Origin of the sequence: Haladaptatus sp. CMAA 1909, assembly GCF_043952005.1 — an archaeon.
GTDB lineage: Archaea > Halobacteriota > Halobacteria > Halobacteriales > Haladaptataceae > Haladaptatus.
This window is the reverse complement of sequence record NZ_JBIOAV010000001.1, coordinates 2,190,308-2,413,059: the sequence shown is the minus strand read 5'-3', so window position 1 is coordinate 2,413,059 and position 222,752 is coordinate 2,190,308. Positions and strand designations below refer to the sequence as shown.

The 222,752-nt window shown below is 62.0% G+C and carries 233 protein-coding genes, 7 tRNA genes, 3 rRNA genes, 1 other RNA gene and 1 pseudogene (2 of these 245 running past the window's edge); 128 read left to right on the top strand and 117 right to left on the bottom strand.

Annotated features, from left to right (window positions below):
• Positions 1–154, bottom strand: the beginning of a protein-coding gene (locus ACGYLY_RS13220) for a DNA methyltransferase (protein ID WP_395281157.1). Its footprint begins 521 nt before the window's first position; only the first 154 of its 675 coding nucleotides appear in the window; its start codon is at positions 152–154; its stop codon lies off the left edge, out of view.
• 277 nt (positions 155–431) lie between these two features.
• Between ACGYLY_RS13220 and ACGYLY_RS13215 the strand changes: the two genes are divergently transcribed.
• The gene (locus ACGYLY_RS13215) at positions 432–926 is read left to right on the top strand and encodes a GNAT family N-acetyltransferase (RefSeq protein WP_395281158.1); all 495 of its coding nucleotides are present in this window, start codon (positions 432–434) and stop codon (positions 924–926) included.
• A 12-nt stretch (positions 927–938) separates the two neighbouring features.
• On the opposite strand, the pseudogene ACGYLY_RS13210 reads toward ACGYLY_RS13215, so the two are convergent.
• Positions 939–1,429 (bottom strand): annotated as a pseudogene (locus tag ACGYLY_RS13210) (GNAT family N-acetyltransferase).
• A gap of 456 nt (positions 1,430–1,885) precedes the next feature.
• On the opposite strand from ACGYLY_RS13210, the gene ACGYLY_RS13205 reads away from it, so the two are divergent.
• Positions 1,886–2,083: a hypothetical protein gene (locus ACGYLY_RS13205; protein WP_395281159.1), complete on the top strand. Its 198-nt coding sequence runs from the start codon at positions 1,886–1,888 to the stop codon at positions 2,081–2,083.
• A 219-nt stretch (positions 2,084–2,302) separates the two neighbouring features.
• Positions 2,303–3,043 carry a hypothetical protein gene (locus ACGYLY_RS13200; RefSeq protein ID WP_395281160.1) on the top strand — a complete coding sequence of 247 codons (741 nt, stop codon included), beginning with the start codon at positions 2,303–2,305 and terminating at the stop codon, positions 3,041–3,043.
• Between the two features lie 1,512 nt (positions 3,044–4,555).
• Here the strand turns inward: ACGYLY_RS13200 and ACGYLY_RS13195 are convergent.
• A complete protein-coding gene (locus ACGYLY_RS13195; RefSeq protein ID WP_395281161.1) occupies positions 4,556–5,203 on the bottom strand; it encodes an undecaprenyl-diphosphatase in 648 nt (215 codons plus the stop codon).
• 126 nt (positions 5,204–5,329) lie between these two features.
• Between ACGYLY_RS13195 and ACGYLY_RS13190 the strand changes: the two genes are divergently transcribed.
• Positions 5,330–6,178, top strand: coding sequence for a hypothetical protein (locus tag ACGYLY_RS13190; RefSeq protein WP_395281162.1), 849 nt, complete (start codon positions 5,330–5,332; stop codon positions 6,176–6,178).
• A gap of 192 nt (positions 6,179–6,370) precedes the next feature.
• Here the strand turns inward: ACGYLY_RS13190 and ACGYLY_RS13185 are convergent, their stop codons facing one another.
• The 4 genes from ACGYLY_RS13185 to ACGYLY_RS13170 all read right to left on the bottom strand — a co-directional run bounded on the left by ACGYLY_RS13185 (position 6,371) and on the right by ACGYLY_RS13170 (position 8,269).
• Complete coding sequence (locus tag ACGYLY_RS13185; protein WP_395281163.1) at positions 6,371–7,000, bottom strand: hypothetical protein; 630 nt, start codon at positions 6,998–7,000, stop codon at positions 6,371–6,373.
• 205 nt (positions 7,001–7,205) lie between these two features.
• On the bottom strand, positions 7,206–7,589 hold the full coding sequence (locus ACGYLY_RS13180) for a type II toxin-antitoxin system VapC family toxin (protein ID WP_395281164.1): 384 nt from the start codon (positions 7,587–7,589) through the stop codon (positions 7,206–7,208).
• The gene (locus tag ACGYLY_RS13175; protein ID WP_049972753.1) at positions 7,570–7,803 is read right to left on the bottom strand and encodes an antitoxin VapB family protein; all 234 of its coding nucleotides are present in this window, start codon (positions 7,801–7,803) and stop codon (positions 7,570–7,572) included. The genes ACGYLY_RS13180 and ACGYLY_RS13175 overlap by 20 nt, the downstream gene beginning before the upstream one ends.
• Before the next feature lie 118 nt (positions 7,804–7,921).
• Positions 7,922–8,269: a hypothetical protein gene (locus ACGYLY_RS13170; protein ID WP_395281165.1), complete on the bottom strand. Its 348-nt coding sequence runs from the start codon at positions 8,267–8,269 to the stop codon at positions 7,922–7,924.
• Positions 8,270–8,922: 653 nt separating this feature from the next.
• Between ACGYLY_RS13170 and pip the strand changes: the two genes are divergently transcribed.
• Positions 8,923–9,882 (top strand): prolyl aminopeptidase, encoded by a 960-nt coding sequence (pip, locus tag ACGYLY_RS13165; RefSeq protein ID WP_395281166.1) that lies wholly within the window; start codon positions 8,923–8,925, stop codon positions 9,880–9,882.
• A 333-nt stretch (positions 9,883–10,215) separates the two neighbouring features.
• Here the strand turns inward: pip and ACGYLY_RS13160 are convergent, their stop codons facing one another.
• Positions 10,216–10,599 carry a DUF1428 domain-containing protein gene (locus ACGYLY_RS13160; RefSeq protein WP_395281167.1) on the bottom strand — a complete coding sequence of 128 codons (384 nt, stop codon included), beginning with the start codon at positions 10,597–10,599 and terminating at the stop codon, positions 10,216–10,218.
• 249 nt (positions 10,600–10,848) lie between these two features.
• On the opposite strand from ACGYLY_RS13160, the gene ACGYLY_RS13155 reads away from it, so the two are divergent.
• From ACGYLY_RS13155 to ACGYLY_RS13145, 3 genes are all read left to right on the top strand, one after another.
• On the top strand, positions 10,849–11,346 hold the full coding sequence (locus ACGYLY_RS13155; protein ID WP_395281168.1) for a hypothetical protein: 498 nt from the start codon (positions 10,849–10,851) through the stop codon (positions 11,344–11,346).
• Positions 11,347–11,653: 307 nt separating this feature from the next.
• Positions 11,654–12,439 carry a helix-turn-helix domain-containing protein gene (locus ACGYLY_RS13150; RefSeq protein ID WP_395281169.1) on the top strand — a complete coding sequence of 262 codons (786 nt, stop codon included), beginning with the start codon at positions 11,654–11,656 and terminating at the stop codon, positions 12,437–12,439.
• Positions 12,440–12,532: 93 nt separating this feature from the next.
• A complete protein-coding gene (locus tag ACGYLY_RS13145; protein WP_395291148.1) occupies positions 12,533–12,802 on the top strand; it encodes a HalOD1 output domain-containing protein in 270 nt (89 codons plus the stop codon).
• Positions 12,803–13,062: 260 nt separating this feature from the next.
• Here ACGYLY_RS13145 and ACGYLY_RS13140 read toward each other — a convergent pair whose 3' ends face one another.
• The gene (locus ACGYLY_RS13140; RefSeq protein WP_395281170.1) at positions 13,063–13,899 is read right to left on the bottom strand and encodes a formyltransferase family protein; all 837 of its coding nucleotides are present in this window, start codon (positions 13,897–13,899) and stop codon (positions 13,063–13,065) included.
• 563 nt (positions 13,900–14,462) lie between these two features.
• Here ACGYLY_RS13140 and ACGYLY_RS13135 point away from each other — a divergent pair.
• Both ACGYLY_RS13135 and ACGYLY_RS13130 read left to right on the top strand, forming a co-directional pair.
• Positions 14,463–15,182, top strand: a complete 720-nt coding sequence (locus ACGYLY_RS13135; RefSeq protein WP_395281171.1) for a hypothetical protein — start codon at positions 14,463–14,465, stop codon at positions 15,180–15,182.
• Entirely contained in the window at positions 15,175–15,561 is a 387-nt protein-coding gene (locus ACGYLY_RS13130) for a hypothetical protein (protein ID WP_395281172.1), read from the top strand. The genes ACGYLY_RS13135 and ACGYLY_RS13130 overlap by 8 nt, the downstream gene beginning before the upstream one ends.
• A 1-nt stretch (position 15,562) precedes the next feature.
• Here ACGYLY_RS13130 and ACGYLY_RS13125 read toward each other — a convergent pair whose 3' ends face one another.
• Positions 15,563–15,892, bottom strand: a complete 330-nt coding sequence (locus ACGYLY_RS13125) for a HalOD1 output domain-containing protein (protein WP_395281173.1) — start codon at positions 15,890–15,892, stop codon at positions 15,563–15,565.
• A 299-nt stretch (positions 15,893–16,191) separates the two neighbouring features.
• Here ACGYLY_RS13125 and ACGYLY_RS13120 point away from each other — a divergent pair, with 299 nt between their 5' ends.
• The 3 genes from ACGYLY_RS13120 to ACGYLY_RS13110 all read left to right on the top strand — a co-directional run bounded on the left by ACGYLY_RS13120 (position 16,192) and on the right by ACGYLY_RS13110 (position 18,017).
• Positions 16,192–16,965 carry a hypothetical protein gene (locus ACGYLY_RS13120; RefSeq protein ID WP_395281174.1) on the top strand — a complete coding sequence of 258 codons (774 nt, stop codon included), beginning with the start codon at positions 16,192–16,194 and terminating at the stop codon, positions 16,963–16,965.
• Entirely contained in the window at positions 16,958–17,350 is a 393-nt protein-coding gene (locus ACGYLY_RS13115; RefSeq protein WP_395281175.1) for a hypothetical protein, read from the top strand. Before ACGYLY_RS13120 ends, ACGYLY_RS13115 begins: the two co-directional genes overlap by 8 nt.
• 370 nt (positions 17,351–17,720) lie before the next feature.
• A complete protein-coding gene (locus tag ACGYLY_RS13110) occupies positions 17,721–18,017 on the top strand; it encodes a hypothetical protein (protein WP_231190208.1) in 297 nt (98 codons plus the stop codon).
• A 6-nt stretch (positions 18,018–18,023) separates the two neighbouring features.
• Here the strand turns inward: ACGYLY_RS13110 and ACGYLY_RS13105 are convergent, their stop codons facing one another.
• Positions 18,024–18,377: a hypothetical protein gene (locus ACGYLY_RS13105; RefSeq protein WP_395281176.1), complete on the bottom strand. Its 354-nt coding sequence runs from the start codon at positions 18,375–18,377 to the stop codon at positions 18,024–18,026.
• A gap of 1,038 nt (positions 18,378–19,415) precedes the next feature.
• Here ACGYLY_RS13105 and ACGYLY_RS13100 point away from each other — a divergent pair.
• The 4 genes from ACGYLY_RS13100 to ACGYLY_RS13085 all read left to right on the top strand — a co-directional run bounded on the left by ACGYLY_RS13100 (position 19,416) and on the right by ACGYLY_RS13085 (position 24,824).
• A 16S ribosomal RNA gene (locus ACGYLY_RS13100) occupies positions 19,416–20,886 on the top strand.
• A 434-nt stretch (positions 20,887–21,320) separates the two neighbouring features.
• Positions 21,321–24,242, top strand: a 23S ribosomal RNA gene (locus ACGYLY_RS13095).
• Positions 24,243–24,368: 126 nt separating this feature from the next.
• A 5S ribosomal RNA gene (rrf, locus tag ACGYLY_RS13090) occupies positions 24,369–24,490 on the top strand.
• The 16S, 23S and 5S rRNA genes sit together here with 1 tRNA gene alongside, the layout of an rRNA operon.
• Before the next feature lie 258 nt (positions 24,491–24,748).
• Positions 24,749–24,824, top strand: a tRNA-Cys gene (locus tag ACGYLY_RS13085).
• Between the two features lie 169 nt (positions 24,825–24,993).
• Here ACGYLY_RS13085 and ACGYLY_RS13080 read toward each other — a convergent pair.
• Positions 24,994–25,959, bottom strand: a complete 966-nt coding sequence (locus tag ACGYLY_RS13080; RefSeq protein WP_395281177.1) for a Gfo/Idh/MocA family protein — start codon at positions 25,957–25,959, stop codon at positions 24,994–24,996.
• A 93-nt stretch (positions 25,960–26,052) separates the two neighbouring features.
• On the opposite strand from ACGYLY_RS13080, the gene ACGYLY_RS13075 reads away from it, so the two are divergent.
• The gene (locus ACGYLY_RS13075) at positions 26,053–26,865 is read left to right on the top strand and encodes a hypothetical protein (protein WP_395281178.1); all 813 of its coding nucleotides are present in this window, start codon (positions 26,053–26,055) and stop codon (positions 26,863–26,865) included.
• Positions 26,866–26,882: 17 nt separating this feature from the next.
• On the opposite strand, the gene ACGYLY_RS13070 is transcribed toward ACGYLY_RS13075, so the two are convergent.
• Together ACGYLY_RS13070 and ACGYLY_RS13065 are read right to left on the bottom strand one after the other, a co-directional pair.
• Positions 26,883–27,083 carry a hypothetical protein gene (locus ACGYLY_RS13070; RefSeq protein ID WP_231185012.1) on the bottom strand — a complete coding sequence of 67 codons (201 nt, stop codon included), beginning with the start codon at positions 27,081–27,083 and terminating at the stop codon, positions 26,883–26,885.
• Positions 27,084–27,444: 361 nt separating this feature from the next.
• Positions 27,445–27,518, bottom strand: a tRNA-Lys gene (locus ACGYLY_RS13065).
• A gap of 107 nt (positions 27,519–27,625) precedes the next feature.
• On the opposite strand from ACGYLY_RS13065, the gene ACGYLY_RS13060 reads away from it, so the two are divergent.
• Entirely contained in the window at positions 27,626–28,906 is a 1,281-nt protein-coding gene (locus tag ACGYLY_RS13060) for an ArgE/DapE family deacylase (RefSeq protein ID WP_395281179.1), read from the top strand.
• Positions 28,907–28,931: 25 nt separating this feature from the next.
• On the opposite strand, the gene ACGYLY_RS13055 is transcribed toward ACGYLY_RS13060, so the two are convergent.
• Complete coding sequence (locus ACGYLY_RS13055) at positions 28,932–29,597, bottom strand: hypothetical protein (protein WP_395281180.1); 666 nt, start codon at positions 29,595–29,597, stop codon at positions 28,932–28,934.
• Positions 29,598–29,806: 209 nt separating this feature from the next.
• Here ACGYLY_RS13055 and ACGYLY_RS13050 point away from each other — a divergent pair, with 209 nt between their 5' ends.
• From ACGYLY_RS13050 to ACGYLY_RS13025, 6 genes are all read left to right on the top strand, one after another.
• Positions 29,807–30,259: a hypothetical protein gene (locus tag ACGYLY_RS13050; protein ID WP_231185009.1), complete on the top strand. Its 453-nt coding sequence runs from the start codon at positions 29,807–29,809 to the stop codon at positions 30,257–30,259.
• 100 nt (positions 30,260–30,359) lie between these two features.
• Positions 30,360–30,989: a VOC family protein gene (locus ACGYLY_RS13045; protein WP_395281181.1), complete on the top strand. Its 630-nt coding sequence runs from the start codon at positions 30,360–30,362 to the stop codon at positions 30,987–30,989.
• Between the two features lie 77 nt (positions 30,990–31,066).
• Positions 31,067–32,029: an oxidoreductase gene (locus ACGYLY_RS13040; RefSeq protein ID WP_395281183.1), complete on the top strand. Its 963-nt coding sequence runs from the start codon at positions 31,067–31,069 to the stop codon at positions 32,027–32,029.
• 52 nt (positions 32,030–32,081) lie between these two features.
• On the top strand, positions 32,082–32,516 hold the full coding sequence (locus ACGYLY_RS13035) for a Rieske (2Fe-2S) protein (RefSeq protein WP_395281184.1): 435 nt from the start codon (positions 32,082–32,084) through the stop codon (positions 32,514–32,516).
• A 104-nt stretch (positions 32,517–32,620) separates the two neighbouring features.
• Positions 32,621–33,160 carry a hypothetical protein gene (locus ACGYLY_RS13030; protein WP_395281185.1) on the top strand — a complete coding sequence of 180 codons (540 nt, stop codon included), beginning with the start codon at positions 32,621–32,623 and terminating at the stop codon, positions 33,158–33,160.
• 6 nt (positions 33,161–33,166) lie between these two features.
• Positions 33,167–34,258, top strand: coding sequence for a hypothetical protein (locus ACGYLY_RS13025; protein ID WP_395281186.1), 1,092 nt, complete (start codon positions 33,167–33,169; stop codon positions 34,256–34,258).
• Here the strand turns inward: ACGYLY_RS13025 and ACGYLY_RS13020 are convergent.
• Positions 34,255–35,514 carry an MBL fold metallo-hydrolase gene (locus ACGYLY_RS13020; protein ID WP_395284109.1) on the bottom strand — a complete coding sequence of 420 codons (1,260 nt, stop codon included), beginning with the start codon at positions 35,512–35,514 and terminating at the stop codon, positions 34,255–34,257. The two genes, ACGYLY_RS13025 and ACGYLY_RS13020, sit on opposite strands and share 4 nt — an antisense overlap.
• A 116-nt stretch (positions 35,515–35,630) precedes the next feature.
• Between ACGYLY_RS13020 and ACGYLY_RS13015 the strand changes: the two genes are divergently transcribed.
• A complete protein-coding gene (locus ACGYLY_RS13015) occupies positions 35,631–37,103 on the top strand; it encodes an aldehyde dehydrogenase family protein (protein WP_395281187.1) in 1,473 nt (490 codons plus the stop codon).
• 261 nt (positions 37,104–37,364) lie between these two features.
• Here the strand turns inward: ACGYLY_RS13015 and ACGYLY_RS13010 are convergent, their stop codons facing one another.
• The 3 genes from ACGYLY_RS13010 to ACGYLY_RS13000 form a co-directional block, all read right to left on the bottom strand.
• Positions 37,365–37,784 carry a hypothetical protein gene (locus ACGYLY_RS13010; protein ID WP_395291147.1) on the bottom strand — a complete coding sequence of 140 codons (420 nt, stop codon included), beginning with the start codon at positions 37,782–37,784 and terminating at the stop codon, positions 37,365–37,367.
• 115 nt (positions 37,785–37,899) lie between these two features.
• On the bottom strand, positions 37,900–38,697 hold the full coding sequence (locus ACGYLY_RS13005; protein WP_395281190.1) for a DUF6498-containing protein: 798 nt from the start codon (positions 38,695–38,697) through the stop codon (positions 37,900–37,902).
• Positions 38,698–38,769: 72 nt separating this feature from the next.
• A complete protein-coding gene (locus ACGYLY_RS13000) occupies positions 38,770–40,095 on the bottom strand; it encodes a metallophosphoesterase (RefSeq protein WP_395281191.1) in 1,326 nt (441 codons plus the stop codon).
• Positions 40,096–40,195: 100 nt separating this feature from the next.
• Between ACGYLY_RS13000 and ACGYLY_RS12995 the strand changes: the two genes are divergently transcribed.
• From ACGYLY_RS12995 to ACGYLY_RS12970, 6 genes are all read left to right on the top strand, one after another.
• Positions 40,196–40,594 (top strand): 30S ribosomal protein S6e, encoded by a 399-nt coding sequence (locus tag ACGYLY_RS12995; RefSeq protein WP_395281192.1) that lies wholly within the window; start codon positions 40,196–40,198, stop codon positions 40,592–40,594.
• A gap of 42 nt (positions 40,595–40,636) precedes the next feature.
• Positions 40,637–41,074, top strand: coding sequence for a hypothetical protein (locus ACGYLY_RS12990; protein ID WP_395281194.1), 438 nt, complete (start codon positions 40,637–40,639; stop codon positions 41,072–41,074).
• The gene (locus ACGYLY_RS12985) at positions 41,071–41,484 is read left to right on the top strand and encodes a DUF5807 family protein (protein WP_395281196.1); all 414 of its coding nucleotides are present in this window, start codon (positions 41,071–41,073) and stop codon (positions 41,482–41,484) included. The genes ACGYLY_RS12990 and ACGYLY_RS12985 overlap by 4 nt, the downstream gene beginning before the upstream one ends.
• 61 nt (positions 41,485–41,545) lie before the next feature.
• Positions 41,546–43,006, top strand: coding sequence for an ATP-binding protein (locus tag ACGYLY_RS12980; RefSeq protein WP_395291146.1), 1,461 nt, complete (start codon positions 41,546–41,548; stop codon positions 43,004–43,006).
• Positions 43,007–43,051: 45 nt separating this feature from the next.
• Positions 43,052–43,315, top strand: a complete 264-nt coding sequence (locus ACGYLY_RS12975) for a hypothetical protein (protein ID WP_395281200.1) — start codon at positions 43,052–43,054, stop codon at positions 43,313–43,315.
• A 37-nt stretch (positions 43,316–43,352) separates the two neighbouring features.
• Positions 43,353–44,273: a carbohydrate kinase family protein gene (locus tag ACGYLY_RS12970; protein ID WP_395281202.1), complete on the top strand. Its 921-nt coding sequence runs from the start codon at positions 43,353–43,355 to the stop codon at positions 44,271–44,273.
• Between the two features lie 10 nt (positions 44,274–44,283).
• Here the strand turns inward: ACGYLY_RS12970 and ACGYLY_RS12965 are convergent, their stop codons facing one another.
• Both ACGYLY_RS12965 and ACGYLY_RS12960 read right to left on the bottom strand, forming a co-directional pair.
• Positions 44,284–44,790 carry a GNAT family N-acetyltransferase gene (locus ACGYLY_RS12965; RefSeq protein WP_395281204.1) on the bottom strand — a complete coding sequence of 169 codons (507 nt, stop codon included), beginning with the start codon at positions 44,788–44,790 and terminating at the stop codon, positions 44,284–44,286.
• A 112-nt stretch (positions 44,791–44,902) separates the two neighbouring features.
• Positions 44,903–45,694, bottom strand: coding sequence for a BtpA/SgcQ family protein (locus ACGYLY_RS12960; RefSeq protein ID WP_395281205.1), 792 nt, complete (start codon positions 45,692–45,694; stop codon positions 44,903–44,905).
• A 115-nt stretch (positions 45,695–45,809) separates the two neighbouring features.
• Here ACGYLY_RS12960 and ACGYLY_RS12955 point away from each other — a divergent pair, with 115 nt between their 5' ends.
• Positions 45,810–46,832, top strand: coding sequence for a phosphotransferase family protein (locus ACGYLY_RS12955; protein ID WP_395281206.1), 1,023 nt, complete (start codon positions 45,810–45,812; stop codon positions 46,830–46,832).
• A 34-nt stretch (positions 46,833–46,866) separates the two neighbouring features.
• Here ACGYLY_RS12955 and ACGYLY_RS12950 read toward each other — a convergent pair whose 3' ends face one another.
• The 4 genes from ACGYLY_RS12950 to ACGYLY_RS12935 all read right to left on the bottom strand — a co-directional run bounded on the left by ACGYLY_RS12950 (position 46,867) and on the right by ACGYLY_RS12935 (position 50,306).
• Positions 46,867–48,003 carry a DHH family phosphoesterase gene (locus ACGYLY_RS12950; protein WP_395281207.1) on the bottom strand — a complete coding sequence of 379 codons (1,137 nt, stop codon included), beginning with the start codon at positions 48,001–48,003 and terminating at the stop codon, positions 46,867–46,869.
• 126 nt (positions 48,004–48,129) lie between these two features.
• On the bottom strand, positions 48,130–48,927 hold the full coding sequence (locus ACGYLY_RS12945) for an ABC transporter permease subunit (protein WP_395281208.1): 798 nt from the start codon (positions 48,925–48,927) through the stop codon (positions 48,130–48,132).
• Positions 48,924–49,835, bottom strand: a complete 912-nt coding sequence (locus tag ACGYLY_RS12940) for an ATP-binding cassette domain-containing protein (protein WP_395281209.1) — start codon at positions 49,833–49,835, stop codon at positions 48,924–48,926. The genes ACGYLY_RS12945 and ACGYLY_RS12940 overlap by 4 nt, the downstream gene beginning before the upstream one ends.
• A 36-nt stretch (positions 49,836–49,871) precedes the next feature.
• A complete protein-coding gene (locus tag ACGYLY_RS12935; RefSeq protein WP_395284110.1) occupies positions 49,872–50,306 on the bottom strand; it encodes a universal stress protein in 435 nt (144 codons plus the stop codon).
• A gap of 360 nt (positions 50,307–50,666) precedes the next feature.
• On the opposite strand from ACGYLY_RS12935, the gene ACGYLY_RS12930 reads away from it, so the two are divergent.
• Both ACGYLY_RS12930 and ACGYLY_RS12925 read left to right on the top strand, forming a co-directional pair.
• A complete protein-coding gene (locus tag ACGYLY_RS12930) occupies positions 50,667–51,122 on the top strand; it encodes a universal stress protein (RefSeq protein WP_395281211.1) in 456 nt (151 codons plus the stop codon).
• A 116-nt stretch (positions 51,123–51,238) separates the two neighbouring features.
• Positions 51,239–51,787, top strand: coding sequence for a hypothetical protein (locus ACGYLY_RS12925; protein ID WP_395281212.1), 549 nt, complete (start codon positions 51,239–51,241; stop codon positions 51,785–51,787).
• Between the two features lie 2 nt (positions 51,788–51,789).
• Here the strand turns inward: ACGYLY_RS12925 and ACGYLY_RS12920 are convergent, their stop codons facing one another.
• Positions 51,790–52,545 carry a DUF5806 family protein gene (locus ACGYLY_RS12920; RefSeq protein ID WP_395281213.1) on the bottom strand — a complete coding sequence of 252 codons (756 nt, stop codon included), beginning with the start codon at positions 52,543–52,545 and terminating at the stop codon, positions 51,790–51,792.
• Positions 52,546–52,621: 76 nt separating this feature from the next.
• On the opposite strand from ACGYLY_RS12920, the gene ACGYLY_RS12915 reads away from it, so the two are divergent.
• The 8 genes from ACGYLY_RS12915 to ACGYLY_RS12880 all read left to right on the top strand — a co-directional run bounded on the left by ACGYLY_RS12915 (position 52,622) and on the right by ACGYLY_RS12880 (position 60,826).
• Complete coding sequence (locus ACGYLY_RS12915; protein WP_395281214.1) at positions 52,622–52,990, top strand: universal stress protein; 369 nt, start codon at positions 52,622–52,624, stop codon at positions 52,988–52,990.
• A complete protein-coding gene (locus tag ACGYLY_RS12910) occupies positions 52,987–53,514 on the top strand; it encodes a GNAT family N-acetyltransferase (RefSeq protein WP_395281215.1) in 528 nt (175 codons plus the stop codon). Before ACGYLY_RS12915 ends, ACGYLY_RS12910 begins: the two co-directional genes overlap by 4 nt.
• A 149-nt stretch (positions 53,515–53,663) precedes the next feature.
• On the top strand, positions 53,664–56,189 hold the full coding sequence (locus ACGYLY_RS12905; protein ID WP_395281216.1) for a dipeptide ABC transporter ATP-binding protein: 2,526 nt from the start codon (positions 53,664–53,666) through the stop codon (positions 56,187–56,189).
• A gap of 319 nt (positions 56,190–56,508) precedes the next feature.
• Positions 56,509–58,224 carry an ABC transporter substrate-binding protein gene (locus ACGYLY_RS12900; RefSeq protein WP_395281217.1) on the top strand — a complete coding sequence of 572 codons (1,716 nt, stop codon included), beginning with the start codon at positions 56,509–56,511 and terminating at the stop codon, positions 58,222–58,224.
• 51 nt (positions 58,225–58,275) lie between these two features.
• Positions 58,276–59,289, top strand: a complete 1,014-nt coding sequence (locus tag ACGYLY_RS12895; protein WP_395281218.1) for an ABC transporter permease — start codon at positions 58,276–58,278, stop codon at positions 59,287–59,289.
• The gene (locus tag ACGYLY_RS12890; RefSeq protein WP_395281219.1) at positions 59,286–60,212 is read left to right on the top strand and encodes an ABC transporter permease; all 927 of its coding nucleotides are present in this window, start codon (positions 59,286–59,288) and stop codon (positions 60,210–60,212) included. The genes ACGYLY_RS12895 and ACGYLY_RS12890 overlap by 4 nt, the downstream gene beginning before the upstream one ends.
• Positions 60,212–60,568: a hypothetical protein gene (locus ACGYLY_RS12885; protein ID WP_395281221.1), complete on the top strand. Its 357-nt coding sequence runs from the start codon at positions 60,212–60,214 to the stop codon at positions 60,566–60,568. The genes ACGYLY_RS12890 and ACGYLY_RS12885 overlap by 1 nt, the downstream gene beginning before the upstream one ends.
• Before the next feature lie 39 nt (positions 60,569–60,607).
• Entirely contained in the window at positions 60,608–60,826 is a 219-nt protein-coding gene (locus ACGYLY_RS12880) for a hypothetical protein (RefSeq protein WP_231184976.1), read from the top strand.
• Between the two features lie 33 nt (positions 60,827–60,859).
• Here ACGYLY_RS12880 and ACGYLY_RS12875 read toward each other — a convergent pair whose 3' ends face one another.
• The 4 genes from ACGYLY_RS12875 to ACGYLY_RS12860 form a co-directional block, all read right to left on the bottom strand.
• Complete coding sequence (locus tag ACGYLY_RS12875; protein ID WP_395281222.1) at positions 60,860–61,489, bottom strand: dienelactone hydrolase family protein; 630 nt, start codon at positions 61,487–61,489, stop codon at positions 60,860–60,862.
• 68 nt (positions 61,490–61,557) lie between these two features.
• Positions 61,558–62,268 (bottom strand): NDP-sugar synthase, encoded by a 711-nt coding sequence (locus ACGYLY_RS12870; protein WP_395281223.1) that lies wholly within the window; start codon positions 62,266–62,268, stop codon positions 61,558–61,560.
• A gap of 36 nt (positions 62,269–62,304) precedes the next feature.
• Positions 62,305–63,576 (bottom strand): dihydroorotase, encoded by a 1,272-nt coding sequence (locus ACGYLY_RS12865; RefSeq protein ID WP_395281224.1) that lies wholly within the window; start codon positions 63,574–63,576, stop codon positions 62,305–62,307.
• A 27-nt stretch (positions 63,577–63,603) separates the two neighbouring features.
• On the bottom strand, positions 63,604–64,293 hold the full coding sequence (locus ACGYLY_RS12860; protein ID WP_395281225.1) for a lipoyl protein ligase domain-containing protein: 690 nt from the start codon (positions 64,291–64,293) through the stop codon (positions 63,604–63,606).
• A 52-nt stretch (positions 64,294–64,345) separates the two neighbouring features.
• Here ACGYLY_RS12860 and ACGYLY_RS12855 point away from each other — a divergent pair, with 52 nt between their 5' ends.
• Positions 64,346–65,266, top strand: a complete 921-nt coding sequence (locus ACGYLY_RS12855; protein WP_395281226.1) for a hypothetical protein — start codon at positions 64,346–64,348, stop codon at positions 65,264–65,266.
• A 13-nt stretch (positions 65,267–65,279) separates the two neighbouring features.
• Here the strand turns inward: ACGYLY_RS12855 and ACGYLY_RS12850 are convergent, their stop codons facing one another.
• Complete coding sequence (locus ACGYLY_RS12850) at positions 65,280–65,732, bottom strand: DUF4385 domain-containing protein (RefSeq protein WP_395281227.1); 453 nt, start codon at positions 65,730–65,732, stop codon at positions 65,280–65,282.
• The gene (locus ACGYLY_RS12845; RefSeq protein ID WP_395281228.1) at positions 65,729–66,304 is read right to left on the bottom strand and encodes a cysteine hydrolase family protein; all 576 of its coding nucleotides are present in this window, start codon (positions 66,302–66,304) and stop codon (positions 65,729–65,731) included. Before ACGYLY_RS12845 ends, ACGYLY_RS12850 begins: the two co-directional genes overlap by 4 nt.
• Positions 66,305–66,419: 115 nt before the next feature.
• Here ACGYLY_RS12845 and ACGYLY_RS12840 point away from each other — a divergent pair, with 115 nt between their 5' ends.
• Together ACGYLY_RS12840 and ACGYLY_RS12835 are read left to right on the top strand one after the other, a co-directional pair.
• Entirely contained in the window at positions 66,420–67,925 is a 1,506-nt protein-coding gene (locus tag ACGYLY_RS12840; RefSeq protein WP_395281229.1) for an Hvo_1808 family surface protein, read from the top strand.
• 138 nt (positions 67,926–68,063) lie between these two features.
• Positions 68,064–69,203: a nicotinate phosphoribosyltransferase gene (locus tag ACGYLY_RS12835; RefSeq protein ID WP_395281231.1), complete on the top strand. Its 1,140-nt coding sequence runs from the start codon at positions 68,064–68,066 to the stop codon at positions 69,201–69,203.
• A 1-nt stretch (position 69,204) separates the two neighbouring features.
• Here the strand turns inward: ACGYLY_RS12835 and ACGYLY_RS12830 are convergent, their stop codons facing one another.
• Positions 69,205–69,807 carry a TIGR00296 family protein gene (locus ACGYLY_RS12830; RefSeq protein WP_231184967.1) on the bottom strand — a complete coding sequence of 201 codons (603 nt, stop codon included), beginning with the start codon at positions 69,805–69,807 and terminating at the stop codon, positions 69,205–69,207.
• Between the two features lie 116 nt (positions 69,808–69,923).
• On the opposite strand from ACGYLY_RS12830, the gene rnpB reads away from it, so the two are divergent.
• Positions 69,924–70,343: RNase P RNA component (rnpB, locus tag ACGYLY_RS12825), an RNA gene on the top strand.
• Between the two features lie 401 nt (positions 70,344–70,744).
• Positions 70,745–71,773 (top strand): matrixin family metalloprotease, encoded by a 1,029-nt coding sequence (locus tag ACGYLY_RS12820; protein ID WP_395281232.1) that lies wholly within the window; start codon positions 70,745–70,747, stop codon positions 71,771–71,773.
• Positions 71,774–72,081: 308 nt separating this feature from the next.
• On the opposite strand, the gene ACGYLY_RS12815 is transcribed toward ACGYLY_RS12820, so the two are convergent.
• The 6 genes from ACGYLY_RS12815 to ACGYLY_RS12790 form a co-directional block, all read right to left on the bottom strand.
• Positions 72,082–73,179, bottom strand: coding sequence for an aminopeptidase (locus ACGYLY_RS12815; protein WP_395281233.1), 1,098 nt, complete (start codon positions 73,177–73,179; stop codon positions 72,082–72,084).
• A gap of 73 nt (positions 73,180–73,252) precedes the next feature.
• Positions 73,253–74,074, bottom strand: coding sequence for a metal ABC transporter permease (locus ACGYLY_RS12810; RefSeq protein ID WP_395281234.1), 822 nt, complete (start codon positions 74,072–74,074; stop codon positions 73,253–73,255).
• Positions 74,067–74,804 (bottom strand): metal ABC transporter ATP-binding protein, encoded by a 738-nt coding sequence (locus ACGYLY_RS12805; protein ID WP_395281235.1) that lies wholly within the window; start codon positions 74,802–74,804, stop codon positions 74,067–74,069. Before ACGYLY_RS12805 ends, ACGYLY_RS12810 begins: the two co-directional genes overlap by 8 nt.
• Positions 74,801–75,877 (bottom strand): metal ABC transporter substrate-binding protein, encoded by a 1,077-nt coding sequence (locus tag ACGYLY_RS12800; protein WP_395281236.1) that lies wholly within the window; start codon positions 75,875–75,877, stop codon positions 74,801–74,803. The genes ACGYLY_RS12805 and ACGYLY_RS12800 overlap by 4 nt, the downstream gene beginning before the upstream one ends.
• 259 nt (positions 75,878–76,136) lie before the next feature.
• Positions 76,137–78,800 (bottom strand): valine--tRNA ligase, encoded by a 2,664-nt coding sequence (locus ACGYLY_RS12795; RefSeq protein ID WP_395281237.1) that lies wholly within the window; start codon positions 78,798–78,800, stop codon positions 76,137–76,139.
• A gap of 152 nt (positions 78,801–78,952) precedes the next feature.
• Positions 78,953–79,147 carry a hypothetical protein gene (locus ACGYLY_RS12790; RefSeq protein ID WP_395281238.1) on the bottom strand — a complete coding sequence of 65 codons (195 nt, stop codon included), beginning with the start codon at positions 79,145–79,147 and terminating at the stop codon, positions 78,953–78,955.
• A 289-nt stretch (positions 79,148–79,436) separates the two neighbouring features.
• Between ACGYLY_RS12790 and ACGYLY_RS12785 the strand changes: the two genes are divergently transcribed.
• The 3 genes from ACGYLY_RS12785 (at position 79,437) to gnd (ending at position 81,986) form a co-directional block, all read left to right on the top strand.
• Entirely contained in the window at positions 79,437–80,207 is a 771-nt protein-coding gene (locus tag ACGYLY_RS12785; RefSeq protein ID WP_395284193.1) for a hypothetical protein, read from the top strand.
• Complete coding sequence (locus tag ACGYLY_RS12780; RefSeq protein WP_395291256.1) at positions 80,098–80,706, top strand: CAP domain-containing protein; 609 nt, start codon at positions 80,098–80,100, stop codon at positions 80,704–80,706. The genes ACGYLY_RS12785 and ACGYLY_RS12780 overlap by 110 nt, the downstream gene beginning before the upstream one ends.
• 380 nt (positions 80,707–81,086) lie before the next feature.
• On the top strand, positions 81,087–81,986 hold the full coding sequence (gene gnd, locus ACGYLY_RS12775) for a phosphogluconate dehydrogenase (NAD(+)-dependent, decarboxylating) (protein WP_395281239.1): 900 nt from the start codon (positions 81,087–81,089) through the stop codon (positions 81,984–81,986).
• Between the two features lie 51 nt (positions 81,987–82,037).
• Here gnd and ACGYLY_RS12770 read toward each other — a convergent pair whose 3' ends face one another.
• Positions 82,038–82,790, bottom strand: coding sequence for an FkbM family methyltransferase (locus tag ACGYLY_RS12770; RefSeq protein ID WP_395281240.1), 753 nt, complete (start codon positions 82,788–82,790; stop codon positions 82,038–82,040).
• 170 nt (positions 82,791–82,960) lie between these two features.
• Here ACGYLY_RS12770 and ACGYLY_RS12765 point away from each other — a divergent pair, with 170 nt between their 5' ends.
• Positions 82,961–83,536 carry a 2Fe-2S iron-sulfur cluster-binding protein gene (locus ACGYLY_RS12765; protein ID WP_395281241.1) on the top strand — a complete coding sequence of 192 codons (576 nt, stop codon included), beginning with the start codon at positions 82,961–82,963 and terminating at the stop codon, positions 83,534–83,536.
• Between the two features lie 144 nt (positions 83,537–83,680).
• Positions 83,681–83,753, top strand: a tRNA-Arg gene (locus tag ACGYLY_RS12760).
• A 313-nt stretch (positions 83,754–84,066) separates the two neighbouring features.
• Here ACGYLY_RS12760 and ACGYLY_RS12755 read toward each other — a convergent pair.
• On the bottom strand, positions 84,067–84,231 hold the full coding sequence (locus ACGYLY_RS12755; RefSeq protein WP_395281242.1) for a hypothetical protein: 165 nt from the start codon (positions 84,229–84,231) through the stop codon (positions 84,067–84,069).
• A 214-nt stretch (positions 84,232–84,445) separates the two neighbouring features.
• On the opposite strand from ACGYLY_RS12755, the gene ACGYLY_RS12750 reads away from it, so the two are divergent.
• The 4 genes from ACGYLY_RS12750 to trpB all read left to right on the top strand — a co-directional run bounded on the left by ACGYLY_RS12750 (position 84,446) and on the right by trpB (position 90,472).
• On the top strand, positions 84,446–85,870 hold the full coding sequence (locus ACGYLY_RS12750) for an MATE family efflux transporter (RefSeq protein WP_395281243.1): 1,425 nt from the start codon (positions 84,446–84,448) through the stop codon (positions 85,868–85,870).
• 156 nt (positions 85,871–86,026) lie between these two features.
• A complete protein-coding gene (locus ACGYLY_RS12745; protein ID WP_395281244.1) occupies positions 86,027–87,652 on the top strand; it encodes an alkaline phosphatase family protein in 1,626 nt (541 codons plus the stop codon).
• Positions 87,653–87,708: 56 nt separating this feature from the next.
• Complete coding sequence (locus tag ACGYLY_RS12740) at positions 87,709–89,214, top strand: FAD-dependent oxidoreductase (RefSeq protein WP_395281245.1); 1,506 nt, start codon at positions 87,709–87,711, stop codon at positions 89,212–89,214.
• Positions 89,215–89,302: 88 nt separating this feature from the next.
• Positions 89,303–90,472, top strand: coding sequence for a tryptophan synthase subunit beta (gene trpB / locus ACGYLY_RS12735; RefSeq protein ID WP_395281246.1), 1,170 nt, complete (start codon positions 89,303–89,305; stop codon positions 90,470–90,472).
• A gap of 30 nt (positions 90,473–90,502) precedes the next feature.
• Here trpB and ACGYLY_RS12730 read toward each other — a convergent pair whose 3' ends face one another.
• The 3 genes from ACGYLY_RS12730 to ACGYLY_RS12720 form a co-directional block, all read right to left on the bottom strand.
• Positions 90,503–90,799 carry a hypothetical protein gene (locus ACGYLY_RS12730; RefSeq protein WP_395284194.1) on the bottom strand — a complete coding sequence of 99 codons (297 nt, stop codon included), beginning with the start codon at positions 90,797–90,799 and terminating at the stop codon, positions 90,503–90,505.
• Positions 90,800–91,057: 258 nt separating this feature from the next.
• The gene (locus ACGYLY_RS12725) at positions 91,058–91,567 is read right to left on the bottom strand and encodes a deoxyuridine 5'-triphosphate nucleotidohydrolase (protein ID WP_395284112.1); all 510 of its coding nucleotides are present in this window, start codon (positions 91,565–91,567) and stop codon (positions 91,058–91,060) included.
• A gap of 59 nt (positions 91,568–91,626) precedes the next feature.
• Positions 91,627–92,313: a hypothetical protein gene (locus ACGYLY_RS12720; protein ID WP_395281248.1), complete on the bottom strand. Its 687-nt coding sequence runs from the start codon at positions 92,311–92,313 to the stop codon at positions 91,627–91,629.
• Positions 92,314–92,440: 127 nt separating this feature from the next.
• On the opposite strand from ACGYLY_RS12720, the gene ACGYLY_RS12715 reads away from it, so the two are divergent.
• The 6 genes from ACGYLY_RS12715 to ACGYLY_RS12690 all read left to right on the top strand — a co-directional run bounded on the left by ACGYLY_RS12715 (position 92,441) and on the right by ACGYLY_RS12690 (position 98,936).
• Positions 92,441–93,205: a hypothetical protein gene (locus ACGYLY_RS12715; protein ID WP_395281249.1), complete on the top strand. Its 765-nt coding sequence runs from the start codon at positions 92,441–92,443 to the stop codon at positions 93,203–93,205.
• Between the two features lie 130 nt (positions 93,206–93,335).
• A complete protein-coding gene (locus ACGYLY_RS12710) occupies positions 93,336–95,315 on the top strand; it encodes an aconitate hydratase (protein WP_395281251.1) in 1,980 nt (659 codons plus the stop codon).
• A gap of 489 nt (positions 95,316–95,804) precedes the next feature.
• Complete coding sequence (gene rimI / locus ACGYLY_RS12705; protein WP_395281252.1) at positions 95,805–96,275, top strand: ribosomal protein S18-alanine N-acetyltransferase; 471 nt, start codon at positions 95,805–95,807, stop codon at positions 96,273–96,275.
• A 46-nt stretch (positions 96,276–96,321) separates the two neighbouring features.
• Positions 96,322–96,753, top strand: a complete 432-nt coding sequence (locus ACGYLY_RS12700) for a DUF5810 domain-containing protein (protein WP_395281253.1) — start codon at positions 96,322–96,324, stop codon at positions 96,751–96,753.
• A gap of 24 nt (positions 96,754–96,777) precedes the next feature.
• On the top strand, positions 96,778–97,188 hold the full coding sequence (locus tag ACGYLY_RS12695; RefSeq protein ID WP_395281254.1) for a DUF5809 family protein: 411 nt from the start codon (positions 96,778–96,780) through the stop codon (positions 97,186–97,188).
• A 44-nt stretch (positions 97,189–97,232) separates the two neighbouring features.
• Complete coding sequence (locus ACGYLY_RS12690) at positions 97,233–98,936, top strand: acyl-CoA dehydrogenase family protein (protein WP_395281255.1); 1,704 nt, start codon at positions 97,233–97,235, stop codon at positions 98,934–98,936.
• 23 nt (positions 98,937–98,959) lie between these two features.
• Here the strand turns inward: ACGYLY_RS12690 and ACGYLY_RS12685 are convergent, their stop codons facing one another.
• Together ACGYLY_RS12685 and ACGYLY_RS12680 are read right to left on the bottom strand one after the other, a co-directional pair.
• Positions 98,960–99,400, bottom strand: a complete 441-nt coding sequence (locus ACGYLY_RS12685) for a metal-dependent transcriptional regulator (protein ID WP_231184943.1) — start codon at positions 99,398–99,400, stop codon at positions 98,960–98,962.
• A 97-nt stretch (positions 99,401–99,497) separates the two neighbouring features.
• Entirely contained in the window at positions 99,498–100,115 is a 618-nt protein-coding gene (locus tag ACGYLY_RS12680) for a DUF309 domain-containing protein (RefSeq protein ID WP_395281256.1), read from the bottom strand.
• Between the two features lie 344 nt (positions 100,116–100,459).
• Here ACGYLY_RS12680 and ACGYLY_RS12675 point away from each other — a divergent pair, with 344 nt between their 5' ends.
• The gene (locus ACGYLY_RS12675; RefSeq protein WP_395281257.1) at positions 100,460–101,206 is read left to right on the top strand and encodes a class I SAM-dependent methyltransferase; all 747 of its coding nucleotides are present in this window, start codon (positions 100,460–100,462) and stop codon (positions 101,204–101,206) included.
• 244 nt (positions 101,207–101,450) lie between these two features.
• Here the strand turns inward: ACGYLY_RS12675 and ACGYLY_RS12670 are convergent.
• Positions 101,451–101,523, bottom strand: a tRNA-Arg gene (locus ACGYLY_RS12670).
• A gap of 164 nt (positions 101,524–101,687) precedes the next feature.
• Between ACGYLY_RS12670 and ACGYLY_RS12665 the strand changes: the two genes are divergently transcribed.
• Together ACGYLY_RS12665 and ACGYLY_RS12660 are read left to right on the top strand one after the other, a co-directional pair.
• Positions 101,688–102,290 (top strand): hypothetical protein, encoded by a 603-nt coding sequence (locus ACGYLY_RS12665; RefSeq protein ID WP_395281258.1) that lies wholly within the window; start codon positions 101,688–101,690, stop codon positions 102,288–102,290.
• 162 nt (positions 102,291–102,452) lie between these two features.
• The gene (locus ACGYLY_RS12660) at positions 102,453–103,913 is read left to right on the top strand and encodes a single-stranded DNA binding protein (protein WP_395281259.1); all 1,461 of its coding nucleotides are present in this window, start codon (positions 102,453–102,455) and stop codon (positions 103,911–103,913) included.
• Between the two features lie 37 nt (positions 103,914–103,950).
• On the opposite strand, the gene ACGYLY_RS12655 is transcribed toward ACGYLY_RS12660, so the two are convergent.
• Positions 103,951–104,157 carry a hypothetical protein gene (locus tag ACGYLY_RS12655; protein WP_395281260.1) on the bottom strand — a complete coding sequence of 69 codons (207 nt, stop codon included), beginning with the start codon at positions 104,155–104,157 and terminating at the stop codon, positions 103,951–103,953.
• A gap of 113 nt (positions 104,158–104,270) precedes the next feature.
• Here ACGYLY_RS12655 and ACGYLY_RS12650 point away from each other — a divergent pair, with 113 nt between their 5' ends.
• The 7 genes from ACGYLY_RS12650 to ACGYLY_RS12620 all read left to right on the top strand — a co-directional run bounded on the left by ACGYLY_RS12650 (position 104,271) and on the right by ACGYLY_RS12620 (position 111,351).
• Positions 104,271–104,702, top strand: a complete 432-nt coding sequence (locus ACGYLY_RS12650; RefSeq protein WP_231184937.1) for a histone family protein — start codon at positions 104,271–104,273, stop codon at positions 104,700–104,702.
• Positions 104,699–105,715 carry a histone deacetylase family protein gene (locus ACGYLY_RS12645; RefSeq protein WP_395281261.1) on the top strand — a complete coding sequence of 339 codons (1,017 nt, stop codon included), beginning with the start codon at positions 104,699–104,701 and terminating at the stop codon, positions 105,713–105,715. Before ACGYLY_RS12650 ends, ACGYLY_RS12645 begins: the two co-directional genes overlap by 4 nt.
• Positions 105,716–105,818: 103 nt before the next feature.
• A complete protein-coding gene (locus tag ACGYLY_RS12640) occupies positions 105,819–106,994 on the top strand; it encodes a glycosyltransferase (RefSeq protein ID WP_395281262.1) in 1,176 nt (391 codons plus the stop codon).
• A gap of 16 nt (positions 106,995–107,010) precedes the next feature.
• On the top strand, positions 107,011–107,637 hold the full coding sequence (locus tag ACGYLY_RS12635; RefSeq protein ID WP_395281263.1) for a glycosyltransferase: 627 nt from the start codon (positions 107,011–107,013) through the stop codon (positions 107,635–107,637).
• The gene (locus ACGYLY_RS12630; RefSeq protein ID WP_395281264.1) at positions 107,634–108,557 is read left to right on the top strand and encodes a hypothetical protein; all 924 of its coding nucleotides are present in this window, start codon (positions 107,634–107,636) and stop codon (positions 108,555–108,557) included. Before ACGYLY_RS12635 ends, ACGYLY_RS12630 begins: the two co-directional genes overlap by 4 nt.
• A complete protein-coding gene (locus ACGYLY_RS12625; RefSeq protein ID WP_395281265.1) occupies positions 108,554–109,891 on the top strand; it encodes a sulfatase-like hydrolase/transferase in 1,338 nt (445 codons plus the stop codon). Before ACGYLY_RS12630 ends, ACGYLY_RS12625 begins: the two co-directional genes overlap by 4 nt.
• Positions 109,888–111,351 (top strand): polysaccharide biosynthesis C-terminal domain-containing protein, encoded by a 1,464-nt coding sequence (locus tag ACGYLY_RS12620; RefSeq protein ID WP_395281266.1) that lies wholly within the window; start codon positions 109,888–109,890, stop codon positions 111,349–111,351. The genes ACGYLY_RS12625 and ACGYLY_RS12620 overlap by 4 nt, the downstream gene beginning before the upstream one ends.
• Here ACGYLY_RS12620 and ACGYLY_RS12615 read toward each other — a convergent pair.
• On the bottom strand, positions 111,343–112,137 hold the full coding sequence (locus tag ACGYLY_RS12615) for a response regulator (RefSeq protein ID WP_395281267.1): 795 nt from the start codon (positions 112,135–112,137) through the stop codon (positions 111,343–111,345). The two genes, ACGYLY_RS12620 and ACGYLY_RS12615, sit on opposite strands and share 9 nt — an antisense overlap.
• Before the next feature lie 136 nt (positions 112,138–112,273).
• Between ACGYLY_RS12615 and ACGYLY_RS12610 the strand changes: the two genes are divergently transcribed.
• A complete protein-coding gene (locus tag ACGYLY_RS12610) occupies positions 112,274–112,633 on the top strand; it encodes a hypothetical protein (protein WP_395281268.1) in 360 nt (119 codons plus the stop codon).
• 95 nt (positions 112,634–112,728) lie between these two features.
• The gene (locus ACGYLY_RS12605; RefSeq protein ID WP_395281269.1) at positions 112,729–113,196 is read left to right on the top strand and encodes a FlaD/FlaE family flagellar protein; all 468 of its coding nucleotides are present in this window, start codon (positions 112,729–112,731) and stop codon (positions 113,194–113,196) included.
• 87 nt (positions 113,197–113,283) lie between these two features.
• On the opposite strand, the gene ACGYLY_RS12600 is transcribed toward ACGYLY_RS12605, so the two are convergent.
• From ACGYLY_RS12600 to ACGYLY_RS12570, 7 genes are all read right to left on the bottom strand, one after another.
• Positions 113,284–114,393, bottom strand: a complete 1,110-nt coding sequence (locus ACGYLY_RS12600; RefSeq protein ID WP_395281270.1) for an XdhC family protein — start codon at positions 114,391–114,393, stop codon at positions 113,284–113,286.
• Between the two features lie 5 nt (positions 114,394–114,398).
• The gene (locus ACGYLY_RS12595; RefSeq protein WP_395281271.1) at positions 114,399–115,691 is read right to left on the bottom strand and encodes a VWA domain-containing protein; all 1,293 of its coding nucleotides are present in this window, start codon (positions 115,689–115,691) and stop codon (positions 114,399–114,401) included.
• On the bottom strand, positions 115,688–116,590 hold the full coding sequence (locus ACGYLY_RS12590) for an AAA family ATPase (RefSeq protein ID WP_395284113.1): 903 nt from the start codon (positions 116,588–116,590) through the stop codon (positions 115,688–115,690). The genes ACGYLY_RS12595 and ACGYLY_RS12590 overlap by 4 nt, the downstream gene beginning before the upstream one ends.
• Before the next feature lie 89 nt (positions 116,591–116,679).
• A complete protein-coding gene (locus tag ACGYLY_RS12585) occupies positions 116,680–117,576 on the bottom strand; it encodes an FAD binding domain-containing protein (RefSeq protein WP_395281272.1) in 897 nt (298 codons plus the stop codon).
• Positions 117,576–119,957: a xanthine dehydrogenase family protein molybdopterin-binding subunit gene (locus ACGYLY_RS12580; protein WP_395281273.1), complete on the bottom strand. Its 2,382-nt coding sequence runs from the start codon at positions 119,955–119,957 to the stop codon at positions 117,576–117,578. Before ACGYLY_RS12580 ends, ACGYLY_RS12585 begins: the two co-directional genes overlap by 1 nt.
• Before the next feature lie 3 nt (positions 119,958–119,960).
• Positions 119,961–120,455, bottom strand: a complete 495-nt coding sequence (locus ACGYLY_RS12575; protein ID WP_395281274.1) for a (2Fe-2S)-binding protein — start codon at positions 120,453–120,455, stop codon at positions 119,961–119,963.
• Positions 120,452–121,051, bottom strand: coding sequence for a CoxG family protein (locus tag ACGYLY_RS12570; protein ID WP_395281275.1), 600 nt, complete (start codon positions 121,049–121,051; stop codon positions 120,452–120,454). The genes ACGYLY_RS12575 and ACGYLY_RS12570 overlap by 4 nt, the downstream gene beginning before the upstream one ends.
• Before the next feature lie 153 nt (positions 121,052–121,204).
• Here ACGYLY_RS12570 and ACGYLY_RS12565 point away from each other — a divergent pair, with 153 nt between their 5' ends.
• A complete protein-coding gene (locus ACGYLY_RS12565) occupies positions 121,205–122,434 on the top strand; it encodes a molybdopterin molybdotransferase MoeA (RefSeq protein WP_395281276.1) in 1,230 nt (409 codons plus the stop codon).
• Positions 122,431–123,138, top strand: coding sequence for an NTP transferase domain-containing protein (locus ACGYLY_RS12560; protein ID WP_395281277.1), 708 nt, complete (start codon positions 122,431–122,433; stop codon positions 123,136–123,138). The genes ACGYLY_RS12565 and ACGYLY_RS12560 overlap by 4 nt, the downstream gene beginning before the upstream one ends.
• 812 nt (positions 123,139–123,950) lie before the next feature.
• On the opposite strand, the gene ACGYLY_RS12555 is transcribed toward ACGYLY_RS12560, so the two are convergent.
• Positions 123,951–126,293, bottom strand: a complete 2,343-nt coding sequence (locus ACGYLY_RS12555; RefSeq protein WP_395281278.1) for a xanthine dehydrogenase family protein molybdopterin-binding subunit — start codon at positions 126,291–126,293, stop codon at positions 123,951–123,953.
• A 245-nt stretch (positions 126,294–126,538) separates the two neighbouring features.
• On the opposite strand from ACGYLY_RS12555, the gene ACGYLY_RS12550 reads away from it, so the two are divergent.
• Positions 126,539–127,684, top strand: coding sequence for an acyl-CoA dehydrogenase family protein (locus ACGYLY_RS12550; RefSeq protein ID WP_395281279.1), 1,146 nt, complete (start codon positions 126,539–126,541; stop codon positions 127,682–127,684).
• A 659-nt stretch (positions 127,685–128,343) separates the two neighbouring features.
• The gene (locus ACGYLY_RS12545) at positions 128,344–128,871 is read left to right on the top strand and encodes an Lrp/AsnC family transcriptional regulator (RefSeq protein WP_395281280.1); all 528 of its coding nucleotides are present in this window, start codon (positions 128,344–128,346) and stop codon (positions 128,869–128,871) included.
• Positions 128,872–128,880: 9 nt separating this feature from the next.
• Here ACGYLY_RS12545 and ACGYLY_RS12540 read toward each other — a convergent pair whose 3' ends face one another.
• The 3 genes from ACGYLY_RS12540 to ACGYLY_RS12530 form a co-directional block, all read right to left on the bottom strand.
• Positions 128,881–129,318 (bottom strand): MaoC/PaaZ C-terminal domain-containing protein, encoded by a 438-nt coding sequence (locus ACGYLY_RS12540; protein ID WP_395281281.1) that lies wholly within the window; start codon positions 129,316–129,318, stop codon positions 128,881–128,883.
• Between the two features lies 1 nt (position 129,319).
• Positions 129,320–131,326, bottom strand: coding sequence for a 3-hydroxyacyl-CoA dehydrogenase/enoyl-CoA hydratase family protein (locus ACGYLY_RS12535; RefSeq protein WP_395281282.1), 2,007 nt, complete (start codon positions 131,324–131,326; stop codon positions 129,320–129,322).
• A 149-nt stretch (positions 131,327–131,475) separates the two neighbouring features.
• Entirely contained in the window at positions 131,476–132,561 is a 1,086-nt protein-coding gene (locus tag ACGYLY_RS12530) for a phosphotransferase family protein (protein WP_395281283.1), read from the bottom strand.
• A 174-nt stretch (positions 132,562–132,735) separates the two neighbouring features.
• Between ACGYLY_RS12530 and ACGYLY_RS12525 the strand changes: the two genes are divergently transcribed.
• The gene (locus tag ACGYLY_RS12525) at positions 132,736–133,953 is read left to right on the top strand and encodes an acyl-CoA dehydrogenase family protein (RefSeq protein ID WP_395281284.1); all 1,218 of its coding nucleotides are present in this window, start codon (positions 132,736–132,738) and stop codon (positions 133,951–133,953) included.
• A gap of 187 nt (positions 133,954–134,140) precedes the next feature.
• The gene (locus ACGYLY_RS12520) at positions 134,141–134,920 is read left to right on the top strand and encodes an SDR family NAD(P)-dependent oxidoreductase (RefSeq protein ID WP_395281285.1); all 780 of its coding nucleotides are present in this window, start codon (positions 134,141–134,143) and stop codon (positions 134,918–134,920) included.
• Between the two features lie 64 nt (positions 134,921–134,984).
• Here the strand turns inward: ACGYLY_RS12520 and ACGYLY_RS12515 are convergent, their stop codons facing one another.
• From ACGYLY_RS12515 to ACGYLY_RS12500, 4 genes are all read right to left on the bottom strand, one after another.
• Positions 134,985–135,473, bottom strand: a complete 489-nt coding sequence (locus tag ACGYLY_RS12515) for a histidine kinase (protein WP_395281287.1) — start codon at positions 135,471–135,473, stop codon at positions 134,985–134,987.
• Between the two features lie 238 nt (positions 135,474–135,711).
• Positions 135,712–135,818: transfer RNA gene (locus ACGYLY_RS12510), tRNA-Ile, on the bottom strand.
• A 277-nt stretch (positions 135,819–136,095) separates the two neighbouring features.
• Positions 136,096–136,329, bottom strand: coding sequence for a group I intron-associated PD-(D/E)XK endonuclease (locus tag ACGYLY_RS12505; RefSeq protein WP_395281288.1), 234 nt, complete (start codon positions 136,327–136,329; stop codon positions 136,096–136,098).
• Positions 136,330–136,444: 115 nt separating this feature from the next.
• Positions 136,445–136,517 (bottom strand) — tRNA-Asn (locus tag ACGYLY_RS12500).
• A gap of 102 nt (positions 136,518–136,619) precedes the next feature.
• Here ACGYLY_RS12500 and cca point away from each other — a divergent pair.
• The 4 genes from cca (at position 136,620) to ACGYLY_RS12480 (ending at position 141,949) form a co-directional block, all read left to right on the top strand.
• On the top strand, positions 136,620–137,969 hold the full coding sequence (gene cca, locus ACGYLY_RS12495; protein ID WP_395281290.1) for a CCA tRNA nucleotidyltransferase: 1,350 nt from the start codon (positions 136,620–136,622) through the stop codon (positions 137,967–137,969).
• A 121-nt stretch (positions 137,970–138,090) separates the two neighbouring features.
• A complete protein-coding gene (locus ACGYLY_RS12490; protein WP_231184909.1) occupies positions 138,091–138,270 on the top strand; it encodes an HVO_0416 family zinc finger protein in 180 nt (59 codons plus the stop codon).
• 261 nt (positions 138,271–138,531) lie between these two features.
• Positions 138,532–140,358 (top strand): UvrD-helicase domain-containing protein, encoded by a 1,827-nt coding sequence (locus ACGYLY_RS12485; protein WP_395284114.1) that lies wholly within the window; start codon positions 138,532–138,534, stop codon positions 140,356–140,358.
• A gap of 85 nt (positions 140,359–140,443) precedes the next feature.
• Complete coding sequence (locus tag ACGYLY_RS12480) at positions 140,444–141,949, top strand: carboxypeptidase M32 (protein WP_395281292.1); 1,506 nt, start codon at positions 140,444–140,446, stop codon at positions 141,947–141,949.
• Between the two features lie 118 nt (positions 141,950–142,067).
• Here ACGYLY_RS12480 and ACGYLY_RS12475 read toward each other — a convergent pair whose 3' ends face one another.
• Complete coding sequence (locus tag ACGYLY_RS12475; protein WP_395281293.1) at positions 142,068–142,310, bottom strand: hypothetical protein; 243 nt, start codon at positions 142,308–142,310, stop codon at positions 142,068–142,070.
• 90 nt (positions 142,311–142,400) lie between these two features.
• Here ACGYLY_RS12475 and ACGYLY_RS12470 point away from each other — a divergent pair, with 90 nt between their 5' ends.
• Positions 142,401–142,991 (top strand): riboflavin synthase, encoded by a 591-nt coding sequence (locus ACGYLY_RS12470; RefSeq protein ID WP_395281294.1) that lies wholly within the window; start codon positions 142,401–142,403, stop codon positions 142,989–142,991.
• On the opposite strand, the gene ACGYLY_RS12465 is transcribed toward ACGYLY_RS12470, so the two are convergent.
• On the bottom strand, positions 142,988–144,211 hold the full coding sequence (locus ACGYLY_RS12465; protein WP_395281295.1) for a PrsW family intramembrane metalloprotease: 1,224 nt from the start codon (positions 144,209–144,211) through the stop codon (positions 142,988–142,990). The two genes, ACGYLY_RS12470 and ACGYLY_RS12465, sit on opposite strands and share 4 nt — an antisense overlap.
• A 161-nt stretch (positions 144,212–144,372) precedes the next feature.
• On the opposite strand from ACGYLY_RS12465, the gene ACGYLY_RS12460 reads away from it, so the two are divergent.
• Positions 144,373–144,546, top strand: a complete 174-nt coding sequence (locus tag ACGYLY_RS12460; protein WP_395281296.1) for a hypothetical protein — start codon at positions 144,373–144,375, stop codon at positions 144,544–144,546.
• Between the two features lie 112 nt (positions 144,547–144,658).
• Positions 144,659–146,086 carry a DUF402 domain-containing protein gene (locus ACGYLY_RS12455; RefSeq protein ID WP_395281297.1) on the top strand — a complete coding sequence of 476 codons (1,428 nt, stop codon included), beginning with the start codon at positions 144,659–144,661 and terminating at the stop codon, positions 146,084–146,086.
• Positions 146,087–146,477: 391 nt separating this feature from the next.
• Here ACGYLY_RS12455 and ACGYLY_RS12450 read toward each other — a convergent pair whose 3' ends face one another.
• Positions 146,478–146,864 carry a NifU family protein gene (locus ACGYLY_RS12450; protein ID WP_395281298.1) on the bottom strand — a complete coding sequence of 129 codons (387 nt, stop codon included), beginning with the start codon at positions 146,862–146,864 and terminating at the stop codon, positions 146,478–146,480.
• 81 nt (positions 146,865–146,945) lie between these two features.
• The gene (locus tag ACGYLY_RS12445; RefSeq protein WP_395281299.1) at positions 146,946–148,490 is read right to left on the bottom strand and encodes an LVIVD repeat-containing protein; all 1,545 of its coding nucleotides are present in this window, start codon (positions 148,488–148,490) and stop codon (positions 146,946–146,948) included.
• A 194-nt stretch (positions 148,491–148,684) separates the two neighbouring features.
• On the opposite strand from ACGYLY_RS12445, the gene ACGYLY_RS12440 reads away from it, so the two are divergent.
• The 5 genes from ACGYLY_RS12440 (at position 148,685) to ACGYLY_RS12420 (ending at position 149,995) form a co-directional block, all read left to right on the top strand.
• On the top strand, positions 148,685–148,840 hold the full coding sequence (locus ACGYLY_RS12440) for a hypothetical protein (RefSeq protein ID WP_231184900.1): 156 nt from the start codon (positions 148,685–148,687) through the stop codon (positions 148,838–148,840).
• A gap of 42 nt (positions 148,841–148,882) precedes the next feature.
• Complete coding sequence (locus tag ACGYLY_RS12435) at positions 148,883–149,161, top strand: 50S ribosomal protein L37ae (RefSeq protein WP_395281300.1); 279 nt, start codon at positions 148,883–148,885, stop codon at positions 149,159–149,161.
• Positions 149,158–149,292 (top strand): DNA-directed RNA polymerase subunit P, encoded by a 135-nt coding sequence (locus ACGYLY_RS12430; protein ID WP_121817820.1) that lies wholly within the window; start codon positions 149,158–149,160, stop codon positions 149,290–149,292. Before ACGYLY_RS12435 ends, ACGYLY_RS12430 begins: the two co-directional genes overlap by 4 nt.
• 5 nt (positions 149,293–149,297) lie before the next feature.
• Complete coding sequence (locus ACGYLY_RS12425; RefSeq protein ID WP_395281301.1) at positions 149,298–149,564, top strand: KEOPS complex subunit Pcc1; 267 nt, start codon at positions 149,298–149,300, stop codon at positions 149,562–149,564.
• 140 nt (positions 149,565–149,704) lie between these two features.
• Positions 149,705–149,995, top strand: coding sequence for a hypothetical protein (locus ACGYLY_RS12420; RefSeq protein ID WP_395291145.1), 291 nt, complete (start codon positions 149,705–149,707; stop codon positions 149,993–149,995).
• Between the two features lie 18 nt (positions 149,996–150,013).
• Here ACGYLY_RS12420 and ACGYLY_RS12415 read toward each other — a convergent pair whose 3' ends face one another.
• Complete coding sequence (locus ACGYLY_RS12415; RefSeq protein ID WP_395281303.1) at positions 150,014–151,000, bottom strand: NAD-dependent epimerase/dehydratase family protein; 987 nt, start codon at positions 150,998–151,000, stop codon at positions 150,014–150,016.
• Positions 151,001–151,115: 115 nt separating this feature from the next.
• On the opposite strand from ACGYLY_RS12415, the gene ACGYLY_RS12410 reads away from it, so the two are divergent.
• Both ACGYLY_RS12410 and ACGYLY_RS12405 read left to right on the top strand, forming a co-directional pair.
• Positions 151,116–151,511: a prefoldin subunit beta gene (locus ACGYLY_RS12410; RefSeq protein ID WP_395281304.1), complete on the top strand. Its 396-nt coding sequence runs from the start codon at positions 151,116–151,118 to the stop codon at positions 151,509–151,511.
• 3 nt (positions 151,512–151,514) lie between these two features.
• The gene (locus ACGYLY_RS12405) at positions 151,515–151,766 is read left to right on the top strand and encodes a DUF3194 domain-containing protein (RefSeq protein WP_231184894.1); all 252 of its coding nucleotides are present in this window, start codon (positions 151,515–151,517) and stop codon (positions 151,764–151,766) included.
• A gap of 81 nt (positions 151,767–151,847) precedes the next feature.
• On the opposite strand, the gene ACGYLY_RS12400 is transcribed toward ACGYLY_RS12405, so the two are convergent.
• The 7 genes from ACGYLY_RS12400 to ACGYLY_RS12370 all read right to left on the bottom strand — a co-directional run bounded on the left by ACGYLY_RS12400 (position 151,848) and on the right by ACGYLY_RS12370 (position 159,085).
• Positions 151,848–152,048 (bottom strand): hypothetical protein, encoded by a 201-nt coding sequence (locus tag ACGYLY_RS12400; protein ID WP_395281305.1) that lies wholly within the window; start codon positions 152,046–152,048, stop codon positions 151,848–151,850.
• Between the two features lie 218 nt (positions 152,049–152,266).
• Complete coding sequence (locus tag ACGYLY_RS12395) at positions 152,267–153,658, bottom strand: FAD-binding oxidoreductase (protein WP_395281306.1); 1,392 nt, start codon at positions 153,656–153,658, stop codon at positions 152,267–152,269.
• A 65-nt stretch (positions 153,659–153,723) separates the two neighbouring features.
• Complete coding sequence (locus tag ACGYLY_RS12390) at positions 153,724–155,577, bottom strand: DUF2070 family protein (protein WP_395281307.1); 1,854 nt, start codon at positions 155,575–155,577, stop codon at positions 153,724–153,726.
• Between the two features lie 36 nt (positions 155,578–155,613).
• Positions 155,614–156,162 (bottom strand): GMP synthase subunit A, encoded by a 549-nt coding sequence (locus ACGYLY_RS12385; RefSeq protein WP_395281308.1) that lies wholly within the window; start codon positions 156,160–156,162, stop codon positions 155,614–155,616.
• A gap of 71 nt (positions 156,163–156,233) precedes the next feature.
• On the bottom strand, positions 156,234–157,667 hold the full coding sequence (locus tag ACGYLY_RS12380; protein WP_395281309.1) for a PKD domain-containing protein: 1,434 nt from the start codon (positions 157,665–157,667) through the stop codon (positions 156,234–156,236).
• Between the two features lie 151 nt (positions 157,668–157,818).
• Entirely contained in the window at positions 157,819–158,187 is a 369-nt protein-coding gene (locus tag ACGYLY_RS12375) for a hypothetical protein (RefSeq protein WP_395281310.1), read from the bottom strand.
• A 25-nt stretch (positions 158,188–158,212) separates the two neighbouring features.
• A complete protein-coding gene (locus tag ACGYLY_RS12370) occupies positions 158,213–159,085 on the bottom strand; it encodes a TIGR01548 family HAD-type hydrolase (RefSeq protein WP_395284115.1) in 873 nt (290 codons plus the stop codon).
• 99 nt (positions 159,086–159,184) lie between these two features.
• Here ACGYLY_RS12370 and ACGYLY_RS12365 point away from each other — a divergent pair, with 99 nt between their 5' ends.
• Positions 159,185–159,796 carry a class I SAM-dependent methyltransferase gene (locus ACGYLY_RS12365; RefSeq protein WP_395281311.1) on the top strand — a complete coding sequence of 204 codons (612 nt, stop codon included), beginning with the start codon at positions 159,185–159,187 and terminating at the stop codon, positions 159,794–159,796.
• 15 nt (positions 159,797–159,811) lie between these two features.
• Here ACGYLY_RS12365 and ACGYLY_RS12360 read toward each other — a convergent pair whose 3' ends face one another.
• Positions 159,812–160,201, bottom strand: a complete 390-nt coding sequence (locus ACGYLY_RS12360) for a UPF0146 family protein (RefSeq protein WP_395281312.1) — start codon at positions 160,199–160,201, stop codon at positions 159,812–159,814.
• A 39-nt stretch (positions 160,202–160,240) separates the two neighbouring features.
• On the opposite strand from ACGYLY_RS12360, the gene ACGYLY_RS12355 reads away from it, so the two are divergent.
• Entirely contained in the window at positions 160,241–160,777 is a 537-nt protein-coding gene (locus tag ACGYLY_RS12355) for an archaemetzincin family Zn-dependent metalloprotease (RefSeq protein ID WP_231184884.1), read from the top strand.
• Here ACGYLY_RS12355 and ACGYLY_RS12350 read toward each other — a convergent pair.
• Positions 160,759–161,424, bottom strand: coding sequence for a helix-turn-helix domain-containing protein (locus ACGYLY_RS12350; protein ID WP_395281314.1), 666 nt, complete (start codon positions 161,422–161,424; stop codon positions 160,759–160,761). The two genes, ACGYLY_RS12355 and ACGYLY_RS12350, sit on opposite strands and share 19 nt — an antisense overlap.
• Before the next feature lie 81 nt (positions 161,425–161,505).
• Between ACGYLY_RS12350 and ACGYLY_RS12345 the strand changes: the two genes are divergently transcribed.
• A complete protein-coding gene (locus tag ACGYLY_RS12345; RefSeq protein ID WP_395281315.1) occupies positions 161,506–162,876 on the top strand; it encodes a cytochrome P450 in 1,371 nt (456 codons plus the stop codon).
• Here the strand turns inward: ACGYLY_RS12345 and ACGYLY_RS12340 are convergent.
• From ACGYLY_RS12340 to ACGYLY_RS12325, 4 genes are all read right to left on the bottom strand, one after another.
• Positions 162,873–164,126 (bottom strand): hypothetical protein, encoded by a 1,254-nt coding sequence (locus ACGYLY_RS12340; protein WP_395281316.1) that lies wholly within the window; start codon positions 164,124–164,126, stop codon positions 162,873–162,875. The genes ACGYLY_RS12345 and ACGYLY_RS12340 overlap by 4 nt on opposite strands.
• A gap of 46 nt (positions 164,127–164,172) precedes the next feature.
• Positions 164,173–165,192 carry an aldo/keto reductase gene (locus tag ACGYLY_RS12335; protein ID WP_395281317.1) on the bottom strand — a complete coding sequence of 340 codons (1,020 nt, stop codon included), beginning with the start codon at positions 165,190–165,192 and terminating at the stop codon, positions 164,173–164,175.
• Positions 165,193–165,265: 73 nt separating this feature from the next.
• A complete protein-coding gene (locus ACGYLY_RS12330; protein WP_395281318.1) occupies positions 165,266–167,077 on the bottom strand; it encodes a ribosome biogenesis/translation initiation ATPase RLI in 1,812 nt (603 codons plus the stop codon).
• Positions 167,078–167,079: 2 nt separating this feature from the next.
• Complete coding sequence (locus ACGYLY_RS12325) at positions 167,080–167,391, bottom strand: hypothetical protein (protein ID WP_395281319.1); 312 nt, start codon at positions 167,389–167,391, stop codon at positions 167,080–167,082.
• 285 nt (positions 167,392–167,676) lie between these two features.
• Here ACGYLY_RS12325 and ACGYLY_RS12320 point away from each other — a divergent pair, with 285 nt between their 5' ends.
• Both ACGYLY_RS12320 and ACGYLY_RS12315 read left to right on the top strand, forming a co-directional pair.
• Positions 167,677–167,955, top strand: a complete 279-nt coding sequence (locus ACGYLY_RS12320; RefSeq protein ID WP_395281320.1) for a winged helix-turn-helix transcriptional regulator — start codon at positions 167,677–167,679, stop codon at positions 167,953–167,955.
• A 114-nt stretch (positions 167,956–168,069) separates the two neighbouring features.
• Entirely contained in the window at positions 168,070–169,089 is a 1,020-nt protein-coding gene (locus tag ACGYLY_RS12315; RefSeq protein ID WP_395281321.1) for an NAD-dependent epimerase/dehydratase family protein, read from the top strand.
• A gap of 18 nt (positions 169,090–169,107) precedes the next feature.
• On the opposite strand, the gene ACGYLY_RS12310 is transcribed toward ACGYLY_RS12315, so the two are convergent.
• On the bottom strand, positions 169,108–169,677 hold the full coding sequence (locus tag ACGYLY_RS12310; protein ID WP_395281322.1) for a hypothetical protein: 570 nt from the start codon (positions 169,675–169,677) through the stop codon (positions 169,108–169,110).
• Between the two features lie 37 nt (positions 169,678–169,714).
• A complete protein-coding gene (locus ACGYLY_RS12305) occupies positions 169,715–171,553 on the bottom strand; it encodes a PINc/VapC family ATPase (protein ID WP_395281323.1) in 1,839 nt (612 codons plus the stop codon).
• A gap of 81 nt (positions 171,554–171,634) precedes the next feature.
• Between ACGYLY_RS12305 and ACGYLY_RS12300 the strand changes: the two genes are divergently transcribed.
• The 5 genes from ACGYLY_RS12300 to ACGYLY_RS12280 all read left to right on the top strand — a co-directional run bounded on the left by ACGYLY_RS12300 (position 171,635) and on the right by ACGYLY_RS12280 (position 175,322).
• The gene (locus ACGYLY_RS12300) at positions 171,635–171,796 is read left to right on the top strand and encodes a hypothetical protein (protein WP_395281324.1); all 162 of its coding nucleotides are present in this window, start codon (positions 171,635–171,637) and stop codon (positions 171,794–171,796) included.
• A gap of 59 nt (positions 171,797–171,855) precedes the next feature.
• Positions 171,856–172,176, top strand: coding sequence for a hypothetical protein (locus ACGYLY_RS12295; RefSeq protein ID WP_395281325.1), 321 nt, complete (start codon positions 171,856–171,858; stop codon positions 172,174–172,176).
• Between the two features lie 50 nt (positions 172,177–172,226).
• Entirely contained in the window at positions 172,227–172,487 is a 261-nt protein-coding gene (locus tag ACGYLY_RS12290; RefSeq protein ID WP_395281326.1) for a hypothetical protein, read from the top strand.
• Positions 172,488–172,661: 174 nt separating this feature from the next.
• A complete protein-coding gene (locus tag ACGYLY_RS12285; protein WP_395281327.1) occupies positions 172,662–173,741 on the top strand; it encodes a M20 family metallopeptidase in 1,080 nt (359 codons plus the stop codon).
• A 69-nt stretch (positions 173,742–173,810) separates the two neighbouring features.
• Entirely contained in the window at positions 173,811–175,322 is a 1,512-nt protein-coding gene (locus ACGYLY_RS12280) for a carboxypeptidase M32 (protein WP_395281329.1), read from the top strand.
• 67 nt (positions 175,323–175,389) lie between these two features.
• Here the strand turns inward: ACGYLY_RS12280 and ACGYLY_RS12275 are convergent, their stop codons facing one another.
• From ACGYLY_RS12275 to uvrA, 4 genes are all read right to left on the bottom strand, one after another.
• Complete coding sequence (locus tag ACGYLY_RS12275) at positions 175,390–175,986, bottom strand: N-acetylmuramoyl-L-alanine amidase (RefSeq protein WP_395281330.1); 597 nt, start codon at positions 175,984–175,986, stop codon at positions 175,390–175,392.
• 252 nt (positions 175,987–176,238) lie between these two features.
• Positions 176,239–177,327, bottom strand: coding sequence for a geranylgeranyl reductase family protein (locus ACGYLY_RS12270; RefSeq protein ID WP_395281331.1), 1,089 nt, complete (start codon positions 177,325–177,327; stop codon positions 176,239–176,241).
• A gap of 53 nt (positions 177,328–177,380) precedes the next feature.
• Entirely contained in the window at positions 177,381–177,926 is a 546-nt protein-coding gene (locus tag ACGYLY_RS12265; protein ID WP_231184868.1) for a hypothetical protein, read from the bottom strand.
• Positions 177,927–178,176: 250 nt separating this feature from the next.
• Complete coding sequence (gene uvrA / locus ACGYLY_RS12260) at positions 178,177–181,119, bottom strand: excinuclease ABC subunit UvrA (protein WP_395281332.1); 2,943 nt, start codon at positions 181,117–181,119, stop codon at positions 178,177–178,179.
• Between the two features lie 190 nt (positions 181,120–181,309).
• Between uvrA and ACGYLY_RS12255 the strand changes: the two genes are divergently transcribed.
• On the top strand, positions 181,310–183,214 hold the full coding sequence (locus ACGYLY_RS12255; RefSeq protein ID WP_395284116.1) for an ABC transporter ATP-binding protein: 1,905 nt from the start codon (positions 181,310–181,312) through the stop codon (positions 183,212–183,214).
• Positions 183,215–183,237: 23 nt separating this feature from the next.
• Here the strand turns inward: ACGYLY_RS12255 and ACGYLY_RS12250 are convergent, their stop codons facing one another.
• Entirely contained in the window at positions 183,238–183,975 is a 738-nt protein-coding gene (locus tag ACGYLY_RS12250; RefSeq protein ID WP_395281334.1) for an SDR family NAD(P)-dependent oxidoreductase, read from the bottom strand.
• 104 nt (positions 183,976–184,079) lie between these two features.
• On the opposite strand from ACGYLY_RS12250, the gene ACGYLY_RS12245 reads away from it, so the two are divergent.
• Positions 184,080–184,529 (top strand): universal stress protein, encoded by a 450-nt coding sequence (locus tag ACGYLY_RS12245; protein ID WP_395281335.1) that lies wholly within the window; start codon positions 184,080–184,082, stop codon positions 184,527–184,529.
• Positions 184,530–184,569: 40 nt separating this feature from the next.
• Here ACGYLY_RS12245 and ACGYLY_RS12240 read toward each other — a convergent pair whose 3' ends face one another.
• Positions 184,570–184,962: a hypothetical protein gene (locus tag ACGYLY_RS12240; protein ID WP_395281337.1), complete on the bottom strand. Its 393-nt coding sequence runs from the start codon at positions 184,960–184,962 to the stop codon at positions 184,570–184,572.
• 122 nt (positions 184,963–185,084) lie between these two features.
• On the opposite strand from ACGYLY_RS12240, the gene ACGYLY_RS12235 reads away from it, so the two are divergent.
• Positions 185,085–186,062: an ROK family protein gene (locus ACGYLY_RS12235; RefSeq protein ID WP_395281338.1), complete on the top strand. Its 978-nt coding sequence runs from the start codon at positions 185,085–185,087 to the stop codon at positions 186,060–186,062.
• A 498-nt stretch (positions 186,063–186,560) separates the two neighbouring features.
• Here ACGYLY_RS12235 and ACGYLY_RS12230 read toward each other — a convergent pair whose 3' ends face one another.
• Positions 186,561–187,277 carry a DUF2103 domain-containing protein gene (locus ACGYLY_RS12230; protein WP_395281339.1) on the bottom strand — a complete coding sequence of 239 codons (717 nt, stop codon included), beginning with the start codon at positions 187,275–187,277 and terminating at the stop codon, positions 186,561–186,563.
• 94 nt (positions 187,278–187,371) lie between these two features.
• On the opposite strand from ACGYLY_RS12230, the gene ACGYLY_RS12225 reads away from it, so the two are divergent.
• Positions 187,372–188,757 carry a hypothetical protein gene (locus ACGYLY_RS12225; protein ID WP_395281340.1) on the top strand — a complete coding sequence of 462 codons (1,386 nt, stop codon included), beginning with the start codon at positions 187,372–187,374 and terminating at the stop codon, positions 188,755–188,757.
• Positions 188,758–188,760: 3 nt separating this feature from the next.
• Here ACGYLY_RS12225 and ACGYLY_RS12220 read toward each other — a convergent pair whose 3' ends face one another.
• From ACGYLY_RS12220 to pth2, 5 genes are all read right to left on the bottom strand, one after another.
• Entirely contained in the window at positions 188,761–189,885 is a 1,125-nt protein-coding gene (locus ACGYLY_RS12220; RefSeq protein ID WP_395281341.1) for a sodium:calcium antiporter, read from the bottom strand.
• A gap of 112 nt (positions 189,886–189,997) precedes the next feature.
• On the bottom strand, positions 189,998–191,323 hold the full coding sequence (gene truD / locus ACGYLY_RS12215; protein WP_395281342.1) for a tRNA pseudouridine(13) synthase TruD: 1,326 nt from the start codon (positions 191,321–191,323) through the stop codon (positions 189,998–190,000).
• Between the two features lie 36 nt (positions 191,324–191,359).
• On the bottom strand, positions 191,360–191,719 hold the full coding sequence (locus ACGYLY_RS12210) for a hypothetical protein (protein ID WP_395281343.1): 360 nt from the start codon (positions 191,717–191,719) through the stop codon (positions 191,360–191,362).
• Positions 191,720–191,803: 84 nt separating this feature from the next.
• Positions 191,804–193,399, bottom strand: coding sequence for a bacterio-opsin activator domain-containing protein (locus tag ACGYLY_RS12205; protein ID WP_395281344.1), 1,596 nt, complete (start codon positions 193,397–193,399; stop codon positions 191,804–191,806).
• Between the two features lie 118 nt (positions 193,400–193,517).
• A complete protein-coding gene (gene pth2, locus ACGYLY_RS12200; RefSeq protein ID WP_231184855.1) occupies positions 193,518–193,856 on the bottom strand; it encodes a peptidyl-tRNA hydrolase Pth2 in 339 nt (112 codons plus the stop codon).
• An 82-nt stretch (positions 193,857–193,938) separates the two neighbouring features.
• On the opposite strand from pth2, the gene ACGYLY_RS12195 reads away from it, so the two are divergent.
• From ACGYLY_RS12195 to ACGYLY_RS12185, 3 genes are read left to right on the top strand one after another with little or no spacing between them, the layout of a single operon-like run.
• Positions 193,939–194,664 carry a Yip1 family protein gene (locus tag ACGYLY_RS12195; protein WP_395281346.1) on the top strand — a complete coding sequence of 242 codons (726 nt, stop codon included), beginning with the start codon at positions 193,939–193,941 and terminating at the stop codon, positions 194,662–194,664.
• A 42-nt stretch (positions 194,665–194,706) separates the two neighbouring features.
• Complete coding sequence (dcd, locus tag ACGYLY_RS12190; RefSeq protein ID WP_231184853.1) at positions 194,707–195,297, top strand: dCTP deaminase; 591 nt, start codon at positions 194,707–194,709, stop codon at positions 195,295–195,297.
• Entirely contained in the window at positions 195,294–196,193 is a 900-nt protein-coding gene (locus ACGYLY_RS12185; protein WP_395281347.1) for a thiamine-phosphate synthase family protein, read from the top strand. The genes dcd and ACGYLY_RS12185 overlap by 4 nt, the downstream gene beginning before the upstream one ends.
• Here the strand turns inward: ACGYLY_RS12185 and ACGYLY_RS12180 are convergent.
• The 4 genes from ACGYLY_RS12180 to ACGYLY_RS12165 form a co-directional block, all read right to left on the bottom strand.
• Positions 196,190–196,525 (bottom strand): hypothetical protein, encoded by a 336-nt coding sequence (locus tag ACGYLY_RS12180; protein ID WP_395281348.1) that lies wholly within the window; start codon positions 196,523–196,525, stop codon positions 196,190–196,192. The genes ACGYLY_RS12185 and ACGYLY_RS12180 overlap by 4 nt on opposite strands.
• 170 nt (positions 196,526–196,695) lie before the next feature.
• Positions 196,696–196,938 carry a PRC-barrel domain containing protein gene (locus ACGYLY_RS12175; protein ID WP_231184850.1) on the bottom strand — a complete coding sequence of 81 codons (243 nt, stop codon included), beginning with the start codon at positions 196,936–196,938 and terminating at the stop codon, positions 196,696–196,698.
• 34 nt (positions 196,939–196,972) lie between these two features.
• Positions 196,973–197,902: a halocyanin domain-containing protein gene (locus ACGYLY_RS12170; protein ID WP_395281349.1), complete on the bottom strand. Its 930-nt coding sequence runs from the start codon at positions 197,900–197,902 to the stop codon at positions 196,973–196,975.
• A 4-nt stretch (positions 197,903–197,906) separates the two neighbouring features.
• Positions 197,907–199,046: a multicopper oxidase domain-containing protein gene (locus tag ACGYLY_RS12165; RefSeq protein WP_395281351.1), complete on the bottom strand. Its 1,140-nt coding sequence runs from the start codon at positions 199,044–199,046 to the stop codon at positions 197,907–197,909.
• A 139-nt stretch (positions 199,047–199,185) separates the two neighbouring features.
• On the opposite strand from ACGYLY_RS12165, the gene ACGYLY_RS12160 reads away from it, so the two are divergent.
• Positions 199,186–199,866, top strand: coding sequence for a class I SAM-dependent methyltransferase (locus ACGYLY_RS12160; protein WP_395281353.1), 681 nt, complete (start codon positions 199,186–199,188; stop codon positions 199,864–199,866).
• 24 nt (positions 199,867–199,890) lie between these two features.
• Here the strand turns inward: ACGYLY_RS12160 and ACGYLY_RS12155 are convergent, their stop codons facing one another.
• Positions 199,891–200,817, bottom strand: a complete 927-nt coding sequence (locus tag ACGYLY_RS12155) for a sulfide-dependent adenosine diphosphate thiazole synthase (protein WP_395281355.1) — start codon at positions 200,815–200,817, stop codon at positions 199,891–199,893.
• Positions 200,818–200,946: 129 nt separating this feature from the next.
• On the opposite strand from ACGYLY_RS12155, the gene ACGYLY_RS12150 reads away from it, so the two are divergent.
• Positions 200,947–201,813 carry a hypothetical protein gene (locus tag ACGYLY_RS12150; RefSeq protein ID WP_395281356.1) on the top strand — a complete coding sequence of 289 codons (867 nt, stop codon included), beginning with the start codon at positions 200,947–200,949 and terminating at the stop codon, positions 201,811–201,813.
• Here the strand turns inward: ACGYLY_RS12150 and ACGYLY_RS12145 are convergent.
• Entirely contained in the window at positions 201,804–202,922 is a 1,119-nt protein-coding gene (locus ACGYLY_RS12145; RefSeq protein ID WP_395281358.1) for an aminomethyltransferase family protein, read from the bottom strand. The two genes, ACGYLY_RS12150 and ACGYLY_RS12145, sit on opposite strands and share 10 nt — an antisense overlap.
• 42 nt (positions 202,923–202,964) lie before the next feature.
• Positions 202,965–203,261 carry a DUF6432 family protein gene (locus tag ACGYLY_RS12140; RefSeq protein WP_395281359.1) on the bottom strand — a complete coding sequence of 99 codons (297 nt, stop codon included), beginning with the start codon at positions 203,259–203,261 and terminating at the stop codon, positions 202,965–202,967.
• 206 nt (positions 203,262–203,467) lie between these two features.
• On the opposite strand from ACGYLY_RS12140, the gene ACGYLY_RS12135 reads away from it, so the two are divergent.
• Positions 203,468–203,938 carry an Lrp/AsnC family transcriptional regulator gene (locus ACGYLY_RS12135; protein ID WP_395281361.1) on the top strand — a complete coding sequence of 157 codons (471 nt, stop codon included), beginning with the start codon at positions 203,468–203,470 and terminating at the stop codon, positions 203,936–203,938.
• Between the two features lie 29 nt (positions 203,939–203,967).
• On the opposite strand, the gene ACGYLY_RS12130 is transcribed toward ACGYLY_RS12135, so the two are convergent.
• A complete protein-coding gene (locus ACGYLY_RS12130; protein ID WP_395281363.1) occupies positions 203,968–205,398 on the bottom strand; it encodes a dihydrolipoyl dehydrogenase family protein in 1,431 nt (476 codons plus the stop codon).
• 49 nt (positions 205,399–205,447) lie between these two features.
• On the opposite strand from ACGYLY_RS12130, the gene ACGYLY_RS12125 reads away from it, so the two are divergent.
• A complete protein-coding gene (locus tag ACGYLY_RS12125; protein ID WP_395281365.1) occupies positions 205,448–205,801 on the top strand; it encodes a hypothetical protein in 354 nt (117 codons plus the stop codon).
• Between the two features lie 58 nt (positions 205,802–205,859).
• Here ACGYLY_RS12125 and kdgK1 read toward each other — a convergent pair whose 3' ends face one another.
• Positions 205,860–206,813, bottom strand: a complete 954-nt coding sequence (kdgK1, locus tag ACGYLY_RS12120; protein ID WP_395284117.1) for a bifunctional 2-dehydro-3-deoxygluconokinase/2-dehydro-3-deoxygalactonokinase — start codon at positions 206,811–206,813, stop codon at positions 205,860–205,862.
• Positions 206,814–206,904: 91 nt separating this feature from the next.
• On the bottom strand, positions 206,905–207,717 hold the full coding sequence (locus ACGYLY_RS12115) for an aldo/keto reductase (RefSeq protein ID WP_395281366.1): 813 nt from the start codon (positions 207,715–207,717) through the stop codon (positions 206,905–206,907).
• A gap of 122 nt (positions 207,718–207,839) precedes the next feature.
• On the opposite strand from ACGYLY_RS12115, the gene npdG reads away from it, so the two are divergent.
• Complete coding sequence (npdG, locus tag ACGYLY_RS12110; protein ID WP_395281368.1) at positions 207,840–208,508, top strand: NADPH-dependent F420 reductase; 669 nt, start codon at positions 207,840–207,842, stop codon at positions 208,506–208,508.
• Positions 208,509–208,566: 58 nt separating this feature from the next.
• On the opposite strand, the gene trxA is transcribed toward npdG, so the two are convergent.
• On the bottom strand, positions 208,567–208,836 hold the full coding sequence (gene trxA, locus ACGYLY_RS12105; protein ID WP_231184836.1) for a thioredoxin: 270 nt from the start codon (positions 208,834–208,836) through the stop codon (positions 208,567–208,569).
• A gap of 170 nt (positions 208,837–209,006) precedes the next feature.
• Between trxA and ACGYLY_RS12100 the strand changes: the two genes are divergently transcribed.
• From ACGYLY_RS12100 to ACGYLY_RS12080, 5 genes are all read left to right on the top strand, one after another.
• Positions 209,007–209,171 carry a preprotein translocase subunit Sec61beta gene (locus tag ACGYLY_RS12100; protein ID WP_231184834.1) on the top strand — a complete coding sequence of 55 codons (165 nt, stop codon included), beginning with the start codon at positions 209,007–209,009 and terminating at the stop codon, positions 209,169–209,171.
• Between the two features lie 36 nt (positions 209,172–209,207).
• A complete protein-coding gene (pdxT, locus tag ACGYLY_RS12095; protein ID WP_395281370.1) occupies positions 209,208–209,792 on the top strand; it encodes a pyridoxal 5'-phosphate synthase glutaminase subunit PdxT in 585 nt (194 codons plus the stop codon).
• Between the two features lie 85 nt (positions 209,793–209,877).
• A complete protein-coding gene (locus tag ACGYLY_RS12090; protein WP_231184832.1) occupies positions 209,878–210,330 on the top strand; it encodes a bifunctional nuclease family protein in 453 nt (150 codons plus the stop codon).
• Positions 210,327–210,611, top strand: a complete 285-nt coding sequence (gene hisE, locus ACGYLY_RS12085) for a phosphoribosyl-ATP diphosphatase (protein ID WP_395281371.1) — start codon at positions 210,327–210,329, stop codon at positions 210,609–210,611. Before ACGYLY_RS12090 ends, hisE begins: the two co-directional genes overlap by 4 nt.
• A 75-nt stretch (positions 210,612–210,686) precedes the next feature.
• On the top strand, positions 210,687–211,100 hold the full coding sequence (locus ACGYLY_RS12080) for a hypothetical protein (protein WP_395281372.1): 414 nt from the start codon (positions 210,687–210,689) through the stop codon (positions 211,098–211,100).
• Positions 211,101–211,154: 54 nt separating this feature from the next.
• Here ACGYLY_RS12080 and ACGYLY_RS12075 read toward each other — a convergent pair whose 3' ends face one another.
• Both ACGYLY_RS12075 and ACGYLY_RS12070 read right to left on the bottom strand, forming a co-directional pair.
• Entirely contained in the window at positions 211,155–211,685 is a 531-nt protein-coding gene (locus ACGYLY_RS12075) for a 50S ribosomal protein L16 (RefSeq protein ID WP_231184829.1), read from the bottom strand.
• A gap of 59 nt (positions 211,686–211,744) precedes the next feature.
• A complete protein-coding gene (locus ACGYLY_RS12070; protein WP_395281373.1) occupies positions 211,745–212,359 on the bottom strand; it encodes a metal-dependent hydrolase in 615 nt (204 codons plus the stop codon).
• 122 nt (positions 212,360–212,481) lie between these two features.
• On the opposite strand from ACGYLY_RS12070, the gene ACGYLY_RS12065 reads away from it, so the two are divergent.
• Positions 212,482–213,099, top strand: coding sequence for a hypothetical protein (locus tag ACGYLY_RS12065; protein WP_395281374.1), 618 nt, complete (start codon positions 212,482–212,484; stop codon positions 213,097–213,099).
• A gap of 13 nt (positions 213,100–213,112) precedes the next feature.
• On the opposite strand, the gene ACGYLY_RS12060 is transcribed toward ACGYLY_RS12065, so the two are convergent.
• From ACGYLY_RS12060 to ACGYLY_RS12025, 8 genes are all read right to left on the bottom strand, one after another.
• Positions 213,113–213,736: a class I SAM-dependent methyltransferase gene (locus ACGYLY_RS12060; protein WP_395281375.1), complete on the bottom strand. Its 624-nt coding sequence runs from the start codon at positions 213,734–213,736 to the stop codon at positions 213,113–213,115.
• Between the two features lie 92 nt (positions 213,737–213,828).
• A complete protein-coding gene (locus tag ACGYLY_RS12055; RefSeq protein WP_395281376.1) occupies positions 213,829–214,548 on the bottom strand; it encodes a DUF2270 domain-containing protein in 720 nt (239 codons plus the stop codon).
• A 328-nt stretch (positions 214,549–214,876) separates the two neighbouring features.
• Positions 214,877–215,071 (bottom strand): cold-shock protein, encoded by a 195-nt coding sequence (locus ACGYLY_RS12050; protein ID WP_231184824.1) that lies wholly within the window; start codon positions 215,069–215,071, stop codon positions 214,877–214,879.
• 70 nt (positions 215,072–215,141) lie between these two features.
• Positions 215,142–215,267: a hypothetical protein gene (locus ACGYLY_RS12045; RefSeq protein WP_255665823.1), complete on the bottom strand. Its 126-nt coding sequence runs from the start codon at positions 215,265–215,267 to the stop codon at positions 215,142–215,144.
• Positions 215,268–215,337: 70 nt separating this feature from the next.
• Positions 215,338–216,168, bottom strand: coding sequence for a DUF2182 domain-containing protein (locus tag ACGYLY_RS12040; RefSeq protein ID WP_395281377.1), 831 nt, complete (start codon positions 216,166–216,168; stop codon positions 215,338–215,340).
• A gap of 85 nt (positions 216,169–216,253) precedes the next feature.
• Positions 216,254–217,702 carry an MATE family efflux transporter gene (locus ACGYLY_RS12035; protein WP_395281378.1) on the bottom strand — a complete coding sequence of 483 codons (1,449 nt, stop codon included), beginning with the start codon at positions 217,700–217,702 and terminating at the stop codon, positions 216,254–216,256.
• Between the two features lie 216 nt (positions 217,703–217,918).
• A complete protein-coding gene (locus ACGYLY_RS12030; RefSeq protein ID WP_395281379.1) occupies positions 217,919–220,003 on the bottom strand; it encodes a glycoside hydrolase family 97 catalytic domain-containing protein in 2,085 nt (694 codons plus the stop codon).
• Positions 220,004–220,147: 144 nt separating this feature from the next.
• Positions 220,148–220,221 (bottom strand) — tRNA-Phe (locus tag ACGYLY_RS12025).
• 136 nt (positions 220,222–220,357) lie between these two features.
• Here ACGYLY_RS12025 and ACGYLY_RS12020 point away from each other — a divergent pair.
• The 5 genes from ACGYLY_RS12020 to ACGYLY_RS12000 all read left to right on the top strand — a co-directional run.
• The gene (locus ACGYLY_RS12020) at positions 220,358–220,483 is read left to right on the top strand and encodes a hypothetical protein (RefSeq protein WP_395281380.1); all 126 of its coding nucleotides are present in this window, start codon (positions 220,358–220,360) and stop codon (positions 220,481–220,483) included.
• Positions 220,484–220,532: 49 nt separating this feature from the next.
• A complete protein-coding gene (locus ACGYLY_RS12015; RefSeq protein WP_395281381.1) occupies positions 220,533–220,958 on the top strand; it encodes a hypothetical protein in 426 nt (141 codons plus the stop codon).
• A 1-nt stretch (position 220,959) separates the two neighbouring features.
• Positions 220,960–221,916 (top strand): alpha/beta fold hydrolase, encoded by a 957-nt coding sequence (locus tag ACGYLY_RS12010; protein WP_395281382.1) that lies wholly within the window; start codon positions 220,960–220,962, stop codon positions 221,914–221,916.
• A gap of 109 nt (positions 221,917–222,025) precedes the next feature.
• Positions 222,026–222,163, top strand: coding sequence for a hypothetical protein (locus ACGYLY_RS12005; protein ID WP_231184818.1), 138 nt, complete (start codon positions 222,026–222,028; stop codon positions 222,161–222,163).
• Between the two features lie 283 nt (positions 222,164–222,446).
• A protein-coding gene (locus ACGYLY_RS12000) for a hypothetical protein (protein ID WP_395281383.1) crosses the window boundary here: on the top strand, positions 222,447–222,752 show its 5' portion. Its footprint extends 837 nt past the window's final position; only the first 306 of its 1,143 coding nucleotides appear in the window; the start codon lies at positions 222,447–222,449; its stop codon lies beyond the right edge, outside the window.

The window sequence follows — 222,752 nt, the reverse complement described above, 5'->3', positions numbered from 1 at the left end:
CATAGCCAGCGAAGATATCAATGACGTTCTCACCGGGCTCAGAATACTTTTTCAGAAAATGTTCGACAAGGGCATCTGGAGTGCGAACTTCGGCTGTATGTCCAACCGGTAACTCTTCGTCATGAGCGTACTCAAACGAGAGTGCTGTAGTCATCTATGGAGTGATTTACTACCGGAGAATAATCGAAGCTCCGGTCGAACACAGACTTACCACGAAGTGATATGCAATCTACGCTCTCTAATCACCACGAAGCCGATTTTCTGCTTCCTACCCTCATAAGCAGACGTAGACCCGTCTGAGTTGCCGTCCTCAGAAAAGCCTGAAAGCCGTATTCACCAGCACGTCACACGACCAAGTTCGAGTAGCGAAAATAGGAACCAGACGAGCATTCAGGATAATCTTCATAAGATTGTTTTCGGTATTTATTCGAATGAAGTTCCGCGAAGCAACCCCCGAGGACGCCGAATCAATTCAACAAATCGCGCACGCATCCTGGCATAGCGCCTATGATCATCACATCAGTGAGGAAACGGTCGAAGACATCCTCGAGATGTGGTGCGACCGAGATGCACTAACAGAGTCCATTGACCGCGGCGACGCCCTGATGCTCCTTGCCACAACCAGTGATGAGATCATCGGATTCGTACAAGGTGAACCGACTGACCATGGCCCTGCTGATGCCACCATTGGGAGAATTTATGTCCTCCCCGAGTACTGGGGCGAGGGAGCCGGGACTCAACTCCTCAATCGATTGTTCGATAGCTTTCGGGCGGCAGGTCACGAATCTGTTTGGCTTGGTGTTATGGCTGGGAACGAGGTGGGAAGATCATTCTACGACAAACACGGGTTTGAGGTGCACGAAGAACGGACGGTTGAACTCGCCGGAGAAAAGGTCGATGACATCGTGCTCGTCCGAGACTTGTAGACGTCTCCATATTCAGTTCTGTTCGTGCCACTCTCGACGGAGAAGTCCGTCCTGCACCATGTCGCGATGCTCGCCATCGACGAACATGAACTTCTGGAGACGTCCTTCCTCTGTGAACCCAAGCGACTCTAGGAGGCCGCGAGAAGCGTCGTTGAACTCGAACGCTTGCGCACCCACGACGGGGGATCATACTCCTGGAACACGTAGTCGAGCACAAGCGAGACGGCCTCCTTCCTATACCCGTCGCCATGGAACTCTGGCACAAGCCAGTACCCAAGTTCTGGCCGTTTCCAATCGGCGTCGATTACATTTACTACCCCAAGTCGGGTCACGTCATCTTCCGTAGTCTGGGCTGGGCCAGCGGAGTCTCTGTCAAGACAGACGAGAAATCGGTTGCTGTCTCCGTTTTCGTAGGAATCTCCGATCTCGTCTTGATTTCTAATTGGTGTTCCGAGCGGGTAGCGAATCTCTGGGTTCGCACTTGCCCATTGGAGGAACGGAATAGCTTCTTTTTCAACGGTTCAGAGCGTGACTCGCTTGTCAACTTGGCTTCGCACATTGGAGAACTGTCATTTTGTAACTGATGGACCGGCTCATAGAGATGTATATAGCTACGTCGATTGTATGTAAATCACGAGAAGGGCGTTTTCGGACGCGCCAGGGCCAAAATTCCACGTCTGGTGGTTCCTGCCTGGTGGCAAGACATGCACCTTCCATGCGAGCTATGTGGACCACTACCGCGTCCTCGAACGCCTGATCAAGTATACGCACCGTGGTCGCTTAGTTTCCACGCTGCCAGCGGAGGTGAATTCCAACTATACAAGCGTGTGAAGTCAAGTAGATAAAGATGAGCAGGTCAAGAGTTAGTTATTGATGCTACTCTCAGACCTGCTTATCCTCATCTATACATTTTCGTTAGTAACATTTAGTAATCTACTTGAGAAACGAACCATTGGTCGATGTCCCAAACCAGAATGAAGAGACTGATTGCAAGGATAATAAAGGAAGCTCCAATAATAGTTGAAATCTTAACACCAAACACTGACACGCCGCCGGTAAACGACCCCCAGAAGAACCCGGTTAAAACACACAAAAAAGCAATCAAAGTCCAAAATATATCTTTAGCTAACGAAAGAGCTCTTAGACAGCGTATATAGTGATTCTTTGGCTCTCGTGTGCTTTCTGAAGAGTCGCCATTCATGAGTTAATGTTGGTCCGCAATGTACATAGCAATTGGGGTCATCTTTTCGCTTCATCTTTTTATAAGCTCAATAACATATGCTTATAACTATGTAATCTATTCCAACTAATAAAGGCATGAAATTCTTTTCTAATACAAAGAATTTATAATAGGTGCTTCTAATATTATAAATGCAATGCGAGATAATAAGCGCGTAAGTAGACGGAAGTGTCTTCGAAAGATCGGGATTTCCGCTAGTGCGATCGCTACTATCCCAACAAGTTCAGCAGCGAAAAATACCGGCAAGAAGGATCCGGGTGAACTCAAACTTGACACTAGCTTTGATCCATCCAGCAAAAATGAGACTGAACATTTCGTTGCAGCATCCTTTGAGAGGTCTGAAAACCTTTCAAAGTCCAAGACTATCAAAGGACGTCAAGAATTAATTAAGGAACTCTCAAAAAGACAACAAGAATCCATCATTGATATTCTGGAGTCGGTACCCCACACCTGCAAGGTCACACGGACCACTGACCAATCGATAAACCAATCTCAGGATGTGGGTACTTCTGGCTACTCGTCGTATCCTTATAAGCTCAGTTGCTATATCAACCCCCCACTCGTTGGTGAAAAGCATGCCTTTGACTATAAACATACTATCAGATGGGCCCATAATGGTTCAACCATCTCAAATCCAGAAGCAAGTGCAACAGGAACTGGATTCTCTTATTATCTGGTAAATTGGAATTATACAGGAAGTACTCGCGATGACATTAATAATGCCGGTAATCATTTCACCTCGCAGAAAACAGGGTCATTCCGTAATTGTATCGCTTATTCTTTTAATACCGTTTGTGATACTGATCAAGCTTACTCGGAGCTTCTAGGTGACTATTCTGGCTCTGGGGCCGTCCTTAATCACAACTGCCACGGATAATCTGACAGAATAGGAATATACTTTCCACGGCTTTATATTGAATTGATTAGAGCAAATCATATCTATTATTCACCATTGATGATTCATACAGTCCACGGAACACGTCTCAAACATAGACGCTCTGTAGTCGGTACTGGCGTTTTAGCTGTTAGTCTTCACTTGAAACCTGGTGTGTGTTCACAACGGCTTAATCGCCACTGGACCTCCTCAGATACTCTCTCCTTCGAGTAAACTCTTATCTCGAGTAGTCTTCTTCGACATTCCAAATCCGTTGTCGAGTCTGAGACAATCAATACATTTTTCACGCCAAACGAGACAACAAACAACAATGCGACGCCTCGTCTATCTCGGATGCCTACTCATGATTCTCACTGCTGGCTGTACCAGTTTCCTTTCACCTGGCCCGTCTCCATCCCAATCCGAAAGGACCACCACTCTCTCCGGTACACTTGCCCCAGGAGTCACAGCAGACGGAGTGACGAGCGCCGAAAAACTCACTACAGCACATGCTCGGATCCTTACCGAGGAATCATTCACGTATCACCAAACCCTCAATCTGCGTTATCCGAATGGGACGCTTTTGCGTCACAAATCCACCCGGATCCAAGCGACACACAACAATACGCATTTTCGCTTCACTACGGCGTATGCGGGCCAATTTTCGTCGTTATTCGGTGCATCACAGGGCGAAGTCAGTTACTGGTCAAATGGGACCGAGACGCTTCGTAAAATAACTGTCAACGGAGAGGACCATTATCGGTTACTGCCAGACCGACCAACGACGCTTGGCTCACTCACGACCCGCGACCGACTCTATCTCTTTGTTACTACATTCTCAATCCAATCAATTACGAAGGTAAACGATTCCAGCTCAGCGCCTAACCTGTACCGTTTACACTCGAGTAATTTGAGCACTCCTTCATCTTTGGTACGTTCATTTCAGCCCGTGACGGTCACAAATGGCTCGTTTACCGCCGTAGTCGATTCATGGGGTGTTGTTCACCGCTATTCGTTCACTGGGACAGGAACGTATAATGGGTCAACTATTCGTATCCAAGAGACAGCGAATTACTCGGCGATCGGTGAGACACAGGTTTCAAAGCCGTCGTGGTATGCTGCTGCAGCTAAAAATGCGACCCATCAAACTGTCATTAGTTGATGTAGCAGTAATTTTTTAGTTCTATTTTCTCGTAGTGGTTTGAACGCAATGCAGGCACACTTTACACACTAGTAGTTTTCACTCAGTGTACTTCGCTTAAGATCTGGTGTTCACTTATTGATCAGGAAACTGTCCATCGCTATATCGATATGAATCCCTGGCGCTTGATCTAAAATGACCTAAATTCACTATATCGCCTTTGAGTCGACTAAGCAGCCTTCTCATCAATTCTCAGCCGTAAGTACTCTGTTTGCGATCTCTATTCAGTAAAAAGCCGATTTCTGCTCTCAAACCTCAAAACCAGCAATAATCTCTATACCTACAATTCAAAATCCGTCCATTAGGGTGTCCCGTCAGAACGCTTGGAGTAGTACTGTTCGAAGACGATCTTCAATGTGGATGCATCGCTTAGCGAAGTCTGTAACACGATCTCTCACAGCGTAGACTATCGTAACTCCGAGGAGTGATGCTCCGATCCCGCCAATAATATCGATTGGATAGTGAACACCGACATAGACACGGCTGATCCCGACAAATGAGGCGAATAGTAGCGCGGTGAGGCCAACTCGCAGTTGGTCGTGAAGATACACTACCGCCCACGCGAACGCGAACACAACTGTTGTATGCTGGCTTGGAAACGAGTTCTCCGGCGCTTCGGTGATGAGAGTGTCGTATCCGGCCATGTACGGTGCGGGATGGCTGTAGAGCTGCCCCATTGCGTACGAGAGTGCAAGACTCACGACGATCGTGACGAAGATAAACACCGATTTTGTCTTTCCATTCTTGGTCACGACCCGGGGGAAAGCAAGTGCCATTCGAAATGCCGTGTTCGTCCCCTCCTCGTCGGGCATGAACCAGAGCGCGAGGAGTGCAAGCGGGATCAAATAGACGAGGTTGTCGGCTGCGAAAATCATCAACTCGTTCAGGACAGGTGTCCCAGTATGGCTTGTGAAGAGGTCTCCGTACTGCATTGGAAGACCGGCTGTTGCAAAGGCTGTCATACAAAATCGGCTATTCGGCAGACTGTATTAAACCCAGAATATCGTTTGTATCGAATATCGTCAGTATAGCCCGCTACACGGGTATTTTGATCCAAAGAATTTAAAGATAGTTTGGCAGTGGATTTCGTGAGTACGAGACTCAACAGCGTGATATCTCGCTACAACACCGGCTCCGAAACCGGAGTAATCAGCAGATATAAGGGCTGTGTGGCAGATATGGAGTCAATGGCTGGGAAGTCTGCATCGCTGCTTACAAAGACACAGCGAAACCGAATTCAAAATGACTTTAGTGAGCTTGATGAAGAGAAGAAACACCGAGACCAACAGCGCATCCGGAATCGGGTGAGATCGGGGATCCTTGATTTTCAACTCCTTGCCGACTATCCAGATCGTCAGTTTGCATTGATGTTCGATGATGTTCCTGACGACGAACTGCAGGCAGCTCTTGCAGACACCACTATCGTCATCGAACGTCTCCGTGAACTGTCTGGAATTGAGCGAGAGGAATTGGTCGAAGAAGTCCGTGCGCACGTCGGGGGCGGTAGTGACGTAACAGAGGATACGAGGACTTTCGAACAGATCGATCTGCAGACGGTGGCGGAGATTCGACGACAAGCAGAGGACGACCTTGCAGACCAATTCGGAGCCGGGCGCTGGGATAAGCGTGCAAACGGGTTGATGAAGCTGGGCGTGAGTGCATTCATTCCGATCGTCTTGATGATGCTCATCCCATACACTACCCAGATATCATTGTCTCATCCTGTCCTCACGATTAGTTTTACGGCACTTGCTTTTCTTCTATTCGGGAGTGCAGTGGGTTGGTTACTTATCACCACAGCACAGTCACTGAAATATAATATTTTCCCGTTCCTCGTCGAACTGGCTAAAAATCCCGAAACAGCCATGCGAGGGGCATTCACAAAAGTGGTCAAGAATCCTCGGGAGACAGTGCGAGAATCGTGGAAGGAACTGTAAGTCGTAATGATCTCGACTTGATTCCTTGGTAGCAGAAGGCAGCTATATGGAGTTGTCACGCATCATCTCTGGTGAAATTATCCAGGTCCTCCAAATCGATCTGTGCACAATTCGTGGTACATATACACCACAAGAATGTTGAAATCATCAATATAGTGGAGTTCAGAAGGTTAATGGACTGACTATTACCATCTACTCGATCTTTGTTGATGTGAGCACACGTGCGATATAGACCTGCTTCCAGATGAGCCATCCTCCGAAGCTAATAGCAATCAGTCCAAGGATAGTTATTCCAACTGCATTCCAATGGGTCGTCGCAAGAGCGCAGGCTAATGTTTCGCTCGAACATGCCCCGAAGAGTTCTTGGCTGAACGCGCCTCTGTACACTAATCCAACTCCGGCCACCATGGACACTGCCCCAGCTAACGTCTTCAGCACAGCTTCTGGTACAGTTGGTGGGTTAGCAATAATCGCTTCCTGAAGACCCGTACGCGGCCCAGCCAGCTGTGAAAAAATAGCCGCTCCGAGCAAGAGGAGTGCCGCGGGTGCGAGAAAGAGCCCAACTGACATCATCCCCATAATTGTAAGTGCCATCAATAGAACTGCAGCGACCCAGACGAGCGGTGTTCGGTTCGTCCATACACCAATCCCACCGACAAGAGCAAACAGCACGCTGAGCAGCACAATCCCAGAGAAGAACACATCTACAAGAGGATTAGGGAGGAGGAGATACCCACTTGCGACACTCGCAGACAAGACGGCAAGTACGCTAAGTAGGCGGCTGGCTGATCTAATTGAAGAAGACTGGAATGTGGCACTCATCAACATAATTGATCTTTGTACTACTTATCTTACTAAGAGGTGTGGAGATGACTTTACGTCATGGTCGGACAGTTATGACAGGTGGTGTCGTCACTGACCACGCATGCCCACACCCGCTTAGTGCAACATGGGGTAGTGATACGAACGGATCTCAACGAAGTCAGTCTGAGTTTACTGTCGTAAAAATCCGAAATGAGCAGTGGATTCAGTAGTTCTCAACATCGACACCTCGGATGTAGTCAAAATCCGAATCACGGGTGACAACAGTGCCACCGATAGACCGAACAATGGCACCAATCATTACATCGGGTGTGCCAACAGGCGTCCCGTTCTCGCGCAACTCTCGCTGAATTTGTGCTGATTCACGGGCCGCAGTTTCATCGAAATCCAACACAGTCGCCCAATCAAACGTGTCGAACACATCGTCCATCGTCATTGGAGAGTGCGACCACAAGACGCCCCGATACGTCTCATACAATGCGACTGTTGTGGTTGCCAGCATCGTGTCTTCATGGTCATCCAACCACGCTTGTGCACCGTCATCCCCCTCAAGATAGTCGATGAGAAAGCTACTGTCCAAACAGTTCATCCTGTCTCTCTTTGAAATCCTTGTCAAATTCTTCGCGCTGTTCTTCGTAGGCTTCTCGGAGTCCCGTGCCTTCGAGTTTGCCAAAGCCTTTCCATACGTCCTTTTCGTTACCGAACTCGCGGAGAATAACGTCAGTGAAGCTTTCTCCCTCCCGTTTTCGAGATTTGAGTTTTTCGTAGGCCTCTTCTGTGAGGCTAATGTTCTTTGTACTCATACACATACACATACACAGTATGCAGGCATAAGGGTTGTGTCAATCTTCCAACGTGCGATTAGGAGTACAACCGGCAGTGACACCTGCAATCTGGAGGAAAAAATGAGAGTCGCCGTAATTAGTCGTTTTGACCGTCGTTACCTTGTGGGCCGTCACCGTTGCCGTTGTCGTCACCGTTCTGGAACTGTCCGTTGAAGTTCTGGGCGTTCGACCAGGCAACCTGCTTGTTCGAGTTGCTCTGGGCGCTGGCTTGAATCGCAACCGCATCACCTGATTCTGCGCCACTCTCACGGTTATCTCCCCGTTCAGCTATCGATGGAGCATCTGGTCTTCCATCGTCTCCGCTTCCAACGGCAACACTGGCAGCCACGTTGTCGTCCTGTTCGTTCACGTTGAACTGCCCAACTGCCTGTTTCTGCTCAACATCTGAGACCGCGACTTGTTCACTGGACTGTGTCTGTGCCATTGCACCTCCGACCAGCACCGTGCTGGCAACGGTGAGTGCAATGACGAGTGTTACTATCCGATGCATGCCTCTCGACGCTCACTGGCTATCCCTCTAAACCACGCTGACTGTTTAAGCCGTATACACTCGATTTCGAAGCCGATAGTCCGGCGGTAACCACGATAACTACTCGTTTCACCGCCGTTCAGGAGATTCACCAACTGCTCAGAAACGCCTTCGCTGGAAGCCCGATGCATCGATTCGTGACTGACGTCGGTTTATGACTGTTTTGTGAGTGCTCCGCCTGTCGGAAAAGTGATCGGATGAATATCTAACGAAAGTAGAACGCGAGACGATAGTGGATTCATGATTTTCTGGAGTGACTGGTTTGACGGATTTTGGGACCACACAGGCCGGTAAGTCTCGCGAACGTCCTACTTGGGATCATCGGCTTAGTATAGAATACTAACTAAAACATTATTGTGATTCATCACGACCGCAATTACGAGTTACTATACAAAGTAACAAAAGGGCCCTGTCTCTATTCACCATGTAGCTGCTCTTCTGCCGATTTGCTACGCGGAAGTGACCTACCCCTAGAAGTACCGTATATCGACATTCCTCCCGTGTCCTAACGATACTGTTTACTTTTGTTGGTTTGGAGGTTCCATGGAATGACTGAACGTTACCCGCCGATCGAACCATATGATCAGGGAATGCTCAATGTCGGTGACGAAAATCACGTATATTGGGAAGCCTGTGGCAATCCAAAGGGCAAACCCGCTCTTGTCGTTCACGGCGGTCCGGGATCAGGATGCTCACCACACTACCGCCAGTTCTTCGATCCAGAGCGATATCGAATCATCCTTTTCGATCAACGGGGGTGTGGACGGAGCACCCCCTCCGCGAGTGATCCAGACACGGATCTGAGCTGCAATACTACGGATGATCTGCTTGCCGACATGGAACAACTCCGTAAACATCTCGATATTGACCGGTGGTTGTTGTCTGGTGTTTCCTGGGGCTCCACCTTGATTCTCGCTTATGCTGAGCGGCATCCAGATCGAGTCTCTGAGATTGTTATCACTGGTGTAACGACTACTCGTCGCTCCGAGATCGATTGGCTCTACAACGGAGTATCTCGGTTTTTCCCAGAAGCATGGGAGGAGTTTCGTACCGGCGTCCCCGATGCGGACTACAATGGTGATATCGTCGCCTCGTACGCAAATCTCATGAAAAGCCCGGATCCACAGGTACGGAAGCAAGCCGCGAACGATTGGTGCGCGTGGGAAGACACGGTCATCTCCGAGGAATCAAATGAAGCTACAAATGTTTACAGCAGTCGCTCGATGGAGTGGAAGTTGTCGTTCGTTCGGATTGCTTCCCACTACTTTTCGCACGGTGCATGGTTAGAAGAGGGTGAGTTGCTACGGAATGCGAATCGCTTAGCTGGGATTCCGGGCGTGCTCATTCACGGTCGTCTTGATCTTGCTGCTCCACTCGATACTGCGTGGGAACTGAACTCTGTATGGCCTGATTCGGAACTCGTCATCGTAGATGATTCCGGGCATACTGGCAGTGATACAATGGCTGACCACGAACTCAATGCACTTGATACATTTGCCCGACAGTAGCTACATCCGCGAACTAACAGTCAAAAGAAGAACTGAATAAATATCTGAATGAAGTCGAACGCGAGACGACGGTGGGTTCATGGTTTTCTGGGGGACTGGTTTGGCGGATTCTGGGACCACAAAGGACGGTAAGTGGAGCAAAAAACCAAAGTGAGCCGACAACTCTTCTGCTGCCTGATAGGCGGACGTAACCAACCCCGAGACTTCCGGATTAATCTATGCGCAGTTCGTGGTGCGTATCTCGTCACACCAATTGGTGTGATATCTTGGTGACCGCAGCCGTTCGGTAGGAGTATCGAGATGTGGACCGATCTACTCCTTGCAGAGTCTCTGTTATCCCTCCTCGTAGCTGACGATGGAGCGGAAGCCGCCGTAGGCCATGTGTTCTTCGTCGAAGGGCATCTCCTCATCGAAGTTTTCTGGGTTCATTGCGGGATCTTCCATCACCTTTGCATTCACTTCGTCGCGGTGCTCCCGTGACTCGAACACGATGAATGAGAACACGACCGATTCGTCTCCCTCGGCCTCGGTAAGCTGTGGGAACGTCCGCACCGACATGCCGTCCATGTCTGGCTCCATGTCGTCTCCAACTCCTTCGAAGTATTCGAGGGCACCATGGTTGATCCAAAGCTGTCCGGCCTCGGCAGCCATTTCGCGGTACGAATCGAGGTTATCAGTCGGGACCGGGAAGACGAATCCATCGACGTATCGTTCCATAACCTACGTACAAAGGACGCCAAAGAGCTTGAACGTTTACTCGACTTACCGAGATCTCTCCGTTGTAGATATCGCTCTGCTGGGTACACGCTCTCTAGCCAACAGGAGTTTGCGCTTTCGCCGCCTAATCTCATAATCAGTATTATAACCACCTCATATTCCTCCGACTTCTTGAATAAAATATGGATAAAAAGAGACGAAATATATTCGGACGAGTCTTGATGATGGCTCGCCCCCTAATAGGAGAGCATGTCTGATGAAGAAGCACACAGCCAACCTGCGGAATCGAATCCGGTTCTTCGCCGATTAAATCGACTCGTTGGTGAGTGGAAGACAGAAGTGAGAATAGACGGGCAAACGTTTCGAGGAGGACGGGAAACGTTCAATTGGATAGAAGATGGAGCCTTTCTCGTTCACCATTCAGAGACCGTTGATCTGTCGGACGCACCTACGGAATGGGTTGAGAACGCACCGCATTCGGCCGTATCAGTCATCGGCTTAGACGATTCGAGCGAGGTGTTCACGATGCTCTATTCTGACTCGCGTGACGTCTTTCGCGTCTACCAAATGAGTCTGAGCGATGGTGTCTGGAGAATTTGGCGGGACACACCCGAGTTTGAACAACGTTTTACAGGCACCTTCAGCGAGGACGGCGATACGATCGAAAGCACCTGGGAACGCTCAGACGATGGGATCGAATGGGAAGTGGATTTCGACTCGACCTACATGAGGGTCGGGAAGAAATAAGACAGAAATTTGAGGTTCCAAGATTGTATAGTCGATCACTGCTTCTTAGATCATAAGCTAAGCGGCAGTGAAATGGGGGAGGTCGCCGCCCTCGACGAAGTATATCTCGTCCATTCACGTGACCAACCGCTTCCACTTCGGCTTTCGCACTCATCGAGTACTGAAGACAGCGAACATCAAGTGGGAGCTATCCGTTTCACCCACTCCTCTTCCGTACTGACGAGAATCGTGATGCCCTCGTCGCTTCTGATACTCACTCGACGACCTATCCTCTCCTTGGCCAATTCCTGATCCGTGTCGTGTAACGGTGGCTCGGGCGAAGATACCGTGCTTTGGCGATCGTAGACAAACCAATCGATCAACTATTTGTTCGGAAACCGCACGGAAGTTATCAGTCGAACCCAGAATTTACCCGGTCACGTCCACACGACTTAGTGTGTCCACGATTATCGAATTCACGGTTCCAGCCGACGAGTTTCCGCTTGGGGATATCTTCCAGGACTTTCCGGATGTCGAGATCGAACTTGAACGCGTTATCCCGACGAACCACGCGGTCATCCCCTATTTCTGGGTCTGGGGGCCGGATATACCGAACATTATAACTCATTTCGAAGATCAACCCGTGGTACACTCGATTGAGCTCGTAGACGAAGTCAAGGACGGTGGTCTGTTTCGTGCCAAGTGGAATACCGATCTGGAGAGTATTTTGAAAGGAATCGCGGAGACCGACCTCATACTCGTCTCGGCTACGGGGACCGAGTCTAAATGGCGGTTCGAACTGCGCACAGTCGATACGACAGGAATTACAGCCTTCCAACGCTACTGCAAAGACAATTCTATCGATATCACCATCACGCGCCTCTATGCACTTTCGGAACTGCGAACGGGCGAGCAGTACCATATCACGCCGCGCCAAGAGGAAGCGCTCACTGCGGCATTCAAGGCCGGATATTTCGACGAGCCCCGTGAAGCGACACTCGAAGAAATCGCTCGGGAGATGGACATCACCCGACAATCGCTCGCCGCACGACTTCGACGGGGACACCGAAATCTCATCGCGAATACACTCTTTCACGAGGCGGTTGATCAGTGAACGATCACAGCAGTTCCTCATACATATATAAACCTCGTACATAGTCAGTCCTAGTAGCCTACTGCTACAGCGACCATTGATGGAACGCAATACATGCCTGTCAACGCCAATTCTTCGGATGATACGCAGTCATCGGTCCATCGCTCGCTCCCCAGCGTGTCAATAATTGAAATGATCATCGATGAAGTACTCGCGATGGAGGGGTGTGAACACCACGAAATTCCACCGCTGTATGATAGCATTGATCCCGACGCGCTCGCGGCACTCTATACGAGTGGCTCACCGACTATTCGGTTCCAGTATGCCGGCTATCGAATCGAAATCTCGCCCGAACGGACTATCTCTGTTACCAACGATGACTGAAGCGTTTTCACTCCACTGTACGGTGTGAGTGGTGATCGGTACCGACAATGGTCACACACGTTCATTTCTAATGGACAACAGGTCGTCATCGTTTCGGGACTGGTCACGCAGTGGTGCAGCGAATCGAACGGAGTTTTCAATAATCGGAAGTGATCGTGGACGAGTCGCCGCCCTCGGGGAAGCGCGAAACCTTTTCCCCGCGAGATGGCGGTTTCACGGGACGTGGAAACTTCTTATGCCATCGTCTCGTTTCGACCGGTTCACCCCGCTTCGACGAACTCACGAAGATTCCCCAGTAGCGTCTTTTTCACGTAGGTCAGTACCTCTCTTCCTCGCGGAATCGTATAGAGCGCTCCGAGCTGATCGACCCGTATCGGCTCCGAATCCGGGTCCTGAAGCCGATCGATAGCAACCGCTAGCATCCCCTCGCACGCCTCGATTTGGCGGCGTTCGACCTCGCGCCAAGTATGTGCATCCGTAATCGAAACCTCGTCTTCGACGATGACCTCCCCGGCGTCGAGCGAGTCGTCGATTCGCTGGAGCGTTATTCCTGCGGACGGTTCATCGTGGAGAAATTCCCAGAGTCCACCGGGTTGACCGCGATACGACCGAAGGTCGCCACGATGAAAGCTCAGTACACCGTGCCTCGGTATCGAGAGAATGGGATCGGTGAGAATTCCGAACCCAAATCGTATCACGACGTCCGTACTTCTTCCCACCGTTTCTGTGACGTGATCGGGCAGGTGGTTTCCGAATCCGGTGTCCGCTACTGGTTCGCAGTACAGTGCTTTTGCATCGTCCAGACCCGTGATCATATCGATGTGGCATGGTCTTCGGTATTCCGGCGTCTCGGTCAGTTGGCGGACGATTCCGAGTAGCGACCACAGTGCGTGGGAACCGAGCCGATTATAACACTGCTGCATGTACGTCGCGACTTCATTGGAGGAGGCGTCGTGGAGAAACTCCGTGAGATGCGTAGAAGTGGAGTCGGCGTGGATGACGAGGTGCGTAATCTCGACGTCGGTTTCGGCCACCATCGTTTCGATGGCCCGCTTCTGCCAAACGGGTACCGTTTCGCCGGGGAGAAGGATTCCCACACGTAGCGATCGTTGGGGTGGCGGATCCGTTTCGTCCAGTTGCTGTGCAGCGGATACTCGTTCGTGAGGAGTCAAATGGTCGTGGTTTCGATTACGTTCGGGTGATGGCACTGGTGAACACCTGGTCCTGCATCGTGGCCCGTTTTACTTAGTTATCACAGAGGTTCCTTCGAGGACCGAGCAGTAGCCCGTTCCTGCTATGCTGAACGGGATCCCCGTTATCGGACACGGACGTGCCCTCTCCGAGCGTTCCCCCGCCGTCGATTTATGGGCCGAATATCCTGCACACGTTGGATACAATCGTGAGTCGCGGCCGTGATTGAAGCGTGACCGTGTCGTTTGGTTGGGTCTTAGACCCGTGAGTATCTCACACGAAGTTCGAGGGGTGAGCAGCGCGGGGAACGGTATCTGTCGGAGAGCTCTCGTGTGTCGGACGTCATCACGACTCAAACGCTCAGTATTGAGCCTCCACGATTATACCCTCCTGGGAAAATAGAATCGGACTAATGGAAAATCAGCATCGTCCCAGCGTACACACGAACCATCGTCCGATAATTACCGCGGTGAGAACGAACCGTCGAAGGCGGATTCTCAGGACCCTGCTCGACCGATCGGCCACGTCCGAACGAGAACTCGTTCGCGCGCTCGCGAGAAACGAGCGGAACGTCCCCGCGGCGGACGTTCCATCCGAAACGGTTCAGGCCCTCCGTACGAACCTCACCCACGTCCAACTCCCGCTGTTGGAGGACTGTGACCTCATCAGGTGGAACCGAGCGAACGGAACCATCGCTACGACGGATCACGCGGCATTCGGGGACGAACGGTTTCGACGCCTCCTCGAGACGGACGGCGACGGCGTGGACGAGGCGTTGTCGGGATTGTCGGACGGACGCCGACGACACCTCATCGCCGTCCTTCGGAACAGTCGAACGCCCATGTCACGGACGGCGCTGGCTCGGGAAATCCTTCGACGCGAGCGGGGCGAAACGGAGTTCGATACAGTAGCGATCACCGAAATCGGGAGTGCTCTCGCTCACGTCCACCTGCCAAAGCTTGCCGACGCCGATTTCATCGACTACGACCCCGAAACGGACCGGGTCACGTACGCGTCCCACCCCGGCCTCGAAAACGTCATCACGCTTCTCCAGAGACCGACCAACCGATTCGTCGAACGGTTGGATGAGTTCTTAGGGGGACTGCTGACCACGTACACGAACGCGAGCGGGCCTACGGACGACCCCTTCGACTGGCCGTCCGCTTGGAGTGACCCCAATCATGGCTAGATCGCTCGAACTGTGGGTGTTCATCATGTCCAACGCGCTGTTGTTCGTCAGCGGGAGCATCCTCCTCGTGCTGAGCCTTCTCGCCTACTACCAGAATACGAGTAGCAGGTCGTATCGGCTCTCCACCATCGGATTCGGATTCATCGTTCTGGGCGGAATCGTCAGTCCGGTGTATCGGCTCTTGATCCGCAGCGACTACCATCTGAACGCCCACCAACGACTGCTTCTCCAGTCCGCTGAAAGCATCCTGTTGGCGGTCGGACTCGGATTGTTGTTCTATGCGATAACGCGGCACGACCCTCGGTCACCGGGGAAAGACGGCTCCGGTCCCTTCGCGACCGACTTCCGCGAACTCGAGGAGAAGGGATACGAGGACTGACTCAGTGAACCTCGTTTCGGATCAGTACCGTTCCGTCACCCGAGACGGTTACCATATAAACGCCATACGGAAACGTCACCGACACGCCATCGCTGGGACGCCGCGTTCCCAATAGACTGTCGAGAGCCCCCGCATCGATCACCGCCCCCAACGGTGGGAGGGTCAACTCGCCTTGGTGGGTGCGGCTCGCCAACGCGGCGACGATTCCGACACAGGCGTCTCCCTGCGAGAGATATGATGAGATATCGTAGAGGTAGCTCGTCACCATTTCCCCCTCGTTGGACGTTTCGTTCTCCGTAATCTCTATCGGTTCCAGGTACTTTCTCGTCATTTTGTTACCCCCATTCCAGCACTTCATTTGTCCGTTCGTTGGATGCGCTGAGAAATACTCCGCTGTCCGTATCGGCGTATAGGCTACGTATCCTACTGATGTTGTCGGTGCGAAGCAAACCGATATCGGCGGCGGACCGCGTCAGTCGAAACGGCGATGATGAATACGAACGGGACTGTCCGGTCGGCGGTGCGATTCGATATCGGGCGCCGCCGTTGTACTCCCCGGCGAGGGTCGTTATAGACGTTTCTTGAAAGATAGCCGAGAAGTCTATATAAGCGCGGGTCCGAAGGAGTTTAATGGGAAACCAAACGCAGACACGAGAGAGGGAAACGGCGGACCCAATCTTTACGGCGGTGCGAAGCGACCGCCGGCGGTTGCTTCTCACGCTTCTCGCTCGAACTCCCGAGACGTCCGACCGAGAGCTTGCACGCGCCCTCACGGCGAGGGAACGCGGAGCCTCGGAGGAAAGCATACCGACTGAAGCGGTAGAGAACACCCTGATCGACCTCTACCATATTCAACTTCCCCTCTTGGAGGATACCGACTTCATCGAGTGGGAGAGGGACCGCGAATCGATAACGACGACGGACCATATCGCGCTCGAAGACCCACGGTTCCAACGACTACTGCGAATCGAGGCCGACGGAATCGACGACGTACTGGCCGAACTCGCGGGCACACGTCAGCGTCTCGTTCTCACCATCCTCCGTGACGAGAATTCACCGATGTCGCGGACGGCGCTCGCTCGGGAAGTGATTCGACGGGAGGGGGACGAGACAGACCCGACGCAGGCGGCGGTGGATGAAACGGCGATAGCGCTCCATCACAAACAGCTCTCGACGCTGAGCGATGTCGCGATCATCGACTACGACGTCGAGACTGGACAGGCAACGTATACGAATCACCCCGCCGTCGAGGAACTACTCACGGTTCTCCGGAAGCCGGATTCGCGCCTCGTCAAGCGATTGAACGGATTCCTTCAGGGTCTACAAACGTCGTACAATCAGGCCACCGAGAGTTCGAGCGACCCGTTCAGCACGCCGAGGAGCTGGAGAACACCCTATGAGTAGACCACCCGAACTGTGGGCGTTCATACTGGCGAATATGTTCTTGTTCCTCATCGGCAGCGTTCTGCTGTTGCTGAGCTTTTATGCATACTATCAAAACCCGAGAAAGTCGTCGTACCGGTACTCCACCATCGGATTCACCTTTATCGTCCTCGGTGGACTCGTGGAACCGGTGTATCAACTGGGTATTCGTGGCGGTTACAGTTTAAGTGGCAACGAACTCCTGATCACCCAGTCCTGTGAGGGGGTGTTGCTGGCGCTCGGACTCGGGTTGCTCTTCTATGCGATCACCCACCACGATACGGGTCAGTCGACGACGGTGGACGACTCTACTACGTCGCTCAGCACCAATCTAAACGAACTCGACGAGAGTCGCTACAAGCACTAACGATCCGAAATTTTAGGTTCGTACCGGTTTCGATGCTCCCGAAAGTTCGATGTGACGACACATGGCTGCACACCGATTCTCATGACGGAAATACTATAAGACGGTGTGAAATTCCCCCGATTTGGACACTACCGCCGGCAAGCCCCGTTCTGTCGGTAGAGAAACGCCGTCTGTTCCCCTCGGTTTATTACGGACTCACCACTCCGTGACCGATCCCTTCGAAAACCATCGTCTCGTGTCGAAACATTTGCGTTCGTCAGACACGCGCCTGACTGACTTTCTTGTACGTGAACATCGATGATCCCTCTATGGTTGCCGTAACTGTCGCATACTCATCGGAGTTTACCGCGACAGAGAGAGGTGCGTCGGTGTGACCGAACGGACCGTTCAAATAGAGATTTTGGTCGCTGATTCACCCGACGATGCACCGGCGGTCGAATCGAACTCCCGCGTCGACGTCGCCGTGAACGGACAGATGTTCCCCACCGCAAAGCTCCTCGATGGACGCTACGTCGCATGGTGGTTCGAGACGGCTGCACCTGCTCCCGACGACAGCATTACTACGGAATGGGTCGCTGCACCGACCCGCTATCTCGCTGCCGCGACGCTTAGCGAACTCTGGGAGGATCCGGCGGCATTCGACACGCTCGTCGACGTTAACTGCTGAAAAGTATTACAGGCGGTCGATCCCTGACGATCGATTCGATTCTCTTCGTTCGAAGCTCGGCGGACTCCCCCGACAGCTCCTCGTTTCTCGTTCCAGTCGGCGCTTCGCTGGACGGATTCGAACCGTCCCGAGGAGCCATCGCCCAGCCACTACGGTCATACAGACGTTGAATACGACCACGGGAAGAACGTCTGCCGTGATGAACGCGACGAACAGCCCCGTCAACACCACTCGTAGCGGTATCACGATCCCGGCGAGCGTCGCTCCCGCGGTAAGCATGGCTTCCGTCCAGCCGTACGCTCGGCGCATATCACCGTACTCGAAGTGAATCGGTGACCGAGTGACGAACGTCTTTTTCAACACATCACCTTCGACTCCCCGTGTTACCGCGGTTGAAACCGCTTCCTTCCCATAGCACTGTGCTAACGATTCTCCGCTCCGACGGCTACCCCGCACCATCATCGATCCGTTCGACCGCTTCGTTATTCAAACCGCGTCAGTCCTTCGTCTGACGGATCCGTGCCATCTACTCCAGCGGGCGATTTCTCGGAAACTTTTTCCTTCCCCTTTCCCCGATTCGGTTGTCTCAGCCTCCTCGGCGAGGAAGTGGACGGGTCACAGTAGTGATCTCGTAGATGCGCCTCCCTCCTGTGCTATCCTCACCGTACTCGCGAGCGCGCGTACGAAACAAAAATTAAAATCTCGGACTACCGGATGCTGGTCGGTAATGGGTCGTTGTAGCGCGGGGCGTGTCGTATCTTGTCAAAGCGCCTTTGATTCGACGTACTTAAATTCTACCGGGCATTTCGATAGAATGCGAAGGACGCCTCGTGGTTTCCCCCGCGAGGTGGCCGCCCGAATCCGGCGCATTCATCTATGTGTCCCGGTGGATTCGGGCGAACGAAAACCCAATCCAATGCCCTTAAGTGTATGGGGGCACTCGGATAGGATGTCGACGGCGTCCCACGGTTTGGGACGAACGAAACACGTCCAATCCGGTGCCCTTAAGTACAACGGGGCACTCGGATTGAATACGACGTCGCGCCCGGCCACACATCGCCGGACGCGAACCCGATCCGACGCCCTTAAATGATAGCGGGCGTTCGGATATAAACGCGACAACAGACACAGACGCGATCTGTGGGGCGTTCAACTCGTCTCACAATCTCGGACGAACGAGGTTCGAAGGGTTTAATACCCTTCCTCGCCTCCACTCAAGTCCGAAGGAAATGAGGATTCCACCCCTGCGGTCAGCCGTATACGATGGAATCTGATGTTAGCCTTGGTAGTTCGGTGACACCTTGTCGGTCATTCGATGTGGTGTCCCGAACGTGTGATATGTGATACACTCTCTTTGAGAGTGTCTCCGCCTATACGCTGAACCTTGTGTTCAGCGACATTCTGGTTGATCCTGCCAGAGGTCATTGCTATTGGAGTTCGATTTAGCCATGCTAGTTGCACGAGTTTAGACTCGTGGCGGAAAGCTCAGTAACACGTGATCAAACTACCCTATGGATCCGAATAACCTCGGGAAACTGAGGCTAATTCGGAATAACGCTCCCCTGCTGGAATGCGGGGAGCTGGAAACGCTCCGGCGCCATAGGATGTGATTGCGGCCGATTAGGTAGACGGTGGGGTAACGGCCCACCGTGCCGATAATCGGTACGGGTTGTGAGAGCAAGAGCCCGGAGATGGATTCTGAGACAAGAATCCAGGCCCTACGGGGCGCAGCAGGCGCGAAAACTTTACACTGCACGACAGTGCGATAAGGGAACTCCAAGTGCGAGGGCATAACGTCCTCGCTTTTGTGTATCGTAAGATGGTACACGAATAAGAGCTGGGCAAGACCGGTGCCAGCCGCCGCGGTAATACCGGCAGCTCAAGTGATGACCAATTTTATTGGGCCTAAAGCGTCCGTAGCCGGCCAGACAGGTCCGTCGGGAAATCTGCTCGCTCAACGAGCAGGCGTCCGGCGGAAACCCGCTGGCTTGGGGCCGGAAGATCCAAGGGGTACGTCTGGGGTAGGAGTGAAATCCTGTAATCCTAGACGGACCGCCGATCGCGAAAGCACCTTGGAAGGACGGACCCGACGGTGAGGGACGAAAGCTAGGGTCACGAACCGGATTAGATACCCGGGTAGTCCTAGCTGTAAACGATGCTCGCTAGGTGTGGCACAGGCTACGAGCCTGTGCTGTGCCACAGTGAAGACGCAAGCGAGCCGCCTGGGAAGTACGTCCGCAAGGATGAAACTTAAAGGAATTGGCGGGGGAGCACTACAACCGGAGGAGCCTGCGGTTTAATTGGACTCAACGCCGGACATCTCACCAGCATCGACAATAGCTGTGACAGTCAGTGTGATGAGCTTACTAGAGCTTTTGAGAGGAGGTGCATGGCCGCCGTCAGCTCGTACCGTGAGGCGTCCTGTTAAGTCAGGCAACGAGCGAGACCCGCACTCTTAATTGCCAGCAGCACCCTTGTGGTGGCTGGGTACATTAGGAGGACTGCCGCTGCCAAAGCGGAGGAAGGAACGGGCAACGGTAGGTCAGCATGCCCCGAATGTGCTGGGCTACACGCGGGCTACAATGGTCGAGACAATGGGTTGCAACCCCGAGAGGGGGCGCTAATCTCCGAAACTCGATCGTAGTTCGGATTGAGGACTGAAACTCGTCCTCATGAAGCTGGATTCGGTAGTAATCGCGCTTCAGCAGAGCGCGGTGAATACGTCCCTGCTCCTTGCACACACCGCCCGTCAAAGCACCCGAGTGAGGTCCGGATGAGGCCATCAGGCGATGGTCGAATCTGGGCTTCGCAAGGGGGCTTAAGTCGTAACAAGGTAGCCGTAGGGGAATCTGCGGCTGGATCACCTCCTAAAGACCGGGATTGGGCCGACGCGCCCAACCCACCTTAACTCGTCAACTTCGTTGACGAACTGGCACACACGCCGGGACACCACTCGTCTTCCGACGAGGCACCTTTGAACTACCAAGGCTAGTCCCAATCCTCTCCCTCTTGGGAGAGTAGCCTTCGCTCGCTGGTGAGCGCCGCTGTCCGACAGCGGTTCACGGGTTCGACTCCCGTGGAAGGCCGTCACGTGGGACGGTTCGAATCGTGCCCCTTAAGTAGTGGGCGACGAAACGAACTACTCCCAACAAACCGATGCACCAACCCGTGAAAACGCGGTTGGGAAGGGTTCGATACACGCACTCGGCGACCACCGTGTCGTGTAATGACAACCGTATGTACGTGCAATCCAGACGTCCACTGGACTCACACATCGTGAGTTTACAGTGAATCCAAGTTATTCCAACGTGGCTACTGTGCCACCTGGTGAATGGCTCGGCTCGAGCGCCGACGACGGACGTGCCAAGCTGCGAAAAGCTGTAGGAAGCCGCACGGAGGCCAAGAACTACAGATCTCCGAATGGGAATCCCCTCCGCAATTGCCTTGCGCAATGGGGAACGCCGAGAATTGAAACATCTCAGTATCGGCAGGAACAAAAAGCAAACGCGATGTCGCTAGTAACGGCGAGTGAACACGACACAGTCCAAACCGAAGCCCTCACGGGCAATGTGGTGTCCGGACTGACATTCATCATCGGAACCGTCTCATGAAGTCTCCTGGAACGGAGCATGATACAGGGTGACAATCCCGTAATGAGAACCAGTACGATGTGCGTCAGCTCCCGAGTAGCAGGGGTCGGAAATCCCTTGTGAATATCGCGGGCAACGACCGCGAAGACTCAATACGACTCGAGACCGATAGCGAACAAGTAGTGTGAACGAACGCTGAAAAGCACCCCGAAAAGGGAGGTGCAATAGGGCCTGAACTCAGGTGGCGATGGAGCGACAGGGCATACAAGGCCCACTGAAAAACGACCCGGGGGCAACCCCGCAGTAGGAATCGGTGGGAGCCGATGTTCTGTCGTACGTTTTGAAAAACGAGCCAGGGAGTGTATCTAATTGGCGAGCCTAACCCGTGTATCGGGGCAGGCACAGGGAAACCAATACGGCCGCAGCGCTTTGCGCGAGGGCCACCGTCTTCAAGGGCGGGGAGTCAACTGGATACGACCCGAAACCGGATGATCTACGCATGAGCAAGACGAAGCGTGGCGAAAGCCACGTGGAGGTCTGTTAGAGTTGGTGTCCTACAATACCCTCTCGTGACTTATGTGTAGGGGTGAAAGGCCCATCGAATCCGGCAACAGCTGGTTCCAACCGAAACATGTCGAAGCATGACCTTCACTAAGGTAGTTCGTGGGGTAGAGCGACCGATTGGGAGAACCGCCTCCGAGAGGAGTCGGCCTCCCTGTCAAACTCCAAACCTACGGACGCCGTTGACGTGAGGAATCCGGTGCGCGGGGTAAGCCTGTGTACCGTGAGGGAGACAACCCAGAGCTGGGTTAAGGTCCCAAAGTGCGAGCTAAGTGCGATTGAAGGTGGTCGCAAGCCCTAAACAGCCGGGAGGTGAGCTTAGAAGCAGCTACCCTCTAAGAACAGCGTAACAGCTTACCGGCCGAGGTTTGCGGCGCCGAAAATGATCGGGGCTCAAGCTCGCCACCGAGACCTAGCAGCGCTCTTGATCGAGCGATCTAGTAGGTTGGCATTCTGGATGGGTGGAAGCGCGGGCGAGAGTTCGTGTGGACCGTTCAGTATCGAAAATCCTGGCCATAGTAGCAGCGTTAGTCGGGTTAGACCCCCGACGACCTTATGAGTAAGGGTTCCTCAGCAATGCTAATCAGCTGAGGGTTAGCCGATCCTAAGTCCTATCGTAATTCGAATAGGACAATAGGGAAACTGGTTAATATTCCAGTGCTAACACACATTCAAAGTCGACGCTTCAGGAAACATCAAGCCGGGTTTTCGCCCGGTCGAACCGTCAAAATCCGTGGAAGCCGTAATGGCAGGAAGCGGATGAATGGCGGGAGAGCGAAAGTTGGTGGTACCCGGAGCCCGTGAAAAGACGAGTGTGTTAATCGTACCGAGATCCGACACAGGTACTCTGGCGGTGAAAGCCAAGGTCTGTCGGGAGCAACCGACGTTAGGGAATTCGGCAAGTTAGTCCCGTAAGTTCGCGATAAGGGATGCCTGCTCTGCAGAAGAGCAGGCCGCAGTGACTCGGACGCTCCAACTGTCTAGTAACAACATAGGTGACCGCAAATCCGCAAGGACTCGTACGGTCACTGAATCCTGCCCAGTGCGGGTATCTGAACACCCAGTACAATGGGACGAAGGACCCGTTAACGGCGGGGGTAACTATGACCCTCTTAAGGTAGCGTAGTACCTTGCCGCTTCAGTAGCGGCTTGCATGAATGGATCAATGAGAGCGTCACTGTCCCAACGTTGGGCCCGGTGAACTGTACATTCCAGTGCGGAGTCTGGAGACCCCCAAGGGGAAGCGAAGACCCTATAGAGCTTTACTGCAGGCTGTCGCTGGGACGTGGTCGCTACTGTGCAGACATAGGTAGGAGCCGTTACACAGGTATCCGCGCTAGCGGATCACCGAGGCATCAGTGAAATACTACCCGGTAGTGACTGCGACCCTCACTCCTGGCGGAGGACACCGGTAGCCAGGCAGTTTGACTGGGGCGGTACGCGCTCGAAAAGATATCGAGCGCGCCCCAAGATTTCCTCACTCGAGTCGGAGACTCGAGGAAGAGCGCAAGAGCAAAAGGAAGTCTGACAGTGTCCTACACAACGAGGGACGCTGACGCGAAAGCGTGGTCTAGCGAACCAATGAGGCTGCTTGTTGCGGCCCATTGATGACAGAAAAGCTACCTTAGGGATAACAGAGTCGTCACCGGCAAGAGCACATATCGACCCGGTGGCTTGCTACCTCGATGTCGGTTCCCTCCATCCTGCCCGTGCAGAAGCGGGCAAGGGTGAGGTTGTTCGCCTATTAAAGGAGGTCGTGAGCTGGGTTTAGACCGTCGTGAGACAGGTCGGCTGCTATCTATTGGGGGTGTTACGATACTTGACGAGAACGTTCGTATAGTACGAGAGGAACTACGAATGGGTGCCACTGGTGTACCGGTCGTCCGAAAGGGCGCGTGCCGGGCAGCTACGCACCACGGGGTAAGAGCTGAACGCATCTAAGCTCGAAACCCACTTGGAAAAGAAGTATCACCTGAGATCACTCGTAGAAGACGAGTTCGATAGGCTCGGGATGTACGCGCCGAGGCAACGAGGCGTTCAGTCCGCGAGTACTAACAGATCGACGCCACACAATCATACCGCATTTGGTTTCACACTCACGGAGTGTGAGTCCAGGCGTAAACTGGATTGCACGTACATAATGATCGGTTCATCAACGATTGGTATCCACTGGACACGGTTCGATTCCGTGCGTTGACGTTAAGGCGGCCAGAGCGATAGGGCGACACCCGTACCCATCCCGAACACGGAAGTTAAGCCTGTCTGCGTTTCGGTCAGTACTGGAGTGCGCGAGCCTCTGGGAAATTCGATTCGCCGCCTCCCACTCATACTGTAGTCATCACCCCCACAGAGCCGCGGCTCTGTGGGGGGTTTTTGTATTTCTCCCGAACGATGAGACACATCTCTCGACGAATCATTGCCAGCGAACTTCTGCTAAGATTTCTGTTGGACGTTCCCGTTTGCTACTCGGACTTCAATTCGACTCGAACCGCGGGGGAGGGGTGTGCGTCGATGATTCAAACATCCCGATTCGCGGGAGACCGCTATGCTTAAACCGGCCCGATACGAAGCAAAGCCTGCGCCAAGGTGGCAGAGTCCGGCCGAACGCAGCGGCCTGCAGAGCCGCCCATCGCCGGTTCAAATCCGGCCCTTGGCTTTTTGTGAATCCGCCTCCGTAGCGGCGGCTATGTGGCATTCGACCGGATTTCCGCCGTGGGTAATACTACCAGTAATACTCATTTCGTACTTTCCTGTCACACTTCAGTCCGTTCTACGTTCGAAAAACTCTCCACTATCTGACCGACATCGTGTCGGCTGGGATGCGTTTAGAGTGACAGCGGTTTTCTCTCGCGGACACTCTCATCGATGGCGTCGATGATTTGCATGGTCCGTATCGCGGTTGTCGCATCCGTCATCGGTGGACGTCCCGTCTTAATGGACTCGACGAAGTGGTCGATTTCGAGGGCGTACTGATTCGTCGGGTCGAACCTCTCCACGTCGTGTCGGTCGTCGATTCGGTACGTCAGTTCAGTTTCGCCGTCTTTCGATGGGACGAACGCGTCCCGTGCTTCGAGCCATCCGCTGGTGGCTTCGATTCGATACCGTTCCGCACCGGCCGTCGTGAATCCCGAGGAGAGTGTCGCCGTCACACCGTCTTCGTATTCGAGGATGGTCGTTAGTTCGGTTTCGACGCCGCTGTTCATGGTGTCGGTCGCTGTTGCGTACACGCGTTGGGGTTCGCCAAGGAACAAGCGTGCGGCATTGACCGTGTAGCAACCGACATCCATCAGGCACCCACCCGCGAGGTTCGGGTCGAGTCGAACGTCTTCCTGGTCGTCCAGTGAAAATCGAAAGCTAGCTTCGAAGGAGCGAATATCCAGCTTTCGTGCGATTTCGACCGCGCGCTGTGTCCGAGGATGGTAGCGATACATGAACGCCTCCATCAGCGTGACGCCACACTCGTCACAGTACGCACTCATCTCGCGCGCTTCGGCGGCGTTCACCGCCAGGGGTTTCTCACAGAGGACGTGAAGGCCGTGGTCCGCGGCCCGCTTCGTCCATTCGTCGTGGAGTGCGTTCGGGAGGGGATTGTACACCGCTTCTATCTCGTCGTCTTCGAGCAACCCATCGTACGTTCCATAGGTGTGTTGTATGTCAAGTTGCTCCGCAACGGTCGCAGCACGGGATTCGTTTCGCGACGCGAGCGCGGTGACTTCGTGTCCTGCCTCCTTGATGGCCGGAATCACGGCGTTCGTACCGATGCTTGCCGTGCTGATGACGCCGAATTTCATACCTCACGTTCGTTTTCGGCGCTAATGAAAAGAAGGGGAAAACCGTGTAACCAAAAAGTAACCATTATACCGAACGCGAACCGGGGCTAGAGTATGCAACGACGAGCAGCGGGCGTATACATTGCGATCTTCCTCGTCATTTCTGCCGGGGCATACTCACTGGTCGGCATGGCTAAGGAGCCGACGGTTTCGGTGAACAACCCGGATCAGACGCTTTCACAGCAAGGACAGAAGTTCGCTGTCGACGGTCGGCAGTACAACGTGACGTCCTTGAGTGGAGGCTCCGCGGAGGTCGCGTGGACCCAGCAAGCCGCCACGTATTCGGCCGAACTGGCGAACAATTCGACAGTCAAACAGGACAATACGACGTTCCAAGTCCTCATTCCGAACAAGTCGAAACCGCAGAAGGCGACCCTCCGTGAGTTCCAGAACCTCACGAACGACACGCAGACGGTCAAGCAGGGCAACGAAACGTACGTTGTCACCAATGGCAGCGACGGGAACAAGTCGCTCGTTCCGGTCGACGAGTACAAACGTCAGCAGTTCGGTGAACCCGAGACCAAGACGCTGCGCGTGGGTAACTCCTTCCAGTATTCGAACAACTCCACGACGGTCAAAAACATCACGGCTGAAGCGGTGATGCTTCAGTGGAAGGCTCCGAAGACGACGACGACGGAGCTTAAAAGCGGCACCGCGGCCGAACTCGGACCGAACAACAAGACGTTCATTGCCCACGCTGAGGGCAAGAAGGTCCTGTTGTCGTCCGACGTGAAGGCCTACAACGAACAGGAGGAGTCGATAGCACACTTCCACGAGCGCATCGCGGGACTGTGGGGTGTCTCCATCCTCAGCTTCATCGCGGCGGCGCTCATCGGAATGCTCGCTTACCTCCCGTTCAAAGGATAAGAACGACCGACCTCTTTTCACGTCCGAGCGATCCACGCCAGAGCTCCGCCGATGCCGATCGCTGCGACACCGCCGAGTATTTGACCGAGCATGAGGAGTGCGCTTCCCGATTTGTGTGCCCATGGCGTTCCGACGAGGGTGCCGATTCCGATGAGAACGAGTAGGACCCCGAACGCGATTCCGAGCGGTTCGAGCGGATCCGAAACGTAGCGGTTCATATCCGGTTCTGTGTTCGGATGACTTATAATATCTACTGAACGAAGTCGCCGGGCATTCGTTTCGCCGTGAAAACGGGCTGGAAGGGATTTTGAACCACGCCAAGACGTTCCGGGTCGCTCGCTCACGGCTTCGCCGTTCGCATCAAGGCGCAAGCGCCTCGCAGTCGCTTCCCGGGCATGCGTCTTGTCTATTTCAAATTCTTCCAGTAGCACACCTGTTGCTCACGTCGTAGTTCACAACAGGTGTAGCGGGCTGGAAGGGATTTTGAACCACGCCCGAGAACCTGCGCTTCGCGCAGAACCTCGGTCTACTTCAAATCCCTTGAGCCGCTTCGCTCGTCACGTCCGTTCCTCGCAGAAGCGGGCTGGAAGGGATTTGAACCCCTGGCCGTCTGGTTAAAAGCCAGACGCTCTGCCTAACTGAGCTACCAGCCCTCATCTCTTCTTGCGAGTTACGACGTTTAAACGTTTGCCATTCCACTTCGCTGCGTGCCATTTCCGGGGTGCGTATCGTTTTCTCCCTCGCCCTCGACAGTCGAATCATGACTGACTTCGATACGGCACACGGTGACGAGTTGCGCGCGTTCATCGAACGGCTCTGTTCGTTCGACACGACGGGGGGCGACGAAGGTCCCGCACAGGAATGGTTCGCGGAGCGGCTGTCCGAGATGGGGTTCAAAACGTACGAGTGGACGACCCACGCCGAGGAACTGTCCGAGCATCCGTCGTTCCCCGACGATCCCGCCGACATCGAGCACACCGAAGCGAGCGCGGGCGGACCGACCCTTGCCGAGCGTCCGAGCGTCGCGGGCGTCTTGGAGTTCGGGACCCCGGACGACGGCCCGACGCTGGTTCTCAACGGACACATGGACGTGGTTCCGGTCGCCCGCGAGTCGTGGGACACTGACCCCTTCGAACCGGCGTGGGACGGCGACGACCTCACCGCCCGCGGCGCGGTCGATATGAAATCCGGACTCGCGTCCTGCGTCTTCGCCGCAAAACACCTCCACGAGAACGGCGAAGGCCTGAACGGGCGACTCGTCGTCGAGAGTGTCGTCGGTGAGGAGGAAGGCGGAATCGGTGCCGCTGCGGCGGCGCTGTCGAACCCGTACCCGTTCGAGCGTGACGCCGCCATCGTCGCGGAACCGACCGATCTCACGCCGGTCGTCGCGGTCGAGGGAACGGTCATGAAGCGGCTACACATCACGGGTCGCTCCGCGCACGCGGCAACGCGGTGGCGCGGGGAGAGCGTGCTTCCCCACTTCGAGGAGATTCGACGCGCGTTCTACGAACTCGAAGCCGAACGAAACGAGTCGGTCACGCATCCGCTGTACGACGAGTTCCCGATTTCGTGGCCCATCGTCATCGGAACCGTGGAAGCCGGAACGTGGTCCTCGTCGGTCCCCGCGACGCTCACCGCGGAGATGCGGCTCGGCGTCGCGCCGGGAGAAACCGTCGACGAAGTCGAAGCGATGTACGAGGAGCGACTCGCCGAAGTGGTCGAGGGGAACGAATGGCTTCGCGAACATCCGCCGACGTTCGAGCGCTTTTCCATCCAGTTCGAGGCGGCGGAGACGGACGCGGACGAACCGGTCGTCGGCGCGCTCCAGTCGGCGATGGAGGCGAACGGTCTCGACACGACCCTTCGCGGGGAGACGTACGGTGCCGACTCGCGCCACTACGTCGCCGCCGGAATCCCCACCGCCGTGTTCGGACCGGGAATGATCGAACAGGCACACTTCCCGAACGAGACGGTCCAGTGGTCGGACGTGTTGACGGCTGGAACGGTCATAACGGAAGCCGCACGGACGTTCCTCGACTGATTCGCGTTCGATTCTCCGATCGTTTTCAGTCGAGCTCCTTTTCGAGCGCCCGAGCGACCACCTGTTCCGGTTCTTCGTCGGCGAGTGCGGCCTCCCGCCGGAGTTCGCGGTACAGGTCCGGCGGAAGCGAAAGCGTCACTTCGCCGAGCGTGACGCCGTGATTTCGGAGCGCGCGCTCCGACGTCGTCCCGTCGCTGATGTCGCTGACGATGGCGCGCACTTCGCGGACGGTCAGCGAGTTGTCGAGGATGGCCCACGCGAGTTGGTAGCGGGCGTCGCCGTCGACCCGTGCGATGTGTTTGGCCGCCGTCGGCGCGATGTGCCCGACAGCGACGTGGCGTCGAATCGAGCGCGGGAGGTCGTGTACCCGTGCCCATTTTCGGATGAAGGCCACCGTGGTTTCGCCGCCCGCCCGCTCCGCGGCCCCTTTGTACGATCCGACGCCGCGGACCAGCGCCGCACAGGCCGCCGCCCCGCGCAACATGTACACGTTGTCCTCGTTGCCGGGGCTTCCGCCCGCGAACGCACGCACGGTTCGGGCGGCCTCGTCCACGCTCTCCGGGTCGTTCGGATCGAACGCTTTCGCTTCCCGCGCCCGTGGGCCGGTTATCGTCTCGTCGCCACGGATGACCGGTTTTCCGACCGGTGACTTTCGGTCTACGGGTGGCTCCTCGTCGGGGCCGTTACTCATCGTTCGTGGATTGGTCGGACGGGGTAAAAAGGAACCGCCCAAACGAACGTTTTTGCCGCTGACGTCCGGTTGTGGGTATCGAAACCCCGTTTGAACACCGCCTCGGAAACCATTTCTTTCCAACCGTATTTCTGCGCGTATTGACTCTCCCGGCGTTGACGACCGGTTCCCTCCCCACGTTTATGTGCGACGCCGCCCATCTTTTTCCCATGACCGGTCACGGCTCCGACTACTCGACGGAGGAGCGCCAGCTTCGAACCCGCGACGAAAAGGAGGGCGTCGAGAAGTGGGTCGAGAGCGTTTTCTTCGCCGTCGGGGAAGTGACGTTTCTCGCTCTACCGGCCTTCTACGGGTTGATGGACGCGGAACCCAACGCGCAGTTGAAGTTCGCCGCGCTGTTCTCGTGGTTGGCGCTCGTCGTCTGCGTCGGGACGTTTCGCGGTCCGTGGCTCGACGTCGATTGGCCTCCGGTGACTCCCCTCCTGTTTCTCCTTCGGTTCCTCTACTACAACGTCGTCGTCGCCGTGGTGGCCTATACTGGCACGACAATCGACCTCGCGCTCCACTCGCCCGCCGTCACGGCAACGGTCGTGGTCCTCCTCTCGGTCGGCAGTGCGCTGGTCTTCCCGCGACTCGCGCGGGCCGTCGGTGAACTGAAGTGAGGGATTCGCGGCCGTTCCCACTGACATCGATGCCATGTGGTGACGCTCCCGTCCGCGAGAGTATATCGCCGTTCGGAGCCAACGAACGGGTGAGAACACCATGTCCGACGAACCTACTTCCCACGAGGCACCGATAACCGACGAGCGCCCCGAGGGTGCAGTACCCCTCACCGGAACCGACCATATCACCCTCATCGGCAGCAACGAGGAGGATACGGTCGAGTTCTATCGGGACGTGCTCGGGATGCCGCTCGTCCTCCGCCAACCGAACCTCGACGCGCCGAACGTCACGCACCTCTTCTTCGACAGCGGCGACGGTCGCATCATCACCTTCTTCGTCGAGGAGGGTCGCCAGTCGAATCCCGCACCGCAGCGAACCGGAATCGGCGCGGTCCACCACCTCGCGTTCCGATTCGACCCGGAGCGAATCGAGGAGGTCCGCGAGCGACTCGAAGCGCACGGCCGCCGGTACAACGAGTTCGACCGGAGTATCTTCTACTCGCTGTACACCTCGGATCACAACGGCCTGACTATCGAACTGACGACTGACAAGTTCGACATCCCGGACGATAGACGCGCGGAGGTACTCGCGGTGGCCCAGCGAAAGCGCGAGGAGGACGGTTCCGAGTACGCGAAGGGGGAGCACCTCGAAGCCGCGCTGGAGGAACTCGGCATCCCGGTCGAACCGGCGGACCTTCCCGACGCACCGACGGGCGCGGGTGGGTTGTAGCGGAGTCGCGGACGGCACGGTCCCGTCCAACCTCGTCGGGCGGTGGATTTCTGTACCGTGCGGGCGTAGACGGTTTTATGACCGATTCCGGGTGGACCGTGGACCGAATGCCGGACGTGAACGAGAAGACGGTGATCGTCACGGGCGCGAACAGCGGCCTCGGATACGAGGTGACGCGCGCGCTCGCACGAAACGGCGCGACGGTCGTCATGGCCTGCCGGCGGACGAATCACGCGAGGACGATGAAAGGTCGAATTCTCACTGAAGCCCCCGACGCGACGCTCGACGTTCGCGAACTCGACCTCGCGGATAGTTCTTCGATTCGTGCCTTCGCGAACGACTTCGAGTCGGAGTACGACGACCTGCACGTCCTCTGTAACAACGCGGGCGTGATGGCCGTCCCCCGCGCCGAAACGGCCGACGGCTTCGAACTCCAGTTCGGCGTCAACCACCTCGGCCACTTCGCGCTCACCGGACTCCTCCTCGATTCGTTGGTGGAAACCGACGGTGAAACGCGCGTCGTCACCCAGAGCAGCGGCGTCCACGAGGACGGGGAGATGGATTTCGACGATTTGCAGGGGGAACGGGAGTACGACAAGTGGGACGCGTACGCACAGAGCAAACTGGCGAACCTGTTGTTCGCCTACGAACTCGACCGACGGTTGGACGCCGCGGGAATCGACGACGTGGCGAGCGTCGCCTGCCATCCGGGGTACGCGAGTACGAACCTGCAGGGACGCGGCCCGAAGGAGGAAGGTTCTACCCTCCGACTGTGGATGATGCGTATCGCGAACGCTCTCGTCGCCCAGAGCGCCGAACGCGGCGCGCTGCCGATGCTCTACGCCGCAACGGCACCCGAAATTACCGGCGGCGAGTACGTCGGCCCCGACGGGTTGATGAATATGCGCGGACTGCCTTCCGTCCAGTCGTCCAGCGATCGTTCCTACGACGAGGCGGTTGCAGAGCGCCTGTGGGACGAATCGGAGGAGTTGACCGGCGTGACCTACGACTTCGGACGGGCGAAGTCGGTCAACAACTGATTCTCCTCGACGGAAAGAACGTTTTAATCCCCGGGAACGAGAGGAACCGGATATGGTGACGACCGACGACGCGACGCGATTGACGACGGTCGAGGACCTCCCCGAAAACGGCTCGTTTCTGTTCACGGTCCGTGAACGCGACGGGTCGGAAGAGGAGGTCGTTCTCGTCCACGCCGACGACTGCATCGCCGCGTGGAAGAACTTCTGCCAGCACGAAACCGACCAGCGACTCGACCGGGGCTTCGGAGCGGCGATGCGCGACGGCGACATCATCTGTCCGAAACACGGGTCGATGTTCGACGGCTGTTCCGGTCACTGCGACAACGGGAAGGCGGCGGGTTCGACGCTCGTCTCCGTCGACGTGACCGTGGACGACGGCGTCGTCTACCTGACCGACCGCATGTGTGAGTTCGAACACGAGGGCGGTATCGAGGAGGGAGACGATGACGACGACATGCCGAGTTCGTCGTCGCACCTCACGTTTTAACGTCCGGCGGCGATGAAGCATTCCTTGTCGTCAGTAGCGGTTAGGTGCGAGTTCTCAGAACGGTTCTACGGAGTTTTATCGAGTTGTCGGTCGAACTGAGTATCATGGTCATTGTTGATGAACAACTGGTCGATGACCTCTCGCTCCGCGACCGCGAGTACCAAATCGACGACTTCGTTAGATACCTCGAACGCCACCACCATGGGGACGAACCGGGCATCTCGATGGAACGACTCGACGCCTACGCCGACGCGCTCGGATACGACAAGGAGCACACTCACGTGTTGCTTGAGGAGCGATTGACCGATTCGACGACGTGGATCCCCGGGAACAACCTCTACCGGGTGGGGGACAACGTCAGCATCTACCCGCCGTCGTGGCACGAGCAGCTGACCGATACGATAGACCTCGCCGAATACGTTCGCGTCATGCTGGAGGAGAAAATCGAAGCGGGCGGCCGACTGCCGCCCGCTCGACGGGGAATTTCGCAACCGGACGTTCTCACGGCGATCGAGATCTTCGCCGACCTCGACCGGGAGATGGGCGAGGACCTGTTGAAACAACAGCGACAGAAGGGGAGCATCGTGATATACGCCTCCCAGAACCCCGAAGACCTCGTTCGACTGCCGGAGATGAAAGGATAACTCGCCATGAAAATCACGACAGAGCGCACCGATACCGGTCAGTTCGAACTGTTCGTCCTCCTCGACCGCGAGGTGTACGCCAGCAGGCAAGTCGGGTCCGAAACCGAGTGGACCGAATGGGAATGTCTGGAGGGTGCCGAAGGGGAGGCGCTCGCCGCCGGTCGCAACGAGGACGGCCGCGTCGAGGTGTTCGTCACCGACCCGGAACGCGGAACGTATCACACGCGTCGGGAATCGGACACCGACGCTGACGGCGTGGGTGACTGGGAGGGGTGGCGTCTCCTCGGCGGCGAACCTCGCCCGGGCGAATCGGTGGCGGTCGCGCCCAACGGCGACCGTCGACTCGAAGTCTTCGTCACCGACCCCGAAAGAGGGACGTTCCACGCGAGGCAGACGGAGCGGAACGGAACGGCGTGGACCGACTGGGAGGCGCGAGGGGACAAAGCGGGCAACGAAATCGTCGCCGTGCGCGACGCGAGAGAACGGCTACAGGTCTTCTCGCTCAACTATCCCGACGAGGACTCGAACCTGACGACGGTCGAAAAGGAGTTCCTGTACGGCGTCCACCACTGTTGGCAACTCGAACCGGACGGCCACGAGTGGACCGAGTGGCATCGGCGCGGACGGGCGAACGGCCACTCGCTCGCCGTCGGGGAGAACGAGGACGGACGTCTCGTGGCGTTCCTCGTCCGGGACGACGACGTGCCGATACACATCAGCCAAGTCGGATTCGAGGAGACGGAGTGGGAGGAGACGTGGAGCGAACTCAGCTACCCCGAGGACTTCGAGATATTCCACCGACCGAAGGCGAAATCCGTCGCGGTCGGTCGGGACGCGGCCGGGCGGGTGGAGGTGTTCATCACCGGCCGCAAACTGCACCGCCTGACACAGCAAGCGCCGAACGGCGACTGGTCGTTGTGGGAGCGCTTCGGCAGGGTCAGGTGTGCCGGTCTCGACGTCGCACGGACGCCGGACGGAAGACTCGTCGTCTTCGGCCTCGAAGACGCACCGAAGGCCGCACGCCGTCCGAAGGTTCACCAACGCTGGCAGACGAAACCGAACGGTCGCTGGTCGAAGTGGTGGTCCCGACCGATTTAACGGCGAGTCGTCGCGCCGTCTCCGGCGATTTCGTACCGACTGCCTAACTCGGGCGCGTCCGCGTCGTAGCCGTCGGCCCGTAGCTCCTCGGCGAACGCGTCGCACCTGTCCCCGTGGTTGACGAGCACCGCCGCGTCGCGGTAGGAATCGAGAAACGAGAGCAGGCCGTCGCGGTCGGCGTGGGCGGAGAAGTCGTAGGATTCGACCTGCGCGCTGACGGGCATCACTCGGCCGTCGATTTCTCCGCGGCCGTGTTCGAGCAGGTCCCGACCGGGCGTCCCCTCGACCTGATAGCCCGTCATCGCGATCTTGTTGACCGGATTGGCTCGGATTTCGGGGATGTAGGTCATCGCCGGGCCGCCGGTGAGCATCCCGGAGGTGGTCACGATGACGGTGTTCTTCCGTGCGATTCGCTTGCGCTGGCCGTTTTTGCCCGTCACGAACCGCGCGTTGGAGACGGCCCGTTGGAGGGCGTCGGGGTCGCGGACGAACTCGGACTGCTGGCGGAGCATCCGCGTCACCTGCGTTCCCATCCCGTCCACGTAGCAGTCGATGTCGTGTGCTTCACACACCATCAGCATCTCCTGCGTTCTGCCGATGGCGAACGCGGGGACGACGACGGTTCCGCCCTCCCACACCGTCGTCTCGACGCTTTCCGCGAACTGCCGTTCCGTCGCGGCCCGGTCCCCGCGGTCCACGTCCGAGTAAGTGCTCTCGCAGAGGACGATATCCGCGTCGGGCCGTACCGTGGTACCCGACAGCAACCGCTGGTCGCCGGTGTGGAAGTCGCCCGTGTAAAGCAGTCGCGTCTCGCCGTCGTCCACCAGCACGTGGGCGCTTCCCGGGATGTGCCCCGCGTTGAAAAACGTGATTTCGTGTCCGGCCGCCCCGAACGGTTCCCGGTAGCCGTGCGGTTCGGATACCTGCGTCAACCGCTTGATTTCCGCGCCGGTGAACGGACAGTTGTAGCTCCCGCCGTGCAGGTTCAGCGTGTCGCGCGCCAGCAGTCGCGTCAGTTCGTACGTCGGCGGCGTCCAGTGAATCGGCGGCCAGTCGTCCCCCGAGAGGAGGGACGGAAGCAGGCCGACGTGGTCCAGATGCCCGTGGGAGACGACCACCGCATCCGGGTCCACGTCGCCGACCGGGTACTGGGGCGGGTTCCCCGTCAACATCCCGTAATCGAGGAGGAGGGAGTCGTTGACGAGAATCGCGCTTCGCCCCACCTCGCGCGCCCCGCCGAGAAACTGAATATTCATTGGGGGGAGTAACGGGCGAAGCCGCTTTTCTTCGTCGGTTCGGTCGCGTGTCGGAAACCGCCACGCCGCCGCCGGTTCCTGACCATTTATCACCACGAACGCCCGAGTTCAGGGTGATGTCGGACAGAGCCTACACCTTGGATGGCGACTGGAACGCCCTCTACATCGACGGCGAATGGATCCCCTGCGGCGACCGGGACGAAATCGACGTGATGAACCCAGCGACGCAGGAGCAGATTACGTCCGTCCCGGCCGCGACCGAGGACGACGTGAACCGCGCCTACGAGGCCGCCGCCACCGCACAGTCGGAGTGGGCCGACCAGCCCCCGGCCAAGCGAATCGGCGTCATCCAATCCGCGCTCGACCTGCTGGACGAACACCGGAACGACATTCTCCACTCGTTGGCGGTCGAGTCGGGGAGCGCGAGCATCAAATCCTACGCGGAGTGGCAGACCGCGAAGGGAATCACCAAGCAGTCCACCGAGTTCCCCTTCCGCGTCGGCGGCGAGATCAAGGACTCGATGATTCCGGGGAAGGAAAACCACGTCAAGCGGATTCCCATGGGCGTCGTCGGCGTCATCTCGCCGTGGAACTTCCCGTTCAACCTCTCGATGCGCGCCGTCGCGCCCGCGCTGGCGCTCGGGAACGCGGTCGTTCTCAAACCCGCCTCGCCGACACCCGTCACCGGCGGCCTGCTCCTCGCCAAACTCTTCGAGGAGGCGGGACTCCCCGAGGGACTGCTCAACGTCGTTCCCGGCAAGGGCTCGGAAATCGGCGACCGGATGGCGTCCCATCCCCAACTCGACGTGATGGCGTTCACGGGGTCGACGGAAGTCGGCAAGCACGTGGCCAGCCTCGCGGCCGAGAACCTCGCGCTCCCCGCGATGGAACTCGGCGGAAACAACCCCCACGTCGTCACCGAAGACGCTGACCTCGACGCCGCCATCGATTCGGCCGTGTTCGGGTCGTTCCTCCATCAGGGACAGGTCTGTATCTCCATCAATCGCCACCTCGTCCACGAGGACGTGTACGACGAGTACGTCGAGAAACTGACCGAGCGCGCCGAAGCGCTCCCAATCGGTGACCCAACTGACCGCAACAACGTCATCGGTCCCATCATTGACGAGGGCGCGCGCGACCAGATCCTCGACTACATCGACTCGACCGTCGAGGAGGGCGCGACCCTCGAAACCGGCGGCCACCACGACGGCCTGTTCGTCAAGCCGACCGTCCTCTCCGGTGCGACCAACGACATGGCCGCGTCCTGCAACGAGACGTTCGGTCCGACCGCGCCGGTCATCCCGTTCTCCTCCGACGAGGAGGCCGTCGAACTCGCCAACGACACCGAGTACGGACTGGCCGCCTCGGTCCACGCGGGCGACCTCGGCCGCGCACAGGACCTCGCCGACGCCATCGACGCCGGGATGGTCCACATCAACGACCAACCCATCAACGAGGAACCCCACGTCCCCTTCGGCGGCGTGAAAGGCTCCGGAATCGGTCGCTACGACGGCGACGCCATCGTCGAGGAACTCACGCAGGAGAAGTGGATTTCGGTGCAGCGCGACCAGCGACGCTATCCCTTCTAAACGACCTTTTACTGCGGTCGGAAACCGAAATCCGCGCCGAATCGGCGCGGATTTCGGCCTTCCTCCCTGGTAAAAGCTCGACCAAAAGCACGGCGCTCCTCCCGTCGGTCGTCGCTTGGCCCGCTCGCTCCCGAGGCGCTCCGAGCCTCGCGTCGCTCGCGGTACGGTCGCTAGTTCCCTGAAGATACGGCGTGTCTATCGCTTACTTCGTTCGCTTGTTCGGGCGCTTTCGATTTCCGTGGAAAAGCTACTCGGTCGATTTCAGTTCTCGATTCGAATCGTGAATCCCCACTCGTTGTGCCCCTCGTTCTCGACAGAGAGCGTCTCTCGGAACGAGTACTCGCCCGGTTCGAGACAGCTTTTCGACCGATGGTCTCCCCAGATTTCGACTCGGCAGGAGAGCAGTTCCCCTCGTTCGACTTCCCTCCGCATGAGGCCCAGCGGATGGCCGAAATCGTCGTCCTCCGGGAGATTCGGTTTCCAGCATTCGGGCTCGTCCTCTCGTCGTTCGTACCCGTTAGGGGACGGGAGCAGTACCAGACCGGTTTCGGGTCGAGAACAACGGCAGGGCAGTTCGATTGGGGCGGTATTCCCGAACAGGAGGGCCGTCGCCTCGCCGGTCCATTCCAATCCGATTTCCACAACTGCCGTTGATTTTTCCGTGATATTCGCGGTAATCATCTTGGCGGAAACGGTGGCTCTCGAGTCGATAGGTTGGTCTACGCGACTGATTCGCACCGTTCTCGAACTCCCCATATCTCCACCGAGTACGGGAGATACCATCAAAACGAGGACGCTACTCCACCAGCGGGTCCTGCGGTGTGAACCAGTCGGCGATTCGGCCGGGATTTTCCGCGTGGCTCACCCGGAACTGCGACCACTCGACGGTGAACTTGCCGACCAGTACGGCCGTCACGTAGCATATTTCGATGACATTTCTCGTCAGCACGCTCCGCGCGATATCCTCGAACATCACCACCGCTCCGACGAGAAAGAACATGCCTGGGACGTGAAGGAGCATCATCCAGACGGCCATGAATGCGATGATTCGACAGGGGATTTCGAGGACCATGTGTACGGACATCGTCTCGTACTGGTGGTTGCCGAAGAACTCGCGGCGGACCCTGGCGAGTTGCGAGACGGCCATGATCACGGCCGACCCGACGACGACCGGGGTGATGGCCGACTCGATGGTGGACCGGTACAGTGCGAGTGGCAACGCCGAGAAGCCGACACCCCAAACCAGCGACCACGCCACCAGTTCGAGGTTTCGACGATACAGTGGTGGCAACCATCCCGCGAGTCGAATTCCGTCCGGGTCGGTGTCCCACTTCGACTCGTCCAACTCCGTGTCCCTGCCGATGCCGGGAAGGAACATCGTCCGTCCCTCCAGCACGACACGTCGCTCGGCGAAGAGCGCGGCACCGCTGTACAGCACGAGGGTGACGACGATTTCTATCCAGTAAATCACCAACAGCTCTCGGATGTGCCAGTCGAACCAGATGAAGCCACCGAGCGGAACGAGGTTCGCCAGTAGAATCGGCAGAAATCCGGTCATCTCGGCGCTCTCTCCGTTCGGTCGCGCGAACTCCATCGAGTTCCACAATCAGTCAACGGACGATAAGGTCTGTGATTTCCCGAAACGAGCCACCGATTCTTATTCCGGCTACTCCTTCGACGCCGATTCGACGACTTCCTTTTCTGACGCCTCGATGACGGTTCGGTCGGGAATCGAAGATTCCCGCTTCGGCCGCCGAGTCAGCAGTCGCTGGAGGAGCGTCAACTCCTTCGGGGCCTCCTTCTCGATGGTGTGGTAGTCGACGACGACGTTCCCGGCCTCCTCGCCGATTCGGAAGTAGTTCAACCGGTACGAGGGGTAGTACACCGGCGGGAGGATGCCGACGATGGTCGAGGTCCGGTGCAGTCGCTTGAGCCACGTTCCGGTGTTGATGATGACGCGTTCGCCGACCTTCGTCAGCGAGACGCGGTGGGTGTGGCCGTAGATGTACGCCACGACGTCGGGATACTCCTCGAACACGTCCTCGGCGGCGGCGACGTAGGGTGCGTCCGCCGGTTCGTCGGGTGTCTCCTTCCTGACGAGGCCGAACCGTTCGAGCGTCTTTCGCACGTCGCGGGCGAAGACGTACAGCGGTATCGAGATGACGAACAGGAGGGCCACGACGACGAGGTTGACGTAGATGACGAACTCGACGACGTCGCCGACCAAGCCCAACTGCCGGAGGACGGACGTGGTGACGTTCGAAACGGCGTGTGAGCCGACGACCCCGGACGCTTCGAAGACGAGGACGACCAAGTAGAGCAGGCTGATTTGGAACAACAACAGGAACGGTAGCGCCCCATAGCGGAGGAACGGACTCATCTCGCGGTAGAAGTAGTTCGACGCTATCCAGTCCGGTATCTCCTCCAACGGCGTGAGCGACTGGATGTCCTTGAGCCAGTTGTACTTTCCCCGCCCCGAGAGCTGTCCGGCCTTTCCCGTGATGTGGCGGTTGACGAAGTAGCCGAGCGGGTTGGCCCGCGGGTTGCCGAACTCGGGCATTCGGTTGTGCGCGTCCTCCTGCATGCCGTGTTCAATCCAAATCTCCTTCCCGGCGACGCGTCTGGTGAGCGAGAGCGTCGGGTCGAGCGTGACGTTGTACTCGGCCAGTCGCTCCACGTACTCGGGATATCCCGCCAGTTCGGCGTCGTGGTTGCCGGGAATGAGCGTGATGCGGACGTTCTCGCCCGTCCTCCGAAACTGCTCGAACAGTTTCGGGTGGTGTTCGACGAGCAGGTCGAACTTCGTCATGCCCGCCGACTGGGTGAACTCCCACAGGCCGAACGCGTCGCCGAGGATTATCAGTTCGGCCTCCTCGTCCGTCGTTTCGAGCGTCCGTAGGAACTCGACGAACTCGTCTTCGAACTCACACTCCTGTAACTGCTCGTCGCCCCCCACGTGAAGGTCGCTGACGAAATAATATGCGTCTGTCATCCTCCCCTGCCTCCGAAACACGACCGGACGTCGGAAAGCGGTTTCGTCCGAGAGAGTGGGTTTCGATGTCCTTTTAGGGTGTGACCGATATTCGTTCCGTATGGCAAACTTTCAGGTCGTCGTTGCGGACCCCGATTCCGGGGTGGCCTATCAGCGCGATATAGACGGACAGGATGCGAACCGATTCCTCGGCAAGTCCATCGGCGAGGAAGTCGACGGCGGTGCCGTCGGCCTCGACGGGTATTCCGTCGAAATCACCGGTGGCTCGGACAACGCCGGTCGTCCGATGCGCGGCGACGTCGCCGGCCCGAACCTCAAGGACGTCCTCCTCGAAGGCGGCACGGGGTACAACCCCGAGCGAGACGGCGAGCGACGACGCATTTCGGTCCGCGGCAAGGAAGTCAGCGAGGCGGTCGCACAGCTCAACGTTCGCATCAGCGAGCACGGCGACGAGTCCGTCGAGTCCCTCTACGGCGAGGGCGACGAAGACGACGAGTAACGCGGCGGAACACTCAAACATTTACACAATCTTTTCACGAGTATGACGCAACGGGTTTCGAGTGATACGACCGAAACCGTCAGGGCGACACTGGCGCAGGCGGGTGCGACGAATCGTGCGAACATCGAGATTTCCGCGGACGACGAGAGCTCGTTCCCGGCCGACGAAATCGTCCGCATCGTGATGGACGACACGGAGTACCGCGCCAGAATCGAACGGCCGTTGACCGACGATGGCCGACTCATCCGCGGCGTGTACGACACGCCCCGCCTCGCGCGAAATCCGGGCGAGGGCGAGAACCGCCTCACCGAGTGGTTCGACGACAGCAATCGCTCGTTCGGCCAGTCGGTCCTCATCGACGTGGTGGAAGAGGGATACAAATACGGCATCCGCGAACCCGGTTCGCGGGCGGTGTACGAGGCGACGGAAGCGCCGAACGGAAGCCTCGCCGACATCGCACAACAGGTCGAGGACAAATGAGCGAGCGCGAGGAATTTTTGGCGGGCGAGCGCCCGGACGACGTGGCGCTCTTTCTCGCCGATTCGTTCGTCTCGGGTGACAAACTCGCCGAGTACGGTGAACCGGTTCCCGGCGGCCTGCTGTTGGTCGTTCCGGGCGAAACCGGGCGGAACGTGTTCAAGAAGGCCACCGGCATGGACGCCATGGGTTTCGCGAAGGAAGCGATGGGGACCGAGGGAACCATCGCGACCGACCTCGCGGGCGGCGACTGTCCGGAGGGCGACCACGACGTGGAGTTCGTCTTCGCGTTCGTCGAGGAGCAAAACGAGGAGGTCGGCGGCCTGTACGCCGACGGTGACGTCGTCCACGCCTACGCCTACTGTTCCTGTGGAACCGCCTTCTCCCACAAGTGGATCGCCGGGGACCGGTAAACGGGAGACTCGAACGAGGAGAACCGCCACGAGCTCGATTCATTCTGAAGCAGTTAGATATATGCCTTGTGGCTCCCTCGATAGTGAAAACTACATGGCGGACGTGGATTCGATTTCGATCGGTCACGACTTTCCCGCTCAACTTCGGGTTCTTCACGTCGACAACGACGAGCATTTCCTTCGACTGTCTCGGCGGACGCTGGAACGTGAGGACGACATCGAGGAGGTCATCTGCGTCACGAACACCGACGACGCTGTCGAATATCTTTTCGAACGCGATATCGCCATCCACTGTGTCGTCAGCGATTACGAACTCGACGATGGTTCGGGACTCGATCTCCTCGAAACGGTACGCGAAACCCGCCCGTACCTCCCGTTCATCGTGTTCACCGGGACGGGAAACGAGGATGTCGCCAGCAGCGCAATCTCCTCGGGCGCGACGAACTACCTCCAGAAAGGGACGTCGGGCGCTCGGTTCGTCACTCTCACGTCGCAAATCAAACAAGCGGTCTCACGCCGATACATCGAGAAACAGGTTCACCGGGGTTTTCGGGCCATCGACACTACCCGCGAAGGTATCGCCTTGCTCACGAACGACTTCCGGTTCAACTACGTCAACGAAGCCTACGCCGAGTTGTTCGACTACGACTCCCGGACGCTCGTCGGCCGGAAGTGGGGAACGACGCTCACGGACGACGCCGTGGACTTCCTCTCCTCGGAGGTCGTTTCGACGGTCGATTCCGAGGGGGAGTGGAGCGGTGAAATCACGGGCGAACGACGGGATGGAAGAACGCTTACGCTGACGCTCACCGTCTCCGCCGTCGCCGACGACGAGTACGTGTGTGCGGTTCGGGACGTGACCGAGCGCAGGGAGTGGGAAGACGCGCTCGTGCAGGAAAACGAGCGCCTCGACGAGTTCGCGAGTCGGGTCTCCCACGACCTCCGTGGCCCCTTGAGCATCATCTACGGCTATCTCAACCTCGCCCGCGAGACGGGCGAATCGGACCATTTCGACGAAATCGAAGGGGCGGCCGACCGAATCGAGGCCATCATCTCCGACCTGCTCGAAATCGCCCGCGAGGGGGAGACGACGTTGGAACCGGAGACGGTTTCCCTCGAAGCGTTCGCCGCGGACGTGTGGGATGGCATCGAGAGCGAATCCGCGACGCTCGACACCGAATCAGCGGACGGACGAATCCTCGCCGACCGTGACCGCACGACGGAACTGTTCGCAAACCTGTTTCGGAACGCGGTCGAACACGGCGGTCCCGAAGTCACCGTCTCCGTCGGCACGACGTCCGGCGGGTTTTACGTCGCGGATGACGGCCCCGGAATTCCTGAGGGACGCCGCGAACGGGTGTTGCAGTCCGGCTATTCGACCGAAGAGTCGGGTACCGGCCTCGGGTTACCCATCGTCCAACAGATCGCGGACTCTCACGGGTGGCAACTCTCCATCGACGAAAGCGACGCCGGTGGCACACGGTTTTCGTTCTCCGGAGTCGAACGTCTCCACGCGGAGTGACTCGTCCGGCGACATCGCTTTCTCCGCTCCTGCCGAGTTTTACCTATGGCAGAGCGTGTGCCCATCGCCGACTGGGGGGCAATCGAAACCAATCTCCGGCGGTTCGCGCCGGACGTCGACGACCACGGACCGAAACTCGTCGCGCGGATGGGCGTCGCCCGATTTACCGTCGCACAGGACGGGCACGTGACGGCCGGAATGCCCTTCCACGAGTTCGACGGGCGGGCGGACTCGGTGGTCTTCGACCACGACGCGGGCGCGATTCGAATCGAGCGGGCGGGTTTGACCTACGTGTTCCGCAAGCCGTAGCGCAAGCGACTTCTCGCCACGCTCCGACCACCCGACAATGGCATTCGACGCGGTGACGGTCGGGAGCGCGCTGGTGGACCACATGTACTCGCTGTCGAACCTCCCCGAACCCGACGGCGGGGCGTTCGTCCGCGACGAATCGCGGTCCGCCGGCGGCGTCGCCGCCAACGTCGCCACCGCCCTCACGCGACTCGGACGCGAAACCGGCGTCGTCGCGCGCGTCGGCGACGACGAGGAGGGAGAGTTCGTCGAAACCGACCTCGAAAAGCGCGGCATCGACGCGACCCGGGTTCGCCGCGGCGACGAAGACTCCTCGTACTGTCTCATTCTCCGCGACCCGGACGGGGAGCGCATGATTATCGCGGGCGGCGATGCGGTTCCCACGCTTCGATTAACCGACGCGGACCTCGATTATCTTCGCAAAGCGCGTGTCGCCTTCACCAGCGCCTACGCACCCGACGAGGTCGTTTCCCGTCTCGTCTCCGCCCGGAGAGCGGGCGACCTGCCACCGCTCGCCTTCGACCTCTCCGGGCCGCTCTCGGAACTCGACGGCCGAGGCGTCACTCGCGAGACGTTGGACGAGGCGCTCTCCGTCTTCGACCTGTTGGTCACGAGCGAGGTACCGGTCCGATCGTACCTCGGCGTCGGTCCGCGCGAAGCGGTCGCGGAGCTTCGCGCCCGCGACGTCGAACGCGGCGTAGTCACCCGGGGGCGGGACGGCGCGCTCCTGTTCGACGAAGCGGACGTCACCGAGATTCCCGCCTTCGACGTGCCCGTCGCCGACACGACCGGCGCGGGCGACGCCCACACCGCCGGACTGATTCACCGATGGCTCCTCGGGGAGCGGAGTGCGGAGGAGGCAGGTCGATTCGCGGCCGCCGTGGCGGCGCTCAACTGCGGTGCGGAGGGTGCGAGAGGCGGCTTTCCGACCGAAGAAGACGTCGAAGCGTTTCTATGAACGGTTCGTCTCACAGCTTCTTTTTCATCTCCACGACCGTTCCCGTCACGCCCGTCGACTCGCGACTCGAAAACTCGTGGTCGCGTTGCCTCACGCGCTCGTATCCGGGTGATTCGTAGAACGGAACCGCGTTCAGCGACGCCGCGAGGCCGAGCGTTCGCGTGTCTTGCTCGCTCGCGCGACACTCTAACTCCGTGAGGACCGCGGACCCCACTCCCGTTCGGGCGACGGACGGATGGACGTATACGCCGGTGACTTCGCCGTCTACCGCCGCCGCGTGCTCTTCCGGCGGTTCGAACCGGACGGTACCGAACGCCACGATGTCCTCGTCCTCCGCGACGACGAACGCGCCCGCATCGGCTTCGATGGCCGCCGCGTACTCCGCCGAATCGCAGCCTTTCGCCCACGCGGCCACCTGCCGTTCGTCGTAGCCCTCGCGTCCGAGTTCCGCGATGGATTCGGCGTGGACCGCCCGTACCGCCTCGACATCGTCGGTCGTCGCGTCGCGAACGTGCATACACTGTCGTTCGGCGTGAACGAGGTATTTCGGTCGGTCGTGCAGATGCGTCTGTCCGACCTCCTCGCCACCGATCGGGACATTTCGAAACCGTTACCCCGCGTTTCCGAACTCAGACCCTCGAAACCAGCTCTCGCACCTTCGATTCGTCCACGCGGTTCGTCGTCTCTTCGCCCTCCTTCAGCGCGGTGCCGACGATCGCGCCGTCCGCGATGTCGAGGAGGTCGCGCACGTTCTCGGCCGTCGTGCCGCTGCCGAGGAACACCGGCGCGTCGGACCCGATTTCGTCCCGGCAGGAGACGACGGATTCCAGCACGTCGGTGTCGACTTCGTGGCCGGTACCGACGCCGCTCACGACCACGCCGTCCGCGCGGCCGCGGCCGAGGGTTTCGTCCACCAGTTCGGTCGCGGGCCGGTCGGCCAGCGGCGCGGAGTGTTTCACCTCCACGTCGGCGAGGATTTTCACGTCGGAGTCGAGCTCGTCGCGGAGGCGGAGCGTCTCGTGCGCTCGCCCCTCGACGACGCCTTGGTCGGTCAGGCGCGCGCCGGTGTGGACGTTCACGCGGACGAACTGTGCGTCGGCGGCCGTCGCAATCGAGAGCGCCGCTTCGGCGTCGTTTCGCAGGATGTTCACGCCGATGGGGCAGTCCACGGCCTGTCGGAGTTCGGTGACGACGCGCGTCATCGAGGCGACGACGTGTTTCGGCACGTCGTCGGGGTAGAACGGCGAGTCGCCGAAGTTCTCCACCATGATGGCGTCCACGCCGCCGGATTCGAGCGCGTGGGCGTCGGTGAGCGCGCGGGTTCGGAGGGCGTCGAAGTTCCCGTCGAAACCGGGCGAACCCGGAAGCGCGGGAAGGTGAACCATGCCGACGACGGCGTCGTCCGTCTCGAAGATGCTCATACTCGGGTCTCGTCGCGCTTCGAAGTAAACGAACCGAGTCACTACGTTTGCTGTTGACCATTCGACACCACAAAGTTTCTACCCACGTAGCCGTGAGTCACCGACGGTCCAAACAATGACGAACACGAGTTTACAGACCGAGCGCGTTCCGCGGTTGGTTAGGGAAGTCCTCGGAAAGCGGACGGTCACGGACGTGATACCGGCGGACGAGGGCATCGACGACGTGTTCTTCGTCACCGTCGAGATGCCGGACGGGGACCGGAACTGCGTGTTGAAATCCTGTTCCTTCGTGGACCCCACGTCGTTTCGGGCCGAACCGAGGGTCCTCGATTTCGTGAGTCGCCGAACCGACATCCCGGTCCCCGACGTTCTCGGCTACGTGGACGACCACGACGAGGTGTCCGCACCGTTCTTCCTAATGAACCGCGCGCCCGGCGAGGCGGTTTCTGGCCCCGAGTCACTGACCGACGACGCCCTCTCCCGCACCGCCCGCGACGCCGGACGCCATCTCGGCCAACTCCACGCGGCCGCCACGTTCGACGGCTACGGGTGGCTTCGTGCGGGCGTGGACGCCGACAGCGAACCGATCGTCGACGACCTTTCGATCGCGGACCTCGAACCCGATTGGCCCGCCCGCCTTCGCGCCGACGCCGAGGAGAACCTCGCACGCATTGAGGACGGACGGTTCGCCGAGTTGACCGACGAACTTCGCGCTGGACTCGACGAATATCTCGAAGCCGTCCCCGACACCCCCGACCCGGTACTGCTCCACGACGACTACCGATTCGGGAACCTCCTCCTCGACCCTGAAACGGGTGCCGTCCGGACGGTCCTCGATTGGGGTAACCAGTTCACGGGCCATCACGAGTACGACCTCGCAACAACCGAACACCACCTCTGCGGTCGTCTGCCGCTCGACGCCGACCAACGAAAAGTCGTCCACGACTCGCTGTTGGCGGGCTATCGGGAAACCAACGAGGTGACGCCCGACGACGGTTTCAAACGACGACAGCGGGCCTATCGTTTCGTCGCGCAACTCTCCGCGCTCGCGTGGTTCGACCTCTGGTATCGCGGTAGTGACGACCTCGAAAAAGACGCGACGCGGCAGAGAGAACTCGTGCTATCGTTGCTTCCCTGAACGCGGTTCGACTGCTCCGCCCGCACGCTCCGTTTTACTCGTCCGTTTCGTCCGTTTCGCCTACTTCGTCCGCTTCGCCCGCTTCGAACTCCGACGCTTCGTCGTCTTCGTGTTTCAGGTTCCAGAACGCCTCCAGAATCACCCGTTTCGTCACCGCGCCCTGCGTCGTCCAGTGGTGGGCGTAGTCCAGCATGTCGTCGTAGATGCTCGGCTTGCACCCCGCCGCCTTCGGATGGCCGCCGCCGTTGACCTGGCGTGCGACCTCGTGGCAGCGCTCGAACTCGTCGGTGCCGCGGATGCTCGCGCTTCCGGCGGGTTTGACGACGACCGAGGCGTCCGCGCCGCGTTCGCGCATCGCCTCCGCGACCTCGTTCTGCGAACAGCGGCCGTAGGTGACGCCCACCGTCCAGTCGCCGATCTGCTTCATGTCGGCGCGTTCGACCGCTCGTTCGATGAGGGCCTCCTTCTCGACGCGCTGTTCCGCGAGGAACGCCCCGACGTCCTCCGGGAGGTCCGCGCCGTGCGCTTGGATGACTTCCATGTACTCCTCGGGTTCCGCCCAGTAGGAGTAGTCCGCGAGGTCGTCGCTTCGCGGGTCGTTTCGAAGCCAGAGGTCGTGATCACGCGTGACTTCCGCGAGTTCGACGAGGTAGTCCGGGAAGTCGTAGTCGAGCGATCGGGCGACCACGTCCGCGGTGCACTCCTCGTCCGACTCGCCGACGACGAGTTCGATGCCGAGGGCGCGAACCGCGTCGGCCACCGCGTCGTCCCACTGGTGATGGTCGAACCAGAACACCTCTTCGGCCTCCTCGACCAGCGTTTCGAGTTCCGTCGCGATGGGTTCGTAGGCGTCGGGACAGAGGTCGCAAATGAACACCGTCGCGCCGGGTTCGCTGTACGCAACGACCCGTTCGATCGCGTCCGCGAGGTCGTGCGGTCCCGCGGGGATGAGGGCTGTCTCCCCGAACGCTTCGCGTACGAGCGCCGTCGCGGCCAATCCGTCGGCGTCCGGGTCGGCGACGACCGCCCGTTCCGCACCCGTCAGTTCTTCCTTCGCTTCCTGTTCTTCCTGCCGTGCTTCGAGCGAATCGGGGAAGAAAAAGCCCTCGCCCGGGAGGAGGGATTTTCGTTCGAGCGAGAGGTTTTCGTCGTCGATGACCCAATCTTTCATACCACCACTCCGACCCGAGTCGCAAAGAGTTCCCGGTTATGAATCGACCGGAGAAGAACGACGGTTTCGCGGCCTGAAGGCTTCGTTTCGACCGAAAAGGGATTGAATCCACTTCGCTTCCGTCACTCAGATGTCCACCGAAGCGAACCGCCGATAGCCGAGTATCACCGGAATCACGGCCCACGCGACCAGGACGAGGAGTGCAAACCAACCGGTGTTGTAGAACGAACTGACCGCCCCGTTCGTGTGGACGAGGGTATTCATTCCGTTCGAATACGCTTGAATCGGACTGAGGCTGTCGACGGCCACCGCCCATTCGGGTCGGCCGCCGGACGGCCTCGAAAATCCGTTCAGAACGTACCGAAGCAGCTGCGCGATTGACGACCAGCCGATGAGCGTCAGGAGGAGAAAGCCGATGCTCGTCGCCATCGCGCGGTTGCTCGTCGGCGAGGCCGCCGAGAAGCAAACCCCCGACGCCGTGTACGCCGCAGTAAGTAACAGCACGAGGACGAGGAACGAGAGGTAACTCCCGACCTGAACGGTACCACCGAACACGAGGAACGCGATGGTCGCGGTGAAGATACCGACCATCGTCGCCGTGCCGACGACCGCCGCACGTCCCACGGCCATTCCGGTGACGACATCCCGACGGGTGTACGGCAACGCGAGTAGCAGTTTGAGGCTCCCGAGTTCGCGTTCACCGGCGATGGCGTCGTAGCTCATCATCAGCGCCGATAGGGGGACCAAGAAAACCACGAACCCGACCACGGAGAAGAAGTCGGCATCGCCGGGCGCGTTCGTTCTACTCATCCCCATGTAGACGGGGACGGTGAGAAAGAGGACGAAGGTGATGGCGGCGATGCCGAGCGACCACTTTCGGTACGCGTCGAGGAAATTTTTCTTCGCCATAATGCGCCATCTCATGCGGGCACCTCCGCCGTGTACGTGGTGAACAGGTCTTCGAGCGACGCTTCCTCGGTTTCGAAGTCCTCGACGGTGACGCCGGTCGATTCGATTGTATCGAGAACACGTTTCTTCGCTTGGTTTCGACAACCGACGACGAGCGTCGTCTCCTCGGCCGTGACGTTCTCGACGCCCTCGACCGAGCGCACCCGTTCGATGGTTCCTTCCGGAAGACGACTCACTTCCACGGTCAACGACACGCCGCCGCCGACGGCCCGACGGAGGCCGTCGATGGAGTCCACCGTGACCAACTCGCCGTCGTCGAGAATCGCGACCCGGTCACAGACGGCTTCGACCTGTTCCAGAATGTGACTGGAGAAGAAGACGGTCGTGCCGCGATCGCGCTCCTCGCGGATGATTTCGCGCATCGCTAATGCACCGTTCGGGTCCAGTCCCGTGGTCGGCTCGTCCAGGATGAGCAGGTCGGGATCGCCGACGAGCGCCATGCCGAGGATGAGTCGCTGGGTCATCCCCTTCGAGAATCCCTCGGCGCGCCGGTCGGCGGCCTCCGGGATGCCGACTCGGTCCAGTATCCGGTCCGGGTCGTCGTCCACGCCGCGAGTCTCGATGACGAATTCGAGGTGTTGACGCGCCGTGAGGTGGTCGTACGCGTGGTAGGCGTCCGGGAGGACGCCGATTCGTTCGTGAACGCTTCGGGTTTCTCGCTGGGCGTCGTGCCCGAAGATGGTGACTGTCCCCTCCGTCGGCCGAACGTAGTCGAGGATGATATCGATAGTCGTCGATTTTCCCGCGCCGTTGGGGCCGAGAAAGCCGAACACCTCCCCGTCCTCGATTCGGAGGTTCAAGTTACGGAGGGCGACGACGTTCCCGAACCGTTTGGAGACGCCGTTCAATTCGATGGCGGTCATGAAGAAATCATTGCATCATCCCGCTATATATCTTCCCTACGCCTCGCTGGGGTCCAGTTGCCGAACCGTCAGCACGGGCGTCGGGCACGTTCGAACGACGCGCTCCGCGACGCTCCCGATGAGAAAGCGGTTCTCCCCGTGTCGCCCCCGCGTCCCCGTGGCCACCATGTCCGCGTCGTGTTCGCGGGCGTACTCCCTGATTTCGGCGGCGGGGTCACCCTCCCGAACGGCGGTGACGACGCTCCCGCCCGTGCGTTCGCGTATCGATTCGAGCGCCTCCTCGCCCTGTGCTTCGAGCGCGTCCTGGAACTCTTCGCGGAGCGTTTCCGGGGAGGAGTCCACCTCGCCCGCATCGACGACGTAGAGGGCGTGAACGTCGGCGTCGAATCGACGCGCGAGGTCGAGTGCGACCGTCACTGCCCGTTCGACGCTCTCGGAACCATCGGTGGCGATAACGACGGTGTCTATCATCGTTCGTTCTTCCTCTGTCATCGTTATTAAAGACTGAGTGACTAAATTGCGTCAATCCAAACTGCTAAGGTTCATGGTGCATGTTATCAGCACGCCCGACGGGGCAAGGTTGCACTCAGACCGCAATCACTCCCGATTGCGGTTTGTTCATACACGATATATTGTCCCACAGCGTAGCGGATACGCTCACCTTCCACTTCCGCGACGGGTCCGTCGCGAGTTGCTACGCTTTCCCGCCATTCGAGCGATTCGCGCGGAATGTGCGAATCGCTTACGCTCATCAGTCCCGTTTCGAGGTTTCGAAGGAATCTCGCCGACGACGGGAGAAGGTTTTTTGCCCGTCTTCGCGCACCCTCGGGTATGTCCGAGTCGCCAGTCGAAGTGAACACGGTACTCGTTCCGGTGGACGGAAGCGACGAATCGGTGCGCGCCGTCGAATACGGGGTCTCTGTCGCCGAACGATACGGTGCCGGCGTCCACGCCCTCTACGTCTTCGGTGAGGAGGTATCCCGCGCCATCGAGACGGGCACCATCGAGGAGGACGACATCATCGACGAAACGGAATCGTTCATCGACAGCGCCCGCGCCATCGCTGCGGAGTCGGACGTCGAACTCCGCAGTTCCATCGCATACGGCTTCTCGACCAGACGCAAACTCCAACATCCCGGGAGCGCCGTCCTCGACTGCGCCGACGAAATCGACGCCGACTTCCTCGTCATCCCGCGGGAACCGCTCTCCGGGGAACCCGGCGAGGTGTTGGAGAAAGCGGCGGAGTACGTGCTTCTCTACGCCAGCCAACCCGTTCTTTCGGTCTGATTTTCGCCCCGTCCCTTCGTCCCTCCAGCGATTCCACCCCCTCAATTCGAAGTCGCTTTCCCGCGAACCGCGATGACACAACAACGTTTTTACGGGAAAAACGCACCCATCGGTGTATGGACGGTTCGACGCCGAACGCCACGGCGCACTCACGGGCGATGCCGCACTGGGAATCCGTCATCGCCGACATGGAAGCGACGACGGCGGAGTACGACGACGAGGGATGGGACACCGTAGAACTCCATCCCGGAGACGTCACTCCGATCTGGACGGACGAGGACGGCGAGTTCGGTCTGGACGTACTCGTCCCCGATAACGAGTTCGAGGACTTGGAGGAACTGATGGACGGCGGCGTCTCGTTCGACGCCTTCGAGGCCTATCGCGCCCTCGCCGACGGACTCGTCTTCGCCGTCATCGCCATGGAGGACCGCGGGAGCGAAACGGCGGTTCTCTACCCGGTGTACTACGACGTTCAGGGTGCAGAGGAGATGCTTTCCGACGCGGTAGAGGCGGGGAAGATGTACTCGTTCATCCGGACGCTGGGCGAGGACCGCATCCGGTTCACGCACGACGACCCGTCGCTGTTCCAACCGCCCGAGGAAGCCGAAACCGAGGACGCGAAACCGACCGAAGAATCCGACGCGAACACCGCGCCGGACGAGTAAAACTACTTCTCGCCGCCGATATCGTGCCCGCAGTGTGGACACTTTATCTCGTCGTGGCGAAGTTCCTCGCTCGATTCGCGGACCTCGCGCATGACGCTCGAAATCTTGTCCTCGGCCGCGAGTTCGTCGGCGACGGCGAGGTCCACGCCCTCGACTTCGAGCAGGAATTTCGCCACCTCCGTCACCTCGTACATCACGTCGTCCAGTTCCTCGGCCGTGAAAAAGCCGGACATCGCGCCGTAGAGGAACGTCGCGCCCGCCTTTCTGACCTTCTCCTCGAATGCCGATCGCGCCTGATTCACCGCTTGCGGGGTGTAGGTGTCGGTCATGAACGGGACGAGATACGGGAGGTTGTTTCCGATTTTCGTCATCTCGACGCCCGTTTCCGTTCGGAAGTCGGCACACAGGCGCGCGATCGCCCACTCGCGCGCGGTGACGTATGTTCGGTCGCGAAGGAACTCGTTGACCCGGTCGTACTCCGCTCCGTCCATCTTCTTGAAGCGCGCGTACTTCTGCACTTCCGGCGGGATTTCGGGAACCGAATCCGTTTCCTCGGCGTCCGTCTTCTCGGTTCCCGTCGTCCCATCAACCGCCGCTTCGCCGCCGGCGTCGGTCGCTCCGTCGGCGTCACCGGTCGCGTTCGACGTCCCGTCGTCGGCCAACTGCTGTGACACTCCCTCGTTCGTTTCGTGGGGATGTTCCTCGTCTGCGTGTTCGTCTTCGGCCTCCGGCGCGGACGGGGAGGGGTCGTTCGACATAGTCCGTCGTTACCGAGCGGAGTGCAAAAGCGTATCGCACCCAACTGTTTTGATACCCGGCGGGAATGGAGGTAGTATGAAGGTCTTACTGGGAATCGGTGGGAGCGATGACTCTCTGACCGCGCTCGAACGAACGGTATCGCGCGCGGTTGCGGCCGACGACGAACTGACGGTTGCGCTACTCGACAATCCACAGAGCGACCGGGGAAAGGACGACATCCGCGAGAAAGCGGAAGCCGTGCTGGACGACGCCGAACTGGAGGCGTCCGTTCGGGACATCTCGGGCGACCCCGGAAGCCGCCTGCTCGACGTCGCGGAAAGCGAGGGGTTCGAGCAGATAGTCCTCGGCGGCGGCCAGCGCAGTCCAATGGGGAAAATCCGGCTCGGTCAGATCGCCGAATTCGTCCTGTTGAACTCCCACGTCTCGGTGAAACTGGTACGATGACCCCCGACCGACGCTTCCCGGACGAACCTGCCGGCCCGTTCCCGGAGCCGCCACAGGCGTTCAACGACCGCGAGGGGAGGGAAATCGAGATTCGTCCCTTCAAGGAGGGGAACGAGGAGGACCTCATCTCGATGTACGTCGATTTCGACCCGGCGGACCGGGCACAGGGAATTCCGCCGGCAACGGAGTATCGGGTGCGCGACTGGGTGGAGACCCTGACCGAGGGGGACGGGCTGAACGTCGTCGCGTGGAACGGAGATACCGTCGCCGGCCACGCGACGCTCGTCCCGGACGGAGATTCGGCGTACGAACTGGCCATCTTCGTCCATCAGGACTACCAGCGGGCGGGTATCGGTTCACACCTCATCCGGACCCTGCTCGGCTACGGACGGGCACAGGACATCGACAAGGTCTGGCTGACGGTCGAACGCTGGAACCGCGCCGCGGTCAACCTCTACCGAAACGTCGGGTTCGAAACCGCGGACGCGGAAAGCTTCGAGTTGGAAATGGTGTTGCGGCTCTGAGGTTCGACGACGATTTCCACTTCATCCGTTCGTTCCTCCCGACGATACCGTTTCTAAACCGATAGCCGGAATTTCCCTTTCGTTCCGGTGTCGCGTGCTAAACCCAACCGAACCATTTTTCCTCACGCGACAACCATTGCCGCGTAATTGTGACCGATTTATTGTCCATCTCGAATCTGAAAACGCAGTTCCACACGGAACGGGGGACTGTCGAGGCGGTGGACGACTTCGAACTGAACATACGCGAGGGCGAAACCATCGGCCTCGTCGGTGAATCCGGGTCCGGGAAAAGCGTCACCGCGCTCTCGGCGATGCAACTCATCGACGAACCGGGAGAAGTCGTCTCCGGCGACGTCCGTTTCGAACACGAGGAGGTCGCCGCCGAGTTCGCCGACAAGTATCCGAGCGGCGTCGGGGAGTACGTCTTCCCCGACGAGGGATACATCGACATCATGTCCGCGCCCGAATCCGTCATGCGTGACATCCGCGGCAGCGAGATGGGGATGATATTTCAGGACCCCATGACCTCGCTCAACCCCGCGCTGACCGTGGGCGAACAAGTCGCGGAGAGCCTCGAACTGCACCAGTACGGCGACAAGCGGAAGGATAGCTGGTGGAACGCGGTGCGCGAAATCGCTCCGAAAATCGGCGGCGGCGAAATCGACGGCGAACTCCTCGAAGACACCATCGACATCCTCGAAGAGGTCGGGATTCCGGAACCCGAATCCCGCGTCGAGGAATACCCGCACGAGTTCTCGGGCGGGATGCGTCAGCGCGTCCTCATCGCCATCGCGCTCGCCTGTAAACCGAAACTGCTCATCGCGGACGAACCGACGACGGCGCTCGACGTGACGATTCAGGCCCAAATCCTCGACCTCATCAACGACCTACAGGACGAGTTGGGAATGTCGGTCTTCATGATCACCCACGACCTCGGCGTCGTCGCCGAGACCTGCGACCGCGTCGCGGTGATGTACGCGGGCGACTTGGTGGAGGTCGGGCCGGTGGACGAAATCTTCCACAACCCGAGCCACCCCTACACCTACGCCCTCCTCGAATCCATCCCGCGCGAGGACAAAGAACGGTTGACCCCCATCGACGGAAACGTCCCCGACCTCATCGACATGCCCGAAGGATGCCACTTCGCCGACCGGTGTCCGTGGGCACAACCCGAGTGTACGCAGGGCGAAATTCCGAACCTGCAACACGGCTCGGAGGAGGTGGACCACCGCGCGAAATGCATCCTCGAATCGTTCGACGGTGCGGAGTACGTCGAGGAACGGGAGAGCGTGACGACGGGCGAACACGCCGTCGGCGACAGGCTCGTCACCGTGGACAGTCTGAAGAAACACTACTCGCGTGCGGACGACTTCCTCGACAAGTGGCTTTCGGACGGCGACGACAGCGTGAAAGCGGTCGACGGCATTTCGTTCGACATCTACGAGGGCGAGACGGTCGGACTGGTCGGCGAATCCGGGTGTGGGAAATCGACCGCCGGTCGCTCGCTCCTCCGCCTCGAAACGCTGACCGACGGGCGCGTCGTCTTCGCCGGAACGGACCTCGGCGGGTTGAACGACGACGAGATGCGCGAGGCAAGAAAGGACATGCAGATGATCTTCCAGGACCCGCTGTCCAGCCTCGACCCGCGAATGTCCATCGGGAAGATCATCGCCGAACCGCTCCAGATTCACGGCCTCGCGAAGGAGAACCGGTCGGAACGCGTGAACGAACTGATGGAGAACGTCGGCCTCGACCCCAGCCAGCGCGACCGGTATCCGCACGAAATTTCCGGCGGCCAACGCCAGCGCGTCGGCATCGCCCGCGCGCTCGCGGTGGACCCGGACTTCATCGTCGCCGACGAACCGGTGTCGGCGCTGGACGTGTCCGTACAGGCCCAGATCATCAACCTCCTCGAAGACCTGCAGGACGAGTTCGGCCTGACGTTCCTGTTCATCGCTCACGACCTCTCGGTCGTCCGGCACATCTCCGACCGCATCGCGGTGATGTATCTCGGCGAAATCGTGGAAGTCGCGGACACGGACGAACTGTTCGACGACCCGAAACACCCCTATACGCAGGCACTCCTCTCCGCGATTCCTGAACCCGACCCGCGGGCGGATACGGACGACCGGGTCATCCTCAAGGGAGACGTCCCGTCGCCCATCGACCCGCCGTCCGGGTGTCACTTCCGCACCCGGTGTCCGCAGATAATCCCGCCCGACGGGATGGACATCGACCAGCAGGCGTACCGCGAAGTGATGAACTACCGCGAGCGCGTCGAGAAGCGCGCCATCAACCTCGAATCGGTTCACGAACAGGCAGCGGAGGGAGGAGAATCGCTGCGCGCCGCGACGGACGGTGGTGAGAAATCGACGGACGCCCGGCCGTCGGCGGACGCGGACTCCCGCGTCTCGACCGACAGCAGGGAAGCGACCCGACAACCGGCGGAGAACTCGTTCCACGCCGCGCTCTGGGACAGACTGTTCGAGACGGAACCGACCGGCGAACCGCGGGAAATCGTCGCCCGGTCGTTCGACCACCTTTCGGACGGCGACTGGGAATCGGCCGAATCGCTCCTCGCGGACAACTTCACGAGCATCTGCGAACGGACGAGTCCGACCCTTCAGGACACGACGCATCCGTCGGCCTGCCACCTCTACGACCAACCGGAATAGGTCGTCTTTCCTCCCCCTTCACTCACCATCGTTGTACATCGACTTACCAGTCTGGTCATTGTCGGACGTTTTTAGTCCACGCGAAGTCTCTTCCCGCGGTCGAAAACGACCCAGATGGGAACCACTTCGAACCCATCTCGATCTCTATTTTGAATCTAGCTTCCCCGGCTAAAAAACAACGATTGGTTCACGAAGCTGCGGTTAATTCGCTAACTGTTGTGGAATCCATGTCAGATTTCGATTTCATCCTTTTTTCCACTCAAGTATTCGTTACTATTGGTCCGGTATGTTTATATAGAACATATGACCACAGTGGCGTATGGCGTCACGCGACAGGTTAACTGACAGACGTAGTTTCCTCAAAGCTGCTGGCGGCGCGGCCGCGGCAGCGACACTCGCGGGTTGTATCGGCGGCAGTACGGACGACCAAACCACCAGCTCCGGCGACGGCAACGGGGACGGAAGCGGCAATGGGAGCGGCGACGGGAGCGGCGGTTCGGGCAGCACCCTCACCTACGCCCGCGGCAGCAGTTCGGGGTCCCTCGACTTCCAGAACTCGACGAGCGGCGAAGTCGCGAAGGTCACGAACCAACTGTACGACACCCTCATCGCGTTCAAACCCGGCAAGACCTCCCTCACGGAAGGGCTCGCGACGAACTGGAACGTGGACGGCAAGACGGTCACGCTCGACCTCCGCAAGAACGTGAAATTCCACAACGGCGAGGATTTCACCGCGGACGACTTCGTGGCCACCTATCGCCGGTTCGTGGACGAGAGCTACAAACACTACCCCGGCAAGAAGTACGCCTCGTCCTACGGTCCGTACACGCTCGGTGTCATCAAGAACGTGGAAGCGGCGAGCGACCACGAACTGACAATCAATCTGGAGAAGAAGTACGCGCCCATCCTCCCGAACCTCGCGATGTTCGTCTCCGCGGTTCACTCGAAGAAAGCCATCGAGTCGAAGGGCAAGAAGCTCAAATCCGACCCCGTCGGAACCGGTCCGTTCAAGCTCAAGAACTGGGATACGAGCAACAACCGCGTCCGTCTCGAAAAGAACGCGGACTACTGGGGAGACGGTCCCTACGTCGACGAAGTCGTGTTCACCGTCGTCGGGAGCAACACGTCCCGCGCACAGACGCTCGACTCTGGCGACGCCGACATCATCGACGGCCTCGGCGCACAGTCCTCACAGCAGGTCGAGAAGTCGAGCAACGCGGAACTCGTCTCCGACGCCGGCATCAACATCGGCTATTTGGCGTTCAACATGGCGAAGGTCGAAGCCTTCCGCAAGAAGAAGGTCCGTCAGGCCATCAGCCACGCCATCAACACGAAGGCCATCGTCGACACCATCTTCAAGGGCATCGCGAAGCAGGCGAACCAGCCGATTCCGAGCAGCGTGATGGGGTACAACGACAGCCTCAGTCCGTACGAGTACAACCCGGAGAAGGCGAAGAAACTGCTCAAGCAAGCGGGCTACGGCGACGGTTTCTCCTTCGAGTTGGCGACGTTCAAGAATCCCCGCACCTACAACCCGAGTCCGATTCAGGCGGCCCAGACCGTCAAGTCCAACCTGAACCAGGTGGGCATCGACGTGACCATCAACCAGCAGGCGTTCGACCCGTTCCTCACCTACACGGAAACCGGGAAGCACGACGCGTGTTTCCTCGGATGGATGACGGACAACGCCGACCCGGACAACTTCCACTACGCGCTGCTCCACCCCGGCGTCTCTATCGACAAGGTTCCGGACGGACAGGACTGGGTCAGCTTCGACGCCGAGAACTTCAACACGCTCAACGTCGCCGGATGGGCGAACACCGACTTCATGAAGCTCGTCGAGGACGCGCAAGTGACCTACGACAACGCGGCGCGGAAGAAGAAGTACAAACAGGCCGGGAAGATAGCTCACGACGAAGCGCCGTGGGTGTTCATGGACCACGCTAAGGACCTCCGCGGCGTCCACAACAGCGTCAGCGGATTCAAACTCGCACCCATCAGCGGCCCGTACCTGCGCCTCGTCAAACTCAACTGAGACTACGGTAACGAGTCTTTTTTGACCCCCCGCTGTTTGAGATTGAAGTAGATGATATCCAAGCGGTTCGTTATCAAACGTCTGTTGCTACTTATTCCCGTGCTGCTCGGGGTGGCGACGTTCGTTTTCGCCATTCTCCAACTCTCGCCGGGCGACCCCGCACGCGCGGTCGCAGGGCAACGGGCCTCGGAAGCGTTCGTCCGTCAGGTCCGCCACGAAATAGGGTTGGACCAGCCTATTTGGGTCCAGTACGGACAGTTCCTCTGGGATACGGCGCATCTCGACCTCGGACAGTCCTACCAGATTCGAAAGAACGTTCCGGTCACGACCATCCTCCTGCACAGGCTTCCCGTCACCGTCGAGATGGCGCTGTACGGACAACTGTTCGGCATCCTGTTCGGTATTCCGCTCGGCGTGATTTCGGCCATCAAGCAGGATTCCGTGACGGACCACTTCACCCGAATCGGCGCGCTGACCGGCATCAGCATCCCGATTTACTGGAGCGGTCCGCTTCTCATCCTCCTCTTCGCCCAGATACTGCACGTCTTCCCGCCGAGCGGCCGTATCGCCTCGGAGTACAGCATCAACCTCGTCACCGGCCTCATCACGGTCGATACGCTGTTGAACGGAAACTTCGCGGCGTTCCAGTCGGCGGCCATGCACCTGATACTGCCCTCCCTCGTCATCGGGATTTACTCGATGGCGCTCATCTCGCGGATGATGCGCTCGTCCATGCTCGAAGTCGTGCGCCAGGACTACATCCGAACCGCCCGCGCGAAGGGTCAGGGAACGAAAATCACGATGCTGAAACACGGCTTCCGCAATGCGCTGATTCCGGTCGTGACGGTCATCGGCATCCAGTTCGGCACCCTGCTCGGCGGTGCGGTGCTGACGGAAACCGTCTTCGGTATTCCCGGTATCGGAACCATGCTGGTGAAAGCCATCGAAGCCGGTGACTTCCCGGTGGTGCAGGGCACCGTGTTGATGTTCGCGCTCCTGTTCACCCTCGTCAACCTGTTCGTCGACATCACCTACTCCTATCTCGACCCGAGGATCCAACAATGAGCACGCAAACGGAAAACAGTGAAACGGTCTCTCGCGGGTTCTTCGAACGCCTGCGGGCCTCGCCGTTCCTCTCCGAACTCCTGTCGAATCGGCTCGCAGTCACCGGTCTCACCATCATCCTCTTCATACTCGTGGTGGCGGTGTACGCGAGAGTGACCATCGACCTCGCGGCCATCAAGCAGTCACGGATCGGTATCCAACCGAGCCTCCACGCTCCGAGCGGAACCTATCCCTTCGGGACCAACCTGCAAGCACAGGACATCTTCCCGCGCGTCCTCTACGGCGCGTGGTACGCCATACTGTTCGGAACGGTGACGGTCGTCGCTTCGACGGTTCTCGGTGTCGGTCTCGGCGTCGTCGCGGCGTACTACAGCGACCTGACGGACAACGTCATCATGCGGACGATGGACATCCTGCTGGCGTTTCCGTCCCTGCTGCTGTCGCTCGCACTGGTCGCGGTGTTTCCCGATGAATGGGGATTGTGGCGTGCTGTCGCCGCGCTGACCCTCGTCTACACGCCGCGTTTCGCCCGCGTCGTGCGCGGGGCGGCGCTCAAGGTCCTCGAAGACGAGTACATCGACGCGACGGTGGCGTTGGGTGCGAAGAACCCGCGCGTGCTCGTTCGCCACGTCCTCCCGAACTGCCTCGCGCCGATTACGGTGCAGAGCACGCTCAACTTCGGCCTCGCCATCCTCGACCTCGCGGCGCTGTCGTTCCTCGGGTTCGGTGCCGACCCCGGAACGCCCTCGTGGGGGCTGATGCTCTCGAACGGCGTCAAACACGGCCTGTTCAGCGTTCCGAGCGCGTGGTGGTGGTCGTTCTTCCCCGGCCTGTTCCTCGCCGTAACGGTGTTGGGATTCAACCTCCTCGGCGACGGGATGCGTGACGCGCTCGACCCGCGGATGCGGGAAGCCGTGGACTGATGGATTTCGTCGGCTATCTGCGTCCCCGCGTTCTCCTCGTTTCCCGATTCGGTGCCATCGGGTTCGTGCTCGGTGGCATTGGAATCGCGCTCGTGGTCGTCACGGGCGAGACGGTTTCGTTCGCTAGCCGGAAAACCTTCGCGGTCGCCGCGCTGGCGTTCGGATTCGCCGTTCTCGGCTGGTCGGGGTCTGTGTTCGCGGGGAGCGCGGTGGAAAACGCACAGGAGTATCTCGACACGAACACGGGATGGACCGAGGCCGACTCCCGCGAGGCCATGACGGTCATCGGCGGTCTGGGCGCCGGTGCCATGCTCGGCGTGACCGTGATGACGCTCGTCTTACGTGCGGCATACTGAGCCGCAAATGTTTTACCATATATCATTCTTGTGGCTGGTATGGTCGTGCTCGAATCGCTACTTGCGGGCATTATATTCGCCGGTATCGGCATTATCGTGACAGCTAAGCCACGAGAAATGTTCGAAATCAGGCAATCGGTCGCCGTCGCCTCGCACGGCGAACTCGGCGGATTCGGCGTCGCTCGATATCAGACCTATGGACTGCTCTGTGTTCTCCTCGGATTGCTGCTCGCGCTCGTCCCGTTCTTCCTTTCCTGACACGAACAGCGCGAAGCGACCGGCACACCTGTATCAGAGCCGTGAGGAGAACCACTCCCCCGCGAGCGTCGCGACCGATTCCAGCGCTCCCGGTTCTTCGAACAGGTGTCCCGCACCCTCCACGACTTCGAGGCGTTTCTCACAGGACAATCGGTCGTAGGCCTCGCGGTTCAGTTCGAGTACGTCGGTGTCCAGACCGCCGACGATGAACAGCGTGGGTGCCGTCACGTCGTCCAGTGCGTCCGCGGCGAGGTCCACACGCCCGCCGCGCGAGACGGTTGCGCCGATTTCCGGGTGACGTGCCGCGCCGCGAAGCGCGGCGGCGGCCCCCGTACTCGACCCGAAGTAGCCGAGACGGTATCCCTCGGTTTCCGCGCGACGTTCCACCCATTCCGTTACCGCGACGAGACGATCGGTCAACAGTCCGATATCGAAGCGGTTCGCGTAAATCTCGTCCTCCGCCTCCGTGAGCAAGTCGAACAGGAGCGTCCCGAGGCCGAACTCGCGGAGTCGCTCGGCGACGAAGTTGTTTCGCGGACTCTTCCGACTGCTCCCGCTCCCGTGCGCGAACAGGACGATGCCGTCCCTGTCGGTCGGGAGGTGCAAGTTTCCCTCCAGTCGAACCGAATCGACCGGTATCTCCACCGCGTTTTCCCCCGGCATATCACGTCACCTATCGACATCGTCATGCCTAATCGTGATGGCTCCGATGCACTTCCCTCTACCCCGCCTCACTGCCGAAGCCGTCGTTCCGCCGTCTCCCGCTCTCCCGGCGTGTTGATATTGACGGACCACCCGTCCGCTCGCATCACCAGCATCCTGTTGTCGTCGACGAACCGCCGAATCGACTCCGCGAGTTCGTACTCGCCGCGCACCGACAGTTCCGTCTCCGCACACGCGTCGAACATCGCCGGACCGTAGACGGCGAACCCCGCCGCGATGAGACTCGGTTCCGGCGGGTCCTCGGGTTCCTTTTCGATTCCCAGCAGTTCCCCCTCGTCGGTGACATCGCAGATGGCCTTGACGCGTGCCTCTTCGGTCGAAACGCGTTCGACGTGCTGTACCGCGTCCACTCCGTCCTCCCGTTGGCGTTCGACTAACGGTTCGAGGTCAGACCGGATCACGCAGTCGCCGTCCACACACATGAAATCGCCGTCGACGTACGGTTCGGCTTGCAGAAGCGCGTGGGCCATTCCCAACTGCTCGTCCTGCCGAACGTACGTGATCGGCACGTCGGAAAACGACTTCCCGTATCGCTCCCGGATCTCGTCGCCCTCGTAGCCGACCACGACGATCAACTCCTCCGCGTCCAGTTCGACCACGGTTTCGAAACAGTGCGTGAGAATCGGTTTCCCGGCGACTTCGACCAACGCTTTGGGTTTCTCGTCGGTCAACGGCCGCAGTCGGGTTCCCTTCCCGGCGGCGAGGAGGACTGCTTGCATACTCCCGATTCTCCACACTGGTTGATATTTCTTGGGCTATGCGCGAACGTTTTCCCCGACGTTCTCGCCGAACTCGCCGTTTTCGAAGACGACGGTTCCGCGCACCATCGTCATCTCCGGGAACACGCCCGTCCATCCCTCGAACGGAGTCCAATCGCAGTTCGTGTGAAGGCCGTCCGCGCGAATCTCGCGGGTCGCGTCGGGGTCCACGAGAACGAGGTCCGCCATCCTGCCCTCCTCGATACGGCCCTTCCGCGGCAGGCCGAACACCGTCGCGGGGTTGTAGGCGGTGAGTTCGGCGACGCGCTCGTAGCTGAGGGTGCCCTTGCGGGCTTCCTCCAACAGGAGGGGAAGCATCGTTTCGACGCCCGGAACTCCGCTCGGAGCATCCCAGATGCTCGCGTCCTTCTCCTCGCTGGTGTGGGGTGCGTGGTCGGTTGCTATCATGTCGACCGTTCCGTCCGCGACGCGGGCGAAGACTTCCTCCCGGCGCTCTTCGCTCCGAAGCGGCGGGTTCATGCGGCCGTACGTCCCTAGTTCGTCGAGGTCGTCGCGCGAGAGGAACAGGTGATGGGGCGTCACTTCGCAGGTCGCACCCGCCTCGGCCGCCGTGTCGATTCCCTCCGGCGTACTGGTGTGTGCGATGTGTAGGTGCGCGCCGAGGTCGGTGCTGATTTCACAGGCCCGTTCGACGGCGTCCGCTTCGGCCTCCGCCGTGCGGTAGGCGCTCCACGCGTCCGCATCGTCACGCGACTTCGCGTCCGAATCGAACAGATCCGCGTTCTCCGCGTGCACAGTCACGACGAGATATTCGTCCGTGGCACGTTCGACCGCCGACCGGAACAGGTCCGCTTCAATCCCCATCTTCCCGGTCGAATCGGCCAAAAACACCTCGCCGAGCGCGAGAATCGGCTTTTCGAACAGTTCGTCGGGGTCCCAGTCGGGCGTGACGCCGCCGTTGATGCCGTAATCCACGTACGATTCCGCGGCGAGTTCGGCTTTGACGTCGAACGACGCGGCGTCGATGATCGGCGGATTGGTGTTGGGTTGGTCGACGACGGTCGTCACGCCGCCCGCGGCGGCGCTCTTGCTTCCCGTCTCCCACGTCTCCTTGTGCGAAAAGCCGGGCTGACGGAAGTGAACGTGCGCGTCGATTGCACCGGGCAACAGCAGTTTTCCCGTCGCGTCGATGACCTCGCCGGACTCCGTCAGGGAAGAGCCGATGGCAGAGATCCGTCCCGCGTCGGTTTCGATACGAACATCGCGCTTGCTTCCGTCGGGAAGCGTCGCGTTCCGAATGGTGAGCATCTACTCGGCAGTGTTCCGGGAATCGTCCTAAACCTCCCGGTCGCGGACGTGTTCGACCGTCACGTCCGCGTCGCCGACCAACATCCCTTCGATGGTTTCGGCGACCAGTTTCGGGTCGCTGTCGCCGCCGACTTTCGCGATGCTCCCCACGGAATTCGGGTTGAACGGCACGTCGAGGGCGGCGTAAATGGGGTCGAGAACCCCCGATATAACTTCGTGGTCATCGACGATGACGACGCCGGAGACGAGCGCCGCGCCTGTGCGAACCCGCTGTGCGATTCCCGCGACCTTTCCCTTCCATTGGAGCGAGTAATCGCCCGGACAGAACGACCCTTCGGGTTCGCCGCGCTGGGCCGGAACCCCGAGTCGCCAGAACGCACGTTGGAGCGCCTCGGACGTCTCGGCGTAGCGTTCTTCCATCCCGGTTCGCATGTCCGAGAGTGGAACCGTTTTGGCGAACGCCATCGTGCTTCCGGTGTACGCGACGGCACGGCCGCCGACGCTCCGTTCGAGCGGTTCGAAATCGCACGCCCGAGCGACCGATTTCGCCACGTTGTACTTCTCGGCGCGGGCGTCCCGCCGTCCGAACGCTATCTGCCGATGTGGCGCCCAGACGCGAACCGAAGGTTCACCCGCGTCCGCCGTTTCCGTGAGCATCGTGGCGGTGACCTGTCGGTCCTCGTCACGGGTCTCCGCCCGACCACGAAGCACGCGCATAGCGTTCCATTGGACCCGATGTATGTAAACGCTCCCGGTCGAAACTCATCCCATGGTCGGGCTTTCCCCGGAAGTGCTGTCTCGCTATCCCCGCTTTTCGGTTTACAACTCGCCGTACGTCGCCCACGACGACGGTAGTGCCATCGACCTCTATCCCGACAGCGGGGAGCCACGGACGCCGCTCGCGCCGAGCCCCGTCGCCGGAGAGGTGGTCGAAACCAGGTCGGTGACGGCCCCATCGAAACCGTACGCCGTGGCCCACGACCACCTCATCGTGGTCGATACCGGTGACTACCTCGCTCGGATGTTGCACGTCGCTCCGTCTGTGGAACCGGGAGATACGGTAGCCGTCGGCGATTCGCTGGGTGAACTGATTCGCTCCGGTTTCTTCGCTCCGTGGGTCGCAAACCACATCCACCTCGGTTTCCGGGAACGCGGGACGAACCCCGTTCGCGCCTCGGGGTCGCTTCCGCTCGACGTTCCAGTGGAAATCGAACCCCTCGCGTGGGACGGGACGGGTCGCGTCGTCGAGACGGGCGAGACGTTCGTGGTTCTCGATTCGCCGACCCATCCCGCTCCCGGCGAGCGGTTCGCTGGAATCGAGGCCGTACTCGGAGGGGATGGGACCCGCGTGGTGATTGACGGCGGACTACCGCATTACGAGGGAGGGGGTGCACTCCGCGCACTGGAAGGTCAAGCGGCAACGACACGAGACGGCGGCGTACTCCGTACGCCGAACTCACGAGCGGTCTCACCGCGAGACAGTGAATCCGCTCCCGTTTCACTCCTCGGCACGCGTATTGGGTGGGCGGACGGCCGCACCGTCACGTGGGACGACGTGGAAATCCGTGCGAACGGGGAGTCGATTACCGGCCTCTCGCTGTTCGTGTCGGTGGAGCAGTTCGGCGCGAAACTGGTCCGTCCGGGCCACGACTTTTCGGTCGGCGACTCGATTTCGGTGGAGATTCGCTGAACCCTGGTTTGGCTTACTCCGCGCGATTTCGATGCTCGTCTTTCAGTCTCTGGTATCGCTCATCGTCGCGAATCTGGTCCCATCTTCGTTTAAAAACCTTCGCAACCTCGCGTTTTTCCGGGTCGGCCCACCGTTGCGGCTCGCGCTCCTCGCCGTCGTCATCGTACTTCTTCCCGCCGGGATACTTCGCATAGCGCATCGCCCGAGTGAAACCCATTTGACAGTACTTTCGCGCCATGTCCATCCCCACGAAATCCTCCTCTTCGCGGTACATTTCGTACGCCTCGAACAGCGTTTCGGCGGATTCGCGGGCCGACTCACGGTCCGCGTAGGACCAGTGTGGCAACAGTTCGGATTTGTACGGTTCGACTTTGAACACGCCCTTCTCTCCCGTCGATTCGTAGTTCTCGACGTACTCCTCGGGATGGTCGCGGTAGTTCACCTCGTCTTCGGGGCCGTCGGTCATCGCTCGAACTCGACGTCGTCCAGTTCGACGCCCTCGCCGAACAACCACGCCGCGTGTTCGACGGCGTAGTCGCGGTGGTCCTCCTCGATGTAACCGACGGCGTCCTCCAGGATGAGCGGTCTGAAGTCACGCAGCCCGGCGCTTCCGGCGGTGTGGAGGACACAGACGTTCGCCAGCGTTCCGCAGAGGAGCAGGTTGTGAATCCCGTGGGCGTTCAGGAATCCTTCGAGGTCCGTCTGATAGAAGGCGTCGTAGGTGTACTTCGTGACGACGTGGTCCTCCTCGCGGACATCGAAATCGTTCACGATGTCCGCCTCCCACGACCCCTCCACGACGTGTTCGCCCCAGCGCTCGAACTCGTCGTAGTAGTGGTTACCCTCGAACTGTTCCGGCGTGTGTACGTCGCGGGTAAAGACGATCGACGCGTCGGCCTCTCGGGCGCGCCCGAGAAAGTCCCGAATCGGGTCGATGACCGTTTCGCTGGCCGGTGCGTACAGGCTTCCGTCGGGGTGACAGAACCCGTTTTGCATATCGACGACGACGACGGCCGTCGAGTCGGAATCGAGGTTCATACTCGGGGATACGGTCGGTTTTCACGAAACGGTTTCGTCCGTTCGAAGGCGACTTTCGTTTCGCTCTCTTTTCAAGACCTTTTTTACATCAGGGTTCTAGCTTGCACCCACGAGAATGCGAACGATTACCGTAGTTGCCCTCGCCCTCATGCTCGTCCTCGCCGGCTGTTCGCAGGCCCCGGGAACGAAAACGAGTACGACGACGAGCGGCCCAAACGTGACGCAAACGACGGAGAATCCCAGTACCGAGGTGTCCGGGCCGGACACGAACGAGGCCATCCATCCGGCGGACCCCTCCTCGGACGTTCTCGGCTGGGAGAACGGTTATTGGTACAACGAAACCCTGTCGATAGACCAGAGTGACGGGCTGAACAAGTCCGAAATCGGTGCCATCGTCAACCGCTCGATGGCTCGCGACGAACGGATTCGGGAGCTGGAGTTCAAAAAGAACGTTCCGGTCAAAATCGTCTCCCGGAAGCAGTTCCAAAAGGACCAGAACAGCAACAACGTCTCCGGGAACCGACGGCTGTTCGACAACGCGAAGTACGAGTCGCTGTTCATGATCGGCGAATCGACCGACTCGATCGCCGTGCAGAACACGAACTCCGGGTCGTCCATCGGCGGATTCTACAGTCCATCGAAGGAGTCCATCGTGCTGGTCTCGAACAACAACGAGAACTTGCACGTGAGCGAGAGTACGCTCGCACACGAACTCATGCACGCGCTACAGGACCAGCACTTCGACCTCACGTCGTTCAACCAATCCACCCGCGAGCGACACAACGCCATCGACGGCCTCCTCGAAGGCGAGGCGAACAACATCGAAGCCCTCTACAGCAACCGGTGTCGGAACGCGTGGAAAGGGACGTGCCTCTCCGATACCACGGGAAGCGGCGACGGCGGCGACGGACTCGCCAACATCGGGCCGTATCTCATCAAATATCAGCCGTACAGCGACGGTCCGGCCTTCGTCCGCCACATCCGTGAGCGGTCCGGTTGGGAGGGCGTCAACGACGTCTACTCGAACCCCCCCGCCAGTACCGAACAGATAATCCACCCGAACAAGTATCCGAACGACGAACCGACGGCGATTTCGGTGCAGGATTCGACGAGCAACGGTTGGACCCGACTGCAACCCGAGGGACGACCGAACTACGGCGAAGTCGGCGAAGCAGGTCTCTTTGCCATGTTCATGTATCCCTACTACGAGAGCCAGGGGAGTACGCAGATAATCCCTGCAAACGACTTCTTCAACCGGAACTCGGAGGGGAACCTCCGGAAGGTCGACCCGCTCAACTACCGGAGCAAACCCACGAACGGGTGGGACGGCGACAGAATCGTCGTGTACACGAACGACGGGCCGAAAAACGAGACCGGCTACGTCTTCAAGACGAAGTGGGACTCGAAGAAGGACGCCACGGAGTTCGTGGACGCCTACGAGAAACTGCTCAACTATCACAACGCGAAATCGGTGGACGACAAGGAGAACACGTGGACGGTGCCGGACAGCACCGGATTCGGCGACGCCTTCTCGGTTCGCCAAAACGGTAACACCGTCACCATCGTGAACGCGCCGACGGTTTCCGACCTCTCCAACGTTCACGGTTCCGCCGCGTCGTAATCCGCGCGCTCTCCCTGCTCCCTCTTTGCCGTAATCCCGTGTGGTAACGCTCTCGTTTTCCGCTTCTCGACACCGACGAATCCGGTTCTTTTTCTCCCTCGCCGGGAATACCCCGGATATGCAAGACAGGTGGTTCGCGTGAGCGACCGATTCGACGTGGTTCCCGAGGAGTCGATTCGAGACGGAACCGCGACGGACGCCTACTTCCTTCGCACCGAAACGACGCTCGAAGCCGCCGGGAAGAATCCCCACGTCGTCGCCGAAGTGACGGCGGACCAGTTTCCGACCGGCGAGTTCGAACTCCTCTCCGGCGTGAAGGACGCCGCACGTCTCCTCGAAGGACTCCCCATCGACGTGGACGCCATGGCCGAGGGACGACTGTTCGATGGCGGCCCGGTCATGTCCATCGAGGGGAGCTATCTCGATTTCGCGCGATACGAAACGTCGCTGTTGGGCTTTCTCTCGCACGCGTCGGGAATGGCGACGAACGCGCTCGACGCGCGACTCGCGGCCCCCGACTCCGTCCTCCTCAGCTTCGGTGCGCGTCACGTTCACCCGTCCATCGCCGCCGTCGTCGAGCGCTCGGCTCTCATTGCGGGGTTCGACGGTTTTTCACACGTCGCCGCGGGCGAGGTACTCGGACGGGAACCCGGCGGAACCATGCCCCACGCCCTGCTGCTCTGTTTCGGCGCGGGCGATCAGGAAGCGGCGTGGCAAGCGTTCGACGCGGCCGTCGGCGAGGAGGTCCCGCGGGTCGCGCTCTGTGACACCTTCTCCGACGAGAAGGACGAGGTGCTCCGCGCGGCGAACGCGCTCGGTGACGATTTGGACAGCGTCCGTATCGACACCACCGGATCGCGGCGCGGTGACTTCGAACACATCCTTCGGGAACTCCGCTGGGAACTCGATTCACACGGCTACGAGGACGTGGACATCTTCGCGAGCGGCGGCCTCGGCCCGGACGAACTCCGCGACCTCTCCGGCATCGTGGACGGATTCGGCGTCGGAAGTCACATCAGCAACGCCGAGCCGGTCGATTTCGCGCTCGACATCGTGGAAGTCGACGGCGAACCGATTTCGAAGCGCGGCAAACTCTCGGGTCGAAAACAGGTGTATCGCACCGACGAGGGCGGCCATCACGTCGCTCTCGCGCGCCACGAGACGGCGGGCGAGCCGCTGCTTCAGCCGCTGATTCGGGGCGGTGAACCAGTGCGGGAGTTCGATATCGGCGCGGCTGCTCGTCGGGCTACTGAAGACGCGGCGGCAGTCGAATTCTGAGTTATATCCGCTCGATGCTTCCTTCCGGTTCTCGCTCCCGGAACACGGGACCATCGACGAGCGTTACCATCACATCGTCGTCCTCCCACGCGCCGTGGGGAAGTCCGGCCTTTCGACACGTTCGGTCGAGGTATTCGAACGTGCTCCAGTTGTGTTCGACGGGGAGCGTTGGGTACATCCATGCTCGGCTTCCGCGACCCTCGACGGCGACGCCGTGTCGGCCCAGTCGAATGTCGTTTGCCGGGTCGTTGCTCAACAGCGTGTCTTCGACGATGAAGACGGAGATGTTGAGGTTGGACAACTCGGCCGGTTCGATCTCCGACCCGCAGGAATCCTCGCTCGCGGCCGCGATGGCCGAATCGACGATTGCGTGCCCTAACTGTTCGCTCGTGTCGTAGGCACCTGCGCACCCGCGGAGACTTCCGCGGCCGCGGGTGGATTCGAGCCGGACGAAGACGCCGGTGCGTGCGTAGAACGCCTCTCGCATGCTTCCGGGCTGTTCTCGTTGTCCGTTGATAACGTAGGAATTTACTGCCTCGCGTGCGAGTTCGACTGCTCGCGTGCCATCCTCATAGGTGAGGGTTACTGCCTGTGCCTCAGACATACAGATAGCTTATGCACAGTAACATCTTCAACGCTTCCCTTCATCTTGGCTGGCTTTAAGCGGACGTGACTATCCGTATCGAACGGCTTAAACGCGTGCAACGGCTAGTTTTCCTCGGCAGAGGGAGCCCGGTTTCCGCGGTGCACGCGACGACCGTCGCGTGCGGACGGTACCGATTCGGTACCTACGTGAGGAAAGTCCCCCCACCAGCCGGGTAGGCAACCGGACGCAAGTCCGGAGTGGGAGACCACTGGCTCTGGAACAGAAACGAGACCGCTTCGCGCGACCGATGAGGTGTGCGAACCGACCCGAGAGGGGAGGGAGTTAACCCACCGAGGGAAGCGTGGTGGCACTGTCAGCACGTCGACCGCGAAGAATGGGTGGAACGGTGAATCCTTGCCGGTGCAAGTCCGTGCCATATTGGTAGCCCGGTCACGTATCGGGAATCCCGATACGCCTCCGGACCACGTCCGGAGATGGTTCGGACGCTAAGCCGAATACTGGGCCGAACAGAAGGGGGCTTACTCCCCTCAGCCGTCATTCATATTCCGAACGCGACTGCCAGTAATGCGACCCCAGCGAGTATTTCTATTGCCACGACCGCCAAGGCGGCGCTTGCTTTGATGTACGTCATACTGCCCAGTTCGGGCAACGATAGCACACCCAATAAGTGAGAACGATGGTTATGCACAGTTTCCATATTCAACAGAAAATTAACGAATTGAACGGTTCAAAAGCGTCACCTGTCGGTTTGAAACGTCCGCCGGAACGAATGGGAACGTCTGACATCGTCGTTCAATCGGCCATTACCGCCCTCGGACTGGTAGAAAAAACCGCTCTTAGGTACAGTCTAATAATTTCCCAAACACATTACATTCATCAACTGTCGTTTCCGAAGGCGGAAGATTTGATAGCACGACGGACAAAAACGATAGCAATGAAGTGGCGCGCGTGCTTGCTCGTCGTCTGTCTCGTCCTGTCGGGGTGTGCCGGTACGCAGTTCGGCCGCGTGACGACACACACGGTGACGGAGGATCCTCCCACGGGTGAGTCGGAAACCGTGACTGGAACGGGAGCGGTCGCGGACCTCTCGAATCCGTGGGGCGGTTCGGTGACGGTCGCCATCAACGACAGTGCGAGCGGTTCGCGCGACTACACCGCGGACGTTCGGAAAGCGCTCGACTACTGGGAGCACAACAGCGAGCAGTACGCGGGCTACTCGATTCAGTACGATTTCGCCCCGAACGCCGAGAACCCGGACCTCGTCGTCAACTTCGTCGATTCCGTCGAGAGTTGCCCCCGCGTGAACCACGCCGTCGGGTGCGCACCGTACATCACCGACGCCGCACAGATTTCCCCGCCTATGGAAATCGACGTCGATGACTCGTTTTCGAACGAGTCGACCGTCCTCATCCTGAAACACGAACTCGGGCACACGCTCGGGTTGAACCACAGTTCCGCGCCGCAGTCCATCATGGCCGCCGAGGCCGCGCTCGCCGCCCGTCCCATGACGGACGCGACGAACCGCGACCTGCCGTGGGCCGACGCGTCGTTCACCGTCTACCTCGGCCAGACGGCGGACCGTCCGGCCGTGAAACGACAGGTCCGCCACGCGCTCGATTACTACGCCGACGGCGCGGCCGGAACCGTCCCTTCGAACGTCTCGTTCACGTTCACCGACGACCGGTCGGCGGCGGACATCCTGATTCAGTTCCCCGACACCCTCCCGTGCAGTCCGGGAACGACCGGTTCGTGCGGCGGCGTCCGCGGGACCGACCCGGACCGAGACGGCGCGCTGGAGGAGTACGACAGGTTGACTATCTCTATTTCGGGCGTCGATACGGACGCCGTCGGCTGGTACGTCGGCTACTGGTTGGGCTACGGATTCGGACTCGAAGAACCGGAACTCGCTCCCCCGTTCCGACACGCTTCCGAGCGAGAGAAACGAAGCGAGTGGTGGACGTAAATCGCTCGAAACCTACCCCTCGAACCCGTCTTCCCACCGGAAGGTGCGCGTTCCACCTTTTTACTCGTCGGGTCGGCTTCACCGACCACTCCTCGCAAAAATCTGGACCCAAAAACTCCCGCTCGCTCGTGCACTCGCTCGCGGTACTACCGCTCGAAACCTACCCCTCGAACCCGTCTTCCCACCGGAAGGTGCGCGTTCCACCTTTTTACTCGTCGGGTCGGCTTCACCGACCACTCCTCGCAAAAATCTGGACCCAAAAACTCCCGCTCGCTCGTGCACTCGCTCGCGGTACTACCGCTCGAAACCTACCCCTCGAACCCGTCTTCCCACCGGAAGGTGCCGTTGCGTTGAACGACTTCGCCGTCGATTTCCATCCGCGACTTCTCGCTCACGTCGGTTATCATGTCGATGTGGACGGCGCTGTCGTTGCCCGTCTCCCCCTCGGGAAGGCAGGCGTCGTAGGCGCGTCCGACCGCGAGGTGGACCGTGTCGCCCATCTTCTCGTCGAACAGGACGCTGTCGGTGAAGCGGTCGATGCCGCGGTTCATCCCGATGCCGAGTTCGCCGAGTCTGCGCGCGCCCTCGTCCGTGTCGAGGATGTCGGCTAACACGTCTTCGCCGGTTTCGGCGCTGAAGTTCACGACCTCTCCGTCCTCGAACGCGAGGTGGACGTTCCGAATGCGGCTCCCTTGGTGTGTCATCGGCACGTCGAAGAACACCTCGCCCTCCGTCGCGTGCGGTGCCGTGAACACCTCGCCGCTGGGCAGGTTGTGCGAGTCGTAGGCCACCGACGCACAGCTGTTGACCGCGGTTCGTCCCTCGATGGACATCGTGATGTCGGTGTCCTCCGTGACGATTCTGACCTCGCTTCCCTCGTCCAGCAGCGTCTTCATCTTCCCCATCTCCTCGGCCAGCGACTCCCAGTCGCGGAGGACGGCGCTGTACACGAAGTCCCGATACTCCTCGTAGGCCATCCCTGCCTGCTGTGCGTGGGCGCGAGTCGGGTGCAGCGTCGAAATCCAATCCGTCCCCAGGCGAGTCTCTCGAATGAGCGCCCGCGCTTTTTCGTACGCCTGCTTCGTCTCCCCCGGAACGTCGGCTTTTCCCATCGTGTTTCGACTTGCTCCGAGAACGAGTACCACGTCAGCGTTCTCGTACATCGCCAGTTCGGGTGCGGGGTTTTCGTCGAAGTCGCCGTCGTGTGCCCGGAGGTACGCACGCACGATTTCGTCGGACCTGTACAGGGTCAGCAGATTCACGTTTCGTTCGCCCAGTTTCTCGCCGACGGCGACGGCGAGGTCGTGAGCGCCCTCGTCGACCATGACGACGACGTCGTCTCCCTCTTCGACCCGTGCGCTCCAATCGACCAGCACTTCGGCGTGTTCGTGAACTCGGTCGTCCATACCACGACAGTCGGAGACCGGTAGAAAAGTCCTCGCGGTTTGCGATGCGGCAATCTCGTTTTAAAGACGCTTCTCATCGAACGATGACGGACACCAGCACGAACGCGCCGATTGCAGTCAGTACGATGGTTCCGCCCGCTGCAAGCCCGTACGCATAGGACAGCGTGATACCGACGATGACGGCGATCTCTCCGACGACGACGCCGATACCGAGCGACTGTCGGAAGCTTCCGGCAACCAGTGATGCCGTGGCGACGGGGACAACGAGCATCGCCGCGACGAGGACGACGCCCATGATTTGCATGGCCGCGACGACGACCAACGCTGTCAACACGACGAGCAGGCGGTTGTAGCGGCGGACCGGGATTCCGGAGACGCGGGCCGCCGTCTCGTCGAACGTGACGGCGAACAACTGCCGTCGCGTTACGGCGACGACGCCGACTACGAACGCGGACAACACGACCATTACCGAGACGTTGTCGGCCGTGACCGTCGCCAGACTGCCGAACAGGTACCGGTCGATGCCGACCGCGATTCCACCATCCACGAGGCTGATGAGGACGCTTCCGAGGGCGAACCCACCCGACAACACGATTGCCATCGACACGTCGCCGTACGCGTCGGTCCGTTCCGCGAGCACCTGTATCGCCAACGCCGCGAGCACCGCCACCACGAGCGCGCTGAGATACGGCGACACGCCGACGTTCAGGCTTCCGAGGAACAATCCGACTGCGACTCCCGCGAAGGCCGAGTGGGCCAGCGTATCCCCGATGAGCGCCATCCCCCGGTGAACCAGGAACGACCCGACGAGCGGCGCGACGAGGCCGACACAGAGTCCCGCGACGAGCGCGAGGCGCATGAACCGATAGCTCAGCATCTCGGCGATATCAATCATGGTCGTGGTGCAGTCGCCGCTGGTTCGCCCCGTAAGCGTCCGTCAGCACGTCGCTGGCTTCGAACTCGTCGGTCCCGCCGTGGAAGTACAGCTTCCGATTCAGACAGGCAATCCTGTCCGCGTGTTCCGTGACGACGCCGATGTCGTGTTCCACGAGGACGACGGCCAAGCCATCCCGATTCAGGTCGCGGAGGAGGCCGTAAAACTCCCCTCTGGACTCGGCATCGACGCCGACCGTCGGTTCGTCCAACACGAGTGCGTCCGCGTCGGCGGCCAGCGCGCGCGCGATGAACGCCCGTTGTTGCTGGCCGCCGGAGAGACGGGCGACGCGGCGGCCCGCGAGGGCGGAAATCCCGACGATTTCCATCGCGTTCTCGACGGCGTCCCGGTCTTTCTCCCCGGCGAATCCGAACCCGAGGTGTGAACTCCGACCCGTAGCGACTACCTCCCTGACCGTTACGGGCATTCCCGAAACCGCAGTTACGTTCTGTGCGACGTAGCCGACTCGACCGCCTTTTCTTCCCGTTTCGGGTGGTTTACCGAACAGACGAACCCTCCCCTCGTCTGGCGTCTGTACCCCGAGAACGAGTTCGAGGAGCGTACTCTTTCCCGACCCGTTCGGTCCGATGACTCCGAGGAATTCGCCGTCATCGACCGTCAGCGAAACGTCCGAGAGGACCGGTCGGTCGCCGTACCCGAACGTCACGTGGGCGAGTTCCGCGACCGTCATTTCGCTCCGAGCGCGGTTCTCAGTGACGGGAGGTTCACCTGCTCCATGATTTCGACGTATCCCCAGTCCTTCTCGTTCCACTCCTTCGTGACGCCCGGAATCGGCGTGATCGGCAGGTGGTCTTTCGCGTCGGTTTCCGAAACCAGTTGTTTGGCGGCCCGGTCCGACTCGAACACCGGCGCGAGGACGTGTTCGATATCGTGTTCGTCGATGAGTTCCTGCGCACGCCGGACGTCCTTGGGACTCGGCGAGGAGTCCGGCGCGAGTCCCGTCAGGGCGTGAACGTCGAACCCGTACCGTTCGCCGAGATACTGGAACGCGTTGTGTCCCGCGACCAGCACCGCGCTCCGCTTCGCAGATTCGAGTTCGGATTCGAACCTTGTGTCGAGTTCGTCCACCCTGTCCCTGAACACCCTCGCGTTTTCGGCGAACGAATCGCCGGAAACGCCGTCCACTTTCGAAACCCCGTCTTCGACGTTCGAAACGGCCTGCTTCGCTCGTTGCGGGTCGAGCCAGAAATGGGGGTCGTTCGCTCCGTGGCCGTGTCCCGTTTCGCTTTCACCGTGCTCGTGGCCGGTTCCGTTCTTCTCGTGGTCGTTCACGGTTTCGTTTCCCTGACCTTTGCCGTCGTGTTCGTCCTCCTCGTCTTCGTGGTGTTCACCGTCGTGGTTCTCTCCGTGACTCGGCGCGGGAAGCAGGGAAATCCCGCGTCTGGCCGCGACTATGGGAATCTCCGGCCGTTCCTTCTCGACGTTCTCAACCATCCTGTCCGCCCACGGTTGAAACCCGTCTCCCATGTAGACGACGGCGTCGGACTCCATCGCGTCCCGCTGGACCTGTGCCGACGGTTCCCAACCGTGACCGTGCTGGCCGACCGGCACCAAGCTTTCGACGGTCGTGGCGTCGTTCACGACGTTTCTCGTGAAATCGGTGAGGACGAAAAACGACGTCTGTATCGCGTTCGAATCGTCAGTCTTCCCGCCGGGGGACGACCCGAGACAACCGGCGAAGGTTCCGCTCGCGAACAACGCAGTTCCCAGTTCGATGGCGCGTCTTCGAGTGATGTTCGTCATCAGGTTATTAACAATTCTTGGCCCATAGTTAATAACTTCTGCTATCTCGGTGCTAGATGTTGTTAATATGTCTCGGTTCGCCACTCTCATCGGGCCGGTGTAGTATCGCTACTGATCGGGCATCGCCACTGGTCTCCGACCGGCAGAGATGGAACTTCCGGTCGGAAGCGTCGCCACTCGTGGGGTGCACTCCCGGAGACGTCGGCGTCACCGCACGAAACGGATCGTCAAAAAATCGCGGAGCGTCGAATCCGCCGTTTCAGGGGAAGACGAGGACCGTCGCGTGTTCCGTCTCCAGCACTTCGACTTCCTCGCCGCTTTCGGCGCGGTACTCCTCTTCGATTTCCACCCAGTCGCCGTCGAGGGTGACTTCTTCGCCCGCCGCATCCAGCGTGATTTCGCCGTGCGTGTCCACCTGCGCCTTGAGTTCCGCCGGGTCCGTCGATTCGAGCGCGCCGACGACCGCACCCGCCTTGTCGCGGAACTTCGGCCCGATGGACGAGTGGTCGGGGCTGACACCGACCGGCGCGAGTTCCACGTTCGGTCGCCCCTCTTCGAGGTAGACCGGGCCGTTCACCGCTTCGCTCAGGTCGTAGGTGTCGGGGTGGCGCTCGGCGTCGGCGTACAGTTCGATGCGGCCGAGTTCGCCGTTGAGGGCCATTCCCTCGTCGGACTTCCACGCCCTGACTTCGCTCGCAACTTCGGCGATGATTTCGCCCGCGAGTTCGGCTTCCTCGTCCCGCATTTCGACGTCCGGCCAGGAGGCCAGATTGACGCTCTCCTCGGTTCCGGGGAGGTAGCTGTACACCTCCTCGGCGAAGAAGGGCGAGAAGGGCGACAGCATCCGAGCGACGGACGAGACACACGTGTACAGTGCGTGGCGCGCGGCGTTGCGCTCGCCCGGCCGTCCCTCGTACAGGCGGCCCTTCACCAGTTCGAGGTAGTCGTCCGCGAGGTCCTCCCAGACGAACTCCCGAAGCGTTCTGAGCGCCCGGTCGTAGCGATACCGTTCCATGTCGTCGGCCACGCTCTCCGCGGTGTTCGAAAGCCGGGACAGAATCCAGCGGTCCGCGTCGCGGTAAGCCGGGTCGCTGATGGTCGGCGTGTTCTCGTCGAAGTGGTTCGCCGAGAACTGGAGGATGTTCCAGATTTTGGTGAGGAACCGCGAGGCCGAGGTGGCTTCCTTCGGCTGAAACTGGACGTCGCTTCCGGGTTGGCCGCCGAGGACCAACGCCTGCCGAACCGAGTCCGCACCGTACTCGTCGACGGCGTCCGTCGGCGTGACGACGTTGCCGCGGGACTTGCTCATCTTGTTGCCGTCCGGGCCGAACACCATGCCGTTGATGAGGATTTCGTCCCACGGGCGCTCGTCGGTGAGTTCGCCGACGCGGAGGAGCGTGTAGAACGCCCACGTTCGGATGATGTCGTGGCCCTGCGGGCGGAGTGCGACGGGTTCGAACTCGTCCAGTTCGAGGTCCACGGGCCATCCGCTGATGTGAAGCGGCGTGATGGACGAGTCCATCCACGTGTCCATCACGTCGGTCTCGCCCGTCCACGAGTCCGCACCGCACTCGGGACAGTCGCCGACTGCGGGGCCGGTTTCCGTCGGGTCGACCGGGAGTTCGTCGATGTCGGCGATGTGCCAGTGACCGCACTCCTCGCATTCCCACGCGGGAATCGGCGTGGCGAACACGCGCTGGCGGGAGATAACCCAGTCCCAACTCATGCCGTCCGCCCACTCTTCGAGGCGGGCGTACATGTGGTCGGGAATCCACTCGACTTCCTTCGCCTTCTCGACGATTTCGTCCGAGTCGACCTCGACGAACCACTGTTCCTTCGAGAGGATTTCGATGGGTGTGTCACACCGCCAGCAGGTGCCGACGGACTGCTCGGTGGGTTCCGAATCGTTGAGGTAGCCCTCCTCCGCGAGGGCGTCGGCGACGTCCGCCTTGGCCTCGTCGATGGTCAGGCCCTCGAACTCACCCGCGAGTTCGTTCAGGTGGCCGTCCTCCGTGAAGACGGGTCGAAGGTCGAGTTCGTGTCTGGCCCACCAGTCCACGTCCTGTTTGTCCCCGAACGTACAGATCATCACCGCGCCGGTTCCGAACTCTCCGTCGACGTCGTCGTCGCCGACGAGTTCGATTTCCTGTCCGAACAGCGGGACCTCGAACGTCTCGCCGATTCGGTCGGCGTAGCGTTCGTCCTCGGGGTCCACGGCCATGCCGACACACGCCGCGAGCAGTTCGGGACGGGTCGTGGCGATTTCTATATTCCGCGGCTCCGCCGCGGAGTCAGCGGAGCTTCGCTCCTCGCTATCGTCGTTGTCCACGCCCTCGAACGTGACGTAGTAGAGCGTCCCCGTCCGGTCCTCGTTTTCGACCTCCGCGTCCGCGATGGCCGTCTCACAGCGCGGGCACCAGTTGACGGGGTGTTCGTCGCGGTAGACGGAGTCTTCCATCTCGACGAACGAGCGCTGGGTCTTCCCCCAGTATTCGGGGTCCATCGTGCGGAACTCGGCGTTCCAGTCGATGGAGAAGCCCAACTCGTTCATCGTCTCCTTCATCGAGTCTATCTGCTCTTCGGTGTGCTCGATGCAGAGTCGGCGGAACTCCTCGCGGGAGACTTCCGTCCGGTGGATGTCGTGGTTCTCCTCGACCTTCACTTCCGTCGGAAGTCCGTGGCAGTCCCATCCCTGCGGGAACAGGACTTCCTCGCCCTTGAGACGGTGATAACGCGCCGCAAAGTCGATGTAACTCCACTGGAGTCCGTGCCCGATATGGAGGTTGCCAGTGGGGTACGGCGGCGGCGTGTCGATGACGTACTCCAAGTCACCGTCGGGGGTGTACACGTCGGAGCCTTGCCACTCTTCCCGCCACTTTCGCTCGATACGCTCTGGTTCGTAGTCGTTTGGAACGTCAGTCATGGCTGCAAATTGCTGTCGCTGAATGGTGAATCGGTGAGAAACACTATCGGCTCGCTGCCTGCGCTAGAGACGTACTACCGACACCATCGCGCTCATACTTGTGACTCTGAGTGTGGGCGCTGATAAAGGTTCCCGTCCATTTCCCGCCTGAATCAACTCCGAACGGTTCGATACGTCCGGAGGAGGACGAGTCCCCCCATCGTCGCGAGCGCGGTGATGACCGCGTACAGGAAGTTCGGAAAGTGGTCGTAGATGAAGAGGAGGTACGGTATCGAAATAAGAACGACTAACATACAAAGGAGGGCGATAACGAGGTTGAGTCGCAAGACGATTCTCTCCTCATCCATACCTCCCGTTCGACTTCAGCGGTGTTATTTGTTTGCCCCAACGATGAAAATAATTCGCCGATCCGACCGATAGTAACGAACCGTATCGTTTCGATCGTTCCGGATCATCCGCGATTGACGACTGTCCCCACTCATATATTTCTATTCGTGAATCACCGGCGTATTCTCATTAACTATCTGAACTCAATATGGGATTATGCAAAATATTATGTTGTACTTCGGCCAGATATTCTTATGATGGCGCGCTATTCGGATCGGAATAACGACGAACGGTCCCGACGACGTTTCGATGGGTTCGAACCGCAGCGATTCACGGCCGCGAACACGCTACGGGGGTGGAGATGACTCGACGGTCGCTCTCCACCGGCCTCTCGTTGGCGTTTCTCGTTCTTCTCCTTACGAGCACCGGCGCGTCGGGATTCGTTTCGAGGGCGACTCCGTCCGCTTTTGCGACCGACGAACCGAACTCGTCCGTGAATCACGACTCTTCGGACGTCTCCGAACCCAGCACGTCCCTCGAAACGGGCCGTTTCGGGGACGACTTCTGGCGCCTGTTTTACTGGTTGACCCAGTTGCTAGAACACGAACCCCAACCACGCCAGCGAGTTCCGACGTCATCCGCAACGAGCGTTCATACGACTCCCTCTTCATCTACCTCGCCAGCAACGACTCCCACGACCGTACCCTCATCGACCACGCGCTCGCCGACGACCGCTCCGATATCGACCGCACCGACGACAACGCCGTCAGTAGAAGCGGCACCTGCAACGACGACGGTCGTCCCTTCGTCCTCGACAACACCGGAAACCACGACGACACAGGTTACGACAACTCCTCCCACAACGACGTCCTCTCCGACGACAACGACCGAGACGACGGACCCAGATATCCCTACGGCTACGACGGTAGCGTCACAAACGACGACCACGACGCCACCGACGTCGACCACGATTCCGCCAACAACGACTTCCCAGTCGTCAATTACCGCAACGACTACCCAACCGACGACTACTGCGACGACTACTGCGACGACTACTGCGACGACTACCGCCACGACTGATACGACCACGCCGCCATCGACATCGAACGGCATCGATAGGGGAGACGTCGAGCGACTCGTTCACACGTATGTCAACGAGGAGCGGTCGAACCGGGGTCTGGAACCGCTCGCGTTCAGCACCGACCTCCGCGAAATCGCGCGCTATCACAGCGAGGACATGGCGACGCGGAACTACTTCTCTCACACGTCGCCCGAGGGGGAGAACTTCGCGGACCGCTACGACCGGTTCGACCACACCTGCCGCGCGTCGGCGGGTGACGGTCGATATCTTACGGGCGGCGAGAACATCGCGCAGACGTGGTACGACGTGCGTGTCACGACTGCGGACGGAACGGTTCGGTACACCACGGAAGACGAACTCGCTCGCGCCATCGTCACGCAGTGGATGAACTCACAGGGACACCGGGAGAACATCCTGACGCCGGAGTGGCGGAACGAAGGCATCGGCATCGTCGTTACCGACGAAGGGAAGGTGTACGCCACCCAGAACTTCTGCTAGGTTCGATATGCGCCACGTCGAACCCGCGTTTGCCGCGACGATGCGAACGTTCCCCCGGTGAGATCCATTCGGTCCCCCATTATCTCACCTCCAAATGCAATAAATACTGAAATAATATTATAAATGTAGAACTTCAATTTATGATGGAAATGGATCCAAAAACTCGAAAGGGAGTCATCGTGCTCCTTTTTCTGCTCCTGATCGCCGGCATCCTCGGCGGGTTGGCTATCGGCTGAACATCGGTTTCGACGACCGGAACGGCAAGACCTGCGTACTACCGCTTTTCAACGATACTTCGAGACGTTCCTTCCCGGTCCACTTCGGCCTGACACCCGGCCGGAACCGCAATCCCTACCTCACCCCCACCTCCACCTACTTCCATGCAACTGGGCGTCATCGGTTTGGGGCGAATGGGTCGAATCGTAGTGGACAGAACGCTGGCTGCCGGACACGACATCGTCGCCTACGACGTGGCCGAGGAGGCCGTCGAGTCCGCGGCCGAGGCGGGTGCGCAACCGGCCGATTCCGTCGCCGACCTCGCCGAGCAACTGGGCGAGGAGAAACGGATTTGGTTGATGGTTCCCGCCGGGGAACCGGTGGACGCCGCGCTCGAAGACTTGGAACCGTATCTCGACGGCGACGACGTGGTCGTGGACGGCGGCAACTCCTACTTCGAGGACTCCGTGCGCCGAGCGGAGACGACGTCGGCGGCCTACCTCGATTGCGGGACGAGCGGCGGCCCGGCGGGTGCCGAACTCGGATTCTCGCTGATGGTCGGCGGACCCGAGTGGGCCTACGAGGAACTGACGCCCGTATTCGACGCCGTGGCAACCGGGCCGGACGGCCACGACCGAATGGGCGAGTCGGGGTCGGGCCACTACGTCAAGATGGTTCACAACGGGGTCGAGTACGCGCTGATGCAGACCTACGGCGAAGGGTTCGAACTCCTCCACGAGGGTCGGTACGACCTCGATTTGGAGGCCGTCGCCCGAACGTGGAACAACGGTGCGGTCATCCGCTCGTGGCTCCTCGAACTCTGTGAGGAGGCGTTCCGCGAGGAGGGAACCGACTTGGGCGACGTGGCCGACCACATCGCTGGCGGTTCGACCGGCACGTGGACGGTCCAAGAGGCGCTCGAACAGGAGGTCCCGGTGCCGCTCATCTACGAGGCGCTTTCCGAGCGGTTCGGCAGTCGTTCGCCCGCCGAAGGTCGCTTCTCGCGTCGACTGGCGAACCGACTCCGGTATGGGTTCGGTCGGCACGAAGTGAAACGGGACTGAGCGGGTTCATTCGCCACTTCGGGCGGGTTTCCCTGCGGTTCTTTCGCGTCGTTACCGCTTCGCTCGGAGCAAGTACGCGTGGTCTTGCGGGAGTTCCGCGTCCGAAAGCGATTCCCACGCGTTCTCCTCCCGATGCTCCGTCGCGGTCAGTTCGAACCCTTCGTCTCGTAGCAACTCGAACACGTCCGACGGCCTGCTGTTCGTTCGCGCCAGAAATCTCGGATGAATTTCGACGAACAGACATCGGACGTCGTCCAGTTTCTCCCCCATTCCCCGAAGAACGCCGTACTCGTACCCTTCGACGTCGATTTTGACCACGTTCGGGTCGTCTCCGTCGTACGTTTCGAGCGCCAGCATCTCCGTCGTCGTTCGCTCCCCGACGTACGCCTGAGTGATGGATGCGTCATCCATTGCGTGCGTCCTGCTCAGGACGCGATAGTGGTAGTCGTTCGCTTCGAACCCGTGTATTCGCTCGCTCGGAACGCCGCACGCCTTGGCCAACGTGGTGAAGTACCCGAACTGGCTCCCGACATCGTAAAACGTGTCATTGGCATCGAACTCGTCGGCAATGGCAGCCGTCAACTGCGGTTCGTACTCGTCGCCGCGACCGAGTATCCGATACAGGTGCGAGCGTTTCGGCGCATAGAGCGACTCCGTCGTGGACCCTTTCGTCAATCGAATCTCCCGCACGTCGACCGTCAGATATCGGCTGTACTGATAGAGGTCTTCGACCGGCGTATCTTGTAACGTCGTAATGACCGACCGCGGAAGTTTCGATACCGCGTCCGCGATGACGTCTGGCATATGTACAGAATCCCCCCCTCGAATATAAGTGTGCATGTCCGACATGTGCTTTGGCTTCCACCGATGCCACGACCAACTCGTCCGTCTCCCCCCATGTCCGCCGTTCGGTGACGCCACACATCCGCGTCAATCACAATGCTGTTAAACCACCGTTCCGTAGCCACCGCCATATGGTAAACGAACTGGGTCTGGGACTCGGGCTACTACTCGTCCTCATCGTGGTGGCTCTGCACTACACGAAGGGTACAGAGTGGCGAATCGCGGACGACATCTCCCAAGAAGTGCTCGACCAGCGGGCGGCGAGCGTTCCCGAAACCGACTTCCCCGAACCGATGAATCGTTCCATCGGTGGTGGCGGTGCGGTCGCCATCGGCGGCGGCGCGGAAGGCGAACTCGCGGGTGAGGGTGAGGAAGAAGAGGATACGGGCTTCGACCCGTCCGCCATCCCGGAGGACGAAGTCGAGTACTTTGAAGTCGAGTACGTCAACGAGGGCGAAACCATCGAAGTCGCCAGCAACGAAACCATCCTCGAAGCAGGTGAGGACGAGGGCTGGGACCTGCCGTACTCCTGCCGGGAGGGCCAGTGCCTGTCCTGTGGTGCGAAACTCGCCGACGGAGAACCCGACGACATCGTCCACAGCAACAACGACACCCTGAGCGACGACGAACTCGAAAAGGGGTATTTCCTCTCCTGCACCGCCTACCCACAGGCGGACATCGGCGTCGAGACGAACGAAACGCCGTAACGACGCTCTTCGCTTTCATCTCGGAACTTCTCCCGACGTACGATATCTATTCCGTTTTCCGACCGTTCGTTTCTTTCTCGGGGAGCGGTGGCCGAGATGGCGGAGTCACAAAACTAAAGCCCTTCTGCACGAAGGAACGGGTGAGGGCGCGTAGCTCAGTGGACAGAGTTCTTGGTTCCGGACCAAGATGTCGCGGGTTCAAATCCCGTCGCGCCCGTACGCGTTTCGGTGAACGACGGTGAGCCGAAACCGGACTCCAAGACGGATTTTCAGCAGACCGAGGTTCTGCGCGGAGCGCAGGTTCTCGGGCGTGGTTCAAATCCCGTCGCGCCCGTTCATTTCGTGACACCCGTGAGCCGAAACGGACCCTAGTAACGCCGTCCTTACTCGTCGATATCGCGCTTCAGGGGGTTGCTACTCGGTTCGTAGCTGGCAATTACTTAATTTTTCGGCCGCTGTGGTTGGCGTATGCCCTTCGAGTGCTTTCCAGAATACGCGGTCCGGAATCCCTCAAAGTGTGCCGTCGTCCGTCAGGTTTCCCGCCACGAATGGGTGGCTCGGACCGAGGAGGGGCGCTTTGCCTCCGGTTCGACGCCCGCCAGCGCCATCGCACGGCTGAAACGGTAATCCCCGTGACGACGCCGTCCGCGAAACCGCGTCTCTATCGGATACCCGCTCGGAGAGCGGGGAATCACGATGCTCGAAACGACGTGTTAAAACCCGCTTAGTAACCGTTTAACCCGCTGCTGGGGCGTTTCACGCTATTTGCCGATTTCGTGCGCGTATGGTGCCGTACTCGCGACGGAAACGACCGAACGACCACCAACGCGTCGGCGGACTGCGGCACATCTTACCGACCCGTTTGCGATTCGAAATATTGAAACGGACCTATTTCGTTTCGAAAGTACGATGACCAGCACACAGCCCAGCAGCTCTATCACGGACGGTGGGCTGGTGCGACCGATGTTCGAACTCGCGTGGCCGATCGTCGTCATTCAACTGTTGCAGGTGATGTACAACGTCGCGGACACCTTCTGGTTGGGTCGACTGTCGTCCGATGCGGTCGGTGCGATGAGTATCGCGTTTCCGCTCATCTTCTTCCTCATCTCCGTCGCGGGCGGGTTTACGACTGCAGGGAGCATCCTCGTCGCCCAGTTTACCGGTGCGGACAGCGAGGGGTCGGCGGGCAAGGTCGCGGGCCAAATCCTCACCTTCGTGTCCGTTCTCGCCGTCCTCCTCGGAATCGCCGGGTACTTCCTCACCGAGCCGATGCTCACGTTGATGCCCTCGCAGGGGGCGACGACCGTTCAGGTCGTTCCGCTCGCGCGGCGCTACATGGAGACGTACTTCCTCGGACTGCCGTTCCTGTTCGGCTTCTTCGTCTTCACATCCCTGATGCGTGGATACGGCAACACGCGCACGCCGATGCGGATCATGATGGTCAGCGTGGCCGTCAACGTCGTCCTCGACCCGCTGCTCATCTTCGGCGTCGGATCGCTCGACGGCATGGGCGTCCAAGGTGCAGCGCTCGCCACCATCTCGGCACGCGCCGTGGCGAGCGTTCTCGGCCTGTACGTCCTGTTTTTCACCGACGCGGGGCCGACCGTTCGATCGGACGATCTGGTCCCCGACTTCGATCTCATCTGGAAAATCGTCCGTATCGGGACGCCGAGCGCGCTCGAACAGTCCACGAGTTCGCTGGCGATGATCTCGCTGACCGCGATGGTCGTCCAGTTCGCGCCGCCCGTCGTCAGCGCCTACGGCCTCGGAAACCGTCTCGCGTCGCTCGTCTTCCTCCCCGCGATGGGGTTGGGTCGCGCGACGAACACCATGGTCGGGCAGAACTTGGGGGCGCGGAAACCGGACCGCGCGGAGCGGGCCGTTTGGCTCGCGGCGAAGGTCGGTGCCGGGGTGATGCTCATCGTTGCAATCGTTGCACTGCTGTTCCCACGGCCGATAGTCGGCGTTTTCATGGCGACGGGAACTCAGCAGGCGGATACGACGATCCGACTCGGCAGCGAGTATCTTCGGATTCGTTCCGCCGAGTTCGCGTTCATGGCGGTTTTACAGGTCCTCCTCGGTGCGTACCGCGGCGCGGGGAACACGAAACTGGCGATGGCCTTTTCGATGATAACCCTCTGGCTGGGTCGGGTCCCGGCGGTGTACTTCCTCGCGTTCGTCCGCGATATGGGGCCGACTGGCGTCTGGGTAGGCATGGCCTGCGGAAATATAATCGGTGCCTTCCTCGCCGCGTTATGGTTTACTCGCGGCACGTGGAAGCGTACGGTTATCGACGACCCCGGCGTTACGGTTACCGACGGCAAAGGCGAATAACGATCGGCTGTCCAGTTTAAGAGTAACATAATAAAATGATTGGAGAGTGTAGGTGCCTTCAATGAGTCTGGCGACCGTCGCACTGCAAGATGACACCCCTTGCTTGGCGAACGAAACGAAAGCCGCGGGTCGGAACTACTGTCTGGGTGATAGAAAATGAGCAACGTAAACGTTCTTATCATCGGAATCGACGCCGGATGCTTGCCAGTTTTCGAACGCCTGTACGAGGACGACGTTATCCCGAACATCCGCTCTATCTGCGATGGCGGGGTTGCCGCACCGCTGGAATCACAGATGCCGCCGTGGACGCCGAGCGCGTGGCCGTCGCTGTACACCGGGGTCAACCCCGGGAAACACGGCGTCTGTGGGTTCGTCGCCTACGACGGATACGACTTTCACGTCGTCAGCGGCAGCGATGTCGAGGAACACGCCATCTGGACGCTGTTGGACAAACACGACCTCACGAGCGTCGTCGTGAACGTCCCTGTCACGCACCCCCCGGACGAAATCGACGGGGCGCTCATCCCGGGATTCATCGGTCCCGAGGACCCGCGCTGCCACCCCGAGGGACTGTTGGACGAGGTGCGCGACGCCATCGGCGAGTACCGCGTGTACCCGACGTATTCCCGCGAGGAATCCGATTACACCGACGCACAGAAGATGGACGAGTACACGAGTCTCGTTCGAATGCGCGGCGAGGCGTTTCGCTATTTAGCCGACAAACACGAACCCGACTTCGGCTTCGTCCAGTTTCAAAAGCCCGACACCGTCTTCCACGAGTTCGACGGCGACTGGGACAAGGTAAAGACCGTCTACGAGGAGACGGACAGACAGGTCGGCAAACTCCTCGAAGAGTGCGACCCGGACACCGTCTTCATCGCGAGCGACCACGGAATGGGACCGTACGAGAAGTACGAGTTCCGCGTCAACGAGTTCCTCCGCGACGAGGGCTACGTGAAGGCTCGAAAGGGGGGCCGCGGAATGCCGTCGTGGAACCCGATTCAGGACGAACTTCGGGAGGGGAAGGAGACGAAAACGTGGGAACCGAACACGCTCGAACGGATGGCGGCGAAGGCGGCCCAGTTCGGTTTCACCGCCCACCGGATTCGAACCGGGTTGGAGAAGGTCGGACTCGCGGACATCGCGAAGCAGTACGCGCCAAAGAACGTGGCGCGGACGGCGAACGAGCAGGTCGACTTCCCGAAGTCGGCCGCATACATGCGCGCCCGAACCGAACTCGGCGTGCGAATCAACCTCCAAGGGCGCGAACCGAACGGCATCGTTCCGCCGGATCGGTACGACGAGGTTCGTGACGAACTCATCGAGAAACTCAGCGGGGTCGAAACCCCGGACGGCGAACCCATATTCGGGGAAGTCGCGCCGCGCGAGACGTACTTCCACGGGAAGAACGCGGACAACGCGCCGGACATCGTGACGATTCCGAACGAGATGGGACAGTTCCTCTCGGCACAACTGCTCGGCGACTACTTCGCGCCGCCGACGGAACCGTGGAATCACAAACTCGAAGGTATCGTCGCCGCGAAGGGGGAGGGAATCGACGCGGATTCGATGCCGACCAAAGCGCACCTCTTCGACGTCGCCCCGACGGTCATGTCCGCGCTCGGAATCCCGTACAGCGACCGGATGGACGGCAGCGTCATCCCGATAGTCGAGGACGCCGGCGCGCAGTCTTACCCCGCCTATGACGAGGACGACTCCGTCTCGATGGAGGATGACGCGGACGTCGAAGAGCGGTTGGCGGACCTCGGCTACATGCAGTAACTCCGAACGGCCACCTTTCTTATCTCGACGACTATCGAATCCAGTCCGGGGTTTCAATGAACGCGAACGATTTGCCGGGTGAAGGCGCATCGCTCTGGCTGGAGACGACGGAGGGAACCGACTACGGTTCGCTCGAAACCAATATCGACGTCGACGTCGCGATTGTCGGCGGCGGTATCGCCGGCCTCTCCACCGCCGCGGAGCTGATGGATTCGGAAAAGACGGTTGCCGTCCTCGAAGCCGACCGTGTCTGTTCGGGCGTCACGGCGCGGACGACGGCCAAACTGACGAGTCAGCACGGACTGAAATACGACCGGATCCGGTCACGGTTCGGGCGCGAGCGCGCCCGACAGTACGCGGCCGCTAACGAGGCGGCCATCGAAACCGTCGTCGAACGGGCGACGACTATCGACTGTGATCTCCGGCGACGACCCGCCTACACGTACGTCTCCGACGAAAACGACCGAAAGGACGTGCGGCGGGAGGTCGATGCCGCTCGAAGCGTCGGCCTTCCCGCGTCGTTCGTCGAAGAAGTGCCGACCGTTTCGGACGCTGTGGCGGGGGTTCGATTCGACGACCAAGCGCAGTTCCACCCGCGGAAGTACCTCCTCGGCGTGGCGGAGGAAGTAGCGGCGGGTGGCTGTGACATCTTTGAAGGGACGCGAGTGACGGACGTTCGGGCGGGTTCTCCGTGCGAAGTCGAGACGGAGGGTGGAACGGTAAGAGCCACCGACGTCGTCCTCGCGTCGCACTTCCCGATACTGGACCCCGCAGGTTACTTCGCTCGAAACTATCCGAAACGGTCGTACGTGCTGGCCGTTCGGACGCGCGACCCGAAACCGGAGGGGATGTTCTACCGGTCGGGCGAACCGTACTTCTCCGTCCGACAACACGAGACGGAGGACGAATCGTTCCTCCTCGTCGGCGGGCAGAATCACAAGACCGGACAGGGGGGTTCGACCGCGGACCGCTATCGAGCGCTCGAACGGGAGGCGAGACGACGGTTCGATGTCGAGGAGGTCGCCTACCGGTGGTCGACGCAGGACTACCGCTCGGTGGACGGCGTGCCGTTCGTCGGCCGCGCCGCGCCGTGGCGGAAGCACGTCTACGTCGCCACGGGGTTCGGCGGGTGGGGAATGTCGGGCGGTATCGCGGCGGGTCGTGTCCTCGCCGAGGAAATCGCGGGCGATGGAAGCGAATGGGCCGACGCGTTCGATCCGGGGCGATTGCCGCCGCTGTCGGACCTTTCCTCGCTCGCCAGGGAGAACGCGAACGTCGGAAAACGCTTCGTCGAGGATTGGGTGTCGAAACCGAGTAAAGCGGGAGCATCGCTTGCCCGGGGCGAGGCACGGGTCGTCCGTGAGGACGGCACACCCGTCGCCGAATTCCGCGACGACGGTGGGGAACGTCACCGCGTCTCCGCGGTCTGTCCACACCTGAAGTGCGTCGTCGAGTGGAACGACGCGGAGAAGTCGTGGGACTGCCCGTGCCACGGGTCGCGCTTCGATTACGACGGGACACTTCTCGGCGGCCCCGCCGTTCGCGACCTTCCGAAGAAATAGCGGTCACGGCCGAGACATATATGTTCATTAGTGGTCTCTTCTGTCCATTGGGGTAGACTTATGTTCATGGAAGGGATATCCTTCTCCCATGTCCCAGCAGAATTCAACCGAGTTCGGAACGTTCGGTGGCCGACACGTCCCCGAACCGCTCGAAGAACCGCTCGAAGGGTTGGCACAGGCTTACGACGAGATTTCGGGAACGGAGACGTTCCAGCGCGAGTTCGGACGACTGCTCGAATCCTTCGCGGGACGGCCGACGCCGCTCTATCACGCGGAACGGCTCTCGGAGGCGTACGGTGCACAGATTTACCTGAAGCGGGAGGACTTGCTCCACGGCGGCGCACACAAAATCAACAACTGTCTCGGACAGGCGCTACTGGCCAAGCAGGCGGGGAAGGACCGACTCATCGCCGAAACCGGTGCGGGTCAACACGGCACCGCCACCGCGATGGTCGGCGCTCTCCTCGACATCCCCACCGAGATTTACATGGGGAAAAAGGACGTGGAGCGCCAGAAGATGAACGTCTTCCGCATGCGTTTGATGGGCGCGGAGGTGAACGAAGTCACCCGCGGCGACTCCGGGTTGGCCGATGCTGTCGACGCCGCGTTGGAGGACTTCGCGCACAACGTGGACGACACCCACTACCTCGTCGGCAGCGTCGTCGGCCCCGATCCGTTCCCCCGGATGGTCCGCGACTTTCAGTCCGTCATCGGCGTGGAAGCGCGACGCCAGATTCAGGAGGAGACGGGAGAACTGCCCGACGCGGCGGTCGCCTGTGTCGGCGGCGGATCGAACGCAATCGGCCTCTTTCACGCGTTCCGTGACGACCCCGTGGAACTCTACGGTGCGGAGGGCGGCGGTGATGGGTCGGATTCGACCCGCCACGCGGCCCCGCTGGCGAACGGAAAGACCGACATCCTCCACGGGATGCGGACCCGGATTCTGAACGACGACGTGGAGGTCCACTCCGTCTCGGCGGGACTGGACTATCCCGGCGTCGGCCCGGAACACGCCCGGTTCCGCGAAACCGGCCGCTGTGAGTACACCGGCGTCACCGACGACGAGGCCCTCGCCGCGTTCCGCGAACTGAGCGAGTTGGAGGGAATCATCCCCGCACTCGAATCCAGCCACGCCGTCGCGCTGGCGAAGCAACTCGCGGAGGAGCGCGACCAGGACGACGTGATTCTGATCAACCTGAGCGGACGCGGCGACAAGGACATGGAACAGACCGCCGAGATGTTCGACCTCGGGGACTGACCCGCGAAAAGGGACGGTTTCGAAACGCGATTACGCGGCCGCCATCGACGGCACGGTGCGCCGATTCGCGTCGTTCGTCTCGTTCGTCTCGTCCGTCTCGTTCGCCGCCTGCTGTTCTCCGTTGGTGCCGAGCGTCGCGGTCACGTCGGCGTTCAACCGCGAGTGATTGAAGTAAACTTGGTCGTACTTCGAGGAACTATAACTTCCATAGAGGTCGAGATTCGCCGTTCGCTCGCATTCGAGGAGCGCCGCGAGCGTGATAAATCCGAATCCGCTGGCGAACCGGGTGAGATAGAGAGCGTAAAACTGGGCTCGATTTTCGTCCACGGTTCACTCTGCGAACACCTTCGCAAAACCCTTTCGTTTCAAACTACCGAACAGTTACTCGTCCCGACAATCGGGACATCGGTCGTCTTCGACGTATATTTCGAGCAACTGCTCTCCGCATTCGACACATCGTTCCAGTACGTCCTCCTCTTCCACGCTCGTTCACGACGCAATCGAAACCCGATAGAAATAGTCGTATCGATTTCCCTAGTGTCAATCGTTCACACTACTCTCGATTCGCTTCGTTCCCGATTCCACTCAGTCCAGGTTCTCGCCCTGATAGTCCCCGTCGTAGGTTCCGTCGTGGTCCGCCTCGGCGAAAACGAGTTGCGCGATGCGTGCACCCCGTTCGAGTTCGATGTCGTGGTGGACCTGCAACAACCCTTCACCCTTCCCCTTGTAACCGGCGTCCCAAACCGCCGTGTTGAGCATGCAGGAGTTTCGCATGAGCGACGAACGGGGGTACACGAAGCCGATGTGTCCGTCCGGGATTTCGATGATTTCCTCGTACTGGACGATGTAACCGCCCTGTGGCAGATAGTAGTTCTCCGGCGATTTCTCGGTTATCTGCTCGGATTCGACTTGCTGGCGATCGCCGATCTCCTTGCCGTTGCGCCCGATTCGACCCGAATCCCGCTGTTCGTACACCGTTTCCAGCGTCAAATCGACGCCGTTCGGTTGCACCTGTTGCCGTCTGACCTCCGAGACGTGTTCCGCGACGAACGTTCCGCTCTCGAACATAGACGGACGGCGTGTCCGAGATGGTATAGCCGTTACCGTTCTCGGGCAGTTCGGGTGACACTCACTCGCTCACCCGTGTCCGTCGTTTATTCGCGTCGTTCGACCGTCCCGACGGTCGCTCCGTCCGCCACGTCGAGTTCGTCGGCCCGAACCACCTCGACGCGGGCGTCCGAACCCAATCGCACGTGATCGCCGACGACGGTTCCGACGTCGACGTGGTCGAGCGCCACGCGGTCGCCTTCGACGTATTCCGCCCGGAGGAACCCGTCCGGTCGATGCCGGGAGACGACGACGGAGTCCCCGACGAGACGTGAAACCACCGAGTCGGATACGAGGTCGAATCCGACGTCGTCCGCTTCGACGCGTCCCGCTTCTATCGCGCCACGAATCCTGACCGTTCCGGCCTGCATCGTTCGGGCTTCGACCGTGCCGGACGCCTCGAACCCGTCGGCTTTCACGTGTTCGAACTGCACCGACCCCGAACACTCGAACGCATCGGCGGCGGTCGTTCCCGTCGCCGACAGCGACCCCGAGACGGTGATATCGCCTGCCGTCACGTCCCCATCGACGTTCGTCGCCCCGGAGACCGTCATCGTATCCGCACGGAGATCGCCCTGTACCGTCGTCGCACCGGACAGTTTCGCCCGTTCGACCCGAACGTCGCCGTCGACAGTCAGTACGCCCGAAACGTCCAACCGGTCTGCGATTACCTCGTCGTACGTCGCGATTCCCGCGACTCGAACCCGCTCGTCGTGCCCGCTTTGTGTGTGCATCGTTCTCGGTGTTGCGTGGGGCACTTCATAAATCTATGCACTAGTTGTGCGTTCATTGTGAGCTGAATGTGTATTTGATGTGTGCTTTATGGAAACCATTATGCTTCTCCGGCTGGTAGTCGGTTTCATGAGCCGAGACATTCGGATCTCAATCGACGACGACGAGGTGTTCGAACGGCTGAAACGGCGAAAGCGAGAACTCGACCTCTCGTGGGAGGAGGCCCTCCGCCGCGGATTGGAGCGCGGACACGGCGGACACTGGGACCGTCACGGAAAGAACCCACACGTGCGCTCGCCACGAGGGACGTCGCCCCCGTCGGGACACGACCCTCGAAACCGCGGTCACGGTCGCAGCCACGGGCGCGGTCGTGGCCGCGGTGTCGATACCCGCGGTAAGGGATACCCGAGTCCGTTCGACCCCGATTTCGGCGACCGGCTTCGACGCGAAATCGAGGAGTCCGTGCAGGACTCGATGCAATCGGTCGAAGAGTCGATGCACGCCGTCGGCAAGTCGGTGGGTGCCGTCGGGGAGGGATTGGGAACGGAAATCGACCGACTAGAGGACGCGGAAGACGCCGTCCTCTCCTTCCCGTTTCTCACCGACGAGCGCGCACAGGTGCCGCTCCGGGTGAACCTGAAAACCAGCGCCGACGGGTTGACCGTCGACGTCGTCGCGGTTCGTCGCGGCAAGAGTACCGGGGAGACCAATCGCTTCGCCGACGACCAACGGGCCGAGATAAACCGCTGGCTAGCGGAGGGAAAGACCGTTCGACTCGAACTTCAGAACGGGACCGAAGCGTATGACGTCGTTCCGACGCTCTCGTGGAGTCGCGCCGACGACGGAACGCCGACCGTGACCGACGTCGAAATCGCCGACGTTCGGTTCGACTGACGGTCGCGTCCATCCCTTTTCAGTTCCTTTATTTTCGCAATGATTGCCGGACGAGAACCGAATTTACCACGAATGATGAAAACGTAAACACGCGGGATTTATACCTTCGGAGGGTCGATATTCGTCCGATATGGGACAAACACTGACGGAAAAGATTCTCGGCGACCACCTCGTCGAGGGCGAACTCGAAACCGGTGAGGAAATCGGAATCGAGATCGACCAAGTTCTCACACAGGACACGACTGGGACCCTCGTGTGGCTCCAGTTCGAGGCGCTCGACATGGACGAGGTCCAGACCGAGATCGCCGCCCAGTACTGTGACCACCAGACCTACCAGTTCGACTTCAAGAACACGGACGACCACCGCTTCCTCCGCTCCGCGGCGGGCACGTTCGGTGCACACTACTCCCGTCCGGGTAACGGTATCTGTCACAACGTCCACAAGGAGAACTTCGCGGCACCCGGCAAGACGATGCTCGGGTCCGACTCCCACACCCCGACCCCCGGCGGACTGGGTGAACTCGCTATCGGTTCCGGCGGTCTCGACGTCGCGGTCGCCATGGGTGGCGGCCCGTACTACATCGAGATGCCCGAAATAGTCAGCGTCCGCCTCGAAGGCGAACTCCCCGAGTGGGCGACCGCGAAGGACGTCATCCTCGAGATGCTCCGCCGCTTCTCCGTGAAAGGCGGCGTCGGCAAAATCTTCGAGTACACCGGTCCCGGCGTCGAGACGCTCTCGGTCCCCGAGCGAACGACCATCACGAACATGGGAACGGAACTCGGCGCGACCACCTCCATCTTCCCGACGGACGAGAAGACCGAGGAGTGGCTCTCGCGACTCGGCCGCGAGGACGAGTACGTCGACCTCCAGGCCGACGACGACGCGGAGTACGACGACGAAATCGTCATCGACCTCTCCGACCTCGAACCGCTCATCGCACAGCCGTCCATGCCCGACAAGGTCGTCCCGGTCCGCGAAGTCGCCGGACAGTCGGTCGACCAGGTCATGATCGGTTCCTGTACGAACGGCGGCTACGAGGACATCCTCCCCGCCGCGAAGATGCTCGAAGGCCGCACGGTCGACCGGAAGACGGACATGATCGTCGCCCCGGCGTCCAAGCAGGCCTCCGAGATGCTCGCCCGTGAGGGCTGGGTCGCGGAACTGATGGCGGCGGGCGTCAACTTCTCCGAGGCGACCTGTGGCGCGTGTATCGGTATCGGCCACGTTCCGGCGTCCGATTCCGTCTCGCTCCGCACCTTCAACCGCAACTTCGAGGGTCGCTCCGGTATCGAGGACGACTCCGTCTACCTCTGTTCGCCCGAAGTCGCCACGGCGGCGGCCATCAAAGGCGAAATCGTCGACCCCCGGGACCTCGCCGACGAACTCGGCGACATGGACGCACCCGAGTTCGAACTGGGTGACAACTACGGTACCAGCGCCGACGACCCCGACCTCATCTCGCCCGAGCAGGCCGTCGACGACGACCTCATCAAAGGCCCGAACATCGGCGACGTCCCGCTGAAGGACGAACTCGACTCCAAACTCGAAGGCCCGGCCCTGCTCAAGATGCAGGACAACATCACGACCGACCACATCATTCCGGCGACCCAGGACATCCTGATGTACCGGTCGAACATCCCGAAGCTCTCCGAGTTCACGCTCTCGCGCGTCGACGACACGTTCGCACAGCGCGCGCTCGACGCCGACGGCGGCTTCCTCGTCGCCGGCGAGAACTACGGACAGGGTAGCTCGCGCGAACACGCGGCCCTGTGCCCGATGTACCTCGGCGTGGAAGGCGTCCTCGCACAGAGCTTCGCCCGCATCCACAAGGCCAACCTGTTCAACTTCGGTCTGATTCCCCTCGAAATCAGCGAGGAGGACTACGAGAAGTTCGAACAGGGCGACGACATCGAAATCGTCGACGATGTCGCGGAAGCGGTCCGCTCCGGTCAGGAGGAGTTCACGGTCCGCGTGAACGACGACTGGGAACTCACCGCAACCCTCGACGCCTCCGAACGCGAGCGCCAGATTCTCGCCGACGGTGGCAAACTGCCGCACACGAAAAAGCAGGTCGAAGGCGGCGACGCGGCGGCCTCCGCGGACGACTAGAACCCACCTTTCAGCACCCACCTTTTACGACGGTCGCAGGCAGGAGTGACGACTATTGTCGTCACTCCTGCTGGCTTCCTGTAAAAGCTGGACCAAAAGCACTCCTCTTTCATTTCGCATTGGAAGAGCTTCGCTCTTCCATGCTCCATTCAATTGTCGGCCCGCTCACTTCGTTCGCGGTGAGTGTGCTAGTTATCGCGGTTGGTCGGCCTGCTACCGAACCAGCAGTGTGACATTCTATGAGCAACTGCAAGCGACACACCTGCCAGCGGTCAGCTGTCCACCGGAAAATCGAAGATTTTCCGGGCCAAGGAACCTCCGACGGAGCGATTGAAAGGAGCGACGGAAGTGGGGTGACGCCGTGCTTTTGGTCCAGCTTTTACCAGGGAGTAAGACGGAAAGTGAGCGCGAATCGCGCTCACTTTCCGTTCACGACCGCAGTAAAAGCTGGGGGTTGATGTTTTAGTCGTGCGCGTCGAAGGCTCAATCGTGACTTCCACAGCGAGCGAGACGGGTTCGATTTCGATTCGCCCCGCGGAGGAAGCCGACTTGCTCGCCATCTTTCGAATCGAGAAATCCTCGTTCAGCCAACCGTGGCCGTTCGCGGCGTTCGAGCGATACGTGGACGAACCGACGTTTTTGGTCGCCACGGACGGGATGAAAATCGTCGGCTACGTCGTCGCCGACACGATTCCGAATCACGGCCGGGCGCTCGGACATATCAAGGACATCGCGGTCCACCCCTCGCGTCGGGGAGAGGGAATCGGAAAAGAACTGTTGAAGCAGGCGCTCTCCGGCCTCCACGTGCGCGGAACGTACAGCGTCAAACTGGAGGTGCGAGCGAGCAACGACACGGCGATTTCCCTCTATCAAGAGTTTGGCTTCCGGTATCTGCGGACGATACCGCGGTACTACGGCGACGGCGAGGACGCGCTCGTGATGATCGTCGAACTCGACTGACCCGCGGACTGAACTGTTTTTCAGTGCGGACGCCATACATCGGTCTATGGGATATGCGTGTCCGGTGTGTGAAACGCCACAGTCCGACGGGGAACACCTCGCCAACCATCTCGCCTTCGCGGCCATTCTCGGCGATTCGGACCACGAATCGTGGCTCGACGAGTACGCGCCGGGGTGGAACGAGGAGGGTCCCGACGAACTCGCGCCGAGAATCACGGAGTACGCGGACGAAGCGGAGTACCCGCAGGTGTTCGAGGATACGGTTCACGGCCCCGGTCACGATCACCACGACCACGGCGGCGGATTGGAGGACGAACTTCAGCAGGCCGGTGGCTACGGTCGGGACGCGACCATGGGCGCTGATGCTCAGCAAATAATGGCGGAGGCGCGCCAGATGACCGAGCAGATGTTCGACGACGAGGAAGCCGACGATGACGCGGCCGACGCGGACGACGAATCGAAGGACGAAAACGAATAGTTACTTCCCCGAGAACGACTCGCCATGGAGACACACGGAATCTTCGCTCCGGAGACCGAAGGCGCTGTCCGCGAACAGTACGAGGACGTCGGGCCGGTCGCACAGACCGTCGTCAAGGAGACGGCAAAGGCGATGAACTTCGACCGCGAGGAGTACGGTGAACGCGTGACGGGCGACGTGGTCGCGACGGCACGGGACGCCCTGTTCGCCTCGCTTCTCGAAATCAAAACTGGAACGCGCGACGAGTTTGAAGCCGACGTTCCCGACGGGTTCGACGTCCACGTCGAGGGAAGCGACAACGTCGATAACGTCGCGTGGCACGTCGCCCCGGCGACGGAGACGGCCGTCGCAGCGACCTATCAACAAAAGGAGGAGGCGGCGATCGCGACACTCCAGCGAATCGCCTTCGGCCGGGTGTACCGAGACGTCATTTAACCGGGACATGGTTTAATTGGTTTCCGCCCGATTTGTCGGTCGGTATGACCGTCGAATACGGGCAATTCGACCGCGGGCGCGGGATGAACTACTGGCAGTACGACCCCGTTTTGCAGCACGAAGTCGAGCGCACCTACCCCGGCGACAGGGGGTGGGCGGAGGAGCGCTTCGACGAATTCGGCGACATCGTCGGGCAGGTCGTCGCCCCGAACTCGGACACCATCGACGAACACGGTCCGGAGCTGCACCGGTACGACCGGTTCGGGGAGCGCGTCAACGAAATCGAGTATCATCCGGCCCAGTTCGAAAACGAGCGATTGGTGTACGGTGCGGGATGCGTCGCCGACTCGTTTCGAGCGCCGCCGGACCGCGACGCCCCGGCGTCCATGTTACATCATCTGACGATGGACTACCTCCTCGCGTACGCGGACGTGGGTCTGACGTGTCCCGTCGCCATGACCGCGGGGGTGGCCCTCGTGTTGGAGCGCTTCGACGGCGGCCACGACGGTCCGCTGTCCGACTTTTACGACCGACTGACCACCCGCGAGTACGACGACCTGTTGCAGGGCGCGATGTTCCTCACGGAACGGCAGGGCGGAAGCGACGTCGGCGCGACCGAAACCGTCGCGGAACGCACCGATGACGGTTGGCGGTTGACCGGCGAGAAGTGGTTCTGCTCGAACGTCGATTCCGGGGCCATCCTCACGCTCGCGCGGACGCCGGACGCGCCCGACGGAACTGACGGCCTCTCCCTCTTTTTGGTTCCGGGGACGAAACCGGACGGGGACCGCGACGTTCTCGTCCGTCGGTTGAAGGACAAACTCGGGACGGTCAGCGTTCCGACCGGCGAGGTCGAGTTCCACGGCACCGAGGCGTACCTCGTCGGCGAACTGGAATCCGGGTTCCGGTACATGTCCGAGATGCTCAACCTCGAACGCATCGCCAACGCTTTCGCGTCCTGCGGTCTCATCGGTCGAGCCCTGTTGGAGAGCAAGATTCGGGCCGCGAATCGCGAAGCGTTCGGCAACCCCATTGACCGGTATCCGCTCATGCGCCGCGACTTGGTGGAGATGGCCGTGGCGCACGAGGCGGCAACCGCGTTCACGTTCGACGCCGGGCGCGCGTTCGACCGCTACCACCGCGGCGACGACGGGGCCTTCGCGCTGATGCGCCTCCTCGTTCCCATCGCCAAGTCCCGAACCGGTAGCATGGCCGTCGATGTCGCGTCGTACGCGATGGAAATCCACGGGGGCAACGGCTACGTGAACGATTTCGTTACGAACCGCCTCCTCCGCGACGCACAGGTGCTTCCGATTTGGGAAGGAACTTCGAACATCCTCTCGCTCGACGTGCTTCGTGCGCTCGCGCGCGAGGAGGCACACGAACCGGCGATGGCCCTGATCCGTGACCGACTGAACGGCGTGGAACACGACGACCTCGCCGACCTCGTGGCGACCACCCGCGACGAACTCGATGGCCTACAGGACGCCTTGGTGACGTTGGCGACGGCGGACGAGGAGTACGCCCAACTCCACGCGAAGGAACTGGCCGAGTACGTCTTCGACGTGTACACCGCCGCGCTGTTGCTGTCGGAGGCGGACGGCGAACTCGCGGCGGGCAACGAACGGAAGGAACTGGTCGCTCGCCAGTTCGTCGCCGACGCGTTCGGTCGCTCCACGGCACGGGGAATCCCTTCCGGGGATACCCTTTCACTCGATGCGTTCGAGAAAATCGTCCGGTTCGCGTAGTCGCGTCGACCCGTCCGGGTCGCTTACTTCGCTTCGGCGTCGCGCACGTCGTCACAGCATTCGTTGTACTCGCTCTTCGGTGCGCTACACTCCCCGGCACACGGATGGTCGATGTGTTCGCGAATGCGGGCCGCCACCTCGTCCGAGAGGGCGTTCCCCATCTCCCGCGCCTCCTCCGGATCGTCGATTTCGAGGTCGCCCAGCAGGAAGTTCTCCGCGAGGCAGTGTTTCCACATGACTTCGCGTGCGGTGTCCTCGCCGTCGTCCGTGAGGGTTGCGCCCTTGTACTTCTCGTAGGTCGCAAGGTCGCGCGCTTCGAGCGTCCCGAGCATCTCGGTGACGCTGGCCGCACTCACGTCCAACGCCGTCGCCAACTCGCCTGTTTTGGCCGGACGGCCGGTGCTCTCGCTGACGAGGTGAATCGTACTGAGATAGCGTCCGACGCTCGCGGAAACCTCGCTCATCGTCTGACTCTAGCGGGTGTCACGGACATAAATCATTCCCACCGTTCGATTCGTCTCGGAAATCGCGAACGGTAGTCGTGAACGAACGTCGGGATCGTCACTCGAACAACCCGTCCACGTCCGTCTCCCGAAACTCCCGCTTTTCGACGTGCTGGCCGAGGCGCTGTGCTATCAGTGCCCTGTCTTCGGGTTGGCGGACGAAATCCATGAGGAACGTGATGAATCGACTTCCCTCGTCCCCGGATTCCAGGTCGGCACGTGCGAACTCCACCGCCCGTTCGAACGTCGATTCGTCGTAGCCGAACTCCTCGGCCAGAACGACGGCGGCGACCGCGGATTCCTCGAAGCCGAGGTCGTCGGGACGGAGAACGATTCCGCCGCTGGTCAGTCTCGGCGGCGCGCTGCGCTCGACGTGTTCGGGGTCGTCCCGAACCGCGCGGAGGTAGGTACGAACCGTCTCGACGTTGATGCCCCGATAATCGTTCGGAAGTCCGCTGAGATACGCGGCCGCGCTCTCCGCGAGGCCCCGCATTCCAGCCCAGTTCCCGTCGCCCGCGTGGTATACCACCGCCGTGAACTGAATCAGTCCGTGGAGAAGTCGCTCGTCCTCGGTATCCCGTTCGAGGTCCAGCCAGTGGTCCTCCCACGCGTCGTGGGCGGCGTGGAACTCGCCGGCGTTGTAGATTGCGACCCCGGCCCGCAGGGAAGCGTCCATACGGTTCATTCCCCGCCGCCGATGAAAAACTCCTCCGGACGAATGCTCTTCCGGACGACGGCAAACGGCTCGAAAAGGGTGATGCAGGACCTGACGGAGCCACCGTCAGTGGGTGTAACCGTGGATACCGGTTACTTCGCGGTTTTCTTGACGGCCCATTTCTTCAAGTCACGAACGAACAGTCGGTAGTTCTCAACTTTACTCATACACGAGTAAATATTCTCGCGAGGGTCAAAAGTGTCACGGTTCGCGCCATATTTGGCCTGTCACACCATGGCAAACGCGCGGTCGGCGAAACCTGCGCGAACGACAACGGCCTTTGTGGCGTTCGTCCTACGATCCGTATGGACGACATCGAACGGAAGCGGGCGACGACGGATTCGTTCGGCAGCGTCGCGGCCTCCTACCTCGACAGCGACGTTCACCGGGACGGTGTGGACCTCGAACTCCTCGCCTCGTGGTGCGAGGACGCCACGTGTGGACTCGACATCGCGTGCGGTGCCGGACACACCGCCGGCGCGCTCGCCAAAACGGTTCCCACCGTCATCGCCGCCGACGCAACACCCGCGATGGTCGAGACGGCCACTGACGCGTTCCCCGTCTCCGGCGCGGTCGCCGACGCGGAGCGACTCCCTTTCGCGGACGAAGTCTTCGACGCCGTGACCTGCCGCATCGCGGCCCACCACTTCCCCAATCCGCAGGCGTTCGTGAGCGAAGTCGCCCGCGTTCTCGCGCCCGGCGGCGTCGTCGCCTTCGAGGATAACATCGTCCCCGAAGACGACGAACTAGCCGCCTTCTACAACCGCTTCGAACGCCTCCGCGATTCGACTCACGGCGAGGCCTATTCCGTCGCGCGGTGGCAGGATTGGTTCCGCGACGTCGGACTCACCATCGACGAGTCAGTCACCATGCGCAAGGACCTCGACTACGAGTCGTGGGCGGAGCGCACGAATCCGGACGAGAGCGCGCGCGAGGAACTGGACGAACTCGTCCGTGGGTCGAAAGCCGAAGTCGTCTACGACGTGACCGTCGAGGACGGCGCAGTGACCGACTTCAGCAACGAGAAGGTGCTGATTCGCGCGGTGAAGTGAGAAACGACTCGCTGCGCTCGTCGGTGTCATGTTAGCAGAAACGTCCTGACGGAGTTTCGCGCGAGTGAAACGAGCGCGAAGCACGTCGGACCGAAACGGTCCGACATCGATTTGAACTGCACAAGACGTTCCGGCTCGCTTCGCTCGCGGGCGTGCGTCTTGTTGGCTCAAATCTCCGCTGTCGTCATCTTCCTCCACGACTCACGAGAGCCTCGGCTCTCGTGAGTCGGTTCCTGAAGAATGACGTCCTGACGGAGATTTGAACTCCGGTCCCTGGCTCCGCAAGCCAAGAGGATAGTCCACTACCCTACCAGGACTCAATCATTCATTTCGCGGTCGGCTTAATAGCGCTTGCGATGTGGCGACGGTGTGGGGATGCGACCCACCCGCACGAACCGCGGACGCGGAGACCGTGTCGATAACTCAAATTTCCATTTTTCCTTACGCCAGTGCTTTTAGAACGGAAGTGGTGCTCTGTGGTATGCAACGACGAAACATCCTGAAACGTGCGGGTGCGGCGACGACGGTCGGTCTGCTCGGCGGTTGTCTGAGCCGAGAGGGTGGCAGTCCGGGTAACTCGGAGTCGGACGGGGGCGGAACCGGGACGACCGAGACCACGACGACCACGGCGAGCGAAACCACGACTGCCGAAGGGACGACGGAAACGGGGACGACGACGCGGACTTCGACTTCCACTGCGGGCGTGACGGTGAAAGATCGGTCGCTGGAAGTCATCAGCGCGGAGTGTGGGCAGCCGACAAACGATGCCGCTATCGAGTTCGAGGACTCGAAAAAGCGACTCGTCGTCACGGGGTCGATGACGGGGAGCGACTCCTGCACCCGGCCAAAAATCGAGAGCGCGAAATGCGATACGTCGTCGAGCGCGTTCACGGTGACGATGGGAACGAAGCGGAAGGACGGCAGCGTCGGGTGTTCCGAGTGTATCACCGAAATCGAATACCGGGCGACGTTCACCTTCGAGGGGGCGCTCCCGAAGTCGGTGACAGTCACGCACGAGAGCATGGGTGAGTCGAAAGTCGTCGCGGATACGGACAGAGAAAGTTCCACCACCACGAAAAAGTAACGCCGACGAAAGCGACATTCAGGAGCGGAACGTAGGTTTATCAGTGAAGGGGGGACCACTGTTCTGCATGGAACGAACCGCATCGCAATCGGCGAACTCCGTCCGATTGCCGACACAAAGACAACGCTTAAGCGACGGCCAACCCTGCAACCGAATACGATTATGGGCGTTATAGACGAGGTACACGGGGACCTCGACGCCGACATCTCTCTGGACGAGTTCCGGGACGCCGTCGAGGAAAAAGTCGAACAGATGGGTGGGCTTGCGGACGAGGAAACCGCCGCAATGCTCATCGCGCACGAACTGGGCGAAAGCGAAGTGAACGGGGTCGCCGACATCGAACCCGGCATCGAGGAAGTGAAGTTCGTTGCCAAGGTGACGAGCATCGGCGACGTTCGGACCTTCGAACGCGACGGGGACGACGCGGAGGACGGCCACGTCCTGAACGTCGACGTCGCGGACGAGACGGGTTCGATTCGCATCTCGCTCTGGGACGAACACGCGCAGGCCGCTGAAGAGCAACTCGAACCGGGGCAGGTGCTTCGAATCAAGGGCCGCCCGACGGACGGTTACAGCGGGACCGAGGTCAACGTCGATCAAGCGGAACCCGACGACGACACGGAGATCGACGTGCAGGTACAGGACTCCTATACGGTGTCCGACCTCTCGCTCGGCCTCTCGGACGTGAACCTGCAGGGCAAACTGCTCGACACGGGAACCGTCCGGACCTTCGACCGGGACGACGGGTCGGAAGGAAGGGTCGCCAACCTCACCGTCGGCGACGAGACGGGTCGGGTCCGAATCACGCTCTGGGACGAGCGCGCCGACGCGGCCGAGGAACTCTCCGCCGGAATCGCCGTCGAAGTCGTCGACGGGTACGTCCGCGAGCGCGACGGCAACCTCGAACTTCACGTCGGCAACCGCGGTGCCGTCGAGAAGATAGACGCCGACATCGAATACGTGCCGGAGAGTACGCCTATTGAAGACCTCGAAATCGGCGACACGGCCGACATCGTCGGCGTGATTCGCTCCACGGACCCGAAGCGGACCTTCGACCGGGACGACGGATCGGAGGGACAGGTGAAAAACGTCCGCGTGCAGGACGAAACCGGCGACATCCGCGTCGCGCTGTGGGGTAAAAAGGCCGACCGCGAACTCGCGCCGGGCGACAAAGCCGCTTTCGCGGACGTCTCCATCAAGGACGGTTGGGCCGATGACATCGAGGCCTCCGCGGGGTGGCAGTCGACCATCTCCGTCCTCGACAGCGGTTCGCCGACCGATACCGCCGGTGCGGACGACGAGAACGACTCGACCGATTCGGAAACCGGTCTCGGTGCGTTCGAAACCGGGAGCGACGCCGACGGCACGACGGATTCCGACGATTCCGACGCGACCACGACGGACTCCGAAACGTCGAAAGGAACCAGTCCGGCCACGACGACCGACGACGGCGAATTCGTCGAATTCACCGGCACGGTCGTTCAAGCGGGTAACCCCGTCGTGTTAGACGACGGCGACGAAACGATAAGCGTCGAGACGGACGCGGACGTTCACCTCGGACAGGAAGTCACCGCACGCGGGGAACGCCGCGGCGGGAAACTCGACGCCGACGACGTCTTCTGAGTCCGTCTCTCCGTTCTCTCCGCCCGATTTCGCTACCTTAGCTCTGGAACGGCTCTTCGTCGCGGTGGTTGTCCTTGTTCTGTTCGTCGGTCGCCGCGTCCTCGCGGGCTTGCTTTTGCTCCACTTCCGTCTCGTCTTCGAGTTCCTCTTCGCGGGCCTGCTCGGCCTCCTCTTTGTCCTTCGCATCCTCGGACTCCTCTTTTTCCTTTGCCATCGTTCGGTCGCGTTCGTGTGGATCGCTCATCGTGTTCGCCAGTTCACCGTCTTCCTTTTTATTCGTGCTGGCAGTTTCCCCGTCGAATTTGCCGCAAACGACGGTAGGGAAAGATTAAGGGCGACTGACTTCCGCTTTGGACTATGAGCGTTGAGCTTCCGTTTGCGCCGGTCGATACGATAATCCGACGGAAAGCAGGCGACCTCCGCGTCAGCGCGGACGCCGCCGAAGAACTCGCCCGCCGGATTCAGATTCACGGCGCGGAGTTGGCCGTAGACGCGGCGAAACAGGCGACGAAGGACGGACGGAAGACGCTGATGGCGGCGGATTTCGGCGTCCAACAGGTCATCGACAAGGACGATCTCGTTCTCCCGGTCGCCCCCGTGGACCGAATCGCCCGTCTCGATATCGACGATGATTACCGGGTTTCGATGGATGCGCGCGTGGCGCTCGCCGACATCCTCGAAGACTACGCCAACAACGTCGCGGCCGCCGCGACGATACTCGCCCATCACGCGGACCGGCGAACGGTTAAGGCGGAGGACATCGAGACTTACTTCAGGCTGTTCGAATGAAATTCGGCTACAGCGAGGTCTGTCTAGCTCACGATACCGGGAAGCGACATCCCGAGAATCCCGACCGACTGCGTGCGATTCGACGGGCCCTCACACGAAAACACGGTGTCGAATACGTCGAAGCGTCGCCCGCGACCGAAGCCGAAGTGACCGCGGTCCACGACGCGGGGTACGTCGAGGAGTTTCGCGAGTTCTGCGAGAGCGGCGGCGGGAACTGGGACCCGGACACCGTCGCGGTCGAGGAGTCGTGGGACGCCGCGCTCGAAAGCGCGGGACTGGCCAAATGGGCCGCAAAGGCGGCACTTGCGGGCGAAGACGGCCGCTCGACGCCGTTCGCACTGGGTCGTCCACCGGGGCATCACGCCGTGGCGGATGACGCCATGGGATTTTGCTTCTTCAACAACGCCGCCGTCGCGGCCCAATCGGTCATCGACGACGGCGATGCGGAGCGGGTCGCGATAATCGACTGGGATGTCCACCACGGCAACGGAACGCAGGACATCTTCTACGGCGACGGGGACGTGTTCTACGTCTCGATTCACGAGGACGGATTGTATCCCGGCACGGGCGAAATCGAGGAGTCGGGCGAGGGAGACGGGGCGGGAACGACCCTCAACGCTCCGCTCCCGGCGGGGGCGGGGGACCCCGAATACCGGGCGGTGTTCGACGACCTCATCGCCCCGGCGATTCTCGACTTCGATCCCGACCTCGTGCTCGTGAGCGCGGGATTCGACGCCCACCGTCACGACCCAATCTCCAGAATGCGAGTTTCGACAGAAGGGTACGGCATGCTCACCGCTCGCGTTCGGGACCTGACGGACGAGGTGGGTGCGGCGCTCGGGTACGTCCTCGAAGGGGGATACGGCTTGGACACGCTTTCGGACGGCGTCGCGATGGTCCACGAGGTGTTCGACGGGATGGACCCCGTCGTCCCCGACGAGGAGGCGAACGAGGAGGTTCGTGACCTGATCGCGGACGTCCGCGACTCCTATCCGGTTTTTGAAACCGACTAGAATCTTAATTCCACTATTTTACCCTTCAATGAATGTATAATAAAAAACGCACTCAGGTTTATCAGTGAACGCGGCGTAACGAATTCACGTTCAGGGGTGGCCAATGAGGCTGGATTCACACGACGTAGCGATATTGCACGACAGGTTTCCCGCCATGGGGGGCGGCGAACGATTCGCCATCGAAGCGGCGCGAGTGCTCGATGCACCGATATTTACCATGTACGTGGCGGACGGCATCGAATCGCCCGACGACGTGACTATCGTTCCGATACGGCAGGGGAAGTACACGCGCGGTCTCTCGGGGCATCTGCTCGAATGGAAAAACGAAGGGATGAACCCGCTAGAGACGATGTCTGTCGCGCTCGATTGGACCGACGCGCACGACGAACTGGCGAACTACGACGTGGTCCTCGAAAGCGCCCCGCTCTCGAAGTCGTACGTCCCTCCGGTGGACCAGACGGTACTTCACTACCCGCACAGCCCGCCTCGATGGCTGTATGACCTCTACCGTGAGCGACTCGCCGCGTTCGACTATCCCGGCGTCCAGTTGGCCCTGAAGGGGTACGCGAAGTGGTGGCGGACGCTCGATAAGGAAGCCAACGACTACATCGACCGGTTCGTCGCCAACAGCGAACTCGTCCGTGACCGCATCCAACGATACTACAATCGGGACGCCACGGTCGTCTATCCCCCTGTGACCGGGGATTGGCGGGACGAGGGTGACGACGGCTATTTCGTGACGTGGTCCCGACTCGCGCCGGAGAAACGAATCGGCCTCGTCATCGACGCGTTCGCGGGGTTGGACGAACGCCTACTCGTCGTCGGCGACGGAAAGGAACGGGAACGGCTCGAACGGAAAGCGCGCGCCCACGACAACGTCGAACTGCTCGGTTTCCTCCCGGACGTGGAGGACGTGGTCTCCCGCGCAACCGCCGTCGTTTACGCGCCGAAGGACGAGGACTTCGGGTTGGTCGGCGCGGAGGCGTTGACGGCGGGTAAACCCCTCATCGGCGTGAACGAAGGGTACACCCGACAGCAGGTCGTGGAGGGGAAGACCGGCTTGGGATTCGCTCCGACCGTCCGCTCGCTGCGGGAAACCGTCGAGGCGTTCGACCCGGACGACTTCGATACCGACGATATTCAGCAGTTCGCTCGACGATACGACAGGCGGACGTTCGCACAGTCCTTGCGCGAAGTGGTCGACAGGACGCATCGTGAGGCGGCCGAGAAACGCACCGCAGTAGATGCCGATGATACGAAACCCATACGCATCCAATGATCCCCGCGTTTCGGTCGTGATCCCGACGGTTCCGTCGAACGATCACGAGGGCGTAGTCGCCGCCTTACAGAACCAGACCGAAACCGAGTTCGAAGTGCTGGTCGTGGACGACGCGACCCTCGACATCTGTGAGGCGCGAAACGCCGGAATCGAGGCGGCGAACGCGGACATCGTGGCGCTCACCGACGACGATTGCCGACCGCCCCCCGACTGGGTGGCCAGCGTCGCGAGCGCTTTCGACCGGGAGGCGGTCTGCGTCGAGGGGAGCGTCAGCGGCGGCCGAACGTATCACGGAACGGGCCTGTACGTCGGGTGCAACCTCGCCTTCGACCGTGATACCGCGCTCGACGCCGGAGGGTTTCGAAGCGAGTACGCGGGGTGGCGGGACGATACGGAGTTCGGGTGGCGGATGGAGTCTTACGGCTCGTGTCGATACGACCCGGCGATCACGATGTCCCATCCCGACCGTACGCGCGCCAGCATCGACGCGGACAAAGAAACCCGCCTGCAACGCGAGTATCCGGCCGAGTACAAGGAGCGTATCGTCCCCGAGACGGCGCTCGGAAGGGTCAACGACTGGCTCTGGCGTCGGGGCTTTTGGAACGCGGTCGACCGGATTCGGTACGCGGAGGTGAACCGATGACGTTCGACGATTGGCTGAACGAGAGCAGCGACCGGATCCGTGCGGACGGTTGGCGCGGCGTGGACAAGTCGGCGTACGAACTCTACAAGGGGATTCTCCGTCGAATCGGCGACCGACGGTCGTTCGGCGAGTCGATATACGACCATCCGTGGGACGCGCTCGTCGTCCTCGACGGCTGTCGGTTCGACTGCATGTGTGAGGTCGCACCCGACATCCCCTTCGTGGAGCGCGTTTGGCGCTTCGATTCGGCGGGAACCCGCTCGGACGAGTGGATGCGCGCGAACTTCGGGACGCGGGACTGTTCGGATACGGTCCACGTCACCGCGAATCCGAACTCCGCGCGCCACCTCGACGCCGACAACTTCGCTCGACTGGACGAAGTGTGGCGGGACGGGTGGGACGACCAACTGGGGACGGTTCCCGCCCGCACCGTCACCGACCGGGCAATCGCGGCGGGGCGCGAGGAGGACCCGGACAAACTCGTCGTCCACTACATGCAACCGCACTTCCCGTCGATTCCGGACCCGCTTCCGGGCGACGCCATGAGCAAGGACGAGTTCGGCGAGCGCGTCGGCGTCTGGGAACGCTTGCGGCGCGGCGACCTCACCCGAAAGCAGGTGTGGCGGTCGTACCGCGACAACCTCAGGTACGCCCTCTCCGAGGTCGAGGTCCTTCTCGACAACCTCGACGCCGAGCGCGTCGTCATCACGGCGGACCACGGTAACGGGTTCGGCGAATGGTACGTCTACGGGCACCCCGACAGCACGCCGATTCGCGTCCTCCGCGAGGTCCCGTGGGTGATCACCAGCGGAACCGACACCGGGAGTTACGACCCCGGGGAGTGGATGGAAGGGGAGGATGCATCGAACGGATCGAACGCATCGGTCGACGAGCGCCTTTCGGCGCTGGGATACCGATGAACGTCGCGCTCGTCGTCCTCGACACCGTGCGGAAGGATGCCTTCGACAGCCACTTCGACTGGCTTCCGGGGACGCGGTTCGAGAACGCCTATTCGACCTCCCACTGGACGGTTCCCGCCCACGCCTCCCTGTTCGCGGGAAAGTATCCGAGCGAGTTGGGCGTCTACGCCGGGGCACAACGCCTCGACTGTCCCGAACCGGTCCTCGCCGAATCGTTCGGTTCGTCCGACTACACCACCCGGGCCTTCAGCGCCAACGTCAACATCTCGCGCCCGTTCGACTTCCATCGCGGGTTCGACCGATTCGAAGGGAGTTGGCGACTCGACGCCCTCTCCGAGGACGTGTACGACTGGGACGGCTTCATCACCGAGACGCGGGAGATGGGACCGCAGCGCTACCTCTTGGCCCTCCGAGACGTACTGTTGGGCGACTGTGACACCGTCCCGTCGCTCAAGCGCGGTGCGTTCCTCAAACTCCGCGATTTGGGAATGGGACGGACGACCCGCGACGACGGCGCGACCGAGGCGCTCCAGTTCGTCCGCGAGACCCAGTTCGGCGACGACGAGTTCCTCTTCGTCAACCTGATGGAGGCTCACGCCCCCTACGACCCGCCCGAGGAGTTCCGAACCGTGGAACCGCCGGAACTCGACGGTCTCCGGGCGACGCTCTCGTCGCCGGACGCGGACCCCGAACGAATCCGGCGGGCCTACGACGACGGCGTTCGCTACCTCGCGGACCGGTATCGCGCCATCTTCGCAGAACTCAGGGAGGAGTTCGACTACGTCGTCACGCTCGCGGACCACGGTGAAGCCCTCGGCGAACACGACGCATGGGAACACCTCTGTGGCCTCTATCCCGAGGTGACGAAGGTACCGCTCTGCATATGGAGCGAGGAACACGAGTCCGGCAAAAACGAATCCGAGGAACCTGAACGCCGCACGGAACCGGTCAGCCTCCTCGACGTCCATCGAACGATGCTGGACATCGCGAATATCGACGGCGACTCGCGGGGACGAAATCTCCTCGGCGAACTAAACGCGGACGACGAACCGGAGTGGCTGGTCGAATACCACGGCCTGACCGACCGCCACCGCGCCGCACTGTCTCGCGACGGGTTCGACATCGGCCCGCTCGATACGGAACTGCACGGGTTGGTCGCCCCGAACTATTACGGCTGGGAGACGCCCGACGGCTTCCGCGAGGATGGCGAAATAGAAAAGCCACGCGAGCGAATTGAGTCACTGGTGAACGACTTGAACCGGCGCACCGTGACGAACGACATGACCGTCTCCTCCGCCGTCGAGGAGCAACTGCGCGACCTCGGCTATGCATGAGCGAAGCGGCGAAAACCAAACTCAGTAGCGAGACGCTGGGCGGAACCGTCGCCCAGTTTACGATGGCGCTCATCGGCTTCGCCGGAACCGTCATCTTCGCACGATGGCTCGGCCCGAGCGCGTTCGGCGGCGTCTATCTCCTCTATGCGTTGGTGAAGTTCGCGGACCGACCGATGAACGGGTGGTCGCTCGCCGGGAAAAAGCGCGTCTCCGAATCCGACTCCCTCCGTCCCTTCGCCTTCGGCGCACAACTGCTGTTCAACGCCGGATGGCTCCTCCTCGCGGGAATCGTCGTCTTCCTCGCGGGTGACGCCCTCCGGAACTATACCGGACTCGCGCTCGCTCCGGTGTTGCTCGTCTGCCTCCTCGCCACCGAATCGGTGTTCGAAACGATAGCGAGCCTCGTCCAAGGCCGCGGCCGAATCAGCGCCGCGACGTGGGTCGATACGCTCAGGTCGGTGTTCACCCTCCCGCTCCAAATCGGGTTCGTCGCCCTGCTCAGCACCGCGACCGTCGTCGGATCGGCCGGGATGGTCTTCGGCCTGTCCCTCGCCTCCGCGCTTACTATCCCGTTCGCGGTCGGTCTCGTCGCGGCCCGTCCCGCGATACCGTCCCGCGCGTTCGTTCGGAATCTCGCCGACTACGCGCGATACAGCGTCCCTTCCACCTTTTTGGGAACGACCTACGACCGCCTCGACGTGCTTCTCCTCGGATTCCTCCTCGCCAACGGCACGGCGGCGGCCGGGTGGTACGAAGTCGCGTGGAAGTTCACCCTCCCGGCCGTGTTCGTCGCGGACATGGCCGGACGGGGCCTGATGACGACGGTCAGCGCCCGGGACGAGCGCGTCGGCGGTGCCGCCCGCGACATCTCGAACACGCTGGCCTACGCGGGTATCCTCGCGTTTCCCATCCTCTTCGGGTCGCTGGCGCTCTCGAAACCCCTCGTCGTGACCGTGTACGGTCCGGACTACCGGAACGCCGCCGTCCTCCTCATCGGTCTCGCCGCCTATCGCGTCGTTCGCACGCAGAGCGGGCCGCTCTTGCAGGCCATCAACGGGTTCGACAGGCCGGACGCGGCGATGCGACTTTCGGCGCTCGCGGTCGGTATCAACCTCGTTTTGGGCGTCCCCCTCACGCTCGGGTACGGTCCGATAGGCATCGTCCTCGCCACCATCGTCGCGGAATCGGTCATGTACCTCGGCGCGCTCCGATTCCTTCGGGCCGAAATCGTCGGCATCGTCCCCGTCTCACGCCCGATGGCCGCACAGGTCGGTGCGAGTCTCGTCATGTTCGTCGCCGTCTCCATCGCCCACACGTTCGTTCCCGTGGCGTCGTGGACCGACCTCCTCTCGCTCGTCTCGCTCGGCGGCATCGTCTACGTCGGCGTCCTCCTCGTCGTCAGTCCCGGCGTTCGGCACACGCTCGGCGAGGCGGTTCGCGGGTCGTTTCCCTCATCGTAGCGCTTCCGACCATCCGTCGTGGTTTTCGACGCTCCGACCCTCGACGATGAGCGTTTCGACGGCATCGGACTCGCCGTGAACCGGACGGATGATGACGTCGAGCGCGAGACAGCCCAACTTTTTCGTCCAGTTCCTCGTCCGAAACCTGACGAACTCGTCGTCCGCGGCTTCGTCGATTTTGTCGCGCAACTCCGCCTGCACGTCGGCCGAAAACGACCACCACGGCGTCTCCCAGAACGGTTTTCCTTCGACTACCGCCGCTCTCTCATCGACAGCGTCGAGGGCGGTCTGATTGACCGCGATAACGGTCCCGTTCGTTTCGAGGAGTCCGATGAAGGAAAAGGGGTCGTCGAACACAGCCTCGAATCGGCGTTCGCTCTCGTGGAGGGCACACTCCGCACGGTATTTCTCCACGGCGTTCGCCACGACGTTCGCGAGAACGGTGTACTGGTCCGTGCCGCTCTCCTTCTGGAGGTATCCCGAGACGCCGGCGGAGATCGCCTCGCTCGCTATCTCCTCGCTTCCCTTGCCGGTGAACAGGACGAACGGCAGTTCGGGGTGGTCGTCTCGAACCGAATCGAGGAGTTCGAGGCCGTTCATCGTCGGCATGTCGTAGTCGCTGACGACACAGTCGAAGTCGTCGGCTTTCAGTCGCGCGAGCGCATCGTCGGGACCCGTCACCGCGTCCGTCTCCAGCGCGTCGCGTTCCCGTTCCAAAAACAGGGCCGCCATATCCGCGAGGTCCGGTTCGTCGTCGACCAGCAACACGCGGATCGGCATCGCCATATCCCTTGATTTCCGCTGACCGTCGTAAGTTTGACGGGTCCGGCATTCTCCGGTTTGATTTCTACAACGTTCGAACGTGATGGAAACCGTTCGGAGGCAGAAGCTATAACGTTGTTCCGTGACGAATGGAATGGTGATGTCACTCCTCAAGATCAATATCGAAAAGCCGGCGCTCGTCGAGGAACGAGTGTACCCCGACGAGGATTCCGCCCCCGCGACCGTCAGCACGAGTACCACGACGGAGTCGTCGGGAACGTCGCCGACGACGCTGTTGAAACCGCTCTTCGGTCTGCTCTTCGTCGCGGGCCTCGCCCTGTTCGTCGCCAAGCGTCGTTTCGGATCGAAAGACGACGAGGAAGACGAGGTCAGTGCGGACGACTTCAGTTCCGAACCCGCCGGGAGCGGGAAACTCACCCGAAAGCTCGGCCTCCTCGCCAGTCTTCTCGGTGTCATCGTCGTCGCACAGAAGCGGCGCGGCGGCGACGCGGACGAGTAACCAACCACACCTGTCCATCCTCTGAACTGCGTTTTCTCTAACTCGTTCGTACCAAGAGTTAAATAGGTCGAGATGCTTGTCTTCTAAATATCAGAATGAGTATCAGACCGGCAGATTACGACCTGCGCGAACTCCGCAGGATGGCTGACGAGGACGAACCACCCCTCGACATCGCTGCGGATGACGACGAACGAGCGGCCGAGGACCTCCTTCGACTCGGACAGCGCGAGGAGTTGCTGAAACTCCAGACCAAACTGCTGGCGTCCGGGTCGCTCCCCGAAAAGCCGTATCTGACGGGACTGCCGACCCGCTACGGTGCGGAAGTCATCGTCTTCGAATGGCTCGACTTCCTCGTCGAGAAGGCGGGCTTCGAGAACACCGGTAACGCGCTCTCGTACTACACGGACGTCGAGTGGGTGAGCGAATCCGCCTACGAATCCCTCCGCTCGTACATGTACGGCTTCTCGGAGACGGATCGATTCGGCTCGGCGGGACCCGCGTCGCTCGATACGAGCGACCACGTCCTGAGCCTCGTCTACATCGCTCGCCTCGCATCCCTCTGAGAGTTCCCCCGTCTTTTCTCGGTCCCCCCGACCGCTCCGCGATACTCCGTTTTCCCACCCGACTGGAACTGCGGAACGATACCCCGCTTACTCCGCCGTGGCTCGGTCGTGGACGGACTTCGTTCCCTCTCGGAGGTGTCCCCCGCTCCGACCGTTCCGGACGGCTAGCGCCTCGCCGACCACGCTGTGTGCGACCTGATACGGCGCGCCGCCGCCGAGATCGAGGCCGACCGGCGTGTACACGTTCTCCCGCTCGGTCGCGGGAATCTCGACGCCCTCCTCCTCGAACGCTTCGAGCATCTCCTCGAAGCGCTCTTTCGGCCCCATCATCCCGATGTACGGCACGTCGGTTTCGAGCAGGGATTCGAGCGCCAGTCGGTCGTCGATGAAGTTGTGGGACATCACGACGACGTGTGTGTTCGCGTCGAACGTCACGTCGTCGGTCAGCGAGCGCGGCGAGGTCGCCACCACCCGGTCGGCGTCGGGGAATCGTTCCTTCGCACCGTCGGCACCGCGGAACGTGACCACCGTCACCCGGAAGTCCACGTTCAACGCCAAGTCCACGATGGGCGAGACGTCGTGGCCGCTCCCGATGACGACCAACTCGGCCGGCGGGGAGATGCGGTCCACGAACACCGACACGGTTCCCGCGTCGGTTTCCACGCTCACGGTGCGCGATTTTTCGACGTCCGCGGCACGAATCGCGGCTTCGACCTCGTCGGACAAGTCCTCGAAATCGTCCGTCGCTCGATCGCCGACGGAGACGCCGTCGGCGTCGCTCGCCACGACGGTCGCGACCGTCGACTCCTCGCCCCGTTCGTAGGCCTCCACGGCGGGTCGGATGCTCTCGTCGAGCGGTTCGAGGAGAACGTCGATGACGCCGTTACAGCCGACGCCGAACCCCCACACGTCGTCGTCGCCGGTCAGATCGAACGTCTTCACCGTCGGCTCGCCGTCGTCGAGGACCTTCTCCGCGAGCTGTTTGACTTCGGATTCCAGACACCCCGCGGTAATCGCGCCGACGCCACCCTTCGACGGCGAGACGACCATCTTCGCCCCCGGTCGTCGGTAGGCGCTCCCCTCGACGTCCACGACCGTGGCCAGCATCGCCGGTTCGTCCGCGTCCAACCGGTCGCGGACGTGCGCCATCAGTTCCCGTTCCGGTACGCTCCACTCGCTTCGTTCGGTTTCAGTCATTCTTCTCACGTTGAATTCTCGATGTGGTTCCCGCGCGGTCCCGCCAGCGTTCGCTCGGGACCGTGTCGGGAGAGTTCGTCGGCGATTCGATGCAGGTCGTCCGGGTTCGTGAAGCCGTACAGTCCGTCGAGATACGGGAGCGACGCTTGCATCCCGCGGCAGGCCGGTTCGTAGGCGGGGGAGACGGCCAGCGGATTCAACCAGAGCACCCGTCCGGCGCGCCGCGAGAGCCACGCCATCGCCGTCGAGAGGTCGTCCGTGTCTCCGCGTTCCAACCCGTCGCTGAGGATGACGACGGTGCTCCGCCAGTCCACGGCGTCGGGGTACTCGTCACGAACCGTCCCGACGGCGGCACCGATGCGCGTCCCCCCGCCCCATTCGGTTCGTGCGGCCTCTAGCGCGGCCAGCGCGTCGTGCAGCGTCGGTTCGTCGAACGCCGAACTCACCTCGCGGAGTCGGGTGTCGAAGAAAAACACCGGCGTTCGTCGCCACGTCCGTCGCACCTCGCGGAGGAACTGGAGGAGAAACCCGCGGTCCACGGTGTCGAGAACCGATTGGCTCACGTCCACCAAGAACGCGCCGCGGGTCGCCGTCCGCTTCCGGGCACGCCCGGGAAGTGGGAGCGGCACGCCGCCGCTCTCGACGCTTCGCCGGAGGGCACGCCGCGCGTCCACGCCCCGCCCGGTGGCCTCCCAGCGCCGCCCTGGCAGTGATGACACGGCCCGCGTGAACGCAGCCGTCGCCGTCGCCACGCTTTCCTCGTCGTGGACGGCGAGGGTCTCCGCCGACACGCGCTCCCCGTCGCCGCTGGGACTGTATCGCGCGGCGACCAAGGGTTGTTCGCCGTTCGACCCGTCCGGCGAGACGGTCGCTCCCGCTCCCGTCTCTGCCCCGCCCGACCGCCCGTCCTCGTCGCGTCCGCTCTCGTCGCTTCCGCTTTCGTTTCCGTCCTCCCTCGCGCCGGTCGGGCCGTCGTTCCCGACGTTCGGTTTGCCGGGCGACGGCGCGTCGGCCGGTCCGGCGGGATAGGCGCGCTCCTCGCCGCGGATACGGTCCCAGAAGACCGAAAACAGTCTGTCGAACGTCTCGCGGTCGGCGACGTCGGTGAGCAGCGTCGCTCGGAGCGCGCTCTGCACGCGATTCCGTTCGAACCGTTCGACCGCGGTCAGCGCTCGGGCGGCGGCGAGCGCCCCGTTCGTGGGAACGGTGACGTTCTCCCGTCCGAGACGATTCGTGAACCGGACGAGTTCGTCCCGCAATCGGTCGGCGGATCGCCGGTCCGCGGATGGCGTCGTCACGACTCCCCGTGCACCTCCGCGAGGAGCGACGCGAGTTCGTCGTCGTCCACCCGTTCCACGTCCTCGGCGTCCTTCAGCAGACACCCGAGCGTGCGCCGCGCCGTCTCGACCGAAAGCCGTCCGTCCTCGCCGTCGAGGACGGTGAGCGCCTCGGCCCAATCGAGCGTCTCCGCCAGTCCGGGGCGCTTTCTGAGCGGTCGGTCGCGGAGTCGCTGGGTGACGCCGCAGAGGTGGGCGGCGATGCCCTCGTCCAGTTCCGGCACTTTGCGTTCCACGATGGCCCGCTCCTTTTCGGCGGACGGCGGGTCCACGTAGAGGTAGAGACACCGGCGCTTCAGGGCGTCGCTCAACCCACGCGTGCGGTTCGAGGTGAGTATCACCACCGGCGGCGTCGCGGCTTCCACGGTGCCGAGTTCGGGGATGGACACCTGAAAGTCCGACAGGAGTTCGAGCAGGAGCGCTTCGAACTCCTCGTCGGCCCGGTCCACTTCGTCCACGAGGAGGACGGGCGGGCGCTCGCCGTCGCCCGAGAGCGCTTCGAGGAGCGGTCGGGAGAGCAGATAGCTCTCGTCGAAGACGGAGTCGTCGTCGGCGACGCCGCCTTCGCCCGACTGGATAGCGAGCAACTGCTTCGTGTAGTTCCACTCGTAGAGCGCGTTCTCGGCGGCCAGTCCCTCGTAACACTGGAGGCGAACGAGGTCCGTCTCGAACCCCGCGGCGAGTACCTTGGCGAGTTCGGTCTTTCCCGCGCCGGGTTCGCCCTCCACGAGCAGCGGTTTGCCCATGCGAAGCGCCAGCAGCACCGTGGTGACGATGTCCTCCTCGGCGACGTACTGCTGGTCGTCGAACACCGCGCGGAGGTCGCTCTCGGTCACCTCGGAAAACCCGTCGCCGGTCATCGACGCCTCCTTTGCGGGGTGGGCGGCCCCGTCTTCGTCTTCGTGTCGATTACTGTCACGGTCTGCCATAGGGGCTGATGGTTCAAGGGTTAGTCGGCGGCCGCCGGGCCGTCGCCGCGCGCCCGCTCGACCGCCGTCCCGAGCGCTCGCTTCGTGTACACCGTGAGGAGGTGGGCGCGGAAATCGGCCGACGCCTGCACGTCGTCCATCATCAGCATCTCGTCCAAGTCGTCGCCCGCGTGGTCCGCGGCGTCGGCGATGGCGTCCTCGTCAGCCGATTCGCCGACGAGCGCGTCCTCGACGGGTTCGAGGCGGACGCCGTGATCCATCACGCCGTTCGCTGCGACGCGCGCCGACGTCACCTCGTCGCCATCGACTTCGAGGGCGGCGGCGACGCCGACCATCGCGTACCCCGAGGACGGACTCGGCTTTTTCGCGTACGCCCCGCCGACGTCGGGCGCGTTCGGGAGGCGGACCCCGGTGAGGAGTTCGTCCTCCGCGACGTCCGTCGCGTACATCCCGAGGAAGAAGTCGTCCACCGGAATCTCGCGTTCCCCATCGCGCCCCTCCACGACTATCGTCGCGTCCGCGGCGAGGGCCGCCGCCGGGAGGTCCGACGCCGGGTCCGCGTGTGCGAGGTTGCCGCCGATGGTACCGCGGTTTCTGACCTGCACGTCGCCGACCTGTTCGACGGCGCTCGGGAAGACGGAGACGTTTTCTGCGAGTTCGGACGAGTCGATGACGTCGACGTAGTTCGTCGTCGCACCGATGGTCGTCTCGTCCCCGTTCGTCTCGATGCCGGAGATGGCGTCGATACCGCTGATGTCGATGAGCGCGTCGGGACTCGCAAGCCCCGATTTCATCGTCGGGAGCAGGCTGTGACCCCCGGCGAGGATTTCGGTCTCCTCGTCTGCGTGTTCTTCCATCAGGTCGAGCGCCTCGGAGACGCTCGACGCTTTGTAGTAGTCGAACTGCGCCGGGAACATCAGTTCTCACCTCCGTTTTCCTTGACCGCACGCCACACGCGTTCGGGCGTCAGCGGCATCTCGATGTCGTCCACGTCGAACGGTTGCAGCGCGTCCGTGACGGCGTTCACGAGCGCCTGCGGTGCGGCGATGGTTCCTGCCTCGCCGACGCCCTTCACGCCGAGCGGGTTGTGCGGACACGGCGTCACCGTGCTCCGTGTCTCGATTTCGGGGATGTGTTCGGCCTTCGGCACCACGTAGTCCTGCATCGACCCCGTGAGAAGCGTGCCGTTGTCGTCGTACTGGGCACCCTCGTAGAGCGCCTGTCCGAGGCCCTGTGCGACCCCGCCGTGGACCTGTCCCTCCACGATTTTCGGGTTGATCTGGTTGCCGACGTCGTCCACCGCGACGTAGCGTTCGATGTCGATTTCGCCCGACTCGGGGTCGACTTCCACGACGCAGGCGTGCAGACCGAACGGGAACGTGAAGTTCTCCGGGTCGTAGAACGACGTCGCCTCCAGACCGGGTTCCATGTCGTCGGGGATGTCGTGGGCGAGGTACGCCTGTCCGGCGATCTCCTGAATGGTAACGCTTTCGTCCGGCGCACCGGCGAGGTGGAACTCGCCGTTCTCGAACTCGACGTCCTCCTCGTCGGCCTCGAACTGGTGGGCCGCGATTTGCCGCGCCTTCTCCACGATTTTCCCGGCGCTGGTCGCCAGCGAACTGCCGCCAACCGCCGCGCTCCGACTGCCGTAGGTACCCATTCCCTGTGGCACTTCGTCGGTGTCCCCCTCCACGATTTCCACGTCGTCGTAGGGGACGCCGAGTTCGTCGGCGATGATTTGGGCGTAGGTCGTTCCGTGACCCTGCCCGTGACCGGAGGTCCCGCAGTAGGCGGTGACGGTTCCCGACGACTGCATGCGGACGAGCGAACTCTCCCAGAGTCCGGCCTGCGCGCCGAGTTGCCCGGCGAGTTCCGAGGGCGCGAGTCCGCACGCCTCGATGTACGCCGAGAGGCCGACGCCGATGTATCGGTCCTCGTCGCGGAGTTCCTCCTGTCGTTCGCGGAGTTCGTCGTAGTCGAGGGCGTCCAGCGCCTCGTTTAGCGTCTTCTCGTAGTCACCGCTGTCGTACTCGACGGCGACCTCCGTCTGGTACGGGAAGTCGTCCGCCCCGACGAAGTTCTTCCGCCGGAACTCGGCCGGGTCCTCGTCGATTTCGCGCGCGGCGAGCGTCATCATGCGCTCCACGACGTAGGACGCTTCGGGGCGGCCGGCGCCCCGGTACGCGTCGACCGGCGGGACGTTGGTGAACGCGCCCTCCACGGCGACGTGGATGGCCGGAATGTCGTACTGCCCCGAGAGGAGCGTCCCGTACAGGTACGTCGGCACCGCCGGTGCGAACGTCGAGAGGTAGGCACCCAGACTGGCCTTCGTGTCCACGTCGAAGCCGGTAATGTTGCCGTCCTCGTCCAGCGCCATCTTCGCGTGGGTGACGTGGCCGCGTCCGAGAGCGTCCGTCTCGTAGGTCTCGGTTCGCGTCGCGACCCACTTCACGGGTCGTTCGAGTTCGCGGGCACAGAGCGCGGTGAGCGCTTCGTCCGCGTAGTGGTGAATCTTCGACCCGAACCCGCCGCCGACGTCCGGCGCGCGGATGTGGAGTTTGTGTTCCGGGTGGTCGATGACCCCGGACATCAGGAGTCGATGCAGGTGCGGGTTCTGCGAGGTCATGTTGACCTTGAGGTCGCCCGACCCCGCGTTGTACTCCGCGACGGTCGCACGCGGTTCCATCGCGTTCGGGATGAGATACTGGTTGTGCAGGTCGGCCTCGACGACGGTGGCGGCGTCATCGAACGCCGCGTCGGTCTTCTCAGCGTCGCCGAGTTCCCAGTCCAGCGCGACGTTGTCCCCTTCCTCCTCGTGGAGGACGGGGGCGTCGTCTTCGAGCGCCTCGGCGGGGTCCGTGACGGCGTCGAGACGGTCGTAGTCCACGTCCACCGCGTTCGCCGCTTCCTGTGCGACGTATCGGTCGTCGGCGACCACGACGGCGACGGCGTCGCCCTGATAGCGGACGCGCTCGCTCGCCAGAATCGGATGGGCCGGGGTTCGGAGGCTGTCGAGCAACCACCCGACCGGGAGTTCGCCGGGGACGTCGAAGTCCTCGGCGGTGTACACCGCGATGACGCCGTCCATCGCTTCCGCCTCGCTCGTATCGATGGATTCGATGGTGGCGTGGCCGTACTGGCTCCGCGTGACGGCCATGTGCGCCATGTTCGGGCGCTGGATGTCGTCCGTGTACTCCGCCCGCCCCGTGATGAGCGAGGGGTCCTCACGGCGCTTGATGGCCGATCCGAGGACCTCCTCGACCTCTACGTCCTCCGCGTCGATGGTTTCGATGGACATCGGTCAGTCCCCCTCCGCCGCCGTGGTTCCCTGCATCTTCTCGGCGGCGGACTCCACCGCGTTGACGATGTTCTGATAGCCTGTGCAGCGACAGAGGTTCCCCTCCAACGCTTCGCGGATTTCCTCCCGCGACGGGTCCGGGTTGTCTTCGAGGAACTGTTCGGCCGTCATTATCATGCCCGGCGTGCAGTAGCCACACTGGAGGCCGTGTTCCTCCTGAAAGCTCTCCTGTACGGGGGTGAGTTCGGGGCCGTCCGCCAGTCCCTCCACGGTCGTTACGTCACAGCCGTCGGCCTGTACCGCGAGGAGGGTACAGGATTTGACGGCGTCGCCGTCCAAGTGAACCGTACACGCTCCGCACGTGCTGCTTTCACATCCGACGTTCGGGCCGGTGTAGCCGAGTTCGTCCCGGAGCGCGTGGACGAGCAGCGTTCGTGATTCGACCGTGAGTTCTTTCTCGTCGCCGTTTACCGTAATGGTGATGTCGTGTTCCGTCATAGGATGTCCCTGATTTTGTTCCGAAGACCGCCGGTGTCGTCGGTTTCGACGTCTCGCAGTTGTTCTTCGATGTTGCCGAAAAAGCGGCTGACGACGCGGTTGGCGACCGGGTTGATGACGCGCTGGCCCATCTGGGCGACGCGCCCGAAGACGTCCGTTTGCGCGTTCCAATCGACGGCGACGCCGTCTTCGGTCTCCTCCAGCGCCATTCCCGCTTCGAGTTCGAACGAGGAGTTGCTCGCGCTCCCCTCGCCTTCGGCCGCCATCTCGGGGAACTCGCGTTCGGCGATGGTGACGACCGTCTCGAACGACGGTTTGACGCTTCCGACACCGATCTCCATCAGTGCCGCGTAGTGTGCTCCTTCCTCGAACGCTCGTTCCGCGATGTCCTCCGGATCCGCCTCCGGGAGCGTCGGCGGGTCGTCATCGTCCGCCGTCTGCTCTCTGAGCGCGTCGAAATCGGGGTTCTCGTCGTCCACGCGGACGAGGAACTGGCAGCCCGGTAGCGCCTCCTTTATCATCACTGGATCGGAGAGCGCGAGCCATGCTTCCTCGGGAGTGGTGTCCTCGATTTCGAAGGTATCGCTGAACTCCACGCGATATCACTGTCCTCTCGGTGTCATGGTGGTTGGCATCATCTATCACGCGTAATCACTAGGGATTACACAATAAGGCTTTCCCCAAATTGGGTACTCGATCCGTTTCCCTCCGGGGGAACGCCTTTGTCAGGACGTGGCATAGATTCGTGCGTGACGCATCCGGTTTCACGATGGACGGCGCTCGAACGGGTCACGAACGCCCGCGACACGCTTTTCGACACCCTTCCCCGCGAGGAAGTCGGCCCCGAACGAATCGGCGGGCGGGTCCTCGCGGAACCCGTCGTCGCACCCGCCGACGTTCCGCCGCGCGACCACGCGACGATGGACGGATTCGCGTTCAACACCGACGACGCCTATCCCCTCCGTCTCGTCGGCGAGGTCGGCGCGGAGGACGACCCGCCCGCGATGGAGTCCGGCGAAGCGGTCAGAATCGCCACGGGAGCGCCGCTCCCCGCCCGCGCCGACGCGGTCCTCGAACGCGAACGCGCGATCACGGACGACAGTGATTCCGACGATGGAAAGGCTCGGGAAACGACGCTCGACGGCCCAACCGTTGAACCCGGCCGTAACGTCTTCCGGCGCGGAACGACCGCCACCGCCGACGAGACGGTCATTCCCGAGGGCGAGCGACTGAGCGCGCCCGACGCGGGTCTGCTCGCCGACCTCGGGTTGGAGACCGTTTCCGTCCTCGAACGGCTCTCCGTCCGCGTCCTCGGAACCGGGACCGAACTGGTCGAGGACCGACAACCCGACCGCGACTCGCCGATGCTCGCCACCCTCGTCCAATCGTGGGGACACGACCCTCACGTCGTCGATCCGGTGCCCGACGACCCCGAGGCCGTTCGTGACGTGATCGAGCGCCACGCGACGGCGGCCGACGTCATCCTGACGAGCGGCGGGACCGGCGGCGGCGCGCGCGACCATGTTCGCCGCGCGCTCGCCGACCACGGCGACATCGTCGTGGACGGTATCGACGTTCGACCCGGAAGCCACGTCCGCGTGGCGACGCTCGACGACTACGACGCCGTCGCCGTCGCGCTTCCCGGCAAACCCGTCGCGGCGTTCCTCGGCGCGGTTTCCGCGTGCCGCGCGCTCCTCACCGGCGAGACGGCGGCGCCGACCGAAGACGGCTTCCTCGCGTGCGACCTCGAACTCCCCGAACACGACACCGAATACGTCGTCCCCATCGAACGTCGCGGCGACCGAGTGGTTCCGCTCGGCCACGCCGACTCCTCCGTTCCCATTTACGGCGAGCGATTCTCACCGCGCATCCTCGCCGACTGCGCCCGGGTGCTTCGGATGGACGGCTACCTCTGTGTCCGCACCGCGCTCAACTCCGGCGAGTCCGTTCGGTTCGTCCCCACGGAGGTCGTGACGTGACGCTTCCGGTCGTCGCGCCGCCGTTCGATAGCACGTTCCGCCCCGACGCGTCCGTCGCGGGCGTCCTCCTCGCCGCCGGAGCGAGTTCCCGGTTCGGCCCGGCGAACAAACTCCTCGCCTCGCTCGATTCCAGGGATTCCGGTTCCGATTCCGAATCCCTCGATTCCGGTTCTGATTCCGCCGGCTCCGATTCCCCTCCCTTCGAGTCCGAACCGCTCGTCCGTCACGCCGCTCGGGGCCTCCTCGACGCCGCGGAACTCGACGCCGTCGCGGCCGTCGTCGCCGCCGATGACGGCCCCGTCACCGACGCACTCTCCGGAATGGACGTCTCCCTGATCGTGAATCCTGACGCCGAACGCGGACAGGCGACGTCCGTCCGGCGCGGCGTCCAATGGGGCCGCGAGTACGACGCTATCGTCTTCGCACTTGGCGACATGCCCCGCGTCAGTCCCGAGAGCATCGACCGCCTCGTCGCCGCGTATCGGGCGGGCGCGGGCGACGCTCTCGCCGCCGCGTTCGACGGTGCGCGCGGCAACCCCGTCCTCTTCGACGCTCTCCATTTCGACGCGCTGACGGACGTTGAGGGCGATATGGGCGGACGGGAAATCCTGCTCCACGGGGACCGTTCCGCGTTGGTCGAAACCGACGACCCCGGCGTCTTGGTCGACGTCGATACGACCGACGACCTGCGAGAACTTCGGTGAACGAACGGCGTTTACTGGGTCTCCCTTTTCCGAGATGCCGAACTGGACTCTTCGAAAGCCCTCGTCTACTCATCAAAATAGGTGTATACTCTAACTCTATCGTGTGACTACAAATACTGAAAGCAGTCCTCGAAAGCCCCCGAACGTTCGCGGTCGTTCAGCGACATCTCGGCGAAAACCGCCCGCAGAGAGAGGTCGCTGAAACGACTAAAACAAGCGCGAACGCCCGGCCCCTTTCAGTCCCAAACCACACACCGCTTCCGCACCGCAACCGCACCGCTACCGCGTGCTCGCGGCTGCACCGCTCGCTTTTCGAGGTTTCTTCGAAACCTCGCACGCCACGCCCTCCCCAACCGATTCCTCCCATCGTCGCGCTGCTCCTCGGTCGTCATCCCTCGCGTGATAACCAGCAGGTCCTCGACCGAGAACCTGCTGGTGCACGCGCCGAGAGCGTCGGTTTAGTTGCCGTAACGTCCCTGTTGACGGTGGCGCGCGCTGGCGGGACGACGCGGCCACTCTCGGCCGCGTCGGTTCGCTGACAGCGTGCGAGGTCTTCGTGAGTGACGGAGGAACGAACGAATGGCTCGTCAGAGCAAAGCTCTGACGGTGGATGACTGAGCGAATGCGAAGGAATCGGTTGGGGAGGATGTGGCTGATGCGGTGGCGGGGCGGTTTCATTGACGTCTGTAGTTGCAGTCACGGCAATACCAACCACAAGTCAGCGAGCGGACGGGGGCTTTCGAGGGCTGCTTCCCAGTAGTTGCGATTCAGACGTTCCCAAATACAATCCGTAGCGAGTGACGATGTCGACCTCACTTCGCATTTTGAACTGTTCGCCACACGCGCTCGGGGGTCAGCGGCATGTCTATCTCCTCGACGCCGAACGGTTCGAGGGCGTCCAACACCGCGTTGACTATCGCGGGCGGCGCGGCGATGGTTCCGGCCTCGCCGATTCCCTTCACGCCGAGGGGGTTCGTCGGACTCGGCGTCACCGTACTCCGCGTCTCCATCGACGGGAGTTGGGTAATTTTCGGAACCGCGTAGTCCTGCAGGGACCCCGTGACGAGCGTCCCGGCGTCGTCGTAGACGGCCTCCTCGTAGAGCGCCTGTCCGAGTCCCTGCGCGACCCCGCCGTGGACCTGCCCCTCGACGATGCGGGGGTTGACCTGCTCGCCGCAGTCGTCCACGGCGACGTACCGCTCCACGTCGATTTCGCCGGAGTCGGGGTCAACGGCCACGACGGCGACGTGTGTCCCGAAGGCATAGGCCGTCCCGTCCTGCTCGTAGAACGTGGTCGATTCGAGTCCGGCGGACTCGCCTTCGGGGAGTCCACGGCCGTACGCCGCGTCCGCGACCGTCTCGAAGGAAATCGACCGCTCTGGCGCGCCGATGACGCGGAACTCGCCGCCCTCGTGTTCGACGTCCTCTGGTGCCGCCTCCAAGCGGTTGGCGGCGATGCGTCGCGCCTTCTCGGCCACCTCGCCCGCGCTCTCAGCGACGGCGTTCCCGCCCGTGATGGTGCTTCGACTGCCGAACGTTCCCGTACCGGCCGGAATCCGCTCCGTATCTCCCTCCACCACGTCGATGTCGTCGTACGGCACGCCGAGTTCGTCGGCGACGATTTGGGCGTAGGTCGTCCCGTGGCCTTGCCCATGGGAGTGCGTTCCGGCATAGACTGTAACGCCGCCGTCGGGATGGACGCGGACGACGCCGCTTTCGAACCCGCCGCCGGTCGATTCGACGTAGTTGGCGACCCCGATACCGAGGTACGGACCGTCGCCGTTCTCCCGCTCTCGCTCCTGCTCACGCTCCCGCTCGTCCGCTTGTCGTTCACGAAGCGCGTCGTAGTCCACCGCGTCGAGTGCTTCAACGAGGGCGGTTTCGTACTCCCCGCTGTCGTAGTTCGCGCCGACGGCGGTTTCGTGGGGGAACTCGTCGGGCGAAAGCTGGTTCCCGCGCCTGAACTCGGCGGGATCGATATCCAGTTCCCGCGCCGCGCGGTCCACGAGTCGCTCGGTCACGTAAACGGCCTCGGGGCGGCCCGCTCCCCGGTAGGAGTGGACGGGTGCGGTGTTCGTCAGGACGCTGTGGGTTCGACAGTGGATGGCGGGAATCCGGTACTGGCTGGCCAGCAGGCGTCCGTACCACCCCGGAAGCGCGGGACTGACGCCGAGTCCGTAGCCGCCGATACCGGCGTGCGTCTCGGCCCGGAGGCCGCGAATCGTTCCGTCGTCGTCGAACGCCAGTTCGGCGGTCGTCCGGTGGTCCCGCCCGTGTGCCCCGGCGAGGTTGTTCTCGGAGCGCGTGGCCGTCCACTTCACGGGGCGTCCGAGTTCGCGGGCGCACCACGCCGCCATCGCCTCGCCGGGGTGGTGGTGGCCCTTGTGTCCGAACCCGCCGCCGACGTCCGGCGCGACGACGCGGAGTCGGTTCTCGGGGATTCCCAGCGTGGTCGAGAGCTTTCCGCGGTGGCCGTGGGGCGACTGACTCGTCATCGTGACGGTCAGCGAGTCGTCCGTCTCGTCGTACTCCGCGAGCGCCGCCCGCGGTTCCATCGCGTTGGCGATGAGGCGGTTGTTCTCCAACTCGACTTCGACGGTTCGGTCCGCGTCCTCGAACGCTTCCTCGGCGGCGTCCGAATCGCCCATCTCCGTGACTGTCACGACGTTTCCGGGGACGCCCTCGAAAATCGTCGGAGCGTCCTCGCCGGTCGCTTCGATGGGGTCCGTGACGGCATCGAGACGGTCATAGGAGACGTCTACGGCGTTCGCGGCGTCTCGGGCGACGTACCGGTCCTCGGCGACGACGGCGGCGACGGGTTGCCCGTGATATCGCACTCGCCCCCGTGCGAGGACGGGATGCCCCGGAATCTCGTGGTCGAGCGTCCCCGCCCTGACCGGGATGACGCCCGGCGAATCCGACGCCTCGATATCCTCCCACGTGTAGACGCCGAGAACGCCCTCCATCGACTTGGCCGCCTCCGTATTGATTCCCTCGACGGTCGCGTGACCGTATCTACTCCGAACGAAGCAGAGATGGGTACCGTCCGCCGCCTGCACATCGTCGGTGTACGTCGCCCGCCCGGTCACGAGGGCCGGATCCTCCCGCCGTTCGATGTCCCTCCCCACCAACGGACCGTCCGGTGTCTCGCTCATGATGTTACGGGATATCACGCGTCACCGGATTTAAACTGTCGAGTCCCGGCGAACGACGTGTAGCACGCGGTTCGCCGGGACTCGACGTAATCGTCGTAGTCGTCATACTTGCTGTACTCGTCGACTCGTCGTTCGCTTTTCCCGACAACGAACCCATGTCGAACTGTACGAATTCTTGGCGATTTTGGTTAACAGCAGTCACACAAATGCCGAAGATTCTTTTTATTGGAATTCAAATGTCGGGTATGACATTTCGACTGTCAGACGAGCAGCGCGCGATACGCGAGGCGGTTCGGGAGTTCGGCGAGGCGGAAATCACGTCGGTCGCCCGCGAACACGACGAGGAGAAAAAGTATCCCGAGGACCTCGTTCGGAAGGCGGCGGAACTGGACCTCGTGGCTCCGGGCATCCCCGTCGAGTACGGCGGGGCCGGAATGGACACCCTCTCGTCCATCGTCGTCACCGAGGAACTCTGGCGAGCCGACGCCGGTATCGGGAGCGCCATCGGCAGTCGCGGATTCGGTTCGAATATGATCCGGAAGTTCGGCGACGAGTGGATGAAAGAGGAGTGGCTCCCGCGAATCGCCGACGGCGAATCCGCCTGCTGTAGCTGTATCTCGGAACCCGGCCACGGGTCGAACGTCGCCGGTATCGAGACGGTTGCCAAAAGGGAGAGCGACGAGTACGTCATCGACGGCAACAAGATGTGGATTACCAATGGGACCGTCGCCGACGTCGCCGTCGTCATGGCGAAGACGAACCCCGAGGCCGAACCGCCCCATCGCGGCATCAGCGCCATCCTCGTCCCCACCGACACCGACGGCTTTGAACCGACGAAAATCGACAACAAACTCGGCATCCGCGCCTCGGACCTCGCGGAAATCGTCCTCGACGACGTGCGCGTCCCCACGGAGAACGTCATCGGCGAGGAGAACGAGGGTTTCTATCAGCTGATGAATTTCTTCGCCTCCGGACGCGTGAGCGTCGCGTCGCAGGCCGTCGGCGTCGCGCAGGCCGCCGTGGACGAATCCATCGACTACGCCGGAGAGCGCGAGCAGGGCGGACGGCTCATAAAGGACTACCAAGCAATCGGGCACAAGGTCGCCGACATGGCGACGGACGTGGAGGCCGCCCGGTCGCTCACCTACCGCGCCGCCTCCCACGTCGAGGAGGGCGACGACCGGATGGCGACCCGATTCGCCAGCATGGCGAAACTCTTCGCCAGCGAGCACGCCGTCGACGTCGCCGACGAGGCGATTCAGGTCCACGGCGGCGCGGGCTACGTCACCGACCACCCCGTCGAGCGCTACTACCGCGACGCCCGCATCACCAAAATCTACGAGGGCACCAGCGAAATCCAGAAGAACATCATCTCCGACGACCTGTTATAGGACTTCGGGCGGGTGTTTTTCGAAGGGAGAGGGTCGCTCGTAGGACGGCTCACCGGACTACACGATCTTATACAACCGCCGTGGTGCGCGCTGGCGAGACGGGGAGAAATCGTCGTTCGACCCGTCTCGGTGGAGCGTGCGAGGGATGACGACCGAGGAGCAGCGCGACGACGGGAGGAATCGGTTGGGGAGGATGTGGTGGGCGAGGTTTCGAAGAAACCTCGAAAGCGAGCGGTGCAGCCGTGAGCACGCGGTGCTATGCGGAAGCGGTGTGGTGGGTTTGGGACTGAAAGGGGCCGGGCGTTCGAGGACTTCATCACAGTAGTTGCAACGGTAACGCGAGGTATCGCGAGCAATTACAGGCGTCGATGGTGACTACCTCACAGCCGCTGGGACACCACAAGAGGGTACAACGACGACGCAAGCAGTAACAGACGTCAATGAAACCGCAACCGCACCCTCCACCCTCCCCCTCCCCAGCCTCCTCGCTCAGCGCGGCTTCGCTCGTCCTTCGCGCGCCGCTCGTTGTACTCGCTCCCGCGCACCGACCGCTACCGTTGCTGATTGTGAATGTTCGTGGCGAACGATTCCTGCGTCTCTCGTTGTATCCTTTCCCTTCGAAGGAGAACGCTGATAAACCGGTCTCGGGAAGGAGTACTATGACCGACACGACCGACGCTCCGAACTGGGAGTTCAAGGAGCGGGACATCGCAATTTTGCGGGAGTTGACGCGGAACCCGCAGTTGTCCTCGCGCGAACTCACGACCATCCTCGCGGAGGAGTACGACATCGAAGTCTCGCACGTCACCGTGAGCGAGTCGATTCGGGAGATGCGAAACGAGGGCGTGTTCCGCGAGGCCATCATCCCGAACGAGGAGTACTACATCTTCGGCCTGTTCGAGTTCAAGTTCAACCCGGAGCACTTCGCGGACAGTTGGCGCGCCGCGATGGAGTACATCCGCGACGACCCCAACACGCTGTTTTACTTCCTCTCGGACGGGGAATACCAGTGGAAGACGGTGATGATGTTCCCGAACAGGGAGGCCGAATCGCGCTGGATTCACGAGTTCTACAAGCAACACGGGGACGTCATCGACAACATCCGCAACTCGGTCGTTCACAACGTGCTCAAGTTCCGCACCGACCCCGAGATATTCGAGGGGTTGGACGACGAGTACAGAAAATAGCAGGCTCGTTTACCGAACGAGCGAGAGGAGTTCGCACGACAGCACGACCTCGTCCCGCTGATTCAGGACTTCGGCGTCGTATCGAACGATTCCGGTCGCGGTCGGGTGGTCCGTGCGCTCCTTCTCCAGCAACTCCAGTTCGACGCGAATCGTGTCGCCGAAGCGAACCGGTGCGGTGAAGCGCAGTCGGTCCACGCCGTAGAAGGCGACGACTTCGGCGCGGCGGTCGCGGACCCGCTGTGCGAGGCCGGTCATCGCGGAGAACACGAGCGCGCCGTGGGCGATTCGCTCCCCGAAGTCCGACTCCTCCCCGACCGTCTCGCTGGTGTGAAGCGGGTTGAAGTCGCCGCTCACGCCCGCGAAGTTGACGACGTCGGCCTCGGTGATGGTCCGTGAGGGCGTCGTCACCCGGTGGCCGACGTCCAGTTCCTCGAACGAGAGCGCCACGTCACTCCCCCATGAATTCGGGGTCGCGGTCCTCGCGGAACGCGGCGGTCCCCTCGCGCACGTCCTCGGTTCCCATGAGCAGGCCGAAGCCTTGGCTTTCCATGGCGAGCGCGGTGTCGAGGCTCGCATCCTCGCCCTCGTTCATGACCTTCTTCGCCACTTTGAGTCCGATCGGCGGCCCGTCGAGCAAGTCGTCCACGAACTCGGAGACGACGCTCTCGAACTCGTCGTCGGGGACGGCGCGGTTGATGAGGCCCCACTCCGCCGCACGGTCGGCGTCGATGCGGTTGCCCCGGAACACGAGTTCCTTCGCCCGCGTCTCGCCGAGCAACCGGAGCAAGCGCTGGGTGCCCCCACCGCCGGGGATGAGGCCGAGTCGGATCTCCGGCGATCCGAACTCGGACCCTTCCGTGGCGATTCTGAGGTCGCAGGCGAGCGCCAACTCCAATCCGGCGCCCAAACAGTAGCCGTCGACTTTCGCAACCGTCGGGCGCTCGAAGTCGTTCACCGTCTCGAACGTCGGCGTCACGTCCATGAAGTCCGTCGGGGTGGCGTCCGCGAACCCGCCGATGTCCGCCCCGGCGCTGAACGCCCTGTCGCCGGCGCCTTCGAACGTCACGCACCGAACCTCGTCCACGTCGACCGACGCGAGCAGGTCGTCGATTTCGCCCAAGAGGTCCGCCGACAGGGCGTTCATCCGCTCGGGGCGGTCGAGTTCCACCTCGAGAAGGCCGTTCTCGGAGAGTTCGTAGTTCAAAAATCGGTAGTCGCCGGGTCCGTCACCGCTCGTGCCGTACTCGTGGAAGCCCTCGCCCGCGTCCTCGCCCGTTTTCCCCGCCTCGACGAGTTCGACGAGGTAGTCGTCCGGTTCGAACCGGTCGTCGCCCGTCTCCTCGTGCAGGGTTTCGAGTTTATCGAGAATCACATCGAGGCCGATTTCGTCCGCGCGTCGGCAGATTCCTTCGGGGAACCCGAGTCCGAGGCGGACCCCGGTATCGATTTCGTCGGGCCGGGCCACGCCCTCCCCCACGAGGCGCGCCGCCTCGTTGACCATCCGCGCCTCGATTCGGAGCGTGTCGAACCCCTCGCCGTCACCGGGTTCGTAGTTGACTCCGTCGCCATCGACGGCTTCGCCGTCCGCTTGAGACGTCTCCGACGTCTCTCCATCTTCGTAGTCGTAGTATCCTCGCCCCGTCTTCCGGCCGAGTTCCTCGTTTTCGACCTTCTCGGCCATGATGGGTGGGATGGCCCGCCCCGACTCCTTCCGGACGTGATAGCCCACGTCGATTCCGGTGAGGTCCATGAGTTCGAACGGCCCCATCGGGTACCCCCGTCGGTGGACCATCGCGGCGTCCACCTCGCGTATCGTTGCCTCGTCGTTCGACACCATCCACGCGGGTTCGTCGCCGAACGGGCCGAGCACCGTATTGACGACGAAGCCGCGAACGTCCTTCCGCACGTAAATCGGCGTCTTGCCGAGCGATTCGGCGAACTCGTAGGCCGCTTCCGCGGTGTCGTCGCTCGTCCGGTCGCCGTAGATGACCTCGACCAAGTCCATCTTCACCGGCGGGTTGAAGAAGTGCATCCCGACGACGTCCTCGGGGCGCGAGGTGACGCCTGCCATCTCGGTGATGCTGAGGCTGGACGTGTTCGACGCCAGTATCGCGCCGTCCGGCGCGAACTCGTCGAGGTCGATGAACACCTCCCGCTTGAGGTCCATCCGTTCGGGGACCGCCTCGATGACGAGGTCGGCGTCGGCCACCGAATCCGCCAAATCGACCGCCGTGTCGATGCGCCCGAGCACGTCCTCGGCCGGTTCGTCCAGTCGTCCCTTCTCGGCCAACTTCTCCAGACTCCACTCGACGTTCTCGTACCCGTCCGCGACGAACCCCTCCTCCACGTCCCGCATGGTGACGTCGTATCCGGCGATGGCGGCGACTTCCGCGATGCCGTGGCCCATGTTTCCGGCCCCGAGGACCGTCACCCGCTCGATATCCGTGACTGTCATACGTCGGGCCGTTTCGTCCCGTGTTATCTTAACTCCACCGAGCGGCGGTTATTTCTGTAAAGAAAAACTCGACATTCCTCATTTATTGGTTTGTCTCTCATCGATCTTGATCGCATGTGTTAACACTCCTTCCGTGAGGATTCGGCCCGTCACAGCGGTTCGTCGCCGTCCAGAATCCCCTTGGCGCGCCGGGCGAGGTCCGGGACGCGCTCTTCCATCCGCGGATACATCGGGTCGTCGCTGTTGCCGTCGAGGTAGCGCCGGTAGAACATCTCGCCGAGTGCCGCGAGTTTGTACACGGCGAGCGCCCGATAGAATCGGTCGCGGTCGTACTCGATGCCCGTCTCGCGTTCGTACCGCTCGACGAGTTCCCGCCGGGTCGGATACTCTTCGGCCTCCATGAACGTGGCGACCAGTTCGGGGGTCGCCGGTTCCGGGTCGCCCGCGTCGCGCCAGTAGGACAGCATCCATCCGAGGTCGGCCAACGGGTCGCCGAGCGTCGCCATCTCCCAGTCGAAGACGCCGACGATTTCCGGCGGCGTCCCCGACCCGTACATCACGTTGTCGAGTTTGTAGTCGCCGTGGACTACCGTGTGTTCGTGTTCCTCCGGGCAGTGTTCGACCAACCAGTCGCCGACCGCCTCCAGTTCGGGGACGGCGCGCTCCTCGGCGGTTCGCTCGAACGCCCAGTCCAACTGCTTGGTCCACCGTTCGACCTGTCGTTCGGTGTAACCCGGCGGATGACCGAACTCGCCGAGTCCCACGGCCTCGTAGTCGAGCGCGTGAATCGCCGCGAGTGTATCGACCAACTCCTCGCCGATTCGCCGCCGTGCGTCGGCCGTTCCGAAGCGTTCGGGTTCCCCCTCGCGGAGCACGTCCCCCGAAAGGCGCTCCATCACGTAGAAGTCGCTCCCGATGACCGAGCGGTCCTCACAGGCCAGCACCGTCGCCGGAAGCGGAACGTCGGTGCCCTGTAGCGCGTCCATCACCCGGTACTCGCGGAGCACGTCGTGGGCCGTCTCGGCCGTCTCGCCGGGCGGCGGACGACGGATAACGAGTTCGCTGTCGCCCCACGTCAGGAACAGCGTCTCGTTGGAGTGTCCCTCCGCGTGGTGGGAGACGGCGTACTCCGTGACCTCCCCCAACTCCGCCGCGAGGTAGTTCCGTAGCGCGTCCGTATCGACGAGTCGTTCGAAGTAGTCGTTGTCACCCGCTATCTGGTCGTCTTTTGTCATTGGTCCTCTCCGATCGCCGTCGGTGTCGGCCGGTACGGTTCTGGCTCTCACGTTCCGCCGACCGCCCCGACGGCGCGGTTCCTGCGTCGATTGTACGTCCATCTCCGGTATAGAACTTACGAGGGTAACGACTCTGGGGAAATATTTTTACACTGGTGAACCGGGGTTGTGGGTATGGAATACGACGACCCGGAACGCGGAACGGACGTCGCCGAACGCGTCCGAGCGTTCGTCCGCGAGGAGGTCATTCCCGTCGAGCGGGACCACCTCGGCGGGGAACCGGTTTCGGACGACGCCGTTCGCGAGCTCCGCGAGATGGCCCGCGAGCACGACGTGTACGCCCCGCAGATTCCCGAGGAACACGGCGGTCTGGGGATGGGATTCCGCGAGATGCTTCCCGTCTTCGAGGCGGCCGGACGGAGCCTCCTCGGTCCGGCGGCCATCCGCGTCGACGCGCCCGACGAAGGGAACATGCACACGCTCGAACTGGTCGGGACGGAGGAGCAGAAAGAACGGTGGCTCGACCCGCTCGCGGCGGGCGAAGCCAAGTCCGGATTCTCGATGACCGAACCGAACCCGGGTGCCGGTTCGGACCCGAAGATGCTCCGGACGACGGCCACGAAGGACGTCAACGAGTGGGTCATCGACGGCCACAAGTGGTGGACGACACAGGGAAGCGAGGCCGACGTGCTGTTGGTGATGGCGCTCACCGACCCGGACACCCATCCGTACGAAGGCTGTTCCATCTTCCTCGTGCCCGCCGACACGCCCGGCGTGGAAATCGTCCGCGACATCCCGCACGTCGGCGGCGGCGTCATGGGGATGAGCCACGCGGAAATCAGGTACGACGACGTTCGAATCCCGGAGGAAAACCTCCTCGGCGCGGAGAACGCCGGGTTCGCCATCGCCCAACAGCGACTCGGCCCGGCGCGACTCACCCACTGCATGCGGTACTCCGGCATGGCCGAACGGGCCGTCGACATCGCGAAGGCGTACGCCGACCAGCGGCAGGCGTTCGACGGTCCGCTCTCGGAGAAACAGTCGATACGGTTCGAGGTCGCGGAAACCGAAATGCGACTCCACGCCGTCCGCACCATGGTCCGCCACGCCGCCCGGCAAATCGCGGCGGGCGAGGAGGCACGCATCGAGGTGGCGATGAGCAAGGTGTACGCCGCGAACGTCGTACAGGACGCCATCGACGGCGCGATTCAAACGTGCGGCGGGAACGGTATCGGCAAGGACCTTCCCCTGGCTGACTTCTACGAGAACGTCCGGCAGTTCCGCATCGTGGACGGCGCGGACGAGGTTCACAAACGCGTCATCGCCAGGGACGCGTTTTCCGACCTTGATCCCGCCGAAGTCGACCACCTGACCCGCTACGACGCCGAGTAGCTCTGCGCGGTCGATTCGGTTTCGGCTATCTTTCCGCGATTCGACCACGTCGTGGGTTCGGTCCCCGTAATCCGAGATAACGATTACAAACTACGGCCCATATTTATTACCATGTGGCGGTGTAGTAGCCGGTGTATTTACCGATGGAAAATCGAGCTTCGAAGCGGCCGACAGCGGAGGGAATCGCATGACCGTCGAACAGTTCAGCGTCGCCGGCAAAACCGCGATGGTGACCGGCGCGTCGAGCGGTATCGGGAAGACCATCGCGGAGCGGTTCGCCGACGACGGGGCGAACGTCGTCGTCTGTTCGCGCGAACTGGAGAACGTCGAACCCGTCGCCGAGGACATCGAGGGGAGCGACGGCGAGGGGCGGGCGGTCGCCGTCGAATGCGACGTGACCGACCGCGACGCCGTGGACGCCCTCGTGGACGCCACCGTCTCCGAGTTCGGCGGCGTGGACGTCCTCGTCAACAACGCGGGAGCGAGTTTCATGGCCCCGTTCGAGGACATCAGCGAAAACGGCTGGAAGACCATCGTTGACATCAACCTCCACGGGACGTACCACTGCACGCAGGTCGCAGGAGAACGCATGCGCGACAACGGCGGCGGCGTCGTCATCAACCTCGCCAGCGTCGCGGGACAGAAGGGGTCGCCGCACATGAGTCACTACGGCGCGGCCAAAGCCGGCATCATCAACCTCACGTCCACGCTCGCCTACGAGATGGCCGACGACGACGTGCGGGTCAACTGCATCGCCCCCGGATTCGTCGCCACGCCGGGCGTCGAGAGCCAGATGGGCGTCAGCGCGGACGAAATCGACCGCGAGAGCGTCAAGCGCCGCATCGGTACCACTGAGGAGATTGCCGACCTCGCACAGTTCCTCGCCAGTCCGGCCTCCTCGTACCTCGTCGGCGAGACGGTGACGGCGGCGGGCGTGCCGCCGATTCTCGAAACGCCGGACGTGTGATGTTCTAGAAACGACCGGGGTGTGAGAACCACGAACGTGCGGAAAATGGGCGTTTCGTCACCGCTTAGAGAGTGATGACGTACCGGTACACCGCGCCCAGGACGACACCGTACGCGAGGTGCCAGACGAGGCTGGGCAGCGCGAACGTCGGCACCGCTGGCGCGCCGGCGACGCCGACGGCCTGAAGCCACAGTGGCAGGACGATTGAACCGGTAATCACCCACAGAACCACGCCGTAAACGGCCCCGAGTCCGATGGTTGCGGATTCGCTGTCGGTGTATCTGCGCAGCGACGTCAGGGAGACGACCGCGGCGAACACGAGTCCGAGAACCGCGCTGTTGAACAGGTGGACGATCCATCCGGCGACGGCACCCTGTTGTCCGTACAGCGCCGGAATTACTGTTGTCAGTGCATCGGGGCTCAGAACCAGCAGGAAAATCCCCATCGCGACACCGCCCGCGAGACCGGCGATGATTGCGCCCAACCACGGTTCGTACCGCGGGGAGGTTCGTTCGGTAGCAGCCTCCTCCGCTGTTGGCATTTTTGATGCCATACGGTAACATACTCCATTCCCGGGTATCCAGTTGTCGTCCCCGCCGAAACCGGCCGGTTTTCGGGGAAATTGGCTAACTGACGCCGTCTTCCGGACACGCTTCGCGGTGCTCGTGGATTGTGCGGTAGAAATGGGCCCTATCGGATTCGAACCACGAGGACTTCGCTTCACTCGCCCTCTGGGCTCGAACCGATAGGAACTCGAAATTCACTGTTCGCTTCGCTCACCGCAGAATTCATGGGCCCTATCGGATTCGAACCAATGACCACCCGGTATCCCATGTCGTCTGAAATCGACAGACGTCATTATGAGCCGAGCGCTCTAACCAGACTGAGCTAAGGGCCCTTGTGCGAATTTGCTCGTGGACCCTCTTTAGCTTACCGAATGGTGGGCGCATTTCACAAACGGGAGAGAACCGAATCGAACAGATAATCGGCGTACCAGTTGATTCCTTTCCGGCTCCCGTTCGCAGGCTTGACACACCGTATCGTCATAGGTTCGCCAGGGCGTCTTCGATTTCGATCAAATAGATTTCTCCAGTTCCTGGATCGTATACCGCAAAGAGATCGATTTTACCGACGTATCCTTCCCGTTCGTAGCCCGAACTCTTGACTCTGGTACTTCACGTCTCGAATCGGACTGCTCCTTCGTTCGTACCTGAATATGCTGTTTTTATGTGAATTCGATACAGCTCGTCATCGATATCGACGACTATGTCGTACGGCGCATTGTCATGCTGAGGGAGGAGAACGTCAATCCCTCGAACTGCGAACTGCGCTCTGACGATTGCTTCTGCAGCATCGCCACGGACATGAGGTTCTTCAAGCTGCTGAAAGTAATGTCTAACGTCCTTCATCTATCCCTACTGTCCATGCCCTTTTACTGATAACGTTTCGTGTATTGTCGCTATCACCCGTGCGGTTCGAGAGGCCACACGGAACGCTCTCATCGAAGACGAATAATCGAAGAAGCGCCGCCGCCAGGGCTCGAACCTGGGACAACCTGGGTAACAACCAGGTGCTCTACCAACTGAGCTACGGCGGCTTCTGACTGCACTCCCAAGTAGACGGAGTCCTTTGATAGGGCTTTCGTTTTTATCCGGACGCATCGATACGCTTTCACGCCTTCGTGGAAAACTTTCGCCCGATGGCACGGTTCGAGGAGGTCGTCTCGGCGGTCCGAGCGACGATACGACCCGACGCGGAGGAACGCGAGCGTCTCCGAGCGGCGGCCCGGGAACTGACCGAACGCGCGGAGGAGGCGATCGCCGACCTGTCGGTCGACGCCGACGTGATTCAGGTGGGGAGCACCGCGCGGGGAACGTGGACGAGCGGCGACCGGGATATCGACCTGTTCGTTCGGTTTCCGCCGGAGATGACGCGCGAGGAACTCGAATCGCTCGGGTTGGAAATCGGGCACGCGGTTCTGCCGGACGGCCACGAGGAGTACGCGGAGCATCCGTATGTGAAGGGACAGTTCGACGGCTTCGACGTGGATTTCGTCCCCTGCTATCGCGTCGCGTCGGCCACGGACATCCAGTCGGCGGTTGACCGCACGCCGTTCCACACCGAATACCTCGAAGCGCGGTTGGACGACGAACTCGCCGGGGAGGTGTTGCTATTCAAGCAGTTCCTGAAGGGTATCGGCGCGTACGGAAGCGACCTGCGGACGAAGGGATTTTCGGGGTATCTGGCGGAACTCCTCGTCCTCGAATACGGCGGGTTTCGGGAGGTGCTCGAAGCGGCGGCGGAGTGGACCCCGCCGGTTCGGTTCGACCCGGAGGGACACGGAACGGAGACGTTCGACGATCCGTTAGTGGTCATCGACCCGACGGACCCGGAGCGGAACGTCGCCGCCGTTCTTTCAGCCGAAAACGTCGCACGGGTGCAACACTACGCCCGCACCCTCCTCGAAACTCCGCGCGAATCGGTGTTCTTCCCGAATCCGCCGGACCCGCTCACGCCCGAGGAAGTCCGGAATCTCATCGCCGAACGCGGGACGCATCCGGTCGTGGTTCGCTTCGACGCGCCGGACGTGGTCGAGGACCAACTGTATCCGCAACTCCAGAAGTCGCTTTTGGGGCTGAGTGATGCGCTTTCGCGGCGCGGTTTCGACGTGCTTCGGGCCGACCTGTTCGCCCACGATTCCGCGGTCCTCCTCTTCGAACTCTCGGTCGCCGAGCGCCCGACGATCGAACGCCACGACGGGCCGCCGGTTCACGTTCGCGCCCACTCGACGGGGTTTTACGAGAAATACGCCGACTCGGACGCGTACGGGCCGTTCATCGACGACGACCGGTACGTGGTCGAACGCGACCGCGAGTTTACGAGCGCGACGTCGTTCCTCCGGAGTGACGCCGTCCTCGACGCCGCGTTGGGTGTCCACGTCGAATCGACGCTGAAGAAGGGGTACGAGGTCCTCTCGGGCGACGAGGTCGGCGTTTTGGCCGAGGAGTTCGGAACGGAACTCGCCCGGTACTTCGACCCGAAGCCCTGAAGTCCGATTTCGTGCCGACCGGAATCTCGCCGTTCGGTTCCACGATGTTCGTACGTAACGCTACGTTCGGGTCTGTTTGACCATCAGGGTTATATGCTTGGTGTGCATTAGCATAGCATGTATGGCCTCCGCACCAACCGGAGACGACGAATCCGTGTTCGACCAGTTCCTCGAAGACCGCGGCCACGAGACGCAACGAGTAGACTGGGAACAGGAGTATAACAAAAAGCAGTGTCCGGAATGTGGTGGACTTCATAACCAGACAGCGACGGAGTGTACGGTCTGCGGTTGGAACCCGTAACCCGTTCTTTTCGAGTATCCGGCCCGAATCGTTTCCCGACCTTCGATGCCGTTTTTCTTCGCCGTTCCGACCCCGACCACTCGATGTGGTGTCGAGGGACCGCTGTGCCTCTCCAGAACGACATATGTCTGACAAATTTTCCCGATGTCGGCTGTGAACGGGCACCTGCTACACCCCCTTCGAAGCACGTCACGAGGGACGAGTCCGATTCACGTCGTTTTATACGTTCCCAGCACTTGTGCTGGTGTAATGACTACGCCAATGGCAGAGACGGATGCAAGAGTGACCCGGTTGTTCGGTGGGCCGGGGAGCGGTAAAACCACCGAACTACTCGACAGGGTAGAGGACATTCTCGATCAGGATGGCGTCACGATAAACGACCTCCTCGTGGTTTCGTACACCCGTGCCGCCGCGAACGAAGTCCGCGAACGACTCGCGGAGCGACTCGACGTGAACCCGCGCTCCCTCCAGGGCAACGTCTGTACGATGCACGCGAAGGCCTACGAACTTCTCAATCTCTCCCGCGGCGACGTCGTCGGCGAAAAGGACAAACAGGAGTTCTGTGAGAGCTACGGGCTGGAATACGAGGACGAGTACAGCGGCTCCGGTCGTCGAACCGCCCGTTCGACCACGCTCGGCAACAAGATAATCGCCACCTCCCAGTGGCTCCAACGGACCCGCCGACAGGTCGCCGACTGGCACGACGTTCCGTTCCAGTGGGACGTCGAAGAGGTCCGCCTCCCGCCGGACATCGACCCGAACGCACAGGAGGGGAACAAGTACACCCCGACGTGGCCGAGCAGCGACGACCGGTTCGACGTTCCCGAAGCCATCCGAGGCTGGCGGAAGTACAAGGGCGACGAGGGACTCGTCGGCTTCGCCGACATGCTCGAACGCGTGAAACAGCGCTCCCTCCTCCCCAGCGTCGATTACCTCGTCATCGACGAGTTTCAGGACATCACGCAGCTCCAGTTCGACATCTACGAGGAGTGGAAGGGCCACATGAAGAACGTCCTCATCGCGGGTGACGACGACCAGGTCGTCTACGCGTGGCAGGGTGCGGACCCGAAACTCCTCCTCGGCGAGGGCGGCGAGGACGTCATCCTCGACACCTCACACCGGCTTCCCTCCCGCGTCCTCAAGGTCGTCCAGCAGGAGGTCAGACACATCGAAGAACGGCAGGAGAAGAACCTCAAACCGCGCAAGGAGGGCGGCACCGTCGAAGCCGTGGAGAACCCGTCGATGCTCGACCTCGTACGAAACGTCCGGTACACCATAGAGGAGTTCGACGGCACCGTGATGGTGCTGTTCCGCGCTCGCTACCAGATGTTCCGCTTCGTGGACGAGTTCATCGACGAGGGAATCCCGTTCCGCACGCTGACCGACCAGCGGATGTGGACCGACCGCCTGAACCAGTACGTCGATGCAGTCGAGCGGATAGACGAGGGCGAACCCATCGACGGCCTCCAGGCCCGACGCCTCGCGGACATGTTGACCGAATCCACGTTCGGCACGAACGACCGCGACGAGATGTTCGACGCCATCGACGAGCGCAAGGAGAAGGAAGGTGTGGACGACCTCACGGAACTGGAGTTCGACGCCGACTTCGTGAAGAACTTCGCGCCGTTCATGCCCGGCCCGAAATCCGCCTCGGACATGGTCCGAAAGGTCACGAGCTATCAAAAGCGGTCCATGAACGCCTTCTTCAGCGGCCGCTATCAGGACATGGACCGAAGCCGCGTCCGCATCGGCACCATCCACAGCGCCAAAGGTCGGGAGGCCGACCACGTGTTCATCGGCACCGACCTGACCGAGAAGGTCGTCGAGCAGATGGCAGCGACCGTCGAAAACGAAGGCATCGAGGTCCCCAGCGTGGACGAGTTCACCGCCGGAACCGACCCGGTTCCGATCCTCACGGACAACGAACGCCGTGTCTTCTACGTCGGCATGAGCCGTGCCCGCGAGCGCCTCGTCGTCATGGAGAACCTCGTCAGCGGCGCGCCGACGCTCAAACTCGACGTGTTGCTGTACAACGAACCGAACGGGAAGTCGGTTGAGAACATCCTCGATAGCGCGGAAGCGGAGTAAGTAGGACTCCAGCCGCTGATTTTCCGTTTTTTGTCCGTTTCCGCTATCCGTGCATTGATACCGTTTGCCGATGCACTCATCTCACATGGCAACAGCCGAACAAGAATCGGGTTATTCGGACCTTCTCGACCGAGTGCGACGCATCTCCAACGTCGGCAACGCCGGCATGGTTCTCTACTGGGACCAGCAGACGAAAATGCCAGAGGGGGGGACACCCGCCCGTGCGAAGCAACTGTCCGCGCTCCAGTCCATCGCCCACGAACTGCTCACCGACGACGAGATGGGCGACCTGCTGGACGAACTCGAAGGCGAGGAGTTGGACGACGAGCAGGCCGCCGTCGTCCGCGAAACCCGCCGCGAGTACGACCGCGCGGTTTCGGTCCCGAACGAACTCGTGGAGGAGATATCCGAAACGTCCAGCGAGGCGCAACCAGCGTGGCGGGAGGCCAAGGCCGAAGACGAGTTCGAGACGTTCGCGCCGTACCTCGACCGACTCCGGGAACTCCACATCGAGCGTGCAGAGCACATCGCACCCGAGGAGGACCCCTACGAGGTCATGTTCGAGGGCGGCGAACCGTATCTCCCCCTCGAACGCGTCGAGGAGATATTCGACGAACTCCGCGACGGATTGGTTCCGCTCATCGAGGAGGTGCAGGAGAACGGCGCGGACATCGCCGCCGACGCTTTCGACGGAACCTTCGACCCGGAGGACCAGGAGGCGCTCTGTCGGGACACGCTCGACCTGTTGAACTACGATTGGGACCGCGGCCGCCTCGACACCGCCCCGCACCCGTTCATGTCCGGGACGCAGTACGACGCCCGCGTCACGACCCGTTTCCACGAGGACGACTTCGTGGATCCGTTAACCGCGACGATTCACGAGTTCGGCCACGCCACGTATCAACTCGGCCTGCGGGACGACGCCTACGGCACGCCACTGGGCCAGTCGCGGAGTTCGGGTATCCACGAATCACAGTCGCGGTTCTGGGAGAATCACGTCGGCCGCACGGAGGCGTTCTGGGAGTTCTTCCTCCCGACGGTGAAAGAGCACTTCCCGGAGTTCGAGGACGTCACCCCGGAGGAGGCCTACGAAGCGGCTAATCAGGTGTTCACGGACAACATGATTCGCGTCGAGGCGGACGAGTTGACCTACCACATGCACATCATCCTCCGCTCCGAAATCGAACGGGAGTTCGTGGCCGGTGACCTCGACGTGGACGACATCCCCGCCCGCTGGAACGAACTCATGGAGGAGTATCTCGGCATCGTCCCCGAGACGGATTCGGAGGGCTGTTTGCAGGACATCCATTGGACGAGCGGCTTCGCCAGCTTCCAGAACTACACCGTCGGAAGCGTCTTCGCCGCCCAACTCTGGGCGACCATCGAGGACGAAATCGACGACCCGATGGAACTCATTCGGGAAGGGGAGTTCGCCCCCATCCGCGACTGGTTGACCGAGAACATCCACGAACAGGGCCAGACGTACACCACGGACGAACTCATCGAGGAGGCCACGGGCGAACCGCTCACGGCGGAGTACTTCCTCGACTACGTGACCGAGAAGTACGGCGATATTTACGACTTGAACTGAGGCGGGAAACGGTTCTCCCGATACGGTTCGGTAGGTGGTCCCTAGCAGCCGCGGTCATCTCGGAAGCCTTCCTCCCAGTTCCGGTCGCCTGTCCCGGTTCGAATCGCCGTGTTTCGCCCTACTCCTCGTCGTCGTCGGTCTTTACGACCTTGCCGACGACCTTCTGTGCGGCGCTGGCGGGCACGTCGGAGGGAGTCGTCAGTTTCTCGCGGAGGAGCACCATGAGGACGCCGACGGCGACGAACGCACCGCCGAGGAGGGCCTGTCCCGCGACGATGCGGTCGATGCCGAAGAGCGCGATGGGGAGGGCCAACACCAGCGTCGCCGCGAGGCTCACGGTGTCGAGGATGCCCAGTTTCATGCCTGTACTTTCGCCCCACCGACCAAAAATCCGCCGTCCTCGAACCCGGATTCGGAACCGTTTTCAACCGACGAGCGTCACAGTTCCGTTATGTTTACCGGAATCGTTGCGGAGGTCGGCGAGGTTCGTCGCGTGGAGGAGTCGGACGGCGGCCGACGGCTCACCATCGCGGCCGAGGAGGTGCTTTCGGACGTGGAAGACGGCGCGAGCATCGCCGTCAACGGTGCCTGCCTGACCGTCGAGGAGTTCGACGGCGAGTCGTTCGAGGTGTTTTTGGCCGCCGAAACCGTCGAAAAGACCTATCTCGGAGAAATCGAGGAGGGCGACGTCGTCAACCTCGAACGCGCGCTCCGGGCCGACGCCCGCCTCGACGGCCACTTCGTGCAGGGTCACGTGGATACGACGACCGAGGTGGTGGACGTACGTGAAGTTGGTGAAGACTGGGTGTACGAGTTCGCCGTCCCCGAGGCGTTCGGCCAGTACATCGTGAACAAAGGGTCCGTCGCGCTGGACGGCATCAGCCTCACGGTGGCGGAGAAAGGGGAGGAGACGTTCACCGTCGCCATCATTCCGACGACGCGCCGCGTGACGAACCTCTCGGAGAAGGAACCCGGCGACCCCGTGCATCTCGAAGTGGACGTGCTGGCGAAGTACGCCGAAGAACTCCTCGCGGAGCGCTAGAAGTCGAACGTCGAGGTGTCGTCGGAACGCTCGTTTTCTTCGCTTTCGTTGCTTTCGTCGGCATCGGCGTCCGTACCGCGCTCGATATCGCTCCATTCCCCTCTCACGAAGCCGGTATCGTCGTTTCCGAGGAGTTCGTTCCCCCTCTCCTCGCCGAGCAACTCGCTCCCGTCGGACGAACCGGACTGCGACGGCGTCCGTTTCTCCTCCCGGACGAACTCGTCCATTTCGATGATTCCCTGTCGCTCCTTTTCTTCGTTCGATTCCTCGACCTCGGCGTACATGGCGCGGTAGCGTGATATCTTCCGGTAGAGCAGATAGCCGAAGAACCCGTCGTAGATGAACACGAACGCGATATAGGCGATTTCGGTCGAGACGCTGGGGTAGAAGGCCGATATCACGTTGGGAACGAACCCGACGAGCGTGTTGTACGTCGCGTGGATGAACGCCGCGATGAGGAGGCCTTTCACCGCGATTGGACCCGCGTTCTCGCGGTTGAACTTCGCCAAGCCGAGATAGTAGCCCGCGAACGCGGAGTAGATGACGTGACCCGGTCCGGCGAACAGTCGAAACACGGCGGTCTGTCCGGCGTTCAGAATCGGGTCGGTGCCGGTGGACGACAGAACGCCTTGACTGATGTAGATGGCGTTCTCGATGGTTGCGAAGCCCAACCCGGCCATCGCCCCGTAGACCGCCCCGTCGATGACCGCGTCGAACTTCTCGCTCCGGTAGGCGAACAACCGCACGGCCAACCATTTCACCGTCTCCTCGACGGGACCGACGATGAGGTAAAAATAGAGCACCGCCCCGAAGAGGGGCACGCCGGTAAACACCGGTTGCAGGGCGGAATTGAACACGGCCGCGAACATGGCGAACAGGACGCCGAGGAGGAACGTTCCGACGAGAAGCGGCAGCGGTTCCGACATGGTGACGTCGGCGTGCCAGATGTAGGCCGCGAGCGCGAACGCGGGAACGACCGAGAGGAGGACGAACGCGCCCACCCACGGGTCGCTCAACACCGCCAATCCGCCGAACACGAACTGTAGCAGTAAGATCCCTGCGGCGAGGAGAATGATCAAAGTGCGGGCCGAGACGACGAGCGCGCCGTACAGTTTCGTCGCAAACCAATCGAGACGCGTTCGTTCTTCCCACGTAGAGATTCCGTAGAGGTCTACCGAGTCGCCGAGCCCGCGAGCGATCGGGTCCCTTTTTTCATCCATGTTTCAAGTTCGCATAGCCATAGAGTAAATCGTTCGGCATCGGCTACCTATAATTCCTAATATGTGGTTATATTGCGTATTATTCCTGTAGGGGCATTCTTAATAAGAAGAATCCCCCATCACGCCATACCATGACACCCGTGAGCCACAGTCGAGGAATAATGTACTCGGCACCGCCGGAAAAAACAACACGACGAAATAACGAGGAGTCGGCTGCCGACGAGCAAGCCGAATCGGACGAACCGTCGGACGACGTGGAAGCGCCGTCCGTGACCGACGCCGCGTCGAGCGTTACCGACGCGAACTGGACCGGAACCGTTCCCGCAGACGACTGATTCCTTCGCGACCGAACCTCGTCATCCTGAAAACCCCTCCCTGCCAACCGGCGGGTATGCAAGCCTTCTCGCTCGACGCGACGACCGAACTGCGCCCGTGTTACTCCCTGCTATGAGTCGAATCCGAATCAGAGGCATCTACACCACCGCGCTCACGCGCCTCCTCGGCGAGGAGTTCGACGTGGTGCAGGCCTCGCCACCCATCAGGCGACGGTTCGACGAGTCGTTCGAAACCGCCGAGTACGACGCCGCGGTCGAGACGACCGACGACAGGCAGGGCGCGGGCATTTTCGGAGACCCCCAAACCGTCGCCCGAATCCAGACCGAGTTGGCGGACATCGCCATCGACACGTTTCACTGGGACGACCCGGCACCCCGAGGGGCGCTCTTCGACGGCGTCGTCAGCGACACCCTCGGGAGCGGTGCCGTCGTGGACCTCGGCGAGGACCGCGGCGAGGGGTTTCTGCCGTTCCGCGCCCTCGACCGTCGAATCGACGAGGGCGACCACGTTCGGGTGCAGGTCCACGACCCCGAACCGCCGTGGTCGCGCGACCGGACCCTGCTCGGAACCGACGTGCAGGTGTTCGGCGGCGTCGCCAGCCTCTCGAAGGGCGTGAACGAAGTCGTCGCCAGCGCGCCGGACGACGCCAGCAGGCGCGAACTCGCCCGCACGACCGAGATGCTTCCGACGGAGGTCCCAGACGAGTGGGGCGTCCGCTGGGAGTACGCGGCCAGCGACGCCACGCTGGACGAGATGAACGCCGCCCTCTCCGAGGCCGTCGAACGGGCCGAAGCCATCGACGACGCGTTGTCCGACGACCCGGACGTCGACGCCACGCGGTCCCTCGCGGAACCCGAGGCGACGGCGTGGCTGTGGTTCGGACGCGAATCCCGGTTCGCCTTGGACGAGGCCCGCCGTGAGGTCACGACGACGCTTCCCGGCCATCACCGAATCAAGGCCGCCGACTCCTCGGCCAGCACGGCGGTCGATTTCGCCGAGGACCTCTACGCCGACAGCGAGGCGGCGTTCGACGGGATGCCGACCGGCGCGACCCTCCGACAGTTCGGCCCCGACGCGGACGACGAGGTGTTCATCGATCACGGGAAACCAGACGGTCAGTGTTTCTCGCTCGGCAAGGGGACCGTCGCGGAGGCGGACCCCGAGTCCGGAAAGTACACCGTCCGACGCGAGATGGGGAGTTCCGGAACGTACGACGCTATCGGAACCGACCGGGAGCGCGGCGACGTGGCGATTACGAAGTTCAGGGAGGGACGATGGTGGTATCCGACGGCGTACCGGAGCGAAAATGGGAAATCGAAGGGAACCTACGTCAACGTCTGTACGCCGGTGGAACTGTTCCCCCGTTCGGTGCGCTACGTGGACCTCCACGTCGACGTGGTAAAGCGCCCCGACGGAACCGTCGAGCGGGTGGACGACGACGAACTCGACGCGGCCGTCGAGGAAGGAAACATCTCCGAAGAACTGGCCCAAAAAGCTCGAAACGTCGCGGCGAGCGTCGAGAAGGTGCTGTCGAAGTAGCGCGTGAAGTTGGGTATCGGTAGGCGACACAAACAACGAGAACAGCGTTCGACACGACCACCGAAAACGGCCGGTGACACAGCCGCTGAGAACGGCATTTACGCAATCATCGGAAACGGATATTACACCGTCAGCGGGACGCTACGTTCTGTACAATCGCGAATTGCTCGCCGCTCGCCGCGAACGAAGTGAGCGGACTCGGAGCGGACTGCGAGGCGCGTTGCGCCTCGCAGGGAGCACCGAGGTTTTGGTCCAGATTTTGCTAGGGAGTAAGACGGAGAGCGAACGCAAGCGCGTTCGCTCTCCGCTTACGACCGTAGTTCGAGAGAGCAAAGCTCTCTCGTCATCACGAAAGAACTCCGTTCTTTCGAACGACAGCAAAAGGTGGTTCTTAGAAATGCTCGTTCTCGCCCGGCGTGTTCAGCGTGCCGCCACGACCACCTTCGGAGCGGTCGATGCCCATGACGCTCTCGGCTTGGTCCGTCTTCCACTGGCTGGTGCCGTCGTCGGCGATGCGGACCGACACGTCGTCCACCTCGTCGAACTTCTTGAGGAGTTCGACTTCGATGTTCTGGGAGGTGATGGGGGTGATGGAACATCCGCCGCAGGCGCCGCCGAGTTCGATGACCACTTCGCCCGATTCGGGGTCGGCCTTCCGAACCGCGCTCGTCCCGCCGTGCATCTGGATGATGGGCATCTGGGCGGTGAGCCAGCGTTCGACCCGCGATTTCAGGCCGTCATCGGTCGCCGTGGTTTCCGTCGCGCTGTTCTCGCTCATACTCACCCCTAGGAACTCGAAGTATGGTAAGCTTGGGGTTCTCGCCCGTGGTTTCCGACGAATTAGTCCTGAAAAATCGCCCTAGTTTCGATTCTGGAGGTGATTCCAGACGCCGAAGCCGAGTATGGATAGTCCGGCGATTCCCGCCTCGAAACCGGGTTGTCCCGTCGTCGCGGCCACGCCGCCGTCCGACTCGGTGGTGGTTTCGTCACCCGATTCGATGGTTTTCCGGTTCGTGGTTCCCTCACCCGTGAGCGACGGCGGATTTCGTTGCGTGCCCGCGCGGTTCGGGAAGGCATAGAGACCGCCGCGGCCGTCGCCGTGGCGTCCCATGCTCCCGCCGATGAACACCTCGTCGGAGACCCGTTGGGCGGTCCAGAACGCGGCCTCGCTCGGCTTTCGCCACCACGCGAGTTCCTTCGGTTTGGCCGGGTCGCTCACGTCGAACAGCTTCACGCCGCCGTGATACCACGACGTGTAGAGGCGGTCGCCGACGAAATCGAAGTTGTGCGACGTGGTCCACTGGCCGTCCGAACTCCCCTGTCCGCACTCGTGACACTCGTGGGCCGAGGAGATGCCGACCGGCGACAGGTCGGTGGCGACGGACGACAGGGATGAGAGGAGCGACACTGCGGGGGAAGCGCCGAGGTCGTAGCTCGGGTCGGCCGTCTTCGGCGGCCGAATGGTCGTGAGCTTTCGGGGCCGTTTCACGTCCGAGATGTTCCACAGGTCGATGCCGCCGGGACCCGTTTTGTCCGGACCGTCGGTGTCCCACGCCTCCTTGTCGCAGGCGAGGAGGGTGGCGTCCTCGTTCGTCATGACGAAGTGGTCGTTCCCCGGGAGGCCGATGACGGCGTTCTGTTCCTGCGAGGTGGGAATCGCGGCGAGTTCCTTCCGTGGCCGCCCGCCGAAGTTCGAGACGTACGTGGGTTTTTTCGGGTTCGACACGTCCACAATCCACGTTCCGGCGTCCCACTGGGCGAGGTACGCCCGCCCGTCGTGCACCCACACGTCGTGGAGCGTGCGCACCCACGAATCGACCTCCGACCACTTCGAATCGTAGTCCAGCATCGACCACCGGCCGACTTCTTTCGGCCGGTCGTTCGACACGTCCACCAGTACGAGCGGGTTCCCATCCCCGTTGTTCCCCGTGAGGTAGGCTATGCCGTCCTGCAAGTCGGCGTTGTGAATCGGAAACGACGTCTCGTGGAACGCCACCCGTTCGGGATTCGCCGGGTCGCTCACGTCGTACAGCAGGAATCCGTGAACCTTGGTATTTGAGACCGGGTTCGCCGGTCCCGCGACGAGAAGCCGATTTCCATCGACCTTGGCGTCCCAAATCTGCGTCAGCGGGCCGCCGTCGTGGTCGGCGAGGAGGCCGCGGCGCTCGGCCAACACCGTCGGTCGTTTCGGGTTTCGGATGTCGACCGTGGCGAACCCGTCCGTGGTGGCGACGAAGGCCGTGTTTCCGTCGTTCCCGACGACGGCTTCCTTTGCGTCCTCGATGGCGACGTGTCCGAGTGGCCGGTACGGGTCGGCTTCGGACTGGGCGACACCCCCCGACGCCAGCAGGGACGCGGCTCCGCCCCCCACGGCGGCAGTGCGCAGAAACTCTCGCCGATGCATGTCGGGATAATCGGTCGGAAACGGAATAAAAGCGCGGGTGACGGAACGGTACGCGAAACGGCGGACACCACGGGTGGTTCGGAACGAGGCCGAAACTTTCGTGTCTCCCGCTGCCGATCGGTTTCGATACCCGACACTCACGCTTCTCTCGGCAGCCCCAGCCCTTTTGGGCCTGCGTAATTATATGTAATTACATGGCCTCACGCTACGACGCGGTCCTCGCGGCGATTCCGACGCTATCGGGCGGTGGATTCGTGGCCGGGCAGTTCACGTCGTTTCCGATGACGATACTCGGACTGCTCGGGGCGATACTGGTCGTCGGGTACGCCCTCGCCCGACCACCGGTCTAACTCAAAGGCTTTATCAGTCTTCTCGGGTTATTTCTCGGTACTATGGCCGAAAAATCTCGATCGCGAACCGGAAGCGCCGGTCGGTTCGGGGCGCGATACGGTCGCGTCGCGCGCAAGCGCATCTCCGAAATCGAAGCAGACATGAACGAAAACCACACCTGTCCGGACTGCGGTAGCGACACCGTCGACCGACAGGGAACGGGTATCTGGGAGTGCGGTCGGTGTGGCTACACGTTCGCCGGCGGCACCTACCGCCCGCAGACGCCCGCCGGACGGACCGTCAAGCGTTCCATCCGCGCCGCACTGGCTGACGAAGAATGAGCTACAAGTGTTCGCGCTGCAAGCGGGATGTCGAACTGGACGAGTACGGCGGCGTTCGCTGCCCGTACTGTGGACACCGCGTCCTGCTGAAAGAGCGTAGCCGCGACGTCAAGGAAGTCGACGTCCGGTAGCGCCCGTGTCTCACGACGCGCTTCTCGATTTCGAGTACGATTCCGAGGAGCGTGCGCTCCTGATACTCCGGAGCGTCGGACAGGAGATCGGCGAAATCGACGACGACCGTTCGAAGACGACCGTCGCACGGGACGGACGGACCGTTTCCGTTCGCGTCGAGGCCGAAGACCTCATCGCCCTCCGTGCGGCGCTGAACACGTGGCAAACGTTGGTGGGGGTCGCCGAGATGGTGGCCGAGACGGGGAATTCGGTCGGGGAACTGTCACTCTAGATTCTTCAGAAACGTTTCGAATCGCATCGACGCCTTTGTGTTCGTGGGGTTCGTTAGGTTGCTATCGTGCCGCAGGAGAGATCGGTCCCCAGTACCCCTCGAACATCGGAACGCAGCGACCTCCTCGGGTGGCGATAGACGTGTTCGGACTCAACCCGTTCGGGCGAAAGAAGGGCGACGATAGCAATCCCGACTTCGACCGCGACCACCGCATCGAAATCCGATGCCCCGAGACGATGACGCCCATCGCCACGGAACACACCGACCCCGACGACTGGGATTCGAGCGTCGCCGACGGCGAGGGAATCGCGACGTACGATTGTCCCGCCTGCGACGGCCAGCATCGATATCTCTGGGGACCGCCGGTACCGCTCTGTTTGGACGGCGAGGATGAGGGCGACGAGGACGTAGTTCTCTTCGAAAGCGAGTGAGACGTACCGGTCCCCGACTTACTGTTCTCGCCATTCGTAGCCGTCTCCACCTGCGACCAGCAGTCCGTCGTTTCGCCACGTTTCGACCACTTCGTCCAATCCTTCCCGATAGCTCGGGTACGTCGGTTCCCAGTCGAACGTCGCCCGAAACCGCTCGTTCGTCGTCGGCATCGACTTCGTCAGCAGGCGCACCGAGTGTTTTCCGACGAGTGGGCGGGCGAGCCAGCCGGGTATCCGGCGGGGTTCCGGTGCATCGAGACGGTCCGCGAACGCGGTCAGCATCGTCGCCAGCGAAACCGGTTCGTCGTCGGTGACGTGCCAGCACCCGGTCGCGTCGGATTCGGCCGCCGTGGCGAACGCCCGCGCCGCGTCCTCGACGTGGAGCATCGAAAGTGTCGCATCCCGTTTCCCGAGGGGGCCGCCGCCCAAAATAGGGAACCTCCCGTCCAGCAGGCCGCTACCCATCTGCCGGGTGTGTGCTGACTCCGGTGAGTAGAAGAAACCGCATCGGAGGACGCCGACGTCGAACCCTCCTTCCTCGCCACCCCGCCTGACGATTCGCTCGGCATCCAGCGCTGAACGCGTCGTTCGGTCGGGATCGGGTGGTGACTCCTCGTCGAACGGCCGCCCGTCCGGTTGCCGGGCGACCCAAACGATGCTCTGGAGGAGGAGCCTATCGGCGTCGACTTCCTCCGCGGCGGCCACCAGATTTCTGGCCCCCTCGGCGCGCACCCGATCGTTTCTAACCCATTCGTCCTCGGTCGGTTTTCGACTCGTCGGAATCGCGGTTGCGGCGTGAATCAGGGCCGAACATCCCTCGGCGGCGTCAGCGAGCGATTTCTGGTCGAGGATATCCCCGCGTTGGGGTTCGCCGCCGCAATCGGCGACGAGTTCGTCCCCCCGTGCGCCTCGGGAGAGGCCGACGACGTGGTGGTTCCGTGCCGCGAGTTCCGCGACGAGTTCGCGCCCGAGCACACCGGTCGCGCCAGCGACGAAGACGTTCATACTCGACGATTCGACGGAACAGGGGAAAGGAATTTTGCCGGAATTACCGACGGTAAACGGTCCCCTCACGAACGTAAAAGCGGGGCTTTTTCAGTCCGGGCGACAAGGAACGGGTATGCAGGGTAATCTTCCACCGGAAGCACAGGAAAAGCTCGAGCAACTGCAGGACCTTCAGGACACGGCACAACAGGTCGCCATGCAGAAGAACCAGGCCGAGACGCAACTCTCCGAGTCGGAGAACGCGCTCGACGAACTCGACGACATCGACGAGGACGCGACGATGTTCCACGAAGTCGGCGAACTGTTCGTCAAGACCGACTACGAGACGGCCCAGTCGGACCTCGAAGACAAGGTCGACAGCCTCGAAATCCGCGTCGAGACGCTCAACAAACAGGAAGAGCGCGTCCGCGACCAGTTCGAGAAGCTGCAGAGCGAACTCCAAGAGATGCTCGGTGGCGGCGCAGGCGGCCCGTCCGGCCCGACCGGTCCCGGCGGCGCTGGCGGCGCGTAAGCGATGGTCAGCGACGAGACGGTCGTTCAGACGGCCTCGGAAGCGGCCGAGGGCCTGATACTCGACCGAATCAAACAGTCGGACATTACGGACGTGGACGTGACGGTAACGTTCGAGGAGGGCGTTCTCGACGTGGACGTGTACCTCAACGCGCCGGACGCGAGTCGGGACGAGGAAAAGGTGGCGAACGACGCCGCCTTGGCCGCCCGCGCGGCGGTCGATGAGCTGTTCGCCGAAGCTGAAGAATCGGCGTAAGGTTCATTCCCCTGACTGGCATATTCAAGCCGAATTCTTATAAGATATAACGCGTTTTGAGTTACTGTGATACGTCGCCAGTCACAGGCCCGCTCGGAGGACGACCGCCGAAAACGGCGGACTCGGCGCGCTTTCCTCGCGCCGTGAGACAGCGTTTTCCGGGCTGACCGCCCACCCGTCACTCGTCGGGACAACCGACGACCGGAAGACATTTCCCTCGGGCGAACCGGCGGCAATCGAGTGGTAAACGCCCTCCCTTGTGGAGAACGCGCGGACCGACACGAACGATTGTACGCTGGAACACGCCGAACGTGGCGACCCGAAAACCCTCGGCGGAGACGCTGGGGGGGAGTAGGATCGGGAGTACGGATGGACCTTCCGAAGGGGACACGGGGGATTTTCGGGGTATCGAACGGTGAACGGTAGTTACGGCATCGGCGTTTTCATCGTGACGTACGCGATAGCGGCGACGACGCCGGTCAAAAGAATGGGATTTTCGTTCAGCTTCCCGGTTCGAGGTTGCCGTGAGCGCGGAAGACGCCGTCGGGGTCGTACTCGGCCTTTACCGCCGCGAGTCGCTCCGCGTTCTCGCCGAACGGGACTGAGGACGGTTCCTCTTCGAGTCCGGGGAAGTTGACGTACTGCCCGCGGATTTCAGGGAACTCCCGCATCTCGGCCACGGAGTCGCGTACCCACGCGATGGCCGCGTCGGTCTGTCGCGGGTCGTCCCAGTTCGCCTCGAAGTTGATTCCGTACGGCGCGTCCCGATGTGCGAAGGCGGTTTCCGTCTCGCCGACGCGGGCGGGCGCGCCGCCGCCCTGCCAGATATCGACGGTCGAGAGCGGGACCGGACAGCGCTCGGCACAGGCGACGACGGCGTCGATGATGTCGTCGCTCAACTCGTCGATGTAGAGCGATTTCCAGTAGTAGAGACGCCCGTTCGGGTAATCCTCGTCCAACATCGTCTGGAGTTCGACGTACGGCATCGTCCCGCTGAAATCCACCACCGGTTCGCCGAACTCCCGAACCGTTCGGAGTTCGGCTTCGCCGTCCTCCGGGTCTCCCGCGTAGCAACCGAGGAACGCCACGGAGGAGTCGCCCCACGACTCCTCGGGAAATTCGGGGAGGTCCGGAACCCACGCGTAGAACGGCAGCAAACTCACCTCGTCGGGTGCGTCGGCCGCGTACTCCCGGAACTTTCGGAGGACCTCCGTCGCTCGCTCGCCGTCGTACCAGACGAAGCACATCGCGACGTCGGGGCCGACGGGGTGGGCCTCGTACTCGAAGGCGGTGACGACGCCGAAGTTCCCGCCGCCGCCCCGGAGCGCCCAGAACAAATCTTCGTGTTCGTCCTCGCTCGCGGTGATGTACGCGCCGTCCGCCGTCACCACGTCGGCCGAGACGAGGTTGTCACACGAGAGGCCGTACTTCCGGCGGACGTGTCCCATGCCGCCGCCGAGCGTGAGTCCGGCGATACCCGTGTCGGAGACGACGCCGCCCGGCACTGCGAGGCCGAACGGTTGCGTCTCGCGGTCCACGTCGCCCCACGTCGCACCGGCACCCGCGCGAACGCGTCTGGTTTCGGGGTTCACCCGAACCCAGTGCATCGGTTCGAGGTCGATGACGAGTCCGCCGTCGACCACCGCGCGTCCGGCGACGCCGTGCCCGCCGCCGCGAACCGCGATCGGAATATCGTGTTCCTGCGCGACCGTCACGGCGGCCTGTACGTCCGCGACGCCGTCACACTGGGCGATCATCGCCGGTCGCTTGTTTATCATCCCGTTCCACACCCCGCGTGCCTCGTCGTAGGCCGGATCGCCCGGCGTGACGAGTTCTCCCTTCAACTGCGTGCGAAGCGTTTCCACTCCCCTTTCGGTCGTTTCGATTGCCATCTTCCCCTCCGAGTGGGGGTAAGCGCGAGGAGCGAATAAACTCGATTGCGATATTTCCGACAGCCTCAGGCGAGGAAGAAGATGAGGACGCTGATGGCCGTCACCGCGAGGATGACCGCCCCGGCCAGCGCCGCACCCATGGCGATGACGGCGTTCGCGTGACTCGCCAGCGTCTCGGTGCGGTCGTTGCCGAAGACGGTCACGTCGGCGTACTCGCTCGCCATGCCCGCCTCGACGGGTTCGAGGTCCGCGGCCGCCTCGTCGGTCAACCGCGTGACGAGGGAGATGAGTTCGTCGTGGTCGATGGCCCCGCCGACCTGATTCGAGGACTCGACCATGTTCACGATGTGGGTGTCGGTGGTCATCACCTCGACGTCGTCTGCCTCGACGGCGGCGACGATGCGGTCCCGGAGGCCGGGTTCCATGTTGTTGCCGTCGACGAGCACGTACACCGTCCGTTGCCCCGCGACGTCGAGCACCGCGACGCGAACGCCGAGCGGTCCGATTCCGTCCGCGGGCGTCCACTCGGTTTCGTCCCACGCGACGCCGAGTTCCGGGTGGCCTCGCTCGGCGTTTCCGAGTTCGCCCGCCGTCGCCCGCGCGGCCTGAATCATGTGAAACGAGCGCTCGCTTCCGGGGTAGACGTGTCCGATGTCTTCGCCCTGGAGTCCGTTGTTGCAGTTGTGCGCATCGATCAGCATCACCTCGTCCATCCCGCCCGACCGGGCTTCGGCGGCGGCGGCTAATCCGACCGCGTACTCCACGTCGTCGGCGAACTCGGGGGAGTAGGTGGCGACGAGGAGGGCGTCGTCCCCGAACGATTGGCCCATGATTTTGGCGTCCTCTTCCTGCACTCTGACGCTCCGACTGGCGTCGTCGCTGTACTCGATTCGCTCGAAGGCGGTGTGCGCCGTTTCGAGGATGGTGTCCACTTCGCGCTCGGTGACGAGGTTGAAGTCGTGTCCGGCGGTTGCGTGGGGCGGAAACGCCATTCCGTCCGACTCCACGGCGACCCGTCGGGGGAGGTTGCCGCCGCCGATTTCGCCCATCGGACCGGGGTGAATCATCGGCAGGACGAACCGCGCCTTCTCGCTTTCGTCCTCGCGCCGAAAGGAGAGGACGGTGACGGGAATGATCGCCTGCTGACCCATCTGCTCGAAGAAGTCCTCCAGTTCGCGGGTTCCCTCCGCGATGTGACCGATGAATCCCCGGAGGAAATCGAGCGCGCTGACGCCGAGACTGCGTCGCCACGGTCGGTCGATGACGACGAGAAAGACGTAGACGCCGAGGGCGTACATCCCGCTGACGACGCCGAGGAGGACGAAGTCCCGCGGCGAGATGACGCCGAACGCGGCCGGGGCTTTGTCGCCGCGGGCGAGCAAATCCTGCACGAGCGGACCGCCGACTTCGAGGACGCGGATCGTCTCGCTGTAGATGAAAAAGAGGACGGCGGCGGCCCCGGTCTGGATGCCCGCCGGTACGATTGCGGTCAGAAACGAGGTGCGCGAAACGGCCATCACCACGAGGAGGCGGAGGGCGAAGACGGACGCGAGGCTGAAGAGGAGTACGTCGAAGACGAACTGCTGGCCCATCCCCGTGAACGCCGAGATGGTCCCCGCTATCGACAACACGGTGACGACGATGATTTCACACGTCAGCGCGAGGAGCGACGACCGGTTGTAGGTCAACTGCCCGCCGAGGCGGCGGTCCACCGGCGTCGTGAAGATGCTCGCGACGACCGTCGGAATCCCGATAAAGAAGATCCCCTCCCACGCGTCCTGTAGGATATACTGCGAGTCGAAGGCCCCGATACCCGCGATCGCGGCGATGAGGAGCGCGAATCCCACGCTCGCGTACCACTGCGGCGCACGGAAGATGTATCGGGACAGGCTCGCCAGGTCGCTCTGGGTCGCTGTCATTGGGCGAAAGGCTACGCCGCGGAGAGTTAAAGTATACTACTCACAAACGCTTTGGAAGTTTTCGAACACTTCCTCGCCGTCCTCGGTGTGTGCCACTTCCGGATGCCACTGGACCCCGTACAGGTCGCGGTCGGAATCGCTCATCGCCTCGATGCCGCAGACGTCGCTGGTGGCGGTTCGTTCGAACCCGGACGGAACCCGCTTCACTTCGTCCGCGTGGCTGGCCCAGACGCGAGTTTCGGGTGCGAGCGACCCGACGACCGGATCGTCGTCGCTCGTTATGTCGACGCTCACGTCGGCGTAGCCACCGTACTCCCCCTCGCCGGTTTCGCCGTCGAGCACGTGCGCCATGACCTGCATGCCGAGACAGATGCCGAGAACCGGGATGTCGAGTTCGAGGTACTCCGCGCAGTTGCCGATGTCGTCCATCGACGGGCCGCCGGAGAGGACGAGGCCGTCGGCGTCGATGTCCTCCGGCGGAGTGTCGTTGCCGATGAGTTCGGTTTCTATGCCCATGTCCCGAAGCGCCCGGTGTTCGAGATGGGTGAACTGTCCGTGGTTGTCCACGACGAGGATTTTCGTCATTGGCGGGCGATATGGAGAGCATGGATAAAAACGCCTCGTCACCGTCGCGTCGGAACCGAGGGGGTTCCGATCTACCGACGGACCACGAACGCCGCTCCGAGGAGCAAGAGCGCGACGACGAATCCGCTCACGCCGGGATGGTCGAACACGACGTTCGGCCCCGGGAGCGACTGGGAGTCGTGTAAGTCGTGGGTCGTCTCCCCGCCGGGTTTCGTGTGCGTCGTCTCCTGATTCGTGGTCGATCGCTGGACCGCGAGCGTCCCCGCCGAAACGCCGTTCACGGCCACTTCCTGTTTCCCGGAGGCGGTCGCTTCGTAGGTGTACGTGACCGTTTTCGTCCCCCCGGCGGCGACGTGAACGCGTTTTCTGTCACCGACCGAATCGCCGACCGCGAGGACGGCCGGAATCGTCCCGTCGCCGTCGCCCGTGTTTTTGAACGTCGCGGTGACTTTCACCTTCTCCCCCTTCGAAACCTGTGATCGGTCGAGCGACGCGCTCGTCACGTGGATGTCCGCTTCGGTTCGCTTCACCGTCACGGGCGTCGTCGCGCTGGCGGTGTGACCGTTGCTGTCCGTGACCGTCACCCGTGCGACGTGTTCGCCGGGCTTCGTGTAGGTGTGGGTCGTCGTCGGATGCGTCGTTGTTTCGTCTATCGTTCCGTCGTCGTCGTAATCCCACTGGTACTTCTTCGGCGCCCCCTCCGAGTCAGTCGTTCTGCTCGCGTCGAGCGTGATCGGGGTTCCGGCGCTGGCCGTGCCCGCGGCGCGGAGCGTCACCTGTAGCGAGGCCCCACACGTTCCCGGGTGAATGGTCACGGCCGAGTCCATGTCGAGTTCCGCCGTGCTCGGACTAGCACCGCTTCCCGAGAGGAACGCCCACGACGTGACCGGTTCGTGCTTGAGTTGCGGGTTGTAGAGCGTCGCATCCTCGTTCCACGACGGGGTGACGGTTATCTCGGAATCTCCGGACAGACCGCGGAAGACGCCGCCGTCCGTGCGGGACCCGGCCCATATCCAGTCGAGGCGCGTTCTCGACCACTGGTCGTCCCGGTGCGGGTACGTGTCGTCCATCAGCACCCACCGACCGGAACTCGGCAGGCCGTCGAACCCGAACGTCACCGTACTCATCGGGTTGTTGTCGCCGGTTCGGGTCTTGTTCATCCGGTCGTGAATCATCACGAGGCTGGTCACGCCGCTGGGGGCCTGATACAGGAACATCGTGCTCCCGTTATCGCGGGTGAACGATTTCGGCCCGAAGTAGCCGTACGCCCAACTGCTCGAATTGGTGTACGGGGTGCGATAGTCGTAGAAATCCACGACGCTCGTGTTGCCCTGAATCGGACTGACTTCCGTACAGGACGCACCCTGCTCGACGGCGTAGGTGCCGTGATGGTTCGTCGGCGCGTCCGGCAGGTCGTCGCCGGGCAGTCCAGGCGGTGGAAGCGCGACGGCGGTTCCGAATAGGGAGAGGACGAGGAGGGTGACGAGTATCGGACGAAGCTTCATCGAACGGGTCGCCTCCGAGTGCGATGCTGGGTGCGTAGCAGTGTGTAAGCCGTCATAGACACGATTCTCCGAAGGCCACACTCGACAGCGTGGCTGTATCGAATCACAGGAAGGTCGTGATTGGCTTTGTTATGTTCCGCCTGTTGCTTCCTTAGGCGGTCCCTTCAGGGAAAACGCTCGCCGCCGGGCCGAGATAGGTGAACCATCCAGCGAACAGGATGGCGAGGGCAACCCACGCGACGGTGGCCACGAACCACGCCGTGCCGTCGAGGGTCAGACTGCGGATGAGCGGTTGTCCGGCGAACCCGATGACCCACGCGACGAGGAAGAACAGGCTGTGGTTGCGAAGCGTCCACCGGTCGTCGGACGCCAGACTGGCGACCGGGAGGGAGGCGACGAACAGCACGGGCGCGAACACGACTTGCGTGAACGGGTCGGGCGGACTGAAGAGTGCGCTAAAGACGAACGCCGACAGCAGGGCGAGGACGAGGATACGAACGAGACGGTCGATGGATACCATACGAGAGAATCGTGACTGAAAGATATCAGTTTTCTCCGAGAAGCGCCGGAAGATCGTCGATGGAGTCGATGACCGCCGCCGCACCCGCCCCTTCGTACTTCCGTCGGCCCGATTCGCCCGTTAAGCCACCGGTCAGAACGCCGACGCCGAAATACTCGCGGTCAGGGTCCGTCCCGTCGGCGTTCACCGCGGTGCGAACGTCGTCCAAGGTGTCGCCGACGAAGACGACGCGCTCGGCGTCGAAGCGCTCTCCCAGCGTCATCAGGGCGTGAGGATGTGGTTTGCCCTGCTCCCAATCGTCCATCGTGAACCGACGGTCGGCGGAAACCTCCAACCCGACGCGTTCGAGAGCGATGTCGGCCTCGGCGCTCGGCCTGCCGGTGACGATACCGACCGGATAGTTCGCGGTGAGCGTTTCGACCGTCTCGGACCCGAGGAGGACGGGTTCGTCGTTGATGTATCCCCGCGTGCCGAGCGTCGCCGCCTCGCCTTCGAGTTCGGCGTACAGGTCGGAGCCGAGGTAGAGTTGTTGGAACACGTCGCGGAGCGTTTCGGGGTCCCACGCCGCCCGAACCCTGTCGTGGGCGTCGTCGGGCAGTTCCGCCGCGACGACTTCCTCGGCGGCGTCGAGGCCGCCGCCGTTCGCCGCGATGCCGTCTGTGAACTCCTCGACGGTTTCGTCCAGCCCTTCGCGGGACGCGAGGACGTACAGCGCCGCCGCGTAGGTGAGTTCCCAGTCGTTGTTGAACCCCGATGCGTCCTTGAACGACTGGATGGCGTCCTTGGGGATGGTGTCGCCGTGAACCCGTTCGACGGACTCGATTATCGCCCGCCGGTAGGAGTCCGCCACGTCCACCAGTACCCCGTCGATGTCCAGTACGACCGCGTCCACGTTCATACCATCGCGTTCGTCCGCGGCGATAAGGGTTTGCCGAATCGTCGAGCGTGTCAGGGATATGGCGAACCGCCTTTGGCGCTCCCTTCTGAACGTCATCCCATGGACCACGACGAACTCCAGAAACGCTACGGCCACGACGACTATTATTGGGGGACGGAGCCGAACGGCTTGGCCGAGACGGTACTGGAGTTCGCGCCCGAACGCACCGCACCCGCCGCGATCGACATCGGCAGCGGCGAGGGTCGGGACGCGGTGTACCTCGCCGAACACGGCTACGGCGTCCTCGCGGTGGACCCGGTTCCCAACGGCTTGGAGAAGGCGGAACGACTCGCCGAGGAACGCGGCGTCCACATCCAGACGCGATGTGCGGACGTCAACGATCTCGATTTCCCGTCGATGGACGTCGTGTACTCCTGCGGTGCGCTCCAGTACCTCCGTCCGGAAAACCGCGAGAAACAGTTCGCGCGGTTCAAGACCGCGACCATGGACGGCGGAGTTCACGTCCTGTTCGCGTTCGTCGACCACCCCGAGATTCCGACCGCACCCGACTGGGGGGACAACGAACACTTCTATGCCCCCGGCGAACTCCGCGGCTACTACGGCGATTGGAACCTCCTGCGGGAGAACGAACTGGTCTTCGACGACGACTCCGGCTGGGAACCGCACCAGCACGCCGCGGAGACCATCATCGCCGAAAAGCCGGACGAATAACCGTCCCCGTCATTCCTATTCTCGCGCCCAAAACAGCGTCTCGCCCGGAACCGTCTCGCGCCGAACCGGAACCGTCGGTTGATCGCCGCCGAGGGTCGTGAAGACGAAGACGGCGTCGCACTCTTCGGCCACGGAGAGCGCGGGGCGGTGGAGTTCCGGCGGGAGGTTCTGTGCGTAAATCACGTCGGCGGACTCGTACACTCCCATCTTCGGGTCGCTCACGTCGTCCAGACGAAACTCGACGCCGTCGGGAACCGGTCGCGGTTCGATGTCCGTCGCGGTGACGGCAACGCCGGACGCGGCGAGTCCCTCGGCGACGTCCGGCCGGTTGCCGATCCCGATTTCGACGGCGCGCCGGAAATCGGCAAGACTGCGGACGATTTCGTCGCGAATTTTGGGGTCCACGGCGGGATGTTTATGGGTCGTCCGGTCATAGGGGTTGCCATGTTGATTGACATCGTCCCCGTGGGGGACGTTACGGGACGGGTCAAACGGGAGGCTTCAGCGGCCCTTCGGTCGATTTACGACTGCGACGTGATGGTCCACGAGCGACAGGAAATCCCCTCCGGGTCTCACGACCCCAACCGCGATCAGTTTCGCGCCGAGGATTTCATCGACTTGGCGAGTCGCGTCGGGACGGGGGAGAAGAACATCGCCATCACGCCCCAAGACCTCTTCTATCGCCGCCGAAACTACGTCTTCGGCCTCGCCTATCTCGACGGAAGCGGGAGCGTCATCTCGACCTATCGTCTCCAACCCGCGACCGACGGCCTCTCCTCCGACGGCGGCATCTCGACGAAACCGCGCGAGGACGTCTTCTCGGACCGCGTTCGAAAGGAAGTCGTCCACGAAATCGGGCACACGCTCGGCCTCGAACACTGCGACAACAACCGCTGTGTGATGAACTTCTCGCCCACCGTCCGCGAGGTGGACGTGAAGGAGGAGAACCTCTGTGGCACCTGTCAGCGACAGGTGCTCTGAACCAGTTCGCGGACGACCCTCGATTCCGCGTTTCGGAGATGCGTCGATGCCGTGCTCGGCGCACAGTCCATCTCTTCTGCCACCGCTTCGACGCCCGCTTCGCGTGGCACGGCGTAGTAACCGATATCCACGGCCGTTTCGAGCGCCGACTGCTGTCGCTCGGTCAGCGTCGACCACAACCGCGCCCGCGGCGAGTCGTACTCCCCGACCTGTTCGACGGCGATGTCGATGTCGGCGTCCATTTCGTCCATCACGGCCTGCATGTCGCCCGCCTTTCCGACGAGTTCCATCAGCATCGCGCCGTCGCTCGTGTACGTGATGGGCGGAATCACGAGGATGCTCGTCCCCGCGAACGCGGTGCGAAAGTCGGTGTCAACGTCGCGCTTTTCGTGTTCGATGGAGGCGTAAAACGAACCGTCATCGAGCGGCGTCAACTCGTAATCGAGGATCAACGGGGCCGCCTCAACCGCGTCGGCGTACGGTGTCATCTCCCCGACGATTCGAAAGAGGACGTAATCGCGCTCCGGGTGCGAGAGGTTCCAGTTCAGCAGTTCCGCCCGCTCCATCGCCTCGTGTTCCATGATGAACGACCGCATCGGGTTTCGCATCTCCCGCGGGTGGCGAAGCGTCAGCCGAACGTATTTCATACCGGGACATACGTCTTCGCTTATTAATTCTCTAGTGGATTCGACGGAATCGGCTTCGGTCCTCCGACCCGACGTTTAGCCATGACGACCCCCGAAACACCGTCGACGGAGCGCCCGGACGACCACCCGCTCCCGCCGGGTCCGAAATCGTATCCCGCCGTCGGGAACACGCTCGGCTTCCTCCGCGACCCGTTTTCGTTCTACGACGGCCTCCGCGAGTACGGCGATGTCGTATCGTACTCCGTCGCTGGCGAACCGTTCTGCACGCTCCTCCATCCCGACCACGTGAAACGGGTGCTCGTCACGGAGGAGTCGAAGTTCGGAAAGAGCGGATTCATCCGGGAGGCGGGCGAGAAGTTCATCGGGAACGGCCTCTTCGCGAGCGAAGGGGAGTTCTGGCGACGTCAGCGCACGAGGATGCAACCCGCCTTCTACCGCGAGCGCATCGCCACCTACGCCGACCCGATGGCCGAGTTCGCGGCGGACGCCGCCGATTCGTGGACCACCGGGGAGACGATATTGTTGCAGGAGGAGATGCGACGGTTGACGCTTCGAATCCTCTCTGCGGCGTTGTTCGATTTCGACGTTCGGGAAAAGCAGTCCCCGATTCGTGACGCGACCCGAAACATCACGCGAGCCATCAACGAGAAGAGCGATGCGGGGTCCGTGGACGCGTTCCTCCCGGATTGGGTTCCCACCGCGACCAATCGTCGGTTCAAACGCGCCATCGAGCGGTTCGACGAGTCGGTCGAACGCCTCATCGAGGAGCGCCGGGACGAACCGCCGGGCGACGACTTCCTCTCGATTCTCCTCCACGCGACGGACGAGGACGGCGAGAAGATGTCGGAGGAGGCCCTCCGCGACGAGATGGCGACGTTCCTCTTCGCAGGTCACGAGACGACGGCACTCGCGCTCACCTACTGCCTGTATCTCCTCTCGACCCATTCGCGGGTGCGTCGAAAGCTGAACGACGAACTCGACACCGTCCTCGACGGCGACGCGCCGACGATGACTGACCTCGATGCGCTCGACTACACCGACAAAATCGTCACCGAGGCCTTGCGACGCTACCCGCCCGCCTACGTCGTCTTCCGCGAGACGAAACGGGACGTCGTTTTCGACGGGTATCGGGTTCCCGAGGGAACTTCGTTGACGCTCCCGCAGTTCGTGATTCAGAACGACGAGCGCTGGTTCGACGACCCCGAGGCGTTCAGACCCGAACGCTGGGCGCCCGGGATGGAAGCCGACCTGCCGGAGTACGCCTACTTCCCGTTCGGCGGCGGTCCGCGCCACTGTATCGGGATGCGCTTTGCGAACGCCGAAATTCGGCTCGTGCTGGCGACGCTCGCACAACGGGTCGAGTTCGGTTCCCCGCCCGCCGACCTCGATTTGCGGATGGGGACGACGCTCGAACCGACGAACCCCATCGAGATGACCGTGAAAAAGCGCTAACGCCACCGTTCGACGACGGTGCCGACGAGCGCCACCAAACCGAGGAGAATGACGACCAACTCCTGTGCGAGGCTGTTTGGAACGACGTACTTCGCCATCGAAACTCCCCACGCGACCCGTTCGTTGACGGGGGACGTTTCGTGGGTCTTGTTCGGAATCCCGGCCTCGCGTGCGGTTGGCCCGTCGCTCCCCTCGCCCGGCAGGCGGTCCGCTTCGTAGGGGAGCGACCCGGTTTCGACCGACCAGACGATTTTGCCGTTCTCGTTCAGTTCGACCACCCGGTCGTTGTACGAATCGGCGAGGAGCGTGTGACCGTTCGGGAGGCGGTCCGCGTCGCGGGGCCAGTCGAAGACGCCGCTCCCGCCGTACTCCCAGACGAGGGTTCCGTTTCGGATCTCGACGATGCGGTCGTGTTCGCTGTCGGCCACGAGGAGCGTGTCGCCGAGCGTGTCGGGGTTGTGCTGTTCGTAGAGGATCTCCCCCGACTCCGAGTATGAGTTCGGTCCGACGACGGGTTCGAGGCGAGCGGACCCGTTCTCGACATGCAAATCCGCGACCGTATCGAAGTTTCTGAGGCTGATTCGGAAGACGCCCGGCCGAATCCGGTCCACGTCGTTGACGTGCGTCCAGTCGCCCTCCTCGTCCATGTCCTCCGGGAAATCGTAGCGGTCGGTCGCGTTCCACTGCCAGAGGATTTCCTTGTCGCGGTTCACGGCGAACACGCGGTCGTTGCCCATGTCCACCATCACCCAGCGGTCCTTCCCGTTCACGACGTAGTGGTCGGCGTCGTGGAGTTCGTGGGCGTGCAGTTTGGCGTCGAACCACGAGTACTCCCACAGGGTCTCGTTCGTGTCCTGTGCCACGACCCGGAGCGAGTTCCGAACGCAGTTATCGTAGCCGTCGTCCCGATACTCGGACGGACACTCCTCATCGGGGAATTCGTCGGCCACCGCGATTTGGACCCGGTTCTTCCCGAGCGCTTCCACGTCGAACACGTCGTCCGCCTCGGTGTACTCCCAGACGATCTTCCCGGCGGGGTTCACCTCGATGGCGCGTCCCTCGTGCTGATAGCCTTGCAACGCGACCAGGGTGTTCGTCGCGGGACGCTGCTCGTCCACGGACAGGTAGGGGCTGTCCTGTCCCGTCAGCGCCCCGACTCCGGCGGTGGCGAACAGCACGACCGCGAGGGCAGCGAAGAGTTTCGCCCGGTTGTCGGAAGCCGAAAGCCACGAGGAGAGCGTGGAAATCACTATTCGAATCTACGCGGACGGGGGAAAAAGAGATTCGGTTCCGTGGTCAGGCGTCGATGTCCTCGGCGGTTTCCCCGAAGATGAGTTGCCGAACGAACTCCTGGGAGAGGAACTCGTGCGGGAACCCGAGGTCGATTTCGCTCACCTCGTCCAACCGTTCGAGTTCCCCGATGCCCAGTTCCACGTCGAGGCTGGCGAGGTTGTCGTCCAGTTGGTTCGGCGTCGTGGCGCCGAGAATGGGGAGCAACTGCCCCGGTTGCTGGCGAATCCACGCGAGGGCGACCTGTGCCGGCGTGGCATCGACCTCCTCGGCCACGTCCACGACCACCTGTGCGACCTTCTTCTCGTGGTCGCTCACGTCCTGTTCAAGTTTCGTTACCCGCCCCTCGTCGTCCCCGGACCGATTGTACTTCCCGGTAAGAATCCCGCTTTCGAGCGGTCCCCACACCGTCACGCCGAAGTCGAGTTCGCGCGCCATCGGGAGCAGTTCCCGCTCCGGGGTGCGTTCGAGAAGGTTGTACTTCAGTTGTAGCGCCGAAATCGGCGTCCAATCGCGCTCGTCTGCAATCGTTTGCGTCCGTGCAACGACCCACGCCGGCGTGTCGGAGAAGCCGACGTAGTGGACTTTCCCGCTCGAAACGAGGTCGTCCAGTCCGCGCATCACCTCCTCGATTGGGGTCATGCCGTCCCACGCGTGGACCCAGAGCAAGTCGATGTAATCCGTGTCGAGTCGGTCGAGACTTTCCTCGACGGACTGAAACATGTTCTTGCGGTGGTTGCCCCCCGCGTTCGGGTCGTTCGGACGCGTGTTCAGCGTGTACTTCGTGGCGATAACGAACTCGTCCCGGTCGTCGCCGACGAGTTCCCCGACGATTCGCTCGCTGGTGCCGTTCGTGTAGTTGTTGGCCGTGTCGATGAAATTCCCCCCTGCCCCGACGTACTGGTCGAACATCTCCTCGCAGGCGTCCTTCCCCGCACCCCACCCCCAGTCGTCGCCGAACGTCATCGTCCCCAGCGCCATCTCGCTGACCCTGAGGCCGCTGCTGCCGAGCAGTTGGTAACGCATAACGATAGGAGTACGCGACCGTCGGGCTAAACCTTCGCGGCGCGTCGAATCGTCGAAAACGGAGACAGAGGAGTTAGCTGTAGTAGTACTCGCCGTCGCTCTTCTGCTGCCGGTCGAGTTGGCTGCCGGGCTTGTTGATGCGCGGGCGACCCACGTTCTCGTCGCGGCGGAACGTGATGTCGAGGTTGGCGAGGAAGTCGTTCATCCCGTCGCGCATCCCCTTCGGGCGTCCGGCGTGACCGTGCTGTGCGGGTTCGCCGTCGAACACCATCAGGCGGTCCGAGAGCAGGTCGATTATGTACGTGTCGTGGTCGATGACCAACACGGTGGCGTCCTGAATCTCGGCGTAGCGGCGGATGGCGCGCGTCGCACGGACGCGCTGTTCCACGTCGAGGTACGCAGAGGGTTCGTCCAGCAGGTAGAGGTCGGCGGGTTTCGACAGGCAGGCCGCGATGGCGACGCGCTGGCGCTCCCCACCGGAGAGGTCCATCAAGTTCTGCTCCATGATGCGTTCGAGTTGGAGCGGTTGTGAGATTTCCGTGTCCCAGTAGGAGGTTCCCATGTCGTCGGTCAGCGACGAGAGGAACACATCCACGCGCATCGGCTGGTCGATTTCGATGTACTGCGGTTTGTACGAGATGTCGAGCGCGAAGTCCGCGTCGCCCTCGTCCGGTTCGAGTCGTCCGGCGAGGAGTTGTGCGAACGTCGATTTCCCGATTCCGTTCGGACCGACGATGCCCAGCACCTCGTTCTCGTAAATCGTGCCGCCTTCCACGTCGAGCGAGAACTCGCCCTCGCCGTACGATTTGTGGAGGTCGGGGTACTCCACGAGCGGGTCGGACGTTATCGACTCGCGCGGGGCGTGTTCGTCGAACTCGATTGCGTTCGGACGGATCCGCATGTTCTCGTTGTTGAGGTAGCCCTTCAGGTACTCGTTGATGCCGTTACGCACCGATTTCGGCGTCGTGATGACACCGTACGCGCCGGGTTCGCCGTACGCGACGTGCAGGTTGTCGGCCACCAAATCGAGGATGGCGAGGTCGTGTTCGACCACGAGCATGGAGCGGCCCTGCTCGTTCGCCATCTCCTGAAGCAGGCGGGCGACCGTGACGCGCTGGCTGATGTCGAGGTACGGCGTGATTTCGTCGAGGAAGTAGAAGTCGGCGTCGCGGGCCAGCGCCGCCGTCAGCGCCACGCGCTGGAGTTCGCCGCCGGAGAGGCTGTCGATGTCCTGGTCCATCACGTGCTCGATTTCGAGTCGTTCCAGCAGGTCGTCCAGCACGCCGCGCTCGTCGGTTCGGGAGAGCAACTCGGCGGTGCTGCCGTCGAATCGGTCGGGGATCTTATCGACGTACTGCGGTTTTCGTGCGACGGTGACGTCGCCGTCCCGGACTTCACCGAGGTAGTCCTGCAGTTCGGTTCCGCGGTAGCGGTCGAGGATGGTGTCCCATCCCGGCGGGTCCTCGAACTGGCCGAGGTTGGGCGCGAGTTCGCCTGCGAGAATCTTCACCGCCGTTGTTTTCCCGCTCCCGTTCGGGCCGAGAATCCCTGTGACCTGTCCCTCTTGGGGTATCGGCAGTCCGTACAGCGAGAAGGCGTTTTCGCCGTAGCGGTGGACGGGGTCCTCCTGTAGCTCGCTCGGCAGGTTGATGATCTCGATGGCGTCGAACGGGCACTTCTCGACGCAGATACCGCAGGTTTCGCCGAGGCAAATCTCCTCGCTGATGTGTACCTGATCGGGTTGCCCTTCGGCCGTGTCCTCGCCGCGGAGCGTGATGCACTCCTTTCCCGTCCGGTTCGGGGGACAGAAGTTCTTACACTCGTAGTTGCAGCGGTCGGGTGAGCAACGCTCCAAGTCCACGACCGCGATACTGTCGTCCGCCATGCTTAGAGCTCCACGTGGTTGATGAGGAGAATGCCCCACGTGATGAACCAGAGCGAGAACGTCATGAACGCGACGAAGAGAGTGTCTTTGATTCCGTCCAACTCGTATCCCATGAGATACAGCAGCGGGAGTTGAACGATCACGAACGCGAGCATGATGGTCAATCCCATCTGGTCCGTCGCCGCCGCGTTCGACGTCCCCACTATCAGGGCGGACGCGAACCCGGCGACGATGCCAGATATCGAAGCGAGCGACGTGACGGTAATACTCCGGAGATGGGCCGCCCGTCGCTCTGATGCCTTTTCAGTCGCCATGCGTGGCAATCGGGTACCCTGCCTCAAAAGACGTTCGCTTGTACATACCCCCGTTTCCGCCCGGTCGAGAACCGTCCGAACGTCGGACCCGAATACAGACGGTGGGTGACTTTTAGGGTGTGCGTGTGACAGTGTACCAACGTCGGCACAGGGTGCCGTCGAAAACGCTCCGAGACCGGCTTCGTCCTTCGAATTCGTCTTCCCGTAGTGGCCACTGTGAAGCCTTTCCATGCCACTCCATCTCAATAGTTTTATGGCGATGGCGTGTTTCGATTCGTAACGATGATGAGCCAGACTGAACGGGAACAAATCGACGACCTTCCACCAAGTGCCAAACTCGTTTTCAAGGTTCTCGAATACAAGGGATCCCTCACCCAGAAACAGATCGTGGACGAATCCATGTTGTCCGCACGGACGGTTCGCTACGCGCTCGAACGACTCGAAGACATCGGCGTCGTCGACGAGGACATCTACTTCGCCGACGCCCGCCAGAACCTCTACGAAATCGACGTCCCGACGGAACCGGACTCGGACCACCGTGCGGACGCCCAGTGCGCGGAATAGCCGCGCCGTTTCTCTCGCCGACTCTCCCTTTCTCCTTCCCCTTCCTTTGTCTCCCACAAAAACCGCGGTGTCCGCTATCCACACCGCTTTGTATTCCCGAGTGGACATCCGGATATGAACGTGTTCGTCATCGGCGGCACCGGCCTCATCAGCACCGGTATCGTCGACCAACTCGCCGATGCGGGCGAATCCGTGACGATGTTCACGCGCGGCAACCATGACGCAGCGCTGCTGGACGGCGTTACACATGCGCGGGGCGACAGGCACGACACCGACGCTCTCGAAACGGCCGTCGCGGACGCCGACCCCGACGCGTTAGTGGACATGGTCTGCTTCTCGCCAGAAACGGCGCGTGAGACGGTCGACGCCGTCGCTCCTCACGTCGACCAGTACGTCTTCTGTAGCACGGTCGACGTCTACCATCGCCCGCCGGAACGAAATCCCATTACCGAGGACGCCGCACGACACCCGAACGTGAGCGACTACGGCCGGAACAAGGCGGACGCAGAGGACGTGTTCATGGACGCCCACGAACGCGGCGAGTTCGAGACGACGGTCATCCGCCCGTGGAGCACCTACGGCGAGGGCGGCGCCATCAACCACACCTTCGGGAAGGGAACGTACTACCTCGACCGTCTCCGCGCCGGAAAACCCGTCGTCGTCCACGGCGACGGCACCTCGATTTGGGGTGCGTGCCACCGCGACGACGTGGCCCACGCGTTCGTCAACGCCATCGGTAACGAGGACGCGTACGGCGAGGCCTACCACGTCACGAGCGAGGAGTTCATCACGTGGAACCAGTACCACCGCCGCGTCGCCAGCGCCATCGGTGCGCCCGACCCGAAACTCGTCCACGTCCCGACCGACGTGCTGACCGCCGTCGCGCCGGAGCGAACCGCGATGCTCCGCGACCACTTCCAGTACGCGACGACGTTCGACAACGGCAAGGCGAAACGCGACCTCGATTTCGAGTACACGATCGATTTCGAGACGGGAATCACTCGGACGGTCGAATGGTTGGAGGAGAACGAGAAAATCGACGACTGGGAGGACGAACCGTTCGAGGACGCGCTCATCGAGACGTGGCGAGTCGCCACGTCGGACGTTGTCGCCGCGTTGGGTGACTATCGGTGAACTGACGGATTCCAACGCTCACACCGCGGAGTACAGAACGACGAACCAAAGCGTGCTCCACACGCCAGCTATCTCCGATCGAATCGTGAGCGCACGAATCATCCCCGCGACGAGATAGCCGACCGGACGAACGCCGGACGGTAACGTTCGGACCATCGTCACCAGCGACCGCGTATCCGACTCGCTCGGCGCGGCGGTCAGCGCAAAACACACCGCGAGCCAAAGAAAAACCACGGCGTTCGGTGTTCCGGAAACCCACTTCATCCCGGCGAGAGCGACGACGACGAGCGCCGTATTCACCACGAACGGTGCGACCGCGATTCCGAAATCGGCGAGGAACGAGTTCACGGGTTCGTGGTCGAGTGAGACGCTGTCGATGAAGACGGAGAACGAGGGGCCGTGATGGACCTCGACGCCGAAGACGTAGCAAGCGAGCAGATGGGCGATTTCGTGGCTGACGATGCCGGGAAAGATCGCTATCGTGACCACCGCGTTCCACCACTTCCGAAAGGAGTGCATCGGTCGAGCGACTGAGAGGACACGCACGGTCGCCGAAAAACTGATGATAGTCCGAACGGAGCGATCCATTTCGAATCACCGCGAACGGCGAAGAACGACGCGCGTGTTACGCCGTCACGACCGTAATCTGACGCTCTCTATCGATGGCGTACTCCAACTCCTCGGCGATGGCGCTGCCGCGGGAGACCTGAATGTCGCCGCCGCGGCCGACCGTCGCGGTGAACAGGTACTCGCCGTCGGCCTGCACTTCGACTGTCTCCCCGGCGTGGCCGTCCAGCGGGATGATGACGTGCCGTCCCGTGATTTCGGGCGTCACCACGTCGCCGCGCGGCGTCTCCATCCCCTTCGTACTCCCGACCGAGGAGGGTTTCTCGTCGTGCGTTCGCACGTCGATGTCGATGCCGAGGCGGTTCTCGATGTCGTCGATCCGACCGCCGCCCTTGCCGATGACGTAGGAGATGTCGTTTTCGTCCACGTAGACGACGGCCTTGTTCTGGCCCTGTAGGTCCACGTCGACGTGGCCGCGGGACACCGACTGGATTTCGCGCTCGATCTCCTGTCTGGCGAGGCGCGACACGCCGGTTTCGCTCTCCTCACCGTCCTCCAAAGGGACCGTGACGACCTGCCGGTTGAAGGTGTAGATTTCGTACTCCGGCGTGCCGGTCTCGAACTCCTCCACGAGGATGACGGGGCGGGCGAGGTCCTCCTCGGTCATGCCCGCCGGCACTTTGACCTCGGTCCGCACGTCGTAGACCTTCTCGATTTGTCCGGCCTCGATGTAGACGACGGTGTCCACGATCTGCGGAATCATGCCGAGTTCGACCCGGCCGATGAGTCGCTGGAGCGCGTCGATGGGGCGGGTGGCGTGGACGACGCCGACCATGCCGACGCCCGCGAGGCGCATGTCCGCGAACACCTCGAAGTCGTTCGTCTTCCGCACCTCGTCGTAGATGGTGTAGTCCGGCCGGACCATCAGCAGGGAGTCGGCCGTCTTCTCCATCTCGCCCGCCAACTCGGTGTACTGAGTCACTTTGGGTCCGACCTGCAAGTCGCGGGGTTTCTCCATCGTCTTCACGGCGAAGTCGCTGTCGGCGAGAAACTCCGCGACGGCCTGTGCGAAGGTGGACTTCCCGGCGCCGGGTGCCCCGGAAATCAGGACGCCGCGCTGTCGTTCGAGCAGGCGTCCCCGGAGTTCGTCTGCGTGTTCGTAGTCGTCCATCGACGTCTTGACGATGGGACGAACCGCCGTGATTTCCCACGCGTCGGCGAACGGCGGTTCCGCGATGGCGATACGGTAATCGCGGAACTGGACGATGGTCATGCCGGGTTCGTCGATTTCGATGAACCCGTCGTGGCTCTGTTTCGCGCTCTGGATTATCTCCTGTGCGTACTCCTTCAGTTGCTCGTCCGTGGAGGGTTCGTCGCGAATCCGCTGATAGTGCATGTCGCCGATTTCGCCCCGCTTCGCCATCGGCGGGACCTTCGACCGGAGGTGGAGGCTCATCGTTTGCTCGTCGAAGTAGTCCTCGATGCTGAGCCGTTCCACGTCCCGCGTTTTCGGCGCGATGTACTCGACTTCCAAGCCCTTCGCTTGCGCGACTTCGCTCTGTACGAGGTCGCTGGTGACGAACGTGGCGTCGTGCTCGTCCGCTAACTCCCGGATGAGCGCGTCGATTTCCCCCCGGTGGGCGTATCCCTGTTCTTCGGGTTTGGGTCGCTTCCCGACGTAATCGAGTTCGATGTCACCGGCGTCCGCGAGGTCCGCGAGACGTTGCAGTTCGGACAGCCCGTTCCACCCGCTCTCCTCTCCCTTGTTCGCCTGCGATTCCAGTTCGCTGACGACGGCTTCGGGGATGAGAACCGTCGCCCCAGCAAAGTCGCCATCATCGACTTTCTGCGAGATACGGCCATCGATGACGGCGCTCGTATCCGGCACTACGTTCATGGGCGTCGGTTCGTGCGGTAGCCTGATAAGGGTTTCAGCGCGTGGGTCACGCTTTTGCTCCTCGGTGACGTACGGCAGTCGATGCGTCACGCCCACCTCGTGCTCACCGTCGACGAAGAAACGCGCGACCGAATCGAAGCCGACTGCACGGACGAAACCATCGACGAGTGGCTTCTAGACGCCATCGAGCGCAAACTCGACCGATACGACGAGTACGAGTTCGTCGACGATTGTGCCATCTGAGCCGAAGCTTGCGGATTCAAGCACCAGAATTAGAGGGTTGATTTCCCAACCACTGGTCGATGGTGTCATCCGAGTCCCCGGACCCCTCACGTCTCGATAGAGCGTTCGAAGTACTTTCGGACGCCCAACGACGCCGATTAGTGTGCTATCTCATCGAATCGACGGACGGTTCCACGACCGTCGGGGAACTGTGTGACGTACTCGATGGCGATTCACAGCACATCGAAACGCGACTTCGACACGTCCACCTCCCCAGACTCGAAGCGATGTCGATAATCGATTACGACGAGCGGACCGGAGCGATTCGATATTCGGACGACGTGCTTCTGGAGGACATATTGGACTGCTGTGAGAGATACTGTGAACCCATAGACGGGTGAGACCTATTCCGGCCAGCATCGATTTGGTCGCCGATGCCATCGTCCCGACCATGGCACGAGAACTCGACGAGATTCGAGCGGACTTGGACTCCGTCGCGGACGACGCCTCGCCTGCCGTCGCCGGAGAGATTCGGTCGATTCGAAAGGGCCTGTCCAACATCCCGAGCGACGAGGAAACGAAGCGAACGCAGTTCCGCGAGACGGAGGACAGAATTTCGGAGATAGAACACCAAGCGGACGCGTCCGTCGCGGAACGGCTTCACACGCTGCAGGAGGACATCCACGTTCTTGCCGAAGACGTTGGATACTAACCATCACGGCGCGACTCAATGGAATACGGACGAACTGGTCGAACACGTCAACTGAAGCGAAATGATAATGGTGTTTGAACGACATAACGGCGGTTTCTGCTGCCACTACGGATCGCATGCCAGAGAGGTTGCCGAGGGCATAGAGTACTAAACCGCCGAGTGGAATGGTGGGGTATGGACGAACTGGTCGAACTGACTCGGGACCTCGTTTCGATTCCCAGTCACGAAGACGAAACGGCGGCGGGCGATTACATCGAGGAGTGGCTTCGGTCGGAGACTGACGCGGACGTAACGCGAGACGAAGTGGGGAACGTCGTCGCTCACAGGGCGGCCGACGGCGACGCCGACACCTCGCTCGCGCTGGTCGGCCACCACGACGTCGTTCCGCCGGACGAATCGCAGGTGGACGGCGGGGAGTGCGTGGTCGAGGAGCGCGACGGACGACTCTACGGTCGCGGCGCGGCGGACATGAAGGGTTCAGTGGTGGCGTCGATGCTCGCGTTCCGCGACGCCGACCCGTCCTGTGACCTCGCCTTCGCCAGTTTCATCGCCGAGGAGTTGGGCGGCGACGGCGCACGTCACGCCGTCGAAGGCGGCTTTTCTCCCGACTGCGCCATCGTCGCCGAGGGGTCCACGAACTACTCGAAAGCGGGCGTCACGGACGTCGTCGTCGCCCACCGCGGACGGCGGGCGAGCACCGTCACGGCGCACGGAACCGCCGCGCACGCGAGCGAACCGGAGGCCGGTGAAAACGCCATTTACCGCGCCAGCGATGCCGTAGACATCGTCCGCGAGTGTGACGTCCCGACCGTCTCGGTTCTCGGCAACGACCTCTCTGGAAGCGTCGTCGTCACCGAAATCCACGGCGGGAGCGCGTGGAACGTCATCCCGGACACCTGCGACGTAACCATCGACGAGCGGACCGTCCCCGGCGAGCACGCCGACCTGAGTGCCGTGGAGGAAATCGACGGCGTGGAGTGGACCGTCGAACAGGACCTGCCGCCGATGGAGTGCGACGACCCGGACTTCGCGGACGCGGTGCTGACCGCCGCCCGAGACGCACAGGACGGCGACCCGGAACAGGTGACGAAGCCCCACGCGACGGATGCCGGGTGGTTGGCGCAGGCGGGCGTCACCTGCGTCGTCTGCGGCGCGTCCGAACCCGGCGAAGCGCACACGAAAAACGAGAGCGTGGACATCGACGTGCTGGCGCGTTGTTACCGGATTTATCGAAACACTGCGGAGGCGCTCTAACGAATAGCCTCCGTCGTATTTCGTACCGAAACCCATTCATTGATAATCGGTGACAGCAAACACCCGACGATGGCAACCGAAGCCGCCGAAGAAAACAGTACCTACGAGGAGTTTCTCGGGAAAGTAAAACGGATTTCGAACGTCCAGAACGCCGCCGGGATTCTCGGCTGGGACCAAGAAGTCGTGATGCCCGAGGGTGGCACCCCCGCTCGGTCACAGCAGCGGTCGGCACTGTCGGCGATTTCGCACGAACTGCTCACCGACGACGAGATGGGCGAGTTGTTGGACGAACTCGAAGGCGAGGAGTTGGACGACGAGCAGGCCGCCGTCGTCCGCGAGGTTCGACGGGAGTACGAGCGAGCGACCCGCGTCCCCGGCGAGTTGGTCGAGGAGATCTCCCGCACCACGTCCGAGGCGCTGCCGAAGTGGAAGAAGGCGCGCGAGGAGGACGACTTCTCCATTTTCGCCCCGACGCTCGAAAAACTGGTCGAGTTGGAGCGCGAATACGCCGAACACATCGACCCGGACAAGGACCCCTACGAGGTCCTGTTCGAGGAGTACGAACCCTATCTCGGCATCGACACCGCCGAGGAGACGCTGGCGGAACTCCGCGACGAACTCGTCCCGCTCATCGAGGACGTGCGCGAGAGCGACGTCGAACTCGCCACGCCGTTCCAGGGAACTTACGACGCCGAGATTCAGGAGGAACTCTCGCGCGACGTTCTCGACACGCTCGGCTACGACTGGGACCGCGGCCGCCTCGACACCGCCCCGCACCCCTTTTCCAGCGGGACGCAGTTCGACGCGCGCGTGACGACGCGCTTCGACGAGAGCGACCCCCTCGGCGCGCTGATGAGCACGGTCCACGAGTTCGGCCACGCGACGTACACGCAGGGTCTGCCCGACGACCAGTACGGCACGCCGCTCGGCCAAGCCCGCGACCTGACCGTCCACGAGTCACAGTCCCGCGTCTGGGAGAACAACGTCGGTCGGTCGCGCGTCTTCTGGGAGAACTTCCTGCCGCTCGTTCAAGAGCGCTTCGCGGACGCGAACGGCGTCTCCGTCGACGAGATGTATCAGGCCGCGAACCGCGTCTACGAGGACAACCTCATCCGCGTCGAGGCGGACGAACTGACCTACCACATGCACATCGTGGTGCGCTTCGAAATCGAGAAGGCGCTCATCCGCGGCGAAATCGAGGTGGACGAGGTGCCGGAACTGTGGAACGACAAGTACGAGGAGTACCTCGGCATCCGCCCCGACACGGACGCCGACGGCTGTCTACAGGACATCCACTGGAGTCACGGTAGCTTCGGCTATTTCCCGACCTACTCGCTGGGGAGCGTCCTCGCCGCGCAACTGTACGCGAAAGCCGACGAGGACATCGACGACCTCGACGGTCGGATTCGCGACGGCGACTTCGACGACTTCCACGACTGGCTGACCGAGAACATCCACCAGTACGGCTGTCTGTACACCACGGACGACCTCATCGAACACGCGACGGGCGAGTCGTTCACCGCCGAGTACTTCCTCGACTACGTGACCGAGAAGTACGGCGCGCTGTACGATCTCGAGTAACGATTCTCCGTCGCGGTTTTCACGGCTTCGCGGAAGCGGTCGAAAAATAAATCCGGAACTCTCGGACTCAGTACGAGTTCACGAGGTCGATGTAGTAGTCCCAGTCCCAGTTCGGGCCGGGGTCGGTGTGACTGTTCTCGGGAACCTGCTCGTGGCTGATGATGCCCCCGTTGGCCGGGTTCGCTGCGTCGCTCGGGACGCTCGACGGGTGTTGTTTCGGGACGCCGTACTGCTCACAGAGCCAGCTAGCCAGTTTGGCGGATGCACGATACTGGGCGTCTTCGTAGCTCTCGCTGACGTAGCCGCCGTGTTCGATGCCGACGGAGTACTGGTTGTAGCTCCAGTTGCCCGCGTGCCACGCGATGTTGATGTCGCTGACGCTCTGGTACTTGTAGCCCCCTTCGGAGACGGTGTAGTGGGCGCTGACGTCCGCGTCGGGGTTCTGGAACCAGTTGACCGCGCTGCTGGCCGAACCCTGTACGGTGTGGATGATGACCCAATCGATCTCCGCAGCGCCGCGGTCCGCTCCCGTGTAGTTGCTCGAATCCGCCGGTTCCCAATCGACCGTCGGTTTGGCCGCCGCGGTTCCGCTGAGGGCGACCGCACCGATGCCCGCTGTACCTGCCGCGCCGACCGTCTTGAGGAAGTTGCGTCGTGATGTCATACTCCACTATTCTAATCGTACGGTTAATTTAAAATATTTTCTCTAGCAATCTAATAAATTAATATATGGAGAATGGATCAATATATTGTACTACTCCGGCGAGGACTCGTAGTCACGATTCGGGCGACAAGCGGGTCGTGGTCGGAGGTACGCCGTTCCGACGGAAAGCGATGGGTGAGGGTACTCGAAAACTATGCGGGATAACGAGTATAGGCTCGGAACGATGTCACGTAAGCTCGGGCTAGCTCCCCCCTACGACGAGCGCGTGAGGAGTTTTCGGAGATGGTCCGTCGAGAAAAAGGACGACGGTTTGTCCATGTGAACGCCGATTTCCCCCTCCATCGCCATGAGACCCGCTTTCTGGACGGGTTTCGGGAGCGAGTACGCCCTGCGCACCCAGTGACCCAGTCGGATTTCGTTCTTCAACTCCCGTCGCCACGCGCGTTCGTAGTCGGCGAGCGTCGCCGGGTCGTCGGGGTCGATGGTTTCGACGGCGCGGTCCGCCGCGGTCATGCCGTAGAGGATGCCGCCGCCGGTGAAGGGCTTCGTCTGTGCGGCGGCGTCGCCGACGAGAAATCCGCGGTGGGCGGTGACGCTCGGTGCGGGGCCGATGGGAATCATCCCGGCACAGAAATTCCCGGTTTCGGCGCCGTATTCGGCCGTGAATCGATCGAACAACTCGCGAGCGTTCTCGCCCGGCGGCGCGGCCAGTCCGTACTCGACGCCCGCCTTCCCGCGGGGAATCCGCCACGCGAAAAATCGCGGCGCGGTGAGATGAACGTCCACGAAGTTGCCGTTGTGCGTGTCGGTCGTGAACCCGAGCACGCCCTGCAGTTTCTCGCTCGGTTCGGGCAGGTGGAGTTCCCGCCGGACGCGCGAGACCGGGCCGTCACAGCCGACGACCATCTTCCCGCGAAACGTCTCCGTTCCGTCGGGCGTGTTGGCAGTGATATCCACGTACTTCCCGTGTTCGTCCACGTCGGACACGCTGTGTCCCTCACGCAAATCGGCCCCCGCCTCCTCGGCGGCGGTCGCGAGCGTCCGGTCGAGTCCGACCCGGTCGATGACGTTCGAAATGACCTCGTCCTTGTAGAACGGATGTTCGGGGGATGTCGGGCCATCGACGTGGAAGCGCGCACCGTAGACTTCGTTCTGGAGGAGGTCCGCACGGGCACCCTCGGGGGTAAACTCCCAGATGTCGGTACTGACGTGGCCGGAACACGCGAGCGGCGTTCCGACCTGCCCGCGTTCGAGAACGAGAACGTCGTGTCCCGCGTCCGCGGCGCGTCGCGCGAACCGCGACCCGGCGGGACCGGCACCGACCACCACGAAATCGTACATTATCGTGGGTTGTTCGCCGCGGGGCAAAATAGCTTCTTTCTCGGGTCGGGTCGCTATCGTGCGGACGGCGGTCGTTCTCCCATCCCGAGTTGCCGACGCCGGAGGTAATGAACCAATGCCGAGAGCGCGAACGCGGCGACGATGAGAACGCCCCAGATCTTGTCCGGAATCGCCGAAAACGGCGGAATACCGAGGAAGTCGGCGAAGACGAGAATCGCGCTCACGATGGCGAGACCGAGGTAGTACCGGATCCACGGAAACTCGTCCTGCGGACGGAGGTACCCCTCCAACTGCCCGGCGTTATCGGCGAGTTCGACGATGCCTCTGCTCTGGTTGTACTCCACGATTCCCGCATCCGAAAGCTTCGGGAGATGCGTCTGATACAACGAGGTGTACACCGACTTGCGCTCGTTCGCGGACAGGCCTTCGACCGTGGTGTCGTTTTCCCATGCCGCGACCTGTTCCGCCAGTTCGCTGAGTTCCACCGGTCGCCCCTGCTGTTTGAGATAGTGGAGCGTGTACCGCCGTCGCCTATTTTTCAGAACGTCGAAGATGAGATCTTCGGACAGTTCTTGTGGGGTTCCATCAGTCGAACTCATGACACCTGAGAGTCGCAATCGGTTGTTTCCGCTATACCACCGCCACCCGGACGTAACACGAGTGCGAAGTTACCTCGGACGACACTTTGTTATCCAGTGCTTAGCTGGCTGTAGTTTTCAAACTACTTACGATACCGACGCATAAGCGGGCGATTCTTCGGGGTAAGCCCGCCATTCTATCGTATAAATAGATCGGTATATCGGTTCGAAACAGTTGCGCGTCGGTCCGGACGCGCCGACGTATCAGTTGTCAGTCATCCATCGGCGCAGGTGCGGGTCTGTCCGAACGCGGACCGTCGAGTTCGATGCCCGGGAGTTTGTCACGGAGATACTGCCCGGTGTAGGATTCCTCGACCCGCGCTATCTCCTCGGGCGTGCCGGTGGCGACGATTTCGCCGCCCTTCTCGCCGCCCTCGGGGCCGAGGTCGATGACGTGGTCGGCGTTCTTCACGAGGTCGAGTTCGTGTTCGATGACGGCGATTGTGTTGCCCTTGTCCGTCAGTCGCTGGAGGACGGCCACGAGTTTGCGCTCGTCCTCGTGGTGCAGTCCCGTGGTGGGTTCGTCCAACAGGTAGAGCGTCTCGCCCGCGTCCTTCTTGCCGAGTTCCTCGGCGAGTTTGACGCGCTGTGCCTCCCCGCCGGAAAGGGTCGTGGACGGTTGGCCGAGTTTCATGTAGTCAAGCCCCACGTCCTTCAGCAGTTTCAGGCGACGACGGATTCGCGTGTCGTGCTCGAAGAAGTCGTGTGCCTCCTCGACGGACATGTCGAGCACCTCCGCGATGGTCGCACCCCGGTAGGTCACGTCCAGTGTCTCGTCGTTGTAGCGCGCGCCGTCGCACTCCTCGCACGGGACGTACACGTCCGAGAGGAAGTTCATCTCGATTTTGACGGTTCCCTGCCCGCCACACTCCTCGCAGCGCCCGCCCTTCACGTTGAACGAGAAGCGACCCTTCTCGTAGCCGCGCTGCTTGGCGAGTTTCGTCTCGGCGAAGGATTTGCGGATGTAGTCGAACACGCCCGTGTACGTCGCCGGGTTCGAGCGCGGCGTCCGGCCGATGGGCGACTGGTCGATGAGTCGCACCTTTTCGATGTTCTCCATCCCGTCGATGGAATCGTGGTCGCCGGGGTCCACCGAGGTGTTGTCGTTCATCTCGCGGGCCAGTCCCTTGTAGAGGATGTCGTGCATCAGTGTGGATTTCCCCGACCCGGAAACGCCCGTGACGGCGGTGAACTTCCCGATCGGAATGTCCACGTCGAGGTCCTTGAGGTTGTGCTGGCGCGCCCCGCGAACCGTGAGGTGGGCGTCGCTCTCCCGACGTTCCTCGGGGACGGGAATCTCCTTTCGTCCGGCGAGGTAGTCGCCCGTGATGCTCTCCTCGTGGGCCATCACCTCATCCACGTCGCCCTGCACGACGATTTCGCCGCCGCGCCTGCCAGGTCCGGGACCGATGTCGATGACGTTGTCCGCCCGCCGCATCGTCTCCTCGTCGTGTTCGACGACGATGAGGGTGTTCCCCAGGTCGCGGAGTTCACAAAGCGTGTTCAGCAAGCGGTCGTTGTCGCGCTGGTGAAGGCCGATCGAGGGTTCGTCCAACACGTAGAGGACGCCGACCAGCCCCGACCCGATCTGGGTCGCCAGCCGAATCCGCTGGCTCTCCCCGCCCGAGAGCGTCGAGGCTTCGCGGTCGAGCGTCAGATACTGCAATCCGACCTCCTCCATGAAGCCGAGTCGCGCCCGAATCTCCTTCAGAATCTCCTCGGCGATGCGGTTCTGTCTGTCGGTCAGGTTGGCTTCGAGGTTCTCGAAGTGAACCAGCGCGTCCCCGATGGACATCCGGTTGACAGCCGAAATCGAGGTGCCGTCGACGTACACCGAGCGGCTTTCGGGCCGCAGTCGCGTGCCGTCGCAGGCCGGACACTCCGTCACGGCCATGTACTCTTCGATGTGGCCGCGCGCCCGGTCGCTGTCGGTTTCGACGTAGCGTCGTTCGAGATTCGGGATGACGCCCTCGAACGGTTCCTCCTTCCGACGGATGCCGTTCTTCGTGTTCCACTTGAACAGCACGTCCTCGTCGGTGCCGTAGAGGAACCCCTGCCTGACTTCCTCGCCCAGATCCTCGAACGGCGTCGTCAGGCTCACGTCGAAGTGCTCGGCGACGGAATCGAGCTGTCGGCGGTAGTACGTCCGCTGGTAGCTCCACGGCTCGAAGACGTGTTTGAGCTGTTTCGACGGGTCCTCGACGACGAGGTCCTCGTCTATCTCCTTCGTCTCGCCGATGCCTTCACACTCGGGACACGCGCCGTGCGGACTGTTGAACGAGAAGCTCCGCGTCTCGATTTCGCGGAAGTCGATGCCACAGTGCGTGCAGGCGAGCTCCTCCGAAAACTCCACGACGAGTCGGTCGTCGCCGTCCCCGGCCAAGTCGCCCGTCGAACGCGACTCGGACCCGAGGTTCACGTCCGCCGGTGCGTCGGGGACGATGAGTTTCATCACGCCCTCGGCTTCCTCCAGCGCGGTCTCGACGCTGTCGTTGATGCGCGAACGCGCTTCCTTGCTGACCTTCACGCGGTCGACGATGACGTCGATGGTGTGGTCGTAGTTCTTGTCGAGGTCGGGACGGTCGAGCGTCAAATCGAACTCCTCGCCGTCCACTTCGACGCGCGAGTAGCCGTCCGAGACGAGGTCGTCGAACAGGTCGGCGAACGCGCCCTTCTGGTCGCGGACGACCGGCGCGGCTATCTTCGCCTTCGTTCCCTCGGGCAAATCGAGCACCCGACGGACCATGTTCTGGGCGCTCTGCTCGCCGACTTCCCGACCGCACTGCGGACAGTGCGGCGTGCCGACGCGGGCGTAGAGCAGTCGCAGGTAGTCGTGCAGTTCCGTCACGGTTCCGACCGTCGAACGCGGGTTGTTCGCCGCGTTCTTCTGGTCGATGGAGATGGCGGGCGACAGGCCTTCGACGTTCTCGACCTGCGGCTTGTCCATCTGCCCGAGGAAGTTCCGGGCATAGGCCGACAGGCTCTCGATGTAGCGTCGCTGTCCCTCGGCGTACACCGTCTCGAAGGCGAGCGAGGACTTCCCCGACCCCGAAAGGCCGGTGACGACGTTGAACTCCTCGCGCGGAATCTTGACGTCGAGGTCTTTGAGGTTGTGCTCCTCGGCCCCCCGCACTTCGATGTAGTCCTTGCTCATCTAGACTCAGACAGCGACTGAACGGGGGTATGCCTATCGGTTGGGAATGCAAGCGGAGTGAAAGTGAAACGGGGAAGTGCGGATACGACGGCGATAACGTACCCTACCGAACGGGACATATTCGTTCGGTCCTTACCTGACGTAAGTGCCATCGAACACAGCGATACCGGAGGAAGCGGAACGACGCACGATGTGGCGGCTCTTCGCCGAATACGGCCGCGGGTACTGGCCGCAGTTCGTCGCGGGATTCGTCGGGACGGTGCTCGGACGCCTCTCGGGTCTTCTGCCACCGGTCATCCTCGGCATCGCCATCGACGCGATATTCCTGAACGAGCAGACGTTCTCCCTCCCGCTAATCCCGTCGGCGTGGCTGCCGACGACGCAGTCCGGACAGCTATGGCTCTCCATCGGCGTCGTCCTCGCGTCGTTTCTCGTCGGTGCCGCATTCTCGTGGCTGGAAGGCTGGGGCTGGAACGCGTTCGCACAGGGCGTCCAGCATCGGCTTCGCGTGGACACCTACGACCAGATGCAACTGCTCGATATGAACTTCTTCGATGGCAAGCAGACGGGCGAGTTGATGTCCATCCTGAACAACGACGTGAACCAGTTGGAGACGTTTCTGAACGACGGGCTGAGTTCGGCGCTCCGAATCGCGGTGCTCATCGTCGGCATCGGCGGCATCCTGTTCACCCTCAACCCGGCGCTCGCGCTCGTGGCGCTGCTCCCGGTCCCCGTCCTTGCGGGGTTCACGTACCTCTTCGTCCGAACCATCCAACCGAAGTACGCCGCGATGCGGGCGAGCGTCGGCGCGCTCAACTCCCGACTGGAGAACAACCTCGGCGGCATCCGCGTCATCAAGTCCGAAACCGCAGAATCGTACGAATCCGGCAGAATCGAGGAGGCCTCCGGGGACTACTACGACGCGAACTGGGACGCCATCACGACCCGAATCACCTTCTTCCCCGGCCTGAGTCTCCTGACCGGCATCGGCTACGCCGTCACCTTCGCGGTCGGCGGTTTTTGGCTGCTTTCCGGTGCGCCGGGGCCGTTCACCGGCGCGCTTGAACCCGGCGTGTTCGTCACCTTCGTCATCCTGAGTCAGCAGTTCATCTGGCCCATGGCGCAGTTCGGGCAGATAATCAACATCTACCAGCGCGCCGAAGCGTCCAGCGACCGAGTGTACTCGCTGATGAACGAACGCGGGACGCTGGGCGAGAGCGCCGACGCGCCGGACTTGGAAGTAACGGAGGGCGAAGTGGTCTACGACGACGTGAGTTTCGGCTACGGCGAGGAGACCGTCGTCTCGGACATCGATTTACGCGCCGAACGCGGCGACACGCTCGCGCTCGTCGGTCCCACCGGCGCGGGCAAATCCACCGTCCTCAAACTCCTCCTCCGCATGTACGACGTGGGGGAGGGAACGATTCGCATCGACGGCACCGACATCCGGGACGTAAACCTCCGCAGTCTACGGCGAGCGGTCGGCTACGTCAGTCAGGAACCGTTCCTCTTCTACGGGTCCGTGAAGGAGAACATCGCGTACGGGACGTTCGACGCGAGCGACGAGGAAATCGAGGAGGCCGCGAAAGCCGCCGAGGCACACGAGTTCATCGTCAACCTGCCCGACGGCTACGATACCATGGTCGGCGAACGCGGCGTCAAACTCTCGGGCGGCCAGCGCCAGCGACTCTCCATCGCGCGGACGGTTCTCAAGGACCCCGCCATCCTCGTGCTGGACGAGGCGACGAGCCACGTCGATACCGAAACCGAGGCCCTCATCCAGCGCAGTCTCGCCTCGCTCGTGGCCGAGAAGACGACGTTCGCCATCGCCCACCGCCTCTCGACGGTCAAGGACGCCGAGGAAATCGTCGTCCTCGACGACGGCGAAATCGTGGAGCGCGGCACTCACGACGATTTGCTGGCGCTCGACGGCCTGTACGCCAACCTCTGGCACGTGCAAGCCGGGGAAATCGAAGCCCTCCCGCGCGAGTTCATCGAGCGGGCGATTCGACGGCGCGCGGAAATCGAAGACGGCGACGTCGGGGGCAACGGCGATATCGAGGGCGCGGAAGCACAGGCGGACGGCGGGGAGTAGCCGGATTCGCCTACTGACCCGACTCAGACCTTCTCCGGCAACCATCCGCCGTCAACCTGGACGTTCACGCCGCTCAGGTAGTCGCTGTCTTCGTCCACGAAGAAGCGCAGTGCCTGTGCCACGTCCTCGAATTTCGCCGGTGTACCGCGGGGCAAGTCGTCCGGGAACACGTCCGAATTTTCGACCACGTAGGGCGAAATCGCGTTGACGGTCACGCCATCGTCCTGCGTGTCGGCGGCGAGCATCCGCGTGAACATCAGGACGCCCGCTTTCGCCATGAAGTACGGCGCGTTCTTCGGACTGATGAGTCCCTTCTCCGCGCTGGCGTAGCCGATGTTGACAATTCTGCCGAACTCGGCCTCGCGCATCCCGGGGAGCGCCCGCTTCGAACAGAGGTACGTTCCGTTGATGTTGCCCTCGAGGACGGCGTTCCAGCGCTCGAACGAGATGTCCTCCCAGTGGCTGGGTGCGAACGGGCCGACGTTGTTCACCAGCACCTCCACGGAACCGAGTTCGTCCTCGATGGCCGAAAACAGGCCGTCCACCTCGTCCGGGTCGGTGACGTCACCCTGCACGGTCATCGCTTCGCCACCCATCTCTCGGGCGGCGTCGGCTATCTCCCGCGCCTCGTCCTCGCTCGAATGGTAGTGGACGGCCACGTCCGCACCGCAGTCGGCGAGCGAGAGGAGCAGTTCCCGGCCGACGCCCTTCGAACTGCCGGTGATCAGGGCGACTCGTCCGTTCAGATTCGGCGATATCATGCGCTCCCTTCGTTCCCGAACGTCAACTAACTTGATATCTCGATTATCCCGGTTTCGAGTGAATGCCCCCCTATATTTAATATTCTGCACAGTGACGTGCTACCATGGCAATAGAGACGATTCTTCTCGCGGTAGGACCGGGAGACGCGGACCGAACCGGACGGCTCGCCGACGCCGTCATCGATGTAGCCGGGCCGACCGGCGCGACTGTCGTCCTCGCACACGTCTTCACCGACGACGAGTTCAACGACGTCGTAGACCGACTCGATTACGACCCAGCCGGGGCACCCAACTCGGACGAGGTGGCCGCGCGACACGCGACGATTCGTTCGCTCTCGGACGCGCTCGACTCCGAGAACATCGGCTACTCGGTGCGGGGTGCGATCGGGAATCACGGCGAAACCATCGTCGACCTCGCGGAGGACGTGAACGCCGATAGCGTCTTCGTCGGCGGCCGCAAACGCTCGCCGACCGGCAAGGCCGTTTTCGGCAGTACCGCACAGGAAGTGATGCTCTCCGCGCCGTGTCCCGTGACGTTCGTCCGCGAGGACTGAACGCCCGCTCGTTCTCCCCTCGCTCGGCTTCCGACATTTTTCACTCCTCCGCGCGTTCCTGCCATCGTCGTTGCATTCTTCGCTCGCGGACGTGCCGCTCCCCGTCCGCGAGTTCGTCGCGCGTCGCGCCTTCGAACGCCTCGATGTCGAGGAGGAACCCCGTCTCGAACGATTCGACCAACTCGTAGGTCCATCGGTCGCCGCCGAGGACGCCACACGGGAGGATTTCGTCCCGGATGTGGTCGGCGAGTTCGTCGTGCCCCGCGTCCCGCAGGTGGCTCTCCGCCTCGTTGAAGTGTTCCATCGCGTGGCCGGTGACGTGGTGGAACTGAACGAGGTAGCCGTGTGCCTTCCGCAGTCCCTCGATGCCGAGTTCGAGTTCGTGGAGCGCGGACTCCGTCTCGTCGTCGATGTCAGGGAGGTGGTCCGACATGCATCGACTCACGCCGTCGATGCAGTTAACTTCGGCAGCCGAACCTCTCGGGCTATCGGACACTACTCGTCGGCGAGTAAATGCCTGTAGTTAAGTGGGACGGACGACGTTTGTTCATCTGAATGGCCTACTACGCGGGTGTAGACCTGGGGGCGACCCACGTCAGGGCGGCCGTTGCCGACGAAGGCGGCGACGTCGTCAGCACGTACGAACGTGGCACGCCACAGGGACCGACCGGCATCGCGGTTACTGAAGCAGTACTCGAATGCATTCGTGGTGCGTGTGCGAACGCGAACATCGACCCCAGCGAGGTTCGGGCGGCGGGCATCGGCAGCATCGGCCCGCTCGACCTCGCGGAGGGTGCGGTCGAGAATCCGGCGAACCTGCCGGACACCATCGGCCGAATCCCCCTGACCGGACCGGTGGGGAAACTCATTCACAGCGAACGCGTCACCCTCCACAACGACACCAACGCGGGCGCTATCGGGCAGCGATTCTACAGCGACCGCAACCCGGACGACATGGTGTACATCACGATTTCCAGCGGCATCGGTGCCGGCGTCTCCGTCGATGGCAACGTCCTCACCGGTTGGGACGGCAACGCGGGCGAGGTTGGACACATGATAGTTGACCCGCACGGCAGGCGCACTTGTGGCTGTGGCAAGGACGGCCACTGGGAAGCCTACTGTTCGGGCAACAACATCCCGGAGTACGCCCGGATGTTGGCCGAGGAGGACGAGACGGTGCAAACCTCCCTCGAACTCGAAGATCCCGACTTCTCGGCGAAGGACGTGTTCGAGAACGCCGGCATCGACCCCTTCGCCGACCATGTCATCGAACAGGTCGCCCACTGGAACACGGTCGGCGTGGCGAACGTCGTCCAAGCCTACGCGCCGTTGGTGGTCTACCTCGGCGGTGCCGTCGCCCTCAACAACGAGGAACTCGTCGTGGACCCGATTCGGGAGCGCATCGGCAACCACCTCCTGAACAACCAACCCGACGTGCAGCTCACGACGCTCGGCGACGAAGTCGTCCTGAAGGGTGCGGTCGCGAGCGCCCTGACGGACGGCACCGGCGACGAATCGCGTTTGGCCGACTGATTTTCGCGACGTGAGGTCCGAGGGATGCGGCCGCTTCGGATTTTCGAGTCAGTGTGACTGCTCCGGTTTCGTCTACAGTTCTCTCGGGATGCGTTGGTCGTTAGCTCTCTCCGAGTACTCGGCTGTAACTTCTCTCCGAGTACTCGGCTGTAACTTCTCTCCGAGTACTCGGCTGTAACTTCTCTCCGAGTACTCGGCTGTAACTTCTCTCCGAGTACTCGGCTGTAACTTCTCTCCGAGTACTCGGCTGTAACTTCTCTCCGAGTACTCGGCTGTAACTTCTCTCCGAGTGCGAGTACAGACGTCAATGAGACCGCCACCGCCCGCCACCGCACAGCATCAGCCACTCCCTCCCCAACCGATTGCGCTTCTCGCTTCGCTGTGATGCTCATCCCTCGCGCGCTTCAGCGAGGCGACTCGGACGACACGTCCTCGTCCCCTCGCCAGCGCACGCCGGAATGGCTGGATTCCGCTTCGCGAAATCGAACTGCTTCCCCGTCACCGAAAGCCGCTCTCTTGGAGGGCTTCGTTCAAATCCTCCCGAATTCGCTCGCCGAGGTCGCGGTCCATGGCGGTCGTGACGACGCGGTTCTCCTGCACGCTGGACCCGTCGCGGAGGAGGAGGCGGACGTTGCCGTTCTCGTCGGCGCGGGTGGCCTTGGCGCGGACACCCGAGTCGGAACTCGCCCCGCCCGCGTTGATGGGGCCGGGGATGACCTTCTTGACGTGCGGGTGGCAGGCGACCTCCCGAATCACGCGCATGCCGTCCCGGTTGCCGATGAGCGTGGTGTGACTCCCGCCGATCTTCTCGCTCGGGGGGAGGTCCACGACTTCGAGCGAGCGCTCGCCGCGCCGCGCCAGCACCTCCTTGACGGGGTTCTCGTCGCCGACGCGGTAGAAATCGTGGTGGAGCTGGGCGCGGACGGCGCGAATCACGTCGCGGTTGCCCGCCGCGTACACGTCCTCGGGGTGTTTTCGTCGCACTTCGTCGGCGATGCGTCCCGCGAAGTTACGGAGTTCGACCACCTCGGTTTCGCCCTCCTCGGGCGTGGTGCTGACGCCCGTCTTCCCGACCACGGTTTCGTCGCGCAGCATCGTGATGTCGGCGTGGTCGCGGGTCACGGCGAGGACGACGGAGTCGGCGTTCCGCGTCCGGCAGACGAGGCAGTAATCGCCCGGTCGTTCGAGCGAGGACGCACACTGCCGACAGTTCATACGCGTCTTTCCCAACCATGGCGTTTAACCTCGGCGTTTCGGCTGCGATTTCGATGAGGGAAAGAAAAATATCGGATGGAAGACAACTACGGGTATGCGTCCCCGAACGATTCCCTCCAAACGGTCGCTTTTCGTTCTCCTCGCCCTCCTGTCGGTCCTCGTGTCGTTCGCCGCGACGCCCGCGGCGAGTGCACCACCGCCGGAACCGTTCTGTGGCCCGTGTGGCGGTAGCTTCACTGAAGAAGCACGGTGGTACGGCGAAACCAACGGCGTCCAAAACGTGACGTTCGGCGTCGAACACAGTACCGCGACGATTCGCGTTCACGATAACGGCACCGCGACGTGGACGGTGGAAAACCGGCTTGCGAGCGAGGAAACGGCGCGGTACTTCCGCGAGAACGGATGGATGCTCGACGAAATCGCCGAGAACGCCGGTCCGGGTTCCTCCCTCGAACCCGAAACGTTCCTCGACGCCCACGTCGTCGGAACCAAAACGGTCGTCCTTCGCTATCGGACGACCGCCGCCGCGACGGCACCCGGCGGCGTCGTCAGGTTCGACGGGTTTCGACACGCGCGCGAAGGATCTATTTCCGGACTCGGTGCCGACCGTCTGACCGTGGTCGGACCGCCGGGGACCGTCGTCACCCGCGCACCGGAGGGCGCACAGATTGATGGCAACGCCTTCACCCTGACCGCCTTCAGCGACGTCGGGGACGGTCCGTTCGTCACGTTCGCGGAGTCGGGCGGGATTTCCGGCGAGGCGTGGAGTTTAGTCGCGGTGACGCTGCCACTCCTCGGCGACATCGCTCTCAACCTCCTCTTGGACGTTCTCCTCCCGGCGGGCATCCTGTTCGGCCGCCTCGTCGGATTCGTCCGACTCGGCGGCCGAGAGGGAAGCGGAAACGAACGGACCTCCCGTTTGGTCGCGGTCATCGTCGGCGTCCTCGGCGTTCTCGCGCTGCTCGTCGGGACCGTTCGGTTGAGTGACGCCGTCTCGGGCTACTCGATGGGCCTCGTCGTTGCGGGCGGGACCTACGCCGTCCTCGGATTGCTGGCGTTCAGCGCCGCCCATCCGACGTTTTACCGCACGGTGGCCGCCGTCCTTCTCGCGTGGGTGGTCGGCCTCTGTGCGGCGATGGTGGCGGCTATCGCGGTGGACTCGCCCGTCGCGGCGCGGCTTTTCGCCTCGAACCCGTACGCGACCCGTAAATTCCTGTTCGCGGCGTTTTCGGTCCTTCTGGCGTCGTTCATGACCGCGGTCGGGTACGCCGCCGCGGTTCGTCGGCATCGGGGATTGGCCCTCGGCGCTCCGCCTGCCGCGTTCGCCATCGTGCTCGCGCTGACGACCTCGATAACCCGAGTTAGGGGACCGAACGACCTCCTGTTCACCCTCTTCTTGCTCGCGTATCTCCTCTTTTTCGTCGCGTTGATCGGTCTGCCCGCGTTCCTGCTCGGACGCACCGTCCCGAAGGGGAGATAGATATCACACCTCTATCGGCGCGCCGCCGAAGACCGCGAAACTGACGACCCAGTAGACGACGTACATGCCGAGGAGGACGTACCCGTGCCACGCTTTGAGGTGCCCTGTCGAGATGAAGTACGCCGCCAGCAGGGTTCCGATGACGAGGACGGGGAGGTGCCAGACGAGGACGGACGACCCGATGCCGACGCTCCCGGCGAGCGCGATGATGCCGATCTTCCCCGTGACCGAAAAGAGGACGCTTCCGACGACGTTGCCGATGCCGATTTCGGGCGCGCCGCGGCGGACGGGTTCGACGGTCAGAAAGAGGTCCTCGACGGTCAGCACGGCCGTCGCGATGGTGGCCCCGAACACCGTGTCCTCGATTCCGTAGGTGGTGATTACCCCTTCGGTCCCTATCGACATCGCCGAGGCACCGACGACGAGTCCGACCAGCGCGAGAACGGACAGGCCCAACCACGCGACTCCCGGCAACTCGCGCTCGGGGACGAACGGGATGTCGTCCGCGACGGGTCGAACGACGCCACCGTCCAGCATCTCTTGGACCTCCGTATCCCGGAACACCGGCGTGTTGCGATCCGACTCCCGGTAGACGATGTAGCCGAAGACGGCGACGAAAAGGGCGACGAGGACGACGCCATCGACGGGCGTCACCCCGCCGGACAACACGAACGGCACCATCACGAGCGGCGAGAGCGCGAACAGAACGAGATAGTCGCGGGGGACGTCCACCTCGAACGGCGTGACGATGGCGGCCAGCGCGAGCGTGATACCCGTCAAGGAGAGTGCGGTTCCGAACACGATTCCGAGCGCCACACCGTTTAGGTTCTCGACGTTCGTCGCGACCCCGAAGACCACGTCGTCGAACTCGATGCCGGTGAACAGGATGGCGAGGACGAACAGCGACAGGTCGAGTCCGACCGCGGCCTTGGTGAGAAAGCCGATGAGTTTCTCGACGCTGTAGACCAACAGCGCCGCCCCGGCGATGAAGACCACGACGGCCGGAATTCCCGTCACCATCGCTCCTTCGCCACCGTCGCCCGCCTCCTGTGCGAGTACGGGGGTGACGGTCAGCGAAACGAAAAGCAGTGCGCCGAGCAGTGCGGTGAACCCCGTTCGGCCTGTCATCGATGCCACAACACCGCTCTCGACCATATTCCCTCGGGACCGTGGATGAGAGTACGGTGAAGGATTATACACGCGCCGAGTCGCGACGTCGCTGCCCGACCGCGTGGTGTCCCTATCCCATATCGAGCGGGTTCGCCTTCAGGAACTCCCGAAGGAAGACCGTGGCGTACGACCCGGAGGGGAGCGCGAACGAAAAGGAAAGGGGGTCGTGGGAGAGCGAGAACTCGCTGCCGAGAAGTATTGCCCGACGGGTGCCGGTCGAATGGAACTCACCGGGCAGATTGAATTCGTGCGGTTCGAGGTCGAGTTCGTCGAGGACGGCGCGTTCGATGTCTCCCTGATCGCCGCCCGCCAGTTCCGTCTCGGTACCGACCAGCGGCACGGTGACGAACGCCCGGCCGCGCCGACAGTGGCGCTCGATGGTCCGAACGCGCTTCTCGCTCACGTTCTGCTGGCGATCCACGTCGGGGACGGTCAAGCCGTCGACCGACTCCGCGAAACACACCACGTCGCCTGCAACCGGCTTGTCAAAGGGAAGCCCCCGCCGAAGTCGCTCGCTCAGGATTCGGTTGAAGACGTACGACTGGGCGGCGTTCACCAGCAACCGCTGGAGGTTCGTCGGCAGCGATTCGAGCGCGTCCCGGAAATCCGCCGGTTCGGTGCCGCCGTTCTCCACGAGGCGGTGGGCCATCGAGCGCTCGAACCCGAGTCGTTTCGGCAGGGCGTCGAGGACGGCGTCCCAGTCCGGTGCGAGTTCTTCGACGCGTTCGCGGGCTTCGCGCGTGTCGTCGGGTTCCGTCTCGAACGGGTTGCCGACGTAGGCCATCACCGCCTCCTCCCACTCCTCGCGGACGACGTGGAGGCCGACTTCGTGCGTCACCGGTCGGAGGCTGCCGAACCGCTGTTGGCCGAAGAAGTTGGGAACCGCGAGCATGTCGTCCCCGCCGGCGAACTCGCGCAGTTGGGTCGCGATTTCGTCGGCGTTTTCCGGATGGTCGGGGTTCGTGACGGTGATTTCGAACTCGTTGCCGACGAGGTCGCCGAACAGCAGTTCCCGTCCGGCCCGGCCGACCGGTTCGAGTTCGGCGGCGCGCATCTCCGGCAGGTCGTCGGGGTCCACTTTTCGGAGGCTGAACAGTTGGGTCGTCACCGCGCGCTTGTCCTTCGTTCCGGCCCACGACACGCGCTCACGGCTGATTCCGAGCGCGCTGGAGAGGCTTCTGGCGAAGTCGTTGGTGTCCCATCCGTGGAGGGTCGCACGGACCACGAGATACGGGTACGACCCCGTGTCGGCGTCGAGGGGGTCGGCGTCGAATCCCTCTATCTCCCGCACCCTGAAGTCCTCGTTCGTCTCGCGGAGGGTTCCCCCCACGCCGTCCTCGTCGCTGACGTAATACTCCATGCCGACCGCTGCCTCGATGAGATGTGCCTCGCGCATTCGTTCGGCTCTTCGGTCCGAACGGGATTAAAAACCCTACTCTCCGGTGGGAATGCAGTTCGTCGCCAATTCGATGCTCTCCTCGGGAGTGACCGCCCCCGACTCGGCGTCGTAGTTGACGAGTCCGACGGACGTCAGCTTCGGCAGGTGGACGTGATACAACAGTATCTCGGCTTCGCTCGCCTCGTCGTCGGACACCTCGGCGATACTTGTTTCTTCCTCCCACGCCGCGACGTGATACGCGAGGTCTCCGATGGTCGTCGGCGTCGTCGCGTCGGAAAGATACGAGAGTACGTGTCGTCGGTACGGACTGCTGAGGACGTCGAAGATGGCTTCGACGGATATTTCGGTTCTCTCGCTCGACGGCGATGTGTGGACTTCTGTCTCTCTCTCCATTGGTGATGTAGTGGTACGTCGGGGGCAAGTACGCAGTACCTACGTACGTTGGCTATCGGGGGTTCTCTCTTCGCATCCCTCGAATCAGTCCCTCAGGCTGCTGAAAAACGCCGATGCGAGTTTTCCCTCCGCCTTCCGAAGGTGCTGATGGAGCGTCGCGGGTGCGATTCCCATCGACTCGGCGACCTGTTCCGCCGTACTCTCGCGCGGCCAGTCGTAGTACCCCGCCAAATAGGCGGCGCGGAACGCGGACCGTTGCCTGCCGGTGAGTTCCGCGGAGAAGTCGTCCTGAAACCCACGCTTGGACTGGTCGGTCCGCTCTACGTCCCGTTTTGCGACGAGTTCGATATCGGGGAACGACGTCCGAATCGACTCCAGCAACGTTCGAATGTTGGTTTCGCGTGTCACCTCTACCACGACGTCCTCGGTTCCCTCGTGCGCCTCCGCCGTCACGACTTTCGCACTGGATTCGATGAAGTTCTCGACGAGCGACGAAGAGACGGTCAACACCAGTAGTCCTTCCTCGTCGTGAATCCAGACGACGCGCGAATCGTTCACGGTCGAGAGCGTCGCCGCCGCATCCGCCACCCGTTCCGGTCGTGCGTCCTCGACGCGAACGTAGTAGAGGTACTGACCGTCGGACGTCGGAACGGTGCCGTCGAGGACGAGCGTGCAGTCGATTCGGCGCGACAAATCGACCAGCAGTGCTTCGTCATCCGTGACGCGGAACATCAGTTCGACGGCCGCTTGGTCCGTCGCGAGAAGTTTCTTGTTCTCGGTCGCGTTGATGGCGAACCCGACGAGTTCGCCGAGCGTGTCGAACCCGGCGACTTCCCGCTCGCTGAACGCGTTGGTCCGTGTCGCATACACCACCAGCACGCCGTATCTCGTCTGCTTGTACGAGAGCGGGACCGCTATTCCCGAACGGAGTCCGCGTTCCAACCCTCGCTCCCGAAGACGGTCGGTGAGGATGGGAGTGCGGGCGAAATCGCGAACGACGACGTGCCGTCCCGTCCGAAAGGCCCTCGTCGCAGGCCGTTCCCATACCTTGTTCTCCCTCTCGACCTCTCCGACGAGTTCCTGGAACGCCTGGTCCTCCCCGGCGAGCGTTCGAGGAACGATACCGTCTTCGACGAGGTCGTGGTCGCCGACCCACGCGAACCGATAGAGGTCGGAGTCGGCGAGTCGGCGACACACGGTTTTCTCTATCTCCTCGCGCGTGGCCGCGCCGACGAGTTCGTGAACGACCTCGCGGACGAGTTCGTTGAGGCGATTCAGCGTCTCCAATTCGTCGCGCTGCTGGCGAAGCGCACGTTCTCGCTTTCGACGTTTCGAGAGGTTCCGACCCGTTCCGGCGAAGCCGATGACTTCGCCACTCTCGCCGGTGAGTCGCGTCGCGTTGAACTCGTACGGGACGCGCTCGCCGTCCGCGGTCACGAGCGCCGACTGGCGCGTCTCGGTGTTGTCACCGACGAGTACCGCGTCGATGGCGGTTCCTATCTCCGCGTGGTCCTCCTCGGGGATGAAATCGAGCGGGTTCATCCCGTCGAGTTCGTCGTCGTCGTACCCCGTCACCTCCACGAGACGGTCGTTCCATTCGACGAGCGTTCCGTTCGCGTCGAAAACGTAGAAGAGGTCCGGGAGCGTATCGAAGACGGCGTCGACGGTGGATTCGTCCATTGTCCGTTACGGATTGGCAGTGGTGTTTGACAACATGGTACGTGGTCTATCGGTATCCAATGACCCGGACAGTAAAAGATTTGTGGATTGATATGTTTTCGTCGGCTACCGCTCGGTATCAATACAGGGAAAGGTCGCCCGTCACTTTGTCCACGAGGTCGTCGTCCGCGGGGCCGACGGCGAGTGCCGTGACGGTGCCCGGTTCGAGTTGCGTGTGACCGGCGTCGCGGATGATGGCGTGAGGGAGTCCTTCCGCCCGCGCCTTCTCCGCGAGACGGAACAGTTCGTCCTCGCTTCCGCCCTTCAGTACGACCTTCTTCTGGCCTTCACCTTTCCACCGCTTACGCGCCCGCTGTCCCGTGTCCTCGTACGCCGAGAGGGAGGCGTGGGCCACTTGCGCGGCGAGTTTCCCCTTTCCCATTCCGATGTCCGTCCGGGCGACGATGGCCTGTTTCATGGTCGAGCGTCGTAGTAGCGGACCAAAACACTGGCTACTCGTTTCTAGAAAGCTTATACCCGTTGACAATTACGTCGGAACGATGCTTTCCGATGCCCTCCTCCGCCCCAACCGCTTCTTCGAAGAACGCTCACCTCGGCCTCGCCTCGCGAGCGCGTTCGCCGTCGTCCTCGTCGTCGCGCTGGCCTCGACGGCCCTCTTCGGATTCGTCGGGTGGACGATGACCCAACGAATGACCGGAACGACGCAGATAGACAACCCGAACCGCCCGAGCGATACGTTCTGTAACGACGACTTCTTCACCGACGGCGCGGGGAACCTCTCCGAAGAGTGCGACCGGCCGAAGCAGAAGACGGTTGTCATCGGCGATCTCGTCTGGAAGGAGTTTCAGGAGAAAATTCCGCTCGTCTTCCTCGGCGTCCTCGTAGCGTGGCCGTTCACCGCAATCGGACTTCACGTCGCGTCGGCGGTCGCGGGCGGAGAGGGGTCGTTCTCGAACACCCTCTCCGTCGCCGGGTGGGGGATGCTTCCGTCGCTCGTCCAGATGCTGGTCGGTATCGGACTGTTCTATCTCGCGCTCCGCGGGGCGGACCTGTCGGGAAGCGACCCGCAGGTACTCCTCGACCAACTGCAATCGCTCGTCGCGACGGCACGCGGCGGGTCGGCGTTCGTCGCCCTGCTCGGAACGGCGTGGCAGTGGGTCGTCTGGACGTCTGGACTGAAACACGCCCGACGGCTCTCGACGGGGGCCGCGGCGGTATCCGCCGGAGCTATCGCCCTCCTCTCGTTCCTCGCGGCACTCGCCTGATGACCGGTGGGTCTTTACACACCCCCACCCCTGTTTTCCACAATGATACTCTCCGACGCGGACATTAGCCGCCGTCTCGATTCCGGTGATTTGGTCGTCGAACCGATAGACGAACCCGACTTGCAGATTCAACCGGCGAGTATCGACCTTCGACTCGGCGAGGAGTTCCTCGAATTCCAGCGCACGAACATCCCGTGCATCCACCCCGACAGCGAGGGTGAGGTGGACAGCTACGTCACCGAAACCGTCGTCGAGGAGGGCGACGAGTTCATCCTCCATCCGGGCGATTTCGTTCTCGGCACGACGAAGGAACGCGTCGAGATTCCGTCGGACCTGCTGGCTCACGTCGAGGGTCGGTCCTCGCTCGGACGACTCGCCGTCGTTGTCCACGCCACGGCGGGCGTCGTGGACCCCGGCTATCGCGGGCAGATCACGCTCGAACTGTCGAACCTCGGCACCGCCCCCGTCGCGCTCAAACCCGGAACGCGAATCTCACAGCTCATCTTCACGGAACTCAAGAACCCGTCGGAGCGACCGTACGGGTCGGATCGCGGGTCGAAATATCAGGACCAAGCCGGGCCGCAGGCGTCCCGAATCGGCAGCGACCACGAGTTCGGCGGTGATCAACTGTGAAGTTCGCGGAGGAAGTCGTCGTCGAGGAGTTCCTCCCGACGTTTCGCTCGATGCTGGCCGAGGACCTGCGCGGACGCGGACTTACCCAAAGCGAGGTGGCCGCCGCCCTCGGCGTCAGCCAGAGCGCCGTCTCGAAGTACGCACACGGCGACGTGGCACAGAACGAACGCGTCCGTGAGGACGAGCGCGTCGCCCGTCTCGTGAACGAAATCGGCGAGGGGCTGGCGACGGGAAGCATGAGTCAGGTGCAGGCGCTGGTGGAGGTCGAGGTACTCATCCGCCGACTCGAAGACCACGACCTCATCGCGCAACTGCACGAGGAGGCGATGCCCGAACTGGCGGGGTACGGCGGCGATTTCAACGTTCACGACCCCGGCGACGAACTTCGGGCGACCGAACGCGTCCTCTCGTCCATGCGGCGCGGTGTCCACATCGTGGAGGGGACGAGCGGATTCACGTCGCTCATCCCCGCGGTGGGGTCGAACCTCTGTGAGTGTCTCCCCAACGCCGAGAACATCGACGACGTGGCGGGTATCCCCGGCCGTATCTTCGACGTAAAAGGTCGAGCGACGATTCCGGCGGAACCGGAGTTCGGCGTCAGCGGCCACGTCGCGTCCATCCTCTTGGCGGCACGAACGCACGGTGCCGACGTACACGCCGCGCTCAACGTCCGGTACGACCCCGACATTGTGTCCCGTCTGGAGTCGGCGGGTCATTCGACCGCCGAGTTCGACGCCGAGTACGACAATCTCGGCGAAGCGGTCGGCATGGCTCTCGACGAGACGCCCGACGCGACGGTGCTCTATCACACCGGCGGCTACGGTATCGAACCCATCGTCTACATTCTCGGCGACTCCGCCGAAGCGGTGGCCGAAATCGGAAGAAAAATCGTCTAAACCGGGACCCGCTCGCCGCGTTGGACTTCCCGAACGATGTCGTCCGGCAACACGTCGTCGCGTTCGCGCCGAAGGTCGTTGACCGCTCTCGCGAACGAGAGCAGCGCCGAGACGGCGCGGTCACGCGTCGCGACGCGCCCCACCGGTCGAATCGTCGTGTATCTGTTGCCGATGCTGTCCTCCAGTTCGAGTTCCCACTCGTCGGCTATCGACGCCCTCACTGCCTTCACCGAGATGTTTCCGTCCTCGTGCTGGAGTTCGATCTCATCTCCTCTGACGGGTGTCCGTTCCCATCCGGCGGGAATGTCTTCGGTGTCTGGCAGGTGGTTCATGTTTCGGTTGGTTGTTCGTTGTCTCATTTGGTTTGCCTCATGCCTGCTTGTGCGAGTCGTTTATGTCCAACGGTCGAATTGGCACACACAAAGTATATACCGATCCGGTCGCACTCTTCAGTTACCTCGGGTAGGGGTACACGAGGTAATTTTTCTTCGAAACTGTCCGCTCAGTCGCGCGTCCGGAGAACGACAGTTTCGTCGTCGATTCGCTCGACGTCCTCCTCCGAAACCGCGTACGTGTTCTCGTCGCTCCCCCCCGCGTCCAACTCCGTCTGCAACGTCTCGACGACGTCCGGTTCGGCTCCGACGTGTGCCGTCCCATGGCGTACCTCCGTGACCATTCCGACGTCCGACCCATCCGATTCGATGACCCGTTTCCCCTCGTCGTCTTCGGTCAGGGCAATCGTCATGTGGCATAAATTGCGACGTGAGGGGACTTTAGCGCTATGAGTGATTCCTGACTTGTGGCTCGGTTGATGACGGTCCCTCTTTTCGCGACGAAAGGAAGAGCGCGAACGCGATGGGAGAGAGGAGCGCGGTCGCGAAACTACCGCCGAGTGCGAGCTCACCCGGAGAGATACCCGTGGCCGCGTCCGTCGGTCCGTCCACGACGACCGCACCCTTCATTCCCATCCCGAGATGCGGTTCACAGACGTACTTCGTGATACCGCCACCGCGAAACGTGTGGGTGAAGGTCGCGCTCGAATCACCGAACAGATCGCTCGCAAACGACCCGTCCTCCGCGACGACGTTGTGGATACCGTTTCCGGTCCACCGCCACGTCACGGTCGTCCCGGGGTCGATACGAATCGCCGCCGGATCGAATCCGTACGGACCGCCGTTGCCCTCGACGCCGACATCGACCGTGACGGCATCCTCTCCGGTCAAATCGGTCGTTCCGTCGAAGGTATCGACGCCGTCGAACCACCCGTCGTAGGAAGTCTCCGCCCCGTTTTCGCCCGTCGCTCCGGGGAGCGCGGCATCCCCGACGAGGACCGTTCCCTCCATCCCCATCGCACGGTGCGGTTCGCAGTAGTAGTTGATCGCTCCGCCCGTCTCGAACGTCCGGGTGAACGTCGACCCGGCCGTTTCCTGAAGGTCGCTTGCAAACGACCCGTCCTCCGCGACGACGTTGTGCATTCCGCCGTCGCCCGACCACTCCCAGACGACGGTCGTTCCGGGGTCGATTCTGACGGCGGCCGGCCCGAACGCGTAGGTTCCGCCGTTTCCCTCGGCGCCGACCACCACGGTAACCTTTCCCTTGCCGGTTTCGTCCACGACCGTCGGTGACTCCCCGGCCACCGGCGGCAGGGACGAAAGCGCCACGATACCCGCGCCACCGCGGAGTACATCCCGACGTGCTATGCCCGTCATCGGTTCACCCCTCGTACCCCGCATACTCCATCAGGTTGGCGAAGATATCGGTGTCCATCGCCTCCTCGTAGACGACCGCCGAGAGCATCCCGCCGGGATAGGAAGCCCCGTTTCTGACGTGATCGACCTTGTGGCAGTGCATGAGGTAGATGCCGGGGTCCGCGTCCGCCTCGAACTCGATGGTGTAGCGTTCCGCCGGCGAGACGTTCACCACGTCCTGCGGGAACCCCATCGCCTCGGGATAGTCCGCGCCGTCCTTTTCGACGATGCGGAACCGGTGGTTGTGGATGTGAAGCGGGTGCGACATGAATCCGCCGTTGACGAAGTGAATCCGGACGGTGTCACCTGACTCCACGATGAACGGCGTCCCGTCTTCGGGGTGAAGGGTCCGCGGCGCGCTCTTTCCGTTGACGGTGAACACGTCGGGGCGACGGTTCGTGAGGTCGAAGGTCGCGTCTTCGCCGGCGTACGCGCGCGAGAGTCGCGAATCCCACTCCCGGACGGTCGCGAAGTACTCCTTGTCGGCCTCTTCGTATCCCTCCGGGTCGACGCGAAGGATGCCGAACATCCCCATTTCCATGTGCATCGGCGTCTGGAAGTGACAGTGATAGAGGTGAGTGCCGGGGACGTTCGCCCGGATGGTGTACGTGTGTTTCTCCCCCGGCGCGGCAGTGATACCCGTCGTCGTCGGCACGCCGTCGTTTTCCCACGTCTTTCTGACACCGTGAAAGTGCAACGTGTGGGGGTTCTTCATGTTCGTGTTGTCGAGCGTTATCTTCAGTTCGTTCCCCTCCGTCGTTCGGAGGACGGGTCCGGGGACGCTCGGTGGTAAGTCGTTGGCCTGAAACGCCCACACGTTCGGGAGCGTCACCGGACCGCCCATACTTTCGAGCGGGTGGGCCTCGTGCCGGGCGGAGACCGTTCGCATCGTCATCTCGTGACCGAGCGCGTCCAAATCGACGACCTGCGGCGCGCTCGTCGTCGGGAGTGCGTCGTTCCCGTTCGCCGCGGCGGCGCCGTCCTGTCGGTCCGGTCGTGACGGTGCCGCACATCCGGCGGTGGAGACGACGCCGACGGTACCGGTCGCTTTTACGAAATCACGCCGCGAGATGCCCGTTCCGGGTGCGCCAATCTGTGACCTCATAGTACATGTTTAGCTTCGAGGACGAACGTGATATGACTGGAAGGTGGTTCTCACCGCGTGAGAGTTGTTCTCGAAAGCTGGGAACGACGTGGACGAAACGACCCGGTTCCTTTTGTTTGGGTTCGTCGTACGGAGAACCATGTCACGGACCGGACCGTCCGCCGCCCAGCAGTTCTACGGACGCTGGGCACGACTCTACGACCTGCTCGCAGTGGCGACCCCCGGACTCTCTCATCTCCGGAGCCAGGTCGCCGACGAACTCCACCTCTCGCCCGGCGATACCGTGGTCGAGATGGGGTGTGGAACCGGGGCCAACTTTCCCCACCTCCGAAGTCGCGTCGGTCCCGAGGGTAGGGTCATCGGCGTCGATTTCACCCGCGGAATGCTCGAACAGGCACGGGACAGGGTCGAACGAGAGGGTTGGGACAACGTCCACCTCGTGCAGGCCGACGCGGCCACGTTCTCGCTCAGCGAAGAAGTCGATGGGCTTCTCGCCACCTTCGTCGTCGGGATGCTGGGCGACCCGTACGCCGCGGTCAATCGCTGGCTTGACGGCATCCGTCTCGGCGGACATCTCGCGTTGCTCGACGCCGGACAGAGTTCGCGCCCCTACTCGTGGCCGGTGAATCAGGCCTTCCGTGGCCTCGTCCTCGCCTCCACGCCCGGCGGGACGAGCGGGTTCGAAAAATCGCCGTGGTACGTGCTGGACGAGCGAATCGCGGAGTCGCGGCGGGCGCTGTCGGAGCGAACGGCGGACGTGAGCGACAGCGAGCACGCGCTGGGCGTGGTTCAGATTACCGGTGGACGGGTGACGGAATAATAGAACGTGTGTCTGTCTCCGTTCTCAGTCGTCCGCGGGCGACGGACTCCTCGTCATCTCCACCGTTCCGCCGACTTCCAACTCGTCCAGCGCGACCTGTGCGGCGCGCTTGCCGGAGAGCAACATCGCGCCGAAGGTCGGCCCCATTCGGGTGAGTCCGTAGGTGGTCGCGGTGGCGAGACCGGTCGAGACGAGTCCGTCGTGAACTTTGCCCGCGTGTTCGACGACTTCGTCCTCGCTCTTTGCGACCCACATCGAATCGTGACCGGGCGAGTCGTGGCCGGGCGCGCCGTACTCGCCTTCGCCCGACTTGTCCATGCCGGTGTTGTGTTCTTTGGCGTGGCTGAGGCCGGGGGCGTCGAGGACGCCGCGCTCTTGGAGTTTCGAGACGACGACCGCTTCGTGCCCCGTGGCGTCGATGACGAGGTCTGATTCGACCGCGATGGGGTCCACGCAGGTGAGTTCCCGCGGGAGGGCGTGGACGGGCGTCCAGTTCATGACGATGCCGCCCACGTGGTGGCCCTCGCGGACCACGACGTCGGTGAACTCGGTCATGTTCTGCATCTTCGCGCCCGCCGCGCACGCCGATTCGATGAGCGCGGAACAGGCGTGCGGTCCGTTCGCGACGTACAGTCCGTCGGCCTCGTCCGACTCCTCGTAGGGGACGCCGAGTTCGTCCAACACGTCCTGTGACGGGTCGCGGACCGTTACCTTGTTCATCAGAAAGCCGCCGAGCCAGAACCCGCCGCCGAGGTAGTTGTTCTTCTCCACGACCATCGTGTCGACGCCGCGTTCGGCGAGTTCCTTGGCCGCGACCAACCCGGACGGGCCGCCGCCGACAATGATGACGTCCGTCTCCGTGAACTCGGTGAACTCCTCGCTCCACGCAGTTCCGATCGCTCGTGTCACTTCCGCTTCACTCACGTCCGCAAAGCCATCGAATGCTTGCATATCACTCAGTAATATCACCAAGTTGTTGAAAAAGGTTTCCCTCGGACTCGTCTCCCCCCTCGATGGGAGTTCGGAACTGGTTCGAAAATCGAAACGTTTTCGACCGGTCGCTCTTTGGATACAGGTCCGATGAAACCCTTCCCACTCGACCGACTGCCGCGCCGCTCGGATTGGACGGGCTATCTCCTTGACCCGACCCGCGACCCGCCGGGCGACCTCGAAGCCTACACCGATATCGCGGTGTACGACGGCATCTACGAACAGGTGTTGGACCGCTATCGGGAGGAGGACTTCGACCGCGAGGAGTTCGTCCTCGAGATCCGCGGCGCGGGCCGCGAGGACCCCGGCGTCATCTCCATCGAGGAGGACCTGTTCCTCGCCAGTTCCGCCGAACTGGTCGCCCGGGAACGCGAAGTCGTCCGTGACGCACTCGCTCCAGTCCTCGACGGCGGCGAAACCGTCCTCGCGCTCGGGTGCGGGTGGGGCGCGAACCTCGGCGTCATCGCCGAGGAGTTTCCCGACGTTACCGTCATCGGCGGCGAAATCGCGGAGTACGGCGTCACCGCTTCACGGGAACTCCACGCGGACGACCCGCGAATTTCGGTCGAACCGTTCGACTTTCACGGTGAGTGGGAACTGTTCGATGAGCACGACGATATCGCCGTTTTCACTCGCGGCGCGCTCACGACGCTCGACGGACCCGGACCCGTCATCGACAGACTGGCGGACCGCGCACGGGAAGGCGAACTCCTCGGTGGCGTCCACCTCGAACAGAGCGGCCCACATCCCGAAGACACGATTCTCGGCCTCCTCCGGCGGCGATACGCCGACGTTCGCGGGTTCGACATCGACCTCCTCCCGACCCTCCGCGAGCGTCCCGATGTCTCCGTCTCACACGTCGCGTACGACGTCGTCGGCGCGAACCCGCTCCATCCGCAGACCGCGATTCGGTGGCGGTCCGCGTCGTCTCGAAAAAGAACGGGACTTCAGTCGTAGTTCGGAACGCGCGCGGACTCGTCGCTGCCGTCCACGAACGGGAGGGCAGTCGCTTCCGCTTCGACTTCCTCGCCAGCGACGCGGACGGTCAAGTCGGATCCCGTCGTCACGTCGTAGTCCACCAGCGCCATGGCGACCGGTCGTTCACGCGACGGACTGTCGATTCCGCGCGTGACTTCGCCGACGACTTCGTCGCCGTCGAAGACCGCCGCACCCTCCTCAGGCACGGCGTCGAGGAGCACTCCCGCGAGTCGCCGACTCGGTTGTCCGCGGTTCTCGACGCGCGAGACGACTTCCTGCCCGACGTAACAGCCCTTCTCGAAGTCGAGGGCGTTCCGGAGGCCGAGCACGTTTGGCACCTCGCCTTCCAGTTCGAACTCGAACAGCGGCGTTCCGGCCTCCAGCGTCAGCGACTCCCACGTCACCCGTCCGAAGGGCGCTGCATTCATCCCTCGCGTGACGAGGGCGTCGAAGACGAGTTCGACGTTTGCCCGCTCGCGGCCGATTTCGTCCGCCGTCGCGTCGGTCGTGCAGATCACTTCGTACCCCTCCTCGCCCGTCGGTGCGTCGGTTCGGACGACCGTCACGCCCACGTCCGCCATCTTCCCACGAATGAACGAAAGTCGCTCGTCGGGAGTGCTCGCGCCGTTCAGTACGCTCGCGACCTTCTCGGTGGCGTACGGCCCGTGAACGCCGAAGACGGCGAAGCGTTCCGTCGCGACGGATATCTCCACGTCCTGAATGAACACCTTCTCGCGCCACTCCTCGGCGAGCGGCGTCGCTTTTCCGGGCGGCAGAAAGAGCAGGAGTCGCTCGCCCGCACAGTAGACGTACATGTCGAGTTCTATCTTCCCCTGCGGATCGAGGAGGAGCGCGTAGGTCCCTCGTCCATCCTCGTTCGGAACCCTGTTCGAGACGATGTTGTCGACGTACTCGATTCGGTCGTCGCCGGAGACGACGAGGACGCCGTAGGGCATCTCCGTGAGTCCGACGCCGTTTCTGACCGCGCGGTGTGCCCGTTCGGGGCGGCCGTAGTCGCGTGGCACCCGCCGATTGCCGACCGAACAGAACGTCGCGCCGTGCTCTTCATGCAGCGCTTCGAGGCTCATACACGTAGTCGGGTGCGTAGGGGAGTAAAAACGTCGGATGTGCTACAGCGGCAGGCGCTCGATGAGTTTGTCCACGAACGTCGGCTCGTCGGTTTCTTCCTCCGGATCGGGAACGACGCGCTCGTTGGGTCTGATGAGCGTCCGCCCGTTTTCCATCCCGGCTTCGATGAGACCGTCCCGCTTCAGGTTCGCGAGCGCGTCCTCCAGTTCGTCGATGCCCGCTTCCACGTGCGACCGCAGTTCGAAGACCGTCATTCCGTCCTCACTCCTGTCGACAAGGGCATCGAGTACCCGGACCTCGATGTCCGGTCGGTGTCGATACTCCCGCTTGGCCTTCATATCTGTCCCTATGTCTCCCCGGTTTTTAGCCTTACCTCCCGCTCGAATTTGGCGGTCGATAAAACTCGAAAAAAGCTCCCGGTTGACGACGTCGAAACGCTTCGTCCATCCGATTTCGATGGACGACCGTTTGAGCACGGTTTCGAGTGAACGTGTCGTCCGTCCAGAGAAACCGTCATGGCGAACAGTCGCAATTTGTATTCCATATGGCATCGAACGCCTTGGACGATATCGACAGGGGCATCCTGTACGCGCTTCAACGGGAGGCCCGCGGTTCGACGACGACGGAACTCGGACGTCGACTCGACGTTTCGGCCAGCACGGTGAGCAACCGCATCGACCGACTCGAAGCGGACGGCATCATCACGGGATACCGGGCGACGGTCGATTACGAACGGGCGGGATTTCCGCTGAACGTGTTGATGGTCTGTACCGCACCCATCGGCGAACGCGGGGACATCGCCCGTCGAGTTCTCGATATCCCGGGCGTCGTGAACGTGCGGGAACTGATGGTCGGAGAGAACAACATTCAGGTGGAAGTCGTCGGCGAGTCCAACGACGACCTCACGCGGGTCGCAACCGCGCTCCCGGAGTTCGGCCTCGTCGTCCACGACGAAATCCTCATACGAAACCAGTACTTTCGACCGCTGAAGCAGTTCCATGAAGACGACGCGTGACGCGCGTTCTCCCGTCTCGCCGTCCGAGGTCACTCCTCGACGCGTTCGCTCGCGTCCCGGAACAACCCGTCCAGAATTTCCGGTGTCGTCGGGTGATAGGCCCTGTCCGGCACGTCGCGGACGTCCATTCCGCGCTCCACGACCACCTGCATCGTCTTCGCCATCACGTCCGCGTGGTAGTGAAGTCCCTGATACCCCAGAACGGTTCCGTCATTCGCGTCCACGACCAGTTTCGCCATCCCCCTCGACGCCTGTTTCGTCTTGAACACGCCGTCGTCCGTCGCCTGCCGGGTGACGGCGACGTAGTTCCGACCCGCGGCCTCCGCCGCCTCCTCCGACAGGCCCAGTCTGGCGAAGGGGTACACGCCCACTGCCGAGAAGATGACGTGATGGTGGACGTTCTCGTACGGGTCGAGTTCGTCCCCGCGGGCGTCCGCGAGGATGTTCTCGGCCGCTTTGAAGCCCTGTTCCTTGGCGACGTGGAGAATGGGTTCTTTGCCGTTCGCGTCCCCGACGACGAACGTCCGCGGGTCGTCGCGGGTCCGCATCGTCCCTTCGACCCATCCTTCGCCGGGGTCCAGCGCGGTGTTCTCCAGTCCGAGTCCGTCGAGGTTCGGCCGCCGTCCCGTGAAGAGGAACAACTCCTCGGCGTCGATTTCCTTCGATTCGCCGTCTCCATCTCCCTTTTCTCCATCTCCTTTTCCCCGTTCGACGTGCAGTCGAACGCCGTCCCCGGTCGATTCGATTCGCTTTTCCTCCGTTTCGGTCAGGATTTCGATGTCGAACTCCTCGCGATACATGTCCAAAATCTCGTCGCCGAACGAGGAATCGGCCTCGTCCAGCGGCCGTTCGTCGTGTTCGATGACCGTGAGGTCCATTCCCGCCGCCTCGCTGAGGTACGGGACGAGTTCCAGACCGGTGTAGCCGAACCCCATCACGACTCCGGAATCGGGGAACTCCGTCGCGTCGAGTACGTCCGTGCTGGTCATGTACTCCACGTCGTCCATACCCGGCAGGTCGGGAACGTTCACTTTCGACCCCGTGGCGATGACGACGTAGTCCGCCTCGAACTCCCGTCCATCGACTTCGACAGTGTGGTCGTCCACGAACCGAGCGGTGTCGTGATAGAACGCCACGTTCTCCCGCTTCGCGAGGTCATGCACCGTCTCCCGTCGGTGTTCCGCGAAGCCCAGCACGTGGTCGTTTTTCAGTTCGACCACCGACTCCAAATCCACCTCGGGCGTTCCAGCCAGTCGCGGGTCGTGGCGGGCCTGATACCGGTGGGCCGCCGCCGACAGCACCTCCTTCGAGGGCATACAGCCACGGAGGATGCACAGGCCGCCGCCCGGGTCGCCGTCGTCGACGAGCGTCAATCGAACGCTTGGCTCCTCGGCCAATCGTTTTGCGACAGCGACCCCCGCGCTTCCGTACGCCCCGACGATGACGACGTGTGTAGCCATACGGGTCGATTGGTCGTCGGGGAGGTTAGTGGTTTAGGCGACGGTCAAGATGGCTGGTTTCACGACCTCGCGATCGTTGTGGAAGGAGTCATCGAACGTCCCCGCCACGACCGATATAAGTGAATTTTGTTGGCTATTCCCCGATCGGAACAGCCGTGAAGAGGACTCCGAAAGCCCCCACCCGGTCGCGGTCGCTCCACGAGGAACGAGCGGGGAGTTGAAAGACGACGTCTTTCGGAAATCCCACCAAGTCACTGCGACCGCACAGCACCACGACAGCCACATCCTCCCCAACCGATTCGCTTCGCTCATCCCTCGCGCGGTTTCGACAGGACGGCTCGGCCGACCGCTGGCCTCGCCGCCCTGCCAGCGCGCGCCGGATGCTCTGACGGGGAGCGGGTAACACGCCCATACCGTCGCACGTACGCCAGTAAGCACTGGAACTGTGTGGCCGTACGGTGCTATCTCGAAATATCGCGCCCTTCCGTGTCCAGCACGCTCTCGACTTCCTCCTGCGTCACGACGGCCACGTCGCCCGGGATGGTGCGCTTGAGCGCGGCGGTCGCAGCCCCGTATTCGAGCGCGTTCGGCACGGACTCCCCCCCGATGCGGCGGGCGAGGAACGCGCCGACGAAGGCATCGCCGGTGCCGATGGGGTCCAGCGTGTCGGTTTCGAAGGCGGGTTGTTCATGTATCTCGCCGTCGTGGAGAGCCAGCGCGCCCTTCGACCCGCGGGTGACGATGACGGTTTCGAAGTCCCAGTCGTCACCGAGACTGCGGGCGATGTCGGCGGCGTCCCCCGAACGGTCGAGGACGGTGCGGGCGTCGCGTTCGGCCGTGACGAGCACGTCGATACGGGGGAACAGCGCGGCGAGCGATTCGCGCGCCTCCGAGGGCGACCAGAGCTTCGAACGGTAGTTCACGTCGAAGGCGGTGGTCGTCCCGGCGTCCTGTGCGACGGCGAGAACCTCGTCCACGGTGGATTCGAGCGTCGAGGAGAGCGCGGGCGTGATGCCGCTGGTGTAGAACGTCTGGGCCTCCCGAATACTGTCGAGCGCCACGTCGTCGAGGGTCGCCGTCGTGACCGCCGCATCGGCCCGGTCGTAGATGGCGCTGGTCCCGCGCGGGTCGGTCCCGAACTCGAGGTAGTACGTTCCCTGTCGCCCCTCGTCGCTCCACGCAATTTCGGTGTCGATGCCGTACCGACGGAGCCCCGCGGCGACGCGCCGTCCGAGCGGCGAGTCGGGGAGCTTCGAGGTCCACATCGCGTCCGCACCGAGCCGGTGGGCGGCGATGGCGACGTTGCTTTCCGCGCCTGCGGCGCGGAGTTCCAGCGAGGAGGCGCTCTCGATACGTTCTCGGTCCGGTGGCGAGAGTCGTAGCATCGTCTCGCCGAAGGTCACGAGGTCGGTCATACCCGCGAGATGATTCTCGGTACCCATAGCTCCCCCGATGCGGCTTCGGCGAAAGAACGGAGCGGTCGAAAACGGTCGCGTGACGAACCGGTTACCACGGCGCGAAGTCGGGGTCGACTTGGCGCTCTTTCACCCCGATGTCGTCGATTTTCTCGACGTCCTCGTCGTCCAGTTCGAGGGTGAGCGCGCCGTAGTTGTCCTCGATGTGGTCCTCGCCCGTCGCCTTCGGGATGGCGACCACGTTGTCCTTTTGCATCAGCCACGCGAGGCTGACCTGTGCTTCGCTGGCGTCGTGTTTCTCGGCGACTTCGGTCAGTTCCGGCACGTCGAACACCTCGCCGCGGGCGAGCGGCGAGTACGCGACGAGCGACATGTCGTTTTCCTGTACGTACTCGACCAGTTCGTCCTGCGGCAGGAGCGGGTGCATCTCGACCTGATTGGCGTAGATGGGCGCATCGAGGTGCTCCTTTGCCTCCTCCAAGTGTTCCGGGTCGAAGTTGCTCAACCCGACGTGCTTGATTTTGCCCTCGTCGTACAGTTCGTCGAACGCCGCTAGCGTCTCCTCGGGGTCGTATTCGCGGGCCGGCCAGTGGATGTAGAGCAGGTCCACGTAGTCCGTGCCGAGTTTGTCGAGGCTGTCCTCGGTCGTCTCGATGACGTCGTCGTATTCGAGGTTGTCTATCCACACCTTCGTGGCGAGGAAGAAGTCCTCGCGATCCACCGACGAGTCGGCAATTCCCTCGCCAACGTGTTCCTCGTTGCCGTACGCTTGGGCGGTATCGACGTGTTCGTAGCCCAAATCGAGGGCGTAGGCGACGCTTTTCGCGCACTCATCCCCGTCCGTGTTCTGCCACGTTCCGAGCCCGAGCTTCGGAATTCCGTCGCTGTTGGCGTCGTATGTCATCGTGTTCGTTCCAAGGCCGACGAAGGAAAAAGGGGTTGTGGCGGCGGAAATTCTGAAGGGATTCGTAACCCACGGTTCCCGGTTTCGGAGAACTTAACCGCGTTCCGACGGACTCCCCCAGTATGCGAATCGCACTCATCGGGGGAACCGGCGACATCGGACAGGGGCTCGCGCTTCGGTGGGCGTTCGACACCGACCACGAGGTCATCATCGGGTCGCGCGACCCGGAGAAGGCTCGCGGGAAAGCGGCGGAGTACGAAACCGAACTCGACAGTTTAGGTGTCTCCCGTTCCATCAACGGCTTCAAAAACGGCATGGCCGCCGAACGCGCGAACGTCGTCGTCCTCGCCGTCCCGCCGTTCCACGTTCGTGACACAATCGAAGACATCGCCGACCGACTCGGCGACGTGGACGTCCTCGTCACCCCCGCCGTGGGGATGAACCGCGACGAATCCGGCTTTCACTACAAACCGCCGAAGGCCGGGAGCGTGAGCGAACTCGTCGCCGAAACCGCACCCGACGACGTTCCCGTGGTCGGCGCGTTCCACAACCTCTCGGCCGACCGCCTCGCCGACCTCGAACTAGATATCGAACAGGACACCCTCCTCGTCGGCGACGACGACGATGCGAAGGAGATGGTCGCGCGACTCGCCGAGGAAATCGACGGCCTGCGGGCGCTCGACGCTGGCGGCATCGAAAACAGCGCGGAAGTCGAGAGCATGACGCCGCTCCTCATCAACCTCGCGCTCGAAAACGAGGGAATGCACGACGTCGGCGTCCGATTCGAATAGCGGTCGCTACGCTCGAAGCGTATCTCTCGAAAAAGGCTGTGGGACGGCGGTGTCGGAATTACGCGCCCGCTTCTTCTAGGACGCGTTCCAAGTCGTCGCGCTGGGTCACGCCGACGAAGCGTTCGACGACGCCCTCGTCGTCCTCGATGACGATGGTCGGAATCGATCGAACCTGATACTCGTTGGCGATGTCCTGATGCTCGTCCACGTCTACTTTCTCGAATTCGACGTTCTCGTCCCAGTCCTCTTCCAAGTCCTCGAGAATCGGGTCTTGGGTTTTGCACGGGCCACACCAATCTGCGTAGAAGTCGAGCAGTTTTACGGTCATGCGTTTCTCTTGGAATATTCAGTCGCCGCGTGCATAAGGGTTTCTTCCTCCCCCGACTCTGCCGCCTGTTCGTCCCGGACGACCGTTCTTCCCGTGAAATCGACGGACCGGACACCTGGATTCGATAACGTTGCGAAAGGTTTACGCCGCCCGCTCTCGGATCGGAAACCATGAGCAGTGGTCAAAACTCCGGTGGGCTGATGTCCAGCGCCGGACTCGTGCGCTATTTCGATGCCGAAGACCGGAACGCGATTCGAATCGATCCCAAGACGGTGTTCGCGTTCGGCGTCTTCTTCGGCGTCTTCATCTTGGTGCTGAACTTCCTCGCACTGTAACGAGGCCCTTTTCCCGACCAACTCCGAAGTGCTACCATGAGCCTCAACGCCGGCGTCATCGCCGTCCAAGGCGACGTGAGCGAACACGCCGACGCGATTCGCCGGGCCGGAACCGCCCACGGCGAGTCCGTTTCCGTTACCGAAATTCGCCAATCCGGCATCGTCCCGGACTGTGACCTCCTCTGTATGCCGGGCGGCGAATCCACCGCCATCTCCCGACTCCTCCAGTCCGAAGGAATCGCCCCCGAGATTCAAGCCCACGTCGAGGCAGGAAAACCGGTTCTCGCCACCTGCGCGGGCCTCATCGTCGCGGCGGCGGACGCCGCCGACGACCGCGTCGAAAATCTCGGACTCTTGGACGTGACCGTCGAGCGCAACGCCTTCGGCCGCCAGAAGGACAGTTTCGAAGCGCCGCTCGACGTGACCGGGTTGGACGACCCGTTCCCGGCCGTGTTCATCCGCGCGCCGCTCATTGGCGAGGTGGGGTCGGCGACCGTCCTCGCCGAGTGGGACGGGCGGCCCGTCGCCGTACAGGACGGGCCTGTCGTCGGCACGTCCTTCCACCCGGAACTGACACCCGACAGTCGGATTCACGGCCTCGCGTTCTTCGGCGACGAATAGGCGTCGGACAGTCCGAGCGGTTATCAAAGTTCAGTCATCCGACCGTGGTAAGCAGGTTTTTGCCGTTGGGCCGCCTCGTTTCGCTATGGACGTTTCAATCGACGCGGTACGTGTCGCCGCCACCGAGGACGGACCTCTTCCGGTGGTCGTCCTCGCACCGGACGACGGCGACGGCGTGCTTCCGATTTTTATTCGATTCGAGGAGGGCATCAGCATCGCCCGCGGGATGGAAGCCGAGGACATCGGGCGGCCGCTGACCCACGACCTCCTCCTCGACGTGATGGAGGAACTCGGCGGACGCATCGAGCGCGTCGTCGTCACCGAACTGGAGGACAACACGTACATCGCCGACCTCCACATCCAGACGCCGCGAGACCACGAAATCGTGGACGCCCGCCCGAGCGATTCGCTCGCGCTCGCCTCCCGTACCGGTGCGCCGATCGAAGTCGCCGACGAGGTGTTCGAACACGGCCAGCAGGAACGAGCACAGTTCGACGAACTGCAGGACATCCGGGAAGTCGCCCAGATCGGTCCATGAACGACGTACTGGACGACCTGTTCGAGGTCATCGAAGACCGGAAAGAAACGCTCCCCGAGGACTCCTACACCGCCTCGCTGTTCACCCACGAGAAGGGCGAAAACGCCGTCCTCGAAAAGTTAGGCGAGGAGACGACGGAACTCATCATCGCCGCGAAGGACGACGACCACGAGGAGATGGCGTACGAGGGAGCGGACGTCATCTACCACTTGCTCGTCCTCCTCTCGATGAAGGACATGGAACCCGCGGACTTGCGCGAGGAACTGGAATCACGGCGCTGAGCGTTTCACGGCGGCACACTCCTTTTCGCTTCAGTTCGACGGAAAGCATATGCCGTTCTATTTGAAAGAAAATGTATGGTTTCCCGCATCTCCATCCGAATCTTTTTCCTCGCGCTGACGGCCATCGGTATCGTCGTGGCGGGTGGGCCGATTGTCAGGGGACCGCCGCCGTCCGACTATTACATCTCGGCAACACCGGTCGTCAGTCCGGGTAATGGCACCGTTCACGACTACGGCTCCCTCCCCTCCCGCGTGCAAGACCTCGTCAAGCGTGCCGTCGAATCCGACGAGCGCCCGTTCACGTCGTCGGTTCCGGCGACGCTCGTCGGAGACTACGTGCGCTATCACGGGAACCTGTACGAGATATGGGCGAGCGGTCGAAACGGCCGTATGGAGTCGAGTTACATCGACCCGCTGGTCTACGGCGTGATACTCACACTCGTCGGGTGGGTGGGCCTCGTGGCCGATTTGACCGTCCTCGACGGGTAACTCGCGGCGCTATCGCTCGCCGGGGAAAACCACCGCAAAAACGACGAATCGGGCTTAGCTGACGAGTTCCTGCTCGCCGCGCTCCACGACGATGCGGCACGGCGGGGAGATCTTGTTGTAGGCGCGGCGGAACGCGTCCTTCACGAGGGGGGCGTCGTCCACGGTACACCACGCGGTGAACACTCGATCGCCGTTGGCGATTCGCGCGGCCGTTCCGACAGGCTTTCCGAACGCCTGTCGCATCCCGTCGGAAACACGGTCCGCACCCGCACCGGTCGCCTGCTTGTTCTCGCGCAGGACCTGGTGGGGGAACTTGCGGAGGATCATCTTGTAACCGGTCTCGCCGATGTTCTTGAGCAGGAAGCGGTTCGCCGACAGGCGGGAGGCTTCCAGCGCGCCGTGGCGGATCTGGCACTCCTCTTCGACGACGAGCGAAATCTGAACGGGGTAATCGTCCTCGTCGCTGTCCACTTCGCCCATCTTGTACTGTGCGATCTTCGAACCCGGAATTCCGGTGATGTATTCGCGTCGTGTGTACGAGGGCTTGTCGATGGCCCGGTACATCGAGGCAGGTTTGTCGGACATAGTTACTACCGAATCTGATGGTCAGGCCGTGAATAAACCCTTCGAAGCGCGTTCGACGCTCACCGGACGAAATCGCCGACGAACCGGTCAGGGATGTACGCCAGCATGTGGGACGGAATCCGGCCGACGAGCCATTCAGCGATGCTCACGAGCGGCTTCCGAAGGAGTGCGTACACTCCCGAAATCAGCACCGCGAGGATCACCAGCGTTTGAATCGTCCCGTCGTAGAGGACCAGACTCGGCACCGCGAATGCGACTGCGAGCGCGAAATCCTCGGGCGCGCCGTCGTATCGAATCCAGCGACGCGGCGAAATCCATCGCTCGTGGTAGTGGTCGTACACCGCTCGCTCGGACTGACCGAGCCACGGTTTGAGTTCCAACCCGCCACCGAGGGCGTCCGAGGCGGAGTGTGCGGCCGCCGCGAGGAGGAAGAACCCGAGCGCGAACGTCCACGCGGTGGGGACCAACATCGCCGCGCCGAGCGCCACCGCCGCCGCAATCGAGTAGTACACCGGGAAGTGCAGCGTCTTTCGATGCCCCGAATACAGGTCCAAATCGGGGAATACGCCTCCGGCGAGGCCCGCAGTAACCGCGACGGGAGCCAACTCCGGCGCGACGAAGAGCGAGGCACTCCCGAGCAGCACGCCGACGAGGGCGTGCGTCGTTGCCATCATGGTACCTCCGGTAGGGAAGGTTCGTATATGGGCTTGTCGGCGTGCTCAGTGGTAGCACAAAACAAATCAGAACGCTTACGACAGCCATCGTTTACTTTGCCCCGCCCCTACCGCAACTCGGGATGGCGACCGACACCTCCTCGTACCGCCTCGTCCGGTGGTTGCAACTGGCCATCGCCAGCATCGCGTTCGTTGGCCTCGCGACGCGGAACGTGGGGGTGTTGGTAAACGGCATCTTCGCCTTCGGTATCACCGTCCTTCCCGGCGTTTTGGAGCGGGATTACCGTCTCTCGCTCGACCCGTGGTTGACGCTGTGGATAACCCTCGCCGTCTTCCTCCACGCCGTCGGCATGCTCGGCCTCTACGAGGAGGTCTGGTGGTGGGACCACCTCACTCATTTCCTCTCGGCCACGCTCGTCGCGAGCGTCGGGTACGCGACGGCGCGAGCCTTCGACAAACACTCCGACGCGGTGTACTTCCCGCCGCGATTCATGTTCGTCTACGTCCTCCTGTTCACGCTCGCGTCCGGCGTCCTGTGGGAAGTTCTGGAGTTCGTGGCACGGACGAGCGCCCGAACGGTCGGCGTGGAACCCGTCCTCATCCAGTACGGACTGAACGACACCATCGTCGACCTCATCTTCGACGCCGTCGGTGCGGTGTTGGTCGCCCTGTTCGGGACGAGTCTCCTCTCCGAAACGGTCGAAACGATTCAGGCCCGACTTTCGGGGGAACACGACTGACCGCCCTCACTTCCTATCCGTCGAGTTCCGCCGAGAAGAACACCCAGTGGCCGTCGTCTCCCGCAAGCGCGTTCGCCACGCTCCATTCGTCGAGAATGTCGAAACCGGCGTCTCGCAACTGCTCACGTGTCGCGTCCGCTCCGGCGATGTCCCACTGCATCTCGACGCCGCTTTCGAGCCAATCGGGATTCTCCCCGCTCCATTCCCCCGGCCCTTCGGAGACGAGCAATCGACCGCCGGGACACAGAACCCGCGCGAATTCCTCGATGGTCGCTCGGTGTTCGCCCATCGGAACGTGAATCAGCGAGTGATAGGCGATGATGGCATCGAACGTCCCGTCCCGAAAGGGAAGGGTCGTCATATCGCCCTGTGCGAGGGACGCACCGGGCGCGTTTCGGGTCGCTAACGCCAGTTGCTCGCGGGAGAAATCGATGCCGACCGCCGTCGCCTCCGCACTCGACCGGCGGAGGACCGGCTTTCCCTGCCCACAGCCAACGTCGAGGACGCGTGCCGATTCGGCGACCGGAGTGAGAAATCGGTCGAGCAGTTCGACTCCACGGCCCTCGTCGGGCCGTTCGGCGGCGTACGTCTCCGCCAAGCCGTCGTATCCGCGCCGGACGGTTTCCTTCTCGGTCATGGCCGGAATTCGGATTCGGTCCTGTTAAAATTTCACCAAACCGCGCGTCGTATCATCCCACGAGATGACCCTCGCGACGAAACGCGACCCACTTACTCCCGCGAGGAGTCCCATCCGGTCACATCGTTCGCACTCGGCAGGATTTCGCCGTTGATATGCCACGTTCGGGGGCGGTAGGCGACGAGGACTATTCCGGCGTAGAACGCAACGACGATGCCCGTGACCGCGCTTCCGGGGAGCCACCCGATCGCGGCAGCGTGGGGCCACACCGCCGTCGGCGTGTAGGCCGTCAACTGGAACACCCACGCCACGAGGAGGACGAAGAACAGCGGCGCGTACACCCGCCGAAGCCGATGGGCCAGCGCCTCCTCCAAGGACACCTTCATCTTGGGTCTGCGGTAGTCCTCGCTCAGTTTCCGTCGCCAGTCCTCGTCCACGACGCCCTCGGTGTCGTCGAGCGCCAGCGCGAACACGTTCTGCTGGAGCATCCGTACCCGCGAACGCCAGATGTCGTACGCCCGATAGCGGCGTGCTTCGATGAGCAGGAAGATGCTCACCGTGATGATAGCGAGGAGGACGATGTAATGGGGATTGCTCCGACTCGAAAACGCCCACGTCAGGATGGCCGCCATCAACGTTATCGCCCAGTTGCTCGTCCGGTCGAGTCGCTCACGCCAGAACTTCATTCGGTGGATCTCTCCACGGTACAGGTGTGCGAGCGACGAACTCGGACCCATGTTTTCCTCGAACAGTCCCGCGCCGAGTTCCGTACCACTCGTATCCGGTGGTTCGTCCGTCTCTTCGTTCGTCATAGCTGGATATCGACCTCGTTCGGATACGTACAGTATTGTGCTTTATAGTGAAAACCGTGGTGGTTCTGTCCTCCTGTGTTATCCTTCTGTCCTCCTGTGTTATCCTTCTGTCCTCCTGTGTTATCCAGTTCGCGGCGTCGTTCCGTTCGTAGTTCATCGCCGTCCACCGGAGCTCTTCCATCGTCGCCTCCCCTCGACGCCGTCGCTATCCGTCGTTCTCGTCGTCGGCTCGACCCGGTACGTGGCGCCCCGTTCGGTCGCACCGCTGTTCGGTTTCGAGTCGCTAAAAGTGTAGTAGTAACGTATTTCTCACAAAAGCGTCGCCCGATTACAGACGGGTGACGTTCTTCGCTCGGGGGCCCTTCGGGGCCTGTTCGATATCGAATTCGATTTCCTGTCCCTCTTCGAGGTCAGCGCCGCCCACGTCTTCCATATGGAAGAAAACGTCGTCGTCCGCGTCGTCCGTCTCGATGAAACCGTAGCCGCCAGTGTCGTTGAAGAAATCAACTTTGCCTTTCGCCATTGCTTTTGTACGGAGTCGGGCTCCCCTCATAATCCTTCCGAGGGGGGTGTTACCACGAACATCGGGTTTATTACTCCCCGAGGAACCGTGTAACTCCTCCCACGAGGAGGACCAACCCGCCGAGGATGAACGTTCCGGGGACCGGGAGGACGAACAGTACGGCACCGAGGAGCAACACGACGGTCGATATTTTCATGACGAACGTGGATTCATCCGCGCTACGGTTACGGTTTGTGGGCGAAAGGGGACATGTAACGAAGACTCGCTCAAAGGATTCCGGCAACTACCAGAAACCAGAGTATTCCGGCAACTACCAAACCGACCCCTGCGATGCCGGAGAGAACCCCGATTCCCCGTGCCAACCCTTCCCCGTCGGGTGCCAGTATCTCGACCGATATCAGCGCGGTGATGGCCACCATCCAAAGGAGGTTCATCGACCCGACGACGACCATCAGCGCCATCAGCGCCCAACAACAACCGACGCTATCCAGGCTCAGTCGCCATCCCGATCGGACCGCGCTCCTACCGCCCGAACCGTTCCCCTCGAAGTCGCCGCTCGGCGTCCGACAGTGTTTCAGATGCCGACGTTTGGCCGACGAGAGCTGATAGGCCGACAGCACCAACAGCGTCGCCGCCAGCAGAAAGACGCGCCTTTCCGGTGCGATATCCGCAATCGGAACGGCGAGGTTGAACGCCAGCGGGACGAGTCCCGTGAGAAGCCAGACGAGCGTGTACGTGCCCATCATCGAAACGACGGCGACCGCTTTCCGCGCTCTCGTCCTCGGTCCCTTCCCGTCGTAGGGTTCTTCCGCGTCGTAGTACGCTCGAAACGCGTGGGCCGACGACGGGTACATCATCGCGGTCATCATGATTCCCCAGACGAACAGATACAGGCCGACACCCATCGCCCCGTTCGAGAGCGCCATCGCTTCCGGCATCCCGGGAGCGGCCATGTCCATCGCCATCGCCGACCCCAACGTGGGTAGCCTTCGAGTTGCGAACAGTATCCACGCGAGGAGCGCGACGCCGTAGGTGAACAGAACCACGGGATGTCGCTGATGGGAGAGGAATCGACGCGGTGTTTTCGAAACGTGCATGATGGCTCAGAGCGGTTGCGTCATCGCTCGATATCCCTACGCCATCGTTCAGTATAACCCTACCTCGGTCGGCGACGAAATCGCCTCAGTCGTCCGCGTACGACGCTTCGGGACGGAACTGACGGCTGATGACTTTCCAGCGTCCGGTCGAAAACCGGTAGTAGTTGAGAATCGCCGGAACCGTCGTCTCGGCGACGTACGAGAGGTACAGTCCCCACAGCGCGAGCGGCGTCGTGGTCCCGAGATACGCCAACGGAATCGAACACAGGAACATGCCGACCGCCTGGGCCATGAACGGCCAGCGCGTGTCGCCGCTGGCGTCGAGAGGACCGGCGACCGCACCGTTGACTCCCTGCGCCAGAATGGCGAAACACGAGACGTAGACCAACGTGATGGCGTGCGGCACCGCCGGGTCGTTCGGGTCCGAAACGAACGACAGGACGATGGGTCGCGCGAACGCGAACACGATGGCCGCCGCGACGACGTACGTCGCCACCGAGAAAAGGACGACGTCGCGGGCGTAGATCTCCGCGCTTCGTTCGTCTCCCGCCCCGAGTTCTTGGCCGACGAGGCTGCTCGACGCCAAGCCGAAGCCCCATCCGGGCGTGTTCATCAGGCCCCAAATCCGACGGCTGATGACGTACGCCGCCGCGACGCTCGGACCGAACAGGGCGACGATGGCCAGCATCGGGAACTTGGCGACCGTCCACACCATGTTCCGACCGACGACCGGCAGACCTATCTGCACCACCTGTCGAAGCGTTTCCACGTCGAGGTACTTCCCGAACGGGTCTACCTTCACGGGCAGTTCGCCCATGCCGGGGAGTCGACCCGCGACGACGCCGATGGCGAACACGACGGTCACGACGACGTTCGAGAGGAGCGTCCCCCACGCCGCGCCCGCGACGCCCATCCCGAACTGGAAGACGAACACGGCGCTCAGGACGATGTTCGTCACCGCGCCGCCCGCTCGAATGACCATCGGCGTCCACGCGTCGTCAGCGCCGATGTAAATCCGACTTCCGACGAGGTTGACCGCCGCGAGCGGAACGCCGAACGAGATGATGTGCAGGTACCGCGCACCCAGTTCGACGATCCGCTCGTCCCCCGTCATCAACGAGACGAGTTCCGACGGGAACAGCCAGAAAATGGCCGCTACCGGGAGTGAGACCAACAGCACGAGCGCGACGCTCGACCGAATCGCCTGCCCCATCTCCTCGTAGGCCTCGGCACCGTATCGCTGTGAGACGAGCGCGATGGTTCCCCCCGCGAACCCGCCGCCGAGCGAGAACGCCATCCCCCAGAACGGCGCGGCGAACCCGACGCCCGCGATCGCCGCCGGGCCGATGGCGATGCCGACGAACGCCACGTCAACGGCGTTTTTCGACATCCGAGCGATGCCGGTGACGATGCGCGGCCACGCCAAATCCGTCGTCCGACGGACGTTCTTCGCGTCGACGAGGCCGAGACGGGCGAGCACGAGACCGATCGCGAGAATGGTCAATCGCGCCGGGTTCGGGAAACGAGTATCCACACAGTGTGTTTCGATTCGAAACTAAAAGTTCCTTTCAAATGCGGTAAGGGACGCAGGGATTTGAGTTCGAAAGCCGGTCGGTCGAAGAATGGTCCGGGAGGACGGGTTCGATACTCGGTTCGTTGCACGATCCGTCGGGTTCGAAACCCCGGTCGAAAGAACGCGCTTCGCTCGGTATGATATTTTCGCGGAAGAGTATACTCCCCGTAGTTCGAACTACGGGCCGTTACCCCGCCGGGAGAGTCGAACGGCGAACCCGCCGTTCCGGGGAACACGAACCGAAATCGTCGCGTCGGCCGTGACGACCCGTTCCCGTGCTTCGAGGGACGACCCATCGTCGGCGTCGCTGACGATGCGAGCGTCGTACCGTCGACCATCCGGGAGGAACGAGAGCGGAACCGTGACGGCTCGGCCGTCGCCGGCGACGATATTTCCGACGAACCACTGCTCCCCGTCGCGGCGGGCCATCGTTGCCTCCGCTGCGGGATGGCCGCCGATGAACGTCGTCTCGTCCCACGCGGCATTTACTTCGGCGAGGAACCGCTCAGCCAGTGGATGGTCGCGGTAGCCCTCGACACTGTCCGCGAGGTGCTGGAGGTTCGACTGAAAGACGACCGACAGAGCGAGTTCGTGGCCGAGCGTCGTCTCGGCGGCGCGAGGTTGACCCTCGTATCGCGAGGAGAGCGTCACGGGGGTGTAATCCATTGGACCGACGACGTTTCGGGTGTACGGGAGAATGAGATTATGAGTCGGTGGCATCTCTCCCCAACCGTAGGTTTCGGCCCCCCGTACGGCTTCCATCGTCAGCAGATGCGGCCACGTTCGCCGCCACCCTTTCGGGACCGTCGCTCCGTGGAAGTTCACCAGTAGTTCGTGCTCGGCCGTCGCTTCTAGGATCTCGTCGTACCACCGCATCCGATCCTGGCGGTCGGCGTTCATGTAGTCGATTTTTATCCCGCTCACCCCCCACGACTTCAATCGGGAGAGGATGACCTCCCGCTTCGCCTCCGTATCGAGGTCGTACCACACCATCCATGCGATGATACCGACGTCGCGCTCGTTCGCGTACTCCACGAGTTCGGGCATCCACTCCCGACGCCAGCCCCGGTCGACGAGCGTGTACTCCCAGCCCTGCTCCGCGGCGTAGTCGACGTATTTCTTTTGGGTTTCGAGTTCGCGCGGACTGTCCCCATCCGACCACCACGACCAGTTGACGATACCCGGGTCGATCCACGAGGTATTCTCGACCTCCGATGGATCGTTGAGCGCGGCCACGAGGTCCGATTCTACGACGGTCGGAAGATCGCCGACTATCGCGACCCGCCACGGCGTCGCCAGCGGAAGCGTCGCGTCGACGACTTGAGGAAGGCCGTACGTGCCGGCAAATCTGAGTTCGAACAGCGTCGAGTTTCCGTCGTAGTCGAACTCCTCGTCGCCGAAAACGACTTCGTCACGATCGTTTCGTCGGCCGGGACGCGACCCCGAACCCTCCTCGGACGAGTCGGCCGACAGGTGGGACGAACAGTAGTTTCCGTCGACGTTCGCCTCTGTGATGAGCGTGTACGTGTCGTCGTCCACCCCGAACAGGCAGGGGAAGCCGAAGTTTCCATCCGCGGATTCAGCGTCCACCTCCTTCCAGAGCGACTCGTAGTGGTCGCCGTACTCGTGAAGCCACACGGTCGACCCGTTCGGAACTTGGAACGCGCTCACCTCTTTGTCGACGAGCACGTGACCCTCGCCCGGCAGACGGTAGCGGTAAGCGAGTCCCTCGTTCGACACGACCAGTTCCAGCTTCATGACGCCGTTCGGGGAGCCGAATGTGAGCGTGCCAACGCGTGCGCGCAGCGTCTGTGCTCCCGACTCGTCTCCGCCGACCGTCTCGTAGCACCGGGTCATCCCCTCGATGCTCCGGGCCTCCAAAGAGAGGCTAGTGACGAACTGACCCAGATGAGTGGTGATCCCCAGCGGCGAGGGTTCGAGTACCGTCGTTCCGTCGTGACTCGCCGTGAGCGTGGCGATCCGACCGGCCGGCAGGTCGTCCTCCAGTTCACCGGACGGCTCTAACGTCACCGTCGCTTCGACGGTTCCGTCCGGACTCGACACGGTTACTGTCCCGTCGTCTCTCCTCGTTGCCGCCGCTGAATCCGCCCCTTCCATGCTGGCCAGTCCAGCGATCGGTCCGATCGCAGCGACGCCTTGTAGTACCGACCGGCGAGCAACCGGTAGCTCACCCGTTTTTCTACCGCTCTCGTCGGTATCCTCTCTCGTCCTCCCGTTCCTGTGCGGGTCGTTGCCAGACATCGCATGCTTAATTCTCACGAAGATGATTAATATTAATTCTTAAAAATGTACATTAAAGTGCCGTTTCTGCTACCGGTCGAAACGAACGGTCCTTGGTTGACTCTTGTCCCATTTCTGCCGCTCAGGATGTTGTTCGCAGGAAAATGCCGCCTCCCGGATTTGAACCGGGGACAGCTCGATCTTCAGTCGAGTGCTCTCCCAGTCTGAGCTAAGGCGGCTCATCCTGGAAAAGGCGGATGGTACAAAAAAGGATTTCGAAATCCACCCGAGGAAAGCCGGACGGAGTGAAAACTGCTGACGCTCCCACAGACGGGTAACACAAGCCATTTATCCGTTCCTGTGTTACGAACTGACATGGGTGAACGTGCCTGCTATCTGGAGTTCTGCCCCGCCTGTGACGCGCCGGTGACGATGGCGGACGAGCGGTGTCCCGACTGTGGGGAGCCGCTTGCAGATTCCGCTTCGCACACACCGGATTGATTATACAACTTTTTATCATGAACCCTCCCGTCTCGCTTTCGGGGATAGCATGAACGATACAGATCTCGCCAGTCACGAATGGTGGGAACGGTACAAGGAGACGGTGAACAGCGACCCCGAGATGGAGGTCCGAGGCCACGACAAGTTCGACGACGACTTCTACGTCGAAATCGGCGACGAGCGATTCCTCATCGAGATGCGGGACGGTTCGATTCGTGAGATTCGACCGAACCCGACGTTGAACGACCGCTGGTCGTTCGGCGTCGAAGGCTCCCGCGAGGCGTGGGAGGAGTTCGTTCAGGAGAACCCGCCCGCGTTCAATCACGAAATCGTCGCGTCGCACTATCGCAGCGCGGTCAGGAACGAGGACGGCCATCTTCGGATGCGAGGGGACAACAAGAAGATATTCCAGAATTTGCGGGCGTTCCAGCGCGCGCTTGATTTGATGCGCGTCGCGCACAACGGGGGGAGCTAATATGGCGGAACACGGGACGATAGAGCCGATCACGGGCAAGTACGTTCACACGGACGTCGGCGGCGTGGACCACCGGATTTACTTCGAGGAGAACGGTCCCGAGGACGGCATCCCGCTCCTCTGTCAGCACACCGCGGGCAACAACTGTCAGCAGTGGCGGCATCTCCTCACGGACGAGGAGATCACCGAGGACTTCCGCGTCATCGCTCACGACTTGCCGTATCACGGGAAGTCGGTGCCGCCGACCAGCCAATCGTGGTGGGAGGAGGATTACACCATGACGGCGAAGAAGTTCACGGAGACGCTGGTCGCGCTCGCGGACGCGCTCGAACTCGACGACCCGATCTATATGGGGTCGTCGATGGGCGGCAACATCGCCCTCGAACTGGCCGATTGGTATCCCGACCGGTTCCGTGCGCTCATCGGACTGGAGTGTGGCGCACACAGCCCGGGGTTCTACATCGATTGGCTCGACCATCCGCAGGTCAACACCACCGAGGTGAACGCCTACTCCTGCTGGGGACTGATGGCTCCACAGAGCCCGGAGCAGAACCGACGGGAGACGATGTATCTGTACGAACAGGGGGCGAACGGCGTGTTCAAAGGCGATCTGTACTACTACTCGATGGACCACGACTACCGGGACAAACTCGACCAAGTGGATGCCGACGAATGTCCGTTGTACATCGTCAACGGCGAGTACGACTACCTCACCACGCCCGAGGACGGAACGGAGACGGCGGCGGGGGTCGGTGACGGAGCCACCGCCGTCGAGATGGCCCAGATCGGGCACTTCCCGATGAGCGAACACCCCGAGCTGTTCAACGCGTATCTGAAGGAGATTCTCGGCGACATTACCGGCGACAGGGACGGAACGCTCCCGGACGTTCTGGACCCCGACGACGTGGGAATCGAACTCCAACCACCCGCGCCCGCCCGGGAAACGTCGGCGGAATAACGCCGTCCTGTTTTACAACCTGTACGACCCTTTGGAAGGGAGTAAGCGGTGAATACCGCGGGCGGGAGAAAGCTTATTGCTACACGGTACCGCACTTCGAGATACCCAAATGGTGCAAGAGAACACCGATAGATGGGACGACTGCCTCGAACGCGAAATCGACGGCGGGGTCGAACTGTACGACCCCGAAAACGACGACGCGTGGATCTGGTCCGACCTCGGCGTCGAACTCTCGTGGGAAGCGTAATTCGGGATTGCCTCGCGGCGCTCCCGAGCAACGAGCGGTTACTGACCGGCCGACGCGAGTGCCTATCCCTCCCCTCCACCGCTGCATCACCTCCACTGCCCGTCGCCACTCGACTGCTCCCGTATCGACCGGTCTGATCTCCCATCTAACATTTCGCTAACTATCTAATCGGGCAACAAGAGAAAATATTTATCCTACCAATTGATGTGGACATGCAAACAGAACCGAACGAATTCTTACCCTCCACAACACCCCCGTTCGGATGCCCCTCCCCGCAATCACAATGCACGTATCATTCTTTGAACGCGAAACGCTCGATACTTCGACCTTCATCGTCCCCGGATTCCTCCTCGTAGGTATCCTCGAAACGTTGAACCGATACTTTCGGATCCTGTCCGGTTTGCAGCAGCCACACGTCGACGTACGGTGTTGCTGGCGACCCCTCGCCAACGCCGTTCTCGCCGGAAAGCCGATGTACGTCCGCCCGGCGGTGGACAATAAACCGCCGCTGTTCGAACTCCTCAACGTCGCCGTCGCGGCTACCGGACGATATCTGCTCGTCTTCTTCGTCCTCATCGGCATCGTCAAC

Coding starts and splice junctions, on each gene's coding strand:
- ACGYLY_RS12465 (WP_395281295.1), bottom strand. CDS start 144,211: ATGGATGAAAAAAGGGACCCGATCGCTCGCGGGCTCGGCGACTCGGTA.
- ACGYLY_RS12170 (WP_395281349.1), bottom strand. CDS start 197,902: ATGACGGGCATAGCACGTCGGGATGTACTCCGCGGTGGCGCGGGTATC.
- ACGYLY_RS12810 (WP_395281234.1), bottom strand. CDS start 74,074: ATGATTGATATCGCCGAGATGCTGAGCTATCGGTTCATGCGCCTCGCG.
- ACGYLY_RS12155 (WP_395281355.1), bottom strand. CDS start 200,817: ATGCAAGCATTCGATGGCTTTGCGGACGTGAGTGAAGCGGAAGTGACA.
- ACGYLY_RS13075 (WP_395281178.1), top strand. CDS start 26,053: ATGCAACGACGAGCAGCGGGCGTATACATTGCGATCTTCCTCGTCATT.
- ACGYLY_RS13050 (WP_231185009.1), top strand. CDS start 29,807: ATGACCGGTCACGGCTCCGACTACTCGACGGAGGAGCGCCAGCTTCGA.
- ACGYLY_RS13170 (WP_395281165.1), bottom strand. CDS start 8,269: ATGGCACAGACACAGTCCAGTGAACAAGTCGCGGTCTCAGATGTTGAG.
- ACGYLY_RS12915 (WP_395281214.1), top strand. CDS start 52,622: ATGAAGGTCTTACTGGGAATCGGTGGGAGCGATGACTCTCTGACCGCG.
- ACGYLY_RS12750 (WP_395281243.1), top strand. CDS start 84,446: ATGACCAGCACACAGCCCAGCAGCTCTATCACGGACGGTGGGCTGGTG.
- ACGYLY_RS12410 (WP_395281304.1), top strand. CDS start 151,116: ATGCAGGGTAATCTTCCACCGGAAGCACAGGAAAAGCTCGAGCAACTG.
- ACGYLY_RS12805 (WP_395281235.1), bottom strand. CDS start 74,804: ATGACGGTCGCGGAACTCGCCCACGTGACGTTCGGGTACGGCGACCGA.
- ACGYLY_RS12440 (WP_231184900.1), top strand. CDS start 148,685: ATGGCCTCACGCTACGACGCGGTCCTCGCGGCGATTCCGACGCTATCG.
- ACGYLY_RS12910 (WP_395281215.1), top strand. CDS start 52,987: ATGACCCCCGACCGACGCTTCCCGGACGAACCTGCCGGCCCGTTCCCG.
- ACGYLY_RS12990 (WP_395281194.1), top strand. CDS start 40,637: ATGACGCAACGGGTTTCGAGTGATACGACCGAAACCGTCAGGGCGACA.
- ACGYLY_RS12940 (WP_395281209.1), bottom strand. CDS start 49,835: ATGACCGCCATCGAATTGAACGGCGTCTCCAAACGGTTCGGGAACGTC.
- ACGYLY_RS12475 (WP_395281293.1), bottom strand. CDS start 142,310: ATGAAACTGGGCATCCTCGACACCGTGAGCCTCGCGGCGACGCTGGTG.
- ACGYLY_RS12045 (WP_255665823.1), bottom strand. CDS start 215,267: ATGAAAATATCGACCGTCGTGTTGCTCCTCGGTGCCGTACTGTTCGTC.
- ACGYLY_RS12535 (WP_395281282.1), bottom strand. CDS start 131,326: ATGACAGTCACGGATATCGAGCGGGTGACGGTCCTCGGGGCCGGAAAC.
- ACGYLY_RS12650 (WP_231184937.1), top strand. CDS start 104,271: ATGAGCGTTGAGCTTCCGTTTGCGCCGGTCGATACGATAATCCGACGG.
- ACGYLY_RS12435 (WP_395281300.1), top strand. CDS start 148,883: ATGGCCGAAAAATCTCGATCGCGAACCGGAAGCGCCGGTCGGTTCGGG.
- ACGYLY_RS13070 (WP_231185012.1), bottom strand. CDS start 27,083: ATGAACCGCTACGTTTCGGATCCGCTCGAACCGCTCGGAATCGCGTTC.
- ACGYLY_RS12245 (WP_395281335.1), top strand. CDS start 184,080: ATGGCAATAGAGACGATTCTTCTCGCGGTAGGACCGGGAGACGCGGAC.
- ACGYLY_RS12275 (WP_395281330.1), bottom strand. CDS start 175,986: ATGACATCACGACGCAACTTCCTCAAGACGGTCGGCGCGGCAGGTACA.
- uvrA (WP_395281332.1), bottom strand. CDS start 181,119: ATGAGCAAGGACTACATCGAAGTGCGGGGGGCCGAGGAGCACAACCTC.
- kdgK1 (WP_395284117.1), bottom strand. CDS start 206,813: ATGACCGACCTCGTGACCTTCGGCGAGACGATGCTACGACTCTCGCCA.
- ACGYLY_RS12315 (WP_395281321.1), top strand. CDS start 168,070: ATGAACGTGTTCGTCATCGGCGGCACCGGCCTCATCAGCACCGGTATC.
- ACGYLY_RS12785 (WP_395284193.1), top strand. CDS start 79,437: ATGGGTTCGAACCGCAGCGATTCACGGCCGCGAACACGCTACGGGGGT.
- ACGYLY_RS12840 (WP_395281229.1), top strand. CDS start 66,420: ATGCGAACGATTACCGTAGTTGCCCTCGCCCTCATGCTCGTCCTCGCC.
- npdG (WP_395281368.1), top strand. CDS start 207,840: ATGCGAATCGCACTCATCGGGGGAACCGGCGACATCGGACAGGGGCTC.
- ACGYLY_RS12175 (WP_231184850.1), bottom strand. CDS start 196,938: ATGACGATTGCCCTGACCGAAGACGACGAGGGGAAACGGGTCATCGAA.
- ACGYLY_RS12180 (WP_395281348.1), bottom strand. CDS start 196,525: ATGAACCACCTGCCAGACACCGAAGACATTCCCGCCGGATGGGAACGG.
- ACGYLY_RS12675 (WP_395281257.1), top strand. CDS start 100,460: ATGGACGACATCGAACGGAAGCGGGCGACGACGGATTCGTTCGGCAGC.
- ACGYLY_RS12515 (WP_395281287.1), bottom strand. CDS start 135,473: ATGGCATCAAAAATGCCAACAGCGGAGGAGGCTGCTACCGAACGAACC.
- ACGYLY_RS12485 (WP_395284114.1), top strand. CDS start 138,532: ATGGCAGAGACGGATGCAAGAGTGACCCGGTTGTTCGGTGGGCCGGGG.
- ACGYLY_RS12290 (WP_395281326.1), top strand. CDS start 172,227: ATGGCACGAGAACTCGACGAGATTCGAGCGGACTTGGACTCCGTCGCG.
- ACGYLY_RS12480 (WP_395281292.1), top strand. CDS start 140,444: ATGGCAACAGCCGAACAAGAATCGGGTTATTCGGACCTTCTCGACCGA.
- ACGYLY_RS12490 (WP_231184909.1), top strand. CDS start 138,091: ATGGCCTCCGCACCAACCGGAGACGACGAATCCGTGTTCGACCAGTTC.
- ACGYLY_RS12955 (WP_395281206.1), top strand. CDS start 45,810: ATGACGAACACGAGTTTACAGACCGAGCGCGTTCCGCGGTTGGTTAGG.
- ACGYLY_RS12210 (WP_395281343.1), bottom strand. CDS start 191,719: ATGGAGAGAGAGACAGAAGTCCACACATCGCCGTCGAGCGAGAGAACC.
- pdxT (WP_395281370.1), top strand. CDS start 209,208: ATGAGCCTCAACGCCGGCGTCATCGCCGTCCAAGGCGACGTGAGCGAA.
- ACGYLY_RS12865 (WP_395281224.1), bottom strand. CDS start 63,576: ATGCTCACCATTCGGAACGCGACGCTTCCCGACGGAAGCAAGCGCGAT.
- ACGYLY_RS13005 (WP_395281190.1), bottom strand. CDS start 38,697: ATGGAGTTCGCGCGACCGAACGGAGAGAGCGCCGAGATGACCGGATTT.
- ACGYLY_RS12320 (WP_395281320.1), top strand. CDS start 167,677: ATGAGCCAGACTGAACGGGAACAAATCGACGACCTTCCACCAAGTGCC.
- ACGYLY_RS13205 (WP_395281159.1), top strand. CDS start 1,886: ATGTCCCAAACCAGAATGAAGAGACTGATTGCAAGGATAATAAAGGAA.
- ACGYLY_RS12660 (WP_395281259.1), top strand. CDS start 102,453: ATGGGCGTTATAGACGAGGTACACGGGGACCTCGACGCCGACATCTCT.
- ACGYLY_RS12790 (WP_395281238.1), bottom strand. CDS start 79,147: ATGGATGAGGAGAGAATCGTCTTGCGACTCAACCTCGTTATCGCCCTC.
- ACGYLY_RS12520 (WP_395281285.1), top strand. CDS start 134,141: ATGACCGTCGAACAGTTCAGCGTCGCCGGCAAAACCGCGATGGTGACC.
- ACGYLY_RS12720 (WP_395281248.1), bottom strand. CDS start 92,313: ATGCACACACAAAGCGGGCACGACGAGCGGGTTCGAGTCGCGGGAATC.
- ACGYLY_RS12870 (WP_395281223.1), bottom strand. CDS start 62,268: ATGCAAGCAGTCCTCCTCGCCGCCGGGAAGGGAACCCGACTGCGGCCG.
- ACGYLY_RS12845 (WP_395281228.1), bottom strand. CDS start 66,304: ATGAACCTCGATTCCGACTCGACGGCCGTCGTCGTCGTCGATATGCAA.
- ACGYLY_RS12295 (WP_395281325.1), top strand. CDS start 171,856: ATGGTGTCATCCGAGTCCCCGGACCCCTCACGTCTCGATAGAGCGTTC.
- ACGYLY_RS12960 (WP_395281205.1), bottom strand. CDS start 45,694: ATGAGCATCTTCGAGACGGACGACGCCGTCGTCGGCATGGTTCACCTT.
- ACGYLY_RS12205 (WP_395281344.1), bottom strand. CDS start 193,399: ATGGACGAATCCACCGTCGACGCCGTCTTCGATACGCTCCCGGACCTC.
- ACGYLY_RS12900 (WP_395281217.1), top strand. CDS start 56,509: ATGGCGTCACGCGACAGGTTAACTGACAGACGTAGTTTCCTCAAAGCT.
- ACGYLY_RS12625 (WP_395281265.1), top strand. CDS start 108,554: ATGAACGTCGCGCTCGTCGTCCTCGACACCGTGCGGAAGGATGCCTTC.
- ACGYLY_RS12715 (WP_395281249.1), top strand. CDS start 92,441: ATGAGCCGAGACATTCGGATCTCAATCGACGACGACGAGGTGTTCGAA.
- ACGYLY_RS12995 (WP_395281192.1), top strand. CDS start 40,196: ATGGCAAACTTTCAGGTCGTCGTTGCGGACCCCGATTCCGGGGTGGCC.
- ACGYLY_RS12615 (WP_395281267.1), bottom strand. CDS start 112,137: ATGGCGATGCCGATCCGCGTGTTGCTGGTCGACGACGAACCGGACCTC.
- ACGYLY_RS13175 (WP_049972753.1), bottom strand. CDS start 7,803: ATGAGTACAAAGAACATTAGCCTCACAGAAGAGGCCTACGAAAAACTC.
- ACGYLY_RS12645 (WP_395281261.1), top strand. CDS start 104,699: ATGAAATTCGGCTACAGCGAGGTCTGTCTAGCTCACGATACCGGGAAG.
- ACGYLY_RS12925 (WP_395281212.1), top strand. CDS start 51,239: ATGGACGGTTCGACGCCGAACGCCACGGCGCACTCACGGGCGATGCCG.
- ACGYLY_RS13115 (WP_395281175.1), top strand. CDS start 16,958: ATGAGTAGACCACCCGAACTGTGGGCGTTCATACTGGCGAATATGTTC.
- ACGYLY_RS12230 (WP_395281339.1), bottom strand. CDS start 187,277: ATGAACTGTCGGCAGTGTGCGTCCTCGCTCGAACGACCGGGCGATTAC.
- ACGYLY_RS12975 (WP_395281200.1), top strand. CDS start 43,052: ATGGCAGAGCGTGTGCCCATCGCCGACTGGGGGGCAATCGAAACCAAT.
- ACGYLY_RS13155 (WP_395281168.1), top strand. CDS start 10,849: ATGTCTGATGAAGAAGCACACAGCCAACCTGCGGAATCGAATCCGGTT.
- ACGYLY_RS12985 (WP_395281196.1), top strand. CDS start 41,071: ATGAGCGAGCGCGAGGAATTTTTGGCGGGCGAGCGCCCGGACGACGTG.
- ACGYLY_RS12690 (WP_395281255.1), top strand. CDS start 97,233: ATGACCGTCGAATACGGGCAATTCGACCGCGGGCGCGGGATGAACTAC.
- ACGYLY_RS12770 (WP_395281240.1), bottom strand. CDS start 82,790: ATGCCAGACGTCATCGCGGACGCGGTATCGAAACTTCCGCGGTCGGTC.
- ACGYLY_RS12195 (WP_395281346.1), top strand. CDS start 193,939: ATGCTTTCCGATGCCCTCCTCCGCCCCAACCGCTTCTTCGAAGAACGC.
- ACGYLY_RS12115 (WP_395281366.1), bottom strand. CDS start 207,717: ATGACATACGACGCCAACAGCGACGGAATTCCGAAGCTCGGGCTCGGA.
- ACGYLY_RS12130 (WP_395281363.1), bottom strand. CDS start 205,398: ATGGCTACACACGTCGTCATCGTCGGGGCGTACGGAAGCGCGGGGGTC.
- ACGYLY_RS12160 (WP_395281353.1), top strand. CDS start 199,186: ATGTCACGGACCGGACCGTCCGCCGCCCAGCAGTTCTACGGACGCTGG.
- ACGYLY_RS12225 (WP_395281340.1), top strand. CDS start 187,372: ATGCGTCCCCGAACGATTCCCTCCAAACGGTCGCTTTTCGTTCTCCTC.
- ACGYLY_RS12270 (WP_395281331.1), bottom strand. CDS start 177,327: ATGTACGATTTCGTGGTGGTCGGTGCCGGTCCCGCCGGGTCGCGGTTC.
- ACGYLY_RS13185 (WP_395281163.1), bottom strand. CDS start 7,000: ATGAGTGCCACATTCCAGTCTTCTTCAATTAGATCAGCCAGCCGCCTA.
- ACGYLY_RS12850 (WP_395281227.1), bottom strand. CDS start 65,732: ATGACCGACGGCCCCGAAGACGAGGTGAACTACCGCGACCATCCCGAG.
- ACGYLY_RS12505 (WP_395281288.1), bottom strand. CDS start 136,329: ATGAAGGACGTTAGACATTACTTTCAGCAGCTTGAAGAACCTCATGTC.
- ACGYLY_RS12965 (WP_395281204.1), bottom strand. CDS start 44,790: ATGCACGTTCGCGACGCGACGACCGACGATGTCGAGGCGGTACGGGCG.
- ACGYLY_RS12575 (WP_395281274.1), bottom strand. CDS start 120,455: ATGACGGAACACGACATCACCATTACGGTAAACGGCGACGAGAAAGAA.
- ACGYLY_RS12460 (WP_395281296.1), top strand. CDS start 144,373: ATGTACTCGGCACCGCCGGAAAAAACAACACGACGAAATAACGAGGAG.
- ACGYLY_RS12355 (WP_231184884.1), top strand. CDS start 160,241: ATGTTGATTGACATCGTCCCCGTGGGGGACGTTACGGGACGGGTCAAA.
- trxA (WP_231184836.1), bottom strand. CDS start 208,836: ATGACCGTAAAACTGCTCGACTTCTACGCAGATTGGTGTGGCCCGTGC.
- ACGYLY_RS13000 (WP_395281191.1), bottom strand. CDS start 40,095: ATGACAGACGCATATTATTTCGTCAGCGACCTTCACGTGGGGGGCGAC.
- ACGYLY_RS12370 (WP_395284115.1), bottom strand. CDS start 159,085: ATGAACGTGGACGCGGTCGTACTGGACATCGACGGGGTACTGGTGGAC.
- ACGYLY_RS12075 (WP_231184829.1), bottom strand. CDS start 211,685: ATGTCCGACAAACCTGCCTCGATGTACCGGGCCATCGACAAGCCCTCG.
- ACGYLY_RS12945 (WP_395281208.1), bottom strand. CDS start 48,927: ATGAGATGGCGCATTATGGCGAAGAAAAATTTCCTCGACGCGTACCGA.
- ACGYLY_RS13025 (WP_395281186.1), top strand. CDS start 33,167: ATGAAAATCACGACAGAGCGCACCGATACCGGTCAGTTCGAACTGTTC.
- truD (WP_395281342.1), bottom strand. CDS start 191,323: ATGCGCGAGGCACATCTCATCGAGGCAGCGGTCGGCATGGAGTATTAC.
- ACGYLY_RS12020 (WP_395281380.1), top strand. CDS start 220,358: ATGGGTGAACGTGCCTGCTATCTGGAGTTCTGCCCCGCCTGTGACGCG.
- ACGYLY_RS12550 (WP_395281279.1), top strand. CDS start 126,539: ATGACATTTCGACTGTCAGACGAGCAGCGCGCGATACGCGAGGCGGTT.
- ACGYLY_RS12745 (WP_395281244.1), top strand. CDS start 86,027: ATGAGCAACGTAAACGTTCTTATCATCGGAATCGACGCCGGATGCTTG.
- ACGYLY_RS12680 (WP_395281256.1), bottom strand. CDS start 100,115: ATGGACGCTTCCCTGCGGGCCGGGGTCGCAATCTACAACGCCGGCGAG.
- ACGYLY_RS12710 (WP_395281251.1), top strand. CDS start 93,336: ATGGGACAAACACTGACGGAAAAGATTCTCGGCGACCACCTCGTCGAG.
- ACGYLY_RS12830 (WP_231184967.1), bottom strand. CDS start 69,807: ATGTCTGAGGCACAGGCAGTAACCCTCACCTATGAGGATGGCACGCGA.
- ACGYLY_RS12765 (WP_395281241.1), top strand. CDS start 82,961: ATGGTAAACGAACTGGGTCTGGGACTCGGGCTACTACTCGTCCTCATC.
- ACGYLY_RS12695 (WP_395281254.1), top strand. CDS start 96,778: ATGGAGACACACGGAATCTTCGCTCCGGAGACCGAAGGCGCTGTCCGC.
- ACGYLY_RS12630 (WP_395281264.1), top strand. CDS start 107,634: ATGACGTTCGACGATTGGCTGAACGAGAGCAGCGACCGGATCCGTGCG.
- ACGYLY_RS12145 (WP_395281358.1), bottom strand. CDS start 202,922: ATGAGCCTCGAAGCGCTGCATGAAGAGCACGGCGCGACGTTCTGTTCG.
- ACGYLY_RS12450 (WP_395281298.1), bottom strand. CDS start 146,864: ATGAGCGAGAACAGCGCGACGGAAACCACGGCGACCGATGACGGCCTG.
- ACGYLY_RS12875 (WP_395281222.1), bottom strand. CDS start 61,489: ATGCCGGGGGAAAACGCGGTGGAGATACCGGTCGATTCGGTTCGACTG.
- ACGYLY_RS12555 (WP_395281278.1), bottom strand. CDS start 126,293: ATGAGCGAGACACCGGACGGTCCGTTGGTGGGGAGGGACATCGAACGG.
- ACGYLY_RS12325 (WP_395281319.1), bottom strand. CDS start 167,391: ATGGCGACTGAAAAGGCATCAGAGCGACGGGCGGCCCATCTCCGGAGT.
- ACGYLY_RS12385 (WP_395281308.1), bottom strand. CDS start 156,162: ATGACGAAAATCCTCGTCGTGGACAACCACGGACAGTTCACCCATCTC.
- ACGYLY_RS12860 (WP_395281225.1), bottom strand. CDS start 64,293: ATGCGCGTGCTTCGTGGTCGGGCGGAGACCCGTGACGAGGACCGACAG.
- ACGYLY_RS12530 (WP_395281283.1), bottom strand. CDS start 132,561: ATGACAAAAGACGACCAGATAGCGGGTGACAACGACTACTTCGAACGA.
- ACGYLY_RS12590 (WP_395284113.1), bottom strand. CDS start 116,590: ATGACCGGCGACGGGTTTTCCGAGGTGACCGAGAGCGACCTCCGCGCG.
- ACGYLY_RS12950 (WP_395281207.1), bottom strand. CDS start 48,003: ATGAAAGATTGGGTCATCGACGACGAAAACCTCTCGCTCGAACGAAAA.
- ACGYLY_RS12330 (WP_395281318.1), bottom strand. CDS start 167,077: ATGGCGGACGACAGTATCGCGGTCGTGGACTTGGAGCGTTGCTCACCC.
- ACGYLY_RS12545 (WP_395281280.1), top strand. CDS start 128,344: ATGACCGACACGACCGACGCTCCGAACTGGGAGTTCAAGGAGCGGGAC.
- ACGYLY_RS12800 (WP_395281236.1), bottom strand. CDS start 75,877: ATGACGAACATCACTCGAAGACGCGCCATCGAACTGGGAACTGCGTTG.
- ACGYLY_RS12415 (WP_395281303.1), bottom strand. CDS start 151,000: ATGAACGTCTTCGTCGCTGGCGCGACCGGTGTGCTCGGGCGCGAACTC.
- ACGYLY_RS12240 (WP_395281337.1), bottom strand. CDS start 184,962: ATGTCGGACCACCTCCCTGACATCGACGACGAGACGGAGTCCGCGCTC.
- ACGYLY_RS12250 (WP_395281334.1), bottom strand. CDS start 183,975: ATGATATCGCCGAATCTGAACGGACGAGTCGCCCTGATCACCGGCAGT.
- ACGYLY_RS12150 (WP_395281356.1), top strand. CDS start 200,947: ATGAAACCCTTCCCACTCGACCGACTGCCGCGCCGCTCGGATTGGACG.
- ACGYLY_RS12655 (WP_395281260.1), bottom strand. CDS start 104,157: ATGAGCGATCCACACGAACGCGACCGAACGATGGCAAAGGAAAAAGAG.
- ACGYLY_RS12585 (WP_395281272.1), bottom strand. CDS start 117,576: ATGTTCCCGGCGCAGTTCGACTACTACAAAGCGTCGAGCGTCTCCGAG.
- ACGYLY_RS12980 (WP_395291146.1), top strand. CDS start 41,546: ATGCCTTGTGGCTCCCTCGATAGTGAAAACTACATGGCGGACGTGGAT.
- ACGYLY_RS12525 (WP_395281284.1), top strand. CDS start 132,736: ATGGAATACGACGACCCGGAACGCGGAACGGACGTCGCCGAACGCGTC.
- ACGYLY_RS12010 (WP_395281382.1), top strand. CDS start 220,960: ATGGCGGAACACGGGACGATAGAGCCGATCACGGGCAAGTACGTTCAC.
- ACGYLY_RS12605 (WP_395281269.1), top strand. CDS start 112,729: ATGAGTATCAGACCGGCAGATTACGACCTGCGCGAACTCCGCAGGATG.
- ACGYLY_RS12065 (WP_395281374.1), top strand. CDS start 212,482: ATGGCGACCGACACCTCCTCGTACCGCCTCGTCCGGTGGTTGCAACTG.
- ACGYLY_RS12935 (WP_395284110.1), bottom strand. CDS start 50,306: ATGATAGACACCGTCGTTATCGCCACCGATGGTTCCGAGAGCGTCGAA.
- ACGYLY_RS13215 (WP_395281158.1), top strand. CDS start 432: ATGAAGTTCCGCGAAGCAACCCCCGAGGACGCCGAATCAATTCAACAA.
- ACGYLY_RS13030 (WP_395281185.1), top strand. CDS start 32,621: ATGGTCATTGTTGATGAACAACTGGTCGATGACCTCTCGCTCCGCGAC.
- ACGYLY_RS12970 (WP_395281202.1), top strand. CDS start 43,353: ATGGCATTCGACGCGGTGACGGTCGGGAGCGCGCTGGTGGACCACATG.
- ACGYLY_RS12005 (WP_231184818.1), top strand. CDS start 222,026: ATGGTGCAAGAGAACACCGATAGATGGGACGACTGCCTCGAACGCGAA.
- ACGYLY_RS12100 (WP_231184834.1), top strand. CDS start 209,007: ATGAGCAGTGGTCAAAACTCCGGTGGGCTGATGTCCAGCGCCGGACTC.
- ACGYLY_RS13055 (WP_395281180.1), bottom strand. CDS start 29,597: ATGAGTAACGGCCCCGACGAGGAGCCACCCGTAGACCGAAAGTCACCG.
- ACGYLY_RS13160 (WP_395281167.1), bottom strand. CDS start 10,599: ATGGAACGATACGTCGATGGATTCGTCTTCCCGGTCCCGACTGATAAC.
- ACGYLY_RS12050 (WP_231184824.1), bottom strand. CDS start 215,071: ATGGCGAAAGGCAAAGTTGATTTCTTCAACGACACTGGCGGCTACGGT.
- ACGYLY_RS12700 (WP_395281253.1), top strand. CDS start 96,322: ATGGGATATGCGTGTCCGGTGTGTGAAACGCCACAGTCCGACGGGGAA.
- ACGYLY_RS12815 (WP_395281233.1), bottom strand. CDS start 73,179: ATGGACGACCGAGTTCACGAACACGCCGAAGTGCTGGTCGATTGGAGC.
- ACGYLY_RS12580 (WP_395281273.1), bottom strand. CDS start 119,957: ATGTCCATCGAAACCATCGACGCGGAGGACGTAGAGGTCGAGGAGGTC.
- ACGYLY_RS13010 (WP_395291147.1), bottom strand. CDS start 37,784: ATGATTACCGCGAATATCACGGAAAAATCAACGGCAGTTGTGGAAATC.
- ACGYLY_RS13040 (WP_395281183.1), top strand. CDS start 31,067: ATGACCGATTCCGGGTGGACCGTGGACCGAATGCCGGACGTGAACGAG.
- ACGYLY_RS12610 (WP_395281268.1), top strand. CDS start 112,274: ATGTCACTCCTCAAGATCAATATCGAAAAGCCGGCGCTCGTCGAGGAA.
- ACGYLY_RS12255 (WP_395284116.1), top strand. CDS start 181,310: ATGTGGCGGCTCTTCGCCGAATACGGCCGCGGGTACTGGCCGCAGTTC.
- ACGYLY_RS12880 (WP_231184976.1), top strand. CDS start 60,608: ATGGTCGTGCTCGAATCGCTACTTGCGGGCATTATATTCGCCGGTATC.
- cca (WP_395281290.1), top strand. CDS start 136,620: ATGGCACGGTTCGAGGAGGTCGTCTCGGCGGTCCGAGCGACGATACGA.
- ACGYLY_RS12890 (WP_395281219.1), top strand. CDS start 59,286: ATGAGCACGCAAACGGAAAACAGTGAAACGGTCTCTCGCGGGTTCTTC.
- ACGYLY_RS12040 (WP_395281377.1), bottom strand. CDS start 216,168: ATGCACGTTTCGAAAACACCGCGTCGATTCCTCTCCCATCAGCGACAT.
- ACGYLY_RS12165 (WP_395281351.1), bottom strand. CDS start 199,046: ATGAGGTCACAGATTGGCGCACCCGGAACGGGCATCTCGCGGCGTGAT.
- ACGYLY_RS13035 (WP_395281184.1), top strand. CDS start 32,082: ATGGTGACGACCGACGACGCGACGCGATTGACGACGGTCGAGGACCTC.
- ACGYLY_RS12685 (WP_231184943.1), bottom strand. CDS start 99,400: ATGAGCGAGGTTTCCGCGAGCGTCGGACGCTATCTCAGTACGATTCAC.
- ACGYLY_RS13080 (WP_395281177.1), bottom strand. CDS start 25,959: ATGAAATTCGGCGTCATCAGCACGGCAAGCATCGGTACGAACGCCGTG.
- ACGYLY_RS12280 (WP_395281329.1), top strand. CDS start 173,811: ATGGCAACCGAAGCCGCCGAAGAAAACAGTACCTACGAGGAGTTTCTC.
- ACGYLY_RS12885 (WP_395281221.1), top strand. CDS start 60,212: ATGGATTTCGTCGGCTATCTGCGTCCCCGCGTTCTCCTCGTTTCCCGA.
- ACGYLY_RS12310 (WP_395281322.1), bottom strand. CDS start 169,677: ATGGATCGCTCCGTTCGGACTATCATCAGTTTTTCGGCGACCGTGCGT.
- ACGYLY_RS12030 (WP_395281379.1), bottom strand. CDS start 220,003: ATGTCTGGCAACGACCCGCACAGGAACGGGAGGACGAGAGAGGATACC.
- ACGYLY_RS13125 (WP_395281173.1), bottom strand. CDS start 15,892: ATGACGAGAAAGTACCTGGAACCGATAGAGATTACGGAGAACGAAACG.
- ACGYLY_RS12430 (WP_121817820.1), top strand. CDS start 149,158: ATGAGCTACAAGTGTTCGCGCTGCAAGCGGGATGTCGAACTGGACGAG.
- ACGYLY_RS12235 (WP_395281338.1), top strand. CDS start 185,085: ATGGCCTACTACGCGGGTGTAGACCTGGGGGCGACCCACGTCAGGGCG.
- ACGYLY_RS12140 (WP_395281359.1), bottom strand. CDS start 203,261: ATGAAGGCCAAGCGGGAGTATCGACACCGACCGGACATCGAGGTCCGG.
- ACGYLY_RS12930 (WP_395281211.1), top strand. CDS start 50,667: ATGTCCGAGTCGCCAGTCGAAGTGAACACGGTACTCGTTCCGGTGGAC.
- ACGYLY_RS12055 (WP_395281376.1), bottom strand. CDS start 214,548: ATGACGAACGAAGAGACGGACGAACCACCGGATACGAGTGGTACGGAA.
- gnd (WP_395281239.1), top strand. CDS start 81,087: ATGCAACTGGGCGTCATCGGTTTGGGGCGAATGGGTCGAATCGTAGTG.
- dcd (WP_231184853.1), top strand. CDS start 194,707: ATGATACTCTCCGACGCGGACATTAGCCGCCGTCTCGATTCCGGTGAT.
- ACGYLY_RS12350 (WP_395281314.1), bottom strand. CDS start 161,424: ATGAAATACGTTCGGCTGACGCTTCGCCACCCGCGGGAGATGCGAAAC.
- ACGYLY_RS12920 (WP_395281213.1), bottom strand. CDS start 52,545: ATGTCGAACGACCCCTCCCCGTCCGCGCCGGAGGCCGAAGACGAACAC.
- ACGYLY_RS13195 (WP_395281161.1), bottom strand. CDS start 5,203: ATGACAGCCTTTGCAACAGCCGGTCTTCCAATGCAGTACGGAGACCTC.
- ACGYLY_RS12405 (WP_231184894.1), top strand. CDS start 151,515: ATGGTCAGCGACGAGACGGTCGTTCAGACGGCCTCGGAAGCGGCCGAG.
- ACGYLY_RS12620 (WP_395281266.1), top strand. CDS start 109,888: ATGAGCGAAGCGGCGAAAACCAAACTCAGTAGCGAGACGCTGGGCGGA.
- ACGYLY_RS12665 (WP_395281258.1), top strand. CDS start 101,688: ATGCAACGACGAAACATCCTGAAACGTGCGGGTGCGGCGACGACGGTC.
- ACGYLY_RS13200 (WP_395281160.1), top strand. CDS start 2,303: ATGCGAGATAATAAGCGCGTAAGTAGACGGAAGTGTCTTCGAAAGATC.
- ACGYLY_RS12365 (WP_395281311.1), top strand. CDS start 159,185: ATGGACCACGACGAACTCCAGAAACGCTACGGCCACGACGACTATTAT.
- ACGYLY_RS12135 (WP_395281361.1), top strand. CDS start 203,468: ATGGCATCGAACGCCTTGGACGATATCGACAGGGGCATCCTGTACGCG.
- ACGYLY_RS13015 (WP_395281187.1), top strand. CDS start 35,631: ATGTCGGACAGAGCCTACACCTTGGATGGCGACTGGAACGCCCTCTAC.
- ACGYLY_RS12300 (WP_395281324.1), top strand. CDS start 171,635: ATGCGTCACGCCCACCTCGTGCTCACCGTCGACGAAGAAACGCGCGAC.
- ACGYLY_RS12070 (WP_395281373.1), bottom strand. CDS start 212,359: ATGATGGCAACGACGCACGCCCTCGTCGGCGTGCTGCTCGGGAGTGCC.
- ACGYLY_RS13130 (WP_395281172.1), top strand. CDS start 15,175: ATGGCTAGATCGCTCGAACTGTGGGTGTTCATCATGTCCAACGCGCTG.
- ACGYLY_RS12090 (WP_231184832.1), top strand. CDS start 209,878: ATGGACGTTTCAATCGACGCGGTACGTGTCGCCGCCACCGAGGACGGA.
- ACGYLY_RS12125 (WP_395281365.1), top strand. CDS start 205,448: ATGGCTGGTTTCACGACCTCGCGATCGTTGTGGAAGGAGTCATCGAAC.
- ACGYLY_RS13020 (WP_395284109.1), bottom strand. CDS start 35,514: ATGAATATTCAGTTTCTCGGCGGGGCGCGCGAGGTGGGGCGAAGCGCG.
- ACGYLY_RS12600 (WP_395281270.1), bottom strand. CDS start 114,393: ATGACTGAAACCGAACGAAGCGAGTGGAGCGTACCGGAACGGGAACTG.
- ACGYLY_RS12080 (WP_395281372.1), top strand. CDS start 210,687: ATGGTTTCCCGCATCTCCATCCGAATCTTTTTCCTCGCGCTGACGGCC.
- ACGYLY_RS13145 (WP_395291148.1), top strand. CDS start 12,533: ATGCCTGTCAACGCCAATTCTTCGGATGATACGCAGTCATCGGTCCAT.
- ACGYLY_RS12895 (WP_395281218.1), top strand. CDS start 58,276: ATGATATCCAAGCGGTTCGTTATCAAACGTCTGTTGCTACTTATTCCC.
- ACGYLY_RS12345 (WP_395281315.1), top strand. CDS start 161,506: ATGACGACCCCCGAAACACCGTCGACGGAGCGCCCGGACGACCACCCG.
- ACGYLY_RS12390 (WP_395281307.1), bottom strand. CDS start 155,577: ATGACAGCGACCCAGAGCGACCTGGCGAGCCTGTCCCGATACATCTTC.
- ACGYLY_RS12335 (WP_395281317.1), bottom strand. CDS start 165,192: ATGCGTTACCAACTGCTCGGCAGCAGCGGCCTCAGGGTCAGCGAGATG.
- ACGYLY_RS12060 (WP_395281375.1), bottom strand. CDS start 213,736: ATGACCGAGAAGGAAACCGTCCGGCGCGGATACGACGGCTTGGCGGAG.
- ACGYLY_RS13180 (WP_395281164.1), bottom strand. CDS start 7,589: ATGAACTGTTTGGACAGTAGCTTTCTCATCGACTATCTTGAGGGGGAT.
- ACGYLY_RS12455 (WP_395281297.1), top strand. CDS start 144,659: ATGAGTCGAATCCGAATCAGAGGCATCTACACCACCGCGCTCACGCGC.
- ACGYLY_RS12265 (WP_231184868.1), bottom strand. CDS start 177,926: ATGAGTTCGACTGATGGAACCCCACAAGAACTGTCCGAAGATCTCATC.
- ACGYLY_RS12445 (WP_395281299.1), bottom strand. CDS start 148,490: ATGCATCGGCGAGAGTTTCTGCGCACTGCCGCCGTGGGGGGCGGAGCC.
- ACGYLY_RS12375 (WP_395281310.1), bottom strand. CDS start 158,187: ATGGTATCCATCGACCGTCTCGTTCGTATCCTCGTCCTCGCCCTGCTG.
- ACGYLY_RS12820 (WP_395281232.1), top strand. CDS start 70,745: ATGAAGTGGCGCGCGTGCTTGCTCGTCGTCTGTCTCGTCCTGTCGGGG.
- ACGYLY_RS12470 (WP_395281294.1), top strand. CDS start 142,401: ATGTTTACCGGAATCGTTGCGGAGGTCGGCGAGGTTCGTCGCGTGGAG.
- ACGYLY_RS13060 (WP_395281179.1), top strand. CDS start 27,626: ATGACTGACTTCGATACGGCACACGGTGACGAGTTGCGCGCGTTCATC.
- ACGYLY_RS12740 (WP_395281245.1), top strand. CDS start 87,709: ATGAACGCGAACGATTTGCCGGGTGAAGGCGCATCGCTCTGGCTGGAG.
- trpB (WP_395281246.1), top strand. CDS start 89,303: ATGTCCCAGCAGAATTCAACCGAGTTCGGAACGTTCGGTGGCCGACAC.
- hisE (WP_395281371.1), top strand. CDS start 210,327: ATGAACGACGTACTGGACGACCTGTTCGAGGTCATCGAAGACCGGAAA.
- pip (WP_395281166.1), top strand. CDS start 8,923: ATGACTGAACGTTACCCGCCGATCGAACCATATGATCAGGGAATGCTC.
- ACGYLY_RS12285 (WP_395281327.1), top strand. CDS start 172,662: ATGGACGAACTGGTCGAACTGACTCGGGACCTCGTTTCGATTCCCAGT.
- ACGYLY_RS12640 (WP_395281262.1), top strand. CDS start 105,819: ATGAGGCTGGATTCACACGACGTAGCGATATTGCACGACAGGTTTCCC.
- ACGYLY_RS13045 (WP_395281181.1), top strand. CDS start 30,360: ATGTCCGACGAACCTACTTCCCACGAGGCACCGATAACCGACGAGCGC.
- ACGYLY_RS12015 (WP_395281381.1), top strand. CDS start 220,533: ATGAACGATACAGATCTCGCCAGTCACGAATGGTGGGAACGGTACAAG.
- ACGYLY_RS13120 (WP_395281174.1), top strand. CDS start 16,192: ATGGGAAACCAAACGCAGACACGAGAGAGGGAAACGGCGGACCCAATC.
- pth2 (WP_231184855.1), bottom strand. CDS start 193,856: ATGAAACAGGCCATCGTCGCCCGGACGGACATCGGAATGGGAAAGGGG.
- ACGYLY_RS12220 (WP_395281341.1), bottom strand. CDS start 189,885: ATGACAGGCCGAACGGGGTTCACCGCACTGCTCGGCGCACTGCTTTTC.
- ACGYLY_RS12395 (WP_395281306.1), bottom strand. CDS start 153,658: ATGGCAATCGAAACGACCGAAAGGGGAGTGGAAACGCTTCGCACGCAG.
- ACGYLY_RS12380 (WP_395281309.1), bottom strand. CDS start 157,667: ATGAAGCTTCGTCCGATACTCGTCACCCTCCTCGTCCTCTCCCTATTC.
- ACGYLY_RS12795 (WP_395281237.1), bottom strand. CDS start 78,800: ATGACTGACGTTCCAAACGACTACGAACCAGAGCGTATCGAGCGAAAG.
- ACGYLY_RS12855 (WP_395281226.1), top strand. CDS start 64,346: ATGGTCGGGCTTTCCCCGGAAGTGCTGTCTCGCTATCCCCGCTTTTCG.
- ACGYLY_RS12305 (WP_395281323.1), bottom strand. CDS start 171,553: ATGAACGTAGTGCCGGATACGAGCGCCGTCATCGATGGCCGTATCTCG.